The sequence below is a fragment of the Microbacterium aurum genome (assembly GCF_016907815.1).
Lineage (GTDB): Bacteria > Actinomycetota > Actinomycetes > Actinomycetales > Microbacteriaceae > Microbacterium > Microbacterium aurum.
The window spans coordinates 3,159,868-3,390,553 of record NZ_JAFBCQ010000001.1 but is presented as its reverse complement, the minus strand read 5'-3'; the positions used below and the strand labels follow the sequence as shown (position 1 = coordinate 3,390,553).

The following is a 230,686-nucleotide window of genomic DNA, read 5'->3' as shown; positions in this document are numbered from 1 at the left end:
TCGCCGCCGTCGGCGACGACGAGCAGTTCGCCGTCGCCACGGCGCTCATCGCGCGCGAGCTCGGCTTCCCCTCGCGGGTCGTCGTCGGCACGCGGCTCACCTCCGACGATCCGGATGCCGCGGTCTGCGCCGCCGGCGTGTGTCACGCCGGCGACGTGTCGGCGTGGGTCGAGGTGCGCGCGTCCACGGGCGACTGGATCCCCGTCGACGTCACCCCGCAGCACGCCCAGGCGCCCAGCCGCGAGCTCACCGAGCAGCCGGATCCCACGATCGGCACCGCGGTGCGGCCCAACGGCGTCGACGAGGTGCAGCCGCCGCGCCCCGCGCAGGAGGACTCCGCCGCGCCCGTTGAGCGCGACGAGGCCGTGGACCTGGAGTGGGTGTGGGCGACGCTGCGGATCAGCGGGATCGTCCTGGGCGTGGCTATTGTGGTGCTCGGGCCCTTCCTGCTCGTCGTGGGCGCCAAGGCGCTCCGCCGCCGGGGGCGCCGCCGCGCCGCCGCGCCCGCCGCCCGCATCGCCGGCGGGTGGGACGAGTTCCTCGACGCGGCCGCCGATGCCGGGAGGACCCCGCCCGCCGCCGCCACCCGCACCGAGGTCGCCGCGGCGCTGGCCACCCCGTCATCCGGCGCCCTCGCGGTCGCCGCCGACGCCGCCGTCTTCTCGGCGGCGGGAGCCACCGACGACGAGGCAGCCGAGTTCTGGCGGATCGTCGACGCCGAACGCGCCGGTTTCGCGCCGACGGGCTGGCGGCGGCTGCGCGCAGCCGTATCGTTGAGATCGTTCGTCCCGGCGTCGCTGGTGCCGGCGGCTCTGCGCCGCACCCTCCGGCGTCGGCGGTCCACGAGCTCGAGGCTGACCCATACCGAGAGGGGGAGTCGCGCGGCATCCACCTCGCGGCGCACCGCATGAACGCACCGATGGACGAATCCGTTGTCGCGCTGCTGAGCCTGCTTTCGCTCGTGGTCGGCGTGGCGCTGTACGTGTGGACGTCGCTCGCCCTCGGGGCGATGTTCCGCAAGATGGGGGAGGAGGCCTGGAAAGGCTGGGTCCCGTTCCTCAACGTCGCGACCGTGCTGCGCTGGGGCGGGTTCAGCCCGTGGCTGGTGCTCCTCGCCCTCATTCCACCGCTGTCCATCGTCGTGTTCGTGCTCGTCGTGATCTCGGCGCACCGCATCAACTCCGGCTTCGGCTACGGCGCCGGCATGACGGTGCTGGCCGCGCTCGTGTTCGTCGTGTGGGCGAGCATCCTCGGGTTCGGCCCCGCGCGCTGGCTCGGCGCGCGCCCCGCCGGGTGGAAGCCGCCGGAGCCGGCCGCGGAGGAGGAGCCGGCGGCCTCCGCCCCGCGCACCCCCGCGCCCGGGTCGCCGTTCGCGTCGCTGTTCCCGGGGGCGGATGCCGGGGCCGCTGCCGCCGACCCGGCTCCGGCCGGGGGCGCCGGACCTGTGTCTGAGTCTTCCGCGTCTTCGCCGTCTCCCGCGTCCGCTGTGCCTTCGGCGTCCGGCGCGTCGGAGACGCCCGCTGCGCCGCAGGACGTCGACCAGCTGAGCGCGTTCGCACCGCCGCCGGTCACCTCCGCCCCGGCGTGGACGCCTCCGGACACCACGACGACCCCGCCGCGCACCGCTGCCGCACCCGCGGGTGTTCCTCCGACCGCTGCCGCGCCCGCCGGTGTTCCGCCGACCGCTGCCGCCCCCGAGCCCGCCACACCCGTGGCCGCCGTCCCCGAGCCGGTGCCGCCGGTCGCCGCCGCCGACCCCGTGTCCGCGGTTCCGCCGGCCGCGGCCGGTGCGTCGGAGCCGGGTCCCGCCGCTCCTCCCACCGCGGCCGCGCAGGTGCCGATCTCCGCCGTCCCGCCCGCACCCGCCGTCGCGTCCCGGCCGGCGCCCGTGCCGGCCGCCGACGCGGACGGCGATCAGCGCGCCGCGGCATCCGCCGCCATGCCGGGTGCAGCCGAGGGCCTCGCAGACGACGACGCGAAGTGGCCGTCCGAGGTCGACGACGTGTCCGCGATCGCGCCGTCGCACTTCCTGCCGGCGTCGGCCGCCGGTGGTCGCCATGTCGTGCCTCCGGTCACCGCCGACGATGCGCCGATCGATGTCGTCCCCGGCCGGCGTTCGACGGCGGTGCCGCTGCCGGAGAGTGCCACGGTCACGCGCGTGCCGGCGGCGCAGCCGTCCGCACGCGCCGCGCGTGCCGAACGGCCCGCCGATCCGGTCGACGCCGCGGCGGACACCGTCATCGAGCGCCCGGCGCCCGCCGCCTCGGCGCCGCCCGTCACGACCGAGGCGCCCCGCGCCGTCCGCTCCGCGGTGGATCCGGATGCCGAGCCACCCAGCCGCCGGGCGCGGCCGTGGCCGGCGTTCGCCGTGGCGCCGGGCGAACCGGAGGATTTCCCCGAGCTGTCGGGCGAGGTGTCGGCCGTCATCGGCTCGCCCGCCGCCGGCTCGCCCCGCTCGGCGCTGAACGCCGTGTCGGCGCAGCAGCGCCGGCTCGAGCCGTTCGCCGACGACGACGATCTGGACCAGACCGTGATCACGCGGCGCGCGAAGAAGCCGACCTGGCAGCTGGTGCCGGCATCCGGGGCACCCGTGCCGCTCACGAGTGACGTGGTCATCGTGGGGCGCCGACCCGTCGGCGACGCCGCCTTCCCCGGTGCGCAGCTGGTCGCCGTGCCGGGCGATGCCCGGACGGTCTCCAAGACCCACGCGCGGCTGGAGCGGCGGGACGAGGCCTGGGTGGTCACCGACCTCGGTTCGACCAACGGCGTGCTCGTGCGCACGCTCATGGGCGACGAGATCGAGGTGGAGCCCGGGAGCCAGATCGACGCCGGGGAGCGTTTCTTCCTCGGCGACGAGGAGTTCCACCTCGCGCAGATCGAGCGCTGATCCCCGGGGCCACTGCGTTGTCACTCGTGGCTGCATCCTCCTCAGGATTCCGCCACAACTGCCAACCCAACCCACCCAAAGGCACCCCGCACGACGCCCGGGTCCCTTGCCTTGTCACTCGTGGCTGTTTCCTCCCCGGGATCCCGCCACAACTGCCAACCCAACCCAACCCAACCCGTCCGACCCAACCCGCCCCACCCGACGGATGCCGGTGCTCGGCGCCTCCGTCAGCCCGCCCAGCCGCGACGCCGCAGTGCCGCGGACACCTGCGACACGGCCCGCCCGCCGCGGACGCGCCGGCCGGTGACGCGGATCACGTCCCAGCCCTCCGCCGCGAGGGCGGCGTACTTGTCGATATCGCGCTCCCACTGCTGATCGCTCGAGCGGTGGTGTCTGCCCTCGACCTCGACGATCACCCGGTACGCCCGGAACACGAGGTCGACGATCCCGATCAGCCGGCCGTCGGCCGCGCGCATTTCGACGTCCAGCTCGGGTTCCGGCAGCCCTGCCTCCACGGCGTCGACGCGGAAGTCGGTCTCCAGCGGCGACATGCTCCCCACGCGGATCAGCGCGAGCGCGGCGCGGAGCTTGCGACGCTCCTTGCGGCGAGGCGCCTCCGCCGCGGCGCGCAGCTGCGCGATCGTGGCGAGCTGGGCCTGTGGCTGCGGCATCCCGCCCGCGCCCCTCGGGATCCGGACGAGCGCGTCGCCCAGACGCACGAGGTCGCGGACGCTGAGCTCGCCGGCCAACCCCGCCCAGACTGACGCGGGACTGGCCACCGGCAGCGCTCCGATCGCGCCGACCGTCACGAGCCCCGGCGAGGTCTGCGTCGCCCGGATCCCGGCCACGCGGGGTGCGCGTGCCGGTGCGAACACGCCCACCTGCAGGGGCCCCGTGCCGTCATCGTCGTCGAACAGGCGGTCGAAGATCGCGACGGCGGTGCGGCCGGTATAGAACACGTGCGGGCGGCGGATCACCTCGAACGCCTGCACGCGCGCCAGGACGGCCGCGCGCACGCGGCGGTCGCGGGCGAGCGGATCGGTGTCGACGGATGCCGGCGCGGTCGCGTTCCGCACGCGCACGCCCCGGTGCGGACGGGCGAGGTCCTTCGCGCGCAGCCGCGCGCGGGTGGCTCCGGTCGTGCGGGCGTCGGCCACGCCGAACGCAGCGCCGAGCTGCGCGGGAAGCGGTCGAGGTCGTCTGGGCATGGTGCTCAGGATGCCGCGGCCCGCCGCTCTGGTGCCGCTCGCGGCGGGATCTGTGGACAGTCGGGCCGGCCGCGGCGTCTGGGGAGAGAGCGATGGCGGTGTGCGTTTGCCCGGTTCGGTCATACGGCGTAGTATTGAGCGGGTGTGCGCTCTCGCGCGCCGTCTGCCGTGCCCGGCTCTGCAGACACACCGTGAGACGCACGTTCGGGACCGGCCTGCGAACAGGTCACCCCCACGGCATATCCACCACGAAACGCACGGCGCACCGCCGTGCCGGTGGATCTGTGGTGAAACCACCATCGCTGTCACCGTGCAGCACCTGCGCAGGGTTCCGGCCACGCGCAGCACGACAAGGAGAGAACGTGCCAACCATTCAGCAGTTGGTTCGCAAGGGTCGCACGCCCAAGGTCACCAAGACCAAGGCGCCCGCCCTGAAGGCGAACCCGCAGCAGGCGGGTGTCTGCACCCGCGTGTACACCACCACGCCCAAGAAGCCGAACTCGGCGATGCGCAAGGTCGCCCGTGTCAAGCTCCGCAACGGCACCGAGGTCACCGCCTACATCCCCGGCGAGGGCCACAACCTGCAGGAGCACTCGCTCGTGCTCGTCCGTGGAGGCCGTGTGAAGGACCTCCCCGGTGTCCGTTACAAGATCGTTCGCGGCGCCCTGGACACCCAGGCCGTCAAGAACCGCAAGCAGGCCCGTAGCCGCTACGGCGCCAAGAAGGGCTGACGCAGATGCCTCGCAAGGGACCCGCACCCCGCCGCCTCGTCGTCAACGACCCGGTCTACGGTGCTCCGATCGTCACCCAGCTGGTGAACAAGATCCTCGTCGACGGCAAGAAGTCGCTCGCCGAGTCGATCGTCTACGACGCCCTGAAGGGTGTCGAGGCCAAGAACGGCCAGGATGCCGTCGCGACGCTCAAGAAGGCGCTCGACAACGTCCGCCCCACCCTCGAGGTCAAGAGCCGCCGCGTCGGCGGCTCGACCTACCAGGTTCCCGTCGAGGTCAAGCCGCACCGCGCGAACACGCTGGCGCTGCGCTGGCTCGTCTCCTACGCGAAGGGTCGTCGTGAGAAGACGATGACGGAGCGTCTGCAGAACGAGATCCTCGACGCCTCGAACGGCCTCGGTGCCGCGGTCAAGCGCCGTGAGGACACCCACAAGATGGCCGAGTCGAACCGCGCCTTCGCGCACTACCGCTGGTAACCAGCACGTCAACGGATGCGGGGCCGTGATCCGGCCCCGCATCCGCCCCCTGATCTCGATACGCCCGCTGCGCGGGCTACTCGATCACCGAGAGGAAAAACCCCCGTGGCACAAGAAGTGCTCACCGACCTCAACAAGGTCCGCAACATCGGCATCATGGCGCACATCGATGCCGGCAAGACGACGACGACCGAGCGCATCCTGTTCTACACGGGCGTCAACCACAAGCTGGGCGAGACCCACGACGGCGCCTCGACGACCGACTGGATGGAGCAGGAGAAGGAGCGCGGCATCACGATCACGTCTGCCGCCGTGACCTGCTTCTGGAACAAGCACCAGATCAACATCATCGACACGCCCGGACACGTCGACTTCACCGTCGAGGTGGAGCGGTCGCTGCGCGTCCTCGACGGTGCCGTCGCCGTCTTCGACGGCAAGGAGGGCGTCGAGCCCCAGTCCGAGACGGTGTGGCGTCAGGCCGACAAGTACGACGTGCCCCGCATCTGCTTCGTCAACAAGATGGACAAGCTGGGCGCCGACTTCTACTTCACCGTCGACACGATCGTGAACCGCCTCGGCGCGAAGCCTCTGGTGCTGCAGCTGCCGATCGGTGCCGAGAACGACTTCGTGGGCGTCATCGACCTCGTCGAGATGCGCGCGCTGGTGTGGCCGGGCGATGCCAAGGGTGATGTCACCATGGGCGCCAAGTACGAGGTGCAGGAGATCCCCGCCGACCTCGCCGACCGCGCTGCCGAGTACCGCGAGAAGCTGCTCGAGACGGTCGCCGAGTCCGACGAGGCGCTGCTGGAGAAGTACTTCGGCGGCGAGGAGCTCACGCTCGCCGAGATCAAGGGCGCGATCCGCAAGCTCACCGTCTCCGGCGAGCTGTACCCCGTGCTCTGTGGCTCGGCGTTCAAGAACCGCGGCGTGCAGCCCATGCTCGACGCGGTCGTGGACTACCTGCCCTCGCCCCTGGACGTGCCCGCCATCGAGGCGCACGACCCCAAGGACGAAGAGAAGATCATCGAGCGTCACCCCGACGCCAACGACCCGTTCGCGGCCCTCGCGTTCAAGGTCGCGGTGCACCCGTTCTTCGGTCGCCTGACCTACATCCGCGTCTACTCGGGTCACCTCGACTCGGGCGCGCAGGTCATCAACTCGACCAAGGGCAAGAAGGAGCGCATCGGGAAGATCTTCCAGATGCACGCCAACAAGGAGAACCCGGTCGACTCGGTCACCGCGGGCAACATCTACGCCGTGATCGGCCTGAAGGACACCACCACCGGTGACACCCTGGCCGACCCGAACGAGCCTGTCGTCCTCGAGTCGATGACGTTCCCCGAGCCCGTCATCGAGGTCGCGATCGAGCCGAAGACCAAGGCCGACCAGGAGAAGCTGGGTCTGGCGATCCAGAAGCTCGCCGAAGAGGACCCGACCTTCCGCACCGAGCTCAACCCCGAGACCGGTCAGACGGTCATCAAGGGCATGGGCGAGCTGCACCTGGACATCCTCGTCGACCGCATGAAGCGCGAGTTCCGCGTCGAGGCGAACGTCGGAAAGCCCCAGGTGGCCTACCGCGAGACGATCAAGAAGGCCGTCGAGCGTCACGACTACACGCACAAGAAGCAGACCGGTGGTTCGGGTCAGTTCGCGAAGATCCAGTTCGCGATCGAGCCGCTCGAGCTCACGGCCGACAAGCCGTACGAGTTCGAGAACAAGGTCACCGGTGGCCGCATCCCGCGTGAGTACATCGAGCCGACCAACCAGGGCTTCCAGGACGCCATGAACGTCGGCGTGCTCGCCGGCTACCCCATGGTGGGTGTCAAGGCGATCCTCATCGACGGCGCGAGCCACGATGTCGACTCTTCGGAGATGGCGTTCAAGATCGCCGGCTCGATGGGCTTCAAGGAGGCCGTCCGCAAGGCCAACCCCACCATCCTCGAGCCGCTCATGAGCGTCGAGGTGCGTACTCCCGAGGAGTACATGGGCGACGTCATCGGCGACCTGAACTCCCGTCGCGGCCAGATCCAGTCGATGGAGGACGCCGCCGGCGTCAAGGTCGTGCGTGCCCTGGTGCCGCTGTCCGAGATGTTCGGCTACATCGGCGACCTGCGCTCGAAGACCTCGGGCCGGGCCGTGTACTCGATGGAGTTCGACTCGTACGCCGAGGTCCCCAAGGCCGTCGCCGACGAGATCGTCCAGAAGAACAAGGGCGAGTGATTCGGCGGATGCCGGGGCCGCGCTCCCGGCATCCGACACCGGCGCCCCGGTGACACACAACTTCATACGCATAAACTAGAAACATCCCCGTAGAGCACCGGTCGCAATCCAGCGCCCGGAACCTCTACACGAATGTCCTGAGGAGGACCCAGTGGCCAAGGCCAAGTTCGAGCGGACCAAGCCGCACGTCAACATCGGAACGATCGGTCACGTCGACCACGGCAAGACCACGCTCACCGCTGCCATCTCGAAGGTGCTCGCCGACAAGTACCCGTCGGCGACCAACGTGCAGCGTGACTTCGCGTCGATCGACTCGGCTCCCGAAGAGCGTCAGCGTGGTATCACGATCAACATCTCGCACGTCGAGTACGAGACCCCGAAGCGCCACTACGCGCACGTCGACGCGCCCGGTCACGCCGACTACATCAAGAACATGATCACCGGTGCCGCTCAGATGGACGGCGCGATCCTCGTGGTCGCCGCCACCGACGGCCCGATGGCTCAGACCCGTGAGCACGTCCTGCTCGCCAAGCAGGTCGGCGTGCCGTACCTGCTGGTCGCGCTGAACAAGAGCGACATGGTCGACGACGAGGAGATCCTGGAGCTCGTCGAGCTCGAGGTCCGTGAGCTGCTCAGCTCGCAGGACTTCGACGGCGACAACGCGCCGGTCGTCCGCGTCTCGGGCCTGAAGGCGCTCGAGGGCGACGAGAAGTGGGTCGAGTCGATCGTCGAGCTCATGAACGCCGTCGACGAGTCCATCCCGGACCCGGTGCGCGACAAGGACAAGCCGTTCCTCATGCCCATCGAGGACGTCTTCACCATCACCGGCCGTGGCACGGTCGTCACGGGTCGCGCCGAGCGTGGCACGCTGGCCATCAACTCCGAGGTCGAGATCGTCGGCATCCGCCCGACCCAGAAGACGATCGTCACGGGTATCGAGATGTTCCACAAGCAGCTCGACGAGGCCTGGGCCGGCGAGAACTGTGGTCTGCTCCTGCGCGGCACCAAGCGTGACGACGTCGAGCGCGGCCAGGTTGTCGTCAAGCCCGGTTCGGTCACCCCGCACACCAACTTCGAGGGCACGGCGTACATCCTGTCCAAGGAGGAGGGCGGCCGCCACAACCCGTTCTTCACGAACTACCGCCCGCAGTTCTACTTCCGCACCACCGACGTCACCGGCGTCATCACGCTGCCTGAGGGCACCGAGATGGTCATGCCCGGCGACACCACGGAGATGTCGGTCGAGCTCATCCAGCCGATCGCCATGGAAGAGGGCCTCGGCTTCGCGATCCGTGAGGGTGGCCGCACCGTCGGTGCCGGTACCGTCACCAAGATCCTGAAGTAATCCACTTCACCGGGACGCCCCCGTCAGCTTCGGCTGCCGGGGGCGTTCTACGTCTTCGGGCCGTGATCTTTTCGTTATGTGACAGATGTAGCCTGAGCGGGCAGATGTCTTGAGGGGGATGACTGCGCGTTCCCGACGCGCGACACCGCCTCGCCGGGTGATGGGGTGTGGGTCTTGATCGGTTCGTCCAGCGTGCAGGCGAGGTTCCCATCGTGCGCGATCGTCGTGGTGATGGCGCTGTTGCTCTCTCTCGGCATCGGCGCACCCGCCACAGCCGCCGTACCGGTCACCGACACGCCGCTGAGCGGCGTCCAGGTCACCGCGACGGGCGGCGACGTACTCGCGGGTGGGACTCGGACCATCTCCGTCTCCGGGAGCAATCCCGATGGCGTGGACCTGTTCAACGCGCTGGGCGTCGTGCTGCTGCCGGTCGGCGTCACCTACGCCGCGGGAAGCGTGCAGCCGGCAGGGATCGGTGCTCCCGACATTCAGTCATGGGCGCCGGATGCCGCAGACATCGACCCCGGCACGGGTCTGCCCCGCACCGCCCAGGTTCTGGTGTGGTCAAACATCGCCGACCTCCCCGTCGGGTCGGAGGTCTCGGCGTCGTTCGGGGTCACCGCCGACCCTGATCGGTACCCCGCCGGTTCGACGTTCGAGGTCGGTGCGGGCCTGTATGCGAACAGCGACGAACGTGTCGTCCCCGACGTCACCGTGCCGAGTTCGGGCGCGCCCGAGATCACGGGCGCGACCGAGGGCGGTTCGTCCGAGGCGACCGTCACGGTCGTGCCGATCACGATCACCAAGAACGAGACCGCGAATGCCGAGGCCGAGGTCTACCGTGGCCCGGCGAACCCCGCGACGTTCGAGCTGAGGGTGACGGCGGCCCCTGACGGCGCAACGACCGGAGCGGTCGTCGTCGATTACGTGCCGGCGCAGTTCACGGTCACCGAATGCACGGGAGATTTCCCCTGTACGCGCAGGATGGTCGAGGTCGACGGCGAGGTGTTCACCGAGATCACATGGAACCTCGGCACCATCGATGCGAACGAGACGAACGTCCTCCGCTACAGCGCCTACGTCGGCGAGCGCGAGATCACGATGCCGTCGGGCCAGCAGACCGGTGCCGACACCCGCCCGGGCGCAGAAGGGTACGAGGTCGAGAACACCGCGACCCTGACCGGCACCTACACGGGTGACGTCGCCGCCGGGACGGACACGGAGATCTCGGTGTCCGACACGGCGACGGTGCGCGTGATCGACCTCGGCATCGTCAAGTCCACCGACGGGTCGGGCTTCGTCGGCGGCCAGACCAAGCAGTACACCCTCGCGGTCCGCTCGAGCCAGTTCGTCAGTTCGTCAGGCATCACGGTCACTGACACTCTGCCCAACGGCATGTGTCCCGTACTTCCTGCAGGCGTCGCCAAGACGGGGAGCCCTTGGCCGGACGAGTGCGCGGCTGCGGGCGCGGGCAACGGCACCGTGACGGGCGCCACGATGACCTCCGTGGATTTCGACGCCTCGACGGGCGTGTTCACCGTCGTGTTCGCGGTCGACGACCTCGCGGCCGATCAGGACGTGACCATCGGCTACACGGTGTACATGCGCACGAACTACCAGAACGGGACCCCGACGGCTGCCGGCGACGACTTCGCGAACAGTGTCGTGGTCACGGGGACGACGACAGACGGCTCCGGCGCAACCTCCGACGCGTCCAACGGTTCGTCGGCCGATATCGGCACCGGTGCCCCGACGCTGTCGAAGACCATCTGGCCGAACCTGACCCGCACCCCCATCACCGGCGTCACGGGCGTCGGCACGACGTGCCAATCCGGCGACGGCGCGTACGTGTCGCCGACGATCGCTCCACCGGCCTATCAGCTCGGCGACCTCGTGTGCTTCCGGCTCGACATGACCTTTCCACAGGGCGTGTCCACTCGGTCGGTGAACGTCAGCGACTACCTGCCGTCGGGCATGTCGATCGTGGATTGGGCGGCGACGAGCGCGAACTCGACGACGATCACCCCCGTCGGCACCGTCACTGGCGTCGCCAGCGCGCGTTGGGTGCTCGGTGAGCCCGACGCGAGCAACGTGCTGTTCGTCGAGCCCGGCGCGACCGGATCGTTCTACCTGCTTGCACGCGTGAACACCGTGCCGGCGACGGCGCCGCGAGTCGCCGGCAACCTCGCCAAGATGCGCTACACCGGCCCGGATGATCGCGTCATCAACCTGCGCGATCAGGCCGACCTCAAGCTCTCGCCGCCGCCGCCGCTCGGTCTCGACAAGAAGGTCGACGGCGCGGAGTCGCTCAGTCCGGTGCAGGAGGGCCAGCTGCTCACCTTCACGATCGACGTCTCGCACAACGGATCCCTCGCGAACTCCACTGCCGATCCGATCGATGAGATCGAGGTGTGGGATGTCCTGCCCGCCGGTTTCGACTGCGACGACATCGATAGCGCGACTCCCGCGATCAACCCGATCGCGGACTGCTTCCAGCAGGCGAACGGCCAGACGCGGGTGACGTGGATCCTGCGGCCAGCGACGCCGCTCATCGGGGGTCAGACGGCGACGATCACCTACGCGCTCACCGTGCCGAGCCCGCTGTCGATCTCGTCGTCGCACACCAACACCGCCGCCGTCACCCGGTACACGCCGATCACGACCGACGGCATCACCCCGAGCGTCGACCGTCCGACGTTCTATCCGGCCAACCCCGTCGGCGCGTACCCGGACAAGACGAAGAACGCCCCGCAGGCCGCCGACACGGCGACGATCAGCCTCGCCGGTGCGAGTGTCGCCAAGTCGGTGACGTCGACGAGCGTGACCGAGTCGAACAACTCGGCGCTCACCCAGGCGACGATCGGTGAGACCGTCGTGTGGCAGTACACCGCGACGATCCCTGCCCGCACCAGCATCTTCAACGGCATCCTCGCCGACGGGCTGCCCGTCGGCGGGCGGCTGACCGCTGTCGACGGAGCGGTGGTCGCCACCGGCCCCTCCGGTGCCGTCATCGCGGACGGCTGCACGCAGGATCCCACGCAGTTCCGCCTCTGCAACGTCGCCACCGACCCGCAGTTCGGCAGCCTCATCTTCCCGACGACGTGGACGAACAGCACGGAGTCGTCGCAGACCTTCACCGTCGAGATGACGACACGCGTCGCCGATGTGGCGGGGAACACCCATAACTCGACCATCAGCAACACCGCCGCGCTCACGAGCACTCCGACCATCACGAACGCGAACCCCGTGTCCCGCGGCACGGCGGCCGCGCAGGTCACCGTCGTCGTCCCGAATGTGGCGATGACGAAGGGGGCATCCACTACCGCGTCGACCGGGCCGTGGACGACGAGCGACACCCTCACCGCGACCGGCGGTCAGACCGTCTATTACCGCCTGGAGGCCACGAACACCACCGTGAACGGGCTGGCCGTCCCCCCGCTCCATGACACGCTCGTCGTGGACTGCATCGACGCGCGGCTGAGCGACTTCACCAACTTCACCGCGTCCGCCGTGGCGACCGTCAGCGCCCCCGTGGCCGGTGACGGGATCAACGGCTGCGCCATCGGTCGCACGAAGTACGTCTGGACGCTCACCGCCGATCTCGCCACGACGGCGCAGATCGTCTACAGCGCGACGGTGCCCACGCCGATCGCGGCGGGTACGACGTTCCGCAACGACGCGGCGCTCACCGGTTCGACGCTGGCGGGCGCGGTGCCCGGGGAGCGCACGCTCACGGCGACCGCGAACCGCACGGTGACGGCCGCGCCGCCGACGATCGTCAAGCAGCGTCTCCTGCCGACAGGCACGGCAGTACCCGGCGAGAACGTCACCTGGCGTCTGACGCTCACGATCCCTCAGGACGTCACACTCCTCGACGCGCAGATCCGCGACACGCTGCCGGCCGAACTCGGTACGGCCGACGCCGCCAGCTTCGTCCTCAGCTGCGGCACCGGTTGGGATGTGTGTCCGACTGGCACCCGCGTCTCGTCCGGCAAAGCCCAGATCCTTGCGGTCGGCATCGGCGACGTCGCTGCGTCTGCCCAGGTGCGGACCTTGATCCTGGAGGTGACCTCGCCCGTCTCGACATCGATTGCGGCGACCGCAGTAGGGCCATACACGAATTCGGGACAGGCCACGTGGCGCACCGTCGCGGGGGGCACGACCCTCACGTCGAACACGAGCACGGCGACTGTGGGCGTCCGGCATCCGCTCGTTACCACGGCGAAGTCGGTGAGCAACCCGACGGTCGCGAAGAGCCAAGGCGAGATCTTCACCTACACCGTCTCCGCGAGCGCAGTGCAGAACGCCACGCCGAACGGCAAGCCCGCCTTCAACGTGACGGTCGTCGACAGGGTTCCCGTAGGGGTGATTCCCGTCGTCAGTGCGACCGACAGCACAGCCCTCGCGAATGGTGCGACGGTTGCCGGCGGCGGCGTCTGGGACTCGACGGCCCGCACCATCACGTGGATGATCGCGACGCTGACGCCGGGTGACCCGGCCATGAGCTTCAGCTACCCCGCGAAGCTCGACCTCGCGTCGACCCTCTCCGGGGCGGCACTGGTGAACACCGCGACGCCCACCTCCTGGGACTCGCTCGCCGGCGGGGGCAAGAGATACACCTCGACGACGGGCGCCACGGCATCCGTCACGCCCGCCTTCCCGAAGATCGACACCGCCAAGCAACTGCTGTCGACCAACCCCGTGTACATCGGCGACGAGGTGTCGTACTCGTTCACGATGACCAACAGCGGCACCGCGCGCGCGGTCTCGCTGCAGGCGATCGACACGCTGCCCGCGGGCTGGACGTATGTCGCGGGCTCAGCGCAGCTCGGAGGGGTCGCGCTCGCCGACCCGGCCATCTCGGGTCAGCAGCTGACCTGGTCGAACCTCGGCCCGCTCGCGCCGGCTGCGGCGCTCACGATCACCTACCGCGCGATCGCGGGTTCGTCGGTGTCCGTCGGCAGTGGTGTCGCGCACACGAACACCGTCCGGGCCGCGCAGGTCACGGATGCCACGGGCGGCACGTCGTACAACAGCGGCAACGGGTCGTACATCGGGACGAGCGGCACCGCGACCGCGCGCATCGACCAGGCTGACCTGCAGATCACGAAGACCGCCGGCACCTTCACGGCCGGCGGCACGGGCTCGTTCACGATGGTCGTGCGCAACAACGGCGGCGATACCGCGGTCGGCGTGGCGCTGCACGACGTGCTGACGCTGCCGACCGGTGTCACGGTCACGACCGTGAACGCCGGCACCGATGGCACGTGCACCGTGGCCTCCGGGGTGCTCGACTGCACGCGTGCGTCGCTGAACTCGGGCGCGACGTGGACGGTCACTCTCAACCTGGCCATCGCGGCAGACGTCGTCTCGGGCACCGAGGTTCCCAACACCGCGACCGTCTCGGCGCGCACGGCGGATCGCACCCCGGGCAACAACTCGTCGACGGCCACCGGCACGGTGGTCACCTCCGCCGATCTCGAGGTCGTCAAGCGCGTCGTCGCCCCCGCCACCGGGGCCGTCGTCGCCGGCACGCCCATCGAGTGGTCGATCACGCTGACCAACAAGGGGCCGTCGCTCTCACGCGGCAGCGCCAACTCCCCGATCGTCCTGACCGACACGGTCCCCGCTGCGGTATCGGGCCTGTCGTTGACAGGCACAGTACCGCCGGGGTGCACGCTGACCGGTCAGGCGGTCCGCTGCGAGATCACCCACGACATGACGGTCGGCGAGGCGATCACCCTGACCGTCGCCGGCACCGTGAACTCCGATGTCGCCGCGGGGACCGGCGTCATCGTGAACACGGCAAGCGTCACCCCGGTCACGACCGACCCCGTCGCGGGCAACAACTCCTCGACGACCCGCACCGACGTCGCCGTTCAGGAGAGCCTCACGATCGTCAAGACGATCACCGACCCGGCTCCGCCGGCCGAGGTCGTGCCGGGTGAGACTCTGACCTACACGCTGCAGGTCAGCAACGGCGGTCCGTCCGTCGCACGCGGCGTCTACATCGTCGACACGCTGCCGGCCGACATCGACTTCGACGAGCTCGTGAGCGGGACCGGATGGACGGCGACGCCGGGAGCCGGCGGCACGGTCCGCTTCGACTACTCCGGCGTCCTCGCCGCGGGCGCGGATGCTCCGCTGATCACCTACACGGCGACGCTCGACCCCGCCTTCATCGGCCTCGCCGATGACCTGACGAACACGGCATCCGTGTCGTCCGCGTGGAAGGCGGACCAGGACGACAGCGATGCGACGCCGGGCACCCCCAACCCCGAGGCGGACCTCGAACTCACGAAGACCGTGGCTCCCTCGAGCGGCGCGAGCGCGGTCATCGCGGGCGAGACGGCCGTCTACACCTTCACGGTCGCGAACAACGGGCCGTCGGATGCCGGAACCGTCACCGTTCGCGACACGCTGCCCGTCGGTCTGACGGCCTCCGGACCGCTGCCCGACGGCTGCACGATCGACGGGCGTCTGCTCACGTGCGTGCTCGACGCTGGGCTCGATGAGGACGACGCGCCCTGGACGTTCCAGGTCGCCGTGCGGGTAGACGCATCGTTCACCGGCGCCACCCTGACGAACGCGGCCGCGGTCACGTCGGTCACCGACGACATCAACCCCGACAACAACACCGACACCGCGACGCTCAACGTCATCCAGCGCGCGAAGCTTGCCGTCGCGAAGGTGCCTTCGGCCGCGACCGTCACCGCGGGTGAGAACGTCACCTGGACGATCACGGTCGCGAACAGCGGCCCGTCCGACGCGCAGAACGTCACACTGTCCGACGTCGTGCCGGGTGACCTCATCGTCGTCTCGGCGACGTCGGCGGATGCCGGCGTGACCTGCAGCGGCACGGCGACGGTGTCCTGCACGATCGGCACCCTCGCCGCCGGCGCCAGCGTGCAGATCGCACTGGTCACGACGGTGCGTTCCTCCATCGTGAATGGATCGACCACCCCGAACTCGGCGACCGCGAACTCGTCGACGCCCGACGTCGTCACGGGCGAACCCGCCACCGCGACCGGCGGCGGTCAGATCGGCGTCATCGCGAACGCGGCGCTGACGATCGTCAAGGCGACGACGACTCCCGTCGTCTCGGCCGGTGCCACGGCATCGTTCACGGTGCTCGTCGGCAATGACGGCCCCTCCGACGCCGCGGCACCCGTCACGATCACCGACACCCTCCCCGCAGGGCTGACCTACGTGTCGTCGTCGACTGTCGAGGGCCCCGCGGTATGGGCCTGTGACGACTCTGGGCAGGACGTCGTGTGCGTGCTGCAGAACGCGGATGGCGACGCCGTATCCCTCGCGGCCGGCGCGAAGGCGCCGCTCCTGCAGATCGTCGCCGCGATCGACCCGGCTCTCGCCGCTGGAACGGTCACGAACACGGCGACCGTGACGTCGCCCAGCGACTCGACACCCCCGACCGAGACCGCCGACGTCGACGTTCAGACGTTCGCCGACCTCGGCATCCTCAAGCAGAACGTCGGTACGCCGACGGCCGGTGAGGAGTTCTCGTGGACGATCACCGTCACCAACCACGGTCCGAGCGACTCGGTGGCGACGGCGGACGAGCCCATCACCGTCACCGACAAGTTGCCCGCCGGCACGACCTACGTGTCGGCGACGGGAGCAGGCGTCAGCTGCGACGAGGATGCCGGGGTCGTGACGTGCGAGATCACGAGCACGATGAAGCCTGGCGACGCGGTCGCCGTGACGCTCACGGTCGCGGTCGATGAAGCTGTCAGCGGCACGCTCACGAACACCGCATCCGTCGCCCCGGGCGTGACCGATGAGCCCCAAGGCGCGATCTGGCCGAACGAGTTCACTGTCGTGACGCCCACCGTGATCGAGGTGGCCGACCTGGCGATCGAGAAGTCCGTCGTGACCGCCGACGCCGACATCGTCGCGGGTCAGCCGATTTCGTGGGAGCTCACGGTCACGAACCTGGGTTCGTCGAACTCGGATGCCGATGCGGGCACTCCGATCGTCGTCACCGACACGCTGCCTTCGGGGGTGCTCGCGGATGCGGCAACCGGCCCCAGCGACGACTGGAGCTGCACGATCGCCGGCGACCGGAAGACCGTGACGTGCGAGCTCTCGGCCGATCTCGCGACGAACGACCCGCAGACGATCTCGGTCACCGGCACGATCGACCCGAGCGTGCAGGGGAGAGTCGTCAACACCGCAGCGGTGGCGCCTGGGCTCACAGCCCAGCCCGATACCGAGGAGGCCGCTGCCAATGACAGGGCGACGGCGTCGGCGGACGTGACCGAGTCGGCCGATCTGGTGCTGTCCAAGGCGATCTCCGAGACGATCGAGGCGGGCGCGACGGGCGAGTACACCCTGACCGTGACGAACCTCGGTCCGTCGGCGGCGCGCGGCATCACTCTCGTCGACACGCTGCCGACGGGGCTCTCCTTCGACAGCGCGTCGGGAGACGGCTGGGCGTGCGCGCCCGATACCGGCGATCCGGCTCAGGTCGAGTGCGCCTATGCGGGCATCCTGACGCCCGCCCAGACGCTGTCGTTGAGGATCTCCATCGCGGTCGACGAGGCGTTGCAGGGCGAGGTCGTCAACACGGCGACGGTCGCAGCAACGACCCCCGACCCCGACCTCGAGAACAACACCGCTTCGGTGCCCGGCACGGTCGCCGAGATGGTCGACCTGTCGATCGTCAAGACGCCCGTCGGCGACCCCATCGTAGGCGAGACCTTCTCCTATGAGCTGACCGTGGCCAACGCGGGACCGGCGACGGCGCGGGGCCTGCTCGTCGACGACCTGGTGCCCGGCGAACTCGAGATCGTCTCCGTGAGCGCTGAGGGGTGGAGCTGCGCAACGGATGCCGAGACGGGCGCGATCGCGTGCACGCTGGCCGACCTGGCGCAGGGCGCGACCGCTCCGGTCATCACGATCGAGGTGCGGGTGCTGCCCGCCGCCTATCCCGAGGTGTCCAACACCGCGACGGTGTCGTCGACGACGCCCGAAGACGAGTCGACGCTCGGTGACAACACCTCGACGGCGATCGTCCCGGTGCCGCCGCTGAGCACGTTGACGATCACGAAGGAGCTGACCGACGAGCTGGTGACCGGGTCGCAGGCGCACTACTCGATCACGGTGACCAACAGTGGACCTACCGCGGATCCCGGACCGGTATCGGTCACCGACACGATGCCGCAGGGGATCGCCGCGCGCAGCGCGACTCTCAGCGGTGCCGCGGGCTCGTGCGCGATCGCCGCCGCGACCGTCACGTGCACGATCGACGCGCTGGCGGTCGATCAGACCGCGGTGGTGACACTGACCGTAGACGTTGCGGCGAACGCGCGCGGCGAGATCGTCAACACGGCGCGCGCGTCTTCGCCCGCTTCCGGCGCCGCCGTCGAAGACACCGCCGCGGGCATCGTACGTGTTGTCGAACTGCCCAGCACGGGCGGGACGCTCGGTCTGTTCCTGCCCTTCGGCGTCGGCCTTCTGGGCCTCGGTCTGCTCGCCCTGTGGTGGGCGCGCCGTCGGCGCACTGAGGGGACAATCTCCGGCTGAGCACAATAAACCGACGACATCCTCAAGCCGTGATCAGGATTCCCTGAAGTCCCTCGTTTCGCCCAACTCATCATGAGATTCTTCTCATCAACGGGTGATCCTGCGGCCCCCCATGGTCCGTCATGCAGTAGACGCCCATCGATCTCGCGTCACTGCGCCCAACGGCGATGACCGAAAGGGGAATCCACTGTGAACAAGATGACCAAGGGAACCATCGCGGCCGGCGCGGCGCTGATGCTGCTGCTCGGCACGGGCGGAACGCTGGCCTACTGGAACGACAACGCCAGCCTCGCCGGCCAGACCATCACCGCCGGCCAGCTGCGGGTCGTCCAGAACGGCACTGCGACCTGGCAGATCCAGCACCAGTCGGGCACGGTTGAGGCTGTCGCCAACATCGGCAACGCACGGATCGTGCCCGGTGACAAGCTCATCTACACGGGTGCATACAACGTCACCGCTGAGGGCCAGAACCTCGCGTTCAAGGTCGACCTCGCCGCCGGAGCCATCACCGGCTCGACCACTGCGGCCGCCGACGTCGCACTGGCCGGTCGTCTGGCCGCTGCGGCCACCTTCTCGGTCAACGGCGGCGCCGCCACGGCGCCCGGCACCTCGGTGACCGTCCCGAAGACCGGCGGCAACGCCGTCACCACGACACCCGTCACGATTACGGCCACGATCACGTGGCCCTTCGGCGACGCGACGAGCCCCGCCGCGGACAACCTCGCCAAGCAGGGCAAGGTGAACCTCTCGGCCTTCGCGCTGACGGTCACCCAGGTCGCGGGCTGATCCCAGGAACTGCGGGTCTGACCCGAATCCGGGCCCGCAGTTCCTGTGCACGAACCCTTGAGGTTTGCACAGGCTGCCATCGATGTGTCGTCACGGGGGGGAGTGAGAATGCAGAGCGCGCGTCAAGATGACGACTCATCGTCGTCGCGGAGCGTCGTGAAGCGACTTCGCTCGCTGGTCGGCACACTGGCTGCGGCGACCGCAGCTGTGGTCCTCGGGGTATCCGGCGCCGGCGTCACTCACGCCTACCTCAATGCGACCGCTGGACCGGCTGCGTCGACGATCACCGCCGGAACGGCGGCGATCCAGATCAATGGAAGCGCGACCGCGACGTTGTCGCCGACAGCGCTCAGCCCGGCTGCCCCGGCGGTGTGGGCCTTCACCGTGACCAACGCGGGTGATGCCCCGATGAGCCTTGCGGCTGCGATCAGCGCGCCCGGCGGCCCCGCGTACGCCGCCTCCGCCAAGGCACTGCTGACCGCGGTACCGAACGCCGCGGCCTGCACCGCGGCGGTGGCGGGGACGCCGTCCGCCCTCAACGGGTACTCGGCACCGGCGCTCGGCGCGCTGCCGGTGGGCGCCTCGCAGTGGTATTGCCTCGTCGTGAGCCTGCCGAATTCCATGCCGGCCGCGGGCAGCGGTTCTTCGCACTCCTTCACCATGACCGTCAACGCGACCCAGACTCCGAGCTGACATGACCGCCTCCACCGAAACGCGACCGCGGCCCCGCCGTCGATTCGCGCTGATCGCCGGAATCGCCGCGTTCTTGGTCGCTGCCGGATCGACCTCGGCATGGGCGTATTGGACCGCGCAGGCGACGGCATCCGGCACGCTCACCACGAGCGCGGTCAGCGTGTCGCAGGCGAGTTTCAACACGCCCGCATCCACCACCTACCTGCCGAGCAGCCTCACCGCAACGCGAGTCTTCACGATCACCAACGGCAGCACGATCAGCGGAACCGCGACGGCAGCCATCGTGTCGCCTGAGGCCTACGCGAGCAAACTCGGCGTGCAGATCTGGCAGGTCGCGTCGGCGGCCGCGTGCACCGCCGCGACGACCGTGCCGACGTCGGGCGTGACGACCGGCACATGGGCCTCGATCACTCCGACGGTGACACTCGCGGCGAGCGCCACCGGCTATCTCTGTGCACGCACCTCCATCGCCGACTGGAAGACCACCACGGACCCCGCCGGGGGACAGTCGATGAACCCCGTACTCAGCGTCAGCCTGTCCGCACAGGGCTGGACGGCCACCGCGCCCACCGCGACCCACGTGCAGCGCACCGCCGGGATGTACCCTCTCGCGAGCAGCTTCTTCGACCCCTCGCTGTCGTCCACATGGTTCACGATCCGCAACGCCTCGAGCACCGGCTACTGCCTCGACGTGAACGGATCGGGGGGCAGCGGCACGACCGTCCTCACGTGGGGCTGCCATTCCGACGCCAACCAGCGCTGGCAGTTCACCCCGGTCTCCGGCACCGACCAGTCGTTCGTGACGATCCGCCCGCGCCACGCATCCGCGACGCGACTGCAGACCTCTTCGGCCGGAGCCCTCACGATTCAGACCGCCACCGGCGGCGCAGACCAGCAGTGGTACGTCCAGCAGGTGTCGGCGAGCCGGTATCAGCTCGTGTCGGCCCTCAACGGGCTGTGTGTGGCGCTTGGTACGTCGAACAGCGGACAGATCTCGACTGTGACCTGCGACACCGCATCGGCGCAGCTGTCATTCCAGCGTGAGAGCCTGACATTCTCGTCATCGGGCAGCATGGCGACGGTCACGTGGGGCACCGGGGCCGGCGTCGCGATGACCATCGTCCGCCAGTCCGGAGCCCACTGGGTGAGCGTGGATCAGATCGCCGCGGGAGATACTGCGGAGTCGTTCACCGCGACGCCGAACAACGCAACGTCGACGTACCGCATCGTCGTCGGCACGTACACCGTCGGAAGCACGGTGCCGGCCGCGGTCGATGTCGCGTTCGGTCCGTTTGCGATCAAGAACGTCACCACCGGTTTCTTCTTTCCCACGACCACATTGACGGCGGTGTCCGGCTTTGGGTGAGCACACACGGATTAATCGCACCCACCGCGGGCTCGTGCTGAGCGCACTGGCCGCAACTCTCGTGCTCGTCGCGGTGCCGATCCCCGCGGCGGCGGCCGACGACGGTCTGCTGGTATCGCACGACGGCGTCACTTATGTCGCCGACAGCACCCTGCCCATCTATCCCGAAGCGTGGCGCTGGGTCCCGGGCGAGGAGCAGACGTCTGCGGTGTGGGTGCGCAACGCAGGCACCACGCACGGTCTCCTCCGGATCGATCTGATCGCCCCCGATGCGGACGACGTGCGCTTCGCGCAGAGCGTCGCGATCGCCGCCGGGGCACCTGGGGGTGGGGGCGAAGACGTCCTGTTCGCGGATGCCATGGGCAACGGCGACTGCACCGTGCTGAGCACCGGGCTCGTCCTGGCACCCGGCGAGTCGCGCCGCATCGATGTCACGACAGCAGTGTCGTCGGCGCTGTCGGGAGATGAGGCGGCGCAGGCACGGCTGTCGTTCGCGCTGCGGGCGTCGCTCACGGACGCCGCCGCGGGATCCGCCGCCGCCGTCGGAAGCGTCTGCACCGTCATCCCCGACGAGATACCCTCATCGACCGGTTCGCTTCCCCATACCGGCGGCGCCGTACCGTGGACGATCATCGCGCTGGGCGCAGCAGGTGTGACGGTGGGGGGTAGCGTGTTCCTGCTGGGGCGTCGTCGCCGGCAGGAGGAGGAAATGGCGGATGAGCGATGAGGCGCCGACCGCTCCCGACCATCGCGATGATGCTGAGGCTCCGCTAGCGCCCGAGAGCGACACTCGGCCAGTACGCCCGGGGGATCGTCCCCGCCGGGGTGGCGTCCTGAAACTCGTCCTCACCTCGGTCGCGGCGGCGCTTCTCGCCGTGATCGTGGGGATCGGCATCCTCGTGATCGTCGTTCCGGCCGTTACGGGCTCGACCGCTCTCACCGTGCTCACCTCGTCCATGTCGCCTGCACTGCCCGCGGGCACGATGGTCGTCGTCCGCCCGACCGATCCCGCTGATATCGAGCCGGGCATGGTCATGACGTATCAGTTGCACAGCGGGGAGCCGGACCTCGTCACTCACCGTGTCACGCAGCGGCTCACGAGCACCGAGGGCGAGTTCCTCTTCATCACGCAAGGCGACGCGAACGACAACCCCGATCCCGATCCGGTTCGAGAGGTGCAGGTGCGCGGCACGGTATGGTACGCGATCCCCTACCTGGGCTGGGTCGCGACGGCCGTCACGGGCGACCAGAGACAAGTGGCCATCACTGTCGTGGTGATCGTCTTGCTCGGCTACGCGGCGTGGGCCTTCGGCTCCTCGCTCCGTGACCGCGTCCGCAAGCGGCAACGGACCGAGTGATCCCAGGCGTGTCCATCATGAGACTGGACGCGCGCGCCGGGCGCGAGCCATGATGACGGGCAGGACCGCAGCCGCGATCTGTGGACACGAGGAAGGCAGTACGCATGGGGATCGACGACATCGTCAACCAGGGCAAAGAGTTTCTGGAGCAGAACAAGGACAAGATCAGTGAGGCGTTGAGCTCGGACAAGGCGGAAGAGGTCAGCGACGGCGCGCTCGACGCCGCGGCGGACTTCGTCAAGAAGGTCGCGCCCGACTCGGTCGACCAGCACGTCGACGGCGTGCGCGACTCGATCGACAAGTCGATCGGCACCGAGTAGCAGCAGGGTCAAAGACGGACCGGATGCCAGGGCATCCGGTCCGTCGCCATTGTGGTGGACGCAAGATGTGTCAAGGCTTCTTCAAGGTTGGGTCAACCAGCAAAAGACCCCATTCCCCTGGATGAGAATCTCTTCATCTAGGGGGCGCGTCCGCTTGCCCTCCGGAATTCCCGTCGCTGCTCCCCCCGTTACTTTCTTCGTAGCCGTCCGGCGAGCATGCTGGGCGGTGGCAGCCTGCCGGGCTCGGCATGATTGGTCCCCCCTGTCCTCGATGATCCGGGGGGTGTTGTCACCGAGCCTGGTTGGCGGTGGGTGATCGCTGATAGGGGCCAGGCCCGAGCACGCTCGAGGTCGTTCGTAACGTGGATGCCGAGACGCACCGTCGCAGCTGTCGTTCCCAATCGAACGGAGGAGCAGTGGTCACCCAGATCGACAACTACGACCAGGTCGACGTGTTCGTCGGTCTCGACGTCGGGAAGGGCGAGCATCACGCGGTCGCACTCGACCGCACCGGCAAGAAGCTCTACGACCGGGCGCTCCCGAACGACGAGCGCAAACTCCGCGCGGTGCTCACCGACCTGCAGAAGCACGGGATCGTGCTGCTGATCGTGGACCAGCCCGCAACGATCGGCGCGCTGCCAATCGCGGTCGCGCAAGCCGCGGGCGCCTTGGTCGGATATCTACCGGGACTTGCGATGCGACGCATCGCTGATCTGCACCCGGGCGAGGCCAAGACCGACGCGAGGGATGCGGCGATTATTGCGGAGACCGCACGGACGATGCCGCACACGCTTCGCTCGATCCAGGTCACGGATGAGCAGGTGGCCGAGCTCACGATGCTCTGCGGATTTGACGATGACCTGGCCGCCCAGATCACCCAGGTCGGCAACCGAGTCCGAGGACTACTCACCCAGATCCACCCCGCGCTGGAACGCGTGATCGGGCCACGGTTAGATCACCCTGCCATTCTCGATCTCCTGCAACGCTGGCCGTCCCCGGCCGAGTTACGCGCGGCCGGGGAGAAGCGGATCGCGACGCGAATGCTGAAGCTCGCACCCCGCAAGGGCCGAGAATGGGCGCACGAGATTGTCGTTGCGCTCGGCGAGCAGACCGTCGTGGTCACTGGCACGAACGCGGCCGCACTCGTGGTCCCGCGCCTTGCCGCACAGCTCACAACGCTTCGCCGTCAACGTGACGACGTCGCGGCGGAGGTCGAGCGACTGGTCGATGCGCACCCTCTTCAGCCCGTCCTGACGAGCATGCCCGGAGTCGGCGTCAGGACCGCAGCCCGACTCCTCACCGAAGTCGCCGGCAAGCACTTCCCCACCCCGGGACACCTCGCCGCTTACGCGGGCCTCGCCCCCGTCACCCGGAGATCTGGGTCCTCGATCCGCGGCGAGTACTCGTCCCGGCGCGGGAACAAGGTCCTCAAGAACGCGATGTTCCTTTCGGCGTTCGCCGCACTCCGCGATCCCGAGTCCCGTGCCTATTACGACCGCAAGACAGCTCAGGGCAAGCGCCACAACCAGGCGTTACTCGCTCTCGCCCGTCGCAGATCTGACGTCCTCTACGCCATGCTCCGCGACGGCACGCTTTATCAGTCGTCGCCGGACCGAGCAGTGGCATGATGCGCTTGCCAACGACCCTGTCACGGCCCGTCGAACGTCCACAAGACTCTGGGACCACGGCAAGCTCAGCGCCGCGGTCCCAGAGGCCTTACTTGCCGTTCGGTGGAGGCGGAATCGGAACGGGGATGGAGAACGTGGGCGGAAGCCCGATAGCAGCTGGGTCGATTCCCTGCGCTGAGCGGATCATGGGGCGGCGTCCACGATCGTGCTCTCGATGGCGGTCAGCGACACTTCCTGATTGAGCGTCCACCCGAAGATCGTCGCACCTGCCAGAGCGCGCTCTCCGATTACGAGACCCGTGTTCGGGTCGATGATGATCTCCTGCCGCTCACCTGCCCGGAACGGTTCGTTCCGGCCGATCGCGACGCCGGTCACGCCATCGAGGTTTGCGACGTCGTCGGTCGCGGTCACGCCAGGAATGCGCGATAGGGCATCGAGCAGGGCTGCTCGGGGCGCCGCGGGCACGAGGCCGGAGCGAAGGATGTCCGCGATCCGTACGAAGTTGTCTTCGTCGCGCGATGCAGATCCTCCGTTGTATTGGCCGTCGATCCACTCGTAGGCGGCGGCGCCGTCGGTTGGGATATCGGCGTAGTCAACGTTCACCCACGAGTACACCGGATCGTAAAAATGCCCGCCAACCGCCCGTGTTGTCTCGATTGACTCACCCGTCAGCACACCCTGCATATTGCCCCAGTCGCGGTAGAGCACCCACTCGGCCGCAGGGTCAGCAGGCATATATACGTCGAGGATCTGGTCGTTCGGTTCGCACTTGACCTGTTGCGAGCCGTCGCCCACCATCTCGCATGCCTGCCAGCGCGCATGGGTGCGTGCGCGGAGATACTCCCCGGAGCCCGGAACGAGGTCCGCGTACTGGATGGTTTGCGTCGCGGCAGTTCGCAGAACATCACTCGCGTAGGCGCTCGTCGCGTTCAGAGTCACGTTCCCCACAACAAGAGCTCCGGTCAGCACTGCTGCAACTCCTGCCGTTGCCCACGACAGCGCCGGGAGCAACCGTCGCCTCCTCGCGGCGGGGCGCGCCGTAGCGACGTTCCCCGCCTCCTGCGCCACGTGGTTCAGCAGCGCTGCCCGCCCTGCGGCCAGCGCCTCTGGGGTGGGTTCGCGGCTGTCGTCACGAGTGCTGCGGAGCAGTGTCAATTCGTCCATGATCCGTCTCCTGTTCGAGGGTTGTGATGCCCGCGGCGCGGCGTAACTGGCGCCGCGCGCGGTTGAGTCGTGAGCGCACCGTTCCCACCGGAACCTGCATCGCCGCGGCGATCGACGCATAGTCGAGATCGCCCCATGCGTACAGCAGCAGCGTGTCGCGATCCCCGTCTGACAACCGGCGCAACGCCGTGCCTAGGCGCCGACTCAGGCGTTCAGCATCGATGCGGGACCCCGCCTGCTCGATGAAGTCCGGCACGATCTGCGCCGCCATGTCCGCAGACAAGCCCTTCCATGCCACCGCTTCGACTCGAGCGTGCTTGCGCATCAACCGAGTCGCAATACCCAGCAGCCATGGCCGAGCATCACTGACGGAAACGTCGTAGGCCGACCGCCGCTCAAATGCAACCAAGAAGGTTTCCGACATCACGTCATCCGCGACGTGGTCACCCAGCCGCTGCGCTACATACCGGTAAACAGACTTGGCGTGGCGATCGAACAGCATCGCGAACACAGCCGGCTCTCGCGCCGACCTTTCAATCACCTCGTTATCGGGGCTCACATCCGTATTGCTCAATTCCGTCGAATGGGTTCACACCAATCTTGCCCGCGCTCCGAAATCGGTTGACGAAAGACATAGGGGCACCCCCCCGATCTGCAGCGACTCGGAGGGCAGACATGCGGTTCATTCGTGCGCGCCGGAAGGCGACGATCATCGTCGCCACCACGCTCGCCGTGGTCGGCGCTCTGTGCGTGGCTCCTTCTGCGACGGCAGTCGCGGGAGCGGATGCCGCCGCCGCAATCGGCATCGTCCCGATGGCTGCCGGCGTCACGGAGGCGCCCACGCAGGTCTGGGCGGAGACGTTCGAGAATGGCCAGGGAACAGCTCCCACGCGGTTGGGCACCTATCAGTCCGCTGCGGGGACGACCTACACGGGCGCCACCTACTGGTTTGACTATGGAAACTGCAACGGCGTCGTCCTGAGCTATCTCGCAAGCCGATCGGCCAACGGCAACGTCGCCTCGTTCTCCGCGCCGTTCTGCACGGTCGAGGTCGCCGCCGTCGCGCAGATGAACGGGCGGCGCATGGCCGATGTGCTCGGTCAGGTCGCCGCGGGTGTATCCGGCGGGACAGCAGGAGCTCCGGCGAACGGGTCGACGAGTGGCACCCAGAACAACCACGCCGTCGCTGAGTGGACCACTGACGGGGGCACGGGAACGGCGAATCAGATCGTCATGACGAGCTCGGCGATCGGCGTGAGCGCCACAACGAACCGGTACTACACCGCGTCGATCGACGTCGTGGAGGCATCCTGCAGTTACTTGAGTGGGGCGAACAACTCGCGGATCAATCTCTCGCTCGTCGTCTCCGGTACGGAGACGTCTGTCACTCCGACCGCGATTCAGGCCTGCTCGGCCAGCGGCGCCGGCTATTACACCTCACCGACTCCGCAAGGCGCGGGCAGCAATCCCTGGGACAACGGCGGCACGTCGGTGCGCGCGGGGCGCTTCACCGCCGCGGGGTCGCAGCTGCTCACGCCCGCCCGGCTCGCGACGGCTCAGTTGCGCGTGCGCAACCAGACGACTGCGTCCGAGGGCAACGACTTCGGCGTCGACAACCTCCGCCTGATCGACGTCACTCCAAGCCTCGACAAGAGCTTCGCGCCGACGAGCGTCACGGCGGGGGAAGTCTCGACGCTGACGTTCACGATCAACAACACGAGCGAGCTGGCTGCCAAGGCAGATATGTCGTTCTCCGACGCGCTGCCTTCGGGGCTCGTGGTCGCGGCGACACCGACGATCGGGGGAACCTGCACGAGCACGACGGGTTCGGCGCTCGTCCGCACCGCCAACGCAGGATCCTCAGTGGTCACTGTGTCCGGGGTGGATTTCGCAACCGGTGCGACATCGTGCACCGTGACGGTCAACGTCACCTCGAGCACGCCCGGCGTCTACACCAACGGTGCGAGCAATGTCACGACGATCCTCAACTCGCCCGAGACGGCGACGCTCACCGTCAACGCGCCGAGCACCCTCAGCGTCCGCAAGAACATCGTCAGCCGCGCCGCCGCCTCAGATCAGTTCGTGCTGCGTCTGCGCTCGGCCGGGTCGACGTCCGACATCGCGACCGCGACGACGTCGGGCAGCGCGACGGGCGTGCAGACGCAGTCCATCGCCGCGAGGCAGGTGATCTCCGGGCAGTCATACGACTTCAGTGAGGTCATGGCTGCGGGGTCGACATCGGCGCTCACGAACTACACGTCGGCGTGGGAGTGCCGGAACGGAACGAGCGTCTTAGCGAGCGGCACAGGCTCCTCCGGCACGATCGCGATCCCGGCGGCCACCGTCGCAGGAGTCGCCGTCGTCTGCACGATCACGAACTCGCCGCTGCTCGCCACCGTCACGGTCACCAAGCAGGTGCAGGACGTCACGGGCGCCAACCCGCAGCCCGGATCGGGATGGGTCCTGGGCGTCGTGCCGAGCGGAACCGGCGTCACCACGACCCCGGCGGCGACGACGCAGACCACCGCGGCGTCGGGGTCCGCGTCGTGGCAGATATTCTTCGCGACGGCGGCTTCGCGCGCGACGGTCGCGGTGTCGGAGACGCAGAAGACCACGCACACATTCGTCAGCGCACAGTGCCAGGTGACATCTCTCTCCGGAGTGACGCGCACCGTCACGTTCACCGCGGCCACGGGCGGGTCGGTCGCCGACATCGCTCCGGGCGACGCCGTCGCGTGTGGCTTCGTCAATCGGCTCAAGGCGACGACGCTGACCCTGACGGCCTCGGTGGGTTCGGGCTCCGCCCTCCCCACCGCGTGGAACCTCAGCGCAACCGGTCCGTCCGGTTCGGCGGCGGGGCCGACAGGCACCACCGGCTCCACAGGTGCGACGAACAGGACAGTGACCCCGGCCACCGGCTACCAGCTCGCCGCGACGGGCGGTCCAGGAACCTACGTTGCCGGCGCCTGGACATGCGCCGACCAAGACGGCTCCGCGGTGACGGTGACGTCGGGAGGCCTCGTCTCCCTCGTCGCCGGCAGCGCAGTGAACTGCGCGGTAACTCTCCGGACTGCCACGCTGACGCTTCTGAAGAACGTCGTCACGCCTTCGGCCGGCTTCACGGCCTCGACCTGGAACGTCACGGCCACGCCGACGACGCTCTCCGGCGTGTCGATCCCCACGGAGACGCGAGCGGGCGCGGAGTACTCCTCCGCGGGCAATCCGGCGAGCACGTTCGAGGTGCGCCCGGATCACACCTACACCCTCAGCGAAGCGCTCGCGAACCCGTCCAGCACGATCGCATACCGTCAGCTCGCGCTGCAGCGACTGAGCGACGGAGTGTGGGTCGACGTCGAATCGACTGAGATCACGGCGCCGGCAGCTGGCCAGACGGCGGTCTATCGCTTCGTCAACGACAAGATCCCCGCAGTCGTCCTTCCGCTCACGGGCGGAACCAGCACCGACGTGTTCCTCATCTCCGGTGCCCTGTTGCTCGCGCTGATGGCGGGTCTCGCCTTCTGGCAGCGTCGCCGCCGCACGCGCATACAGCACACCTGACCCTTCCCGCCACACCGCTGATACCCCCGAGAAAGCAGAAAGAATGAACACCAGCATCCGTCCGGGCATCGCCCGGCGTTTCGCGGCCGCCGTCGGCGTCGTCGCGATCGCGCTCTTCGGCACGTTGGCAGCCGCCGGTCCGGCCTCGGCCGCGACCGGTGTCGGCAACATCACCGGCACCCAGGGCACGCTGACCATCCACAAGTACGAGCGCTTCGGCGCGAACGGTGTCACGCCCGGCAACGGGCAGGAGCAGACCGTGACCGGCACGCCCCTGAACGGCGTCACGTTCAGCATCCAGCGCGTCGCGAACTACGACCTCAAGACGGCGGCCGGCTGGGCTTCGGTGCAGTCGATCATGGCGCCGGCCAACCCCGTCACCGCGGCGACCGCCGCCGGTCTCGGCGCGGCGGCCTCGGTCACCACGACAGGCTCCGGCACCGCGACGGCGACGCCGCCCTTCGGTCTCTACCTCGTCACCGAGACGGGCACCCCCTCGTCGGTGACCGAGGCCGCGGCGCCGTTCCTCGTGTCGGTCCCGTTCGCGACCGGCCCGACGGCCACGCCGTCGAACACCTGGATCTACGACGTGCACGTGTACCCCAAGAACGCGGTGACCTCGCTCGGGAAGTCCGAGACCACCACGGCGGCGGACATCGCCGCCGGCGCAGACCTGGCGCGCTGGGCGATCACGGCGAAGGTCCCCGTGCTCGCGTCCGGCACGATCTCGAGCTTCGTGCTCACCGACGTCATCGACGCGGCCCAGCTCGCATTCGTGACGGATGCCGCAGCTGTCGCTCTCGGCCTCCCCGCCGGAACCGTCACGGCCGTGAAGGCCGACGGCACGACCGCCGTCGCGATGACCGCCGGCACCGACTACACGATCTCGCCCGCGACCGGGACCACCCGCACCGTGACCTTCACGTCGACGGGTCTGACCAAGCTCAGCACTCAGGCGCCCGGCGGCACGGTCACGTTCGACGTGCTCACGCGCGTCGTGGGTGTGCCTGCGAACGGCGTCATCACCAACAGCGCGACGAGCGACGTCAACGGCAAGTCGGGAAACACCGCCACCGCCACGACGACCTTCGGGCAGCTGCAGGTGTTCACGCACGTCACGGGCACCACGACGCCGCTTGCCGGCGGCGTCTACCGGGTGAAGGACGCAGCGGGCAACACCGTCGTCGTGAACGGTGTGAACTCCTGGACCTCCGACGCGAACGGCCTGCTGACCGTTCCCGAGCTGCGTCCCGGTAACTACACCCTCGTGCTCGTCACGCCCCCGGCGGGCTACCAGCTGCCTGCGAACACCCAGGTCGCTACGACGATCACGGCGGGGACCTCAGACCCGGCGGCGCCGAAGAATTACGTGGATGTGCCGTACGCGCAGGTGCCCGCGTGGGCGCTGCCGCTGACCGGTGGTGACGGCGCACTGTGGTTCGGCGTTGGTGGCGTGGCGCTCGTGGTCATCGCGGCAGGTGCGGCGGTCCTGGTGGCCGCACGTCGCCGTCGCCACGAGGCCGTCCAGGCCTGACCGGCACGAGCATGACTGAACCGATGCCGGGGGATGGGGAGGACTCCGCGCCCCGGCATCGGCGCATGCGTCGGCCGCGGCGGGTATCAGGGCTCAGCGTCGTGATCGCGCTGATCGGCCTCGCCGGTGCCGCGTTGCTGCTCTACCCGAGCGCCGCTGCGTGGTTCACACAGCTTCAGCAGTCCCAGCAGATCGACGAGTACACCGACAGCATCGGTGCGCTGAGCGCCGAGCACCGCGTCGAGGAGATCCAGCGCGCCGAGGAGTACAACCAGGCTCTCATCGGGGGGACATCGATCTTCGCCGCGGGAGAGCGCAAACCCCAGTCCGAGGTGGATGCCGCCGCCCACGCGGACTACGCAGATCTGCTGCATGCGGACGATCTCGGCCTCATGGCGCGCCTCAAGATCCCCGCGATCAATGTCGACCTCCCGATCTACCACGGCACGAGCGACGACGTGCTCGAGCATGGCGTGGGTCATCTCGAAGGGACGGCACTCCCGGTCGGCGGAGAATCCACGCATGCGGTGCTCACCGGCCATCGCGGACTCGCGACCTCGGAGCTGTTCACCCATCTCGATCTGCTCACGATGGGGGACACGTTCACGATCGAGGTCTTCGGCGAGGTCCTCACCTACCGCATCATCGACACCCGCATCGTGGCGCCGGATGACACGGAGACGTTGCGACCGCAGCGCGGCAACGATCTGGTCACCCTCGTGACCTGCACCCCGCTCGGGATCAACAGCCACCGGATCCTCGTGACGGGCGAGCGGATCCTGCCCACTCCCGTCAAGGACGTGAGCGACGCCGGTCGGCATCCGGATGTGCCCGGGTTCCCCTGGTGGGCGGTGACCTTCGGGGGTGTGGTGATCCTCCTCGGGGTGTACGTCACGGTCGCCGGGCGCCGACCCACGGTGCCCGTCGAAGACCGCGACACGCCCGGGTTTGCGACACGCCCGGGCGACACGTAGACTAGTCAGGTTCCACATTCCTGCGTGCGCGAAAGCGCGGCGGGATCACTGCCAGGGCAGTGCATAGACCGGCGAGAGCTCAGAGTCTAGGCCGCGGGCAGCAGAACAGACATCCACCCCCAGTTCAGGTGGATACCGCGCGTCCGCGCGCGGGTTGACATCAGAACAGCGGTGCAGCATCCGGTGCGAGAGCACCACCGTGCGTCCAATGCCCGTGAGGTATGACGCGAGAAGAGAGAGAGCAGACAATGGCGGGACAGAAGATCCGCATTCGCCTGAAGTCGTATGACCACGAGGTCATCGACACGTCGGCGCGCAAGATCGTCGACACGGTCACCCGCGCGGGCGCCACGGTCGTCGGCCCCGTGCCGCTTCCGACCGAGAAGAACGTGGTGTGCGTCATTCGTTCGCCCCACAAGTACAAGGACAGCCGCGAGCACTTCGAGATGCGCACCCACAAGCGCCTGATCGACATCATCGACCCGACGCCCAAGGCCGTCGACTCGCTTATGCGCCTCGACCTCCCGGCCGACGTCAACATCGAGATCAAGCTCTGAGGTCCCGTTCATGGCACACATCAACGAAAAGGTTTCCAAGGGCCTGCTCGGCACGAAGCTGGGCATGACCCAGGTCTGGGACGAGAACGGCAAGCTCGTTCCCGTCACCGTCATCGAGGTGGCCCCCAACGTGGTCACCCAGGTGCGCACGCCCGAGCGCGACGGCTACAACGCCGTCCAGATCGCCTACGGGCAGATCGACCCCCGCAAGGTCAACCAGCCCCTCACGGCCCACTTCGAGGCCGCCGGGGTCACCCCTCGTCGTCACCTCACCGAGGTGCGCACGGCGGATGCCGGTGACTACACGCTGGGCCAGGAGCTCACCGTGGACGCCACCTTCGAGGCCGGCCAGCTGGTCGACGTCGTCGGCACCAGCAAGGGCAAGGGCACCGCGGGTGTCATGAAGCGTCACAACTTCAAGGGTGTCTCCGCCTCGCACGGTGCGCACCGCAACCACCGCAAGCCCGGTTCGATCGGCGCCTCGTCGACCCCGAGCCGTGTCTTCAAGGGCATGCGCATGGCCGGCCGTATGGGTGGCGAGCGCGTGACCGTCCTCAACCTCACGGTGCACGCCGTCGACGCCGAGAAGGGTCTGCTGCTCGTCAAGGGCGCCGTCCCCGGCGCGCGCGGCCGCATCGTCTACGTCCGCAACGCAGTGAAGGGTGCCTGATCATGGCTGACTCGACTCTCGCGCTCGACGTCGTGAAGGCCGACGGCAAGAAGGCCGGCTCCGTGGAGCTGCCCGCCGCCATCTTCGACGTCAAGACGAACATCCCCCTCATCCACCAGGTCGTCGTCGCGCAGCTCGCCGCGGCTCGCCAGGGCACCCACTCGACCAAGCGTCGCGGTGAGGTCTCCGGTGCCGGCCGCAAGCCCTTCAAGCAGAAGGGCACGGGTAACGCCCGCCAGGGCTCGATCCGCGCGCCGCACATGACCGGTGGCGGCATCGTCCACGGCCCGAAGCCGCGCGACTACGGCCAGCGCACCCCCAAGAAGATGATCGCCGCCGCCCTGCTGGGCGCGCTCAGCGATCGTGCTCGCGGCGGCCGTCTGCACATCGTCGACTCCTTCGGCATCGACGGCGCGCCGTCGACGAAGGCCGCGGCATCCGTGCTGTCCGGTCTCGGCGCCGTCAAGAACGTCCTCGTGGTCACCGAGCGTGGCGACGAGCTGACCGTCAAGAGCGTCCGCAACCTCGGGTACGTCCACGTGCTCGACGCCGGCCAGCTCAACGCCTACGACGTGCTCGTCTCGGACGACATCGTCTTCACCAAGGCCGCCTACGACGCGTTTGTCGCGTCCAAGAGCGCCACCACCGAGGAGGTCTCGGCATGAGCACCGCGAACATCGCCGTCAACAAGGACCCGCGCGACGTCATCCTGAAGCCGGTCGTCTCGGAGAAGAGCTACGGGCTCATCGACGAGGGCAAGTACACGTTCCTCGTGGACCCCCGCGCCTCCAAGACCGAGATCAAGCTCGCGATCGAGAAGATCTTCGGCGTCAAGGTCGCCGCGGTGAACACGCTCAACCGCGCGGGCAAGGCCCGTCGCACCCGCTTCGGCACCGGCAAGCGCAAGGACACCAAGCGCGCCATCGTCACGCTGAAGTCGGGCACCATCGACATCTTCACGGCCGTCGGCTGACCGCTGGGATAGAGGACTAGAGAACATGGCTATTCGCAAGTACAAGCCCACGACCCCCGGTCGTCGCGGTTCGTCGGTGGCCGACTTCGCCGAGATCACCCGATCGACGCCCGAGAAGTCGCTGCTGCGCCCGCTGTCGAAGACCGGTGGCCGCAACAACCAGGGCCGCATCACCACCCGTCACATCGGTGGCGGTCACAAGCGTCAGTACCGCGTCATCGACTTCCGTCGCAATGACAAGGACGGCGTGAACGCCAAGGTCGCTCACATCGAGTACGACCCCAACCGCACCGCGCGCATCGCGCTGCTGCACTACGTCGACGGCGAGAAGCGCTACATCCTGGCGCCGAACAAGCTGGCGCAGGGCGACATCGTCGAGTCGGGTGCCTCGGCCGACATCAAGCCGGGCAACAACCTGCCGCTGAAGAACATCCCCACCGGTACCGTCATCCACGCCATCGAGCTCCGCCCCGGCGGCGGCGCGAAGATCGCGCGGTCGGCCGGTGTGTCGGTGCGTCTCGTCGCCAAGGACGGCCCCTACGCGCAGCTGCGTCTGCCCTCGGGCGAGATCCGCAACGTCGACGCGCGCTGCCGCGCCACGATCGGCGAGGTCGGCAACGCCGAGCAGTCGAACATCAACTGGGGCAAGGCCGGCCGCAAGCGCTGGAAGGGCGTGCGCCCGACCGTCCGCGGTGTCGCGATGAACCCCGTCGACCACCCGCACGGTGGTGGCGAGGGCAAGACGTCCGGTGGACGTCACCCCGTCTCTCCTTGGGGCCAGGCTGAGGGTCGTACCCGCCACCCCAACAAGGAAAGCGACAAGTACATCGTCCGCCGTCGCAACGCCGGCAAGAAGCGCAAGTAGGAGTAGAGGAAGATGCCTCGCAGCCTTAAGAAGGGCCCCTTCGTCGACGAGCACCTGCTTCGCAAGGTGGTCGTCCAGAACGAAGCCGGCACCAAGAACGTCATCAAGACCTGGTCGCGCCGTTCGATGATCATCCCGGCCATGCTGGGTCACACGATCGCCGTGCACGACGGACGCAAGCACATCCCCGTGTTCGTGTCCGAGACCATGGTCGGCCACAAGCTGGGCGAGTTCGCGCCCACCCGCACCTTCCGCGGCCACGAGAAGGACGACAAGAAGGGCCGCCGCCGCTGACGCGGTGGTGATCCTGGAGAGGACTAGAGGAGGAGAGACATGGTGGATTCCATCGCACGCGTCAAGCACATTCGCGTGACCCCTCAGAAGGCTCGTCGTGTCGTCGCGCTCATCAAGGGCAAGCAGGCTCAGGAGGCCCTGGCCATCCTGAAGTTCGCGCCCCAGAGTGCCAGCGAGCCGATCTACAAGCTCGTTGCCGCTGCGGTCGCCAACGCCCGCGTGAAGGCGGACAAGGACGGCGAGTTCCTGGACGAGCAGGACCTGTACGTGCGCAACGCGTACGTCGACGAGGGCACGACGCTGAAGCGTTTCCAGCCCCGCGCTCAGGGCCGCGCGTTCCAGATCAAGAAGCGCACGAGCCACATCACCGTCGAGCTCGCGACCCCCGAGGTCGCCGATGCGTCGACGGGCTCAGCAACCGCTGCTAAGAAGAAGGCGAGCAAGTAATGGGACAGAAGGTCAACCCGTACGGCTTCCGCCTCGGCATCACCACGGACCACGTGTCGCGTTGGTTCTCCGACTCCACGAAGCCGGGCCAGCGTTACGCCGACTACGTGGCCGAGGACATCAAGATCCGCAAGCTCCTGCAGACGCAGCTCGACCGCGCCGGCGTGTCCGGCATCGAGATCGAGCGCACCCGTGACCGCGTCCGCGTCGACATCCACACCGCCCGTCCGGGCATCGTGATCGGTCGCCGTGGCGCCGAGGCCGAGCGCATCCGCGCCGACCTCGAGAAGCTCACCGGCAAGCAGATCCAGCTGAACATCCTCGAGGTCAAGAACCCCGAGGCCGACGCCCAGCTCGTCGCACAGGGCATCGCCGAGCAGCTCTCCGCACGTGTGGCGTTCCGCCGCGCGATGCGCAAGGGCCTGCAGGGCGCCCAGCGCGCCGGTGCCAAGGGCATCCGCATCCAGGTCTCCGGCCGTCTCGGCGGCGCCGAGATGAGCCGTTCGGAGTTCTACCGCGAAGGCCGTGTGCCCCTGCACACGCTCCGCGCGAACATCGACTACGGCTTCTACGAGGCCAAGACCACCTTCGGCCGCATCGGCGTGAAGGTCTGGATCTACAAGGGCGACCTGACGGCCAAGGAGCTCGCGCGCGAGCAGGCCAACCAGAAGCCCGCTCGTGACCGGGGCGACCGTCCCCGTCGTGGCCCCCGCAACGAGGCCCCCGTCGCAGAAGGAGCATCGGCATAATGCTTATCCCCCGCAAGGTCAAGTACCGCAAGCAGCACCACCCGGGTCGCTCGGGCCAGGCCACCGGCGGCACGAAGGTCTCCTTCGGCGAGTTCGGCATCCAGGCGCTGACCCCCGCGTACGTGACGAACCGTCAGATCGAGTCCGCTCGTATCGCGATGACGCGTCACATCAAGCGTGGCGGCAAGGTGTGGATCAACATCTACCCCGACCGTCCGCTGACCAAGAAGCCGGCCGAAACCCGCATGGGTTCCGGTAAGGGTTCGCCGGAGTGGTGGGTCGCCAACGTCAAGCCGGGTCGCGTCCTGTTCGAGGTCGCCGGTGTCAACGAGCAGCTCGCTCGTGAGGCGCTGACCCGTGCAATCCACAAGCTGCCGCTGAAGGCACGCATCATCAAGCGCGAGGAGGGCGACGCGTAATGGCTGTCGGAACCAAGACGCTCGCACCCAGCGAGCTGGACACGTTCGAGGACCAGCGCCTCGTCGAAGAGCTGCGCAAGGCCAAGGAAGAGCTGTTCAACCTGCGCTTCCAGTCGGCCACCGGCCAGCTCGAGAGCCACGGCCGCATCCGTGCGGTCAAGCGCGACATCGCGCGGCTGTACACCGTGATCCGTGAGCGCGAGCTCGGCATCCGTGCCACGCCCGCGCCCGTCGAGGTCGCGCCCAAGGCGAAGAAGAAGGCGACGAAGAAGGCGGATGCCGCCGATGACGCTGCCGCGAAGGAAGAGGCCGAGTGATGGCTGAGACCACTGAGAAGAAGGCTCCCGCCAAGAAGGCGCCCGCGAAGAAGGCTGCCGCCGCTGCGGCGGACGCCGTCGTCGAGGCTCCGGTCGAGGCCGGCCACGAGCACGCCGCTCACGACGTCCGCGACGCGGACGCCCGTGGCTACCGCAAGTCGCGCCGCGGCTACGTCGTCAGCGACAAGATGGACAAGACCATCGTCGTCGAAGTCGAGGACCGCGTGAAGCACCCGCTCTACGGCAAGGTCATCCGTCGCACGTCGAAGGTCAAGGCCCACGACGAGCAGAACACCGCCGGCATCGGCGACCTCGTTCTCATCAACGAGACCCGGCCGCTCAGCGCCACCAAGCGGTGGCGCCTGGTCGAGATCCTCGAGAAGGCGAAGTAAGAAATGATCCAGACTGAGTCCCGCCTCAAGGTCGCCGACAACACCGGCGCCAAGGAGCTGCTCACGATCCGCGTGCTCGGTGGTTCCAACCGCCGCTACGCCGGACTGGGCGACATCATCGTGGCGACCGTCAAGGACGCGATCCCCGGCGGCAACGTCAAGAAGGGCGACGTGGTCAAGGCCGTCGTCGTCCGCACCGTCAAGCAGACCCGTCGTGCCGACGGTTCCTACATCAAGTTCGACGAGAACGCCGCCGTCATCCTGAAGAACGACGGGGAGCCCCGCGGCACCCGCATCTTCGGCCCGGTCGGCCGTGAGCTTCGCGACAAGAAGTTCATGAAGATCGTCTCGCTCGCACCGGAGGTGATCTGACCGCATGGCCAAGATCAAGAAGGGTGACCTCGTTCAGGTCATCACTGGCAAGAAGCAGGACAAGGGCGGCGACCGCGGCAAGCAGGGCAAGGTTCTCGACGTTCTCGTCGAGTCGAACCGTGTCATCGTCGAGGGCGTCAACTACGTCACCAAGCACAACCGCGTCGGCCAGTCGCAGCGCGGCACCAAGACGGGCGGCATCGAGACGATGGAAGCCCCGATCCACATCTCCAACGTCGCCCTCGTCGACCCCTCGACCAAGAAGCCGACCCGTGTCGGTCACCGCGTCGAGGAGCAGACGAAGGACGGCGTGAAGCGCAACGTCCGCGTGCGCTACGCGAAGAAGAGCGGTAAGGACCTCTGATGAGCACCACCACTGCCCTCGAGGCTGGCAAAATCCAGCCCCGTCTGAAGGCGAAGTACCAGACCGAGATCAAGAAGGCCCTGCAGGAAGAGTTCGGCTACGCCAACGTCATGCAGATCCCCGGGATCGTCAAGGTCGTCGTGAACACCGGTGTCGGCGAGGCTGCTCGCGACTCCAAGGTGATCGACGGCGCGGTCGACGACCTCACCAAGATCACCGGCCAGAAGCCGGTCGTCACGAAGGCCCGCAAGTCCATCGCGCAGTTCAAGCTGCGCGAGGGCCAGGCCATCGGCGCGCACGTCACCCTCCGCGGCGACCGTGCGTGGGAGTTCCTCGACCGTCTGGTGAACCTCGCCCTGCCCCGCATCCGCGACTTCCGCGGCCTGTCGCCGAAGCAGTTCGACGGCAACGGCAACTACACGTTCGGTCTGCAGGAGCAGTCGGTCTTCCACGAGATCAACCAGGACAAGATCGACCGCGTCCGCGGCTTCGACATCACGGTCGTCACGACCGCGAAGACGGATGCCGAGGGCCGCTCGCTGCTCCGCCAGCTGGGCTTCCCGTTCAAGACGGACGACGCTCAGGCCTGACACACCCCCGGCCATCCGGCCGGACCTCAAGAAGGTCGGCTGTCGTGTAACGGCATCCGAAACCACTGAACAAAGGAAACCAAGAAATGACGATGACAGACCCGGTCGCTGACATGCTGACCCGTCTGCGCAACGCGAACTCGGCGCACCACGACTCCGTGTCGCTGCCGAGCTCCAAGCTCAAGACCCACATCGCCGAGATCCTCCAGCAGGAGGGCTACATCTCGTCGTGGGAGGTCTCCGACGCTCGCGTCGGCCAGACCCTCACGCTGAACCTCAAGTACGGCCCGAACCGCGAGCGGTCGATCGCCGGCATCAAGCGCGTCTCCAAGCCGGGTCTGCGCGTCTACGCGAAGTCCACCGAGCTCCCCACCGTCCTCGGCGGCCTGGGCATCGCGATCCTGTCCACCTCCTCCGGTCTTCTCACCGACCGTCAGGCCGAGCAGAAGGGCGTGGGTGGGGAAGTCCTCGCCTACGTGTGGTGATCTGACATGTCGCGTATCGGACGTCTTCCCATCGACATCCCCGCCGGCGTCACCGTTTCGGTGGACGGCCAGGATGTCGCCGTCAAGGGCCCGAAGGGTGAGCTCGTGCTCACCGTCGCCAAGCCCATCGAGGTCAAGGTCGAGGAGGGCCAGGTTCTGGTCACCCGTCCCGACGACGAGCGCGAGTCGCGCTCGCTGCACGGCCTGACCCGCACGCTCATCAACAACAACATCATCGGCGTGACCCAGGGCTACACCAAGGGCCTCGAGGTCGTCGGCACCGGTTACCGCGTCGCGCAGAAGGGCACGGCGGTCGAGTTCGCACTCGGCTTCTCGCACCCGGTGCTCGTCGAGGCGCCGGCCGGCATCACGCTGACCGTCGAGGGCAACAACAAGCTCACCGTCAGCGGCATCTCCAAGCAGGCCGTCGGTGAGGCCGCCGCGAACATCCGCAAGATCCGCAAGCCCGAGCCGTACAAGGGCAAGGGTGTGCGCTACGCGGGCGAGGTCGTTCGCCGCAAGGCCGGAAAGGCTGGTAAGTAACCATGGCTGTCAAGTCGAAGAGCGACGCACGCACGCGTCGTCACCTCCGCCTTCGCAAGAAGGTCGTGGGCACCGAGGCGCGTCCGCGCCTGGTCGTCACCCGCTCGGCCCGCCACGTCTTCGTCCAGCTGGTCGACGACAGCAAGGGTCACACCGTGGCATCCGCGTCGACCCTCGAGGCCGACCTGCGCACGTTCGACGGTGACAAGACCGCCAAGGCCCGCAAGGTCGGCGAGCTCGTCGCCGAGCGTGCGAAGGCCGCCGGCGTCTCGGACGTCGTGTTCGACCGCGGTGGCAACCGCTACGCGGGCCGTGTCGCAGCGATCGCCGAAGGCGCCCGCGAGGGAGGTCTGAACCTGTGAGCGATGCAACTACTCAGAATGTGGAGAACGAAGTGACCGAACAGGCCACTGAGGGTACGACCGCGCAGACGGCAGCCGCTGAGGCGCCCGTCGAGCGCGAGCGTGAGCCGCGCCGCGGTGGCCGCGAGCGCAGCCAGACCCGCGACCGCGGGTCGCGCGACGCCGAGAAGAGCCAGTTCCTCGAGCGCGTCGTGACGATCAACCGCGTGTCCAAGGTCGTCAAGGGCGGTCGCCGCTTCAGCTTCACGGCGCTTGTCGTCGTGGGTGACGGCAACGGTCTGGTCGGCGTCGGCTACGGCAAGGCGCGTGAGGTCCCGCTCGCCATCTCGAAGGGTGTCGAAGAGGCCAAGCGCAACTTCTTCCGGGTTCCCCGTGCCGGCTCCACCATCCCGCACCCGGTGCAGGGTGAGGCCGCTGCCGGCGTCGTGCTGCTGCGTCCGGCTGCCGCCGGTACCGGTGTCATCGCCGGTGGTCCGGTGCGTGCCGTGCTCGAGTGCGCCGGCATCCACGACGTGCTCTCGAAGTCCCTCGGCTCGTCCAACACGATCAACATCGTGCACGCGACCGTCGAGGCGCTCAAGCAGCTCGAGGAGCCCCGTGCGGTCGCCGCTCGTCGCGGTCTCGACTTCGACCAGGTGGCTCCTGCCCGTCTGATCCGTGCCGAGGCCGACGCCCTGGCCGCTGCAAAGGGAGGTGCCTGATGGCTGCGCGCCTCAAGGTGACCCAGGTCAAGTCCAAGGTGAGCGAGAAGCAGAACCAGCGTGACACGCTGCGTTCGCTGGGTCTCAAGCGGATCGGCGACTCCGTCGTCCGTCCCGACGACGCGCAGACGCGCGGCTACGTCAAGACCGTCGCGCACCTCGTCAAGGTTGAGGAGATCGACTGATGGCCGAGAAGGCTGAGAAGGTGACCGAAGAGGTCGCCGAGAAGAACACCGAGAAGAAGGCCGCCGCCAAGAAGCCGGCCGCTGCCAAGGCTGCCGCCGAGAAGAAGGCGCCCGCCAAGAAGGCTGCTCCCAAGAAGGATGCCGAGGCCTCCCGCCCCGGTGTGCTGAAGGTGCACCACCTGCGTCCGGTTCCCGGATCCAACACCGCGAAGACCCGTGTCGGTCGCGGTGAGGGCTCGAAGGGCAAGACCGCCGGCCGCGGCACCAAGGGCACGAAGGCCCGCTACCAGGTGAAGGTCGGCTTCGAGGGCGGCCAGATGCCGCTGCACATGCGTACGCCGAAGCTGCGCGGGTTCAAGAACCCGTTCCGCGTCGAGTATCAGGTGGTCAACCTCGACAAGCTCGCCGAGCTGTACCCCTCCGGTGGCGACGTCACCGTGAGCGACCTCGTCGCCAAGGGTGCGGTGCGCAAGAACGAGAAGGTCAAGGTGCTCGGCACCGGCGACATCTCGGTCAAGCTCACCGTCGCCGTCGACAAGGTCTCGGGTTCGGCCGAGCAGAAGATCGTCGCCGCGGGCGGTTCGGTCAAGTAATTCCACGGCAGGGGCCGGAGGCGAGCCTCCGGCCCCTGTTGCCGTACTCTGGGAAACGGTGTCCCCCGAGACGCCGGTCACTCTCACTGCAGGAAATCCCCTGGAGGATTCTTTGTTCAGCGCCATCGCGCGGGTCTTCCGTACGCCGGACCTCCGGCGGAAGATCGCCTTCACCCTCGGCGTCATCGCCATCTACCGCTTCGGCGCGCACGTGCCCGCACCGTTCGTGAACTTCCCGAACGTGCAGTCCTGCCTCGACCAGACCGGCTCGGCCAGCGAAGGCCTGCTATCCCTGGTGAACCTGTTCTCCGGTGGCGCGCTGCTGCAGCTGTCGATCTTCGCGCTGGGCGTCATGCCCTACATCACCGCGACGATCATCGTCCAGCTGCTGCGCGTCGTGATCCCGCACTTCGAGGCGCTGTACAAGGAGGGCCAGTCCGGCCAGGCGAAGCTCACGCAGTACACCCGGTACCTGACGATCGCGCTGGCGCTGCTGCAGTCGACGACCCTCGTCACCGTGGCTCGCTCGGGTCAGCTGTTCGGCACCACCGGCATCGCGGAGTGCAACGCCCTGCTGACCAACGACGTGTGGTGGGCGCAGCTGCTGATGATCATCACGCTGACCGCCGGCACCGGCCTCATCATGTGGTTCGCCGAGCTCGTCACCGAGCGCGGCGTCGGCAACGGCATGTCGATCCTCATCTTCACCTCGATCGCCGCGACCTTCCCGGTCGCGATGTGGTCGATCTGGCAGGCCCGCGGCTTCGAGATCTTCCTCATGGTCCTCGCCGTCGGCATCGTCGTCGTCGCCCTGGTCGTGTTCGTGGAGCAGTCGCAGCGGCGCATCCCGGTGCAGTACGCCAAGCGCATGGTGGGCCGTCGCACGCTCGGCGGCACGAACACGTACATCCCGATCAAGGTCAACATGGCCGGCGTCGTGCCCGTCATCTTCGCCTCGTCGCTGCTGTACATCCCGGCGCTCATCGCGCAGTTCAACCAGACTCCGGATGCCGACGGCAATGTCCCCGGCTGGGTGGCGTGGATCCAGGCGTACCTCACCAAGGGCGACCACCCGCTGTACATGCTGCTGTACTTCCTGCTGATCGTCGGCTTCACGTACTTCTACGTCGCTATCACGTTCAACCCGGTCGAGGTCGCCGACAACATGAAGAAGTACGGCGGCTTCATTCCCGGCATCCGTGCCGGTCGTCCCACCGCGGAGTACCTGGACTACGTGCTGACGCGCATCACCCTGCCGGGCTCGATCTATCTCGGTCTCATCGCGCTGCTGCCGCTCATCGCCCTCGCGACGGTCGGCGCCAACCAGAACTTCCCGTTCGGCGGCGCCTCGATCCTCATCATCGTCGGCGTCGGCCTTGAGACGGTGAAGCAGATCGATGCGCAGCTGCAGCAGCGCCACTACGAAGGACTCCTGCGATGACCTTGGGACAGGCTCAGGGCGGCGCCCAGCCGCGGCTGCTGATCATCGGTCCGCAGGGCTCGGGCAAGGGAACCCAGGGCGTGCGCATCGCGCAGGCCTACGGCATTCCTGCGGTATCGACGGGCGACGTGTTCCGCGCCAACGTGAAGGACGGCACCGAGCTGGGCCTGAAGGTCAAGGCGATCATCGACGCGGGCGACCTCGTCCCCGACGCGCTGACCGGCGAGATCGTGCGCGACCGGCTGTCGCAGGACGACGCCGCGCAGGGGTTTCTGCTCGACGGATACCCGCGCAACCTCGGCCAGGTCGGCGACCTGGACGCGTTTCTCGACGAGCGGGGCGAGCCGCTGACCGCGGTCATCGAGCTGTCGGTGCCGCGTGACGAGTCGATCCGCCGCATCGCGCTGCGGGCGACCGAGCAGGGCCGCGCCGACGACAACGAGGAATCGATCGCGAAGCGGCTGTCGATCTACGAGTCCGAGACCGCGCCGATCCTCGACGTCTACCGCGAACGCGGCATCGTCGACGCGGTCGACGGCGTCGGCACGCTCGATGAGGTCTTCGAGCGGATCGTCGCCGCGCTGACCGCGCGCGGCATCACGCCGGCGGCCTGATGGGTCTGCGGCGCTCGCTGTACAAGACCCCCGCGCAGCTGCGCGCGATGGTCGAGCCCGGCCTCATCACGGCCGCGGCCCTCGACGCCGTCCGCGAGCTGATTGCGCCCGGGGTGACGACCGCAGAGCTGGATGCCGCGGCATCCGCCGTCATCACCGCGCGCGGCGCGGAGTCGAACTTCCAGCTGGTGCGCGGATACCGGCATACGACGTGCATCTCGGTCAACGACCAGGTGGTGCACGGCATCCCGGGGGAGCGCGTGCTGGAGCCCGGTGACATCGTCTCGATCGACGCGGGCGCGCAGTTCAAGGCCTGGAACGGCGACTCCGCCATCACGCTCGTCGTGCCCGGCGGCGCTCCGGACGTCGTGGCGCCGCGGCAGCGGCTGTCCGACGTCACCGAGGGGTCGCTGTGGGCCGGCATCGCCGCGCTGGCGTCCGCCGCGCGGGTCGGCGAGGTCGGCGACGCGGTGCAGGGGTCGATCGAGCGGGCGGGTGCGGCGGACGGCGTGAGCTACGGCATCCTGCGCGACTACGTCGGCCACGGGATCGGGCGGCGCATGCACGAGGGTCCCACGGTCTTCAACTACCGCGTGGCCGATCTCGGGCCCGCCGTACGGCCGGGCCTGTGCCTGGCGATCGAGCCGATGGTGACGTCGGGCTCGGACGAGACGTTCGTGGAGGACGACGACTGGACGGTCACGACCGTCGACGGCAGCGACGGCGCGCACTGGGAGCACAGCGTCGCCGTGCACGAGGGGGGCATCTGGGTGCTGACCGCCGCCGACGGGGGCGCCGCCGGCCTCGCCCCCTACGGCGTCACCCCCACTCCGCCTGCCTGACCCCCGCGCGCCGCGGGCGCCCTTTCCGCGAGACGGGGTATCCGTGCCGAGACGGCACGCGACGCATGCCGTCTCGCCACGGATCTGCCGTCTCGCCGGGTCGGCGCGCTACAGCGTGCGCGGGCTGCGGCGCAGCGTGGCGAGCATGGCGGGCTGCTCCGGGTGGCACGGGCGGAGCCCCGTCGCCTGCAGCGCACGCACCAGCGGCGTCACCTTCGTTGCGCCGGCGCCATCCCATCGCCCGAACGGATGACCGTGGCGGCGCAGGCGATCCTCGCGCGTCTTCTCGTTGCGGAGGTGCGCTTCGGCCCGCGCGGGATCATCGAGGTCGTACTTGCCCCATCCGTCGGCTTCGCACAGGGCCCGGTTGGAACGGAACCCGAAGTCCGTGCGGTCGGCGTGGCCTTCGTAGTGGAAGACCGGCTGTTGCACCGGTTCTTCGAATCCGGTCCATTCGATGACAGCGCGGCTGACGACTTCGGCCGGTGACTCCGCGACGCCGTTCACGCGGTCCCACACCCAGCGGAGGCGGGCGCGCCCCCGGGAGTTGATCTGACCGGCGGCGCGGTCGCGGAGCTGCTCCAGGCGGAGAACACCACCCTGCACGGGGGACACCGCGGCATCCGCCACGGTCAGCGCCTGCGCCGGCGGCAGCACGCGCGCCAGGTCGACGACCGTGTCGACCATGCTCGTCACGAGAATGCCCCCGACAGTGACGACGTCGCGGGCATCGGCGCTGGCGTGCACGACGACGTCGCCGAAACGCGTCGACTTCGTCGCGCTGGGATCGTAGACGTGGATGTCGCGAGCCTCACCGAACAGCGGGATGCCGTGGATCACCGCGGCGGACTCGAGGCACAAGATCGCGTCCGGGCAGATGCGCAAGTAAGCGTGCACGCGGGCGGCGTAGCGCTCCCACGGAGCCAGCGACTGCCAGTGCGCGAGCGGGGTCCATACGCCGGCGCGCACCCGATGGTGCGTGCGATGCGTGGGCCGTATGCCCGCAGCCGCGGCATCGCGCGCCGTGAGCAGCGTCGTGGGCGTGATGAGCTGGGCGCGATCGCGGAGCAGAAGGGGCATGCCGCCAGTGTGGATATCCGACGCGCGTCGTGGGGCGGGTCACAGCGCAACCGTGGACAACTTCGCCACCTCGGGCGTTGTGGGGGAGGCGATGCTCCGGCGCGAGACGGCGCATCTGTGGCGAGACGGGGTGTGTCGTATGCCGTCTCGCCACGAATGTGCCGTCTCGCGAGAATCCGTACCGCGCGGGCGGGCGCGGGGGAAGGGCTCACGGGGAATGCATAGGCGCGGATGGGGGAAGATAGAAGACGGCGCGGGCGGATGCCGGGGCCAGAGAGGCGCGGGCAATGGCACAGGCAGCGGCGGGCAAGACGAACTGGTTCGCGATCTGGGTGAGCGTGGCGGTCGTCGTCGTCATCGCCCTCGTGATCGGACTCGTGGTCTGGATGAACAACGCCGCGACCGACCCGGGGACAGCGCCCAGCGGCTCGGGCATCGACCAGGAGACGGGCGCCGTCGTCGTGGGCGCTGGCGAGCAGACGCTCGACACTTACATCGACTTCATGTGCCCCATCTGCAACTCGTTCGAGCAGACGTACGGCGACGAGATCCTCGACCTCGTGGGCGACGGCACCATCACCCTCAACATCCACCCGATCGCGATCCTCGACCGCTACTCGCAGGGCACCGAGTTCTCCACGCGTGCCGCGAACGCGATGTACTGCGTCGCCGAGGCTGACCCGGATGCCGCGGTGCCCTTCATGCAGGCCATGTTCGCGAAGCAGCCCGAAGAGAACTCCACCGGCCTCACCGACGCGGAGATCATCGAGATCGCCGCCAGCGTCGGCGTCACGGGCATCGACTCGTGCGTCACCGATGGCACCTACACGCAGTTCGTCAGCGCGATGACGCAGAAGACGCCCGTGCAGCCGGGGTCCAGCGGCATCGGCACGCCGACCCTCGCCGTCAACGGCGAGGTCATCGCGAACTCGACGATCCCCGCCGAGGGGCAGTTCGCGACACTCTTCCAGTAAGACGGGGCTCTTCCAGTAGGACGGCGCCCGTCCGCACGGGCGGGGCGGATGCCGGCGGTTTGCCGGACGCGCACCTATCACGTACACTGGATCTTTGGTGCCTTGCGCCTTCATTGGCGTGTCGCCGCACCACAACCCATCCACCGCAGACCGACCGGTCTGCCGAGCGTAAGCGAGCGTATGGCGAAGAAAGACGGAGTCATCGAGATCGAGGGCGTGATCTCCGAGGCGCTGCCCAACGCGATGTTCCGCGTTGAGCTGAGCAACGGACACAAGGTCCTCGCGACGATCTCCGGCAAGATGCGGCAGAACTACATCCGCATCATCCCCGAGGACCGTGTCGTCGTGGAGCTCTCGCCCTACGACCTCACCCGGGGTCGCATCGTCTACCGCTACCGCTGAGACCGGTCGAGAAGTAACACCCCAGGCTTCGGCCTGCCCGGTGAAGACAGCGAAAGAACATCATGAAGGTCAACCCCTCCGTCAAGCCCATCTGCGACCACTGCAAGGTCATCCGCCGCCACGGCCGCGTGATGGTCATCTGCAAGTCCAACCCGCGCCACAAGCAGCGCCAGGGTTGACGTGAGTCGGCTCAATGCGACGTAGGAGCGTTGAGCCGCGAACGTCAAGGTTGAGCGAGCGAAGCGAGCCGAAACCTCGCGAGTAAGCCGAAACCTCCGCAAGCCCACAACTCAATACATACAGGCAGGATCAGATCCCACTGCGGTGGGGGACACCCCGGGTGGAGGCCCGGGCACCGATCCTGCTCCACACCTCCACGTACTCCTAGGAGAAACCGCATGGCACGTCTTGCCGGCGTTGACATCCCGCGCGACAAGCGCGTGGTGATCGCCCTCACCTACATCTACGGCATCGGCCGTACCCGTTCGGTCGAGATCCTCAAGGCCACCGAGATCGACGAGTCGATCCGCGTCAAGGACCTCTCGGACGACCAGCTGATCGCGCTGCGCGACTACATCGAAGGCAACTACAAGGTGGAGGGTGACCTGCGCCGCGAGGTCGCCGCCGACATCCGCCGCAAGGTCGAGATCGGCTCGTACGAAGGTCTGCGCCACCGCCGCGGCCTTCCGGTGCGCGGTCAGCGCACGAAGACCAACGCGCGTACCCGCAAGGGCCCCAAGCGCACCGTCGCCGGCAAGAAGAAGGCGCGCTAAGGCGCGGCCCCCGGGTTCACAGGTTTAGGAGAACAGACTCATGGCACAGGCCAAGACCGCCGCGCGCAAGCCGCGCCGCAAGGAGAAGAAGAACATCGCGCTGGGCCAGGCCCATATCAAGTCGACGTTCAACAACACGATCGTCTCGATCACCGACCCGTCGGGCGCCGTCATCAGCTGGGCGTCCTCGGGTGGCGTGGGCTTCAAGGGCTCGCGCAAGTCGACGCCGTACGCCGCCGGCATGGCGGCCGAGTCGGCCGCCCGTCAGGCCGCCGAGCACGGCGTCAAGAAGGTCGACGTCTTCGTGAAGGGCCCGGGCTCGGGCCGCGAGACCGCGATCCGTTCGCTGCAGGCCGCCGGCCTCGAGGTGGGTTCGATCTCGGACGTCACCCCGCAGGCGCACAACGGCTGCCGTCCCCCCAAGCGCCGCCGCGTCTGATCCCGCCGACGGATGCCGCGTGTCGCGGCATCCGTCCGGTTCGTCTTTACACAACTCAAAATCTCTTGCTAATCGCACGTGTCATATAGCGGGCACGTGACGGAAAGGAACACATAGTGCTCATTGCACAGCGTCCCACTCTGACCGAGGAGAAGATCGGCGAATTCCGCAGCCGGTTCATCATCGAGCCGCTGGAGCCCGGCTTCGGCTACACGATCGGCAACGCCCTGCGGCGCAGCCTGCTCTCCTCGATCCCGGGAGCGGCGGTCACCAGCATCCGCATCGACGGCGTGCTGCACGAGTTCAGCACCATCCCGGGCGTGAAGGAGGATGTCACCGAGATCATCCTCAACATCAAGCAGCTCGTGGTCTCGTCCGAGCGCGACGAGCCCATCACGGCGTACCTGCGCAAGACCGGCGCCGGTGAGGTCACCGCCGCCGACATCTCCGCTCCCGCCGGTGTCGAGGTGCACAACCCCGAGCTCGTCATCGCGACGCTCAACGACGCGGCCCGCTTCGAGCTGGAGCTCACGATCGAGCGCGGCCGCGGCTACGTCTCGGCCACGCAGAACCGCAACGAGTACGCCGAGGCCGGTCAGATCCCGGTCGACTCGATCTACTCGCCCGTGCTGAAGGTGTCGTACCGGGTCGACGCGACGCGTGCCGGTGAGCGCACCGACTTCGACAAGCTCGTGCTCGACGTCGAGGCCAAGCCCTCGATCACCCCGCGCGACGCTGTCGCGTCGGCCGGTCGCACGCTGACCGAGCTGTTCGGTCTCGCCCGCGAGCTGAACGTCGAGGCCGAGGGCATCGAGATCGGCCCCGCGCCGGTCGCCGAGGTCGTCTCGGGCGAGCTGTCGATGCCCATCGAGGACCTCGACCTGTCGGTCCGCTCCTACAACTGCCTCAAGCGCGAGGGCATCAACACGGTGTCCGAGCTCGTCGCCCTGAGCGAGACGCAGCTGATGAACATCCGCAACTTCGGTCAGAAGTCGGTCGACGAGGTGCGCGACAAGCTCATCTCGCTGGGCCTGTCGCTGAAGGACTCGGTGCCCGGGTTCGACGGCGCCCACTTCTACGGCGGCTACGACGACGAGACCATCTGATCCGGCTCGCGCCGGTTCTGTGACACTTTCCACCTGGAGTAACTGATATGCCCAAGCCCACCAAGGGTCCCCGCCTCGGAGGCGGTCCCGCCCACGAGCGTCTGCTGCTCGCGAACCTCGCCGCGGCGCTGTTCACGCACCGCTCGATCACGACGACCGAGACCAAGGCCAAGCGCCTGCGTCCGCTCGCCGAGCGCCTCATCACCTTCGCCAAGCGCGGCGACCTGCACGCCCGTCGCCGGGTGCTGTCGGTCATCGGTGACAAGGAAGTCGTGCACGTCCTGTTCGCGGAGATCGCGCCGCTGGTCGCCGAGCGTGAGGGCGGCTACACCCGCATCACGAAGGTCGGCAACCGCAAGGGTGACAACGCGCCCATGGCTGTCATCGAGCTCGTTCTCGAGCCGGTGAACCCGAAGCCCAAGAGTGCGAAGCGCCGTCCTGAGCCTGTCGAAGGGAAGTCGGCTCCGGCCGCCGCGGCGGCTCCCGCCGCGGACGAGGCCGAGGAGAAGGCCACCGAGGCCGTCGCCGAGGCCGACGAGACTCAGGATGCTGCCGACGAGGTCGCCGCTGCGGACTCCGGTGCCGAGGCCGGCGCCGAGTCGCAGGAGGAGGGTGCGGCCGCCGAGGCTGCGGCCGAGGACGCCGTCGAGAAGTAAGGCACCCGCCGAACGCGAGAGGCCCGCACCCACGCTGTCATCGACAGCGGGTGCGGGTCTTTCGCATGCCCGGGCGAGGGTGGGGGCGGGGGCGACCCGGCGCCGGGCGGGCGATCGGGGCGCGGCGACCCGGCTACAGTGGCGAGGTGACTGAGACGAGCCTGATCGAGCGGATCACTGCGGCGCGAGGGGCGGATGCCGCGGGAGCCGCGACCGGAGAACTTCCGCTTCTTCCTCCCACGGGCGACGTGCCGGTGTGGCGGATGGCGACGCCCGACGACGTCGACGCGATCCACGGCGTGCTCGCCGCCGCCGACCGGGTCGACCACCCGACGTGGACAACGCCGCGGGAAGAGGTCGCCGATACGTTCGACCTGCCGCACATCGACCACACCCGCGACACGATCATCGGGTTCGGCGTCGACGGCGAGCCGGTCGCGTTCGGGAGCGCGTTCCTGCATCCGTCCCGCCAGGGCAAACTCACCGTGAACCTCGGCGGCGCGGTCGTACCGGCGTTGCGGCGGCACGGCATCGGCGCGCGGGTCTACGGCTGGCAGCTGTCGCGCGCGCTGCAGCAGCTGGCGGAGGCCGCGAGTGCAGTGGCCGACACGGCCGACACGACGTGGTCGGCCGAGGTGAAGTCGTACGCCGAGGAGACGGACCTCGGCAGCCGGCGCATCGCGGAGGGGCTCGGCTTCCGCGCGGAGCGCTGGTTCTCGTCTATGGTGCGGGACCAGTCCGAGCCGGTCGGTGCCCTGACCCCGCCGGCGGGCATGTGCGTCGTGCCGTACACGCATGATCGTGACGACGACGCCCGGCAGGCGCGCAACGACGCGTTCCGTGACCACTGGGGGAGCCTCGACAGCCAGCCGGAGACCTGGGCGAAGTTCGTCGGCGGCGAGTTCTTCTGCCCCGACCTGTCGCGGCTCGTGGTCGACGCGGACGGGGCGATCGCGGCGTTCTGCCTCGTCTCGGTCAACGAGGACGACTGGGCGACGCTCGGCGCCTCCCACGCGTACATCGATCTCATCGGCGTCGTACGAGAGCACCGCCGGCGAGGGCTCGCTCCGCTCGTGATCTCGGGCGCGCTGCAGGCGATCGCTGACGCCGGGCTGGCGAAGGCCGTGCTCGACGTGGACACCGCGAGCCCCACGGGAGCGAACACGCTCTACGAGCGGCTGGGCTTCGTCGCGACGGAGCGGTCGGTGGCTCTCGTGAAGAAGATCTGACGCGAGCCGGAGGGGTCAGCCGGCAGCGCGCAGCGCCTCGTCGGCCGCCCAGCGGATGAGCTCGACCTGGTATCGGACCTCGGCGCGCTGATTGGCGACGCTGTCGATCGCGGCGGCGACGGTGTCGGCGTAGACGCCACCGCCCTGGGGGCCGGGGTGGATGCGGTCGCCGGCGAGCATGTCGGGGTGCGGGGCGATGGCCTGTGCCCAGTCCGCGACGACGACGCCGGGGTGGGTGGCGGCGAAGGCGGCGAGGTCGCTGTTGACGCCGGGGATCCAGTCGCGCGGCGCTGCGGCGTTCACGAGCACGAGCGTGCGGTCGCGGCCGATCGCGTCGTAGATCTGCTGCAGCGCCTGCGCATCGACGGGGCCGTTCGTCCCGAGGCCCACGACGACGTACTCCCGCAGTGCACCCTGCGCCGCGAGCTGCTGGACGATCGTGTCGCCCGCCCACATCGACCGCGACACCTCGGCATCGATCTGGACGCCGGGCAGGCGGGCGAGGAGCCCGGCGGCGGAGGCGAGCATGACGGAGTCGCCGACCGCCGTGACACGGGTGCCGTCGACGGCAGCGGGTGCGGGGGGACGGGGCCGACCGTCCGCATCGGGGACGCTCAGGCCGTCCGTGGCGGCCGCGTCGGCGCCCCCCACGCCCTCCGGACCGGGAGTGCCCGTGGCGCCCGCTCCGGCCGCTTCCGTGGCGGCGGCATCCGGCGGCGGGGTCGTGCCGGTCGCGCCCTCTCCGGGCGGGGGCGCCGGGGCGACGGATGCCGCGGTCAGCGCCTGACGGCCGGCTTCGACGACGGCCTCGCTCGAAGAGACGGCCGGTGCGGCGGCGACCGCGGCGGTGGTCCCGCCCACGACGAGCAGGCCCGCGGTGAGCGAGGCGATCGCGCCGAAACGGCGCACCGGCGTGGAGCGCAGCCGGGCCATGACCGCGCGCCCGGCGCCGGCGAAGCCGAGCCGGCGGATGGGCTGCTCCAGCATCCGGTAGGACACGGCGGACAGCGCGAGGGTGAGCACGCCCGCGGCGAGGCCCGCGGCCACGGGGATCGCGGTGTCGACGAACGCGCCGGTGGCCGCGAGCGTCACCAGCACGACGAGCGGCCAGTGCCACAGGTAGATGCCGTACGACCGTTCGCCGATCCAGCGCAGCGGCGCGACGTCCAGGGCGCGGCCGAGCCACGCGCCGGGCGCGGTCGCCGCGGCGATGACGACCGCGGTGAGGAGCGACGCCGCCAGCGGGATGGCGGGGTACAGGTCGGCGCCGCCGGGGACCGACGCGACCGCGACGAGGGCGACGAGCGCCAGGGCGCCGGCCACCGGCATCCCGACCCGGGTCCATCCCGTCGCGGGGCGCCGTCCTCCCGCGCCCGTGCCGACGGCGAGGGCCACGCCGATCAGCAGGCCGAAGGCGTGCGTGTCGGTGCCGTAGTACGCCCGCGTCAGCGCGTCGCCCGCGACGGCGAAGCCCCAGAGGGCGGATGCCGCGGCCAGCGCGAGAGCGACCAGGGCGCGCAGCCAGGGCCTCCGCACGAGGAGGAGCACGGGCAGCAGCAGCGGCCAGAGGACGTAGAACTGCTCCTCGACGGCGAGGGACCAGAGGTTGCGCAGCAGCTCGGGCTCGGCGCTGCCGAAGTAGCTGGCGCCTGCGCCGATCGAGGTCCAGTTGTAGGAGAACGTCGCCGCGCCGAGCACCTGTCGGCCGAGGCCCACGAGCACGTCGCCGCCGATCACCCACGCGAGCGTGGCGCTCACCGTCACCACGAAAGCGAGCGCGGGCAGCAGCCGCCGCGCGCGGCGGGTCCAGAACGCGCGCAGCGCGATGCGCCCCGTGGCCGCGCGCTCCCGCAGCAGGAGCGACGTGATGAGGAACCCCGAGATGACGAAGAAGACGTCGACGCCTACGAAGCCGCTGTGCAGGAACCACGCCGGGAACAGGTGGTAGATCACGACCAGCAGCACGGCGACGGCGCGCAGGCCGTCGAGCCCGGCGTAACGGGGCGCGGTGGGTGTCGTCATAAACCAGGAAGGGGAGAAAGCGGCGGGGCTGCGGGAGGGGCATCGCGAGCGGTGCGCGTCGGGATTCCAGTGTACGTATCGCACCTGGGAGTGGACTCCCCGTCGACGTGCGCCAGACTGACCTCATGGACACTGCACTCGTGATCGGTGAGGCCCTGATCGACATCGTCGTCCGTCCCGACGGCGACCAGGAGCTCGTGGGTGGCAGCCCCGCCAACGTCGCCGTCGGGCTCGCCCGTCAGGGGCACGACGTCCGGCTGCTGACACGGTTGGGCCGCGACGCGCGCGGCGAGCGCATCGCGGCGCAGGTGCGGGCGTCGGGCGCCGCGATCGACGAGGCGTCGTGGACCGATGCCGCGACGTCCACCGCCCGCGCACGCCTGCGCGCCGATGGTTCGGCGGAGTACGACTTCGCGATCGACTGGGCGGTGCCCGTGGCCGCGCTCGACGGGGTCGCGGCGGTGCACACCGGTTCGATCGCGCTGTTCCTCGAGCCCGGCGGCACCGCCGTGCGCGACACCCTCCGGGCTGCGTCCGGTCGCGCGCTCGTCACCCTCGACCCGAACATCCGGCCGGCCCTCGTCGGCGAGCGGGAGGGGGCGCGGGACCGGTTCGCGGAGGCCGCGGCATCCGCCGACCTCGTCAAGCTCAGCGACGAGGATGCGGCGTGGCTGTATCCCGGTCTCGGCGCCACCGAGGTGCTCGAGCAGATCGCGGCGTACGGTCCGCGTGTGGTCGTCATGACGCGCGGCGGCGACGGGGCGATCGGGCTCGGCCCCGGCGGCGTCGCCGAGGTCGACGCGCTGGCGGTCTCGGTGGCCGACACGATCGGCGCGGGCGATGCCTATATGGCGAGCCTCATCTCCAGCGCGCTCGACGACGCGGCCGTGTTCGACGATCCCGCGCTGTTCCGGTCGGCGCTGCAGCGGGCCGCCGTCACCGCGGGGATCACGGTGTCGCGCGCCGGCGCGAACCCGCCCACGCGCGCCGAGGTCGACGCGGCGCTGTCGTCCTGACGCCCGGGGCTCGGGAACCCGGACCGGTGGTCAGTCTCGCCTGACGCCCGGCGGGAGAGCGCCCGCTACGCTGGTTGCGTGCGGCTGCGCCTGGATCTCGCCTATGACGGCACCGGTTTCCGCGGGTGGGCGCGTCAGCCGGAGCTCCGGACGGTGCAGGGCACCCTCGAGGCCGCGATCTCCCGCCTCCTGGGCGGTGAGGTGCAACTCGTCGTCGCGGGGCGGACGGATGCCGGGGTGCACGCGTCCGGCCAGGTCGCGCACCTGGATCTCACCGAGGCGCAGCAGCGGCGGCTCGCGGCCAGCCGCGCGGGCACGCCCGAGGCGCTCGCCGCCCGGATCAACGGCGTGCTGGGGCAGTATCCCGACATCGCGGTGCACCGCACCGCCGTCGCCGCGCCCGGGTTCGACGCGCGGTTCTCGGCGGTCTGGCGGCGTTACGAGTACCGCATCGCCGACCGGGTGGCCGGCTACGACCCGCTCGAGCGCCACCGGACGACGACGGTGAGCGCTCGGCTGGACGAGCAGGCGATGGATGCTGCGGCTCGCTCGCTCATCGGCCTCCACGACTTCGCGGCCTACTGCAAGTGGCGCGAGGGGGCCACGACCATCCGCACCCTGCTGGATTTCGGGTGGCGTCGTGATGACCGCGGCATCCTCATCGCCCAGGTGAAGGCCGACGCGTTCTGCCACAGCATGGTGCGGGCACTCGTCGGCGCGTGCGCGGCGGTGGGGGAGGGCAAGCTCGACGTCGAGGACGTTGCCGACATCCGCGACGAGGGCGTGCGCACGCCGGACGTGAAGGTCCTCGCCGCGCGCGGGCTGACCCTGACGGAGGTGGGGTATCCGGCGGACGAGCTCCTGGAGAGCCGCGCCGAGCAGACCCGGGCCGTGCGCCGGCTCGACGAGGATTGAGCGGATGCCGTGCGGCGGCACCCGCCGTGAAGATCGAGCGGATTCAAAGCACCGGAGCCTAGGCTGATCGCACGATGAAGCTGATCTCGTACAACCTCAACAAGCACAAGGCGGCGGGTGAGCTCGAGGACCTCGTGGAGTCCACCGGCGCCGACGTGCTGTGCCTGCAGGAGGCGGTGACCGGCGATCTGCCCGCCGCGATCTCCGGGCTGCAGCTGGCCGAAGCGACGGCCCGCAACCGGCTGGGACTGGCCGTCTACTACCGGCGCAACACGTACGAAGCGCTCGAGGTGCGCTCGCTCGCGCTGAAGAAGTCGCTGCACGACATGGTCCTCAAGCCGGCGGAGGAGCGGATGCTGGCGGTGCGGCTGCGGGACATCGACCGCGGCCGCGAGGTGATCGTGGCGAGCTTCCACGCGGCGCCGCTGACGGCGCTCAACTCTCTGCGGCGCAAGCAGATCGAGGCGGCGCTCGGCGAGCTGTCGACGCTGGGCGACAAGCTGCCGATCCTCATGGTCGGCGACTACAACTATCCGGTGTTCAAGGAGAACCTCGGGCAGAAGGTCCGCGAGGCCGGCTACGAGCTGACGCTCAGCGATGCCCGCACCTACACGCGTTACAAGTTCTTCAAGGGCCACTACGACTTCGCCACGAGCGTCGGCTTCGACATCGACGCCATCACGACGCTGCCGCAGGGGCGCAGCGACCACCTGCCGATCCTCGTGACCGCGGCGCCGCGCGCGGCGGTCTCGGCTTCGGCCTGACCCCGCGCCCCGGCCTGCTCCCCAGCTCGGGCGGAGTTCCCAGCGCGGGCGCGTCTCCAAGCTGGGGCGGGACGATCTGGCCGGCACGTGCCCGGGTGCAGCCACTATGCCGAACCCTCACCCCTGTGCCGAACCCTCACGCCCAAGCGCGTCCAAGGGCGAGGGTTCGGCCCGGGGACGAGGGTTCGGCGGGAGCCGGGAGCCGGGAGCCGGGAGGCGGCTGGCGGGAGCCGGGGACGCAGGAGGCGGGGTATGGCCCGGGGGTCCGGGTACTGTCAGCGCGAGCGACGGCGCGCGGCGATGATCGCCATGGCGCCGCCGGCGAGCAGCAGCACGCCGCCGCCGGCCCACAGGGCGACATTGAGCCCGTCGCCACCGGTGGAGGGCAGCGCGGAGCCGTCGACGGCGCTGACCGTCACGCTGGCGGTGCCGCCGGCGGAGGTCGCCGACACGGCGGCGATGTTGTAGATGCCCGAGGCGTCCGACGGAAGCGTGATGGTCGTGTCGGGCAGCTGCCCCTCCGCGCCGGACGTGGTGTCGTACGCGCCGGTGGTGACGGCGAAACGGACGAAGCCGAACGTCGCGCCGCTGCCGTTCTCGCCGGTGATGGTGATCTTCACCGGCTCGTTCGCGCCGAACGTGTCGGCGGCGCACGAGAAGGCGAACGACGCCCCCGGAGCTGCGGTGCTGGGGCTCACCTGGCACGCGTCGGAGGGCGGGTAGATCGTGCTGGCCTGCGCCGCGGTGGGCGCCGCGAACAGCCCGGCGCCGACGAGTGCGGCGGCCAGGGCGGCGTGGAGGGTGCGGCGGGTCATAGGCCGAAGTCTAGGCGACGGGGCACGTGGCCGCCAAAGCGGTGGGCGCGTCGGGGTCGACGGTCGGCGTGATCCACGCCACCGCGGCGGCCGGTCCGGGGCTCGTCAGCCGCACCGTCAGCGTCGCGGTGGTGGCCTCGCCGGGCGCCAGCAGCGCGCTGAACGACATCACCTGACGGCCGTCATGGAACCCGCCGCCGAACCCGCCGCCGTCCGACATCGACGCGGCGATCAACTCCGCGCCGGCCGGCAGGTACAGGTAGCCGACGGTCTTCGCCAGTCCTGGTGCGACTCCGAAGCCCCCGCCACCGGTGATGTAGTCGGGGAGGGAGGTCGCGGCATCCGCGGGGGCATCATTGCTGATCGTGACCGTGAGAGTGATCTCCCCGGTTGCGGTGCCGTCGGGTGCCGCGGCGCACGAGTCCCACGCGAGGGTGGTGGACTGGCCCGCGTAGAAGTCCATCTTCGAGCCGGTGCCGTCGTTGAGGTACACCCCGAAGCCGCGCTGGGTGTCGTCGTCGAGCGGCAGGGGGCCGACGAGCGTCGTGCCGGCGAGGATGTCCTGATCGGCCGCGATCGCGCTCCACAGCAGCAGTCGGCGCTCATCGCCCGCGCGGCTGAGCGCCGCCACGAGGGCCGTCGGGTCGGCGGCTCCCGAGGACAGCTTCGCGAAGACGGATGCGGCGGCCGCCGCAAAGAAGGCGTCCTGATCGGCCGGCTTCTCGTACCGCATGTACACCTGGTTCAGCAGCAGGTCGATCGCGTTGTCGGCGGTGAGCTGGTCGCCGGTGGGCAGGTCGACGGGGCCGGTGGCGGCGAGCAGGTACGACAGGGCGACCGGGTCGATGGAGATCACGCCGTCGACGGCGGTGCCGGTCTCGCGCAGCCACATTTCGCGGGCGAGCGCTCCGGTGACGGAGAAGTCAGGGACCTGCGTGACGTTCTGGATGAACTTCGCCGGCCGCGCGCCGTAGATGCCGGTGAGATCGGGCCCGAGATCGAGCACGGGCTCGTCGTAGCGGGCGAAGTCGGACGACGACCCCTGCGCCGCCAACTGCAGCGTGCCGTCTTCGGTGTGGATCATCGACATCGCGCCGACGATGCCGCCGAGCGAGCGCCACTCCGCGTTGTTCTGGAACACGACGAGGTAGTTGCGCGGCCCGTCCGCGCCGAGCATCGCCGGCAGCAGCGCGGTGGCGCGCGCGAGGGCATCGGTGGTCTGGGCCGTCGACTCGAGCAGCGTGCCGACCTCGTCGATCCCGTCGCGGACGGGCGCGAGGAGCGGGGAGCGGTCGATGGCGTCGACGGATGCCGCGGCGTGCGCCAGGCCGTCGGCGCCCGTCACCGCGGCATCCTCGATGGAGGTGAACGCCGCGAGGTCGATGCGCCCGTCGACCGGTCGCAATGCGTCGAGGGAGAAGCTCGCGGCAACCTCGCTGAGCGGCGTCAGCGCGTCGGAGGCGACGTCGTCGATCGCGCTCGCGACGGTGGCGACGGCGGCGAGCTGCGGACCGGCCCAGGGGAGGTGCTCTGCGGCACGCCAGACGGGGTCGCTCGTGAGCTCGCGCGCCGCGCGGGTGTCGGCGGACAGGTCCGAGACGACCGCGGCGGCGGCCGTCGGGTCGCTGAGCACGGCGGCGGCGCCGGCGGCGGTGCGCTGCGCGTCACGGAGATGCCCGTAGGCCATCGCGCCGCGGACGCCCACCCACGCGAGGGCGAGGACGGCGAGCACCAGGAGGACCCCGACGACCCAGGCGAAGACGCGGCCCGCGGTGCGGGCGGCCGCGGGGATCGGCGAGGGCGAAGTCACCTCACCACCCTACGGGGAGGGGGCTGTGACCTTGCCGCGTCGGCGCGCACGCGGCGTGCTGCCGGCGGCCTCGTCGGCGGGGGCGGCTTCGCCGGTGCGGTGGGCGGCTGTGGGCGCGGTGGAGTCGTAGTCGCCGCGGTACTGGTAGCCGTAGTAGCCGGCTTCGCCGCCGCGGCGGGGGACCTTGTTCAGGACGACGCCGAGCACGCGGCCGTTGGCGCGAGCGATGTTCTCGAGGGCCTTCTGCAGCATCTCGTAGGTCGTGCGCCCGGCCGAGACGACCAGCAGCACCCCGTGCGCCGCGGTGGAGAGCACTGCGGCATCCGTCACGGGGATCGCGGGAGGCGAGTCGACGATGACCGTCGCGGTGCGGGCGAGACTCGAGAGCAGGTCGCGCATGCGCTGCGAGCCGAGCACCTCACTCGGGTTCGGGGGGATGCGGCCCGCCGTGAGGACGAGGAGATTACCGCTGGCGTCGGCGCGGTGGATGACGTCGTCGAGGGTGGCGCGTGCGGCGAGGACATCGGTCAGCCCTGCGCCTTCGGGAAGACCGAAGATCGAGCCGACGACGGGGCGCCGGAGATCCGCGTCGATGAGCACCGTCTGCTGGCCGGCGGCGGCGAGGCCGAGCGCGAGGTTTGCGGCGGTCGTCGACTTGCCGTCGCCGGGCAGCGGGCTGGAGACGACGATGATCCGCGGCGGGTCGTCGACGTCCATGAACTGAAGGTTGGTGCGCAGCTCGCGCATGGCTTCGGTGATGGCGGTGGAGGTCGACTCGGGGGAGGACCCGTCGAACGCGAACACGCGCCGGGTGCCGGTGAGCTGCTTCTCGAGCGGGATCGTGCCGACGACGGCGGCCCCGGTCTCGCGCTCGATGTCGCGCGGGTGGCGAACGCGACGGTCGAGCACGTGGCGGATGACGGCGTAGCCGATGCCGAGGGCGAGGCCGATGAGGGTGCCGAGCGCGATGTTCAGCCGGACATTCGGTGACGACGGTGCCGACGGGAGCGCCGCCGCCTGACCGGCCACGAGGGTGACGGCGCCGGCGGTGTCGGAGTCTCCCGTTTCGAGGTTGTTGATCTCGGCGACCATACCGTCGATCCACGCCTCGGCGAGGTCGCGGGCGGCCTCGGGCGAGTCCGCGTCGGCGGAGACGTTGATGATGACGGTGTCGAGCGGATTGCTCACACTGACGTGGCTGACGAGGGCCTGCGGTGTCGTGTCGAGGCCCAGCTCGTCGATCGCATGCTCGGCGACCGAGCGCCATCCGCCGATGTCGACGTACGAGGAGACCTTGCTCTGCGCGAGCTGGTTGCCCACGAGCGACGAACCGACGTCGGTGCCACCGCCGGTGGCCTGCACGATGCCGCTCGCCGACGCGGTGTAGACCCGCGGCTGGAGGGCGCTGTACCCGAACGCGACGGCGGCGCCGAGCAGCGTGAGCAGCACGATGCCGAGCCAGTGCGCACGCAGAATGCGCAGGTAGTCCCGGAGTTCCATCGTGTGTGCTGCCCCTCAGTCCATCCGTACACTAGCGCCTGTGGGTGAGAGCATTCTCATCGAGGCGCTGGGTGTTCCTGTCGTGCTCGATACGACCGGCACGACGGATGCCGAGGCATCCGCCGTCCGCGCCGCCTGGCGGGATGCCGTAGTGTCCGACCGGGCACGCTCCGGGTCGTCCGCTGAAGAAGTCGTGATTCTCGTCCGCGAGGCGGGCGACGAGTCCGACCTCCCGCAGCTGCTGGAGCGATTGTCGCAACGGGTGACGCTCGTGGCGATCACGACGCAGCGCGGGCGGCTGTGGATGCTCCATGCCGCGGGACTGGCACTCCCCGATGGGCGGGTGCTCGTGCTGGTGGGCCCGTCGGGGCGCGGCAAGACGACGGCGTCGCGCGTGCTCGGCGCGCAGCTCGGCTACGTCTCGGATGAGACCGTGGCGATTGATCGCGACGGTCGCGTGTACCCGTACCGCAAGCCGCTCTCGATCATCGAGGGCGGTGCGTACCCCAAGGCACAGCGCTCGCCGGCCGAGCTCGGTCTCGCGGGGTTGCCCGACGCTCCGCTGCAGCTCGCCGCGATCGTGCTGTTGGATCGGCGTCCGGATGCCGCCGACGAGCCCGTCATCGAGACGCTCGACCTCGGCGACGCGCTCGAAGAGCTCGTCTCGCAGACGAGCTTCCTGCCCGACCTCGACCGCCCGCTGCAGCAGCTCGCCGCCCATGTCTCCGCCGTCGGCGGCGTGCGCCGCGTGGTCTACAGCGAGGCGACGGCGCTGTCGCGAATCGTCGAGAATCTGGTCGCCTCCGGGGCTGAGATGCCGTGGCATCCCGCCGCAGACGGCATGCTGTCCGTGCCGGTGCCGCGAGCCTCCGCGGGCTACGCGCGGACGCCCATCATCGACGCCGTGGCGCTGACCGATCCCGACCGGATCGCGATCCTGCAGACCGACGCCGAGGGTGAGGGCGAGGGCGCCGTGCAGATGCTGGCGGGAATCGCGCCGGCGCTGTGGCGTGCCGCGTCCGGTGCGCCCTTCGGCGACCTGGTCGACGCCGCCATAGACGCCTATGGTGCGCCGGACGACGGTGCGGCCGGCGCCGCTGTGCGCGGCGCCGTCGACGAGCTGGTGGCCGCGGGACTGGTGCGCGAGACCGTCGAGCAGGCCTGGTGCATCCGCGATGACGTGGCGTGGCTCGACAGCGGCGATCGCATCGCTGTTCTGTCGCTCGCGGCGCCCGACGCGCAGACGCGGATATTGGAGGGATCGGCGGGGCTCATCTGGCGCGCACTCGCCGACGATCCGTCTGACGGGACGGCGGCGGTGATCGTCACGCGGGTCGCCGACGCGGCAGGCATCGACGCGGACGGGATCAGTCGCGACGTCGAGGCGTTCCTCATCGATCTCCGCGACTCTGGTTTCGTTTCCGAGCGGTGACACTCAGGCCAGCCAATCCTCGATCGGACGCGGCTCGCCGGCCTCCAGCCATGTCTCGAGCGCGGCGATGATCGCCGATGCTCGGTCTCCGCGCCCACGCGGGAACCGGCGCGGAGAGACGAGCAGCAGCGCGGCTGCAGGGCCATCCGACGCTTGAGCCTGCATCAGCAACGGTCGAAAGTCCTTGACGTTCTCCGTGACCACGCGGCGGTCGTTCTCGGCTGCCCATCGGTAGACCTCGGCGTCGCTCGCTCCGCGGAGGTCGAGGTCGGCGACGACGGCGATGACGTCGTGACCCCGCTCCAGGAGGGCGTCGGCGATCGACCCTGAATAGTGCTCGTCGAGCAGCAGCCGCTCCGTCACGAGAGAAGCTGCTGCTGAGCGCGCCACGCCCGGAGAGCTTCGTCCGCGGCGATCTCGTTCTCAACGATCTCGGCGTCGATCTCCTCCGCGTGAGCACCGTAGTACGCGACGGCCGTCTGAACGCGCGCGACGCTCAGATCGAGATCACGCGCCGCAGCGACGATCGCGGCATCGCCGCGCTGGTCCGAACCGCGCACCGCGGAGACGACCTCCCAGACATCCGGACCGCCCATCAGCCCCGCTCGCCGCCCGGACGGGCCGTCGCGGAAGACGATGCCCACAAACTCCTGCTGCCGCAACCCTTCATCCACGAGGCGCTGCGCCCAGCCCGAGGCAGTCGCGTCCCGCGCGCTCGCGCGACGACGGAGCCGTTCCAGAACGGCATCGTCGAACCGGATCGACAGTGGCGAACTCCCCATGCACTACATTGTAGCGCGTCCTGCGCGCCGCGGTGCGGGCCCAGGGAGTCGCCGCTCGCCCGACGCGTGACGGATTGCATCCGCGCGGGTGCCGCGAGTGCCGGCTCCTGTACCGTGCCGTCGCCAGAGATCGTCAGCTGATACTCGTCGCTGCGCTAATCGTGTTGGAGTTCGTTGCCCACGCTGACATCGAAATCGAGCCACCAGAAGAGGGGACGCTTGCGAGGGGTACCTGCAAGACGGTACCTCCCGTATTCTGCGAGGGGTTTGCCGTGAGTGAGCCCGAATACGACAACGTGATCACGCGTTTGCCCTTGACGTCGGCACCCACCGATGTGACGCTCCGCGGCCGATCGCCGACTCCACGTTCAACGAACCGGCGTGCTGTTCGATGATCTCACCGACGACGGCCATGCCGATGCCGGCACCGGGGATCCCCGATGCCCGCGCCGCGTCGCTGCGGTACCCGCGCTCGAAGAGCCGGTCGCGGTCGTGCGCATTCATGCCGATTCCGGTGTCCGCCACGACGACGAGCATCTCGGATGCCGCACGCTGATCGTCACGCCCATGAATCCGAGGCAGAGCAGCACGATGACAGCCCGTTGCACGAGCGCCGGCTGCATGTCGCCGACGAAGGCGTCGACCGTGAGGAAGACCCCGATGAGCCCGGGCGCCGCGCCGAGCGCCGGCATCGGGTAGTAGGTAGCGATCCAGGCGATGGGGAAGACCCACAGCAGCGACGCACGGGTCTGTCCGCCGAAGGACGGGACGCCGATCGCGACGATGCCCGCGAGCGGCAGCAGCAGCGCTCCTCCCGGCGGCACCCGTTGCCACGGCACCAGAAGGGTGACCGCGGTGAGCAGGACGACCGCGATGCTCCCGCCGGGGAACGCAGGCTCCGTCAGCCGCGCCGGGTCGAGCACCGCCATCGTGGCTGTCACGCTGACCGTCGCCGCGGCGAGGATCAGCTGCCATCGCCAGATCGAGCGCGTGCGGACGGACGCCGGGCTCATCGCACGGCGGAGCGGTCGGGCACGAGTGCCCGGTAGCCGACGGCGCGCAGGGTCTCGATGAACCGTGGCTCGGCGGCACTGTCGCCGAGCTTGCGGCGCAGATTCGTCATATGAGTCTCGATCGCGCGCTCGTCGGCATCCGTCACACGGATCGAGCCAGCCGGCTCGTCGCGCAGCGCCCCCACGAGGTCGGCCTTGCTGCGGACTTCGGGCGCCGCTTCCAGGAGCGTCGCGAGCAGCTCGAACTCGGTGCGGGTCAGGATGACGGGTTCACCATCGAGGGTGACGGCGTGGGTGCTGCGATGCACTTCCAGCCCGTTGGCTCCCACGAGCACGCCGACCGGCGTTGATGCGGGCGCGGCGACGGATGCCGGGGCGCCCGCGGATCGTGCCGTGCGGCGCTTCTGCGCGGCCAGCACCCGCGCCCGCAGTTCGCGGGCACGGAAGGGCTTGGTGACGACGTCGTCGGCGCCGACGCTGAACCCGAGGATCGCGTCGGCGTCGTCGGTGAGCGCGGTGATCAGCATGATGTAGGTGTCGCTGCGCTCGCGGATGCGCCGGGCGGTCTCGAAGCCGTCGATGCCGGGCATGTTCACGTCGAGCGTCGTGATGTCGGGGTTGTGTGCGAAGACCGCCTCCACCCCGTCGTAGCCGTTCTCGGCGGCGATGACGGAGAAGCCGGCGCTGGAGAGCACCTGGACGAGCAGGTCGCGGACGTCGGGGTCGTCATCGATGACGACGGCGGTCTGCGCCGGCGCGTGATCGCTCATGCCGATCTCCCGCTCATGTGATGGATAGGTCGATTGTGCCAGAACGGTCGGGGTTGCCTATGCCGTAAACTCTGCGCCGGCTCAGCGCTGACTCAATGCTGACTCAAATCCGGCTCCGGCCCCGCCACCGTCACCGTCGCGGTCACGACATAGACTGACCGGCACGGGTCGGGAGGGGCAGAAATGGGCAAGCGGATACCGGTTGCGGCGGCGATCGCGGCGTTGGCGATCGGCCTCACCGGCTGCGGGGCGCCGCCGTGGGCGGACCCGACCGCATCGCCGGATGCCAGCGCGACGGCGACGACCCCGCCGACCCCGGTTCCGAACGACCTGTCGACGGGCTCCACCCAGCGCTCCCTCACGGCCGGGGCGGTCGCCGCGACGGTGGACTACTGGTCGGATCTCACGATGGACAAGTGGACGGCCTCGGCGCTCAAGCCCGTCAAGCTGTCGCTCGTGACCACGGTGACACCCTCGGACGGGCAGAAGGTGTACCTGCAGAAGGCGACGATGGTGGCCGTGCCCGGCAACGCGGCGGGCAGCCTCGACCCGCTCGCCCCGCAGGTCGACCAGGCGACGACCGCTCCGGGTTATCTGGTGCTGAGCCCGTACAGCTACTCTCAGGTGTTCACGGTCGGCGCGGTGCCCGCCGAGGCGACGTTTGTGACGCTCGAGTTCACGTACGACTTCCTCGTGCAGACGACGCCCACCTCGACCGAATACGCGAAGCAGACCGCCACCGACACCCTCACCGTCGCGATCGCGCGCGGCTGATCCGGCGAGGCCGACCGGCGCGACCCCGGGTCGGACGCTCAGTCGGCCGCGGCCCGGCCCACCGCCCGCTCCCACCGGTCGCCGCCGGCCCCGGCCGCGGCGCTCGCCGACGTCCGCGCCGCGGCGAGGAGGTCGTCCAGCGCGTATCCCTGCTCCGCGACCCCGGCCCAGCCGACGGATGCCGACACGCTGACATCCTGCGTCGGTTCGGGCGCGGCGATCGTGCGCAGCAGCGTGCGCACCCGCTCGCGGAGCACCGTCGGCGGCTGCGCGACGAGCACCGCGTACGCGTCGAGGGCGACGCGTCCGATGTCGGCCTCGGTGGGGAACGCCTCGCAGATGTCGTCGTGCACCGCCGCGAGGACGGCCGCGTAGCCGGCGTCACCGCGGACGGCGCGGAGGTCGGCCGCGTCGTCGACGCGCACATACAGCAGCGCCCACGACCGCTCGCCGGCGGCCTGCGCGCGGCGCAGGCGCTCGGCGGCGACCTCGGGGAACACCCCGCGCGACGCGTCCACCGCACCGCCCCGGGCGAGGAAGAGCAGCGTCACGAGCGCGCACGTGATGTACGCGAGCATGCCGAAGCCGTTGACGAGCCGGAGGGACGCGAGGTCGGTCTCGTCGGTCGTGAGCGCGCCGGCGCTCGCCGTCGTGATCCCGACCGCGACGAACAGCAGCGAGAACAGCGACAGCGGGAACGACGTGCCGCCGCCGCGCTCCGGCCGGCGCACGAGCTCGAGCGTGGTCAGAGCGGCGAACACGGCCGAGACCGCGTAGGCGGCGCGCACACCCCACGGGTACGCGGTGTCGCTGAGCGTGGCCAGCGCGATCGCCCCGGCGATTCCCGCGAGGAGGGCGATCCAGCTGTGGGCGCGGGCGCCGCGGTAGGCGCGCAGTCCCGCCCAGATGAGCCCCGGCGCGCACAGCAGCAGCCCGAGGGCGGCGCGGCGCAGCGTGTCGGAGCCGAGGATGGTCGCCACGACGTCGGTGTACGACGTCGCCATGGCGAGGATGAAGGTGAGCGACCACAGCGTCGTCGCGCGCCCCGGGCGGTAGAGGAAGCCGAGGCCGACCATGCAGATGGTCGCGATCGTCGCGATGACGCACTGCGCGATCTGCAGCACCTGCACGTCAGTCATGGTGGTCCTCACCCCGCGGCAGCCGGACGGTGGCCGTCGTGCCGGCGCCGGGTTCGCTGGTGAGCTCCAGGGTGCCGCCGTGCTCCTCGACGATGGCGCGGGAGATCCCCATGCCGAGGCCCGTGCCGGGCAGCCCGGCTTCGCGGGCGGTCTCGGCGCGGAAGTAGTCGCCGAAGATGCGGGGCAGGTCGTCGGCGCCGATGCCGATGCCGGTGTCGGTGATCGTGACCACGGCATCCGTCCCCTCGGTGTTGACGGCGACGTCGACGGTGCCGGCGCGCGGGGTGTATTTCACGGCGTTGCTCACCAGGTTGTCGAACATCTGGCGCAACCGGAAGCCGTCGGCCACGATCGGCGTCGGCGGGGCGGGATGGAGGACCAGGGCGACGTCGCCGGCGGTGGCGGCGGGCGTGAACGACTCGACGGATGCCGCCAGCAGCGCCTGCAGGTCCACGTCGCGCCGCTGGTCGCTGCGCGGCTGGTGCCCACCGGCGCGGAGAACCTCGGCGATGAGCCGCTCCATGCGCGCGGCGGCCGCGTCGATCAGCTCGAGGCGCTCGCGGTCGGTGCCGGTGGTGGCGTCTTCGAGCATCAGGTCGGTGTACCCGATGATCGCGGTGAGCGGGTTGGCGAGCTCGTGAGTGACGGTCGTGGCGAGGCTCCGGCGTGCGTTCTCGGTCTCGACCGCCTCGGTGACGTCGCGGACGACGAGGAGCGTCGTGTCGGGTTCGCCAGGGCCGCTGACCAGCTCGCGGGTGGAAGCCGACAGGATGTGCCAGCGGCCTTCGGCGTCGTAGAGCCACAGCCGCTCGTCGCTGAAGATCTCGCCGCGGGCGGCGCGCGCGGCGAGGCGCTCGTTCTCACGCAGGGCACGCCCGCCTCGGTCGTCGTACTCGACCGAGGTCGCCGGCCGAGAGGTGTCGCGGTGGTCGATGCTGTAGAGGGCGATGTAGGCGTCGTTGACGCCGAGCAGCCGGCCGTCGCGGTCGACGCGGGTGATGGCGGAGTCGAGTCCGTTGAGCACCTGGTTGACGCGACGCTCCTGCGCCCGGACGCGTTCCAGCGTCGCCTCGAGGCGCTCGCTCTGGCGACGCAGCAGCCGGGTGAAGGCGGCGGAGCGGCGGGCGCTGTTGTAGATCGTGATGGAGATGAAGGTCAGCGACAGCAGCACCACGAGGAACCGCAGCGTGCTGAAGGGGCTGGGGCTGTGCGTGAGCGCGTCGAACACGATGATCGCGGCGACGAGGGCGAGCGCGGAGACCATCCACGCCAGGCGGAAGTGGCTGGCGTACCAGGCGAGCGGGAACACCCAGAGGAACCCGAACCGCAGGTCGCCACCGAAGGTGAGCAGGCCGATGGCGAGGATGTCGGCGAGCGGCAGGAGGCCGACGAGGGTCGAGCTCGCCCGGTGCCACGGCACGACCATCGTGATGAGGGTGAGCGCGAGGATCATCGCGACGCCGCCGCCCATCGTGGGCGTCGCCAGTAGCTCGGGCACGAGCACGAGCACGGCGAGGATCAGCACGACCACGACCGCCGACAGCGACAGCTGCCACAGCCAGATCGACCGGGTGCGGCCACTCGGACCGGTCACGGGAGCGCTGAGCGTCATGGTCTCCACCGTGGCCATGGCGCGAGTCTATCCAGCCTCGGGAGCGCTTTCACGTCGGCATCCTGCGGATCTCTTGCGGAAATCTTGCGGATCGCTCGCGCAGGGCCGGGGTGTTCGTTGCGGTCGGGCCGCCACAGTGGAGCCATGACCACCTCGACCGACATCATGCTCGCCGCGGACCACCACTTCCCGGAGGACTTCGAGTCCGTGCTCGACGACAGCTCGACGCACCGCTCGACGATCGGCTGCGTCATCCCCGCCTACAACGAGGAGGAGTCGATCGCGGCCGTCATCGAGGGCCTGCTCGCCCAGACCCGGGTGCCTGACGTCATCCACGTCGTGGTGAACAACACGACGGATGCCACGGTCAAGATCGCCTCGCAGTACGCCGGCCCGCACGAGCTGTACACCGAACTCGGCCCGCAGTTCACCGAGGTGTTCGTGCACGACATCGGCAAGAACCCCGACAAGAAGGTCGGGGCGCTGAACTACGGCTACGCGCTGGTCGAGGGCTACGAGTACCTGCTGGGCGTGGACGGCGACACGGTCGCCGATCCGCGTGCGGTGGAGTTCCTGGAGTCCGAGGCGGTCTCGGACACCCGCATTGGCGGGATCTCGGCGGTGTACACAATCGACGACAAGCCGATCAAGGGTCTCATCGGCAAGTTCCTCATCGCCGGGCAGCGCTCGCAGTTCGCGGCGTTCAACATGCAGAACCTGCTGCGCGGCCGCAACATGGCGGTGCTCGGCGGGCAGCTGTCGATCTTCTCGACGAAGGCGCTGCGCGACGTGATGCGCGAGAACCACCAGTCCTCGCCGTGGGTGAAGGACAGCGAGGTGGAGGACTCGCTCCTGTCGCTGCAGATCAAGAGCGCCGGCTACCTCACCAAGATCAATCCGCTCTCCCGCGCCCACGTGGGCGGGATGACGACGCTTCGCAGCCTCGACGCGCAGCAGGTCAAGTGGACCTACGGCGCGATCGAACTGATGTGGCCCGGTCAGCGCGGCGACACGAAGGGGCAGCCGTTCCACCCGAACCTGCGGCTGCGGTGGCTGGAGAACTTCTCCATGCTGACCAACTTCTTCGTCCGTGTGGCGTTCCTGACGCTGCTGGCCGGGTCGCTGTCCATCCACGCGTTCGTGTTCTCGCCGTGGTGGCTGCTGCCGCCGGTGGTCGCGGTGCTGCTGAACCTGCGCATCGCGATGACGATGAAGGAGCGGGATGCCCGTGACGTGCTGTTCGCGGTGCTGATGTTCCCCGCGGAGCTCTACATGTGGGTGCGCATCAGCCACTTCCTGCGGTCGTGGACGCGGTTCCTGTCGCGCAAGAAGGTCGACAACTGGGCGCTGCAGGCCAAGGCCGAGCGCGGCGGCGGCAACGGGTACTGGGCGCCGTTCGTCATCGTCATCGCCGTCGCGATCGCCATCGCGGTGACCTGGACGATGCTGCCCGTCATGGTGCAGTCGACCATCCTGTGGGTGGGGTGGCCGATCGTCGGGATCATCACGGTGATGCAGACGCTGTCGATGTTTCTCAAGCTCGTGCGTCGCCAGCACGGCTACAAGGTCTGACCGGGCTCGCCACTCGGTCAACAGACGCCCCTGGGGAGCGGCGTCGAAGCGGAAGCCCCGGTCGCCACGCGCGCCGGGGCTTCCGTGCGTCCCGGGGTCCGTGCGCCCGCGGGCGCTTTTCGCCGAACCCTCATCCCTGGGCCGAACCCTCACGGCCAGACGCGCCCAGCGGTGAGGTTTCGGTGGGGGAGTAAGGGTTCGCCGCCTCGATCGACCGAAACCACCCGCCCGGTCCGGCCGCCCGACGGCGGAGCCGGAGCCCGCCCGACGGCGGAGCGGGGGCCAGCCCGACGGCGGAGCCGAGGTCAGCGCGTCGGCGGGAAGACGCCGAAGGCGGCGAGCCGGCGTCGGAGGGTTTCCGCGCTGGCGATGTGCGCCCACTCCCACCGCACCATTCGCATGCCGGTGACGCCGCGAATCCAGTCCTCGCGGGCCTTTTCGCGGCGGACGACGTCTTCCGCGGTTTCGCCGAAGCGGCGCAGTGCGGCGTCGGTGTATTTACCGGCGCCATCGAACTCGCCCCACGCCCCGGCGTCGTCGAGACCGAAATCGACGTGGTAGTCGTGGCCCTTCGGGCCCGGGACGGCGACCTGGAGTCGCAGCCGCAGGAATCCCAACTCGATCAGATAGAGCCGACTGATGCTCTCGCCCGGGCCGTCCGCTCGGCCGTCGGCGATGGCCAGAAGTCGTCGAGCCTGCACGACTCCGCGGGAGCCGGAACGCAGGTGGCGAGCGACCTCGTCGCGGAACTGCTCGGCGGCCTCTTCGTCGTAGGTGCGGGTCTCGGCATCCCACGCTCGCTGGCGCATGGCGGCGTCGATGGCGCTGATCCCGGTCTCCGCAGGCGTTGTGCGGAGCAGGTCGGCGACGGTGCGCGCGAGATTGGTGCACGGGATGCCGTCGACCTCGACGACGTCTTCGGGTGCGATCGTGACCGCGTGCCTGGCCACGAAGGGCGCTGAGGCCTCGACCTGGCCGTTGGCCCGGGGCGCGGCGACATGCGTCCGTTTCAGAAACAGTCGCGGCAGCGGCAGCTGCTGAACCGCGCCTGCGGACGTGGCCACGAAGACGGCGCTCCCGCCACGCATGCGGCCGTGCGCGGCGACCGTCCGGATCAGCTCCTGCCCCTCGGGCTTCGCGGCCTGCCACGCAGCACCGTCGACGTACAGGCCACGCGACAGCTTGTGCAGGCGGTTCGCTTTCACGTCCGCGACGATGCCCCGGTTCGTCTTGCCGGCGGCGCGCAACTGGACATGGGTGCGCACGTGTGCGCGGGCTTCGGACACGTTCATGCGTACGACTGTGGGCCCGTTGACTCCCGTGCGGATGCCGCCACCCCCCGATCGGTGGACAACTCGTACGACCGGCCGATTGGGGAGAGGGCGATGCCGCGCGCCGCTCCTCTTGCCGAACCCTGATCCCTGGGCGGAACCCTTACCCCCGGACGCGCGCAGAGATGAGGTTTCGGCGGGTGGGTGAGGGTTCGGCATCGGACAGACCGCGGACCGGGCGGATGCCGGACAGACCCCGGACGGACCGCGGACCGGACGTACCCCGGGCGGATGCCGCGGTCAGTGGTCGGAGGTGAGGCGGTAGCCGACGCCGCGGACCGTTTCGATGTAGCGCGGGTTGGTGGGTTCGTCGCCGAGCTTGCGCCGCAGGTTCGTCATGTGAGCCTCGATCGCGCGCTTGTCGGCATCCCCCACGTAATAGGTGGTGACGTACGACTCGCCCCGCAGCACGAGCGCGAGGTCGGCCTTGCTGCGCACCCGGCGCTTGGACTCCAGCAGCGCGGCGAGCAGGTCGAACTCGGTGCGGGTGAGCTCGAGTTCGCGGTCGCCGATCCGGGCGATGCGGGTCTCAGGGTCGAGCTGCAGGTCGCGGTGGGTCAGCCACGACTCCGGGTCGGGGTTCCCCTGCAGGGGAGCGCTGAGCACGAGGAGCTCCTCGCCGGCGGGGCCGCCCGAGAGCGCATCGGCCGCCGCGGCGGCGATCGCGTTGATGGATGCCGTCTCCGGCGAGACGGTGCGGGTGGGGAACGAGGGGCCCACCCGGTCCTGCACCGGCAGCGGGCGTTCGCCCGGCCGCCCGGCACCCGGCACGCCCGGCGCGGTGCCGCCGGCGCCGCCGGTCGCCCCGCCGCCCGCTGCGCCCGGGAATCCGCTGCGCGGGCGCCGCAGCATCGCTTCGATCCGCGCCCGCAGCTCGCGCGGGCGGAACGGCTTCGTGACGAAGTCGTCGGCGCCGGCGGCGAGGCCGAGCACCGCGTCGGCCTCCTCGCCCTGGCCGGTGAGCATGATGATGTAGGTGTCGCTGCGCTGGCGGATCCGCCGCGCCGCCTCGAAGCCGTCGATGCCCGGCAGGTTCACGTCGAGCGTCGTGATGAGTGGCTGATAGGTCTCCACGGCGCGCACGCCGTCGAGGCCGTTGCCGACCGAGATGGTGGAGAACCCCGCCGCTTCGAGCACGTCGGCGAGCATGTGACGCACGTCGGGATCGTCCTCGATCACCACGGCGGTCTTCGACTCCCCCGCGTCGTCACTCATCGCATCTCCATCCGTCGTCACGCCATGCTATCCGCGCGCATCGCGTGTGAGCTCGATCGCGGCGGCGGGCCACCACTGTCCGGCCGCGGGGCCGCCGTTGCACGGCCCGTCGCTTTCGCCGGGGACCTTGATCCAGAGGTTGGTGTCGACCACGTCGTCGCCGATGGTGCCGGATGCCGCGCCCACCCGCCGCCCGGGCGGATTGCACCACTGCCCGTCCGACCCGGCGCCGTTGCGCGAGGTGTCGATGAGGGCGTGCGTGTCGCCGGCGCCGAGATCGCGCAGCGCGGCGGCGACCGCGTGTGCGTACGAGACCTCGGCGTCGGTGTCGTTGAAGTTCGAGACGTTGGTGGCGAATCCGCGGACGCCGTCCGTGCCGACGGCCTGCAGCAGCTGCGCGGTCTGCGCCGCCGGATGCCAGTTCGAGTGCCCGCCGTCGAGGTAGATCCAGGTGCCGGGGCGCTGCAGCGCGCTGATCGCGGCACGTAGTTGCGGCACCCGCGCGTCGAGGTTTCCGCACTCCGGCGCGAGGGCGAGGCTGTCGGGCTCGAGGACGATGACCGCGGGCACGTCGGATGCCGCCGCGAGCGCCGCGGCGATCTCGCCGATCCAGGTCGGGTAGTCCGCGGCATCCAGCCCGCCTGCGGAATGGTTGCCGCAGTCGCGCTCGGGGAGCCCGTAGATCACGAGCGCGAGGGTGGCCTGTTGGGCGCGGGCCTCGGCGGCGAGTCCGGCGACGCGGCCCTGCACGGTGCCGATCGGATCACGCTCCGGGGTGAGCCAGTAGGCCGTCGGCTGGGCGGCGAGGTAGTCGGCCGCGGCGCGCTCCGCGCCGGTGGCGGTGACGGATGCCGTGGCCGCCGCCGACTCGGCGAGCACCGCGAACCGGGTGCCGGGGCCGGGCGGCTGCGCCTCGCCGCGGAAGAGCCCCGTCGCCGTCCCGACGATCGCCGCGATCGCAGCCGCGGCGACGGCGATGGCCGCCGCGACGACGACCAGCCGCGCGCGGCGGCGGGTGCGGGGGGTCACCCGACCGACTTTACGCGGGCCGGGCCCTGTGCGCGGTGGGTCGCGCCGAACCCTCGCTCCCGGTACGAACCCTCACGCTCAAGCGCGCTTGGGGATGAGGGTTCGGTCCAGGGGTAAGGGTTCGGCATGGCGGGACGGGCGCTCGGGCAGGCACGGCGCGGGCAGGCGGAGGCGGGCGCGCGCGGGCAGTCGAGCGGGGCGGGCGGGCCTGTGTCCGCGGTGGGTCGCGCCGAACCCTCGCTCCCGGTGCGAACCCTCACGCTCAAGCGTGCCTGGGGACGAGGGTTCGGTCCAGGGGTAAGGGTTCGGCATGGCGGGATGGGCGGGTGCGCGCGGGCGCTGCGGGCACCGCGCCCGCCCGCGCCCGACCGCATCCCCCCGGGTTTGACACGGCCCGTGCGCTCGCCGCGCGCGGGCGGCTCGCGTAGTGTGGGAGGACAGGAACTCCCGACGAAGGGATGGGACTCATGAACAGCACGATCATCGTCGGCGTGACCGGTAAGCCGGTGGCGACACGGGCCGTGGACTGGGCGATCGACCGGGCCGCGGCGACCGGGCAGCGGCTCGAGCTATGGGCCGTGGTGGGCGGCGCGATCGGCATGGTGGGGGAGCACGCCGTCGTCGAGGAGGCGCGCGCGGCAGCGCAGCAGCTGCTCGACGGGCACGCCGACCGGGCGCGGCAGCGCGGCATCGACGTGTCGACGCGGGTGGATGTCGGCAACCCCGTCGCCCGGCTGATCGACGCCTCCGAGCAGGCGGCGCTGCTGGTGATCGGCAGCGACTACCGGGGTCCGGGGGACGGCCCCGCGCGGGGCGCCCACGGCATCCGTCTGGCGGCCGGCGCGAAGTGCCCCGTCGTGGTCGTCCCCGATTTCGAGACCGCCGGCCGGTCGGGGGTCGTCGTCGGGGTCGACGGCTCGCCCGTGTCGGAGCACGCGCTGCGGTTCGCCGCAGCCGAGGCCCATCGCGTGGGAGAGAAGCTCATCGCCGTCAGCGTGTGGACGCCGGTGGAGGCGCCGCGCAACGCCCTGGTGGTGTACCCGGAGCTGTACCTCAGCAACATGCAAGCCGCGACCGAGGAGATGCTGGCGCTCGCCGTGGCGGGTCTCGCGTCGGACTATCCCGACCTCGAGGTGGAGCAGATCGTGGAGCGCGGGTATCCGTCGCACGTGATCAACGCGCGGGCGCAGGGGGCCCGGCTCGCCGTCGTCGGCACGCACGGGCGCGGGGCGCTGGCGCGGTTCCTGCTCGGCTCGGTCAGCCAGGAGGTGCTGGCGCGGCTCGCGACGGTCACCGCTGTCGTGCGCTGAGCGGCGCCGTCACCGCAGCGAGGGGTTGGCGAGGTCCCACTTCTCGATGCCCTGCACGATCCAGAAAGCGCTGAACAGCACGAGCGCGGCGGCCTCGGCGACGAGCACGAGGGGGATGCCGAGGGTGTCGGCCTGCGGCAGGAACGCGATGTACGCGGCGAGCACGGCGACGAGCAGCACCGCGATGACGATGTAGAGCGCGCGGAACACGCGGGCGGGCGGGTCGCTGCGGCGCGGGAACGCGGCGAGCACGGCGACGAGGGCGAACAGTGCGAAGAACGCGATGGTCGCGACGAAGTGGCCCTGCGCGAGCACCCAGTCGCGGGCGAACGCCCAGGAAAGTCCGACGGCGGCGAGCACGCCGATGGCGACCCCGCCGCTGACGGCGAAGGAGCCGACCGGCACCTGGCGCAGCATCACGAGCAGTGCGGCGACGATGACGACGACCGTGCCGGCGATGAGGTAGGTGGCGATGCCGTTCGCGGCATCCGCTTCGAACGCCGGCGGGAAGCACCGGAACCGGCACGGCGCCTCGACGCCCGCGACGGTTCCGGGTGCGAGGGTCGTGGGGATGAGGGCGATCAGGGGCGCGAACAGCGCCGCCGCGTCGAGCAGCCCGCGCTCGAGGCCGCGGCCCGAGAGGGCGAGCAGGGCGAAGCCGACGGCGATGAGCGCGCCGACGAAGGGCGTGCGCGCCGACGTGTAGTAGTAGTCGCTGAGCGAGGTGAGCCAGCCAACGGATGCCGCCGCCACCCCGATCGACGCGAAGATGACGACGACCATGCCCGCGACGCCGATGCGCAGGTACCGGTAGGTGCGCTGCAGCGAGGTCGAGGGGTCGAGCGAGGACATGCCTTCACGGTAGCCGCCGTCTCCGACGGGCACCCCGTCATCTCGCTGCGGGCTGCTGCTCGAGGAGGGCTCGCTCAGCGCGCGGGGACGATGCGGCGCTCCGGTCCCTCGATGCGCGCCAGTCCGATCTTCACCTCGACCACTTCCCGTTGGAGTTGATCGATGCGCTCGCCGACCCGGTCGAATTGCTCGCTGACGCGGTCGAATCGTTGGTCGATGCGATGGAACCGTTCGTCGACACGGTCGAATCGGGCGTCCATGCGGTGGATCAGCCATCCGAACGCGCCGAAGAAGCCGAGCAGCAGCGACGCGGCGCTGACGATCACGGCGATCGTCTCGGTTGACGTGAACACGCTCCTATTCTCCGCCAGGCTTGCGATGTTGTCATCCCACCGTAGGTCTGGAGGGGCGGAGGGATGCCGGATCGACGTCGATCGGTGGACAGGTGTGGCAGATCGCTGGTTATGGAGAGGGCGTGGCGCCGCGGATGTCACCCGTCGCGGTCGGCGTCGCTGCGGTCGGCGTCCAGCGCCGCGATCAGGGCGACCGCGCGCGGCCAGTACGGGGCGTAGTGGTCGCGGTCGCGGTTGATCTGCGTGCGATGGGCGACCTCGGTGGGTTCGAGGCTGTCACGGTCGGGCACCCGCGCGACCATCGCACGGTAGAAGAGGACGGCCGCGGTGTACGGGTCGAGGCGCTCGTCGCGGGTGCCCCAGCCGTCCTGCTGCTGGAAGAGGCCGATCGAGGTGGTGCGCGAGCCGTCGGGGTTGGTGACGCCGCTCGTCTCCCAGTCGCCGTAGTCGAGGTTGCGCAGCGACGACTCGCCCATGGCGGTCATGACGGCGATGGTCTGGTCGCGCTCGGAGAGGCCGAGATCCCGGCCGGCGCTCACGATGATGGCGGCGTTGTCGCGCTGCTCCTGGGTGTACTCGGCGGATGCCGGGGCGTCGCCCTCCGGCGACCACGGGCCGCCCGGGACGAACCCGGCGAAGATCGCGATCACCCCGGCGATGACCAGCGCGAGTGCGATCGTCGGCAGCGCGATGATCGCCGTGCGACGCCACGCTCTGCGCCGTGCCCGCGCGCGCCGGGCGGCCGCCGCACGTCGAGCGGATGCCGTGCGTCGCGCCTCCGCGCTGCCGCGCGTCCGAGCCGGCGGGCGCCGTGAGCGTGCGGGTGCCGATCGCGCCATGCCGGGCATTGTGTCACCCCCGTCTGGGTGGCGCCTGCCCGCGCCCGCGCCTCGTCGCCCCGCCCATCGCCCGCACCTCAGCATCCACGCCCCAGCATCCACGCGCCCGCGCACACCCCGGCATCCGCCCCCGCCCTCGCGATCAGGCGGCGATGCTGCAGCGTTGGCGTGCGCCGGGACGTGGCGTGCGATCCCGGTCTATCCAGGGTGGCGGGATGAACCAGACGCGGGCGTCGATCCCGACTCCGTCGACCTCGATCTCCCAGCCGTCGTCGTGCAGGCGATGGTGACACGCGACGCACAGGAGCACTCCGTTGGAAAGGTCGGTTCGGCCTCCGTGTCGTTTCCACCAGCGGATGTGGTGCACTTCGGTCCACGACGGGGGTGCCCCGCAGCAGGCGCAGCCCTGGTCGCGCAGGGCGATGGCGAGTTTCTGCGCCCGGGTGAATCCCCGCTTGTCACGCCCCCAGTCGAGCACCGCGCTCTCGCTGCCGAGCACCGCCGGGATCACCTGCAGATCGCACGCGAGCCGCCGCACCGCACCGGCCGGAATCGGCTGGTCGATGCCGTCGATCGTGACCGCCCCGATCTCGGTGCGCAGCTGGTCGAGCGTCATCTGCACGATGACGGTCGTCGTCGGCCCGGTGGGCAGCTCTTCGCACCCGATCGCGTGCCGGCAGATCGCCACGAGCGCGTCGGCCCGCATCTGCTTGATCGAGCGCTGGTCGCGCGTCGCATCGTCGGCGTCGTGGTTGCGCCGGAGCGTCTGGCTCACGATCCCCTCGATCGCCGCCTTGATCGGAGCACCCGATTCCACGTCGACCTCGCCCGAGAACCGCAGGCGGCCGTCGCGCTCGATGATGTCGAGATGGCGCTCGGCGCGCGCCTCCTCGTGCCGCGGCTCGACGCCGTCGGGATCGAGGAACGCTTCGGTGCGCGCGATCAGCCGCGCCAGCTCATCGGCACGCAGTCCGGGCGCGAGGGCGACGAGCTTGCGCTCGGCCTCGTCGCGGTCGGCGAGTGCGGTGCGCGGCGCGACCCGGTCGAGGAGCGACACGATGGCGGATGCCGCGGTCACCCCCAGCCCGCCCGAGGTCACACCGTCGGCGACGTGCGGATGCTTCGCCGGCAGGCTCTCGCCGGTCAGCGACATCCGCGGCGCCGTGGCCTCGCCGACCTGGACGAGCTTCATCGCCTCGCCGACCGTCGACCCGGTCGTCGCCTGGATGAGGGCGACCGGCGAGCGGAAGCCCTGCTTCTTCGCGAGCGAGTCCTTGCCGAGTTCGACACGGGACTGCCGCGCGATCTCGGCGGCCACGGGCGTGAAGGCGGCGTCGACCTGCCGTTTGAGCGCTCCGAACGCGTTGTTCACGGCGACGAGCTCGGCGGGCGTCAGCACCTCAGGAGAGCGCCCACCACCGGCGGCAGCCAGCGCGTCGAGCGCCGCCGCGATGCCGTCGAGCCGGGTGTTGTCCATACCTTCGACTGTAGAACAGAGCTCCGACACTCGTGGAAGTTATCCACAGGTGAAGAAGGGACCTTCAGTCAGTGCGCCGAAGTGACTTTCATCAAGTGTGCCGACAACTCATCGGCATCCTGAACGCTGGTGGGGACCGTCGCCACGTAGAGGAGTCCATCGGATCCGAGTGGGGTGTACGACGGAAACTGCTCCGCAATGGTCCCGGATGCAGGGGTGGTTCTTCGGGTGCGTTGCTTGCGACGAGCCTGAGACGGAGTAGTCACTGGGGCAACCCTTCCTTGATGGTCCTAGCGTAACGCAGTCCTCTGCCTGCGAACAGTAGGGCACTCGCGCACAGGTGCGTCAGGGTGAGGAACAGCAGTATCGCCCATTCCGGATGCTGCAGCACCACGATCCCGTCGATCAGTGTCCAAGGCGCCAACGCGGCGCCGCTGAGCGTGAGGGCGCTGATCGTGACCACGGCGGCGACGTCGATCGACAGCCATACGATGAGCGCGAACGCGGATGCCGACATGAAGCGCATGGCCTCGGCGTTGAGGCGTGACAGGAGCCAGCCGGTGAGAAGCGCCGGAGCGGCGAGGACGAGCGCGGTCCAGGCCGACTGTGCACCCGAGACGGCCGGGAAGAGGACGGGATGGAAGTAGGCGATCGTCCAGGTGAGGAGAAAAATCCAGAGTGACAGGGCGAACGTCGCTCCGATGAGCCCGGGGGGACGCTCCCGCATGCGGATGTTCAGTTTCGGCGTCTCCGCGACCGAGGCGCCTCCGTCGTGTCGGCGGACCCAGTCGCCGAAAGAGCGGATGTGGACGTGGGCGTGCGCATCTCCCCGCAACGGCGCGACGTGGACGAGTTCGGTGTCGCTCGGGGTGTCGCCTTCGTCGCCGGCGAAGACGACCGCTGCTTCTTCGAAGTAGGTAGACGATTCGGTGCGGATGTCGAGGTGGTAGGTGTCGGCTTCGGCGGCGCGGCGCAGGTCGACGCTGAAGTCCGATCGCCCGATACCCACGAAGCGGCGAGCCCACGAGATGGCCTTTCCGTATGGTTCGTCGTAGGCCACCGAGATCTTGTGCGTTGCGGCGCATCCATCCTCGACGACCGCGATCACCACGTCAGCGGCCATCGCGATGTCGATGAGTGAGCGAATCCACGTGAGAAGGGTTCGATGCCGAGGAAGGGATCGACGCGTCCGGGGATGTCGCGTCGCCGCCTTCAGCGCGCTGAGTACCGCCATCCGCTCGGCCTCGACGGAGGGCAGGTCGGCGACGATCAGCGGTGCTGCTGCCCTCACGCATTCGTCCATGTCGCTTCGCGAGGCGAGGCCGTCGGCAACAGCGGCGTCGGCGAGGTAGTCCAGGGCGCGGAGGACGACACCCCGTCCGATGTTCATCGGCAGCGTGCGGCCGGGCTTGTCGTCGATCGTGACGGTCATCGAGCCGACGAGACTGCCCTTGGGTACGTGCAGCACGGGGACGAGCACCAGATCCTTCATGGGCTCCGTCCCGTCGACCGTGCGCGTCAGCGTCACCGCGGCATGCTCGTCTTGGAGGCTTCGCCGTTCGCTCACCCGGGTGAACACGGATGCCGGGGCGACGACGGCGCGCGCCAGAAGCATGATGGCGCCCTGCGCGGCGGGGTCGTGGTCACTGGCGGATCGGAGGCCGTGCCAGAGTCGGGAGGCCTTGGATGCCGAGGGGTCGCGCGTGCTGATGATCTGGGCCACGCGTTCGGTGGCGGCGCTCGTCGCGACGCCCACACGGCGCTGCAGCAGCGCGTGCAGCTCGGCGTCCTTGCGGCGCTGCGCGTCGGGGTCGGAGAGTTGCGCGAGCTCGTTCTTGAGCGCAGACTCCCGGTCTCGGCGCTCGGTCACGACCGACACGTCGCCCGCGCCGAGCCTCTTGTCGGTGATTGCGACGCGGCCGATCGCGGCGATGAGGATGATCACGGCCAGTACGACGATCCAACTCGATGGCGCGTCCACCTCGATGACGGAGTGCACAGTCGCCGTGGCGGATGGCAGCGGTGTCGCGACTGCGACGCCGGGCGCTAACCGCGGAGGGTTGTCCGCGGCGACCCGTGCCGCGAACCCGATGGCGAGGAGTGTAAGAGGAATGACCGCAGCGGTGGTGCAGAAGACGCGCGCCCCTTTGCGGTGGATGCGCAGCCACCTGCGTATGCGTCCCATTGCGTCGCCTCCCCTCGGACGGCATCGTCTGGGTGAAGCATATTGGCGTCGCCGGACACGCTCCGGGCCGGATCGGGCGTCAACTCGTGCCGCTGAGGCACACCACCCGCTACGGCCGCCCCATCCCCAGATAGGTCCACCCCTCGGCGCGCCAGGCGGCGGGGTCGAGGCCGTTGCGGCCGTCGACGATCACACGGCCGGCGGTGAGCGTGGACGCGTGGGAGGGTGCGAGTTCGCGGCGGTATTCGTCCCACTCGGTGACGAGTACGAGCGCGTCGGCGTCGCGGATCGCTTCGTCGCGATCGGCGACGTAGGTCAGTTGCGGGTGCGCGCGGCGGGCGTTGTCGATGGCTTCGGGGTCGGTGACGGTGACCTGCGCGCCGAGCCCGTACAGACGGACGGCGACGTCGAGCGCGGGGGAGTCGCGGATGTCGTCGGAGTAGGGCTTGAACGCGGCGCCGAGCACAGTGACCTTCTTCTGGAACACCTGTCCGCCGAGGGCATCGACGACGAGCTGCACGGCTCGATCGCGACGGCGCAGGTTGATCTCGTCGACTTCGCGCAGGAACGCGACCGATTCGCCGCGACCGAGTTCCTCGGCACGGGCGCTGAAGGCGCGGATGTCTTTGGGCAGGCATCCGCCGCCGAACCCGATGCCCGCACCCAGGAATCGCCGCCCGATCCGCACGTCGTGCCCGATCGCGTCGGCGAGCTGGGTGACGTCGGCGCCGGTGACCTCGGCGATCTCGGCCATCGCATTGATGAAGCTGATCTTGGTCGCGAGAAACGCGTTGGCCGCGACCTTCACGAGCTCCGCCGTCGCGAGGTCGGTGACGATGAACGGCGTGCCCTTCGCGACGGCCGGTGCGTACACCTCACGAAGAACGGATGCCGCGTCCACCTCCCCGGTCGTTGAGCGAGCGAGGGACGAGCGAGACGAAACGCCCCCACCGCCCGCGTCCCCCTCTCCGGTCGTTGAGCGAGCGAAGCGAGACGAAACGCCCACACCCCCCGCGACCCCGACCACCAGCCGGTCCGGGTCGATGGTGTCCTGCACCGCAAACCCCTCGCGCAGGAACTCCGGGTTCCACACGAGCGTCGCCCCTGCCGCCTCGATCCGCGGCGCGAGCTCGGCGGCGGTGCCGACCGGCACAGTCGACTTGCCGGCGACGATGTCGCCCGGCGACAGGTAGGGCAGGAGAGCGTCGACCGCAGCGTTCACGTAGGTGAGGTCGGCGGCGTAGCCGTCCTTCTGCTGCGGGGTGCCGACGCCGATGAAGTGCACCTTGGCTCCGGATGCCGCGGACATGTCGGTCGTGAAGGTCAGCCGCCCCGACGCGATGCCCTCGGCGAGGATCTCAGGCAGCCCCGGCTCGAAGAACGGTGCCTCCCCCTTGGAGAGGGCCTCGATCTTCCGCGCGTCGACGTCGATGCCGACGACCTCGTGTCCGATGGACGCCATAGCCGCCGCGTGGACAGCCCCCAGATACCCGCAGCCGATGACAGACAGACGCATACGGCCGAGCCTACCGGCGCCCCACCGCGCCCCCGCCCCGCCCCAACCCCACCCGCGACACCGAACGGCCGCGGCATCCGTCGTCGAGACAGGATGCCGGGGCCGCGGCTCGCGCGAAGCTCAGCCGAGCGCGGGGTACAGCGTCGGTGTGGTGCGGTAGTGCGTCGCCTGCTCGAAGTCGTACGCGAGCCCGAGGAGCACGCCCTCCGAGAAGTCACGGCCGAGCCATTCGAGGTTCACCCCGACCGCCGCACCGCCCTGACCCGCGCCCGTCGTACCCATCGGCAGGGTGACGGCCGGCATCCCCGAGTTGGGGCTCAGACGCATATTGGTGCCGATCGTCCCGTACGCGTTCGTCGAGGGGTAGATGATCGCGTCGAGGTCGTTGTCGTCCATCAGCTGCGTGACGAGCGTCTTGCCGGCGGCCAGCTGCAGCGTGTGCGACCCGGTCGGGCCCGCCCACGCCTGGTACGTGGCATCCGTCACGGCGTTGCGCTGCTGGTACACCGACCGGCGCGACGTGACGTAGTTGCCGCTGTCCATGATCTGCTGCAGCGTCCGCTGCGCGACGTCGGGCGATAGGTGGTTCTCGACGTAGATGTTGAGGTCATGCAGGAACTCGTTCGTCGATCCGGACCCCTCGTTCAGCACGGCGCTGAAGCCGGTCGGCGCGGTCAGCTCCACGACCGTGGCGCCCTGCGCCTCGAGCGTCGCGCGTGCCTGGGTGAACAGTCCCGCGGTGGCGGAGTTGCTCCCGACCATCGACGGGAGGTATCCGATGCGCGCGCCCTGCAGGGCCGTGTCCGACAGCTCCGACGTGTACGAGTCGGGCACCAGTCCGGCCTGACGTGCGGTAACGGCGTCGGCCGGATCCACGCCCACGACGGCGTCGAGCGCGACGGCCGCGTCGACGACGGAGCGGGCGATGGGGCCGCCGGTGTCTTGCGAGAGCGCGAGCGGGATGATCCCGTCGCGGCTCGCGAGCCCGACAGTCGGGCGGATGCCGACGAGCTGGTTGTACGCCGACGGCACGCGGATGGAGCCACCGGTGTCCGTCCCGAAGCCGATGCCGGCGAGGTTCGCGGCGATCGCCGCGCCCGTGCCGCCCGACGAGCCACCGGCCGTCTTCGACGTGTCATACGGCGAGGCGACGAGCAGGGTCGACCCAGGCTGCTGGAACGACGAGAACTCCGACACGAAGCCGTAGGCGAACTCATCGAGCGACGCCTTTGCGAGGATGACGGCCCCCGCGTCGCGCAGCCCCTTCACCATGAACGCGTCGGTGGACGTCTGGTTGTCGTTCCAGCATCCGCACCCGCCCGTGGTGACCATGTCGGCGGTGTCGTAGTTGTCCTTCAGCGCGATCGGCACGCCCAGCAGCAGGCTGGTCATGCCGTGCTCGGCGCGTTCGGCGTCGGCGGCGGCCGCCGCGGTGAGGGCGACGTCGCTGACGGTGATGATCGAGTTCAGCGGACGGGTGCCGCCCGGCGCGACCGTGCGGTCGTAGGCGGCGATGCGGTCGATGTAGGCCTGTGTGATCTTCACCGACGTGGTGACGCCGGCGTTCATCGCGGCCTGCATGTCGAGGGTGGGGGCCTCGACGAGATCGAAGGGGCCGTCGTCGTAGATCATGCGGTGGGAGAGGCCCGCGAGGTCGGCGACGGTGATGGCGCCGTCGTCGTCGAGGTCGATCGCCGTCGTGCTCTTCGCTCCGATCGTCGAGGAGCTGTTCTTCCGCGGCGCCGTGCAGCGCGCCCTCCAGGCGCTGCTCACGCGCCCCGCGCGGCCGCTGCTGCCGAGCCGCGCCGCGGCCGCGGTCGCGATCGGCGTCACGACGATCGCATTCGTCGGGCTTCACGCCGTTCCCTACGGGGGAGCTGTTCCGCTCGGCGCCGTGCTCGCCCCGCTCCTGGTCGGTGTCGGCGCGGGTGTGCTCACCGCGGCCACCGGTCGCATCGCGGCAGGCGTCGTCGCACACGTCCTCTTCAACGCGGCGGGCATCGCACTTCTGCTGGTGTGAGGGCGCGGGATGCCGGTGGGCGGAAGCGGGTCGGGAAACGCCCGGGAAAAGGTGGTCGGAATCGCCCCCACGAACCGGTAGCATTCCTTCAGGCCGCGGTTCAACCGCGACATGCTGCACCGGAGCCCGAACTCCGACGCGCAGCACCACGACCCCCGGATGTGTCCCCCGCACAACCGGCTCGGTGTTCGCCGTCCCCCCGCGTGCGAACACCTCCGGGGGGCTGAAGCACGCTTTCTGCCGGCTTCGGCCCTCCGGCTTTCCCCCGGCGCCCGGTGAGGCGCGGGGCGGGCGTCGGTCGGTGAGTTTGGCCGCGGCATCCGGATGACGTAGACTATCCCTTTGGTGCGTCCGCTCCCCGATTCGCTCGGGCCGGACGTGCCGACACCGAACGTGAGCCCTCCACTGGCGTGTTCCGCAGGAACCACCCCGGAGTGGGATTCACGAACCTCTCCGTTCGATCAGAAAGCAGCACTACTGTGACGCGCACCTACACCCCCAAGGCCGGTGAAGTGACCCGTGAGTGGGTCGTCATCGACGCGACCGACGTCGTCCTCGGACGCCTCGCCTCGCACGCCGCCGCGATCCTCCGCGGCAAGCACAAGCCCACCTTCGCGAACCACATCGACACCGGCGACTTCGTCGTCATCGTCAACGCCGAGAAGGTGGCCCTGACCGGTCAGAAGCTCCAGAAGAAGATGGCCTACCGCCACTCCGGCTACCCGGGCGGCCTCACGGCCACCAGCTACGCCGAGCTTCTCGAGAAGAACCCGGTCCGCGCCGTGGAGAAGGCCGTCCGCGGCATGCTCCCCAAGAACAGCCTGGGTCGCCAGCAGCTGTCGAAGCTGAAGGTCTACGCCGGTGCCGAGCACCCGCACGCGGCCCAGCAGCCCACCCCGTACACCTTCGGCCAGGTCGCCCAGTAAGCGCGCCGAGAGATATAAGGACAACTCATGGCTCAGATCGCTGACTCCATCGACCAGACCCCCGAGAGCTACACCACCGAGAGCGCTGCCGCCCCCGCCGCGGCCGCGCCCCGCCCGGTGCTGTCGGTTCCCGGTGCCGCCGTGGGCCGCCGCAAGCAGGCCATCGCCCGCGTGCGCCTGGTCCCCGGCTCCGGCACCATCACGGTGAACGGCCGCACGCTCGAGGACTACTTCCCGAACAAGCTGCACCAGCAGCTGATCAACGACCCGTTCACGGTGCTCGACCTCGCCGGCGCGTACGACGTCATCGCCCGCATCTCCGGCGGCGGCCCCTCGGGCCAGGCCGGTGCCCTGCGCCTGGGCATCGCGCGTGCGCTGAACGAGATCGACGCCGAGAACAACCGCCCGACCCTGAAGAAGGCCGGCTTCCTCTCGCGTGACGCGCGCGTCAAGGAGCGCAAGAAGGCCGGTCTCAAGAAGGCCCGCAAGGCTCCGCAGTATTCGAAGCGCTAAAGCTTCATGGCGCTGTTCGGAACGGACGGTGTGCGGGGTCTCGCGAACGGCCCCCTCACCGCTGATCTGGCGCTCACCCTGGCCCAGGCGACTGCTGTCGTCCTGGGCCAGGGGCGTATCGCCGAGGCGCGCAAGGCCGCCGGCAAGCGGCTCACCGCCGTCGTCGCGCGCGACCCCCGCATCTCGGGGCAGTTCCTCTCCGCCGCGGTCGAGGCCGGCCTCGCCTCCTCCGGCGTCGACGTGCTCGACGCCGGCACTCTCCCGACGCCGGCGGCGGCGTTCCTGATCGGCGACATCGACGCCGACTTCGGGGTCATGATCTCGGCATCCCACAATCCCGCTCCCGACAACGGGATCAAGATCTTCGCGCGCGGCGGCGTCAAACTGCCCGACCTCGTCGAACAGCGCATCGAAGAGGCGATGACCGGTGAGAAGCTGCGCCCGACCGGCGGCGACGTCGGCCGCGTGGTGCGCTTCGCCGACGCGGAGGACCGCTACGCGATCCACCTGCTCGCCTCACTCCCGCATCGCCTCGACGGCCTGCACGTCGTGCTCGACTGCGCGCACGGTGCGGCATCGGGCGTCTCGCCCGAGACGTTCCGCAACGCCGGCGCGAAGGTCACCGTCATCGGGGCCGACCCGGACGGCATCAACATCAACGACGGCGTCGGCTCGACGCACCTCGACAAGCTCGCGGCGGAGGTCGTGCGCGTCGGCGCCGACGTCGGCATCGCGCACGACGGCGACGCCGACCGGTGCCTCGCGGTCGACGCGAACGGCACCGTGGTCGACGGAGACCAGATCATGGCGATCCTCGCGGTCGCCATGAAGGCGCGCGGCCAGCTCGCCTCGAACACGCTCGTCGCCACCGTCATGAGCAACCTCGGGCTGCACCGCGCGATGGCCGAACACGGCATCCACGTCGAGACGACAGGGGTCGGCGACCGTTACGTGCTGGAGCGCATGAACGAGGGCGGGTTCTCCCTCGGCGGCGAGCAGAGCGGCCACGTCATCATGAGCCGCTACGCCACCACCGGCGACGGGGTGCTCACCGGGCTGCACCTGTGCGCCGAGATGGCGCGGACGGGGCGCTCGCTGGCAGAGCTCGCATCGGTCATGACGGTGTTTCCGCAGGTGCTCGTGAACGTGCGGGGCGTCGAGCGGACGCGCGCGACCGACCCGGATGTGGCGTCTGCCGTCGCGGCGGCGTCGGCGGAGCTCGGCGACTCGGGCCGCGTGCTGCTGCGTCCGTCGGGCACCGAGCCGATGGTCCGCGTCATGGTCGAAGCGGCGTCGCACGACGACGCCCAGCGCATCGCCGACCAGCTCGCCGCGGTCGTCCGCGGCTGACGCGCGCGGGTGCGCGGGTGCGCGGGTGCGCGGGGTCGCTGGGCCGCGGGCGTCTGTCGCGAGGTCGCCGGTTCGTGCGCGAGGTTGCCGGGTTGTGCGCGAGGTCGCCGACGACCTGGGCGAAGAAGTGGCGACCTCGGCGCGGAAGTGACGACTTCGGCGACCGGGTGGCGCGGTCGGTCGCGAACACGCGGGGCTCACCAGCGTGAGCGCCGCCGCAACCTCAGGATGACGGCGACGAGCAGGCACGCGACGAGCGTCGTGGCCAGGGCGACGCCCCCGCTGGCGGCATCGCTGCGCCCCATCCACGCGACCACGTCGCTCCACACATCGGCCGACGGCGGCGCGCCATCCGCGCCCGTCCCCGCGACCACTGCCCAGACAGACGACAATCCCCCATGCATGGCTCCCCCAGAGGCTCGCACGCTTCCGCTCACACGCGGGGGACTCCCAGGCGGCTCCCACAGCCGCATCCCCCGTGTGCCGACGCTAGCGCATATCGAAGCCTGAGCGCCAGCGCGGACCGCGCGTGGTCAGGCGGGCTCGCTCCAGCTCAGTGACTCGATGTAGCGCAGCAGCACACCCTCGCGCAGCGCCCACGGTGAGACCTCGAGCTCATCGACGTCGAGCACCGTCATCGCCGTTTGCAGCACGACGGCGGCCGCGACGATCTGGAACGTCCGGTCGGGCGTGATCCCCGGCAACTCCTGCCGGGCGGATGCCGGGATGCGGGCGAGCCGCGGAATCCACGAGCCGAGCGCGCCGCGCGGAAGCAGCATCCGCTCGCTCCCGCTCCACCCCGGCACCGGATACCCGGCGAGCTTCGCGAGCGACCGGATCGCCTTCGACGAGCCGACGACGTGGCTCGGGCGCGGCTGATCGGCCATCATCTCCGCCACCGGAGCGAGCGTCGCGCGGGCGTGCGCGCGCAGGACCTCGACGGCGTCCTCGCCGGGCGGGTCGAGCGGCAGGAACTCCACCGTCGTGCGGCCGGCGCCCAGGGGGACGGATGCCGCGACGTCCGGCAGCTCGTCGGCTCCCGCGGCGAGCTCCAGCGAACCGCCGCCGATGTCGAACAGCAGGATCTGCCCCGCCGACCACCCGAACCAGCGGCGCACCGCGAGGAACGTGAACCGCGCCTCGCTCTCGCCGCCGAGCACCTGCAGGTCCTGACCGAGCGCGGCCTCGATGCGGGCGATGACGTCGGCGCCGTTCGTCGCCTCGCGGACGGCGCTCGTCGCGGTGGCGAGGAGTTCCGCGACGTTCTCGGCCTGTGCGGTCTCGCGGGCCTGCGTCACGGCATCCACCAGCGCCTGCACGCCGGTCTCACTGATCGAGCCGTCGGGCTCGAGGTAGCGCATGAGCCGCAACACGGTGCGCTGACTCGTGGTCGCGAGCGGCCGGCCGCCCGGGTGGACGTCGGCGACGAGCAGGTGGACCGTGTTCGAGCCGATGTCGAGGACTCCCAGACGCATGCGTTCAGCGTACTGGCGCGCCGCGCGCCCGCAGATCGCGCGCCGGTAGAGTGGGCGCGATGTCCACCGACGACGCCGACACTGTGACCCCGGTCGATTCGCTGTACCGCGAGGTCGGCCGTTCGGAATGGGCGCGGCTGGCCCCCGGCATCCCGAACCCGCTCACCGAGACCGAGGTCGTGCAGTTGCGGGGCATCGGCGATCGGCTCGATCTCACCGAAGTGCGCGAGGTCTATCTGCCGCTCAGCCGGCTGCTGTCGACGTATGCCGAGAACACCAAGCGGCTCGGCGCCGAGACGGCGGCGTTCCTCGGGGAGGCCGACTCCACCACGCCGTTCGTCGTCGGGGTCGCCGGTTCGGTCGCGGTCGGCAAGTCGACCATCGCGCGCCTGCTGCGCGAACTCATGAGCCGGTGGCCGGGGACGCCGCGGGTCGAGCTCGTCACCACCGACGGGTTCCTGTACACCAATGCCGAGCTCGAGCGCCGCGGGATCATGCACCGCAAGGGCTTTCCGGAGTCGTACGACCGCCGCGCGCTCGTGAGCTTCCTCACCGAGGTCAAATCGGGTGCCGCTGAGGCCCGGGCGCCGTTCTACTCGCACGTCCGGTACGACATCATGCCCGACGCGCACGTGACCGTCCGTCGGCCCGACGTCGTCATCGTCGAGGGCCTGAACGTGCTGTCGCCGCCGCCCACGCCCAACGACGTCGCCGTCAGCGACCTGTTCGACTTCTCGATCTATGTGGATGCCGACGAGGACGACATCGCGCAGTGGTACGTCAACCGGTTCCTCGCGCTGCGGCAGGGTGCTTTCAGCAACCCGAACTCGTTCTTCAAGGTCTTCGCCGAGCTGTCGGATGCCGAGGCCGTCGAGACCGCGATGGGCTACTGGAACGACATCAACCTGCCGAACCTGCGCGAGAACGTCGAGCCGACCAAGCATCGCGCCACCCTCGTGCTGCGCAAGGCCGCCGACCATGCCGTCGAGACGGTGCGGTTGCGGAAGCTCTGAGCAGGTTTCGCGGAGATGCGCTGGCCCGCGCGCCCGACGTCGAATCACCCCTCTCGCGCGGATCACCACATGCCACACGCGTCTGCGCGAGGATAGCGGCGCTCGGCGACGACATATCGGCAGTTGCCTGGACGATGGGGGCGACGGTCAAGGGTTCCGCTCCCCGAGACGGCGTGCACGGCATCCGTCGAGATTGAGTGTGGCGCGACGACCTTCGGTGAGCCTATAGTTGCGCTGGGGACATCGATCGGTATCCGCGTCTTTGGGGGAGGCGGATCGGCTTCGGCCAAGCGATCGATACAAAACGCTCGTCGCGCTTTACTCACGCGGCGGGTATATGGGGGAACGAGTATGGGGAACCGACACAATCTCGTCGTTGCGGCGGCGTCTTTGAGGCGTGTGCGCGGGGGCGCGCGCACCTCGGTCGTCGACGCATTTCCGACGGACGGTACCACCATCGATCGCCCCGCCTCGCGCGTCCGCAGCGAAGCGCTGCGTCTTGACGCGCGGGGTGGGGTGGCCATCCCCGCCCACCTGGCGGGGAGGCGTCGAGTCCAACGAGGATGTTGACGACGGATACCGCACGGCGGGACTGAACCGACCTTCGACGAGGGTGGGGTCGACGCCCGATCGCCTCTCCGACGGCGGCGATGCCGTGGTGGCTGGGTACGACGACGCACCAGCTCACCACATACAGCGCGCCGAGAGGCGCGCTCGTCGTCTTCGCGGGGAGCGTGCCGACGCGTTCGGCTCCTTGCCGACGTGGCCATAACCATAACCGTCGAGTCATTGCTGCGGCGCAAGCTCTGAGAAATCGGATCAGTTCTTGTCGGGACCCGGCGGAGTCCCTGATTGAGCGATTGTCAGCGACCGACCCGAGAGCGAAATGATTCGGAAAACCGCGGCATCGAGAGGCGTGGCAGGCTCGAGCGGTTCGACGGACACATCGATCTCATGATGCCCCAGCGAGAGGATCCCGCGGTATGCGGCGTATGTAAGGAGCGAAAAGCTCTGGCGTCGAGCTGTGGAGTCCCAGAAGTAGTCGCGTGAATGTTGTCGCGACCCGCCAGTACCGCACTCACGAGTGAATCCTCCGCTTGCTCTGCAGCGAGAGCGCTAAGAGGTCGCACCGCGACAATCTGACCCACGAACAGGTCAGGAGCAGGCAAGTCCCCGATGTTCTGCGAACGGACATTCATGCGTCCCCCAGAGTAGCCTTGTGGCGATCCCCAACCGCCGTCCCCGTGTCCGTCAGCTTTAGCGGACAAGGTCAGCATAGGCGTAAGAGCGAAACTTCTCTCTGCTCACAGAATTCACTCCACGGATGTCAATGATGACTGTTGCTCACGAAGCTTCGACGGTATATGTTCAGCAGAACGGTTCGTGTGGGAACGAACCGTTACTGGGGAAGTTTAAATCGCGCGGATGACGCGCGTTTGGGGATTTGACTGCGCGCGCGCCGCGCATCGGGGAAACGAACGCGCCACTCCGCGCCCGGGGGGACAGGCGGTTGCTCCGCGGGTGGAAACACTCGCGCGGCAACCCCTATCTGGGGAACGCGGTGCGTCTCGGCGCACCCGCAGCCTTGGGGGGCTGAAGCATGCGGGGGAACTCTCTGTCGGTGTCGCGCACGACACCACACACTGAATCGGCGTCGACCGACTCGGTATTTCGTCGGCGTGGGTCGAGTCGGTCGCAGGTGCGTCACCGACTCGAACGCACCGACGCGCCGGCTGTCTGCCGATCTCTGCACGGCTGAGGCGCCTCATGGCTTCCGCCAGCATGCACACCCGACTCCGCCGCGTCTGGGTGACCACGGGGGTGCTTGCGCTGCTGCTTGCCACCGGCGTGGCCGCATGGGTCGGGGTTCGCGCCGTCATGGTGATGACCGAGCTCAAAGCGGCGTCCGCGCTCACCTCCGACGTGCGTGCCGCGCTCGAAGGTCGTGATGCCGCAGCGATGCGTGACGCCATGGACGCGGTTGAGGTCCACGCCGCCGCGGCGGCGCGGGCAAGCAGCGATCCGGTCTGGCGAGGCGTGGAATTTCTGCCCTACCTCGGCCCCAATCTGGCGGGCGCCCGCGTGGCATCTGTTCAACTCGACGCCGCGCTGCGCGATGTCGCCGGTGCGCTGCTTGATCTTTCAGAGCAGTTCTCAGCATCAGACGAGGATCACCGTGTGGTTGATGTCGCGATGCTGCGCACCGCGGCCGAGCCTCTGCGTACCGCAGCGGAAACCCTCCACAACGCATCGTCCGAGTTCGCCCGCCTGGATCGCACTGATCTGATTCCCCCCTTGGCATCGGGCATCGACCAGCTCGACGAGATGGTGCGCAGTCTCGCTCCTACCGTGCAAGCGCTGGCGGATACCAGCGCGATTGGGCCGGCCCTGCTCGGAGCAGACGGGGAGCGGCGGATTTTGCTCATGGTGCAGAACCCCACCGAGCTGCGGTCCGCAGGCGGGATCGTCAGCGCTTTTGCGGAGGTGCGCGCGGTTGATGGTCATCTCACTCTTTCGACGCAACGTAGTTCAGCCGACTTCGACAACGGCCGCGCGGTTGACATCGCGATTCCCACTGAGCTGACCAAGATGTTCGGCGGCGAGATCGGGCACTTCGTGATGAATACCACGATGACCGATGACTTCGACCTCACCGCTCGTCTCTCATCAGCATGGTGGGCTCGGGCGGAGGGAGCGGTTCCAGATGCGGTGGTGTCGGTAGACCCGCTCGTGCTCGCCGCCCTGCTCGAGGTCACGGGACCCCTGGAAGTCGACGGCCAGGAGCTCTCTTCGGCGAATGTCATAACGCGCTTGCTTGTGGACCCGTACATCGAGCTATCCGCCGATCAGCAAGATGATCTGTTCCAGCGCGCGCTGGCAGTCGTGTTCGAGGCGCTGACGACGTCCGACATCGATCCACTTCATCTGCTTGACGCTTTGGCGCAGCCCGCGGCGGACGGTCGCATCTCATTGTGGAGCGCCCACGCCGCGGAGCAGGACCTCATCGTCACGACACCCTTAGGCGGGCTCGCCGTCCGCCAGCAGAGCGCCCCGGACATCTTCAGCATCGCTTTCAACGATATGACCGGCGCGAAGATGGGGACTTTCCTCGATGTGGCGGTCTCGGTTGGATCGTCGGTGTGTCGTCCGGATGGCTTTGCCGACGTCGTCGTGGGGGTCACGTTGACCAGCACAGCGCCGGCCGATTCCGCCGAGACCCTTCCCGGTCGGATGACGGGGGAGGGGCTCGCGGGCATCGCCCCGGGCGACATCGGGACTCTCGTCACCGTGACGGGGCCACGGGGTGCATTCGTCGGAGCTGTACGCGTCGACGGCGCACCCGGGTCGCCGGTCGATACAACGCTTGCCGGCGCCGTACAGCTGACAGAGGGGGTTGTCCTCGGACCAGGGCAGGCGACCGTCATCGAGTTCCATTTCACCGTGCCATCGGAACTCGCGGCCTCGCCCCGAATCGTCCATACTCCACTGCTCATCGAGCCAGAGATCACTGAACGGAAGGTGGTCTGCCCATGACCGTCGAACTCATCCGCGAGACGGAAGGTCGCGTGCGGCCCCGTCGGAACATGAGCGCGACAAGCCGTGATGTTCGGCAGACGCCCTCGATCGCTCTGGCCCACGACTACATCACCCAGCGCGGGGGCGCCGAGCGAGTCGTTCTCAGCATCGAGCGGGCATTCCGCGGCGCGCCCGTGCACACGAGCCTCTATGAGCCCCGGACGACGTTCCCTGACTTCGCCGCGCTCGATATTCAGCCGATGCGACTCAATAGGTTCACGGTGCTGCGGCACAACCACCGTCTTGCTCTGCCCTTCCTCGCACGCGAGGTCACCCGTCACCGCGTCGACGCAGAGGTGCTCCTGGCCAGCTCCAGCGGTTGGGCCCACGGCATCCCGACTACGGGGCGCAAAATCGTCTACTGCCACGCTCCCGCACGGTGGCTATATCAGACTGACCGGTACGCGGGGGTCCCCGGCGAGAATGGCTCGCGGGGTCTTCGCCGCCGCCTCGTGACGTTGGCCGACGTCGCGCTGGGGCGTCACCTGCGTGAGTGGGATCACGCAGCAGCACTCACCGCCGACCGGTATCTCGTGAACTCGACCGTCATCCAGCACGCCGTGCGCGAAGTGTACGACATCGAGGCCGAGGTGGTCGCGCCGCCGCCGGCGACGTTCACACGGTCGGGTCCCGCCCGTCCGATGCGCGCGGTGGAGGGCAAGCGATTTGTTCTGTGCGTCGCGCGGCTGCTGCCCTATAAGAATGTGCACCACGTGATTGAGGCGGTGTCAGGTCTCGACGACGTCGAACTGGTCATCGTCGGAGACGGTCCCGAGCGCGCGCGCCTGGAGACGCTCGCCGCACGTGTGGGCGGCACGCATCTGTCCGGACGGGTGGAGGATGCCGAGCTGCGCTGGCTGTACGAGAACTGTGCGGGCTTGGTCGCGGCGTCATATGAGGACTTCGGGCTGTCACCGGTCGAAGCGGCCGCCTTCGGCAAACCGACCGCGGCGCTTCACGCCGGGGGCTATCTCGATACCGTCGTGGGTGGACAGACGGGGATCTTCTTCGAGGAGCCGACCCGAGAGAGCATCGGCGAGGCCGTCGCGATAATGCTGGACACGCGGTGGAGCGAGCAGGCCATTCTCGCCCAGGCTGAGAAGTTCTGCGAGAGCCGCTTCATCGCCCGCCTGCAAACCATCGTTGAAGAGGAGCGCGCGCGGGCATGACCTGGCGCGGGAGCGTCGCGCGCAGTGCGGTGTTCCTGACCGCGCTCGCCGCACTGTGCGCGTTCGCGGTACTCACCCCGATCGGTCAGCGGTGGGATGCCGCATCGCTGGGCTGGTTCGGCGAGTGGCCCATCTGGGTAGTCGCGCCGCTCGCGTGGGCGAGGGACGTTGCACCGGTGATGCTGCTGGCCGGGATGCTGGTGTGCATGGTGATCGCCGTCGTGCGCGGCCGCTTCGTCGGGCCGATCGTCGCGCTGGCTGGAGTCCTGATGGCGGCTTTGTGGAATCTTCTGCTCCGCGACGTACTGCTCGTGCGCCCCGATTACGGCACGCACGCCTACGACTTCAATACCTTCCCGAGCGGTCACGCCGCCGTGGCCGTCATGGCTGTGGTCGGGATTTCGATCCTGCTGCCCGCCTCGGCGCCGCGGCGGGCGATCACCGCGGCCGCCGGCACGCTGGCTGCGCTCGCTGCGATCGGGTCGCTCGCCGCGTTCGCCCACCGCGCGAGTGACGTCGTGGGTGGAGTGCTGCTGGCCGGGGCGCTCGCGGCCTGGGCGGCGCTCGCCGCCACGCGCACCGCCGGATCGATGCGATGCGCGGCGCGGGCCACCCCCGCGGTCACAGCGCTCGCGGTCGCTGCGCTTGCGCTTCTCGCCGTGGGAGTGCGCATCGCGGACGGACCGCGCTTGCTTGACGCGTTGGTTTTCAGCGCCGTCGTTGCGGCGCTCATCGCCGTTGCGATCGAGCCGGGCGTGCGTCCCGAGCCCACGCCTGTCGCCGCATGAATCGAGCGGACTCCGATGCCCACACGGCGTGCGGCGATAGGTCGTCTATTGTGGAGCCTGAACCGGGGGGTGGGCGGCGATGACGTTGCGACAAATTCTGAACGTGCTGTGGAAGCGTGCATGGATGGTGGCGCTCGTCGCGGCCGTGGCCGCCGCCGCGGCGGCGGGCTACCTCGCTATCCGCGACGTGACGTACACCTCCGAGGGATCGCTGCGGCTGAACACCCTCGTCACCGACGCCACGAGCACGGGCGAGATCGGTGGCGTCGTGGTCGACCTCGAGGTCGAGACGGTCACGTCGCCCGATGTCCTCGATGCCGCCGCGAGCGCGCTGGGTGAGCCGTCGGGAGAGGTGCTGACCAGCGCGGTCAGCGCGAGCCTCGACGACACCGCAAGCACCGGCAGGCTCTACATCACCGCGCAGGGGATGTCGCCCGAAGTCTCGCAGGAGCGCGCCGCAGCGGTCATGTCCGCCTACAGCGCGTACGTGGTCACCCAGGTCGACACCGCATTGTCGACCCTGACCCAACGGCATCAGGCGGCGATCGAACAGGCGCAGGAGCTGCAGCGGCAACTCACGGCGAACCCCGAGAACGTCATCGCCTCGACGAATCTGACTCTCGCGCTCTCGCGTATGAGCATGACGCAATCGGCGATCGACGAGCTGACCGCCGCCGCCGACCCGACGTCGGTCGTGCGGGAGCCGACCCCCGGGGTGACGGCCGATCCCAGCGTGCTGACGACGCTGCTGCTGGCGATCGTCACCGGGCTCGTGCTCGGCATGGGCGTCGTGCTCATCCGCGACCAGTTCGACAACCGCCTGCGCAGCATCGACGAGATCAAACGGCTGACGCGGGTTCCCGGTCTCGGTGAGCTCGGCTGGGATCGGTCGGTGCGCCGGCTCGACCCACCGTTGCCCGTGGCCGGACGCCAGCGCACCGATCTGAGCGAGGGACTGCGGTCGCTGCGGGCGAGCATCCAAGTGCTGGTCCCGCGCCAGCAGTCCGTCGTCGTCATCACCAGCGTCGAGCCGGGCGACGGCAAGTCGTTCGTCTCTGCGAACCTCGCTCTGGCGTGGGCGCGCGCCGGCAAGAAGGTCATCGTCGTCGGTGGAGACCTGCGTCGCCCCGACCTGAGCCGCTACTTCGGCGATGCCGCCGACGGCGAGGGATTGGCCGAACTGCTCGACAAGCAGGGGGTGGAAGGAGATCCGACTATCGACGACGTTGCCAGTCGGCTCAACGCGACGGACTACCCGGGGCTCCAGGTGCTGCCCTCGGGCGCGGAACCGATCGACCCCGCCGACCTGCTCGCGGGTCCCCGCCTCGCCCGGGTGTTCGGACATCTGCGGGACCTCGCCGACGTGGTCGTGATCGATTCGCCGCCCGCGATGGGGCTCGCCGATGCAGCGCTGCTCACGGCGCACAGCGACGGTGCGGTCGTGATCGCCTCGGTGCGCCGCACCGATCGGACGCTGCTGACCGAGGCCGTCGGCGGGCTGGAGGCCACCGGCGGCGTGGTGTTGGGTGTGGTGGTCAACCGCGGCACGCGCAAACTGCCCAAGACGTACGCCGTCTACTATCTGCAGCGCGGCGCCTCCCGCGGGCGCGACGACTCCGACGAGACCGAGCACGATCCCGACTCCGATGGTGAGGTGTTAATCCCCGAGCGCGACCGCATCCGTGAGGTCACGGTCCCTGAAGTGTCCGGGCGTCGAGCTCTCGGCGTCAGGCCGCAGGAGACGGCGTGACCACCACCACCACGCCCCGTGCGGAGGTGCTGCTGGTGTGCCGTGCCAATCAGTGCCGGTCCCCGTTCGCGCAGGCCATCGCCACACGATTGGGAGCCGCGCGCGGCATCCACTTCTCCTCCGCGGGGCTGCTGCCCGGCGGGAACTCCACGCCCGCCACCGGTCGCGCGGTCGCCCACAAGCTGGGCTTCGATCTCGAGCATCACCGCAGCAGACAGGTGGATGCCGCGCAGCTTGACCGCTACGACCTGATCCTCACGATGGGGCGCGACCAGGCCCGCGATCTGCTCATCGAGCGCGACGACATCTGGCCGCGCCTGTTCACATTGAAGCAGTTCACCCGCTGGGCTCCCGCTCATCCTCGTCCGCCCCGCACGACCGTTGGTGGGTGGCTCGACGCGGGACTGGACCGGCCGCGGCACACTGTCATCGGTGCTGACCCCGCCGACGACGTCGCCGACCCGATGGGATCACCGGCGCGTGCGTGGCGACGGATGGCGACCGAGCTCGACACCCACCTGCGCATCGTCGTCGATGCGCTCGCAACACCGACCCCGAGCAGTGCGCTGCCCCGAGATCAGAGCACGTCGAGCACGGCGCGCAGCTGACCCCACGAGTGCGACCAGTCGCGGGCTTCGGCGCGTGCGCGTGCCGCCCGCGCGAGACGGGCGCGGGCGGCGTGGTCGTCGGCGAGGTGGGCGATCGCCTCGGCAAGTGCTGCCGGATTGTCTGGCGGCACGAGGATGCCGGTATCGCCGAGCACCTCTGGAATGCCTCCGACACGACTGGCAATCACCGGCAGCCCGGTGGCCAGCGCCTCGCCGATGGTCAGACCGCTCGGCTCCCGCCATCGCGACGGTGCCACGAACACGTCCGCCGTTCGCAGCAGGTCGGGCAGCAGCGCCCGGTCGACGAACGGTTCGAAGACGACCGGCACCCGCAGATCGGCCGCCTGGCGGCGCAGGCCCTCTTCATAGCGGGAGAGCGCTGCGTCGCGGGCGAAGCCGTAGCTGCCGACGATGTGCACCTCGAGGTCGTCCCGATCCAGAAGGAGGGCGGCCTGCAGGAGCACGTCCGGACCCTTGTCGGCGATCGTACGTCCCACGAACAGCACCCGCAGGCGGTCACCGGGTGACGCGACGACCGGCGGGGTGAACTGCCGCGTATCGACCCCGTTATCGACGACCCGCACCCGCCCCGCGAGCATCGGCGGCAGACGGTCGGCTGTGACGTCGGCCAGGTCGGCGCTGACGCACACGATGGCCGCCGCCCCATCCAGAGAGCGGCGCGCCTCGGCCCGCGTGACCGTCCGCAGGATGTCATTGTGCGCATACAGCACCGTGCGGTGGGCGGTGCGCTCGAGCAGCCGCGGCAGGACGGGGGCGTTGTGAGCGATCACGACGGACGGGGGTACCGGTTCGAGCGCCGCCACCAGCGGCGCATACACGCGTGCGGCGTCCATGCGCGGCAGCCCGAGCCGCCCGGCGAGCACGTCGCGGGCGCGGGCGGCGCGCGACGGCGGCGCGGCGGCCAGGTATTCGATCGCGGATGCCGTCGAGTACCGCGGGCGGTAGGTGTCGGCATCCACGAGCACCTGGTGCGTGTAGCGCGGCGTCCGCTCATCGGCCGCGGCGCCCGCCAGCCCGTGCACGACGGTCGGGATCGCCGACCCGGTGCGGGGCGAGAAGTGGTCGCCCGGGGTGAGAGCGTGGGCGATCCGATCGGTCACGTCCGCACCCGGTCGGTGCGGCGGAACAGGGTCTGCACTGGGTGCGGTCTCCACGTCACACCGGTGGCGGCATCGCGCGCCTGCACGCCATAGCAGATGCCGGCGACGATCCACAGGATAGAGGACTGCCCGGCAACCCAGTACAGGTCGAACTGTGTCTGGGCGAGCCGGGCCACCACGATCGCCAGCCCGATGGTGCCATACACGGGGTTCATGCGCGCGAGCATCCAGATCGCGCCCCCGAACATCGCGAAGAACCCGATCAATCCGATGATGCCGACCGTCGTGAGGACCTCGAGCTCGGCGTTGGGTGGTTGGAAGCCGGAGTACCCGGTGTGCCCGGTGACCCACCACCGGTGGCCGACGCCGAACAGTGGAGACATCAGCCACACCTTGATCGAGTCCTCATACCAGGTGAGTCGTTGGGCGGACGAGTTGAACTGGTCGTCGGCGGCGAGTTGATCCCGCACTTCGGTGATGACGAACACTGCCACCGGGATGAGCATGAACCAGATGAGACGAGACCGCTTGCCGTTGTGGAACCGGGGCCGCAGCCCGATGATCAGCACCCCGATCCCGGTGCCGATCAGCGCCTGCCGGGACTGCGCTGCGAGCATGCCGACGCCGCAGAGGAGGAAGGCCGCGTACGCCCAATGCTGCTTCCACCCCAGCCACGGCGGGTTGGCGAAGACGATCAGCGCGGCGACGAGCAGGATGCCGCCGATCGAGTTCTTGTGCAGCATTCCGAGGTACACCGGACCGAAACCATTGGCGACGGCGCTCACCATCGTCGCCACCGCGATACCGACCCCGATCAGCGCATACGCGGACAGTGCGAGCCGCGCGCGGCCTTCGCGCCCGACGACGAAGCCGACCACCATGCTGCCGAGCACGAGAACGATCTCGTGCACCCACTCGATCACGTTGGCCGCGTAGGAGTTGAGGATCAGCTGCGGGGCGGTGAGGACGATGTAGGCGGCCCCGCACCACAGCAGGGGCTGCAACGTGACGGCCCCTTTGCCGCGGATCATGAGTAGAGCGACCAGTGTCGCTCCGCCGAGCACGAAGTCCGAAACGCTCATCGGACCGACTCGGTTCATGATCATCGTGGCCGGCACCGCCAGCACCGGCACGAGGCCCAGGTCGATGAACGCGACCGCGACGAGCAGAGCCACCAGCGCGACTGGCAGTGCGAAGTCGGGGGCCGCGACGGCGAGGGCACCGGAAACGGCTCCGAGCACGCAGAGAACGGCGATGCCGGCGACCAACCGTGCGGTCGTCGCGGGTCGCTGCGTCGTCAGATGTCCCCCCACAAGATCACATGGTAAGCCGTGCGCCGCGGTTGCCGGAGGGGTCGGCGGATTCCGCACAGCTATAGTTCGTGGAATGTCGGATGATTGCGCCGTGCGAATACTGCTGGTCACACATACCGCAGAGATCGGTGGGGCCGAGGCGGCGATGCTACGACTGCTGGATGCCGTGGACCGGGACCGGTTCGCGCTGTCGGTCGTCACCTTCGCCGAGGGCGCGCTCGTCGACGCGCTGCGCGTGCGCGGCGTCGAGGTGGAGGTGCTCGCCGCCGGCGCTGTCACGCGGGTCACGCGCGACGAAGCGGGTTCGGCAGCGAGCGTCGCGCGTCACGGCGTCGCGACGCTGCGGCTCGCGGGAGCCCTCCGCCGGCACGTCGTCGGCGTTCAGGCCGACCTCGTGGTCGCGAACTCGCTCAAGGCGGCCGTTGTCGTGTCGGTGGCGGCGTTCCTCTCCCGTCGCTCGTGGGTGTGGCACCTGCACGATCGTCTCGCGTCGGACTACTTGCCGGCTCCGGTCGTCGTTGTACTGCGCATGGTGGCGGTGGTCGGACCACGGGCAATCGTCGCGAACTCGCGCGCCACCGCCGCCACCGCAGGGCGCGGCGCGCGCCGCCGGGTGCGCGTGGCCTACCCCGGGTTGCCCGCCGCGGCGTTCCGAGGGGCGCTCGGGCGCCGCCGCGGCGCCGTCGGAATCGTGGGGCGCATCAGCGCGACCAAGGGGCAGCGCGAATTCCTCGAAGCCGCTGAGGCTGTGGCGCTGCGGCACCCGCGTATCCCCTTCCGCATCGTTGGCGCGGCGCTGTTCGAAGACGCCGCGGTCGAACAGGCGCTGCGGTCGGAGCTGGCCGCGTCGCCCATCGGAGACCGCGTCGAATTCACCGGCTGGGTCGACGACGTGCCGCGGCAGCTACGGCGCCTGCGTGTGCTCGTACACGCCTCGCCGGTGCCCGAGCCCTTCGGGCAGGTTGTGGTCGAGGCGATGGCGGCGGGGGTTCCGGTGATCGCGACGGACGCAGGCGGCGTGCCCGAGATCCTGGCGCCGAATGCCGCGAGCGACCCCATCGCCGACGGCGTGCGGCGCACCCATACCGGCATCCTCGTGCCACCCGGCGACCCGGGGGCCCTGGCGCGTGCGATCGAGTGGGTGCTGACCCATCCGCGTGAGGTGTCATACATGGTGGCGCGGGCGCGACAGGACGCGCAGTATCGCTTCACGATCGCGCAGACCGCGGTGGCGGTGCAGGAGGCATGGACGAATGCGGTGCGCGGCCGCGGCGCCCGGCGACCGTGTGAAATCCGATCACACGGCGGGACGACCGCACGGTAGTATCCAACACACGGCGTCTCGTGGGGAAGCGTCGTTGGGGAACGTCTGGGGGGACGATTCGTGACTCGTTCGCGTATGACCGGGGAATCTGGACCGGTATCCGGGGGAGAACGTAGGCACACAGCCGCGTGGTGGACGCTCGGGCCGATTGTGGCCGTCATCGCGGTGGTGGCGGTCGTGGGGTCGTCTATGTTCGCACCGCCGCCAGACGCCGAGTCCGCGGCACGTGCAGTGGACGTCGAGGAGATCGCCGATCCCGACGTGATTATCGCCGCCGATCCAGCCGGAGCGCGCAGCATCGGTGGCGAAACCGGCCAGGATATCGGAGCGACGTTCCCCGAATCTCAAAGCGGCCCCGGCGAGAAGGCCGAGGTCGCGCGGACCTTGTGGTGGACGTGGATCGCCCCGCGCACCGGGCCGATGCGCTTCTCAACCGTCGGAAGCGAGATCGATACGGCGATCACCGTGCACGCGCAGGCACCTTCGGGTCCCGTCGTCGCGGCGGGTACCGACGCCGGCGACCTCGACACGGCCGAGGCCGTCGCCGATGTCGACGAGGGCGAGACATATTACGTCGAGGTGACGTCCGAAGAGCCTGAGCCCGAGGCGGGTCTCGTCGTGCTGTCGTGGCAGCCGGTGGCCGCCGCGGTCGATCCCGGCGCAGAAGCTCCGGCGCCGCTGACCGCGTCGGAGATCCCCCTCGTGGGAACCACCGGCGAGAAGCCGCAATCCAAGGTCTGGTCGGCGGGTGGCTCGTGGTGGGCTGTGGTCGCTTCGACCGCGACCACGCCGGTCGGCACGTGGGTGTGGCGCTACGACGGCAGCCGCTGGGCCGCCGTGCATCAGGTGTCGGAGCGCACCGACGTGCGAGCCGATGTGCTGCCGGTCGGCGACGTCGTGCATATCGCACTGCACGGGCCGGTGACGACCCTCGTCTCGCTGCAGTACGACGCGGGGGCGGCATCATACCTGCCGTGGAGCGCACGGACGGCGGCGACGACCATCAGCCTGCCGGGCAGCGAGACGGCGACGATCGATATCGACAGCACGCAGCGCATGTGGCTCGCGACCGAGACGTCCTCGCAGATCCAGATGCGCTGGTCGGACGCCCCCTACACGACCTTTTCGGCGCCGATCAACGTCGCCAGCGGCATCACCGACGACGACATCGCCGTCGTCACCGCCCTTTCCGGGCGCATCGGAGTGATGTGGTCGAATCAGTCGACCCGCACGTTCGGCTTCCGCACGCACGTCGACGGTGCGAGCCCGGCGACGTGGACCGCCGACGAGCAGCCCGCCGCGGCATCCGGACTCTCGGTCGGCGGCGGAATGGCCGATGACCACGTCAACGTAGCGCTCGGCGCGGACGGCACGCTGTACGCCGCGGTGAAGACCTCGTACGACAGCTCCAGCCGCCCCGTCATCGCGTTGCTCGTGCGTCGCCCCGGGGGCACCTGGGATCCGCTGCGAGAGGTCGATCGGCAGGGAACACGTCCGATCGTGCTCGTCGACGACGCCACGCAGACGCTGCGCGTTCTCTACACCGCCAGTGAACTGCTCGACGACATCCTCGAGAAGACGACGACACTCGGCGCGCTGGATTTCACCGGGTCCGCAGATGTGGTCACGTCTCGCTCGACCAATAACATCACCGGCGCCAAGCGGAACGTCGCCGGTCAGACCCTCGTGCTCTCCAGCGGCACGTCGTCGACGGCGACGAAAGTGCTGGACTGGGTGCACCCCGGGGCGCCACGCGCGGACGACTCGACCGTCTCGACGACAGCAGGTCAAGCCGTCTCGGGGGCGCTCGATGTCGAGGGCACCATCGACGCGGTCGAGATCCTCACGCAGCCTGCATCGGGAGGCCTCGATGTCGACGGAACGAACTTCGCCTACCGCCCCGCGGACGGATTCGTGGGGGTGGATTCCTTCACCTTCCGGGTGCGAAGCGGCGACCTGTGGTCGCCGGCGGCCACCGTCTCCATCGTCGTCTCGGACGCCGAGGGGCTGCGCGGGGCCTGGAACTTCGACGAGGGCGTGGGCGCCATCATCAGTGACGCGTCGCTGTGGGGCAACGATGGCGCAGTGCAGGGAGGCGCGACCTGGATCGCGGGGACGGATGCCGGCGGCGCGCTGCGCCTGGACGGGCACTCCGGTCGCGTAGTCATCGCGCACAGCCCCGCGTTCGAGGCGCTCGACCAGCTGACCGTGTCGGCGTGGGTGAAGCCCGAGAAGGTGGGCACCCAATACGTCGTGAAGAAGGCCGACGGCGACGTCGTCGACGGGTTCGAGCTGAGCTTCGCCTCGACCGGGCGCGCCTACTTCCGACTGGATCACGCCACGTCGGGGAACGACTTCCGGTTGCAATCGCCGACGGCGCTGGCCGCCGACGGGCAGACGTGGTTCCACCTCGTGGGGACGTTCGACGGATCGGCCATGAAGCTCTACATCGACGGGGTGGAGGTCGCGTCGAAGGCGGGTCCGGACGATGTGTCCACGAACTCCCTGCCGCTGATGTTCGGCGCGCAGGAGAACCTCGACAATCCGCTGCAGGGCGCAATCGACGCCGTCCGCGTGTACGACCGGGCGCTGACCGCCGCTGACGTGGAGATCCTGCACGACGGGCAGGATCCCGGACCCGGGCCGGAGCCCGAGCCGGCACCCGAGCCCGCTCCCGAGCCGGGGGCTGTCGGACTCTGGCGGTTCGACGAGACATCCGGTGCCACCGCGTACGACTACTCCGGGCTGGGAAACGATGGCGTGACTTCCGGCGGCGTGCAACGCGTCGAGGGTGTGCGCGGTGACGCGCTTGACTTCGACGGTGTGACGGGACGCGTGACGGTAGCCGACGACGCGAGCCTGGACGTCTCGGGTGCGCTGACGGTTGCAGCGTGGGTGAGTGCCGAACGCGCCGGCACCCAGGGCATCGTGAAGAAATCCACGAACGGCGGCGTGGACGGGTTTGAGGTGTCGATCGCCACCAACGGGCGTCCGTTCTTCCGGGTCAACCAGGCCACGTCCGCAGACGCCTACCGCGTGAACGCACCGACCGCGCTGCCTACAGACGGCACCTGGGTACACCTCGTGGGCACCTATGACGGCGCCCAGTTGCGCTTCTATGTCGACGGCATGCTGATCGGCAGCACCACCGGGCCGGTCTCCATCGCCGCCAACAGCCTGCCGCTCATCATCGGCGACCAGCCCGGAGGTGGGTTCCCGTTCGCCGGCGGCCTCGACGACGCGCGCGTCTACGATCGCGCGCTGTCCGCCGCTGAGGTGACGTCGCTGTTCATCGGGGAGGTCGCCGCGCCGGACCCGGAGCCCACGCCCGAACCGACGCCTGAGCCGACACCGACGCCGAAGCCGACGCCTGAGCCGACACCCGACCCGGCTCCGACCCCGACTCCCAAGCCGGGCTCGGTGGGAGCATGGCGTTTCGATGAAGCGTCCGGTGCGACCGCGTTCGATGTGTCGGGGGAGGGCAATCACGGCCTCATTGCGGGATCCGTCGAGCGTGTATCTGATGGGGTCTCCGGCAGTGCGCTGGACTTCAGCGGCGGCAGCGTCGCGGTCGCCGACGATGCGACTCTCGACGTAGCGAACGCCTTGACGGTCTCGGCGTGGGTGCGGCCCGACCAGGTCGTCACCCAGAATGTCGTGAAGAAGTCCACCAACCACGGAATCGACGGGTTCGAGCTGTCGCTGGCGACGACGGGAAGGCCATTCTTTCGCGTGAATCAGGCGACCTCGGCCGACGCATATCGTGTGTCGGCGCCCGCCGCCACCGCCGCGGACGGCGCGACGTGGACGCACCTGGTCGGTACTTACGACGGCGCCGAGCTTCGGCTGTACGTTGACGGAGTGCTCGTCGCGACAGCGGCGGGGCCGGCGGTCATCGCGCAGAACGACCTCGCGCTGACAATCGGAGACCAGCCGGGTGGCGGCTTCGCGTTCGCGGGGACGATCGACGACGTGCGCGTGCTCGATCGTGCGCTCGCGGCGGGTGAGGTTGCCGCGCTCTTCGCCGGTGAGTCGACTCCGCCGGAGCCTGAGCCGGCTCCCACGCCCGCGCCGGCTCCCACGCCCGCGCCGGAGTTCACGCCCGCGCCGGAGCTCACGCCCGCGCCGGAGCCGACGCCCGAACCCGAACCCGAACCGGAACCGGAACCGGAACCGGCTCAGCTGGTACCGGCCGGGTCCAGCGGTCGCTGGTGGTTCGATGCAGTGAGCGGAACGACCGTCGCCGACGACTCCGGCAACGGCAACGTCGGCACGCTCATCGGAGGAGCGACGACGACGGCGGGGGTGCGCGGGAATGCGTTGCGGCTGGATGGGGTCGACGATCGCGTGAGCGTCGCCGACAGCGCCGCACTAGACCTGGCCGGGCCGTTCAGCCTCTCCGTGTGGGTGCGTCCCGATCGCGTGGCAACGCAGTCGCTCATGAAGAAGGCGACCAACGGTGGTGCCGGGGGGTACGAGATCTCCCTCGCCGCGAGCGGTAAAGCATTCCTCAGGGTGAACCAGGCGACCTCCGGTGACCAGTACCGGGTCAACAGCACAACGTCGTATCCGGCGGATGGTTCTACCTGGGTACACCTGGTCGGCACGTTCGACGGGCAGACCCTTCGTCTTTACGTTAACGGCTCGCTCGAGGCCGAGAAGGCCGCTGCAGTGACTGTCGCAGTCAACGACCTGTCGCTGGCGATCGGAGCGCAACCTGATGGCGTGCATCCGCTGCGGGGTGCGATCGACGAAGCGAGTGTCTACCCGAGGGTGCTCACCTCGGTCGAGGTGGCGGCGTTGGCTGCGAGCGTCGGATGACGGCCCTGACCGATCGTCCCGCGATGAACGCTCCGGGCGCCCTGACGCTCCCTCTCGCGACGCGGATCCTCGACGTGGGCGTCGTCGACGGAGACACGGCACGACGGCTCGCAGATGGGGGGTGGTGCCGCTACATCGGCCTCGTCCCGGCGCACGCTCTGCACACCGTACGCACGGTTGCCGGCGAGACCGCGTCGAAGTTCCACCCGATCAGCGACGACCTCGACCTCGCCGCGGCCTCCGCTGATCTGCTCATCCTCCGGGGGTCGATCGTGCGGGTGCTGTGGTCTCTGCAGCACCTTGCGGCCTTTCGCTGGGTGGCCGTGGACGCGAACATGACCGAGGGGCGCGCGGCGGCCGAGATCGCGCGCCGACGGGGGAGGTTGCGCCGGATCGGCGCGACATCGCAGTGGGGCGGCTCGTTCGTGCTGTACGAACTCACGAACTCGGCGCCGCGTCGCACACGCATCCATTTCTCACCGGAGTGGGGTGTCGAGGGGCTGGCCGCCCGATTGCGGGATGCCGGCATCGAGTACGCCGTGTTGCGCTGGTTCGAAGAGCTCCCGCATATCGCGCCAGGGGAGGACCTCGACATTCTGGTGCGTGACGCCGACGTGGAGGCGTTCCGCACGCTCGTCGAGACCGAGCCGGGGACGATCCCGATCGATCTCTACAGCGAGAGCGGGCTGGACGGGTCCGACTTCCGTGGCGCCGCCTACTACGTGCCGTCGCTGGCCCGTCAGATCCTCGGCCGTGCGGTCGTGCACCGTAGCGGTATGCGCGTGCCCGCGCCCGACGATCACCTGCACTCGTTGGCCTACCACGCGCTGTTCCACAAGGGCGCCGAGTCCGGGTTGCCCACCGCGATGCAGGTGCCGGTGGCAGGGCCGGCGGAGCACGACTACCCCGACGCCATAGCTGAGGCCGCCCGCGTGGCAGGGCGGGCGGTGCCCTCCGATATGGAGGGACTCGACGATTACCTCGCTGCTCAGGGGTGGCGCCCTCCGCTGGATGCGATGCGCCGCCTGGCTGGCGATAACCCCTGGCTGCGCGCACGCATCGGCGCGAACCGGGGCGCGGACTCGGCACCTGAGGCCGCCGTCTTCCTCGTGCGCGAACGCACCCTCGAAGACATCGACCCGGAGGAGATCAACGCCCAACTCGAGGCGCTCGGCTTCGACATCGTCGCCACCGAGGTCTTGAACACCTCCGCCCGCGAACGCGCCGTGTGCGGCATCCGCGGAGGAAACTGGTCTGCCGGGCCGTACCCGGTCAGCGGCGGCGACCCGGCCCTCGTGATCGTCGCCGTGCACTACAGCCCCGAACCCGTCGAGCCCGCCTGGCGGGACCGCTACGCGCACCTCACCAACGCCGACACGCTGGCGGCGAAGCTGGCCGTGCGCGCGCTGGTAGAACGGCGCGTCTCTCCATCCGAGGCCTACAACCCGATGCACTCGGCCGATGATCCCCACGAGGCGTGGGAGTATCTCGAGGCCATCGACGAGCACCTCGCTCTGCGCATGCGTGACGCGGTCGCCGCGCGACTGGCGCGTCAGCAGGCTCCGCGTGACACGGTCCGCACACTCAGTCGCGGCCGACGCGCGCGGGTGGACGTCGTCCGCACTGATCGTGGGTTTGCGGTGCGCAAGACGTTCACCGATGCGGGGCGGCGGCATCTGGCCCGCGAGCTCGCGGCACTGTCTGCCCTTGCACCGCTGGCCACGATCCCCCCGCTGCTCGCTCGAGGACGCGACTGGTTCGAGATTCCGTACTACGACGACGCGCTGGCCACCCGCCGCGCGACGCTGCTGCCGCTGCGGGTCGTGCGACAGATGGTCGCCGCTCTCGCCGACGTGCACGATCGTGGATTCGATCTGGTGGATGCAAAGCCGGACAACTTCGTGTGGGACAGCACGGGGGGCCTGCGGCTGGTGGATCTCGAGTTCGCTTACGACGGCGACGCGTCGCCTGGCGGGTTCGCCGGTGGTCCGGTATTTCACGCGCCCGACCCGAACCGCTATCCCGACCTGCCGGTGGGTGACTCGTCCTACGCGGTGCGGTGGCTCCCGCACACCGGCATGCCCGCCGGTGTGCTGCTGCACGGGTCACTGGTGGTGCAGCACGCACGACGCGTCGCCTTTCGTCTCACCCGCGCTGTCGTGGCTCCCGATGCGGTGCCGCGTGCCGCGGTGCGTCGCCTGCGGGGAGTCGCGCGCTCGGCTCGGGCGACCGTGCGCGATGCGCTGCTCGCCGCCGCCGCCGCGCGCGCGGCCACCGCATCACAGGCTGCACGCGCCTTCGCGGCGTCCGATGAGAGGGCGAGCGCATGACCGAGCGGGTGCCGACGGTGACAGTGATCGTGCCGGTCTTCAACGATGTCGACCGGCTGCGCACGTGTTTGGCGCGCATCGCCGCGCAGGACTATGCGGGACTCACGACGGTCATCGTCGTCGACAACAGGTCGTCGATCGACCTGAGACCCGCACTGCCCGCGGGCGATGACCGGTTTCGGCTCATTCGGGAGGAGCAGCGGGGGTCGTACGCCGCGCGCAACGCGGCGCTGCCCCTCGTCGACACCGACTACATCGCCTTCACCGACGCGGACTGCCGGCCGCAACCCGCGTGGTTGAGCGCCGCGATCGGTCGGCTGCGTGCCGTCGACCTGCCCGACGCGGTCGGCGGCGACATCCACCTCGTGTTCGAGCGCAGCGACGACCCGACCACGGGTCCGGAACTGTACGAATCGGCGCACGAGTTCGATCAGCGGCAATTCGTGGAGTCGCTCGGATTTGCGGCGACGGCGAACCTCGTCGTTACCCGCGACATCCTCGACCGTGTCGGGCCCTTCAACGCCGACCTGCAGTCCGGGGGCGACGACGACTGGGGCCACCGACTGCACGCCGCCGGCGGGCGCATGGTCTATTGTGCCGACGCCGTCGTCGACCATCCCGCGCGCTCGACCTGGCCCGAGTTGACCAAGAAGGCCGTGCGCGTGGCCGAAGGTATGGCCGGTCTGACGCAGGGCCAAGCGCCGGCAGAGGACCTGCGGTATCTCTACCGGGAGGCGCGGCTAGGTGCGGCGACCTGGATCTCGATCTGGCGGCGGGAGCGGCCCGACTCCGCGGGTGCGAAGGTGCGCTACGCGGCCGCGCTGTCGTGGGTCTCGCTGCTGCGGTGCACGGTGCGCGTACGTCAGCGGTGGATGCCGCGCAAGGCGATCTGATCCACATCGTCCAGGTGTGCGCGCCGCCACCCCCATGACCAGCCGACCCGCCACACCGCGTTCGCGATGCGTGAGGGGACGGTGGTGCGCGGCGGAGAGGCCTCGACGATGGCGGCCTCGGGAGCCGGAGGCCGGCCCGGCGGCGGAGCGAGCGCGATGCCGGATTGTGCGGCCTCGGCGATGACGCCTGCGTAGCGGTGGCGCAGTCGACGCGCGCCCACGCCGTATGCCCGCGCCTGCCGCACGACCGCCCGCAGTCCCGTGCGCTGACGCACGTGCAGGAGCATGCAGGGCTCGTACGTGAGGGCGAAGCCGGCCAGCTGTGCGCGTAGGCAGAAGTCGTCGTCTTCTGCGGCCAGCGCCGATTCATCGAACCCGTCGATGGCGGTGAACACCGTCCGGTGCATCGCCATGTTCCCGGCTCCGGCGGTGAGGAAACCCGGCAGGAACCCGACGGCGCTCAGCGAGTCCAACTGCGGCGACCACGAGACGGTGAAAGCGCCGGTGCGCAAACGGTCACGCGCGAATCGTCCGGCGACGAAGCGGCTTTTCGACAGCGCGTCAGCGACCGCGGCCACCCAGCCGTCGCCCACGATGTCGTCGGCATCGCAGAAAGCGATCCACTCTCCCCGCGCGGCGGCGACCCCGATGTTGCGGGCCGCCGCCGGTCCGCGCCGGCGTGATGCGTCGACGAGTCGAATGTCGTGGTGCTCTCTGGCCCATTCCGCGACGAGTTCGCGTGTGCCGTCGGTGGATCCGTTATCGGCGACGATGATCTCCCACCCGAACGTCGGTCGCTGCGCGATGAGCGCCGACAGTTGCTCGGGGAGTGTCTCGGCGGCGGCGTACGCTGCGATGACGACGCTGAGTCTCAAGGGCGGGGGCGTGGTCATCGCCGCAGGCGCTCCCACGCGATCGATCGGATTCTCTGCCCCCGCTGCAACAGATCGCTCATGGTGACCGCGGTGAGTCCCGAGCTGCTCAACCGGGTCAGCAGGTGGTCGAGCACGCCGGCACGGTCGAAGCGCGGCGGCGCTTCGCCCGGCGCGAGCCGGTCTGCCCGATCATCGTGCAGCAGCAGCACGCCACCTGGATGCACGCCGTGCCACGCACGCGCCGCGATGCGCTCTTCCGGGTCGTCGACCCAGTCCATCGCGTCCGCCGACCAGACGGCGACTTCCAACCCCAGTCGGTCGATGGCTCGCGCCTGGGCGAACGTATGTTGGCCGTACGGCGGTCGGTAGAGCGCAAGCGGTGTGCCGCCGAGGGGCTCGATGTCGTCGCGCGCCCGCGCGACCCGGGCGCGCGCTTCGCTCGTCGACATCGTGAGCAGTGACGTGTGGTCGGCACCGTGCAAGCCGAGTTCGTGCCCATCGGCCACGATGCGCCGGATGATGTCCGGGTTCGCACGCGCCGGCTCGGCCAGGACGAAGAACGTCGCGGTAGCGTGATGCGCGGCGAGCACATCGAGGATTCGCGGGGTATGCAACGGATGCGGTCCGTCGTCGTAGGTGAGCGCGAACTGCGTCGACGACGTGTCGACGCAGAACGTTCCCAGCGATCGCCAGGCCGCGGCCGGCACCACGTTCCGGAGTACGCCGCCGTACCGTCGCGGCGTCAACGGGTCGCCGTCGATCTGCCGGCGCCGCACTATCCGACCGGGCCGGGCCTTCACCGCGCCCCCCGCCGGATGCCCGCAAACCGTGCGCGCATGCGCTGCGCCCAGGGCCGGGCACGCAACAGCACGCGGGACGCACCGTGCGCGGCCAACAGCACGCTCACCATCTCGCGACGGTCCGGGTACAGCGCGGTCGCATCGACATACCGAGGGTGCATACACGGGTCAAACGTCGTGATTGTGGCATCCGCCATCAGACGCTGCTGTTCGAGAACCCGGCCGAGCACACCGGGACTGAACGCGGCGAAGCGCTCGTCGTAGGCGTCCATCGTCCCGAACGCGTGACCGTCGATAACGAGAACGAGTGACGTAAAGATGACGTACTCGGCGGAGCGCAGCGTCAAGACTCTGAAATCTCCGGACGCCCCGAACTGCGCAATGAAGTCCAAAAACCACGCGAGTTCGGCCGGCTTCTTGCGCTGGGCCGTTCTACGCTCGCCTTTCCATCCCGCTGCTTCGAGATCGAGGAGTGTCTCGAGCGCGGCCATATCGCTGCCGTGGTCGGTGAACTCCAGCGGCCCGACCTCGCGCTCCAGTCCGCTTCTCAGGCGACGCAGACGCTTGCGACGTGCGCTGCTGAGATGCTCGGGTGCGTGCACGGGTGATGTGGCGTCGGCGAACGCGCGGGCGAACCGTGACCGTTCCTGCACCGGGACGCCGACGCGCGCGCACTCGCTCCGCAGCGTCGCTGACACGGGGCCGTCCGCCGGTAGCAGAGTGAGTTCGACGAGACCGGGCAGGCGCGACGCACGCGACGACAAATGGGCGAGCGTCGCGGCGATGGCGCGCTGCGGCGAGGCGGCGTCGATCAGCGGCACGCACAGTGACGCGCGGCGACCGAGGTACGCACCGGCGGTGCTCGCATAGCGCAGGGGTGTCTTCGCGAATCGCCCCAGCGCCGACAGCGGTGTGACCGCGATCCACTCATCGCCGTCCTCAACGATGACGAGCCTGATGTCGTCGAGTCCGTCCAGCATCCGATGCGCTGTCAGCAGGTAGCGCGGGTCAAGAAACGGGTTCGGTTCGAGCGCGCGCCGGCTCAGGTTCTGCCAGCGTTCCCTGTCGACCTCGGTGACGTCGCGCAGCGCGAGAGTGCGCGCACGCGTGGCGCCGGCCTCATCGGGCGACATGGACGTCGCGTTCGTCGCGTCGGCGGGCCACGAACGCCGCCGGGAATCCGGCGACGAGACCTCCCAGCTCGGCCACCGCGCGGGTCAGCGTCAACGCCGACCGTGCTCGCTGTCGCACTGTGCGGGGTTCGCCGTCCAGTTTGCGGGCGCGCATGTGGCTGGCAGCGAGCCACAGGTACTGCCGCTGCTCGTGCACCGTCGCTCGGGCGTAGTAACGCACGATCGGGTCACGCCAGCCGAACACCCGAACGAGCATCACGACATGGTTGCGGCGCAGATAATAGAGGTAGCGGCGATCGAACCTCTTGCCGCCGATGCCGTAGGGCGCGGCGACGTGGTGCACAAGCGCGTCGGGCTGGTACACAAGACGGCCGCCGGCGTTCTTCAGTCGCAGCGAGATATCGGACTCCTCGCACAAGCACGTGCCCGGATAGTTACCGTGGATGCCTCCGATCGCATCGAGCGCGGAGCGCCGGAACGACATGTTCGCCCCCAGCAGGTGATCGACCTCGATCACCCGCCCGGTGTGCGCGGCGAAGTTTCCGGTCAACCGGCCATCGGCTAGCAGGCGACCCACATCGCCGAGGCCACGCGTTTCCTCACCCTCGATGTCGTTGAGGGCGCGGCCGCCCACCCCGACGACCGAGGGGTCGTCGTAGGGCACGACGAGATGATCGAGCCAGTCCGGTTCGGCGAAGGCGTCATCATCGACGAATGCGATGATGTCGCCGCTCGTCGCAGTGAAGCCGATCTGTCGTGACTCCGCCGTCGTTCCCCGACCCAGTTCGTTGCGCAGCAGGCACACCTGCGGGAACTCCTCGCGCACGAGACGGACGGTGAGGTCGTTCGGTGAAGCGTCGACCACGAGGATCTCGTCGGCAGGACGGTGCAGCTCGTGCAACCGCGTCAGACACGTGCGCACGTGGTCCGGACGGTTGTAGGTGACGACGACGACGCTGACGGTGACCATCAGAACCCTCCGGCGGTGTCGGGCACCGACGACAGGCGGTACCAGTCGCGACGACGCAGGGGCGAAGTCAGCACGGTGCGCCACGGGCGGCTCTGCCGGCGCGCCCACTGCTCGTACACGCGGGGCTTCGAATAGTCCGACGCGTGCCCCGACCAGCCGAACTTGCGGCGGATGGTGTCGTGGTCGCGCACCCACGAATAGTGCAGCACTGCAGACTCCTGCCGGACGACCTCGTGCACGAGCGTCTCGTGGTGGTGGGCCGGGTCGGTGTTCCACGGGCGCAGATCGACCCGATAGAGAGGTGCGTCCGCCTGCCGGGACTGCACAAGGCGCGACCCGGCGCGCACCGCGAGCGGTCCAGGGTACGACGCGACGGGACGCCAATAGCGGCTGCTCGCCTCGAGAAAGCGCCCCGGCGCGACACGGGAGTACAGCCAGCGCGACGGGTAGTGCAGCGCTGATGCCCCGGTGGCTTCGGCGCGACCGAGCGAGCGGAAGAACTGCGCGGCATCGAGCATCACTTCGTCGGTGTCGAGCTGGAGCACCCAGTCGGCCCCCTCGGATGCCGCTTGCAGCGCCTGCTGACGCTGATGAGTGTCGTTGTCGAGCGGATCATGCTCCAGGCGGGAGTATCGTCCCGGCATCTGCACGCACTTGCCGTCGGTGTCGAGGGCCTCGACGATCGCGAGGCACTCCTCCACCGGCAGCGGCGTACCCGTCCACGATGTGGCGGTCTCGTCGTAGGACAGCACGATCCGGTCGACCCGGTCGTAGTAGGCGCCGACGCTCTCGGCAAGGAACGCGGGATCCGCGAGCAAGACGTAGGCCGAGGTGCGCATCAGATGTAGTCCGCGAACTCGCGCTCGTTCTTCTGGAACACCAGTGTCCCGAGGAGCAGCACCAACGGCGCCGACACACACAGCGCCACGATCTGCCAAGTGGCGGGAGCTGGAGTCTCCAGCACCGACCAGCGGAACACCTCCAGGAACCAGGTGACGGGGTTTGCCTCGAACAGCCAGCGCAGGTTGTCCGGAACCGCCGCCAGTGAGTAGGCCAGAGGGCTGGCGTACATGACGATCTGCATGAACCAGGGCAGCACGTAGCCGACGTCGCGGTACTTGACCATATACGCCGCCGCGGCCAGGCCGATGCCCAGGCCCAACATGAGGATCAGCAGGATCCACACCGGCAGCAGCAGAACCTCCCAGCCGGGGGAGATGCCGAAGACGAACAGCAACACCACGAGAAGGCTGAAGGCGACGACGAAGTCGACCACGATCGACGCCAGGCTCGAGATCGGCACGAGCATGCGGGGAAAGAACACTTTCTGTACGAGCGCCTGATTGCCGACCATTGACGACGCCGCCCTGCCGAGCGCGCCGTTGAAGAGGTTCCAAGCGAGGGTTCCGGCCAAGGCGAAGACGAACGTGGGCGTACCGTCGGTGGGTAGACCAGCGATGACGCCGAACACGATCGTGAAGATGCCCGCCGTGACCAGCGGCTGCAGGATCACCCAGGTGATGCCGAAGACGGTCTGCCGGTAACGAACGATGATGTCGCGCTGTGCCAGGCGCACGGCGACCTCGCGCGCATTCCAGATCTCGCGCCACGGTGGCAGGTTCAGCCGGCCGGGAGGAGTGATGACGGTCCGCTCGACGGAGTGCGACATGTCAGCTCCTTCCTTCATATGCGAAGTCCGCGAAGACGAGGCCCTTCTCGGTGCCCGACGACTCGGTGAACTCGGGGTAGGGCAGGTCGGGCAGTACTTCGAACCGCCATGCCCCCTCCCACGCATCCAGGACACCGGCTTGGCAGACGTACACGTCGACGGTGTACTGACCGGGTTTGAGCCACAAGTTGCGGATCACGAGGCGGCCAGTCTGTGCCTCCTCGGGATCGAACCAGGTGCCCACCAGGCGCGAATCGCATTGGGAGATGACCGATCCCTGGTCGTTGTTAATGTGCATCGACACGAAGTAGGCACCGATCAGGTTCTTTCCGCGAGGGGCGGTGAAGTCCACCACGACGTCCTCTCCGGACTTCACGAACTCGTCTTCCATCCACACGCGGTCTAGCCGCACCCGTCCGTTACCCGGCCGCTTCGTGGCGTCGCTCTGCGCCGCCGCGAAGCTCTCGAAGCTGTCCCGGTAGGCCTCGAGCGTACCGTCGACGGTCCCCGAGTACACGAGCTTGCCCCGATCCAGGAGCATCGCCGACGAGCACAGGGCCTGCACCGTCTGCAACTGATGGCTGACGTACAGCACGGTGCGGCCGCCGGACGCCGCTTCGCGCATCTTCGCGATCGAACGGCGCTGGAACTCGGCGTCGCCGACGGCGAGCACCTCGTCGATCGCGAGGATTTCGGTGTCCAGGTGCGCGGCAACCGAAAACGCCAGCCGCACGTACATGCCGGACGAGTACCGCTTCACCGGCGTGGCCAGGAACTTCTCAATGCCCGAGAAGTCGACGATCTCGTCGTAGCGCTTGAGGATCTCCTTGCGTGTCATGCCGAGGATCGCGCCGTTGAGAAAGATATTCTCCTTGCCGGTGAGCTCGGGGTGAAACCCGGTGCCCACTTCCAGCAGTGAGCCAATGCGCCCGTTCATCTCGATCCGGCCACGCGAAGGCGATGTCACCCGAGTGAGCAGCTTCAGCAACGTGGATTTGCCGGCGCCGTTGCGGCCGACAATCCCCACCGCTTGCCCACGCGGAATCTCGAAGCTTACGGCGTCGAGCGCGTCGAACAGCGTGTACTTCATCCGCCCGGTCGACCGCAACCATTGGAAGGCCGCTTGCGCGGCCGTCGACGGTCGTTCGCCCGTCGCACCGAGCCGGTACGTCTTCCCCAAATCGGCAACACGAATCGCCGAATCATCCCCAGAAATCACAGTGGTTCCTCCCCCAAAGCCCACAGGATGGTCCAAACATACAGGTTTCGGTGGTTTTGCGGGGAACTATCCAATCTCAGCGGCCCACGGCGACCCGGTTCCACACGTCGGCGTGCGCTCGCGCACTGCGCTCCCAGGTGAATTCGCGCGCTCTTTCGCGGCCGCGCGCGGCCATCGCCGCCACGGCAGGTTCCCCGGACGTCGCGAACACGATCCCTTCCGCGATCGCCGAGGGCACAGGATCGACCAGTACCCCACCCTCACCGACGACCTCGACCAGCGAGCTCGTCCGCGCGGCGACGACCGGCACCCCCACCGCCATACCCTCCAGAGCGGGGAGCCCGAACCCTTCGTACAGCGAGGGCACCGTGACGGTGGCAGCTCCCGCGAGCAGACCTGTGAGAACTTCGTCATCGAGACGGCCGACCAGACGGGTGCGCGGCAGCGCGCGGAACAGGTCGGTGCGCCGCGGATGGGGTGGGCCCGCGAGGACGAGCGTCAGGTCGGGACGCGCCGAGGCGACCCGCTCCCACGCCGCGGCTAGCGCCGCGAGGTTCTTGCGCTGCGACGCGCCACCGGCGTGGACGACGTACGGATCCTCGATCCCCACAGCAGCGAGCCGCTGCGGGGAGAGGGCGGTGGCTGTGAAGAATCGCGCGTCGACGCCGTTGTGTATCGCGTGCACGTTGTCGATGCCCAGGAACTCCGACACGTCGTCGGCGGAGAACTGCGACGGCGCGATGACGGCCGCCGCTGCGCGCAGTTCGCGGGCGGCGAACGGCTCGGGTGACGACTCGTCGTCGAAGCGCCACGCGACGGTGTCGTGGATGGTGATGACCTCGGGGACCCTCGCCGGCGGCATGCCCAACCCCATCCGGTGAACGACGTCGGCGCCGCGGTACAACGCGGCGCCGGCGAGCGCGCGGGGGACGTGCGGTGCTCGGGTCAGTACCCAAGCTGGCAGGCGGGTGGTACCGGCCAGGTCGGAGCGCAGCGACCGGGCGATCTCGCGCGAGACGGTGTCGGCGGCCGACAGCACGCCGGGTGCACGGCGAACGATCTCCTCTTCGTAGACCTGCTGACCCATCGGCGCGCTGGTGGCTATGGTGGCGAATGTGATGTGAATGGTCTCGTCCTCCGAACCCGAGGTGGGCGTGTCGATGCGAGCGTAGCGAGAGAAGGTCGTGTGGCCCAGGTCGCCCTGATTGCGAGTTCATTCCATCCGCGTGTCGGAGGGGTCGAAGAACACGTCCGACACACCGCTCGCGCCCTTCGCGCGCGCGGCATCAGCGTCGTCATCTGGACGGTCGATCGGGGCGACCCCGTGCCGGCGGTTGTCGACGGCGTGCCGGTGCGAGTGCTGCCCTGCCCGCTGCCGGCTCGCAATGCGCGTTCGCTGGCCTCGTTCGCGCGGCGGGCGCCGGCGGCGTTTACGCGATGGTTGCGCGCGGCGCGGGCGGACCGTCCTGGCATCCTGCACGTGCACTGCTTCGGACCCAACGGTGTGTGGGCGCTGGCGTTGGCGCGCGTACTGCGTCTTCCCCTGGTCGTCACCGCCCATGGAGAGACGTTCGGTGACGCCGACGGCGTCTTCGCCACTTCGGCGCTGCTGCGACGCAGTCTGCGGGCCGCGCTGCAACGCGCCGACGCAGTGACAGCGTGCTCCCGTTTCACTGCGCGTGACCTCGAGGAGCGTTTCGAGCTCGCGCCGGATCGCGCCGAGGTGATCATGAACGGCGTGGACCTCGACGAGCCGGCGGGAACGGCGCCCTCGCTGCCCGGGCGCTACGTGCTCGCCCTCGGGCGGGTCGTGCACACCAAGGGGTTCGACCTGCTGCTGCGCGCGTTCGCGCAGGCACGGCTGCCCGACGACGTCTCGGTTGTCATCGGCGGGGACGGACCGGAGCGCCCCGCGCTGGAAGCGCTGGCGGACGAGCAGGGTCTGGTCGGCCGCGTCCTGTTCACCGGAAGGCTCGATCGAGGAGCTGTCGTGCGCGCGGCGGCCGCGTCTGCGGCGCTGGCCGTGCCCAGTCGCGTCGAGCCGTTCGGCATCGTTCTGCTCGAAGGATGGCGGGCCGGTGTGCCCGTGATCGCGACCTCGCATGGCGGGCCTCCGGAGCTCATCAACGACGGCACCGACGGGTGGCTCGTCGATCCCGGTGACACGGTCGCGTTCGCCGCGGCGCTCGAGCGGATCTTCGACGTGCCCGAGGTCTCGGCCCGCATCGCTGCAGCGGGGCGGGATCGCGTCACTGCGTTCACGTGGGACCGCATCGCCGCCGAGTATGCCACGGTCTACGAGCGGGCGCGGGTCAGGCGGGCGCGGGGATGACGGCGCCGGAGAGCGTGCTGGTGAGCGTCATCGTCGCGACCAATCGCGCTGGAGAGTTTCTCGACGAGGCGATCGGCTCGCTCGCCGCGCAGAGCGAGACCCGCTACGAGCTGATCGTCGTCGACGATGGTTCTCCCGATCCCACTGCTGTGCGCCAAGCGGCGGCCGCAGTCGGTGGCGCGGTCGTGCTACGTCAGGCACCCGGGGGGCCGGCCGCCGCGCGAAACGCCGGTGTCCGCCGCGCCCGAGGACGGTGGCTCGCGTTCCTTGACGACGACGACCGGTGGCACCCCGACCGCCTCGCCGCGCAGCTGGCGCGGTTCGATGCGGACGCGGCCGCCGTCGCCGGATACTGCGGCATGCGGACCATCGACGCTCGAGGCGAGGTGCTCATCGACGCCGACCAGGTCGCCGTCGACGACGAGGCGGACATCGCCCGTCGACGCACGGGCATCATTTTGCCGAACCTCATGGTGCGCACCGACGTGTTCACGGAAGTCGGAGGGTTTGATCCCGCGCTACGGCTGGCCGAAGACCTCGATTTGCTACTGCGCGTCGCGCAGCGCGGGCCGGTCGTATTCGAGCCGCGTCCCCTCGTGGACTACCGCACCCACGGCGACAACGTCACGCGGCGCTTCCGTTCGCTCGTCGACGCGATCGGCGGCGTCTTGCGACGTCATCGCGCTGCGGCCGAGACTCGCGGCGAAACCGCGCTCGTGGCGGCGTTCGACGAGAGCCTGCGCAAGAACGACCGCTACGCGTGGTGGGCAGCGGGTCGTGCCGCCCGCGCCTCGTGGGCCGAGCGCCATCCCGCCACGGCCGTGGGCCACTTGTGCTGGGCGCTGCGTACCGCGCCGGCCGGGCTGCTGGACGGGCTGCGTCGCCGGGTGCGTGCACAGACCCCTACTATGGGCGCTGAGCGGGGGCTCATAGACGGGGGACTCTCATGAGAGTGTTGCGAATCGCGCACCACGGTGTCGTATCGGCGTGGCGCGAACGGGAACGGGCGCTTCGGGCGCGCGGACTGGACGTGCGGCTACTTTCGGCGCAGCGCTGGAACGAGGGTGGGCGCGCCCTGGCGCTGCGATCCGACGGCGACACTTTCGTCACGGGTGCCGGCACGCTCGGATCCCACCCGAATGCGTTTGTGTATTCCCCGCGGCGCATATGGCGGGCGCTCGGATCGTGCCCCGACATCGTCGACTTGCATGAGGAGCCATTCGCGCTCGCCACGGCCGAGATTCTTCTGATGCGGTTGCTGCGTCGGCGACGGGCGCCTTACGTGGTGTACTCGGCGCAAAATATCGACAAGCGCTACCCCATCCCGTTCCGCTGGTTCGAGCGCTGGGCGCTGCGCGGGGCGGCCGCCGCCTACGTCTGCAACCGGGAGGCGGGCGAGATACTCATGCGCAAAGGGCTTTCCGGCCCCGTGCGGCTGATCCCGCTGGGGGTGGACACGGGGGTCTTCGCGCCCGCCGACCGCCCGCCGCCCGCCGCCGCGCTCACCGTCGGCTACGTAGGCCGCCTCGACGCCCACAAGGGCGTTGACGTGCTGCTGCACGCGGCGGCGTTGCGGACCACGTGGCAGGTGGAGATCACCGGTGACGGGCCGCGACGCACCGAACTGGTCGCCCTCGCCGCCGCGCTCGGGATCAGCGACCGGGTGCGTTTTCTCGGCTTCGCGGCGGGCGACGCCCTCGCCGGGCACTATCGCCGCCTCGACGTGCTGGCGGTTCCGTCCCTTCCACGCCCAGGATGGCTAGAGCAATTCTGCCGCGTCGCGGTCGAGGCGATGGCCTCCGGCGTACCGGTGGTGGGCAGTCGCTCGGGCGCGATCCCCGACGTCGTTGCCGACGCCGGCATCCTGGTGGCCCCGGGCGACGCGACCGCGTTGGCGGTCGCGGTCGACGAAGCCGGCGCCCCCGAGCGCTGGGCGCAGCTGCGCGCCCGCGGGCTGACACGTGCAGAGCGGTACACCTGGCAAAGCGTCGCCGAGATGCAGCACGCGCTCTACGACGAGATCCTGCCGGCGCGCAGCGCCGGAGCGCGACAGCGCCCACAGGTCGTCGCCGTCGCGTACGGCGACCCCGCCCTGCTGGAGGGCGCGCTGGAGGCGCTCGGCGAAGGGTTCGAGACGACGATCGTCGACAACTCCTCGTCGATGACGACCTCCCAGATGGCCGAGCGCCACGGCATCCATTACATCGACCCCGGCGCAAATCTCGGATTCGGCGCCGGGGTCAACGTCGCGCTGCGCTCACTGCGGGAACGGGGGCGCGAGGCCGACGATGTCCTGCTGCTGAACCCCGATGCCCGCATAGCGGGCATCGAGGTCGACCGCATGCACGAGAAGCTACACTCACGCCGCGACCTCGCCGCGGTGGGGGCGACCCAGATCGAGCCGGCCACCGGCGACCCTGTGCGCGTGTGGTGGCCGTTTCCTGGTCCTGGGCGCGCATGGCTCGAAGCGGTCGGCGCCGGCTTCCTCAATCGCACGCAGGGGTTCGTGATCGGGTCGGTGCTGCTGCTGCGCGCGGAGGCGCTGGCAGCAGTCGGCGAATTCGACGAACGGTTCTTTCTCTACGCCGAGGAGGTCGACTGGCAGAAGCGGGCGACGGATGCCGGCTGGCGGATCGGTCTCGCCGAGGTCGCCGCGACACACATCGGTGCCGCAACCAGCGGCGATTCCGACCGTCGCGACGCCCTGTTCTTCGCCAGCAACGAGATCTACCAGCGCAAGCACTTCGGTGCGCCCGGATGGCAGGCGTTTCGAGCGGCCATGGTGTTCGGGGCGGTCGTGCGCACCGTCGCGCTATGCGGAGAGCGCCGCGCCCAGGCGCGACGGCGCCTGGCGATATTCGTGCGTGGACCGGTGGCCCACGCGCGTCGCGTCACCTGACGGCATGCTTGTCTTCCCAGACCTCGCGGTAGACGTCGAGCGTGCGGTCGGCGACGCTGTCCCATGTGTACGCCGCGGCGTCCGCCCGTGCCTGCGCACCCATGCGCCGGCGCAACGCTCGGTCGGTGACCAGTGGGGCAAGCGATCGGGCGAGGGCGCGGCCGTCCCGATCGATGAACACGCCATTGGCGCCGTCGATCACGAAGTCTTCTGTGCCGTTCACCCGGTTGGTCGCCAACGGCAAGCCGGCGGACGCAGCCTCCAGGGTCACGAGGGCGAATGCCTCGTACAGCGTGGGGAAGACGAACACGTCCCCGGCTTGGAAGTAGTCCTCGACCCGGGGGGAGTGCCCCGCGAACACCAGTCGGTCACCGACGCCGCGCGCGGCGGCCTGCGCCCGAAACGGCGTCTGGTCGTCGCCGCCCACGACGAGCGCCTTCGCATGCGCCGGGAGGTGCGCGAGGGCGTCGACGAGAGGAGCGAGGCCCTTGCGGCGGAACTCCTTGCCGACGAACAGCAGCACGACGTCGTCGTCGGTGAACCCGTGCCGCGTGCGGATGTCGCGACGACGCTCGTCGGCATCGGAAGGCTGAAACCGGGCGGCGTCGACGCCGTTGGGGATGACGCTGATGAGCTCGGGTGGCACACCGTAGTGCTCGCTGACTTCGCGGCCGACTCCGTGCGAAACGGCGATGACTCGACGGAACGCGCCTGGCCGATAATTGCGCTTCTCGACTTGCAGGATCGCGTGGTGGTGCGGGTTGAGCAGGGCCCGGGCGCCCTCACCGTTGCGGAACTTCATCTCCCACCACGCGCGGTGGCAACTGTGCGCGGTGATGATGTCCTGGAAGCGCAGGGCGCACCCACCCTGGTTATGCAGGATGTCGAACCCGTGCGGAGCGGCCGCGCGGGTGGCCGCTGCCGAGTAGGTGGCCGGCGTCATGAACCCGGGGAGCGACGAGCGGGGTACTTGTTGCCAGGTCAGCGGGGGAGAGGGCGCCGGTTCGACAGCGGTGGACAGGAGTGTGAGGTCGATGCGACCAGCGAGACGGGCGGCCACCTCATAGGAGGCTCGTTCAATGCCGCCTTCGCGATTGAAGCGGAACGACGACATACCCACGCGCACGTCGCTATGTTATGGCACGCTCGTTCCCAGGGGAGACGCGCGGACGCTTACACGCGATCAGGGAGAGTTGTGAAGTGAGGGTCATCCATCTGGTGTGCTCGGACGGTTTCGGGGGCGTCGAGCGGTACATCGCCAACCTCGCCGTCTCGCTACGCGGACACGGCGACGAAGTGGACGTGGTCGGGGGTGACCCCGCGCTCATGCGCGCCGCCGTCGGCGATGCTGGCGTGGGCTGGCACCCCGGCAGCAGCATGCGCGCGGCCCGGCGCTCGCTGGACGACCTGGGCGCTGCGGACATCCTCAATACCCACATGTCGCAAGCGGACCTCCTCGGCGTCGGATACGGTCTCACGCCGGTCGGCCGCCGCGCCGCGCATGTCAGCACCCGCCACTTCGCCGCGCCCCGCGGCGGGAGCCCGCTGACTCGGGCGGTCTTCTCGCTCGCGCGGCGTCGGATCTCGGCCGAGCTCGCGATCTCGAACTTCGTGGCCGCGAGTATCCGCTCGCCGAGCACCGTCGTCCACTCCGGCGTCGCCTCGCGGCCTCTGTCGACCGAACGCGAGCGGATCGTGCTGGTTGCGCAGCGGCTGGAGGCCGAGAAGGACACCGCAACGGCACTGAGAGCTTGGGCCCTCAGTGCCGTTGCGGGCAAGGGATGGCGGATGCAGATCGCCGGGGAGGGAGCCCAGCTTCCGGAGCTCATGGCGCTCGCGGATAAGCTCGGCATCTCGGACACCGTCGACTTCCTTGGGTTCCGCTCCGATATCGACGTGCTGCTACGCCGGGCCGGATGCGTTCTCGCCCCCACGCCGCGCGAGGGGTTGGGCATACTTGTGCTCGAAGCGATGTCACACGGAGCGCCCGTGATCGCCTCAGCTGCTGGCGGTCACTTGGAGACCGTCGGTGCGGTGGAGCCGTCGCTCGTATTCGCGGTCGGAGACGCTGCGGCCGCAGGAGAGCTGATTGACGCTCTCGTCGATGACGAACAGCGCCGTCGCGACGTGGGAGCGGCGGCGTGGGCGTGGCAGCGCGCACACTTCTCGCTCGACGCGCAGACCGCGGGGACGCGAGCGCTCTATCGAGAGGTGCGCGCGCGTTGACCGCACATGGAGTCGTTGTGTTCTCCCTCGAGCCCTGGGACGACATCTGGCGGCGCAATCAGTACCTCATCGACGGGATGCTGATGGCTGACCCCGCCCTGCGGGTGTTGTTCGTCGAACCGGCGCGCGACGTCGTCCACGGTGCGCTGCAGCGGCGAGAGATGCGCCGCGGCGGAGGGCTGCGGACCGCGGACGGGTATGCAGGCCGACTCGCCCTGCTCGAGCCGACGAAGTGGCTGCCGCGACTGGCGGGACCTGTGGCGGATGCGATGCTGCGGCGTGAGGTGGACGCCGCCCGCGTCGCACACGGCCTCGGCAGAGCACCGGTTTGGGTCAACGACCCCGGATGGGCTCATTACGTGCGCCGGCGGCGCCCCCGCGCCCTGTACGACGTCACCGACAACTGGACTGCCGCCCATCGCACGCCTCGCCAGCACCGGATGGTGGTCGACAACGAGAGAATCCTCCTGGACCTGTGTGACGAGGTGGTGGTGTGCTCGGTGGGACTCCAATCCACGCTCGGCACGCGCCGCGAGGTCCGCCTCCTCACAAACGCCGTCGATGTGTCGCGCTACCGGCAGACATACGGCCGGCCGGCCGATCTGCCCATCGCCGGCACCGCGCTCTATGTCGGAACACTGCACGAAGATCGCCTCGACGTGGCGCTGACGGCTCGCACGGCCGCGCGCTTGCGCGATCAGGGCGACGCCCTCGTCCTCGTCGGACCTAACGCGCTCGGCGGCGCGCAGTCAGCACAGCTGCAGTCAGCTGGTGCGGTGCTGCTCGGTCCTCGCCCCTTCGGATCCGTGCCGGCGTATCTGCAGCACGCCAGCGTCCTGATCGTGCCGCACGTCGTCGATGACTTCACCGACAGCCTGGATCCGATCAAACTCTACGAGTATCGCGCGGTCGGGCGCCCCGTCGTTACGACGCCGGTCGCCGGTTTCCGCGCCCTCGATGAGCAGGGTGTGTCGATCGTCGACGGCGCAGGTTTCCCCGACGCCGTCGCCGCGCTCGCCGCCGAGTCGATACCCACGGTCCTTCGCGCGGGGGTTCCTGATTGGTCGGATCGCGCAGCCGAGATGGGCGAGATCGTGCGCCGCGTCGGCTCAATCCGTCGCTGAGAGGTGGTGTGTCCGCTCGGACCCTGGGCAACCGAGCGGGACACACCATGGAGTGACGGCTCATGCTCTCGGGGGAGGCATACGACCGCGATGACGCACCGGAAGCCGAGGGCTCCCGGGTCTTTCCCGATCGTATTGACTCGAGCATGAGCCGTCACATCTTTGGGCGTCGCGGCGCTGCTGCCGCGACGCGGGAGCACGTGTGTCACGCGCTCCCGGGTCAGCAATCGTGCGTTCAGGCATCCTCAGTAGGCGCCTCGCGGGCGCACCAGCACTGCAGCCGTCTGCGCCATGATCTTCAGGTCGGCGGCCACCGACCAGTTCTCCACGTAGTGCAGGTCCAGACGGACGCTCTGCTCCCAGGTCAGGTCGCTCCGGCCGCTGATCTGCCACAACCCGGTGATTCCGGGCTGGACGTACAGGCGACGCAGCACGTCGCGGTCGTAGTCGCGGACCTCGTCGGGCAGCGGTGGTCGGGGCCCGACGACGCTCATCTCGCCCATCAGCACGTTCCAGAACTGCGGCATCTCGTCGAGAGAGAACCGGCGCAGCACCGCACCCACGCGCGTCACGCGCGGGTCGTTCTTCAGCTTGAACAGCGGGCCCGCGCCCTCGTTCGCGGCCTCGAACTCGATGCGGCGGGCCTCGGCATCCGTCGTCATCGTGCGGAACTTGAGAATGTCGAACTCGCGCCCGTCTCGTCCGATGCGGCGCTGGCGGAAGAACGTGCCCCCGGGGCCGTCGAGGCGGATCGCCAGTGCGATGACGGGTGTGATCAGCGCGACAGGCAGGAGGGCGACCAGGGCGACGAGGACGTCGAGCGCGCGCTTGGCTTGCAGCGTCGTCCGGTCGAACTTCGGCAGGCTCACGTGGGTGAGCGCCAGACCGTGCGTCCGCTCGAAGGCGATGCGCGAGCGATCGACGTCGGCGAGCCGCGTCGCCAGGATGAGGTCGGTCGCCGCGCCTTCCAGGCTCCAGCTCAGTCGGCGCAGGTAGTCGGGGTCGTCGATGCCGTCCGCGACGATCACCGTCTCCACGCATTCGGAGCGGGCGAGGTGTGCGACGTGCTGCGGTGTGCCGAGCGTGCGGTAGCCACGGCCGTCGACCGTCACGCTCGTCGCGCCGCTGCCCGGCACGGCTACGCCGACGATGTGGTGCGCGAACCGCGGATCGGACATGAGCGAGCGGATCGTGTGCTCCACGCTCGACGCCGATCCGACGATGAGCGTCCGGGGCGCGAGAGAGTGCTCCACGGGATGCCGCGACACCCACGTCCGCCGTACGAGCCGCGCGGCCACCAGCGCCACGATCCCGAGCGGAACCGTCATGGCGATGTGCGGCCGCAACGAGATCCAACCGAAGGCACCCGCCGCCACCGCGAGCGCGGCGACCCCGATGGCGGCGGAGTGCACGATCGGCACCAGCTCCAGACGCTCGCCGGCCCCCCGCCGGCGCGCGCGGTCGCTGAGTGCCATGAGGGCGATCGACCAGCTGGCGACCAGAATGGCCGCTGCCGGCCATGCCGCCGGATCGCCCGGAGGCGTCGGCAGTGTCGCCAGCTGGATCGAGGCCGTCGCCCCCGCCGCGAGGGCGATCAACACAGTGTCGATCGCCCACCCCGCGACGCGGTGCCGACGCACCTGAGTCAGCCGCTTCTCCAGAACCGGCATGACTCGAGGTGCTCCGACGACGCTCATCCCGTTACCGAGACCCAGCGTCGCCGAGCTCATCGCTCAGCCCTGCGATCACCTATCTGATCGTGCTGAACGGCGTGCTGCGCGCCCCCGCGCGCACGCACCGAGATGCGTCCCCCCATGGTGTTTCCCCAATTTCCCCAAGTGACAGGCAGAGCCTGCGATTCCCCAAATACGCGAATCCCCGGACTCGCGTTTTCCCCCAACGGGTGTCATGGGTCCCGGGATCGATTCCCACATCGATCCGGATCATTCCCCCCGAACGCCGACCCCTCGGCATCCGGTCCGCCTCGCGACGGCTGACGTTGCCGAGTATGGCACAGGGTCGCCGCGGGGGGAAGCCTTGATCATCCTCGATCATCGGTGGGTGCGTCTTCCGATGCCCAGCGCACCCGCGCGAGTACGCTGGGGATGTCCGCGCGATTCCTCAGCTGCTCCCCAAGTGGCGTTCGGACAGGGGCCACCCCCCAATCGGCCCCACCGAGAGTGCGTGGGCAGGGGTCCTCCGAGTCCGCCGTCCCCAACGGCCCACGTCGTGAGGGCCCCACCTTTGTCTCCAGGGCGGGCCGGGGCGCCGGCCGGGCGCGCCGGTGCCTGGGCGCCGGGCCGCACGCGCGCGTGACCGATTTGTCAGGACGCCGCGCAAACCCCGCCGCCTACCATGGACCCCATGTGTGGAATCGTCGGATACGTGGGCCCGCGTGACAGCCAGGCCATCCTCCTGTCGGGCCTCGCGCGGCTCGAATACCGCGGGTACGACTCCGCCGGCATCGCCGTCATCGACGCCGATGGCGGCCTTGACATGCGCAAGCGCGCCGGCAAGCTGCAGGTCCTCCGCGACGACCTCGCCGCCCACCCCATGCCCGACGGCACGACCGGCATCGGCCACACCCGCTGGGCCACGCACGGCGGACCCACCGACGCGAACGCGCACCCGCACCTCGCGGATGACGACAAGCTCGCGGTCATCCACAACGGCATCATCGAGAACTTCGCCGAGCTGAAGGCCGAACTCGTGAGCGAGGGCTTCACCTTCCGCTCCGAGACCGACACCGAGGTCGCCGCCGTGCTCCTCGGCCGCGAGTACCAGGCATCCGGCGATCTCGTGGCCGCCTTCCGCACCGTCGTCTCGCGCCTCGAGGGCGCGTTCACGCTGCTCGCGATGCACCGCGACCAGCCGGGCCTCGTGGTCGGCGCCCGCCGCAACTCGCCGCTCGTGATCGGCCTCGGCGACGGCGAGAACTTCCTCGGCTCCGACGTCGCCGCCTTCGTCGAGCACACCCGCAACGCCCTCGCGATCGGTCAGGACGAGATCGTCGCGATCACGCCCGCCGGCGTCGAGATCACCGATTTCGCCGGGAACCCCGTCGAGGCATCCCCGTTCGAGGTCGTGTGGGACGCCGCCGCCGCGGAGAAGGGCGGATGGCCGTCGTTCATGGCGAAGGAAGTGTCCGAAGAGCCGGATGCCGTGGCCAACACCGTCCGCGGACGCGTGCGCGACGGCGCCGTGGCCATCCCGGAGCTGGACGGCCTGGACGAGCTGTTCACCGGCATCCGTCGCATCGTCATCATCGCCTGCGGAACCGCCGCCTACGCCGGGCAGACGGGCAAGTACGCCCTCGAGCAGTGGACGCGCATCCCCGTCGACGTGGAGCTCGCGCACGAGTTCCGCTACCGCGACCCGGTGATCGGGGAGGACACGCTCGTCGTCTCGATCAGCCAGTCCGGCGAGACGATGGACACCCTCATGGCGGTCAAGTACGCGCGCGAGCGCGGCGCGAAGACCCTGTCGATCTGCAACACGCAGGGCGCGACGATCCCACGCGAGTCGGATGCCGTGATCTACACCCACGCCGGCCCCGAGGTCGCCGTCGCGTCGACCAAGGCGTTCGTCGCGCAGATCACCGCGCTGTACCTCCTGGCCCTGCACGTCGCCCGCGTGCGCGGCTCGCTGTCGGCATCCGAGCAGGCGCAGTACGTGCGCGAGCTCGAGGCGATCCCGGCGAAGATCGCGCGGGTGCTCGACGAGGAGCAGACCCACGTCGAGCAGTTCTCGCGCTGGATGGCCGACACCCAGTCGGTGCTCTTCCTCGGCCGCCACGTCGGCTATCCGATCGCCCTCGAGGGTGCGCTCAAGCTCAAGGAGATCAGCTACATTCACGCCGAGGGCTTCGCCGCCGGCGAGCTCAAGCACGGCCCGATCGCCCTCATCGAGCCCGGCCAGCCGGTGTTCGTCATCGTGCCGTCGCCGCGCGAGTCGGCGGAGCTGCACAAGAAGGTCGTCTCGAACATCCAGGAGATCCGCGCCCGCGGCGCCCGCGTTATCGCCGTCGCCGAGGAAGGGGATGCCGCCGTGCTGCCCTTCGCCGACGAGGTGCTGCGCATCCCGCTCGCCGGGCCCCTCTTCGAGCCGCTGCTGGCCGTGGTTCCGCTGCACATCTTCGCGATGGGCCTCGCGACCGCCAAGGGCCTCGACGTCGACCAGCCGCGCAACCTCGCCAAGTCCGTCACCGTGGAATAGCGCGGCGCACGTCGCGCGCGCTGTTTTTGTGTCGCGAGGTCGCCTTTTGCGCCGCGAGGTCGCCTGTTGTGTCGTGAGGTCGCCGGTTGCGCCGCGAGGTCGCCTGTTGTGTCGCGAGGTCGCCGGTTGCGCCGCGAGGTCGCCGGTTGCGCCGCGAGGTCGCCCGGGCGACCTCGCGGGCGAAGTGGCGACCTCGCGGGCGAAGTGGCGACCTCGTGGGCGAAGGCGCGACCTCGGGGATGAGGGGGCGACCTCGGGGGTGAGGGGGATGCCGTGGGCGGCGATAGGCTGACGGGATGATCGTCGGAATCGGGGTCGACCTCGTCGACATCCCGCGGTTCGAGCGGTCGCTCGCCCGCACGCCGCGCCTGCGCGAGCGCCTCTTCGCCCCGGCGGAGCGCGCACTGAAGCCGCATTCCCTCGCCGCGCGCTACGCCGCGAAGGAGGCGCTCATCAAGGCGCTCGGCGGCTCCGACGGGGTCCACTGGACCGACATCGAGGTGGCGTCTGAGCCGAGCGGCAAGCCCGTCTTCGCGCTCAGCGGCGAGACCGCCGCGACGGTCGCGGCCCGCGGCATCGCCGCCGTGCACCTCTCGCTCTCGCACGACGCGGGGCTCGCGACCGCTTACGTCGTCGCCGAGACGGCGGATGCCGGGACCGCAGGCACCGGCACGGGCGCGGACAGCCGCGCTGGCACCGGCACGGGCAGCGACGCCGGCACCGCCCGCGGCGGCGACTCGGGCAGCGGCGTCGCATCGGAGGAACAGGCATGAGCCGCATCCCACCCGGCATCCTGCGCGAAGCCGTCATCGACACCGCGGCGATCACCGCGAACGTGCGTCAGCTGCGGCGCCTCACCGCGTCGGAGATCATCGCCGTCGTCAAGGCCGACGGCTACGGGCACGGCGCCGTCCGGTCGGCGCGCGCGGCCCTCGAGGGCGGGGCGACGCGGCTCGGCGTCTCCGACATCGACGAGGCGCTCGCGCTGCGGCGCGCGGGCATCGACGCGCCGATTCTCGCGTGGCTGCACGCTCCCGGCGCCGACTTCGCGGCCGCCGCGGCTCGCGGCATCGAGCTCGGGATCTCGAGCGTCGATCAGCTGCAGGCGGCGTCGGCGGCGGCATCCGCCGACCGGCCGGTCAGCGTCCACCTCAAGGTCGAGACCGGCCTCGGGCGCAACGGGCTCGCGCCCGCCGACTACGCCGTCGCGTTCGCCGAGGCGGCGCGGCTCGAGCGTATCGGCCGGCTGCGGGTGGTCGGCATCTTCAGCCACCTCTCCAACACCAGCGCGGCCGACGACCTCGCCGCGGTTGCGCGGTTCCGCGATGCGCTCGGACTCGCGGCATCCCACGGACTCGCGCCGCACCTGCGCCACATCGCCGCCTCCCACGCGGCGATCGCACTGCCGGAGGCGAGGTTCGGATGCGTGCGGCTGGGCCTCTCGATCTACGGGCTGTCTCCGCTGGCCGATCGCACCTCCGCCGACCTCGGCCTGCGGCCGGCGATGACGCTGCGCGGCGCGGTCGCGGCGGTCCGGCGGGTGCCCGCCGGACAGGGTGTCTCGTACGGATACCAGCACCGCACCGCCGCCGAGACCACCCTCGCGCTCGTACCCCTCGGCTACGCCGACGGCGTGCCGCGCGCGGCGTCGAGCGGCGCGGCGGTGTGCATCCGCGACGGCGTGTTCCCGATCGCCGGCCGCGTGGCCATGGACCAGTTCGTCGTCGACGTGGGCGATGCCCCCGTCGCGGTCGGCGACGAGGCCGTGCTCTTCGGCGATCCGACGCTCGGCGTGCCGGCCGTGGAGGAGTGGGCGGATGCCGCGGGCACCATCAACTACGAAATCGTCACCCGGATCGGGCCGCGCGTGCCCCGCCGGGAGGTCTCGCCGTGACGGGCCTCGACGCATTCGTCGGCGAGCGGGAGATCGCCTCGCCGGCCGAGATGGAAGCGCTCGGCCGCGCGCTCGGCGACGCGCTGCGGGCGGGTGACCTCGTCGTCCTGACCGGACCGCTCGGCGCGGGGAAGACGACCCTGACGCGCGGCATCGCCGCGGGCCTCGGGGTGCGGGGGCGCGTGCAGAGCCCCACGTTCGTCATCGCCCGCACGCACCCCTCGCTCGGCGATGGCCCGCCGCTCGTGCACGTCGACGCGTACCGGCTCGGCACCGACGGCGAGCTCGACGACCTCGACATCGACTTCGCCGGCTCGGTCGTCATCGCGGAGTGGGCCGCGCCGTTCGCCGCCGCCGTCGCCGATCGGTGGTGGGAGATCGAGATCGACCGCGGATGGGCGGGTACGGGCGTCGACACTGCGTGCGGCACGGCCGGCCCCCACGTCGCCGATATGGAAGACGCCGCCCCGCGCCGCGTCCGCATCACGCGCCACGGCTGACCCCCCGCCGCGCCGACTACCCTGGAAGACGTGATCCTCGGCATCGACACCTCCCTCGGCACAGCCGTCGGAGTCGTCGACGACGACGGGGTCGTGTTCGCCGAGCACTCCCGCGCCAACCCGCTCGGCCACGCCGAGGCCATCGGTGACCTCCTGCGCGAGGCGCTCGCCGGCGCCGCGCTCGGTCCCGTCGGCACGACCGCCGCGCCGCAGGCGGTCGCGGTGACGCATGTCGCTGCGGGCATGGGTCCCGGCCCGTTCACCGGCCTGCGCGTCGGCATCGCCGCGGCGCGGGCGTTCGCGCTCGGGCGCGCGCTGCCGGTCGTCGCGGTGCCGAGCCACGACGCGGCCGCCCTGCAGATCCTGCTGGCCGCGGCGCTCACCGACCCGTTCGCCGAGCCCGCGCGCTTCGCCGTCGTGACCGACGCCCGGCGCCGCGAGGTCGCCTACTCGGTCTACGAAGGCACGGATGCCGACGGGATCCCCATCCGCACCGCAGGACCGGCCCTCGCGCCCCGCGTCGAGATCGACGCCGTGCTCGGGGAACTACGGGCCGAACGCCGCGACGTGACCGAGATCAGCGCCGCCATGGTCGCGGTCGTCGCGGCGCGGGCGATCGCCGCGGGCCGCGAGCTCACCGGCCCCGAACCGCTCTACCTGCGCGCGCCCGACGTGACGCTCCCGGCGCCCCGCAAGCGGGTGGGGTCATGACGCTGCGCACCGCCACCGCCGACGACCTCGCCGCCATCATGGACCTCGAGCGCACGTCGTTCCCCACCGACGCCTGGAGCGAGGCGATGATGCGCGAGGAGCTCGTCTCGCCGCACGGCCGCTACCTCGTCGACGTCGAGGCCGGCCGGCTGCTCGGCTACGGCGGCGTGCGGGCGGTGGCCGGGGCGGCGGATGCCGACATCCAGACGATCGCGATCGCCGAGGCCGCACGGGGCCGGGGCCGCGGCCGCGCGCTGCTGCGAGCCCTGTTGCAGACGGCCCGAGAGTGCGGTGCCCGCGAGGTCTTCCTCGAGGTACGGGCGGACAACCCCGCCGCATCCGCCCTCTACGTCTCGGAGGGTTTCGCCGAGATCGCCCGACGACCGCGCTACTACCAGCCCGACGACGTCGACGCCATCGTCATGAGGCTCGACCTCGTGGCGTGGACGGCCGCGCGGGCCGACGGCGCCGCGCCGGCATCCGGGCCGGGGATGTGCGCATGACCGCATCGCGGACGGGCTTGGAAGTCGGGGGTGTGCACATGACCGTGTCGCAAAAGCAGGCTGGACCGCACCCCGACCGCTGCCGGGGGCCGCAGGGTGCCGTTTCAGCCTGCTTTTCGCACGCCGGTGGTCTGAGCCGCCGTGCCCGAGCCGCGGGAGGCGCCGCATGAACCGCGATGAGCCCCTGGTGCTCGGCATCGAGACGAGCTGCGACGAGACCGGCATCGGCATCGTGCGAGGCCGCACCCTGCTCTCCAACACGATCGCGAGCTCGATGGACGAGCACGCCCGCTATGGCGGCGTCGTCCCCGAGGTCGCGGCGCGCGCCCACCTCGAGGCGCTACAGCCAGCCATCACCGCCGCCGTCGCCGACGCCGGCATTGCCCTCGAAGACCTCGACGCGGTCGCCGTCACGAGCGGTCCCGGCCTCGCCGGCGCGCTCATGGTCGGGATCGGCGCGGCGAAGGCGCTCGCCGTCAGCCTCGACACCCCGCTGTACGCGGTCAACCACCTCGTCGGTCACATCGCCGCCGACATCCTGACCGGCGACGAGGTCGAGTACCCCACCGTCGCGCTCCTCGTGAGCGGGGGCCACACGTCACTGCTCCTCGTGCGCGACCTCGTCTCCGACGTGGAGCTGCTGGGCGAGACGATGGACGACGCCGCGGGCGAGGCCTTCGACAAGATCGCCCGCATCCTCGGTCTGCCCTACCCCGGCGGTCCCGAGATCGACCGCGCCGCCGCGACCGGCGACCCGCACGCGATCCGCTTTCCGCGCGGTCTGTCCCGCGCCTCCGACATGGCCGAGCACCGGTACGACTTCTCGTTCTCGGGGCTCAAGACCGCCGTCGCCCGCTGGGTCGAGCAGGCCGAGGCTGCGGGGGAGCCGGTCCCGGTCGCCGACGTGGCGGCGTCGTTCCGCGAAGCGGTCGTCGACGTCCTCGTCACCAAGGCCCTCGACGCCTGCGCGCGGTACGGCGTGCCCCGCCTGCTGCTCGGCGGCGGCGTTATCGCCAACCGGCGCCTGCGGGAGGTCGCCCTCGAGCGCGCCACCGCGGCCGGCGTCGCGGTGCGGATTCCGCCACTCAGCCTCTGCACCGACAATGGAGCCATGATCGCCGCCCTCGCCGCCGAACTCATCATGAGCGGCCGCACCCCGTCGACCCTGGCCTTCGGCGCCGATTCGACGCTGCCGGTGACCGAGATCCAGGTGGCGGTGGCCGAATGACCGACGATCGGATGCCGGGGGCCGAGCCCCCGCACACGCGCGCCGCCGCGGCCACCGAAACCGCGAACACATCCGCCGCCGTGCCCGCGCCCGCCGCCGTGCCCGCGCCCGCCGCCGCGCCTGCGCCCGCCGCCACGCCCGCCCCCGGCGACCCCGCGCCGCCCGCCACACCCCTCACCCCCGCCGCCCGGGTCGAGCCGCCGTCCGAGGACGTGGCGCTCGCGGGCACCGCGACCCTCCCCGGCGAGCACCGGGGCGGGTTCCAGCGTCAGTTCACCGAGCCGGTCCCGGTGACGGCGTCGGTGCACACCGATCCCGACTCCGCCGACGTGCAGTGGGCTCCCGCGCCGCCGGCGCCGCTCCCGCACAGCGCGGGCTGGGCGCTGACCTTCGCCGTGCTGGGGCTCATCGTGTCGTTCCTCGTCGGGTGGGGGTTCCTCATCGGCCTCGTCGGGATGGGACTTGCGATCGCGGCCCTGCGGCGCCCGTGGGAGAGCCGGGCCATCGCGGCGTGGGCGCTGTGCCTCAGCATCCTGTCGCTCGTCTACAGCGGCGGATGGCTGTGGTGGGCCTCGACGCAGGGGCCGCTGTTCGGCTGACGCCCGCTCAGACGCGATCGGCGAGCAGAGCGAGGCGCGTGCCGCCGACCCGCGTCAGGATCAGCGTCGCCGCCTCGCTGCCGCGGAGCTTCAGCTTGGTCCGCAGCGTCGCGGGGTCGACGTCGACCCCGCGCTTCTTGATCTCGAGCGTCCCGATCCCGCGCTCGCGCAGCGCGCGCGACAGCGCCTTGACGTCGGTCGGCAGCTGCTCACGCACCCGGAAGGTCTGCACGAAGGGGCTCGTGACCGCGGCATCCGACGTCAGGTACGCGATGCCCGGCGCGAGCATGCCGGCGTCCAGGTCGCGTGCGACCTCGCCGATGAGCCGCGCGCGGATGACGGCACCCTCGGGCTCGTGCACGAACGCGCCCAAGGGGCGTACGGCGACATCCTCGGCGTCGGCGGATGCCGTGAGTTCGGCCGCTCCGCCGCCGCGCACCACGAGCGCGGCGCGCCGGACGCCGGGGCGGGCCAGCGCTCCCGTCCAGACGACGAGCTCGATCGTCGAGCCGTCCACGCTGATCCACTGCGCCTCCGCGCCGTCCGGGATCCGGGTGCGGTCGAACGCGGGTCCGAGCTTGATGCCCGCCGGCAGCCGCCCGGCGAGATCGAACACCCAGTCCAGCGGCGGCGACCAGTCCGCGGCACCCACGCGGGCGGTGGCGCCGTGCCCCGCCTCGCGGCGCGCCGGGTCGAGCCAGACGGCGTCCACGCCGTCGACGGAGACCTCTTCCGCGCGCGCGTGCCGCACGACGGCGGCGTCGCCGAAGGGGGCCAGGTTGTAGGCCGCGAGGGCCGCGGTCACCTCGTCGGCGTCGACGGCGAGCACCTGCAGGCCGATTCCCGCGAAGGCCAGGGCGTCGCCGCCGATCCCGCACCCGAGGTCGGCGACCCGCGCGAACCCGGCGTCACGGAACCGCCCGGCGTGGCGCGCGCCGATCGCCAGACGGGTCGCCTGCTCCAGGCCCGCGCGCGTGAACAGCATCCGCTCGGCGAATTCGCCGAACTTCTGACGCGCCCGCGTGCGTAGCCGCGCCTGCCCGACGGCGGCGGAGACGAGCTCGGGGGAGAGCCCCGCGGCGCGCAGCCGCGACACCGTGGCCGCCACATCGGCGGGCGTGTCGATCGCGCCGATCTCGTCCACGAGCCGCAGCCCCTCGGGGGTGAGCAGGGCGGTCAGTTCGGCCAGTTCCACCCGCCCAGCCTAGGTGTGCGAGTCCCCCAGCCCCCACGCGGCCCCCATAGGGCTGTGACGGGAAGTTGGCACTCGCGTTGCACGAGTGCCAACCGCGCCCTAGACTTGCGTTAGCACTCCACCCTCGTGGGTGCTAACGAGTCTTTCAGTGACAAACGGCAGTACGCCCCGCAAGAAAGAGGTAGACCGTGTCGGTTTCCATCAAGCCGCTCGAGGACCGCATCGTCATCAAGCAGGTCGAGGCTGAGCAGGTCACGTCCAGTGGCCTCGTCATCCCCGACACCGCCAAGGAGAAGCCCCAGGAGGGCGAGGTCGTGGCGGTCGGCCCCGGCCGCATCGACGACAACGGCAACCGCGTGCCGCTCGACGTCGCCGTCGGCGACCGTGTGCTCTACAGCAAGTACGGCGGTACCGAGGTGAAGCTCGGCAGCGACGAGTACCTCGTCCTGTCGGCGCGCGACGTCCTGGCGGTCGTCGTCCGCTGAGCGAACGTCTCGCGAAGGCCCCTGGGTTCTCCCAGGGGCCTTCGTCGTGCTGGCAGAAGATGAGCGAGGAACGGCAGGATGCCGCGGCCGTCGCGGCCCGCGACGAGTCATGACCGTTCTAGGCTTTGTCTCATGACACCCGACGAGACCGCCCGCGAGGAACGACTCGGCGGGGTCTACGCCTTCGCCGCCTACTTCCTCTGGGGCTTCATGCCCCTCTACTTCCTGCTGCTCGCGCCGATCGGGCCCTGGGAGATCGTCGTCTGGCGGATCCTGTTCTCGCTGCTGTTCTGCGCCATCCTGCTGACCGTCACCCGCACCTGGGGCAAGCTCCTCGCGATCCTCCGGGACAGGCGGCTGGTGTTCTGGACGATCATCGCGGGCCTGCTGATCTACGTGAACTGGCAGGTCTTCCTCATCGGCATCCTCACCGGTCACGTCATCGAGGGCAGCCTCGGGTACTTCATCAACCCCATCGTCACGGTGCTGCTGGGTGTCCTCGTGCTCGGCGAGAAGCTGCGCACCGCCCAGTGGGTCGCGATCGGATTCGCGGCGCTCGCCGTCATCGTGATCATCGTCGCCTACGGCTCGTTCCCGTGGATCGCCCTGACCCTCGCGGCGAGCTTCGGCACCTACGGGCTGGTGAAGAAGCAGATCGGCCCCCGCGTCGACGCGATCAGCGGGCTGACGCTGGAGTCGCTGTGGCTCACCCCGATCGCGATCATCCAGCTCGTCATCGTCGGCGCGACGACCGGCCTCGTCTGGGGCACGCAGGGCGCGTGGCATACCGCCCTCGTCCCGCTCGCGGGGGTCATCACCGCCGTGCCGCTGCTGCTGTTCGCGGCCGGCGCGCGGCGCGCGCCCCTCACCGTCATCGGCCTGCTGCAGTTCGTCGCCCCGATCCTGCAGTTCATCACCGGCGCGTGGATCATGCAGGAGCCCATGCCGCTGGAGCGCTGGATCGGGTTCGGCCTCGTCTGGCTCGCCCTCATCGTGCTGAGCGCCGACTCGCTGATCTCGGCGCGGCGCACGCGCGCGGCATCCGACGTCGCCGACCTCGTCTGACGCGGCCGGGCGGCCCGAAGCGCCGTTATCGCACCGTGACCGTTTGGTTTCACACCGTTAACGGAACGCAACAATCCGGACGCGCTTCCGCGCATAGGTTTGACCCACTGGGGAGGCGTCCCGATGCCGCCCCGTGTTTCATACAGATCAAGGAGCAACATGAGCGTCTTCACACGTTCTCGTGCTGGCAAGGCACTCGGCGGTATCGCCGTCGCCGCTGTCAGCGCAGTCCTGCTGGCCGGCTGCGCCGGCGGCGGAGGTTCCACCGAGCCCAGCGAGAGCGCGGCCCCGGCGGAGGATCTCACCCTCAAGATCGGCAGCGTGCTGCCCCAGACCGGCAGCCTCGCCTTCCTCGGCCCGCCCGAGGAGGCCGGTGTCCAGCTCGCCGTGAACGAGGTCAACGAAGCCGCCAAGGGCCTCACGATCGACTTCACCCCGGGCGACTCGGGCGACGCCGACAACAAGGCGTTCGAGACCACGGTGCCCAAGCTCCAGAACGCGGGCGTCTCGGCCATGGTCGGCGCGGCGGCCTCGGGTGTGACGAAGCTGTTCCTCGACTCCAACGTCGCAGCCGGCATCATCACCTTCTCGCCCGCCAACACCTCGCCCGACTTCACCGATTGGGACGACGACAACCTCTACTGGCGCACCGCTCCGAGCGACCTGCTCCAGGGCGAGGTGCTCGGCAACCTCGTCGCGGAGGACGGCCACAAGAACATCGGCATCATCTACCAGAACGACGCCTACGGCACCGGTCTGCACGATGTCGTCAAGGAGGTCTTCGAGTCCACCGGCGGCAGCGTCGTGGCCGAGGCGTCCTACAACGACGGTGACAGCTCCTTCGACGCGCAGGTCGCGACGATCGCCGCGGCGCAGCCCGACGCGGTCGTGCTCATCACCTTCGACCAGTTCGCGACGATCGCGCCGCTGCTGGTGAACGCGGGTGTCGAGGCGAAGAACTTCTACCTCGTCGACGGCAACCTCAAGCAGTGGGGCACCGACGTGTCGGTCTCGCTCGAGGGCGCCAAGGGCACGACGCCCGGCCCGGTGCTGGAGGACGACTTCAAGGAGCGTCTGAACGCCGCCTGGACCGCCGCCGGCAACACCGAGCTCGACGACTACTCCTACGCCGCGGAGTCCTACGACGCCGTCGTGCTGCTGGCGCTGGCCTCGCTCGCGTCGAAGTCGACGACGGGCGCGGACATCGCCACCAAGCTGCAGGAAGTGTCCGGCGGCTCGGGTGACGGCACGAAGTGCACCTCGTTCGCGGAGTGCGCCGACATCATCCTCGAAGGTGGCGTCGCGGACTACGACGGCTACTCGGGCCCGGTCACGTTCGACGAGAACGGCGACCCGACGCAGGCGTCCATCGGCATCTTCCAGTACGGTGCCGACAACACGCACACGCGCATCGAGACCCGCTGATCCCAGCGGCATGCGAAAGGGCCCCGGAGTGATCCGGGGCCCTTTCCCGTGGGATGCCGGGACGCGGGGTCAGTGGCCCTCGTCGGCGCCCAGCGTGCCGAGGTACAGACCGATCACCTGCGGGTCGTTCAGCAGGTCCCGACCGGTGCCCTGGTGCGCGTCGCGGCCCTGGTCGAGGACGTAGCCGCGGTCGCAGATCTGCAGGCAGCGGCGCGCGTTCTGCTCGACCATGATGGTCGTGACGCCGGCCTTGTTGATGTCGGAGACGCGGATGAAGGCGTCGTCCTGACGGACGGGGGACAGGCCCGCGCTCGGCTCGTCCAGCAGCAGCACCGACGGATCCATCATGAGCGCACGGCTCATCGCGACCATCTGGCGCTCGCCGCCGGAGAGCGACCCGGCGCGCTGCTTGAGGCGCTTGCCGAGCTCGGCGAAGATGCCCGTCACGAACTCGAGGCGCTCCGCGTAGATCTTGGGGTTCTGGTAGAGCCCCATCTGCAGGTTCTCCTCGATCGACAGCGACGGGAAGACGTTGTTCGTCTGCGGGACGAAGGCGACGCCGCGCTGCACGAGCTTGTCGGCCTTGAGGCCCACGATCGACTCGCCATTGACGGTGATGTCGCCCTCGCGCACCTTCACCAGGCCGAAGATCGCCTTCAGCAGCGTCGACTTGCCGGCGCCGTTGGGGCCGATGATGCCGATGAGCTCGCCCTTGCGGGCGACGAGGTTCGCGCCGTTGATGATGTTGATGCCGGGGAGGTAGCCGGCGAACAGGTCCTTCACGTCGACGACGACATCACCGGATGCCGGGGTCGGCGCCGCGGCGGTCTCCGAGCTCACCGCGCCGGTCCCTGAGCTTGTCGAAGGGGTCACTTGTTCTCCTCCTCGGCCTCGGCGATCGCCGACGCCTCCTCGTCCTGGATCTCCTCCAGCAGCTCCTGCGCGGAAGCGTCGAGCTCGCCCTCGATGCGGCCGGTCACGACGCCCAGGTCGACGTCCTGGTGGCTGCCGAGGTACGCGTCGATCACGGCCTGATCCTGCATGACCGTGTCGGGCGGTCCCTCGGCGACGACCCGGCCCTCGGCCATGACCACGACCCAGTCGGCGATGTGGCGCACCATGTGCATGTCGTGCTCGACGAACAGCACCGTCACGCCCAGGTCCTTGAGATCGAGGATGTGATCGAGCAGCGACTGGGTGAGGGCCGGGTTGACGCCGGCCATGGGCTCGTCGAGCATGACCAGGTTCGGGTCGCTCATGAGGGCGCGGGCCATCTCGAGGAGCTTGCGCTGGCCGCCCGAGAGCGACGCGGCGAAGTCCTTCTCCTTGGCATCCAGCTTGAATCGCCGGAGCAGGCCGCGGGCCTTCTCCTCGTTCGCGTCCTCCTGCCCGCGCCAGACGGCCGGGATGAACGACGTCCAGAACCGCTCGCCCTTCTGGCCGGGAGCGCCGAGCTTCATGTTCTCCAGCACCGTCAGCAGTGACAGCGCCTTCGTGAGCTGGAAGGTGCGGACCTGACCCATGCGCGCGACCTTGAAGGCGGGGATGCCGGCCAGGCTCTTGCCGTCGTAGGACCACGATCCGGAGTTCGGCCTGTCGAACCCGCACAGCAGGTTGAACAGCGTCGTCTTTCCGGCGCCGTTCGGCCCGATGAGCGCCGTGATGGCGTTGCGGGGGATCTCGAGGTGCTCCACGTCGACGGCGGTGAGCCCGCCGAAGCGACGGGTGACGCCGTCGATCACCATGATCGGGTCGACCTTGGCCACGCCCGGGACGGCGGGACCTGTCGCCAGGCCCGTCTTCTTGGGGCGGGGGATGCTGCCGGTGGCCGCAGCGGGCTCCGCCACGGCATCCGCCGCGACGGGGTCGGGCCCGGCGTTCGATGCATTACTTGACAAAGGTCATCTCCCTCTTGTCGCCGAGGATGCCCTGCGGCCTGAAGATCACGAGCAGCATGAGCGAGACGCCCACCAGGATGTAGCGGAGGGTTCCGGCCTGGATGTCGCTCATCGGCAACCAGCCGGCCTTCGCCATCTCGGGCAGCAGGTTGCCGAGCAGGGCCATCACCATCCAGAAGATGACCGCGCCGAGGCTCGGTCCGAAGATGGTCGACGCGCCGCCGAGCAGCAGGATCGTCCACAGGAAGAACGTCAGCGCCGTCGTGTAGCTGGACGGGATGACCGCCGAAGGCAGCACGTAGACGATGCCGCCGAGCGCGCCGATCACACCACCGACGACGAGCGCCTGCATCTTGTAGGCGAAGACGTTCTTGCCGAGCGAGCGCACGGCATCCTCGTCTTCACGGATGCCCTTGAGCACCCGGCCCCAGGGGCTGCGCATGAGCGCCCAGACGACGAACAGCGACACCGCGAGGACGGCGAGTCCGAAGACCACCACCCACAGCTGCTGCGCCGTGAACTGCCAGGGCCCCCAGCCGTAGCGCTCGCCGCGGGGGAGCATGGGGAACGGGTTGGCGGACTGGAAGCTGCCGTTGTAGTTGCCGAGACCGTCGGCGGAGTTCGTCCACTCGTCGAACACCTGCGTCGTGAACAGCAGCCGCACGATCTCCGCCGCCGCGATCGTCACGATGGCGAGGTAGTCGGCCCGCAGCCGCAGGGTCGGCACGCCGAGGATCACCGCGAACAGAGCCGCCAGCAGCAGTCCGACGAGCATCGCGAGATACCAGGGCAACCCGAAGGTGAGGATCGAGATGGCGTACCCGTAGGCACCGAGGGCCATGAAGCCCGCCATGCCGAAGTTGAGCAGGCCCGCGTAGCCGAAGTGCACGGCGAGGCCCGTGGCCGCGAGCGCATAGGCGATCGTGACCGGGCTCAGCAGGTAGCTGAGCGTGTTGCTGAGGATGGCGCCCCATTCCATGGCGGTCACCCGAGCCTTTCTTTGCGACCCAGCAGACCCTGGGGTCTGACCAGCAGGATGATGATCAGCACGACGAGGGCTCCCGCGTACTTGAGGTCGGACGGGATCCACAGCGTCGAGACCTCGACGACGATGCCGACGATCAGCGAGCCGAGGAGGGCGCCGAACGCGGTGCCGAGCCCGCCCAGGGTGATCGCGGCGAAGATGAGCAGCAGCATCTGCGTGCCCATGTTCCACTGCACGCCGGGGCGGAAGTACGCCCACAGCACGCCGGAGATCGCCGCGAGCGCTCCGGCGAGCACCCACACGATCCGGATGACCCGGTCGACGTTGATCCCGGATGCCGCGGCCAGCTGCGGGTTGTCCGAGATCGCGCGCGTCGCCTTGCCGATGCGGGTGCGCAGCAGGAAGAACGCCACCGCGACAATGACCACGATGCTCACGCCCATGCTGACCAGGTCGATGTACGACAGCGAGATCGGGCCGAACTGGATCGGCGTCGGGCTCGCCCCGGGCAGCTGATAGGTCTTGCCGCCGACGAAGAACTGGTAGACGTACCGCAGCGCCAGCGACAGGCCGATGCTCACGATCATGAGCTGGACGATCCCGAGGCCCCGACGGCGCAGCGGCCGCCACAACCCGGCATCCATCGCCAGTCCCAGCCCCGCCCCGGCCAGCACCGCCGCCAGCACGCCGAGCCAGATCGGCAGCTGCCACGTCGTGCTGAACAGCAGTGCGACGAGTGCCCCCCACGTCACCATCTCGCCGTGGGCGAAGTTCGACAGGCCCGTCGTGCCGTAGATGAGCGCCGCGCCCATCGCGGCCAGCGCCAGCAGCAGGCCGAAGTTCAGGCCGTTGACGAGCCGGATGGCGAGCTGGTCGGCGAAGGAGGTCGTCTGCCGCTGCCCTTCGCCGAGGAAGAGGTTCACGATCTTCGTCTTCGTCAGGCCGAACTCGACCTCGAACGATCCCGTCGTGCCCTGCACCGGCTGTAGGCCCTCGGGCAGCAGCGACGGATCGACGATCACGCCGTCGGGGAGGGTCGACTCGTCGACGACGAGCGTGTACTTCTCCTTCTCCGGGACGTACAGGCGCCACTTGCCCTCGGCATCCGTCACGGTCTCAGCCTCGAACCCGTTGCCGTTCACCGACACCGTCACGTCGGGGACGGGTTCGTCCTCGAAGGTGATGACCCCGCCGAAGTAATAGTCGGTCTGCTCCTGATCACCCCCCGGAGTGTCCGGTGCGGCGGCGTGTGCCGCCGTCGCGGGGCTGCTGAGGACGAACAGGCTCGCAGCCAGCAGCGCCCCCAGGAAGAGCACGATCCACCTCAGTGGAGTTCGCGCGGTGACGGTCGTGGGACTCAAAGGTTCCTCCAGTCCGGCGCACCATTTCGGGTGATGCGGTCGCATCGACGTTGATCAACGACGGTACGAGCGTAATGTGTCGGGATTGTTTCACCTACAGACCTTGTTCGGTGCGGCGTGGCGTGGCATAGGCGCTCACCGCGGGGGAATGCCGCGCCGTGCGCGCGACTTACAATCGATACACGCGCGCGCGAGGCATCGGAGGACCTGTGGAGCACAACGACCCGTTCGGATTCGTCGGACTGACCTATGACGACGTGCTGCTCCTGCCGGGGCACACCGACGTCATCCCCTCCGAAGCCGATACGAGTTCGCGTGTCACGCGCCGCATCACGGTGGCGACGCCCCTGCTCTCCGCCGCGATGGACACCGTCAGCGAGGCCCGCATGGCGATCGCCATGGCCCGGGAGGGCGGTCTCGGCATCCTGCATCGCAACCTCGCCATCGCCGAGCAGGCCGCCATGGTCGACCAGGTCAAGCGCAGCGAGTCGGGCATGATCACCGACCCCATCACCACCACCCCCGACGCCACCATCGACGAGGTCGACGCCCTGTGCGGGCAGTACCGCATCTCTGGGCTCCCGGTCGTCGACGAGGACGGGCGCCTGGTCGGCATCATCACCAACCGCGACATGCGGTTCGTCTCGGGCTTCGAGCGCCAGACGACGAAGGTCCGCGACGTCATGACGAGCGAGGGCCTCGTCACCGGGCGCGTCGGCATCGGGGCGAACGAGGTCATCGCGCTGTTCGCGCAGCACCGCGTCGAGAAGCTGCCCCTCATCGACGACGACGGCAAGCTCGCCGGGCTCATCACGATCAAGGACTTCGACAAGAGCGAGAAGTACCCACTCGCCACGAAGGACGACCAGGGGCGCCTGCGCGTGGGCGCGGCGATCGGCTTCTTCGGCGATGCGTGGGAGCGCGCCGAGGCCCTCCGCGACGCCGGTGTCGACGTCATCGTCGTCGACACCGCGAACGGCCAGTCGCAGGGCGTCATCGACATGGTGCGCCGCCTCAAGGGCGACGCGTCGTTCGCGCACATCGACGTCATCGGCGGCAACGTCGCGACCCGGGAAGGCGCGCAGGCGCTCATCGAGGCTGGAGTGGATGCCGTCAAGGTCGGCGTCGGACCGGGCTCGATCTGCACGACGCGCATCGTCGCGGGCGTCGGCGTGCCGCAGGTGACCGCGATCTGGGAGGCCTACCAGGCGGCCCGCGAGGCCGGCATCCCGGTCATCGCCGACGGCGGCCTGCAGTACTCCGGCGACATCGCGAAGGCCCTCGTCGCGGGCGCCGACACCGTCATGCTCGGGTCGCTCCTCGCCGGCACCGACGAGTCGCCGGGCGAGATCGTCTTCCAGGGCGGCAAGCAGTTCAAGCTCTACCGCGGCATGGGCTCGCTCGGCGCGATGCAGACCCGCGGCAAGAAGACGTCGTACTCGAAGGACCGCTACTTCCAGGCCGACATCCCCTCGGACGACAAGCTCATCCCCGAGGGCATCGAGGGCCAGGTCGCCTACCGCGGCCCGGTCTCGGCCGTCGCCTACCAGCTCGTCGGAGGGCTCCGGCAGTCGATGTTCTACGTCGGCGCCCGCACGATCGAGGAGCTGAAGGCCCGCGGCAAGTTCGTGCGGATCACCGCGGCCGGCCTCAAGGAGAGCCACCCGCACGACGTGCAGATCGTCGTCGAGGCCCCCAACTACAAGCACTGAGTCCGGGAGCGTCCGAGCGCTCCTCTTCCCCTCGCGAACCCCACGGCGGCGCCGCGGCTAGCGGGCCAGTCCGTGCACGGCGCGCGTCATCAGCGGTCGGATGTCCAGGGCCTGGTCGACTGTCAGCCGGTGCAGGAGGAGCCCCTCGGCCAGCGCCATGAGTGCGCGCGTGGCGGGCGCGGGGTCGGGGATGCCGGCATCCGTCACGATCCGCTCGGTCCAGCGCTCGAACTCCTGCCGCTGTCGGCGGAGGGGACCCAGGAGCTCGGCGTCCCCCGCGAGCTCGAGGAACAGCGCATATCGGGCGCGGGTGCGCGACGCGAACGGGCCGCTCTCGGTCTCGATCATCCGGATCAGTCCCTCGGCGAGGTCGTCCGGGCCGGTGACGGCGGGGACGGATGCCGCGGCGAAGTCGGCCCGTTCACGTTCCGCGATCCAGTCCACGACACCCGCCAGGAGTGCGCGTCGGGTGCGGAACCAGTTCGACGTGGATCCCGCCGGCAGTCCGGCCCGGTCGTCGACGCGCGCGTGGCTCAGCGCGCGGACGCCCTGCGTGCCGAGGAGGTCGACGGATGCCTCGAGCGCGCGCTCCCGCGTGGCAGCGGCCATGGACACCCCGTTCCGATCGGTCTACTATGAAAATAGTAGATCCCGCGAGCGAAGAAGGTCGCCATGGACACGCCTCAGCACGACACGCTTTTTCCGGCCGAATGGCCCGCGCTGCCGGATGCCCCCGGCTTCACGCATTCGATCGTCGAGACCCCGGGGCTGCGGACGCACCTGGCCGAGATCGGCGAGGGCGACCCTGTCCTCCTACTGCACGGGTGCCCGGAGCACTGGTGGCAGTGGGAGACCGTCGCCCCGCTCGTCGCCGCCCGCGGCTACCGGGTGCTGTGCCCGGATCTGCGGGGAGCGGGGTGGACCGCCGCCGCCGACGAGCACATGGACAGGGAGACGCGCCTGCAGGACATCCTCGCGATCCTGGATGAGCTCGGCATCGCCCGCGCCCACCTGTTGTCGCACGACCTGGGCGCGCTGACCGCGATGCAGCTCTCCTACGAGCACCCCGAGCGCGTCCGCAGGGCCGTGCAGCTGTCCGTCCCGCCCGCCTTCATGGCGTTCAGCCTGCGCACACTGCCGGGCTTCAAGCACCTTCCGGCGTTCCTCTTCCATCGACCGGGCGCCTCGCTGCGCGGCACCTTCTCGTCCGAGTACGCGGCGCGGCCGCTTCCGGATGCCGTCATCGACGCCCACCTCGCGCCGCTGCGTCGCCCCGAGATCGACCGCGCGATCCGGTCGGCGAGCCGGCGGCTCATCGTGCCCGAGGGGCTGCGGATGACCGCCGGTGTCTACCGCCGCCGCCGTCTCACTGTGCCGACCCGGTTCGTCTACGGCCGTGAGGATCGGTTCTGGAATGAGGCGATCATGCGGCGCATCTGCCGCCACCCCGAGCGCTACGCCGACCGGGTCGACTTCGCCTATGTCGACGGCGCGTCTCACTTCATGACCGATGATGCCCCCGGCGCCGTGGCCGACGTGGCCCTCGAGTGGATCGAGCAGGATGCCGGGGCCCCCACCGGAGGGCCGGAGGCGATCCGGTGGGGATGAGGCGAGGCATCCACCGGCGACTCCGGAGGGGTTCGGCTGGACCGGTCGTCCCGACGCCGGGAACCCGCGCGCTCACAGCCCCTCCCGGTAGGCTGGCAGGGTGAGCATGGAGATCGAGCTCGGCCGCGCCAAGCGCGCCCGCCGCGCGTATGCGTTCGACGACATCGCGGTTGTGCCCTCGCGGCGCACCCGCAACCCCGAGGACGTCTCCACGGCCTGGTCGATCGACGCCTTCGGGTTCGAGATCCCCGTGCTCGGCGCTCCCATGGATTCGGTCATGAGCCCGACGACGGCCATCATGCTCGGTCAGCTCGGCGGCCTCGGCGTGCTCGACCTCGAGGGCGTGTGGACGCGTTACGACGACCCCGAGCCGCTCCTCGCCGAGATCGCCGGTCTCGCGCCGCACGAGGCGACCCGCCGCATGCAGGAGCTCTACGCCGAGCCGATCAAGCCCGAGCTCGTGCGCGACCGCCTCGCCGAGATCCGCGACGCCGGCGTCACCGTCGCGGGGTCTCTCACCCCGCAGCGCACGCAGGAGCTGTACGAGACCGTTGTCGCCGCCGGCGTCGACCTGTTCGTCATCCGCGGCACCACCGTCTCGGCCGAGCACGTCTCGAGCGACGCGGCACCGCTGAACCTCAAGAAGTTCATCTACGACCTCGACGTCCCCGTCATCGTCGGCGGCGCCTCGACCTACACCGCGGCCCTGCATCTCATGCGCACCGGCGCGGCGGGCGTGCTCGTCGGCTTCGGCGGGGGAGCGGCGTCGACGACCCGCGCGACCCTCGGCATCCATGCCCCCATGGCGACGGCGGTCGCCGACGTGGCCGGCGCGCGCCGCGACTACCTGGACGAGTCCGGCGGCCGCTACGTGCACGTCATCGCCGACGGCGGCGTCGGCACGTCCGGCGACATCGTGAAGGCCCTCGCGATGGGCGCGGATGCCGTCATGCTCGGCGTCGCGCTCGCGCGCGCAACCGATGCGCCCGGCCGCGGATTCCACTGGGGGCCCGAGGCGCACCACCCCACGCTGCCGCGCGGCCGCCGCGTCGAGGTCGGCCAGGTCGCCCCCCTCGAGGAGATCCTGTACGGCCCGGCGCCCGTCGCCGACGGCACCGCCAACCTCATCGGCGCGCTCCGCAAGTCGATGGCCACGACCGGATATTCCGACCTCAAGGAGTTCCAGCGCGTCGAGGTCGTCGTCGCGCCGTACTCCGCGAACTGATGTGGATGCCCGGTCGTTGAGCGAGAAGCCGGTCGCGGCGCGCCCGCCCGAGCGCGCCGAGGTGTTCCCGCCCACGCTGCGCGAGGTCATGCTGCGGCCGTGGTGGCTCGGGATGCTGGCGTTCGCCCTGCTGGTCGCGGCGGTGTTCGCGTGGCTCGGGCAGTGGCAGCTGGGGCGCGCGATCGACACGAATCCCCCGCCTCCCGGGGCAACCGAGCAGGTGCGACCCCTCGCCGACGTCGTGGCGCCCGGTGCCTACCTGCCGGAGCCGCTCGTGGGGCAGCGGGTCGAGGTGACCGGCACTTTTGTGCCGGGGGACTTCCTCGTCGTCTCGTCGCGCTACAACGACGGCGTCGCCGGGTACTGGGTGACCGGTCAGCTGCGGCTGGACGCGACCGCGCCCACCTCGCTCGCGGTGGCGCTCGGCTGGGCCGCTGATCGCGAGAGCGCGGATGCCGCGGCATCCGCTCTCAACGACGCCCCCGCCGACACGGTGACGCTCGTCGGCCGGCTCATCGCCGACGAGGGACCGGCGGCCCCGCCGCGCGAGGGCCCCGCGACCGAGATGACGCGGATGTCGCCGGCGGCCCTCCTCGGCTGGTGGCACGACGTCGACGATCTGAACGTGTACCGGCCCTACCTCGTCGCCGACGCGGGGGAGACCCTGCCCGACGGGCTCGTCGCGATCGATTCGCCCGCGCCCGAGGAGGGCTCCGGCGTCAACTGGCTGAACGTGTTCTACGCGGCGGAGTGGGCGATCTTCGCGGGCTTCGCGTTCTACATGTGGTACCGCCTCGCCCGCGACGCGTGGGAGAAGGAGGTCGAGGCGCTCGAGGAGGCCGCGGCCGGAGCGGGGCCCCCCGGCGACTAGACTGGAGGGCATGCCTCAGCCCAAACTCGCCACGTTTCCGGCGATCCGAGGGGCGCTGAAGTTCTACCAGATCGCGTCGGTGATCACCGGTGTCATGCTGCTGTCGCTGTGCGCCGAGATGATCATCAAGTACGGCTTCCACTACGAGTTGTTCCTCGGCGGATCCGGCGGCTTCCTCTGGTTCGCGCCGGTCGACGCCTTCGGCGAGTCCACGGGCGACGGGGTGAACCTGTCGCTCGGCATCCTCATCGCGCACGGCTGGTTCTACGTCGTGTACCTCTTCGCGTGCTTCCGCGTGTGGAGCCTCATGCGCTGGGGCTTCGTCCGGTTCGTGACGCTCGCGCTCGGCGGCATCGTGCCGCTGCTGTCGTTCTTCATGGAGGCGCGCGTGGGCCGCGAGGTGAAGGCGTACCTCGCCGAGCGCGAGGCCTCCGAGGCGGCTGCGGCCGCGCTCGCACATCCGGTTCCCGAGTCTGTCGACGGAGCCGCCCCGGCATCCACCACGGAAGGCACCCGGTGACCACTCAGACCGAGACCGCCCAGCGTCCCGTCCTCGTCGTCGATTTCGGCGCGCAGTACGCGCAGCTCATCGCGCGGCGCGTCCGTGAGGCGGGTGTGTACAGCGAGCTCGTCCCGCACACCGTGACGGCCGCCGAGGTCGAGGCCCGCAATCCGGTCGCGCTCATCCTCTCCGGCGGGCCGTCGTCGGTGTACGAGCCCGGTGCGCCCGCACTCGACCCCGGTGTGCTGCAGCTCGGCATCCCCACGCTCGGCATCTGCTACGGCTTCCAGGTGATGGCCCAGCAGCTCGGCGGCGAGGTCGCGAACACGGGCCTGCGCGAGTACGGCGCGACGGATGCCGTGATCGCGAACGACGGCGGCGTCCTTCTCGGCGGCCAGCCCTCCCAGCAGAACGTCTGGATGAGCCACGGCGACCAGGTCGCCCGCGCCCCCGAGGGCTTCGAGGTGCTCGCCTCCACGGCCGCCACCCCCGTCGCCGCCTTCGGCAACGCGGAGAAGTGCTTCTACGGCGTGCAGTGGCACCCCGAGGTCAAGCACTCCGACCACGGCCAGGAGGTGCTGCAGAACTTCCTGCACAAGGCCGCGGGGCTCGCCTCGGACTGGAACAGCGGCAACGTCATCGCCGAACAGGTCGCGCGCATCCGCGAGCAGATCGGCACGGGCCGCGTGCTCTCGGCACTGTCGGGCGGCGTCGACTCCGCCGTCTCGACCGCACTCGTGCACGAGGCGGTCGGCGACCAGCTCGTCGCCGTGTTCATCGACCACGGGCTCCTGCGCAAGGGCGAGCGCGAGCAGGTGGAGAACGACTACGTCGCCTCCACGGGCGTGCGCCTCATCACCGTCGACGCGCGCGAGACGTTCCTGACCGCGCTCGCCGGTGTCAGCGACCCGGAGCAGAAGCGCAAGATCATCGGGCGCGAGTTCATCCGCGCATTCGAGAAGGTGCAGCAGGAGCTCCTGGCGGAGGCGGAAGCCGAGGGCGACCCGATCCGGTTCCTCGTGCAGGGGACGCTGTACCCCGACGTCGTCGAATCCGGCGGCGGTGCGGGCACCGCGAACATCAAGAGCCACCACAACGTGGGCGGCCTGCCGGAGGACCTGCAGTTCGAGCTCGTCGAGCCGCTGCGGACGCTGTTCAAGGACGAGGTCCGCGCGATCGGACGCGAGCTGGGACTGCCCGCCGAGATCGTCGGCCGCCAGCCGTTTCCGGGCCCCGGCCTCGGCATCCGGATCGTGGGTGAGGTCACCGCTGACCGCCTTGAGATCCTGCGTGACGCCGACGCCATCGCCCGCGAGGAGCTGACGCGCGCGGGGCTGGACGGCGAGATCTGGCAGTGCCCCGTCGTGCTGCTCGCCGATGTCCGCTCGGTCGGCGTCCAGGGCGACGGCCGCACGTATGGGCATCCGATCGTGCTGCGTCCGGTGTCATCGGAGGACGCGATGACCGCCGACTGGACGCGCCTGCCCTACGACGTGCTGTCGAAGATCTCGAACCGCATCACGAACGAGGTGCGCGAGGTCAACCGGGTCGTGCTTGACGTCACGTCCAAGCCCCCGGGAACCATCGAGTGGGAGTGATCTGACCGGATGCCGGGGCGCGCGCCCCGGCATCCGTCGTCTCACCCGGCATCCGCCCGCGCCGAGACACGCTTCCTGCACCGAGACACGGGTGCACAGCGCGTGTCTCGGTGCGCACACCGCGTCTCGCGGGCGCGGGGTGGGCCGGCGGGCGCGCGTGGCGGGGGATGCGAAAGGCCCGCCCGGCGGAGCCGGACGGGCCTGTCAGCGAGAGCCGCGGGTCAGTTGTTGCCGCGGAGGATCGCGATGAGGCGCAGGATCTCGATGTAGAGCCAGACGACCGTGACCATGATGCCGAAGGCGCCGAGCCAGCCGTACTCGCGGGGAGCGCCGTTGCGCACGCCCTGCTGCACCGAGTCGAAGTCGAGCACGAGCGAGTACGCCGCCATGATCACGACGAGGACGCCGATGATGACACCCAGCGGGATGCCCGCGATGCTGTAGTTCGACAGCATGCCGAAGGGGCCGCCGCTGCCGGCGGGGAACGCGCCGAACATCATCATGACGACGTTGATGAGCGAGAACACCAGGTAGCCGACCATCGCGATCATGAAGATCTTCGTGGCCTTGGCCGAGGCGCGGACCTTGCCGCTGGCGAAGAGGGCGAGGGTCACGCCGACGACCGACAGCGTCGCGAGGGTGGCCTGCATGACGATGCCGGGCCAGATGAACTCGAAGAACGCCGAGATGCCGCCGATGAACAGGCCCTCGAAGGCGGCGTACCCGAAGATGAGGCCCGGGCGGACCTTCTTGCGCGAGGTGAACGTCACGACCATCGCGAGGACGAAGCCGCCCATCGCGCCGATGATCCACGGCATCATCGTCGGCACGGGGTTCGCGGCGGTGACCGGCGACATGGTCCAGATCCAGCCGACAACGGCCGTCACGAGAAGGATGCCGAAGAGCGCGAGCGTCTTGACGACGGTGTCCTCGACGGTCATGCGACCGGTCTGGACCGCACCGGCGGCGGGGGCGGCGAACGCGCCCTCGAGCTGCGCTTGTGCGGCGACGTCGACGGACTGCGCGGTGGTCGCGGCGAACTGGGTCTGGGCAGCCGGCGGGGTCAGCCCGGGCCGCTGTTCCTGGAACGCGGGGTGGCGGAATGCGGGGTTGCTGCTCGAGGCCATTGTGGTCTCACTCCAATACGAGGATGGCCGCAGCGGGTACTGCGGGATTCCAGCGTATCCGACGGCGGTTCTCGGTGGCAGGTGCGGCCCTGTGAGCACCCTTTGAACCCGGCATCCGCGCCGGGTGGGCCGGCCCGCGTCGATAGCCTGGACGCATGCCTCGACGCCGGCCGCTGGTCATCGGACACCGCGGTGCGCCCGGGTACCGCCCGGAGCACACGCGCTCGTCGTACGACCTTGCGCTCGCCCTCGGCGTCGACGCCGTCGAGCCGGACGTCGTCTTCACCGCCGACGGCGTGCTCGTCGTGCGGCACGAGAACGAGATCGGCGCGACCACCGACGTCGCCGACCACCCGGAGTTCGCGCGGCGTCGCACGACCAAGACGATCGACGGCGCCGAGCACACCGGGTGGTTCACCGAGGACTTCACCTGGGACGAGCTGGCGACGCTGCGCTGCCGCGAGCGCCTGCCGCAGCTGCGTGCCGCCAGCGCGTCGTTCGACGGCGAGCAGCCGCCGCTGCGGCTGCGCGACGTGCTCGACCTCGTCCGTCAGGCCTCGCTCGACCAGGGGCGCGAGATCGGCGTCGTGCTGGAGATCAAGCACGCGACGTACTTCTCCGGGCTGGGCTACGACGTCGCGGGCGCCATCGCGGCAGAGCTGCGCGACGCCGGCTGGGCGACGGGTCGACTGCCCCTCTACCTGGAATCGTTCGAGCAGACGGTGCTCGAGGCCGTCCGCGCCGAGGGGGTCCGCGGCACCTACATCTACCTGCTCGAGGCCGCGGGAAGCCCGTACGACCTCGTCGCGCGTCAGGGGCGCGCCGCGCCGACCTACCGCGAACAGGCGACGCCTGCGGGGCTTGACCGCCTCGTCGGCCGGGTGGACGGCATCAGCGTCGACAAGCGTATGATCCTCGCTCCCGACAAGCTCGGCCGGGCGACCGGCCCGGCATCCGTCGTCGCCGACGCGCACGCCCGCGGCTTGCGCGTCTTCACGTGGACCTGTCGCCCGGAGAACGCGTTTCTCGTCGGGCAGTTCCGGCGAGGGCGGGCGAAGGCCGAGTTCGGCGACTATGCCGCGGAGTGGCGCATGATCGCGGATGCCGGGGTCGACGGCGTCTTCGTCGACCATCCCGATCTCGGGGTCGCCTTCTTCCGAGGATGACGGGCGCAGCCGCGGCGACCCCCTAGGGTGAGGTCATGACCGACCTCGGGATCGTCGCGTCCGGTGTACGTCGCTCCTTCGGGGCCGTCCAGGCTGTCCGCGAGGTGAACCTCGAGGCGCGCGCCGGAGCCGTCACGGGCCTCGTCGGGCCCAACGGCTCGGGCAAGACGACCCTGCTGCTCATGCTCGCCTCACTGCTCGCGCCCGACGCCGGGACGATCCGCATCGGCGGCATCGACCCTGTCGCCCAGCCCGATGCGGCGCGCGCGATCCTCGGCTGGATGCCCGACGCGCTCGGCGCGTGGCCGTCGCTGACGGCACGCGAGACGCTCGTGATGACGTCGCGACTGTACGGGCTCGATGCCGCGGCGGCCGCGGGCGGCGCGGCGCGACTGCTCGCCGAGGTGGGGCTCACGCACCTGGCCGATGCGCCGGCCCGCGTGCTGTCGCGCGGGCAGAAGCAGCGGCTGGGTCTCGCCCGCGCCCTCGTCCACGACCCGCGAGTGCTGCTGCTGGACGAGCCCGCGTCGGGCCTCGATCCGCAGGCGCGCATCGACCTGCGCGTGCTGCTGCGGCGCCTCGCCGCCGAGGGTCGCACCATCCTCATCTCGAGCCACATCCTGTCCGAACTCGAGGAGGTCGTCGACGACGCCGTGTTCCTCGTGGAAGGCGCGACCGTCAGCAGCGACCGCGTCGCCGCCGCCGCGACGCGGCGACGCACGTGGCGCATCCGCCTGGCCGACCGCGAGCCCGTCGCGGCCGTCCTCCCGGTGGCGCAGGCGCTCGGGCTTGACGCCGCCCTCATCCCCATCGACCGGCGCGACCTGCTCGTCGGCTTCGCGGGCGATGTCGAGGCGGCGTCGGCGCTGGCTGCGCTCGTGGCCGCGGGACTCCCGGTCGCCGAGTTCGCCGCCGCCACGGGCCTGCTCGAACACACCTTCCTCGACCTCGAAGGGGGCCGCGCGTGAACCTGTCGCGTCTGTGGACGATCGCGCGCCTCGAGCTGCTCCAGCGCGTGCGGACGGTGTCGTGGTACGTGCTGCTCGGCGTGTTCGCACTGCTGCTCGTGGGTGTGACCGCACTGTCGTTCCTCGGCTACGGCGGCTGGGGCATGGCCGGCCCGGGCGTGTACTCGATCGTCGTGTACGTCACCCTGCTCCTGGTGCTCCTCGTCTCCCCGACCCTCAGCGGCAACAGCATCAACGGCGACCGGGATGCCGCGACCCTCGCGCCCGTGCAGGTGACGCTCGTCACCACCGGCGAGATCCTCCTCGGCAAGTTCCTCGCGGCGTGGATCACCGGTCTCGCCTTCGCCGGCGTCGCCGCGCCGTTCCTCGTGATCGCAACGCTCGCGGGCGGGGTCAACCCCTGGACCGTCCTGATCTCGCTCGCCGTCCTCGTCGTCGAAACCGGCGTCATCGCCGCGATCGGGGTGGCGCTGTCCGGCATCCTCGCCCGTCCCCTCTTCTCCGTCGCCGTCACCTATCTGGTCGTCGCCGCCCTCGCCGTCGGCACCGTGATCGGCTTCGGGCTCATCGGCACCGCCACCGCCAGCGAGGGCGTCTCCCTGTCGCGGTCGGCCGAGTACGGCGACAACGGCCCGCTGTGCAAGGACGGATCGGACGATTGCTGGGACGACCCCGAGCAGATGGTGTGCGGCGAGTGGACCCGCACGACCTACCCCGTCCCTCGCTTCGACCGGGTGTGGTGGTTGCTGTCGGCGAATCCGTTCGTCATCCTCGCCGACGCCGTGCCGACGAGCTTCGACCGGTACGGCAACCCGGACGATCTGTTCGGGTCGCTGAAGTACACCGTGCGCAGCGCGCAGCGCACGCCCGATCTCGAGACGCGCTGGGACGAGTGCGATCCGACGTACTCCTTCGGCGAGAGCGACTACCCGACACCCGAGGAGATCATCGACCAGACCGTGCCGGGATGGTTCGTCGGGCTCGGAGTGCAGCTGGCCCTGGCCGTCCTGCTGCTGTGGTGGGCGTGGGCGCGCACCCGGACGCCCGCTCGCCAGCTGCCGCCCGGTACCCGCATCGCGTAGTCGACGACACCCGGCGATCGCGCTGCGCCTGCCCTCCAGCGCCGCACTCGCGGCCAGTCCGGACGGCGACCCGGCATCCCGATTCGCGGCGGCCGCCTCGCACGGCACCGTGGACTCCTCGTTCCGCTCCGCGGCGATCGGCGCGGACGGACGCGTGACGGTCGTGATCGAGATGACCGGCGACCCCGTCGCCGTCGTCCAGGCAGAGAAGGGCCGCGAGCTCACCCCGGGTGAGCGCGGCGACGTCAAGGGCAAGCTCAAGAAGGCGCAGGACTCCATCCGGGGGACGATCACCAGCAAGGGCGGCGAGATCCAGGCCCAGACGCAGTCGGCCTACAACGGCTTCCAGGCCTCGGTGCCCGTCGACCAGGTCGACGCCGTCGCGTCGCTGCCCGGCGTCGTGGCGGTGCACCCCGTGCGCACCTACGCCGTCGACAACGCCGTCTCGGTGCCGTTCCTGGGGTTGCCGCAGGTGTGCCAGAACACCGGCTACACCGGCCAGAACGTCAAGGTCGCGATCATCGACACGGGCATCGACTACACGCACGCCACCTTCGGCGGCCCCGGCGCGACCGAGGCCTACGAGGCGGCGCACGCGGCGGAGGCCCAGCCCGCCGACCCGGCATGGTTTGGCCCGGATGCGCCGCGCGTCAAGGGCGGCATCGACCTCGTCGGCGACGACTACAACGCCGATTCCTCCAGCGACGCCTACCAGCCCGTCCCGCACCCCGACGACAACCCGCTGGACTGCAACGGCCACGGCTCCCACGTCGCCGGCACGACCGGCGGCTCCGGCGTCCTCGCCGACGGGACGACCTACCCGGGTCCGTACGACGAGTCCACGCCGTCGAACACGTTCCGCGTCGGTCCGGGCGTCGCGCCCCAGGTCGACCTGTACGCCGTGCGCGTGTTCGGCTGCGAGGGGTCGACGGATGTCGTCGTGCCCGCCCTGGACTGGGCGGTCGAGCACGGCATGGATGTCGTGAACCTGTCGCTCGGATCCTCCTTCGGGCGTGGAGATGACCCGGATGCCGTGGCGGCCGCCAACGCGGTCGGCGCGGGCGTCGTGGTGGTCGCCTCGGCCGGCAACGCGGGACACAACCCGTATCTCACCAGCTCGCCGGGCACCGGCGACGGTGTCATCGCGGTCTCGGCGGTCGACAGCGCCGAGAGCTTCCCGGGCGCCACGGTCACCGTGGGGGGGCGCGACGGTGGAAGCCATCAACGCCAACGGCGCGGACCTCCACGGTCTCGGCGAGCTCGAGGTGGTGCGCCTGACGTGCGAGAACGCCCTCGGGTGCTCGCCGGAGGCGTTCACCGCCGCCGGTGTCGTCGAGGGGGGCAACCAGCTCGCGGTCGTCGACCGCGGCGACTGCGCCCGCGTCGCGAAGAAGATCCACGGCCAGCAGGCCGGGGCCGCCGCGGTGCTCATGGTGAACAACACCGACGATCTGCCGCCGTACGAGGGCGTGATCACCTCGAACGCCGACACCGGCGAGCCGTACCTGGTGACGATCCCGTTCCTCGGCGTGCGGCAGTCCGACGGGGTCGCCTTCGAGGCCCCAGAAGCCGGGCCACCCCTCGCCCGCCCCGTAGCCGTCGAGCGAGATGATGTAGTCCACCATCAGAGTCGTCGCCATCGTCGTCTCCCTCTGGGCGCGGTGCGCCCATCACTCCATCGTGGAACGGGGCGGAGACGGAGGCAAGGGGATGCCGCGACGCGGCCGTCGGAGTCGCCGCACCCACGCGCGGTACGCGAGCGTCACGACGCCGAGGAGCACCAGCCACACCAGCAGGATGCCGGCAGGGATGATCGAGGCGAACGGCATTGCCGCCAGCGGGGTGACGCCGGCGATGCCGAGACGGATGAACTCGGCGACCACCGACGCCGCATAGACGACGCTCGAGGCGATCAGCCGACGCGCGGCCGCCCGCCGGTCGGGCAGGGCGCGTCGCGCCGCGATGCCGCACGCGAGGGAGCCGAATGCGGCGACGAGCACGCTGAGCCACACGACGACCCCGCCGACCGAGATGATGCTCTCGCCCAGCGCTCCGGCGCACAGGTTGGTCCGGTTGGCGCCCCAGCCCGAGGTCACGTTGTGGCACAGGATGCGGTAACCCACGATGTGGGCGGTGTCGAGGGCGGGGGCGAGGAGCGCCCCCGCGCACAGCGCGATCCACCCCACGGCGAGCAACCGGTCGCGGTCGAGCGTCATCCCGTCAGTCTCCTGACGAGCTGTCGGGCCGCGGGGGCGACACGCGGCATCCGACCGTCGCGCGCGCATGTTGCCGAGGAGAGTGCAGGATTCCGAGGAGCGGATGCCGCGGGCATCTCCTCGGAATCCGCCATCTCCTCGGAATCCGCCATCTCCTCGGAGTCCGGCGTGGGGCGGGGCGGACGTAGACGCGACGGCGGGAGTCGAAACTGCGCTTGCGCAGATTTCGTGGCTGCTCGAGAAGCGCGCAATCACGCGGGTCGTGCCGTCTCTCCGGGTCTGATTCCCCGACCAAATACGACTACGACGTCGCAATTCCTGAGGGCGCCGAGCTTCGAGAAACGGGCGGCGGGACGCTCGCCATCCTCGACCAAGAGGGCAATCCTGTCGCAATGCTCCTTCCGGCCTGGGCACGCGACGCGAATGGCGTAGCGGTGTCGACGCATTTCGCGCTCAAGGGCAACAAACTGGTGCAGTACGTTGATCACCGTCAGCCAGGCGTTGCCTATCCGGTCGTCGCGGACCCGAAGTTTGCATGGATGGGTGTTCTGCCCACCGTCAAGCTGAATCGTGGCGAGACCTACAACATGCGCTACTCGGCCATGCCCGGCAAGCTCGCACTCTGCGTGTCGCTCGGTGGCGTCGCCGGTGTCGCGCTCGCGATCCCCTGTGCTGCCAGCCTCGCGGTACTCAGCGCGAAAGCAGGTACGATCTACGCCAGCGGCAAGTGCATGCAGGTTCTCATCGGGCCCGGCATCCTTGGCGGCGTTGAGTACAAAGACAGCTACTGCAAGTAAGGACAGATGCGACGACTGTTTAGCTTCCAAGCCGGACGAGCACTGTTCGGATCGGTTCCTCGGGTGCTGATCGTGTTCGGGTCTCTCCTGGCCTACTACTTGCTTGCGATGTGGGTCGAGCCGTATGTTCCGTGGTGGCTCACAACCGTCGTGGGATTCGTGCTCCTCTTCGGATTGCTCTACCTCGGATCTGTTTGGCTGGACCACGACATCATGCGGGCAGCGGAGCAAGAGTCCTCCGACGGGGATCGAAGCTAGACCAATAGTGACCCCATTCGGCGAAGATGGGGTTCACCACGGGCGGCATCCGGCGTGTCTGACATACTCCAGATACGCCGGATGCCTTCTTTCATGCTGAGTCCCTGGTCGGTGACGTCCCGCTGGTTGGTGGAGTTTCTCGACACCGTGCGGGTCAGCTTCTGTGATTATGCCGCAGCGAGTTCGGGGATCGCGACCTCCTCTGCTTCGACTTGCAGGAGCTTCATGGAGTGTTCGCTGAAGTAGCGGCGGTCGGCGCCGTCCCATTCGTCGTGTTGCTCGATGAGGACGTGCCCGGCCAGGCGCAGTAGCGCGGCGGGGTTGGGGAAGGTTCCGACGACGTCGGTGCGGCGTTTGATCTCCTTGTTGACGCGTTCGAGCGGGTTCGTGGACCAGATCTGCCGCCAGTGCTGCTGCGGGAATCCGCAGAACGCGAGGATGTCGTTCTTGGCGTCCTCGAGCATGTCCGCGACCTTCGGATGCGACCTGGCGAGCATGCGGACGACCTCGTGGAACTGCGCGAACACGTGCTCCGTGTCCGGCTGCGCGAAGATCGTGCGGATGATCGACGCGACCATCGGGCCAGCCGTCTTCGGGACGTTGGCGAGCACGTTCCGCATGAAATGCACTCGGCAGCGTTGCCAGGCGGAGCCGACGAACACGGTCTCGATCGCTGCGATCAGCCCGGTGTGCGCGTCGCTGATCACGAGCTTCACCCCGTCCAGCCCACGCGCCTTCAACGAGCGCAGGAACGTGGTCCAGAACGGCTGCGACTCGGTGTCTCCGACCTCGAAGCCGAGCACCTCCCGCCGCCCGTCGGCCGCGACTCCCACGGCAACGACGACCGCCTGCGAGACCACCCGCCGGCCGACCCGGGCCTTGCAATAGGTCGCGTCGAGGAACACGTACGGGTAGGCGCTGTCGGCGAGGGGCCGGTCCCGGAACGCCGCGACGTCCTCGTCGAGGTTGCCGCAGATCCGCGACACCTCCGACTTGGAGATGCCGGTGTCCGCGCCCAGCGCCTTGACGAGGTCGTCGACCTTGCGGGTCGAGACGCCGTGGACGTAGGCCTCCATCACGACCGCGAACAACGCCTGATCGACCCTCCGGCGGCGTTCCAGCAGCGACGGGAAGAAGGACCCGGCCCGCAGCTTCGGGATCCGCAGCTCCAGATCCCCGGCTGTCGTCGACAGGGTGCGGGGCCTGGAGCCGTTGCGGACCGCGACGCGGCCCTCGGTGCGCTCATACGGGGCGGCGCCGATGAACGCCGCCGCTTCCGCGTCGATCAGCTCCTGATAGAGCGTCTCGGTCGCGACTCGGATCCGGTCGGTGACATCGGTGAGTTTCAGTTCCCCGAGGAGCTCGAGGAGGGCAGACTGGTTAAGAGCCATCGTGCGTTTGTGTCTTCCTGTGAGTGACTTTGATCGGTACTCACTGACCATCGCACGATGGCTCACCAACGTCTACGACGCCGACGACCCTGCCGGAAAACCCACCACCCCAGGGGACGTCACCCCCTGGTCGCTTCAAGGCGTGTCCAACCCGTTCATCGCCGACGAGGGGCAAATCGGCCCCGATCCCCTGGAAACACTGGGATCGCAGCCGTTCGCGCATCGACACGGCGGCGGGAGTCGAACCCGCAACGCAACCGGGTATGAGTCGGTGCCCGGGACCGCCCGGATCGCCGCGATGTCCTCCGACCATAAGCCGAAACGGGCCGGCGTCTGCAGAGCGGATGACGATTCCTTGCGGTGTATGTCGCAGGGTGACATCGTGCGGGGTCAGCCGAACTGCTGCGTCCAGTACGTGCCCACCTGACAGGCGCCCATTCGGGTGAAACCGGTGCCGAGGATGTTGGCGCGGTGACCGCTGGAATTCATCCACGCGGTGAAGACGGCCTGCGACGACGCGGACCCGTACGCGATGTTCTCGCCCGACCAGCCGCTGGTGGCGCCGTGCGCGAAGGTGCCGGTGTCGTTCATCCACTGCGACTGGGCGCAGCTCGTGCCGGTGAGCGATGAGCTGGAGCTGAGCGCACCCAGCCCCGCTTCGGCGCGCGCCTGATTCACGAGCGAGAGCAGCTCGCTCCTGCGGTCGGTACCCGATACGGCGCCGCCGCCGTCCCCGCCGCCCGACCCGCCTCCGCCGCCGGATTGCCGGGCCGGTGCGCGGCTTGCCTCCGCGGCGAGCCGCGCCGCCTCGGCCGTCTGCCACGCGGCCTCCTCGGCCTGCGCCACCGCGACGGCGTCGCGCAGTGCGGTGACCGCCTGCTGCGAATCCGCGCCGAAGGCATCCGTGACGGCGGTGACTCCGTCCCGGGCCGCTGTGACGGCCGGCAGGGCGGTCGCGGGATGAGGATTCGCGGCGGCCGCCGCATCGGCCGTAGCGGCGGCCCACGCGGCGAGCCGGTCGCGCCAGGTGGAGCCGAGGGTGCTCATCGCCGCGGTCAGGTCGTCGGCCTCGCCGGTGCGCTGCGCGAGTTCGGCTTCCAGATCGCTCAGCCGCGCGCGCAGTTCCACGAGGACGGGCGCCTCGGATGCCGGGGGCCGCTCATTCGGATCGGCCACCGCGATCGTGCGGCTCAGCGCGACCTGGACGATCGTGCCCTGCGACGCGCCGCGGATCGGCCCGCCGCACCATACGTCGCGCGTATGAAGGCGCGAGGTGGATTCAGCCGCGGCGGGCGGCGACGGCGCGCTGCGCGCGGCGGAGCAGCCCCACCACGCCGGTGATCAGCAGCAGGGCACCGACCGCGAGCACGCCGTAGCCGACGGCGGTTGTCGCGGAGAGCGTCCGGACCCATGACACGAGGTCGTCCACGCGGCCCTCGCCGGACGCGAGCCAGATCCCGCAGGCCGCGAGCACCGCGAAGGCGAGCCCCCAGACGATCCCGGCCCAGCGGGTGCGGGGGCGGAGAGTCGGCGCCGACGGCTCCGCCGTCGCGAGCGCGGGCTCCGCGGCGAGGGTGGGCTCCGCGTCGCCGAGATCGTTGAGGTCGCTGAGGTCGCCCAGGGGCTGGGTCTGGTCGTTGTCGGTCACTGTGCGTCCTCCGATTGCCACTGCAGGATCTCGATCCATCCCGATCGCTGATCGATCACGAGGGTCTGGTCGGTGATGTCTTCGCTCTCGTCGACGGATGCCGGGATCGTCGCGACGACGCGGGGGGCGCCGTTGGGCATGCTACTGCTCACGGCCCCGGGAACCTCGCTCACGTCGATCGACTCCCCGGCGCTCGCGTTCGTGTAAACGGTCCCTGCCCCGCCACGGATGTCCAGGTGCACGGTCACGTCCGCATCCACCCAGACGGTCGTTCCTCCTGAGCCCTTCTCGACATGAATCGGCTCGGTGGGGGAGTCGGTTCCGCTGAGCGAGATGGACAGGTCCCCCCAGGGCTGAACAAAGGGTGCCGCGGCGGGCCAGCGCTCGGGTCCGACGTTCGAGATCCCGTAGCCCCCGAGGTGCAGGGCGGCGACCGCCGGCGCCGCCGTCGCGGCCAAGCCCCCGGCTGAAAGGGCGATGGTCACGAACGCGAGGAATCCGCTGCGGCGCCGCACGATGCCGGCGGTGACCATTCCGAGCGCCACGACGAGCGCCCCGACGAACAGGCCGAGCGCCCCGGCGAGCTCCGCGTCGCTGGTCACGGCGACCAGGGCACCCGCGACGACCGCGATGCCGAGCACCGTTGCGACGTAGGCGAACGGCGTGCGCGGCGCGGTCAGGCGGCGGATGCGGCGGCGCTCGGCGGCCTCCGCTGTGAAAGCCGCGGCGTGCGCATGCCGCTCGCGGCGCGCCTGGTCGCGGGCGGCACGCGCGGCATCCTGCTGCTGCCGCCGCCAGGCGTCGTCCTGCACCTTCCATGCGGCGTGCTGCTCGCGCCAGGCGGCGTAGGCGTCGGTGTCGGGGTCGGGGCGTTTCGTCTCGCTCGTTCCTCGCTCGCTCAACGACCGGGTGCGATCCGAGTCGTCGCTCAACGACTGGGTGGGCTCGGCCAACGACCCCGGGGAGGGGGAGGGGGCGGATGCGGCGAAGCCGGCGGCATCCGCCCCCTCGTCGTCCGCGGGCGCGGCGTCCGGACCCGAACCGGGCGCGGCGGCGGACGAGTCCGGGGTCACGGGAGCAGCGGAAGCCGTTCGCTGCTCCGACGCGACGGCCGGGTCGGTGGCGTGCGACGCGGAGCGGGCCGCGCGCACGATGAGGAAGACCAGCGCGCCGACGATGGCGACGCCGACGACGAACGCGAGCGCCATCACGGCTGCAAGACCGCCGCTGGAGCCGGCGACGCTCCAGATCGTCGGCAGCCCCACGAAGAGCGGCACCGGCGCCGGCACCAGGCCGAGGACGGCGAACGCCAGAATCCCGAGGTGCGCCGGCACGAACATGCCGCGCAGCGCATACTGCAGCGGGATGTCGCCGTCGAGGTTCGGCAGGAGCGCCCACGCGACCGCGTAGAGGAACAGCACCGGAAAGCCGAAGAGCCCGATCACGACCAGGATGCCGCGGACGATCAGCGGGTCGACACGCAGTCGCGCGGCGATGCCCGCCGCGACCCCGCCGATCCAGCCGTCGCCGCGGACGATCCCGAGCCCCGCCGTCCACGCGAAGAAGCGGTCGCCGAACGGCGCGCGGGCGGCCGTCGCCGCGGTCGGCGGCACGGGAGGAGGACCGGGATCGGAGAGGGGGGTGGTCATGCCTCGATCCTCGCCCGGGCCGCCCGGCGCCCGCCATCCGGTGAACCCCTGAGCGGACCCTGATTCCGATCGCTCGGCATAGGGGTCCGCGCTCCCGGTGTGATGTGATGGGCGGCATGTCCACCTCCGCGTCGCCGGCCCCGCGCCCCGTGCCGCCGGCGCGCCCGGCGCGGCCCGTCAAGCCGCCGCGCCCGCCCCGCGCCGCGCCGGCCGCGCGGCTGCCGCTCCAGCGCGCTCGCGAATGCGCCGTTTCGGGGGTCTCGGCGGGACTGGCGCGGCACCTCGGTGCGCCTGTGTGGGCGGTGCGCGCCCTGTTCGTCGTGCTCTCGCTGTTCGCGGGGGCCGGCATCCTGCTCTATCTGTGGTGCTGGGCGTTCATGCCGTGGGAGCCGGGCGAGAGCGCGCCGACCCGGTCGTGGCCGGTCGCGTGGATCCTCCTCGCCCTCGCCGGAGCCGCCTTCATCGTCGCGCTCCAGGCGCTCGGCGAACTGGCCGCCTGGGGCTGGGGGCCGTCCATCCGGCCGCGGGCGCTCGCGGCCGTCGTCGTCACCGTCGCCTCCGCGACCGCGGCCGGGCTGTGGGCGGGGTTCGTCGATCGCGCCGACACGGCACGCGGACCGCGTCATGCGATGTGGACGCGTGCCGGCGCGATCGTGCTCCTGACCGGATGCCTCGTCGCCGGTGTCTGGGTGGGCGGCCCGCCGCTGCAGACGCTGGTCGGCACACTTGTCCCGACCGTCGGCATCCTGCTCGTCCTCTCGTCGACGCTCGTGGAGCGCTTCCGGGAGCTGTCCGGCGAACGCGTCAAGCGCATCCGGGAGGAGCAGCGCGCCGAGATGGCCGCTCACCTGCATGACTCCGTGCTGCAGACCCTGGCCCTCATCCAGAACCGGGCGGGCGTCTCGAGCGAGGCGGCGCGCCTCGCCCGGGCGCAGGAGCGGGAGCTGCGCGCGTGGCTCTACGACGGCGACCAGCCCGCCGACAGCGACCTCGCGACCGACCTCCGCGATTACGCCGGCGCGCTCGAACTCGACTATCCCGTGCGCATCGACGTCGTAGCCGCCGGCGCATCGACCGAGCGCGCGAGCGGCGAGGTCGCCGCGGCGGCCCGCGAGGCGATGCTCAACGCCGCGCGTCACGCCGGCGGGGAGGTGTCGGTGTACATCGAGGGCGGCCAGCACGGCGTCGACGTCTATATCCGCGACCGCGGCGCGGGGTTCGATGTCGGTGCCGTGCCGGATGACCGCCTCGGCATCCGCCAGTCCGTCATCGGGCGGATGCGTCGCGCCGGCGGCATCGCGAACCTCCGCTCCGGTCCCGGCGGCACCGAGGTGCACCTGCAGTACCCGGCCCCCACCCAGAGCTTCGGGGACGGCCGTGGCTGAGTCCATCCGGGTCGTGATCGTCGACGACCACTCGATCTTCCGTTCGGGGCTGCGCAGCGACCTCGATGAGTCCGTCGCCGTCGTCGGCGAGGCCGCCGACGTGCCCGCCGCGATCGCGGTCATCGCCGAGACCCGTCCCGACGTCGTGCTGCTCGACGTGCACCTGCCGGGCGGCTCGGGGCTCGACGCGACGGGCGGCGAGGAGGTCATCCGGGCGTCGGCGGGCGTCGCCACGCGGTTCCTGGCGTTGAGCGTGTCGGATGCCGCGGAGGACGTCGTCCGCGTCATCCGCGCGGGCGCCCGCGGTTACATCACGAAGGGATCGTCCGGCGTCGAGGTGAGCCGCGCCGTGCGCGCCGTCGCCGGCGGCGACGCGGTGTTCTCGCCCCGCCTCGCGGGGTTCGTGCTGGACGCGTTCGGCGCCGTCGCGGGGGAGACGGCGGCCGCCGGCGATGAGCTCGACCGCCTGTCCGCCCGCGAGCAGGAGGTCATGCGCCTCATCGCGCGCGGCTACGCCTATAAAGAGGTGGCCGCCGCGCTGTTCATCTCGATCAAGACCGTCGAGACGCACGTCTCGGCCGTGCTGCGCAAGCTCCAGCTGTCGTCGCGGCACGAGCTGACGGCCTGGGCGAGCGAGCGCCGGCTGCTCTGAGCACATCGGCGCGCGCGGGGGCAGTGAGCCCCGGTCGTCCACGCGGAGCACGCCCGCGAGTGTCGGTGCGCGAGCCTAGACTTGACGGGCCATGCCAGACCCCATCAAGCCCGTCATCGTCGGCATCCCGAACCCGGACGCCGCCCGCCCCGACGAGGACCTGCTCGCGGGTCTGAATCCGCAGCAGCGCGAGGCCGTCACCTACCGCGGCCCGGCGCTCCTCATCGTCGCGGGGGCCGGCTCGGGCAAGACGAGCGTCCTCACGCGCCGCATCGCGTCGCTGCTGCGCTCGCGCGAGGCGTGGCCGAGCCAGATCCTCGCGATCACCTTCACCAACAAGGCGGCTGGCGAGATGCGCGAGCGCGTGCAGCAGCTCATCGGCGACACGGCGCAGGGCATGTGGATCTCGACCTTCCACTCCGCGTGCGTGCGGATCCTCCGCCGCGAGGCCGAGCAGTTCGGCTTCACGAAGAGCTTCACGATCTACGACTCCGGCGACTCGCGGGCGCTCATCAAGCGACTCGTCAAGCAGTACGAGGCCGACGCGTTCGGGCTGACCCCGGCATCCGTCCAGGGACGCATCTCGAAGCTCAAGAACGAGCTGGCGGATGCCGAGTCGTTCGCCCGAACGGCGAACCTCAGCGACCCGGCCGAGCGCCTGTTCGCCGAGATCTTCGCGGACTACCAGCGTTCACTGCAGCGCGCGAACGCGTTCGACTTCGACGACCTCATCGCCCAGACGGTGTACCTGTTCCGCGCCTTCCCGCACGTCGCCGACGTCTACCGCAAGCGGTTCCGCCACATCCTCGTCGACGAGTACCAGGACACCAACCACGCCCAGTACGCGCTCATCCACGAGCTCACCCGGCCCATCGAGGACGTGGGCGCGCTCCTGGATGAAACGGAGGGGGCATCGCTCACGGTCGTCGGCGACTCCGACCAGTCGATCTATGCGTTCCGCGGGGCGGACATCCGCAACATCACCGAGTTCGAGCGCGACTATCCGGGCGCCAAGGTCGTGCTGCTCGAGCAGAACTACCGCTCGACGCAGAACATCCTCAGCGCCGCGAACGCCGTCATCAGCAACAACTACGACCGCAAGGACAAGAAGCTGTGGACCGATGTCGGCGCCGGCGAGAAGATCGTCGGCTTCACCGGCTACTCGCAGCACGACGAGGCGCAGTTCGTCGCCGACGAGGTCGAGGCGCTGCACCGTGCCGGGCTCGCCTATGGCGACATGGCGGTCTTCTACCGGACCAATTCGCAGTCGCGCGCGCTGGAGGAGATCCTCATCCGCTCCGCCGTGCCGTACAAGATCATGGGCGGCACGAAGTTCTACGAGCGTGCGGAGATCAAGGACGCCCTGGCGTACCTGATCGCTGTCGCGAACCCCGCCGACGAGCTGAGCGTCCGCCGCATCCTGAACAAGCCGCGTCGCGGGATCGGCGACGTCACCGAGACCTCGATCGCGCGGTACGCCGCGGAGGAGGGCATCACGTTCCGCGAAGCGCTCGCCAACGCGTCGGCGCTCGGCGTCGGCCCGAAGATCCAGGCCGCGATCGCGCAGCTCGACGCGGTGCTGGCCGAGGCGACGGCCCTCATGCTGCCGAGCTCCGGCGAAGTCGCCCCGCCGACGGCGGTGACCGAGGGCCTCAGCCTGCTGCTGAACAAGTCGGGCTACTACGACGCCCTGCGGATGTCGAAGGACCCGCAGGACGAGGCACGCGTCGAGAACCTCGACGAGCTCCTCGCCGTCACGCGCGAGTTCGCCCGCAACAACCCTGAGGGCACCATCCTCGACTTCCTGACCGAGGTCGCCCTGGTGTCGGATGCCGACGATCTCGCCGACGCGTCCGGCTCGGTGTCGCTGATGACGATGCACACGGCGAAGGGCCTGGAGTACGACGCCGTGTTCGTGACGGGCGTCGAAGAAGACCTGATCCCGCATCGGATCTCCGCGGGGGAGCCGGGCGGCCCGCAGGAGGAGCGGCGGCTGTTCTACGTCGCGCTGACGCGTGCGCGCAAGCGCCTGCACCTGTCGCTCGCGATGACCCGCGCGCAGTTCGGCGAGGTCTCGGTGGCCATGCCGAGCCGGTTCCTGCAGGAGATCCCCCACGACCTCATCGACTGGCGGCAGTCGCCGGGCGACGTCAACTCCCGCGGGGGGTCACAGTCCCGCGCGCTCAACGCGCGGCGCCCGGGCGGCTTCGGCGGCGCTGGTCACGGCGGCGGCTCGCGGTACGGCGACGACCTGGTGCCGCTGCCGCGGCGGGAGCGGCCCGCGGGCGACCTCACGAAGTTCGCCAACCGCATCCCCGCGAAGGTGCGCGACAACGGCGACCTCGAACTCGTCCCCGGTGACCGCATCCGCCACGACGACTTCGGCGAGGGCCGCGTCGACCAGATCACCGGCGAAGGCCCGAAGCGCGTCGCGCACGTGCGGTTCGACCGCGCCGGACAGAAGAAGCTCCTCATCAAGATCGCGCCGATCGAGAAGCTCTGACCGACGCCGTCCCGGATGCCGCGGTTAGGCTGACAGGCATGGCCTTCTTCTCGCGCGGCAAGCGCACGCCCGCCGACGGTGTCTCTCCCGAGGCGGTGCCGGAGGCGGCATCCGACGCCGTCGAGGAGACCGTCGACGCGCACGCCGGCGAGGAGCACGTGCCCCACGTCGGCATCTCGGTCTCCACGTTCGGGGCCCCGCCGGCCGCGGCGGCTCCGGCAGCGCCTGGCGCGCCTGGCGCGCTTGCGGATTCGGCGGCGCCGGCCGCGGCGGCTCCGGCAGCGCCTGGCGCGCTTGCGGATTCGGCGGCGCCTGCGGCCCCGGTGCGCCGGCCGCCGGCGACCGCGCCGGCACCGCAGCCGACGGTGCCCGGGCTCGTCGACAACACCCTCGTGCAGGCCGCGCTGGCGGCTCTCCCGGAGAAGCCGCAGAACACCGACATCATGAACGTCATGCGGCAGGCGCTGCAGGGACAGCTGTTCGTGCGTGCGCAGGGTGATGCGCAGGCGCTGCTGGCGGCGGGACAGCCGTTGAACCTCGCGATCACGACGTTCCAGGACAAGCGGTTCCTGCTCGCGTTCAGTGGCGGCGCGGCCCTGCAGGCGAGCGCGCAGGCCGAGGGGGCCGCCGCGGCATCCGTCATCGGTCAGCCGGCGATCGCGGTGCTGCGCGGCGCCGTCACCGGCGGATACGACGGCATCTATCTCGACCACGCCACGCCGGGCGCACGGCTCGTGCTGCCGAAGCCGCTCATCGAGAAGGCGCTCGACGAGGGCGAGCCCGGGTTCGAGCTGAAGGCTCTGCTCGCCGGCGCCCGCGGCGACGCGACGGCGCTGCAGGTGGCCGAGGCGCTCACCCGCGTGAAGGTATGGGTCGCCGGCGGGACCGACGACCAGGGGCGCATGGGATTGGCCGAGGCGCGCGCCTCCGACGGCCAGCGGCGCCTTGAGGTGTTCTCGCACCCGCTCGAGGTGATCGTGCTGGGCCGCGGCGACCGGCCGCTGCCGCTGCTTCCCGAGCAGCTCGCCAAGGCGCTCGCCTCCGAGCCGGACCTGACCGGCGTCGTCGTCGACCCGGGCGGCCCGTGGATCGAGCTCGACCGCAACGTCCTCGCCCGGTGCTCGCGCTCGCCGGCTGACGGGGTCGCGCCGGTGCTGGCGCTTGTCGGCCGACGGCGTCGCGAAAGCAGGCTGAAACGGCGATCCGGGGCCGCGGGCGGGTCGTCGAGGTCGATCTGGCCTGCTTTCGCGACGGCAGGCGCCCGCGACGCGCGCCCGCGGGCCCCGATGCGCGACGGTCCCCGCCCGCCGCGCGCCGCGGGCGGGGTGTTGCGCGTGCCGCGGCCGCCCTAGGGTCGAGCCATGGCCTCCGAGCGCATCACCCTCACGATCCCCGGCCCCGACGGCGAGCGCGAGGTGTCGCTGTCGAGCCCGAACCGGGTCATCTGGCCGGAGGTCGGGATCACCAAGCGCGAGCTCGCCGAGTACGCCATCGCCGTCGCGGAGCCGTTCCTGCGCGCCAACGGCCACCGGCCCGTGTCGCTCGAGCGGTTCCCCGACTCGGTCGACGGGGAGAGCTTCTTCTCCAAGAACCCGCCGAAGGGCGCGCCCGACTATGTGCACGAGGTGATGTGCACGTACAACAGCGGGCGGCGGCATCCGCAGGTCGTCCTCGACGAGGCGGCCGCGATCGTCTGGGCGATCCAGATGAACACCGTCGTCTTCCACCCGTGGGCCTCGCTCGCGCGTGACACCGACAATCCCGTCGAACTGCGGATCGATCTCGATCCGCAGCCCGGAACGGATTTCGCGGATGCCGCGGCCGTCGCCCCGGCCCTGCGTGACGTGCTGCGCGAAGCGGGATTGGAGCCGTGGCTGAAGACGAGCGGAAACCGCGGCATCCACGTCTTCTGCCCGATCGAACCCACCCACGAGTTCCTCGACGTGCGGCACGCGGTGATCGCGGCGGGGCGCGAACTCGAGCGCCGGATGCCCGACCATGTCACGACGAACTGGTGGAAGGAGGAGCGCGGCGAGCGCATCTTCGTCGACTTCAACCAGGCCAACCGCGACCGCACGATGGCGGGTGCGTACAGTCCGCGGGCCCTCCCCGGCGCGACCGTCGCGACCCCGATCACGTGGGACGAGTTGGCCGACGGTGTGGACCCGGCATCCTTCACCGTGCGGACGGTGCCCGAGCGGCTCGCCGACATCGGTGACCCGTGGGCTGACCTGCATGCCGCCCCCGGCCGCATCGACACGCTGCTGGAGTGGTGGCAGCGCGACCTCGACGACGGGCTCGGCGAGCTGCCGTTCCCGCCCGAGTTTCCCAAGATGCCCGGCGAGCCGCCGCGCGTGCAGCCCAGCCGCGCGCGCAAGCCCGACTGACGCTACGCGACGGGCGCGTCGGCGATGCGGGCGCGGGTGGCCGCGGCGTCCTCGCGATGCTTCGGGCGCGCCCAGCGCGCGGGCGTGTGAGGCCCGTCCCACACCTGCACGATGCCCCACGCGACGGCGGTGATCGGCACCGCGAGCACGGCGCCGGCGATGCCCGACAGCACCGTCCCGATCGTCAGGGCGACGAGCACGACGAACGGGTGCAGCTTCATCGACCGGCCCATGAGGACCGGCTGCAGGAGGTTCCCCTCGAGCTGGTTGACGAGCACGACGACGCCCACCACGAGGAGCGCGATCACCCAGCCGTTGGCGACGAGCGCGACGAGGGCCGCGAGGATGCCGGCGAGGGTCGCACCCACGATGGGGATGAACGCCAGCAGGAACACCAGCACCGCGAGCGGGATCGCGAGCGGCACCTGCAGGATGAGCAGTCCGATGAGGATGCCGACGGCATCGACCGCGGCGACCGTCGCCGTCCCGCGGACGTAGGAGCCGAGGGTCTGCACCGTCTTGTCGCCGATGCGCACCGCGCGCTCGTAGTTATCACCGCGGAAGGGGCGCAGGAGGAACGCCCACATCTGCGGGCCGTCCTTCAGGAAGAAGAAGAGCATGACGACCATGAGCACGAGCCCCGTGACGAAGTTCGCGACCGCGCTCACCCCGGCGATCGCGCGGGAGCCGAACTGGGGGCTAGTCACGAAGCTCTGCAGCTGCGCGATCCACTCGTCGATCTGGTCGTGGTCGATGTCGAACGGCAGCGTCCGGCCCCACGCGAGAAGGTCCTGCAAGCCCGCCTCGGCCTGCGCGGAGAGCGTGTCCCACTGGTCGCGGACCGCCCAGACGATCAGCCACGACACCGCGCCGAGGATCACGAGGATCGCCAGGAGCGCCATCAGCGTGGCCACGAGCGAGGGCACGCCGTGCCGGCGCAGCCACGTCATGACGGGAGCGAACGCCGAGGCGAAGATGAGGGCGAGCACGAGCGGGATCGTCACAACGGTGACCTGCTGGATGCCGACGATGATCGCCGCCGCGATCGCCACGACGATCATGATCTGCAACGCGCGGATCGCGAGCACGCCGAGCCCGTCGGACCACAGACTCCACGGCTTGCCGCCGCCGGCGGCGACCCGCAGGGCCGTGGCGGAGGTGTCGACGCGGACGGTCTTCGGCGCTGAGCTGAACAGTCCCATGCTCCGACGCTAACCGATGCCGCGTGCCCGCCGGCGTGGGTTGACAACCTGCGCGGCGGCCGGGACCTGCGTCGGCATCCGTTCACCGGCGGTTCCCTCCGATGTCTCCGAGAGGCCACCGGGCGCTCGGGACGGTGGAGGTGCGGCCCGGGCCATCCGGGACCGCGTCACGTCACGTACGCACACACGGAACGAGGAAACAAGTCTACGAGCACGTTCGGGCCCGCACGGCGCCTGACCGTCCTGGGAACCGTCGCAGGTCTCGCCTGCGGTGTCATCCCCGCGGTGGGAGCGACCGCCGCAGCGCCGACCACACCGAAGAACATCATCGTGATGATCTCCGACGGGGCCGGTTACAACCAGTTCGACGCCGCCACCCGCGGCTGGCCGTCGCCGAGCCGCGGGCGACGTTCACGCCGTCGTGGATTCCGTTCGCCCCCGGCATCCTCTCGGTCACCTACACCGTCGAGAACCCCGGCAACGTGCGCCTCGGCGCGCGCGGCGAGGTGTCGACTCCCGGCGTGGTCACGGCGTCGGCGGTGACCGACGAGGTGCTGCCCGCGGGAGAGGCCACCGTCACCGTCGAGACCGAGGCGTGGCCGGTGGTCCTGCTGTCGGGTCGGGTGCACGTCACCGGGTTCGCGGCGGGTCAGGATGCCGTCGACGCACCCGGGCCGGTCTCGTCGGGCTTCCAGGTGCTCGCGGTGTCGTGGACGGGCATCGTGCTGCTGGCGGTCGTGGCCGGCGTCGTCGTCTGGCTCGTGATCCGGCGCCGCCGTGCGCGGGGCTCCCGGCCGCAGGTCGTCAGCGCGAACCCCACTCCCGCTCCGTGAAGACCCGCGCCACGGTGAGGCCGATGGCGAGCGCGACGACGACGAACAGCGCCGTCATCGCGTTCTGGATCGCTGCGAGCGTGTCACCGCCGATGACGCCGGCTATCGATCGGTAGGCGGCGGCGCCGGGCACCATGATGAGGACCGCGGGCACGGTCAGCGTCACGCGCGCCGCGCGCAGCCGGTCGCCGAACAGGTACGCGCCGAGGCCGACCGCCAGCGCCGCCGCTGCGGCGGCGACGGCCGGGTTCACCTGCGCGTCGACGAGGGCGAGGCGGCCGACGTTGGCGACCGCGCCGAGGGCGGCGGCCGTCACGGCGATCGCCCACGGGGTCGAGAAGAGTGCCGCGAACCCCAGCACGCCGACGAACCCGGCGATCAGCCGCATGAGGGAGAGGAGCGGTTCGCCGAGCTCGGGCGCGGCGGTCTGGGTGACCGTGGCGTGGAAGATCGTCGCGACCGCCCACACCGCAGTCCCGGTCGCGAGCAGGATGAGCGCCGCGTAGGTGACGCGCGCGATGCCGGCGTTCAGGTCGAGCCGCGCGAGGTCGAGGGCGCCGGTGACCAGCGGGAAGCCGGGCACCAGGTACAGCACCGCGCTCGTCAGCGCCGCGTCGTGCTGAGCGCCGGGAAGGCCGACGAGCACGAACACCGCGGCGACGGCGAGATACACCAGCAGCGCCGTGACGGCCGAGGCGAACACGGTCAGGAACTCGTTGGTGCGGAGGCGATGGATGGCCATGCGCACGGCCTGACCGGCCCCGGCGGCGATGCCGACCGCGACGAACTCCTGCCACCCGCCGTTGTTCAGCAGCGCGAACGCGGCGCACGCGAGCGCCGCCGCCACGACGCGCAGCGCCGGGGAGGAGCGCCGCGGCATCCGCTCGATCTCGGTCAGTCGCGCCTGCAGCTGGGCCGGGGTCGTGCCGTCGACGAGCTCGTTCGTCAGTCGCTTCAGCGCCGTCAGCCGATCGGCGTCGACGGCGGGCTGGCGGATTTCCGCCACGCGGGTGCGGAACATCTGCCCGCGCCCGGCGGTCGCGACGATGTCGGTCATGCCCACACGGCAGTGCAGCTGCTCGATGCCGAGCGCGCCGGCGGCGCGTTCCATGCTGTCGCGCACGCGCGCAGACGACGCGCCGGCACCCAGCATGAGGGCGCCCAGCCGGGTGACGGCGTCGGTCCGCGCGATGAACTGCACAGGCTCCAGCCGCAGCTCCTGCGTGTGGGTGGGCACCGGATCGTCGTCGCGGTCCGGCCCGTCAGGGGCGTCGGGGGCGTCGGCCATGCTCCGATCCTCGCACCGCGACGCCCCCGGGCGCACCCGCCGCGGCAGGGAAAACAGTGGGGTGACGGCGGCGGAATATTCACGGTCGCCGGCCCATCGGGCCTCCGGCGGCGCCCGCTATCGTCGTGGTCAAGGAAGGCGGGTTACCGCCACCTCCGCAGAATCGGGCCCGCGCGGCAGGCCGCCGGACTCCGGCGCCGGTGCGGGCCCGCCTGCGGGAGACCGGCTTCGGCCCGCGCGGTGCTGCGCGGGCCGAAGCTGCGTCCGGGGCCGACGGCGTCAGGTCAGCACGTCGGCGAGGTCGTACGCGGCGACCTGCTCGAGCTGGTCGTACGTGCACGAGCGGGGATCGCGGTCGGGGCGCCAGCGGTCGAACTGGACGGTGTGGCGGAAACGGCGGCCCTCGATCTGGTCGTAGCGCACCTCCAGCACGCGCTCCGGACGCAGGCGCACGAACGAAGTGTCCTTCGACGCCGTGAACCGCGACCGGTCGGTCTGTCCGGTGACGGCGTGACCCGCGGCATCCGTCTCGACGAGCGGTGCCAGCTCGTCAACGAGCTCGAGGCGCCGGGCGTCGCTGAAGGCCGACGCGCCGCCGACACTCTGCAGCTCGCCGGTCTCGTCGTACAGGCCCAGCAGCAGCGAGCCGACGCCGCTGCCGCTCTTGTGCACCCGGTAGCCGAGCAGCACGACGTCGGCGGTGCGGGCGTGCTTGATCTTGAACATCGTCCGCTTGCCCGGCGCATACGGGGCATCGAGCGGCTTGGCGACGACGCCGTCGAGACCCGCTCCCTCGAACAGCGCGAGCCAGCGCTCGGCGAGCGCGCGCTCGCCGGTCGTCCGGGTGATGTGGATCGGGGCGGGGACGCCGTCGAGCAGGTCCTCGAGCTGCGCTCGCCGCAGCCGGAACGGCTCGGGCTGCAGGTCGCGCTCGCCGCGGGCGAGCAGGTCGAAGGCGATGAACATCGCCGGTGTCGTCTCGCTCAGCATCCGCACCCGCGAAGCGGCCGGGTGGATCCGCTGCGAGAGCAGCTCCCACTGCAGCCGAGCCGGGTCGCCGGCCGCCACGACGATCTCGCCGTCGATCAGGCAGGGCTCTGGCAGCAGCGCGCGGCACGCGGCGACGAGTTCGGGAAAGTAGCGCGTCAGCGGCTTCGCGCCGCGCGAGCCGATCTCGACATCGGTGCCGTCCCAGGCGATGAGGGCGCGGAACCCGTCCCACTTCGGCTCGAACGACAGGCCGCCGGGCGTCTTCGCCGGGTCGGGGATGGCAGGGACGGACTTCGCGAGCATCGGCGCCGGAATCTCGTACATGGGGCCAGTCTGGCGTTCGACGAGCGCAAATGGTCCTCGGATGCCAGATTCCCGAGCCGCCTGCGCGTCCCGAAGCCGCACGCCGTGGGACTGAGTCTCAGGTAGAATGGGCCGGAGTCTCACCGAGGAGGACCCATGGCCACCGAGTACCAGCCCCCCGTCGCCGACTACGCCTTCCTGTACGGTGAGGCGTTCGGCCTCGACGTCGTCGCCCGCGCGACCGGCGGCGAGCTCACCGCCGAGGACGCGACCGACATCATCGCCGGGGCCGGCGAGTTCGCGGCCTCCGTCCTCGCACCGCTGCAGGAAGCGGGCGACCGCGAAGGTGCGCGGCTGGTCGACGGCGACGTGCGCCTGCCCGCAGGCTTCGCCGAGGCGTATCGTGCGTTCGTCGAGGCGGGCTGGGTCACCGCCGAGGCTCCCGTCTCCGCGGGAGGCGACGGCCTGCCCGGCTCGGTGCGCGCAGGCCTCGGGGAGATCTGGAACGCGTCCAACGCGGCGTTCGCGCTGTGCTGGCTGCTGACGGCCGGGCAGATCCACGCGCTGGATGCCGCGGCATCCGACGCCCTGCGCGAGACCTACCTGTCGAAGCTCGTCAGCGGCGAGTGGACCGGCACGATGAACCTCACCGAGCCCGATGCGGGGACGGACCTCGGGGCGATCCGCACGATGGCGACGCCGCGGGAGGACGGTTCGTACGCGATCCGCGGTCAGAAGATCTTCATCACGTGGGGCGACCACGACGTCGCCGAGAACATCGTGCACCTCGTTCTCGCGCGCACCCCCGGCGCGCCGGACGGGGCGAAGGGGCTCTCGCTGTTCGTCGCGCCCCGTGTGCTCGTCAATCCTGACGGCACGCTCGGCGCGCGCAACGCCGTGACGACGGTCGCGCTCGAGCACAAGCTCGGCATCCACGGCTCGCCCACCTGCGTGCTGTCGTACGAGGACGCGACCGGCTACCTCGTCGGCGAGCTCGGCGGGGGACTGGCGGGCATGTTCGTCATGATGAACTCCGCGCGTATCGGCATGGGCTTCCAGGCGACGGGCATCGCCGACCGTGCGCTGCAGCAGGCGCAGGCATATGCCGCCGATCGCATACAGGGTCGGGTGCTGGGACGCGACGGCGTCGCCCCCATCGCCGAGCACCCCGACGTCCGGCGTCTGCTGCTGTCGATGCGCAGCGACGTCTTCGCGATGCGCGCGCTCGGCGTGTACGTCGCCGACCTGTTCGACCGCGCCGAGTCCGACCCCGCGCTGCTGCCGCTGGCGGAGTTCTTCGTCCCGATCCTCAAGGGCTGGGCGACCGAGAATGCCGTGGCACTCACGAGCGACGCCATCCAGGTGCACGGCGGCATGGGGTTCATCGAGGAGACGGGCGTCGCGCAGCACTACCGCGACGCGCGCATCATGCCGATCTACGAGGGCACAACGGCGATCCAGTCCAACGACCTCATCGGGCGGAAGGTGATCCGCAACCAGGGCGCCACCGCGGCGGAGTTGTTCGCGCAGGTGGAGCAGACGGTGGCGGATCTGCGGGCCGTCGCCGGCGCGGCGGACGCGGGGGCGGCTGCCGGGGACGAGGGGGCGACCGCCGGGGCGACGGGCGCGGTCGCCGGGCGTGCCGCGGACCGGCTCGAGCGCGCCGCGGCATCCGCCCGCCGTGCCACCGCCGACCTCATCGGCTTCGCCGAGTCGCCCCGCGACGCGCACGCTGTGAGCGTGCCGTACCTCATGTTGCTCGGCGTGCTCGCCGGCGGGTGGATGCACGGGCTGGCCGTCGTCGCTGTCGCCGCGCACGACGACGCCGCGGCGGAGGATGCCGGCCGGCTCACCCTCGCGGACTTCTACGGCGCCCACCACCTGCCGCGGGTGCACGCGCTTGCCGAGACGGTCGCCTCGGGCGAGACGGCCTGACCGGCGGCCACGGGGCCCGGGCACCTGAGCGCCGGGCGGCGCGCATTCGTCGAACCCTTACCTCCCCGCCGAACCCTCATCCCCGGGCGCGCTCGGGGGTGAGGGTTCGTCCCAGGGGTAAGGGTTCGGGCTACGGCGCCGCGCGGGCACCACCAGGGCGCGGGCTATAGGGACTCGCGCAGCCGGCGGGCGACCTCGGCGCCGGGCATGCGCCGCGGGAAGACCGCGACGATCAGATCGTCCTCCTGGGCCTCGTCCCCGCCGGGGTGCACACCGAAGCGGTGCATCAGCCGGTCGTAGGCGTCGGTGAGCACCGACTCGGGGATGTCCTCGGTGCCGCGCAGCAGCCGCCGCAGCACATGGTTGTGCACCGCGGTGACCGCCGCCGAGAACGCGACCGCGTCCACGGGGTCGAGGCCCGGCAGCGCGGAGCGCAGGTACTCGTCGAACAGGCGCTCGTACTGGAACACCGTCACGATCTCGCGCTCGCGCAGCGCCGGCACCTGCCGCACGACCGCATAACGACGGCGGGCGAGCTCGGGCTCGGCCGCGAAGTGACGGAACACCTCGACGGATGCCGCGCACGCCGCCGCCCACGGGTTCTCGTGCGGTTCCCGCCCCGCCACCGCGAGGAACTCGCGCAGCTGGGCGAGCAGCACGTCGTGGTCGCTGAAGACGACGTCGTCCTTGCCGCCGAACTGCCGGAAGAACGTCGAGCGCGACACCCCGGCGGCCTGTGCGATCTGCTCGACCGACGTCGCTTCGAACCCGTGCGTCGCGAACAGGTCGAGCGCGGCGGCCACGACGGCGTCGCGGGCGGAGGTGGGCGCGGGGTCACTCATGACGGTGAGCCTAACGCGCGGCCTGTCAAGGCGGTTGCCGCCGGGCCGTCGTGCCGGTTGCGTGGAGGGCATGGAATCGGAGCCGACCTCGCTGTGGCGCCGCGGCGCGCACCCCCTCCCCACCACCCCCGGCCGCCCGCGAGACGCCGATGTGCTGGTGGTCGGCGCGGGCCTCACGGGGCTCGTGACGGCACTGCTGCTGCGCCGCGCCGGTCGCGACGTCACGGTGGTGGATGCCGGGACCCCCGGTTCTCTCACGAGCGGCGCCAACACGGGCAAGGTGTCGCTGCTGCAGGGGACGGTGATGTCCACGCTGCGCGCGCACCACCCGGCATCCCTCGTCCGGGCCTACGTCGAGGCGAACAGCGAGGGGGCCGCGTGGCTGACGGCGTTCGCGGATGCCGAGGGCGTCCCGTTCTCGCGACGCACCGCGTACTCGTACGCGCAGACCGCGGCCGGCGCCGCCGACGTCGCGGCGGAGGCCGCCGCGGCCGCCGAGGCCGGGCTCCCGGTGCACCGTGTCATGCCGGAGCGCGACCTCCCGTTCCCGGTCGCCGACGCCGTGGCGCTCGACGATCAGGTCGCCATCGGGGCGGCAGGGCTCCGAACGGGCCGCGGTCGACGACCTCGTCGCCTGGACGCGCGCGCACTTCGCCGGCGCCGAGCCGGTCACCTGGTGGTCGGCGCAGGACTACCAGTCGCACGACCTCATCCCGTTCATCGGTGTCATGCCCCGCACCCGCGGCCGGGTGTGGTTCGCCACCGGCTACGGCAAGTGGGGCCTCGCGCTCGCCCCCGCCGCCGCACTGCGGATCGCCGCGGAGATCACCGGCGTGCCGTGGCGGGAGCGGTCGGCGTGGATGCGCGCTTTCGGCACCCGCCTGACAGTGCCGGCGGACCTCGCGCGCGGCGGCGCGGAGAACGTCGCGGTGGCGCGGGTCGCGGCATCCGGCTGGATCGGCGCCGCGCGTCGCCCGGTTCCCGTGCCGCGGCCGACCGAGGGCGAGGGCGTCATCGCCCACCGCGGCGTCGTCCCGGTGGGGGTCTCGACCGTCGGCGGACGCACGCGCGCCGTGCGGGCGGTGTGCACGCACCTGGGCGGCGTGCTGGAGTGGAACGACGCCGAGTGCACGTGGGACTGTCCCCTGCACGCGTCGCGATTCGCGCCCGACGGCCGGCGCATCGAGGGGCCGGCCCTCACCGACCTCGCGCGCCTGCCGCGGACCGCGGGAGAACCCGTGTCGCGCGACGCGGAAGCGCCCCTGCAGACGGAGTGAGCCCGGTCGAGTCACCCAGGTGCACGTATTAGGCTGGGGGATCGGTCGATCTCTCGACATCGAGATTTCTTCGGCAGCGGGACACCCCGAAAACCCACAGACGCCCAGCGGAGGATTGCGCGTGGATCTTTACGAGTACCAGGCACGTGACCTGTTCGAAAAGTACGAGGTGCCGGTGCTCGCCGGCATCATCGCCGACACTCCTGAGGAGGCGAAGGCGGCCGCGGAGAAGCTCGGCGGTGTCGTCGTCGTCAAGGCTCAGGTCAAGACCGGCGGTCGCGGCAAGGCCGGCGGCGTCAAGGTCGCGAAGACCCCGGAGGACGCCTACGAGGCCGCGAAGGCCATCCTGGGCCTGGACATCAAGGGCCACATCGTCAAGCGCGTCATGGTCGCGGCGGGCGCGCAGATCGAGAAGGAGTTCTACTTCTCGGTCCTGCTGGACCGCTCCAACCGCTCCTACCTGTCGCTCGCGAGCGTCGAGGGCGGCATGGAGATCGAGGAGCTCGCGGTGGAGCGCCCCGACGCGCTCGCCAAGGTCGAGGTCGACCCGCTGACCGGCATCGACGCCGCGAAGGCGCTCGAGATCGCCAAGGCCGGCGGCTTCGACGACGAGCTGGCCCCCAAGGTCGCCGACGTCTTCGTCAAGCTCTACAACGTCTACACCGGCGAGGACGCGACCCTCGTCGAGGTCAACCCGCTGATCCTCGACGCCTCCGGCAACATCATCGCCCTGGACGGCAAGGTGTCGCTGGATGACAACGCGTCCGAGGTGCGTCACCCCGAGCACGAAGAGCTCGAGGACAAGGATGCCGCTGACCCGCTCGAGGCGAAGGCGAAGGCATCCGGCCTCAACTATGTCAAGCTCGACGGCCAGGTGGGCATCATCGGCAACGGCGCGGGCCTGGTCATGTCGACCCTCGACGTCGTCGCGTACGCCGGTGAGAACCACGGCGGCGTGAAGCCCGCCAACTTCCTCGACATCGGCGGCGGCGCCTCGGCGACGGTCATGGCTGCGGGTCTGGATGTCATCCTCGGCGACGAGCAGGTCAAGAGCGTCTTCGTCAACGTGTTCGGCGGCATCACGTCGTGCGTCGCGGTCGCGGAGGGCATCGTCAAGGCGCTCGAGATCCTCGGCGACACGGCGACGAAGCCCCTCGTCGTCCGCCTCGACGGCAACCAGGTCGAAGAGGGCCGCGCGATCCTCGCCGCCGCGAACAACCCGCTCGTGACCCTCGCCGCCGGCATGGACGAGGGCGCCGACAAGGCCGCCGAGCTGGCGAACGCCTGAACCGCGCTGAGACAGCTGAGACACAAGGACTGAGAACAGAAATGTCGATCTACCTCAACAAGGACTCCAAGGTCATCGTCCAGGGCATCACCGGCGGCGAGGGCACCAAGCACACCGCGCTCATGCTGAAGGCGGGCACCAACGTCGTCGGCGGCGTCAACGCGCGCAAGGCCGGCACGACGGTCTCACACACGGATGCCGCGGGCAACGCGGTCGAGCTCCCGGTCTTCGGCTCCGTCGCCGAGGCCATCGAGGCGACCGGCGCCGACGTGTCGATCGCGTTCGTGCCGCCGGCGTTCACGAAGGACGCGATGGTCGAGGCCATCGACACCGAGATCCCCCTCCTCGTCGTCATCACCGAGGGCGTGCCCGTCGGCGACACCGCCGAGGCGTGGGCGTACGCGAAGAGCAAGGGCAACAAGACCCGCATCATCGGACCGAACTGCCCCGGCATCATCACCCCCGGTGAGGCGCTCGTCGGCATCACGCCCGCGAACATCACGGGCAAGGGGCCGATCGGCCTCGTCTCGAAGTCGGGCACGCTGACCTACCAGATGATGTTCGAGCTGCGCGACCTGGGCTTCTCGACCGCGATCGGCATCGGCGGCGACCCGATCATCGGCACGACGCACATCGACGCCCTCGAGGCGTTCGAGGCCGACCCCGAGACGAAGGCGATCGTCATGATCGGCGAGATCGGCGGCGACGCCGAGGAGCGCGCGGCCGAGTACATCAAGGCGCACGTGACCAAGCCGGTCGTCGGCTACGTCGCCGGGTTCACCGCTCCCGAAGGCAAGACGATGGGCCACGCCGGCGCGATCGTCTCGGGCTCGGCGGGCACCGCGCAGGCGAAGAAGGAGGCCCTCGAGGCCGCTGGCGTCAAGGTCGGGAAGACCCCGTCCGAGACCGCCGCCCTGATGCGCGAGATCATCGAGACGCTGTAACCCGCTACGAAGAAGGGGTCCGGATGCCGCGGCATCCGGACCCCTTCTTCGTGCCCCGCCCCCTTACGTCGCCGAGCGGGCCCGTTCGCGCCGAGCGGGCCGGTTGCAACAGGCGCGCAACGGGCGCGCTCGGCGCGAACCAGCGCACTCGGCGATGGATGCCGGGGGCTGCGGCGAGGTCAGGCGACCCCGAAGAGCGCCTCGATGGGGCCGCGCGCGAAGAACAGGACGAACCCGACGCCGACCACCCACAGCAGCGGATGGATCGTCTTGGCCTTGCCCGAGAACGCGTGCAGCACGATCCAGCTGACGAAGCCCGCGCCGATGCCGTTGGCGATCGAGTACGTCATCGGCATGACCGTCGCCGTGAGGAATACCGGCAGCAGAACCCGGAAGTCGCTGAAGTCGATGTTCTTGATCTGCGCCAGCATCATCGCGCCGACGAGCACGAGGGCCGCCGCGGCGACCTGGGCGGGAACGAGCGACGTCAGCGGCGTGAAGAACATCGCGAGCAGGAACAGCCCGCCCGTGACGACCGAGGCGAGACCCGTGCGGGCGCCTTCAGCGATGCCAGCGCCCGACTCGACGAAGACCGTGGCCGACGACGACGAGGTGCCGCCACCGACGATCGCGCCGACGCCCTCGACCACCAGCGCCGACTTGATGCGCGGGAAGTCGCCCTTCTCGTCGGCGAGACCGGCTTCCTTCGCGAGGCCCGTCATCGTGCCCATCGCGTCGAAGAAGTTCGAGAACAGCAGTGTGAACACGAACATGATGAGCGCCACGACGCTCACGCGCTCGAGGTCAAAGGCGAAGTCGACCTTGCCGACGAGGCTGAGGTCGGGCAGGGAGACGATCCCGCCCGAGAAGCCGAAGTCGAGTCCGAACGGCCAGATCGCGTTCACGATCGCCGCGAGCACGGTGCCGGCGACGAGGGCGATCAGGATCGCGCCGCGCACGCGCAGTGCGATGAGCACGCCGCCCAGCAGCAGGGTGATGACGAACAGGAGCGTCGGCACGGTCGCGACCGATCCGCCGATGCCGAGGCCGACGGGCGGGGATCCGCCTTCGGTCGCCGTGACGAAGCCCGAGTCGACGAAGCCGATGAACGCGATGAACAGGCCGATGCCGACGGTGATCGCGAGCTTCAGCTGAACCGGCACGGCGTCGAAGATCATCTTGCGCAGTCCCGTCGCGGCGAGGATCACGATGATGACACCGTTGATCACGACGAGCGCCATCGCCTCGGGCCACGAGACGGAGCCGACGACCGAGAACGCCAGGAACGCGTTGATGCCGAGGCCGGCGGCGAACGCGAACGGCAGGCGGGTGATGAGGCCGAACAGCACCGTCATGACACCCGCCGTGAGGGCGGTGGCGGCGGCGACCGCGCTGCCGGCGAGGACCGTCCCCTCCACATCGGGGGTCGAGAGGATCAACGGATTCAGGATCACGATGTAGGCCATCGTGATGAACGTCACGACGCCCCCGCGCACCTCCGCTCCGACGGTGGAGCCGCGGCGGGTGATCTCGAAGAAGCGGTCGAGGGCGCCGGTGGGCTCCTGCTCGGCGGGACGGCGGGTGGCCGCGGATGTGGTTGACATTGATCCTCCTGCGAAAAACGTACTGGGTCGGCGGGGCCACCGACGACCGGCACCGACGGAGGTTAGGGTCGAAGCCGCATGAACCGCCTTCTCGTCGCCGTCCTGGCCGCCATCGACGCTGTGATCGCGGCGGCCGTCGGCGTCGCCGCGGCGCTCGCACCGCTGACCCTCTTCTGGGTGCTCGGCCTCGGCGGCACCGCCGACTGGGGTGCGCTGTGGCCGGCCGCGGTGCGTGTGTGGCAGCTCGGGCACCTCGTCCCGCTGCACATCACCCTCGGGGACGACTACCTGATCGCCACCGGCATCCCGGTGGACGGCGCCCGGTTCGTCGTGTCGCTGGCGCCCCTCGCCTTCGCCGTGTTCACCGCCGTCTTCGCGGCACGGTCGGGCGCGCGCGCGGCCCGGGCCGGCGCGTGGCTGGTCGGCGTGGGCGCGGGGACGGTGACCTTCGCGGCGCTCGCCGCCGGCATGTGGGCGACGGCGGGCAACCCCGTCGCCGCCGTCTACGGCTGGCAGTCGCTGCTGCTGCCGACGCTCGTGTTCGCCCTGCCGGCGCTGAGCGGTGCGCTCGTCGGCGCGTGGCGCCACGGCGACGACGGCCTCATCGACGATCTGCGCGACCGGCTGGACGCGCACCCGCGGTGGACGGCGGTGCCCGCGGCATCCGCCCGCGCGCTCGGCATCGCCGTAGCCGGGCTCGTCGGCGTGGGCGCGCTCCTGGTCGCCGTCGCGACGATCACCCGCGGGGGCGAGGTGGTGGCCCTCTTCGAAGCCGCGCACGTCGACGCGACCGGCGCCACGATCATCGCGCTCGGACAGCTCGCCTACCTGCCGACGCTCGTCGTGTGGGGAGCGGCGTTCGCCGCAGGGCCGGGCTTCGCGGTCGGCACCGGCACGACGGTGGCGCCGGCGGGAACGAGCCTCGGCCTCGTCCCCGGCGTTCCCGCGCTGGGCCTCATCCCGGAATCGCCCTCGTCCTGGCTGCTGCTGCTCGCGCTGGCGATCGTCGCGGTCGGGTTCGTCGCGGGCGCGGTCGCGCGAGCGCGCCTGGCCCCCGAGCAGGGGGAGGGTGCCGCCCCACGGCTGACCGTGCTTGCGGCGCTGGCGGTGCTGGGCGGCGTGGCCGCGGCGCTGCTCGCGGCGTGCGCGTCGGGTTCGATCGGGCCCGGCCGGCTCACCGAGACGGGCCCGGATGCCGGCCCGTTCGCCTTCGCCGTCGCCCTCGAGCTGGCGGTCGGTGCCGCGATCGCGCTGTTCGGCCCCGCCCGCACCGATGCCTCCGCGGGTGTCCGCGCGCAGACCCGGTCCGCCGAGGACGACGAGGCCGTGACGGATGCCGCGGCATTCGCCGACGCGCTGTTCGTCACCGCGGTTGTCACGGCCACAGCCGGTGCGACGGCGCGAGCGGATGCCACGGTCGCGCCGGCAGCGGCAGCGGCAGCGGCAGCGGCAGCGGCGCAGACGTCGGCGCCGATGTCGACAACGTCGGCATCGGATGAGGAGACCGAGCCCTTCGCCCTCCTGGATCCCGCTTTTCTCGACGACGCGCGTCCGGACGACGCGCGTCCGGACGGCGCGCGTCCGGACGCCGGAGACCCGGACACCGCCGACCCGGGCGACGACGGCGGGCCGCAGCGCGGTCCGCGCCCGCCGGTAGACTGACCGGGTGCTGAGGGTCGCCGTTCTCATCTCGGGCACCGGCTCCAATCTCCGGGCCCTTCTCGAGGCGGCCGCCGACCCCGGATTCCCCGCACGGGTCGTCGTCGTCGGCGCCGACCGGCAGGCCGACGGCTTCGCCCACGCGGAGGCCTTCGGCATCCCCACCTTCCTCGTTCCGTTCCGCGAGTTCGAGACCCGCGAGGAGTGGGGCCGCGAACTGCAGGCCCAGCTCGAGGTGTGGAGTCCGGACCTGGTCGTGCTGAGCGGCCTGATGCGGCTGCTGCCGGCATCCGTCGTCGACGCCTGGGCGCCCCACCTGATCAACACCCATCCCGCGTACCTGCCGGAATTCCCCGGAGCGCACGGCGTCCGCGACGCGCTGGCCGCCGGCGTCGCCGAGACCGGCGCGAGCGTCATCGTGGTGGACAACGGTGTGGACTCCGGCCCGATCCTGGCGCAGCAGCGCGTGCCGGTGCTGCCCGGCGACACCGAGCACACCCTGCACGAGCGCATCAAGCCCGTCGAGCGGCGCCTGCTCATCGAGGTGGTCCGCGCCATTGCGGCGGGCGACCTCGCGCTACCCGCTCCCGAACCTCACTGAACCCCAACCCGAACCTGGAGTCCCGCATGGCCGGTCCCGCCGTCGATCCCGCCCTCTACCGTCCCCGCGACGTCGTGCCCGTCCGCCGCGCACTCGTCTCGGTCAGCGACAAGACCGACCTGCTGCCCCTGGCGCAGGCGCTGCAGGCCGCGGATGTGGAGATCGTCTCGACGGGCGGCTCCGCGGCGCTGCTGCGCGAGGCCGGCATCGCCGTCTCGGACGTCTCCGAGATCACCGGCTTCCCCGAATCGCTCGGCGGCCGCGTGAAGACGCTGCACCCGAGCGTGCACGCGGGGCTGCTCGCGGACCTCCGACTGGAGGACCACGAGACCCAGCTGGCCGACCTCGGCATCGAGCCGTTCCAGCTCGTCGTGGTGAACCTGTACCCGTTCGTGGAGACCGTCGCCTCGGGCGCGACCGGCGACGCCGTCGTCGAGCAGATCGACATCGGCGGTCCCGCGATGGTTCGGGCATCGGCGAAGAACTTCGCCAACGTCGCCATCGTGGTCTCGCCCTCGTCGTACCCCGCGATCATCGAGGCCGTGGGCCAGGGCGGCACGTCGCTCGCGCAGCGCCGCGACCTCGCCGCGCGCGCCTTCGCGCACACCGCCGAATACGACCGCGCCGTGGCCACGTGGTTCGCCGAGCAGACGCTCGCGGGCGAGGATCTGCCGCAGCACCTGACGATCCGCGCCGAACGCCTCTCGACGCTGCGCTACGGCGAGAACTCGCACCAGCGCGCCGCCATCTACACCCGCGTCGGCGGTCACGGCATCGCGCAGGCCGAGCAGCTGCAGGGCAAGGAGATGTCGTACAACAACTACGTCGACGCCGATGCCGCGCTGCGGGCGGCTTTCGACATGGTCAAGCCGGCCGTCGCGATCATCAAGCACGCGAACCCGTGCGGCATCGCGATCGCCGCTCCGAACGCGCTCGACCCGATCGCCTCGGCCCACCTGCGTGCGCACGAGTGCGACCCGGTGTCGGCGTTCGGTGGCGTCATCGCCGCCAACCGCACCGTCACGCTGAAGATGGCCGAGAATCTCCGCGACATCTTCACCGAGGTCATCGTCGCCCCCGACTTCGAGCCCGAGGCGCTGGAGGTCTTCAAGCTCAAGAAGAATCTGCGCGTGCTGCGCCTGCCCGCCGACTGGCGCCAGGAGCCCATGGATGTGCGGCTGCTGTCGGGCGGGCTGCTGCTGCAGGATGCCGATCGTTTCCCGGCTGAGATCGTGTCGCTCGTCGACGGGTGGGAGCTCGTCACCGGTGAGATGCCCGCCGACGACGCGAAGTCGAACCTCGCGTTCGCGTGGAAGGCCTGCCGTGCCGTCAAGAGCAACGCGATCGTCCTCGCGCAGGGGTCGGCGACCGTCGGCATCGGCATGGGCCAGGTCAACCGCGTCGACTCGTGCCGTCTGGCCGTCGAGCGTGCGGGGGACCGTGCCGCCGGGTCCGTCGCAGCATCCGACGCGTTCTTTCCGTTCGCGGACGGCCCGCAGGTGCTCATCGACGCCGGCATCCGCACCATCGTGCAGCCCGGTGGATCGGTGCGCGACCAGGAGGTCATCGACGCCGCGCGCGCGGCGGGCGTCACGATGTTCTTCACCGGCGAGCGTCACTTCTTCCACTGACGCGGCGCTTCTCGGACGCGTCACCGTCGTGTCCGAAAACCGCGAGCGCCAGGTCGCGGCGGGTGGCAGGCTGGAGGCATGTCCACCGCCGCGATGACCTTCGACGAGCGCTACCGCGCGATCGACGCGCGCGACGCGCGGTTCGACGGCCAGTTCGTCACGGCGGTGCGCTCGACCGGCATCTACTGCCGGCCGAGCTGCCCCGCGCGCACCCCGAAACCCGCGAACGTCACGTTCTACCCGACCTCGGCGGCTGCGCATGAGGCGGGTTACCGCGCGTGCAAGCGGTGCCTGCCCGAGGCGGCGCCGGGGTCACCGGAGTGGAACCTCCGCGGTGACGTCGCCGGCCGGGCGATGCGGCTCATCGCCGACGGGGTGGTCGAACGCGAGGGCGTGCCCGGCCTTGCCACCCGGCTCGGCTACTCGTCGCGCCACCTCACCCGGCTGCTGACGGCCGAGCTCGGTGCGGGTCCCCTCGCCCTCGCCCGTGCCCAGCGCGCTCACACCGCGCGGATGCTGCTCGTGGCGACGGATCTGCCAGCCGCCGACGTCGCCTTCTCGGCGGGATTCGCGAGCGTCCGCCAGTTCAACGACACCATCCGCGAGGTGTTCGGCATGACCCCGCTCGCGCTGCGCGCGCGACGCCCCTCGGCGGCGAGCGCCGGGGCCGGTGCGGCCGCGCTCGGCGCGATCGATCTGGTGCTGCCGCACCGCGGTCCCCTCGACGCCCGGGGGCTCTTCGCCTGGATGGCGGCCCGCACCGTCGCGGGCGCGGAGAAGACCACGGCCGACGGCTTCGCCCGCACCCTGCGCCTGCCCGGTGGGCCGGCGTGGTTCGAACTGCGCGTCGACGCAGCCGGGCGCGTCCGGCTGCGCGCCCGCCTGGCGCACCTCCGCGACCTGCCGGTGCTCGTCGCCCGCGCCCGCCGCCTGTTCGATCTCGACGCCGACCCGATCGCGGTGGATGCCGCGCTGTCGACCCACGCCGAGATCGCGCCGCTCGTGGCGCGCGTACCCGGCATCCGCGTGCCCGGCGCCGCCGACCCGCACGAGATGCTCATCCGCGCGATGATCGGCCAGCAGATCACCGTCGCGGCCGCGACGACGGCGCTGACGGCGCTGACCGACGCGCTGGGGGAGCGGATCGAGGGCCACGACGGGCTCGACCGGCTGTTCCCCACGATGGCGGCGATCGCGGAGCGCGGTGCCGAGGTGCTGCGCGGGCCTGCCGCCCGCATCCGCGCCGTCACCGGCGCCGCTGCGGCGCTCGCCGACGGGACGCTGACGCTCACGAGCGGGGACGACGGCCCGTCCCAGCGGGCGGCGCTGCTGGCGATGCCCGGCATCGGGCCGTGGACGGCGGATTACGTGCGGATGCGGGTGCTCGGCGACCCCGACACCACCCTGCCCGGCGATGTCGCCGTCCGCGCCGGTGCCGCAGCGGCGGGCATCCCCGCCGACCCGCGCGGCTTCGCGGAGTGGGCCGCACGCACCGCGCCGTGGCGCAGCTACCTGACCGCGCACCTCTGGCGCGCGAGCACACCCACCCTGAAACCGCAACGCCGGGAGACGACATGACCGCCACGATCCAGACCATCGACACGCCCGACGGCGCCTTCACGATCCTCGCCGATGACCGGCAGCGCGTGCTGGCGAGCGGGTGGACCGCCGACCCCGCCGCGATCCTCGCCCGGCTCGCGTCACCGCCCGCCGAGGCGCGCGAGGGCCAGGCGGATGCCGCGGCCGCCGCGCGGGCGTACTACGACGGCGATCTGGCGGCCATCGACGATGTCGAGGTGGTGCAGACCGGCACGGCGCTGCAGCGCGCCGGGTGGGCGGCGCTGCGCACAATCGCGCCGGGCGCACCGCTCACCTATGCGGAGTTCGCCGCCGCCCTGGGAAGCCCCGCCGCCGTGCGGGCCGCCGCATCCATCTGCGCCCGCAACGCCCCCGCCCTGTTCGTGCCGTGCCACCGGGTGCTGCGCACCGGTGGGTCGCTGGGTGGGTTCGCGTGGGGGCTCGAGGTCAAGCGCGCGCTCCTGACCCGCGAGGCGGCAGCCGGCTGACGCCGGGACCGCGCGATGGGGAGTTCTCCCCATCGAGGGCCTCCGCCGCGGTCGAGTAGGGTCTTCGCAGGGAGGTGGCACCGTGGGAATGATGCTGCCGAATGAACTCATCTGGGTGATGGAGAAACTCGGATTCGAGTGGCCCGACATCGACGAGGACGAGCTGCGCCGCGGCGGGCACATGGTCGGAACGTTCCGCGACGACCTCGAGGGCAAGCTGCAGGCCATGGATCGCAAGGTCAACGGCGACCTCGCGGCGGCGCTGCAGGGGCAGGCCGGGGCCCGCGTATGTGAGCGCCTGGAACACGAACCGCTCGCAGAACCTGCAGAAGCTGCTCGACCTGCTCGGCCCGGTGCCGGCGGGGATCGAGGTCGCCGCCGGCCCGGTGCTCGCGCTGAAGATCAAGGTCATCGTCGATGTGACGACCACCATGATCGCGCTCGTCGCGATGCTCACCAATCGATTCGCGTGGGATCGAGATGCCGGAGTGGGATGCCGACAACCCGGCTGTCGTCGACACCTGGACCCGTGCGTCGGAGGCCTACGCGGCTGGCGCTTCGGGCGAGGTGCGCGCAGTATTGGGCGACAATCTGCGACCGGATGCCGTCTGGTGGAGGGAGCTGGACAGGCTGAAGGCGAACGACGACGTCACCCGGGTGATCCGGGTGGATCCGGACACTCTGGCTGAGTCTGTGATCTGGCCGGAATGAGCGAGGGAGACGCTGTGGTGGATGAAGGACTGAGCGAGGCGGTCATCGCCTATCTGGGCAAGGGCAGGTCCTCCTTCCCGCGCACCGATGAGGATGCCGTCGCGACGCTGGCGGGCGCCGTGGGCCGTCCTGACCTGTTGGCGACGGTGAAGGCGCTCGTTGCTGAGTGCCTCGCCGTGCCCGTGGACTGGACGACGCGGTCGCTCTCGGAGGGCGGGCGCGAGGCGCAGGCCGTCATGGCAGAGCGTCATCCGGAGCTATCGGCGGCAGCGCTCGAAGCCCTCTACTGGACGTTCACCTACAACTGGCGATGAGAAAGCGACGCGAGGCTCGGCCAAGCTGATGAATCATCACGCCGGGGCACGTCGTTACTCAGCCCTCACCCCGGATGCGGTGCTCGAGGGAGCCGTCGTGTCGTTCAGCGGGGACACCTTGGTCGCATCCGGCGGGAGGATCATCGAAGAGGCTGATCTGCAGCTGGTCGATCCGGACGTGCAGGCAGACCCGTCGAGGAGCCGGCTGCTCGACGGCGTGCCGTTACTGGCGCGCGGTGATGCGTGGATCATCCCGCTGATGTGGAATCCGCTCACCGAAGGCCAGCCCGTCGACGGCGAACTGTCGCGACGGGGCAGCGAACTCTGGTCGAGCATTCGAGCGTGGGCGGAGTACGCGCACGGCGTTCCGATCATTCCTGACCTCGAGGACCCGGATCTGTGGAGCGCGTATCTGCGGGAACTGGTGAGCACGGGAGCGCGCCGCGCGGACTGGTGGGGATCGAAGGACGCGGCGCTGGTGCTGGTCGTCTATGGTGACCCGATCCCGGCGCCGGTGCGCGCGATGGCTCTGCACGTCGTGCCGATCGGCTGGGTATCGGAGCGTCGGGCGCCGAAGCGGTTCCCCCCGATGGACCTCGCCTGGTCGTGGGCGGACGCCGTCGAGGTCGCCGGGGGCGGTGCGGCGGGACCGGATAATCTGAAGCGAACGCAAGACGAGGGGCGGGACGGATGACCGACACGATCGGTGGCATCGGGGTGGCGCTGGTGCCGCACATCTACGGCGCGAGCCAGCTGGGTGTGCTGTCGGTGACGGCGCCGGGACCGGCGCACCCGCGTGTCGAGTACGTCGGCGGGGATCTGTTCGTCGGTCTCGACGAACGCCGAGACGGCGCAGCCACGGCTGTGACCGAGGGCCAGGCCGACGCGTGGCCGCAGCCGTTCCGCGAGGCGCTGCTCGCCGCGCTGGGAGCCGCCACGGCGCTTCCCGACGCCGTCGAAGGCGCGACCGTCATCACCGACGAAGCGGATGCCGCGGCGATCCTCCTGGAGCCCGCCCGGCTGGCGGGCCGTCAGCTGTCCGGTGCGCCCGTGGTCCTCGCCCTCGCGCGGGATCGTGTCGTCCTCGTCGGCGCCGACGACGAGGCCGCGCTCACCCGCGCGCTGGACCTCGCCGAAGAGCTCTACGACGCCGGCGGCCCGCTGGTCAGCGCCCACCCGATCGTCCTGCAGGACGATGCCTGGGCGCCCTTCGACTGGCGCGAGCGCGTCCCGTCGCTCCGCCCGCGGTTCGAGCGCGTGCTGCGCCTGTTCAGCGTTCGCGCGTATGAAGCGCAGACGGTCGCGCTGCAGCGCCCCGACGTGCATATCGCCGACCCGAAGATCCGCGTGCTCGACGACGGCGTCACCGTCACCTTCGCCACCTGGCCGAAGGGCACCGCGACGCTGCTCCCCGTCGTGGACAACGTCATCATCGCCGACCCGTCCGGCCAGCTCAGCGTCGCGACGATGGCCGAGTTCCTGGATGCCGCGGGGGATGCGGTCGTGCGCACCGGCCTGTCGCCGGCCCGCTACTTCGTGCCCGGCGAGCGACCGCGAGACACCGGGGCATGATCTGGGAGATCGAGCATGAGACGCGGGTCGTCGACGGTCTGGACGCGCAGGGCCGGCCCGACCCCGCGTACGCCGCCGCCCTCGGCCTCGTACCGGCGCCGTTCGGCAGGCGCGCGCTCGCCTTCGCGATCGACATCGCGATCTGGCTGATCCTGCAGCTGCCGCTGTGGCTCGGGGCGATCCCCCTGCTGCTCAAGCTCGCGACAGGAGCCATCTCGCCCTACGGGTTCGTCAACCATCCCGATTTCGTGCTGGCCGTCATCATGGCCACCGTCTCCGTTGCGCTGTCCCTCGTCTACGTCGTCGTGCAGTGGATGCTGCACGGGCTCAAGGGGATCACCATCGGCAAGGCGGTCTCCGGCGTCCGCAGCGTCAACGTGATGACCCTGGAGCGCCCGGGCGTCTGGGCGGTGCTCCTGCGGTACGTCATCGTGGCGGCATCCGGGATCCTTCCAGCAGTCGGCCCCGCGCTCGTGCTGCTGTCGCCCACGTTCGACCTCGAGCGGCGTGGCCGTGGCTGGCACGACCGTATCGGCAAGGTCTGGCTCGTCGACGTGCGCCACGGCCTGAACCCGTATGACGAGAAGCGCATGCGCGTCGCACGCAAGACGGTCAAGGCGGAGCCGGCCCCCGAGCGCGTCGAACTGCCGTCCCTCGCGACGCCGCGCGACCCCGTTGCGCAGCCGGAATACCGCCCCGGCAGCCGCATCAGCGCGGGCGTCGTCGGAGTGCCGCGCTCTCCCGAAGCCCCGGCGATGCCGGCGCCCGCGGCGGCCGCGGCACCGGCATCCGCTCCGGTGAACCCGACGACCCCGTCGCCCGCGGCGACGCCCGCCGCTCCGGCCGTGGCGACGCCGGCCCCGGCGGTGGCAACGGCGGCCCCGGCGGTGGCCGTCGCCGATGCCCCCGGTCCCCGACGCCGCGGCCGGATGGTCGGGCTTGCACTCAGGCTCGATACCGGGGAGACGATCCCCGTGACGGCGCCGATCCTGCTCGGCCGCGATCCCGACGTCGCGGCGCACCCGGGCGCGCAGGCCGTTCCCCTCGCCGACACCACTCGCACGCTGTCGAAGACGCACGCGCTCATCCAGCCTGTCGCGGGGGGTCTGGAGATCATCGATCGCCGCTCCACCAACGGCTGCGGGGTGATCCGCGGCGGCATCGAGACCGAGCTCGCTTCCGGCGGATCGGCGACGGTCGCCGAGGGCGACGCGATCCGTCTCGGAGACCGCACCGCCGACGTGGTGCAGATCGCGCCGCTGCAGACATGAGCGACGCAGACATGAGCGACGCCGACATGACCGACGCCGACATGACCGACGAGTGCATCGGAGGAGTCTCGTGAGACTGAAGCTGACCCTGCATCGCGGTGAGGGCGATCCGGTCGACATCGTCGTCACGACCGACTCCACCGCGACGGCCGGAGACGTGGCGCGCCACATCGCCGAGTCCGACCCGACGCGCACCCTCGCCTTCGCGGAGGGCAGCGCGCTGACTCTCGCGGTCGCGCCGCCGACCGACGCGCGCATGGTGCCGTTGCACCCTGACGTCGCGATCGGCGAGGCGCCCATCGGCTCGGGGTTCGCGGCATCCATCGTCGAAGTGGGCGCCGGGTACGTCGCCGCCGACCGACGCGAGGTCGTCGGCGTGTTGCGCGCGACGGCGGGGCCGCTCGCCGGGCAGGAGTTCCCGCTGTCGGCGGGCCCCGTCTCGCTCGGGCGCGACGAGGGTAACGACATCGTGCTGGCCGACCCGATGGTCTCCAAGCGCCACGCCCGGCTCGAGGTCGGCGCGTACGTCGAGGTCGTCGACCTCAACTCCGCCAACGGCGTGCTCGTGGACGGCGTGCAGATGCAGCGCGTGCGCATCGAGGACGGCACGCCGTTCGTGATCGGCGGAACCACGCTCGCCCTCTACCTGACCCGGGCATGGGACGGCTCGGGCGAGGGGGACCCGATCATCGAGCGCGGTGGCGGACTGCTGTTCAACCGCAGCCCCCGTGTCGAGGTGCGCTATCCCGGCACGAAGTTCAAGCCGCCGCGACTGCCCACCGAGAAGATCGGCAAGGTCTTCCCCTGGCCGATCCTCATCGCCCCGATCCTCATGGGAGCGGCGCTGTTCGCGCTCAACGGCAATCCTCGGTCGCTGCTGCTCATCGTGATGACACCGATGATGGCGCTGTTCAACCTCGTCAACCAGTCGGTCCAGAGCAAGAAGAGCCAGAATCACGAGTTCCTGCTGTTCGAGCGGCAGTTTGAACAGCTCGAGGAGGACTTCTTCCACGGCAAGCCCGAGGAAGAGCGGGCACGAAACGCCGAGGCGCCACCCGTGGCCGAGGTCTTCGACCAGGCCATGCGCCTCGGCCCGATGCTGTGGACCCGGCGCCCCGAGCACTGGAACTTCCTCGGTCTGCGATTGGGAACCTGCCGCCTGCCGGCGCGCAACGCGATCGACGACGCCGAGGCCCCGGACGGGCTGCCGGAGTTCATCGACCGCGTCGATCGACTCCGCGAGCGGTATGCGTTCGTCGACGACGTGCCGGTGTTCGAGACGCTGCCGGCCGCCGGTTCGATCGGCATCGCCGGGCCGCGCGCCCTCGTGGCCGACGCCATGCGCGGCGTTGCCGTGCAGCTGTTCGGGCTGCACGCCCCCAACGACGTCGTCGCCGTCGCGTTCGCCGATTCCACGTGGACCAGCGAACTGGACTGGCTCAAGTGGCTGCCGCACACCACCAGTGAGCGCAGCCCCTTCCAGACCATGCCGCTGGCCGACTCGGCTCCCACCGGCGCCGCGCTGCTGAACTCCCTCGAGGACTACGTGCAGCGCGCCGCGGCCGGTGGCAGCGGCGAGCCGCGTGGCCCGTTCAAGGACGAGTGGAACCCGCTGCAGTACGGCACCGACGTCGCCCGCGCAGCGGAGGACCGCGGCCGCACGCCCCCCGTCTCGGTCATCGTGTTCATCACGGGCGACGCCCCGGTCGACCGCGGGCGCCTCACCGATGTGCTCGAGCGCGGGGCCGACCACGGCGTGCACGCGGTCTTCGTCTCCCACGCCGTGGAGTCCCTCCCCGCGGTGTGCCGCAGCTACATCGAGCTCACCACCGACCTCGACGATGCACGCGTCGGCCTCGTCCGCAGCGGCGCCGCCTACGATCATGTGAAGGTCGAGGGTGTCTCCCACGCGTACATGCAGATGTTCGCCCGGCGCCTGGCGCCGGTCGTGGACGCGAGCACCGTCGTCCACGACGCGTCCGACATCCCGGGCTCGGTGAACCTGCTGCAGCTGATCGACCCGGCGATCGCGGAGGACCCCGCCGTCGTGATCGAACGGTGGCGCCAGAACAACACGATCGTCGACCGCTCCACGGCACCGCGCCCGCGTCTGAAGAAGGCGGGCGGGCTGCGCGCCATCACCGGTCAGGGCGTGAGCGACGCCATGGTGCTCGACCTGCGCGCGCAGGGGCCCCACGCGCTCGTCGGCGGCACCACCGGCTCGGGCAAGAGCGAGTTCCTGCAGGCGTGGGTGCTGGGCATGGCCGCCGCGCACAGCCCCGACCGGGTCACCTTCCTGTTCGTCGACTACAAGGGCGGTTCCGCGTTCGCGGACTGCGTCGACCTGCCGCACACGGTGGGCCTCGTCACCGACCTCAACCCGCACCTCGTGCGCCGAGCCCTGACGAGTCTCCGAGCCGAACTGCAGCACCGCGAGCATCTGCTCAACCGCAAGAAGGCCAAGGACCTGCTGGAGCTGGAGAAGCGCCAGGACCCGGAGTGCCCGCCCTCGCTCGTGCTCGTGATCGACGAGTTCGCCGCCCTCGCGTCGGAGATGCCGGAATTCGTCGACGGTGTCGTCGACATCGCGCAGCGCGGCCGCTCCCTCGGCATCCACCTCATCATGGCGACGCAGCGTCCCGCCGGCGTCATCAAGGACAACCTGCGCGCCAACACCAATCTGCGCATCGCGCTGCGCATGGCCGATGAGGCCGACTCCCGCGACGTCGTCGACGACCCGATCGCGGCGACCTTCCCCGCGAGCGTCCCCGGGCGTGCGATCGCCAAGACGGGTCCGGGGCGCCTCGTGCCCTTCCAGTCGGCCTACACCGGCGGCTGGACGACGAGCGAGGACACGGCCGTCGCGGAGGTGCGCGTCGCCGAGCTGCGTTTCGGTGCCGCCCCCGAGTGGGAGCCGGACCGGCCCGCCGAGTCGGACGCGCACGCCGAAGACCTCGGTCCCACCGATCAGAAGCGCATCGTGTCGACGCTCGTGCGCGCGAGCGAGGTCGCAGGCCTCCCGCGCCCGCGACGCCCCTGGCTCGATGACCTGTCGCCCCTCGTGGACGTGCAGGATCTGCCGAACGAGGGCGACACCCGCATCCCGATCGCGCTCATGGACGTGCCGGAGAAGCAGCAGCAGGAGGCGGCGGTGTTCGTCCCCGACCGGGACGGCTCGCTCGTCATCTACGGGACGAGCGGTTCGGGCAAGTCCACGCTCCTGAAGACGATCGGCGCCGCCGCAGGTCTGCGCCCCGAGCGCGGCCGCGTCAACGTGTACTGCCTCGACTTCGCCACCGGCGCGCTCGGCGCGCTCGCCGCACTACCCCACGTCGGCTCAGTCGTCGACGGTGGCGATGTGGAGCGCATCCAGCGCCTGCTGCGCACGCTCGACGGTGAGATGGACCGTCGGGCGGCGGCGTTCGCCGCGGTCAGCGCCGCCTCGATCCAGGAGTACCGTGAGCTCGCCGATGCCGCGCTGCCCCGCATCCTGCTGCTGATCGACAACTACCCCGACTTCAAGAAGGACTGGGAGGTCGCGCCCGGTCGCGGTCCCTCGTATCGCACCTTCATGCGCATCCTCGGGGAGGGGCGCACGCTCGGCGTGCACACCGTCATCACGGCCGACCGCGGAAACGCGGTGCCGAGCGCCGTCGCGGCCAACGTCTCGCGCAAGGTGGTGCTGCGCATGGGCGACCCTTCGCAGTACATGCTGCTGGGCGTGCCGCGCGACGTGCTCGACGAGCAGTCCGTGCCCGGCCGGGCGGTCATCGACGGTCACGAGGCGCAGATCGCGGTCCTCGGCGGGACCTCCAACGCCGTCGAGCAGACGAAGGTGCTCGGCGCTCTCGGTGCCCGGCTGCGCGAGCAGGGGGTGCGCGACCTGCCCGAGATCGGCGCGCTGCCGACGCTGGTCCCGGCGAACGAGATGCCGGCGAGCGTGGAGGGGATGCCGGTGTTCGGCGTCGCCGACGACACCCTCGCGGCCCGCGGCTTCGAGCCGATCGGCTCGTTCGTCGTGTCGGGTCCGCCGGCGTCGGGACGCACGAACGCGCTGAAGGCGCTCGTCGTCGCGATGGAGCGGTTCGATCCGGGCGTGCGCCTGTACCACTTCGGCAGCCGTCGGTCGGAGCTCAAGGACTTCCGGCCGTGGGTGCGCAGCGCGACCCGGCCCGAGGATGAGCGGGACCTCGCGACGGAGCTTGCCGAACTCGTGGTCAGCGAGTCTCCGGGCGGACGCATCATGATCGTCATCGAGGACATGCCGCACCTGGCCGACGGCGTCGCCGACCGCCCGATGCGCGCGCTGCTGCAGGCGATGAACGACAGCGAGCATCTGCTCGTCGGCGAGGCGGAGATCACGCGCGCCAGCGGCAGCATCGGCGTGCTCGGTGAATGGAAGTCGGCCCGTCAGGGCATCGTGCTCAAGCCCGACACGTACGACGGCGAGGCGATCTTCAAGACGCCGTTCGGACGGGTCAAGCGGAGCGACTTCCCGGTCGGGCGCGGGATCTTCGTGCAGGCCGGCAAGGCCGTCACGATGCAGATGCCGTTCGTTGCCGACGTGCAGGACGTGCAGGCCGAGGCGCCGTCGACGCGCGCGGCGGCGCGCGCCACGGCGCCGGCCGGCACCCCCGCGACGCATGGGTAGTTCTCCCCATGGGTGGCGCGGGACCGGTTCGCTAGCATCGATCGCGCGGGGTCGTTCGGACTCCGGACGACGTAGGGCGACACGCTGGGAGGCGGGTTCATGGCCGGATGGCGGACCGCATCCGTGACACGGACGCGGAGCTCGCCGGCGGCTGAGCCGCACCGCATGAGTGGGAGCGGCGCCCGACATGAGCGAGTGAGAACGTATGGCGGTAGCGGCGATGCCGCTGCATAGGCGGTCGTGGGTGATGGTGAAGCGTGTTCCCGTGGCGGATGTTGACGAGGGCGGGGTTCGAAAGGATGCTGATCTCGTGACCCTCGACGTCGGCGGCCACGGATGAGCAGCATCAAACCCGTCATCCGTGAGCTACGCCAGGCCGTGCTCGACGGCATGGCGCACGCGAAGGACAAGCTGCACCAGGTCGCAGACCATCTCGACGACCATCTCGACACCGTCATTCGGCGCGTCAGGGATCAGGATCACTTCGACGCCCCCGACGCGACGAAGAACGCGCCGGCACTACCCGACGCGACCCTCGTTCCGCGGCCCGAGACGCTCACCCCGGATGGGCGCATCGATTGGTCTCGTGCGCCGGGGGACGGTTTCGTGCTCGACGCAGACGGCAAGCCGATCTTCTCCGAACATGTCCCGCAGGCGGGCGACAGGTTCGACCGCTACGGAGAGCCGAGCGGACGATTCGTCTCGCCGCTCTCGGCCGATGGCCCCTTCTCCTACGACAGTCGATCGCTGCCCTACGTCGAGAACCCGAACGCGTATCACGCCTACGAATGGCTGCACTCGCCCGCTGACGTGCGCAGTGTCTACGATTCGCTCGATGACGCGACACGAGGCGATGTCGATCTGGTCCTCGAGCAGTACAGCCTCGACGTCTCCGATTTGACGACGGTCCTCCGAGGCGAAGCGGCCGCGATCCTGGAGTGGGGGACGTCGGGTGGGGCGACGCAGGATCTGCTCCCCACGAGTGTCGAGCTGCTGGACGTGATGGGTATGATCCGGGAGGTCTTTTGATGGATGCCGACGCGTTGATGACGATCGTGCGCGAGGAGGGCCTTGACCAGCCGGTGCTGGAAGGGCACGGCGTCCTGCGCAATGAGGCCGTCGTGCTGCAGCGCGAGGGAAGCGGGTGGACCGTCTTCCTCGCCAACGAGCGGGGAGGTCGCATCTCTTCGACGGTTCGTGAGTTCGAGAATCGCTCGGACGCGCTCGAGCACGTACTCGAGAAGCTGCGGCAGACGGCGCGGGCACGTGAGGCGATGGCGCGACTTCGCGCCCGCCGCGCGGCAGCGGATGGGTAGTTCTGCCCATGGGATTTCGCGAGGTCGTTGGTTAGCCTCGGGATGGCGGGGTCGTTCGGACTCCGGACGACGTAGGACGACACGCTGGGAGGCGGGTTCATGGCACACGATTTCGGTGCAACGTACAGCGAGATGGAGAGCGCGGCGCAGCGTCTGCGCGACGGTCGCCAGACTGTGACCGACACGCTGAAGGAGCTGCAGGGCATCATCGATGACCTGGTGCAGGACGGTTTCAAGACGGAGAACGCGTCGGAGGCGTTCTCGACCGCGTACTCGGAGCTGACGACGTCGCTCGATGACGCCGCGGAGGCTGTCAACGACATGGCGCAGGCTCTGGACCGGATGGCGGACCGCATCCGTGACACGGACGCGGAGCTCGCCGGCGGCTGAGCCGCACCAACGACGCAGGGTCGTGGGGGGATCGCAGGATCGCCCCACGACCCTTCGTCGTCACCGGTGACGATTAGGATCATTCCGACGGACGGAGCGCGCAGCCGATGACCCCCTCGCAGAGCTACTGGTACAACCTCAGCACCCAATCGGTGGTGCGTGACGACGTGCGCCCCTCCGAGGACTGCCTCGGCCCGTTCGGCAGCGCGCAGGAAGCCGAGGAGTCGCCCGCGGTCCTCGTCGAGTACGCCCGCGCCTGGCTCGAGAGCGAGGAGAGCGAGCCGTACCGGCAGATGGCCGCTGAACTCGACGACGACACCGACCTCCGCTGACCGGCACGATGGGGCTCCGTCGCCGCGTCGCGGCCACCGCGGTCGCGCTGGTCGCCGTGACGCTCGCCGCGTGCGCTCCGGCGCTGCCGGAGTCGGTGGTGCCCGGGACGCACGCCGTCGTGGGTGTCACGGGCGAGGTCACCTCCAGCAACCCGCTCGCCTCGCCGACACCGGCGAATCTCGAGCTCGCCGCGGCGACGCGTGCCGGCTTCGGCGCGATGGTCGACGGCGAGTTCGTCCCCGACCCGAGCTTCGGTGCAGTGACGATCAGCGGCGACGATCCGTTCACCGTCCGATACGACCTCGCCGAGCCGTCCTGGTCGGATGGCACCCCGGTGGACGCCGCCGATCTCCTCCTCGGCTGGGCCTGGGCGGCCGGCATCCTGCCCGCCGATGACGCGGATGCCGGTGCGGAGGCCGAAGCGACGGATGCCGGTGCGCAGGCGAGCCTCGAGCCGGAGATGGCCGGCGTGCCGGAACTCGACGAGTTCGGCCGCGCGATCGTGGTGCGCTTCGCCGCGCCGACGATGCTGTGGCAGACCGCCGTGACGGCGCAGGTTCCGGCGCACATCGTCGGGCGCCTCGCGTTCGGACTCGACGACGCGATGGAGGCCAAGCAGGCGGTGGTCCGGGCGATCGAGGACGACGACGCCGCCGCCCTCGCGAAGATCGGCGAGGCGTGGGATGAGGGCTTCGCGTGGGGCGAGGACGACGATCCCTCCGCCGACCTGCTGCTCTCCAGCGGCCCGTACCGGGTGGACGACGTGACCCGGGATGCGACCGGGCAGAGCGTGACGCTCGTGCCCAACGCCGCCTATCGCGGCGGTGCGGCGGCGCAGGTCGCCCGCGTCGATCTGGTGCCGGCCGGTGCCGACGCGGTGGCCGAGGTGGGCGCTCGTCTCGACGTCGTGCAGGTGGCGCCCACGGCCGCCAACGACGCACCGATCCGCCAGCTGGAGCGCCGCGATGCGACGGTGGCGACGACGCACGACGGCACGGTGTGGAGCCTGCTGTTGCGCCCCGCGGGCGTGCTGACCGATGCGGCGGCGCGCGCGGCGTTCCTCCGCCTCGCGCCGGTGGGTGACATGGTTGACCGTGGCGCGGGACCGTGGGCGGCGGCATACGCCAAGACGACCTCGATGCTGGCGATGCCGGGCTCCCGCGCGTTCGACGTCGTCGCGGAAGACTCCGGGTTCGCCGCCGCGATCGGCACCCCGGCAGACGACGCCGCGCTGGACCGTGAGGCCGCCGGTGTGCCGGCGGGCGCGACGGTGTGCGTGCTCTACGACCGGGCAAGCCCGTTCGCCGCCGGGGCGTTCGCCGCGCTGCGCGACGCCGCGGCCGAGGGAGGATGGACGGTGACCGACTGCGGCGCCGACGACATCGACGCCGCCCTCGCACAGGGAGGCTGGGTCGCCGCCCTCGCCCGTGTTCCGATCCCGCGGAGCCCGGCGCAGATCGCCGAGCAGTGGGGGAGCGCGAGCACCACGGCGCTCACATTGCAGGCGGATGCCGAGCGCGACACCCTCATCGCGCAGTACGCCCACACGGTGGACGTGTACGACTCCCGCGACCTGCTCGCCCAGATCGAAGCCACGATCGTCCGCGCCGCCGTCGCACGGCCGCTCGCGATGAACCCGGTGGTGACGCTCGCCGACCGCGACGTGACCGGCGTGGCTGCGCGCAACGGACCGGGGCCGATGCTCCTGCCCGGCATCGCGCAGTGGAGTGCCGCCGTCGATCCGACGGAGGTGACGGCGCCGTGATCGCGAGTCCGCAGGCGATTCGCATCGACCGTGGCGGCATAGCCGCCGAGGCCGTGATCTCCTGGCGGTACGAACGCGACGGGTGGACGGTCGAGCTCGCCTCAGCCGCGACCGGTGCGGTGGCCGCGCACGCCGCCGATGCCTTCGAAGCCCTGTGCCGCGTGAGGGAAGGACTGGAGCCGGAAGGGTGGCGCGTCGGCGTGGCAGGTGCACAAGCCGATGTGTGGCCGAGCGGCATGGCGCGCGACCAGGGTGGAGGCCTGGCCGCCTACCGCCTCGGAGCCGAGGCGGACGCCGTCGTCGACACCTTTGCGCCGGTCGATCCGACCACCACATCGACGGTCGCGGCCCAGCAGGCCGTCGCCGAGCGTGCGGGCCTGGGGCGTCCGTCGGCGTGAATCCGCGCTCGTCCGTCTTGCGTCCAGCGATCTCCCAGGTCTAGGCTGAAGGGCTGTCGTGTCGTCACCGGCGCGGCGGTCCCCGCTCATCGACTCCTGGAGGAAGCCATGTCCACGGCCATCGTCATCGCGAAGCCCGCTTCCTTCCGTGCCCCGGCCGTCGCCGGCGCCACCGGGAGCCGGCGGGGATAACACGCGCTCGCGTCCTCCTTCGGCGGAATCGTCCCGCCGCTCGTCGCGTTCTCCCCGCCAGGGCCAGCTTCGTCCTGCGGCGCCTCCGCGCGCCTTCTGTCACCTCCGCCGGCTCTGTGACCCCGGCATCCGCACCACCCCTTCGCAAGGATCATGACCTCTTCCACCGAGAGACTCTCCACCCCCCGGGCGCTGGCCCGGCTCTACCCGTTCGCCAAACCGGTGCTGCCACGTCTCGTCATGGGCGCCGCGAGCGCGCTCGTCGCGAGCCTGCTCGCGCTGTCCATCCCCCTCGTGCTCGAGGTGCTCGTCGAGGGACCGATCGCCTCCGGCGACCAGATCCAGCTCGTCTGGGGCGCCGTCGCCATTCTCGTGCTGGGCCTGCTCGAGGCGGCGATGGTGTGGCTGCGCCGCTGGTTCGTGCTGGCGCCGTCCACCGCCGTGGAATACGACCTGCGCACCGGCTTCTACAAGATGCTGCAGCGTCTGCCGGTCGCCTTCCACGACCGCTGGCAGTCCGGGCAGCTCCTCAGCCGCATGATGCAGGACATCAGCATGCTGCGGCGGTGGATGGCCTTCGGCATCGTGCTGCTGGTGGTGAACATGCTGACGATCCTCGTCGGCATGGCACTGCTGTTCCGCTGGCACTGGGCCCTCGGGGTGACGTTCCTCATCGTCTGCGCGCCGCTGTGGTACGCCGGCTACCGGTTCGAGAAGACGTACGGCACGCTTGCGCGGCAGAGCCAGGACCAGGCCGGCGACCTCGCCACCAGCGTGGAGGAGTCGGTCCACGGCATCCGCGTGCTCAAGGCCTTCGGTCGCGGCTCGCACGCCCTGCACAAGTTCACCCGGCAGGCCGAGACGCTGCGCGAGACCGAGCTGAACAAGGCGCGCGTGGTCGGCTGGATCTGGTTCTGGCTCGTGCTGCTCCCCGACATGGCCTTCGCGCTGTGCTTGGGCGTCGGCATCGTGCTGCAGCAGCTGGGGCAGCTGCAGCTGGCCGAGCTCGTCGCGTTCTTCGCGATGGCGACGGTGCTGCGCTGGCCGATGGAATCGATCGGCTTCCTGTTCTCATTCCTCCTCGACGCGCGGACGGCCACCGACCGCATCTTCGAGGTGTTCGACGAGCAGAACACCATCACCGACCCCGCGGAGCCCGCCACGATCACCGCGCCCCGCGGTGCGCTGCGTTTCGAAAACGTCCACTTCCGTTACCAGGATGCCGCGGACAGCGAGCGCGACCTGCTGGACGGCATCGACCTCGACCTCATCCCCGGCGAGACGATGGCCCTGGTGGGACTCACCGGATCGGGCAAGACCACGCTGACGACGCTGCCGGGGCGGCTGTACGACGTCACCGGCGGGCGGGTCACGATCGACGGCGTCGACGTGCGCGATCTGACGCTCCGGGAGCTGCGCACGCACGTCGGCATGGCCTTCGAGGACTCGACGCTGTTCTCGCAGTCCGTCCGCGAGAACGTGCTGCTCGGCCGGGAGGACCTCGTGCTCGGCAGCCCCGAGGCCGAGGCGGTGCTGCGCGAGGCGCTCGCCGTGGCACAGGCCGGGTTCGTCGACGACCTGCCCGACGGGGTCGACACGATCATCGGTGAAGAGGGACTCTCGCTCTCCGGCGGGCAGCGCCAGCGTCTCGCGCTGGCGCGCGCCGTCGCGGCTCGGCCCGCCGTGCTCGTGCTCGACGACCCGCTGTCGGCGCTCGACGTCGACACCGAGGCGCTCGTCGAGGACGCGCTGCGGGAGGTCATGGCCGACACGACCACGCTCGTGATCGCGCACCGCCCCTCGACCGTCATGCTCGCCGACCGCGTCGCGCTGCTTGAGGCCGGCCGCGTGACCGCCGTGGGCACCCACGCCGAGCTGCTGCGCACCAGCGAGCACTACCGCTACGTCATCTCCAGCCTCGAGTTCGAACAGGCCCGCCAGCAGGCCACGGAGGTCAATCGATGAGCACCGCAACGGTCGCCGGGACCACCGGCGAAGACCGCTCGGACTACACCCGCGAGGAGTCGCGGTCGATCCGGCGCCGTTCGCTGCGCCTGCTCGGCTCGCTCGTCGCGCCGCTGCGCTGGCAGCTCGCGCTCGCCGCGCTCGTGCTGGTGATCTCGACGGCGCTGCGCGTGGCTGGGCCGGCGCTGATCGCGTACGGAATCAACACGGCGCTGCCGCAGGTGGTCAGCGACGCGAACTGGATGCCGACGATCATGATCGTCGCGGTCTACCTCGTCGCCGGCATCGGCGGCGCCGCGCTCATCGGCTGGTACGCCGTCGTCGCGGCGCGCCTCACGCAGGCGGTCATGCTCGACCTCCGCAAGCGCATCTTCCTGCACACGCAGCGGCTCAGCCTCGAGTTCCACGAGTCGTACACGTCGGGTCGCATCATCTCGCGGCAGACGAGCGATCTGGATTCCATCCGGGAGCTCCTCGACGGCGGCCTGAACGAGCTGGTCTCCGGCATCCTGTACGGCGCCTTCACCCTCGTCGCACTGCTGCTGATCGACTGGCGCTCCGGCCTCGTGCTGGCCGTTGCGGGCGTGCCGCTGTACTTCCTGATGCGGTGGTTCTACCGCAACTCGCAGCGCGCGTACCGGGAGTCGCGGGTGGTCTCGGCGAAGGTCATAGTGAAGTTCGTCGAGACGATGACCGGCATCCGTGCCGTCAAGGCGTTCCGCAAGGAGCCGCGCAACGACGAGGAGTTCGGCGATCTGTCGGGGCAGTACCGCGATGTGAACATGCGCTCGCTGCGTCTGTTCGGCACGTTCGAGCCCGGCATGATGGCCGTCTCGGCGTTCGCCGTGGCGGCGGTGCTGCTGTGGGGCGGCATCCGGGTCGCCGACGGGTCGCTGCTGGTCGGAACGCTGCTGGCGGCGGTGCTGTACGTGCGGAACTTCTTCTCGCCGCTGCAGGAGATCGCGATGTTCCTCAACTCGTACCAGTCAGCCGCGGCAGCGCTCGAGAAGGTGTCGGGAGTGCTGGACGAAGAGCCCACCGTGCCCGACCCCGCGAAGCCGGTGGACCTGTGGGAGGCGCGGGGGCACGTCGAGTTCCGCGACGTCGTGTTCGGGTACTCCGACGACCGCACGATTCTGCCGCACTTCTCGCTCGACATCCCCGCGGGGCAGACGATCGCGCTCGTCGGCACGACGGGAGCCGGAAAGTCGACGCTCGCCAAGCTCGTGTCGCGGTTCTACGACCCGACGCGCGGACAGGTGACGCTCGACGGCGTCGACCTGCGGGCGCTGCACCCGAAGGATCTTCGCCGCGCGATCGTCATGGTCACGCAGGAGGCCTACTTGTTCAGCGGCACGGTCGCCGACAACATCGCGCTCGGCAAGCCCGACGCGACGCTCGAGGAGATCAAGGCGGCCGCGCGCGCGGTCGGTGCCGACGGGTTCATCGAGCGCCTGCCCGACGGGTACGCCACCGACGTCAACAAGCGCGGCGGCCGCGTGTCGGCGGGACAGCGCCAGCTGATCTCCTTCGCGCGCGCCTTCCTCGCCGACCCGGCCGTGCTGATCCTCGACGAGGCGACCGCGTCGCTCGACATCCCCAGCGAGCGGCAGATCCAGAACGCGCTGCAGACCCTGCTCGCCGACCGGACCGCGATCATCATCGCGCACCGCCTGTCGACGGTCGCGATCGCCGATCGCGTGCTCGTCATGGAGCACGGTGAGATCATCGAGGACGACGCGCCCGATGTCCTGATCGCCGGCACCGGCAAGTTCGCCAAGCTCCACGCCGCTTGGCGGGAGTCGCTGGTGTGATGACGGATGCCGGGGCGCGCGCCCCGGCATCCGCTCACCACATCGCTACAGGCGGATCTCGGCGACGACCTCGCCGTACTCGGTCTCGTCGACCGGCTCGAAGCCCACGCGGGAGAAGAACGCCTCGGGGCCGCCCTCGCCTGCTTCGTAGATCACGTTGACCCGGTCCATGCCGCGGGCGCGAGCCTCTTCGATCAGCTTCTCCACGGCGAAGCGGCCGACGCCGCGACCCTGGTCGTCGGCGTCGACGTTGATCCGCCACAGCACCGAGTGGAACCGTTCCTGCTCCGCCTCGGGATCGAAGTTCGCGCTGACGAATCCGACGACCTCGTCGCCGTCGAGTACGACCCGCTGCCAGGCGGTCGCGGGATTGATGACGGCCCCGGCGACGGCGTAGCTGGTCGGGGCGATGAACTGCTCCTGCCCTGGTTTCAGCGACAGCGCGTTGACGGCGACGATGGTCGCGGCAGACAGTTCCACCAGGCGCAGTTCGGTCATGACGACAGGGTATCGGTAGCCGTCGCACCCCGGCATCCGACTTTCGTCAGGAATATTCGCCTCGGTGCGCGCGGTGGGGTGCGGGCGGTAGCGGGTGCGGGGCGGCGTCCGGGGTTCATCCGTCGCAAGTGGTGCTGTCGCGGGGGTTTCGCCGCAGTTTGCGCCGGTTGAGTGGGCGCCAGGCACCAGGCGCACCGCGGCGCACGCCCGTTGTCGAGCGCGTCGGGCACCCCCGCGGTCAGGCTGAGCCTGCGCGCTGCACCACCGCCGTCAGGGGGTGGGCCGGCGAAAGATCGGCCAGCGCCACAGCGCCGTCGATCCCCAAGCCGCGTGCGGGGACGATCTCGACGTCGTCGCCGGTCGATCCACCGGTGAGGGCGTCCTCGAACGCCGTCTGCAGGGACCGCGAACGAAACACGCCGCCCAGCGCGCAGACGGCGAACCGCTCGTCGTCGTCGCGTACTCGGGCGATCGCCGCCCGCACACTCCTCGCGAGCTCGGTCGCCGCGGCCTGCGTGATGCGCAGGGCGCCCGCGTCGCCGTCGTCGGCGGCGCGGGCGACGGGCGTGGCGAACGAGGCGACGATGCGTACGCGTTCCTCCTCCGCCTGGAGTGCCATGTACGCCTGGGACAGGTCGGGCCAGCGCTCGCGCACGGCGTCGGTGAGCACCGTCGCCGGACCGCGGCCGTCGTACGCGCGCATCACCGCGTCCAGCGCCTCCCGGCCGATCCAGTACCCGCTACCCGCATCGCCCATGATGTAGCCCCAGCCGTCGACGCGCGCGGTCGCCCGGGGGCCGACCGCGAGAGTGACGACGCCGGTGCCGGCGGCCACGACCGCCCCGTGCCGGTCACCGAGCGCACCGAGGAACGAGGTCGTGGAGTCGTGAGCGAGGATCGCGCCGCGGATGCCGGTGTCCGCGACGAGTGCCAGCAGCGCGTCGGCGTCGGCGTCACGCGCGGTGAGCCCCGAGACGCCCGCCGTGACCAGCGCGGGCGTGGCCCGGGTCTGGGTGAGCGAGGCGCGGGCGACGTCCGCGAGCTGGGGGAGCAGCGGCCGGTGTGTCTCGATGCCGGGGAAGACGAGCTCGTCCTGGACACTCGGGGTCTCCAGACGCACCTTGATGCCGGTCTGGCCGGCGTCGATGGCGAGCACGCTCCTGGTGGTCATGACGGTTCCTTCCTGCTCAGCGCAGTATAGGTCGTGCGCAGTGGGCGGCCCGGGTGCTGCGCGAGACGGCACGTCGATGACGAGACGGCGTGCGCCACGTCCCGTCTCGGCACGAATGTTCCGTCTCGCGGATGCCGGGGCGTGCGGGCGCGAAGATATCTTGACGTCGAGATACTTTCGCGTGGTGCGGTAGGCTGAATCCGACCCCGCGACGCTCGAAAAGAGAGATCATCCGTGCCTGAGTCCACCATCATCTACACCCACACCGACGAGGCTCCCGCGCTGGCGACGGCGTCGTTCCTGCCGATCGTGAAGGCCTTCGCCGGGCAGGCCGGCGTCGAGATCGACACCCGCGACATCTCCCTCGCCGGCCGCATCCTCGCGGCGTTCCCGCAGCGCCTCACCCCCGAGCAGCAGGTCGGCGACGCCCTCGCCGAGCTCGGCGGGCTCGCGACGCTCCCCGAGGCGAACATCATCAAGCTGCCGAACATCTCGGCATCGATCCCCCAGCTGAAGGCCGCGATCGCGGAACTCCAGTCGCAGGGCTACGACATCCCCGACTACCCCGACGACGCGTCGACGGTCGAGGAGAAGGACATCCGCGCCCGCTACGACCGCATCAAGGGGTCGGCGGTGAACCCGGTGCTGCGCGAGGGCAACAGCGACCGCCGCGCGCCGCTCGCGGTGAAGAACTACGCCAAGAAGCACCCGCACCGCAACAAGGCGTTCGCGGCCGGCTCGAAGACGCGCGTCGCGACGATGGGTCATGACGACTTCAAGAGCAACGAGAAGAGCTGGATCGCCGCGCACGACGACGTCCTCACGATCCGTCACACCGCGACCGACGGCACCGTCACGGTGCTCAAGGAGGGCCTCAAGGTCCTGCCGCGCGAGGTCATCGACGCGACGTTCCTCTCCGCGAAGGCGCTCGACGCGTTCCTGGCCGACACGATCGCCCAGGCCAAGGCCGAGAACGTCCTGTACTCGGTGCATCTGAAGGCCACCATGATGAAGGTGTCCGACCCGATCATCTTCGGTCACGTCGTGCGCGCGTTCTTCGCCGACGTCTTCGACACCTACGGCGCGCAGCTGACCGAGGCGGGACTGAACGGCAACAACGGCCTCGGCGCGATCCTCGCCGGTCTCGGCGAGATCGAGGGCGGCGACGCCATCTCGGCGAAGATCGCCCAGGACCTCGAGAACGGTCCCCGCCTCAGTTACGTCAACAGTGACAAGGGCATCACGAACCTGCACGTGCCCTCCGACGTCATCGTCGACGCCTCGATGCCCGCGCTCATCCGCAACGGCGGCAAGCTGTGGGGCAAGGACGGCGGCGAGGACGACACGATCGCCGTCATCCCCGACTCGTCGTACGCCGGGGTCTACCAGGCCGTGATCGACGACGTCATCGCCAACGGCCCGCTCGACCCCGCGACGATCGGCACCGTCCCGAACGTCGGCCTCATGGCGCAAGCCGCCGAGGAGTACGGCAGCCACGACAAGACGTTCGAGATCCCCGCCGACGGCGTCGTCGAGGTGCTCGACTCCGACGGCACCGTGCTCATCGAGCACCGCGTCGAGCAGGGCGACATCTGGCGCGCGACCCAGACCAAGCACATCGCGATCATGGACTGGGTGCGCCTCGCGGTCACCCGCGCGCGGGCGACCGGCGTCCCCGCCGTCTTCTGGCTCGACGTCAACCGTGCCCACGACGCGCAGCTCATCGGCAAGGTGCACCAGGCTCTCGCGACGCTCGACACCCACGACATCACGATCGTGATCCTCCCGCCGGCCGAAGCGACGACGTACACGCTCGCGCGTCTGCGCCGCGGCGAAGACACCATCTCGGTCACCGGGAACGTGCTGCGCGACTACCTCACCGACCTGTTCCCGATCCTCGAGGTCGGCACGTCGGCGAAGATGCTCTCGATCGTGCCGCTCCTCGCCGGCGGCGGCCTGTTCGAGACCGGTGCGGGCGGGTCCGCCCCGAAGCACGTGCAGCAGCTGCTCGAGGAGGACTACCTCCGCTGGGATTCCCTGGGCGAGTTCTTCGCGCTGGCGGCATCCTTCGAGCACCTCGCGGAGTTCACCGGCAACGCGAAGGCGAAGATCCTCGCCGACACGTTGGATGCCGCGACCGGCACGTTCCTCGAAGAGGACCGCTCGCCGGGCCGCGCGCTCGGCACGATCGACAACCGGGGCAGCCACTTCTACCTCGGTCTGTACTGGGCGCAGGAGCTCGCGCGCCAGACGGCGGACGCCGAGCTGGCCGCGGCCTTCGCGCCGATCGCGCAGCAGCTGGCGGATGCCGAGGCCACCATCGTCGCGGAGCTCAACGGCGTGCAGGGCCACCCCGTCGACATCGGCGGGTACTACCACCCCGACGAGGCGAAGGTCGCTCAGGTCATGCGCCCGTCGCAGACCCTGAACGCGGTGATCGACGCACTCTGACGAGCGCACGACACGAGGGCGGATGCTGCGGCATCCGCCCTCTTCGGTCGTGCACGCGATGCGGAGCGGTTTCGGCTCGTCGCTGGCGCTCCCGACTCAGGCGTGGATCCAGACGTCGACGCCGTTGGGCGACCAGTCGTAGATCTGCTTCGCGCGGGAGTTGGGCATGCCGACGCAGCCGTGGCTCATGGGCGTGCCGAAGTTGTTGTGCCAGTACACGCCGTGGAAGGCCTGGCTGCCGTTGAAGTACATGATCCACTCGATGTTGGGGACCTCGTAGTTCCAGTACGGATCGGTCGCCGACGTCGAGCTCATCGTCTGCACGCGGTAGTGGCTGTTGACGCGGTAGTGCCCGGTGATGGTGGGGGAGCGGGACTCGCCGCTGGAGATCGCCCACGAGTCGACGACGTTGCCGTTCTCCTTCAGGTACAGCCGCTGCTCGCTGAGGTCGACCTCCAGCAGCCGCTGCAGCGTCGTGGTGACCGCCGGGGTGACCTCGACCGGCAGCGCGTACGCGCCGTTGCCCGAAGCCAGCTGGTTCGCGAAGTCGTTCGCCACGCCGCTCGTGTCGCCGAGGACGCGCCCGTCGGCGCCGGCAACGGTGGTCTCCAGCACGGTGCCGTCGGAGTTCGTGATGACCGTGCCGTTGACGGGATCGCGGTTCACGAGGGAGGCCAGCGTGTCGACGACGGGCTGGATCTTCGCGGCATCCGCGGCGATCGTGAAGTCGCCGTCGGCGGCCGGGGTGATCGTCAGCCAGCTCGCGGCGGTCGCGGCATCCACCGGCACCGTCCGCTCGTCGCCGACGTAGAAGCCGATGTTCGCGAGCATCGCGTTCGCCTGGTCGGCGGCGGCTTGCGCCTTCTCGGTCGTCGCCGGGGAGGCGACCGGGCTCGAGGTGAGGTCGATCGTGGCCGAGGTCTTGCCCGCGACGAAGGCGTCGTGGAGGGCGGCGGTGACGGCGTCGACATCGATGCCCGTGCCGTCGACGGCGGGGGTCACGACGAACGCGGTGCCGTCGAACGAGACGGCGGCCGGCGTCGGATCGGTGAAGGCGGCGGGCACGGCGGCGCGCAGCGCGGCCGTGGCGGCGTCGGCGTCGAGGGTGATCGGCGCGTCGACAGCGTCGCCGAACCACTGCGTGACGTTCCACATCGGCCGCTCGTCGAATGCGGCCGATGCCAGCGCGGCCGCGTCGACCGTGGCGCCGAGGTCGGCGCCGGTGACCGTCGGGCCCCCGTCGCCGAGGACGAGGGATGTGGATGCCAGGCGCTGATCGATCGCGTCGGTCGCCGCCCCCGGAGTCATGAAGCCCACAGGCACGCCGGCGACGGCCGTCCCGGGCGCGATCAGCACGAGCGAAGCCGCGACGGCGCCGGCGGCCACGAGCGCGACCGGTGCGCCGATCCACAGCCAGAGCCGCTTCTTCTTGGGCGCGGGCTCGGCCGGAGCCCACTGCACGGGCGCGGCGCCGTCGCCGGAACTTCCCGGCGTCAGCGCGCCGGGCGCGGCGGGTGCGTCCGGGTGATCGAGCACGGCCGTTGCGGCCGTCGTTGCGGTGGTGTCGGCGAACGCCGAGGGCTCCGCCCCACCGTCGGCTTCGTTCTTCGTGGCGAGATCGGTCACCGCGACACCCCCGTGTTCTGCGCTCCCGCGCCCCTCAATGGTACGGGATCGGCGCCGATCGTCGTCACGGTGTGGTACAGAGCTCGGCGAAGCGGGTGAAGCCGTCCTGGATGTCGGTGGTGATCTGCTGCAGTTTCGGCAGCTGTGAGAGGTCGCCGCCGGCGATGGCGGTGAGGGTCTCGGATGCCGCGGCGAACCCCTGCTGCAGCTCGGGGAGGAGCGCGGCGACATCCGCGTTGCCGACCGCTCCCGCGGCGGCGCCGAGTCGGTCGGCGACGCCCGACAGCGCCGTCACCGCCGCCTGGGGATCGCCGGGGTCGATGGCCCGCAGCTGGGTGACGGCGTCATCCACGCCGGCGCGGACGGTGTCGCATGCCTCGGCGACGGTCTGCGTGTCCGAAGAGGTGGGGGAGGGCGACGGCTCCGGCGTCGATCCCGCGCACGCCCCGAGGGCAAGGGTGGCGGCGAACAGGGCCGCGACGGCCGGCATCCGGACGGATTTCTCGAATGTAACGATTTTGTAGACGCTCCTGCCAAGTACGCTGCACGGCTTGCAGTCCGTTTGTTCGTAAGGTGTACTAACAATCATGTCGAGATCGGATCTGCAGCGCAGCGGACGCGGGATGCGCCACGCCGCCAAGGTGCTGCCCGAGTACGCGCGGGCGCACAACCGATCGCTCGTGCTGCGGACCCTCTTCCACCAGGGTGCCATGTCGCGCGCGGACCTGTCGCGCGAGACCGGCCTGACGCGCGTGACCATCTCCGACCTCGTCGCAGAGCTCATCGACGACGGCTACGTCGCCGAGCGCGGCCTGCGCGAGGTGACCGGACCCGGCAAGCCCGCCATCCTCGTCGATCTCGACCGGGAAGGCCACCGCATCGTCGGGCTCGACCTCTCGGGCACCGACCGCTTCCTCGGCGCCGTGCTCACCCTCGACGGCGAGATCGTCGCCCGCCACGACGCGCCGGTGCCCGCCGACACCGCCGACGTCGTCGAAGCGGTCGTGGAACTGGCATCCCGCCTGGTCGCCGACGCCCACGCGCCGGTCCTCGGCATCGGCGTCGGAACGCCGGGTGTCGTCGACGATCACGGCGTCGTGCTCACGGCGCCGAACTTCGGTTGGACCGATGTCGACGTCGAGGGGGCGCTGCGCGCCCGGCTGGATCTGCCGGTCCTCGTCGCCAACGACGCCAATGCGGCGGTGCTGGCCGAGTACACCTTCGGCGGCGCCGCCGACGACGTCCTCGTGGTGCGCGTCGGCCGCCGCGTCGGCTCGGGCCTGCTCGCGGGCGGTCAGCCCCTGCGCGGCAGCCGCTTCGCGGCCGGGGAGATCGGCCACGTCACCGTCGGCACCGACGGGGGACCGGTCTGCGTCTGCGGCAAGATCGGCTGCCTGGAGGCGTGGCTGTCCGTGCCCGCCCTCGAGGCGCGCCTGGCCGAGTCCGGCGCCGACCGCGACGCCATCCTCCGCGACGCCGGCGATCGCCTCGGCATCGCCCTCGCGCCGGTCGTCGGCGCCCTCGACCTGTCGGAGATCGTGCTCTCCGGCATCCCTGATCTTCTCGACGGGACCCTCGCGCAGGCGACCGTCGAGACGCTGCGTGCCCGCACGCTCGCCCAGTTCCATGACGGCGTGCAGGTGCGAATGACGACGCAAGGCGAGGACATCGTCCTCCGCGGCGCGGCCGTCATGGTCCTGTCAGGACAGCTCGGGGTGTCCTGACACCCCTCATCCCCCGGATGGGTCACCCGGCCCCGGGAACCACCAAGAGAGACAAAGGAAGACACCATGAACAAGAAGCTCGGAGCCCTCGCGCTCCTCGGCGCTTCGGCTGTCGTTCTCGCCGGATGTGCCGGAGGCACCGGCGGCGAGTCCAGCGGCACCCCCGCAGCAGCGGAGCTGCGGGTCTGGCTCGTCGGCTCCGACACGAACGAGCAGGAGGCTGTCGTCCATGGCTGAGATCGTGATCGTCCCGTCCGCTGCGGCGGCGGGGGAGCTCGTCGCCGAAGAGATCGTGAAGCTCATCACCGCACGCCCCGATGCCGTGCTGGGGCTGGCGACCGGGTCGACGCCGCTGCCGGTGTACGAGGCGCTGCGCCCCCGCCTGGCCGGGGTCGACGTGTCGCGGGTGCGCGGGTTCGCACTCGACGAGTACGTCGGCATCGACCCGCACCACCCGGAGAGCTACCGGTCGGTCATCACGAAGGAGGTCGTGGAACCGCTGGGGCTCGACCCCGAACGCATCCACACCCCCAACGGCGCGCTCGAGACGATCTCGCACGCCGGCGAGGACTACGAACGGGCGATCGCGGATGCCGGGGGCATCGACCTGCAGATCCTCGGGATCGGCACCTCCGGCCACATCGGCTTCAACGAGCCGGGATCGTCGTTCGCCTCGCGCACCCGCGTGAAGACGCTCATCGAGCAGACCCGGCAGGACAACGCGCGCTTCTTCGACTCCGTCGACGAGGTGCCGATGCACTGCATCACGCAGGGCCTCGGCACGATCCTCGAGGCGAGGCACCTGTTCCTGCTGGCGTTCGGCGAGGGCAAAGCCGCCGCCGTCGCGGGTGCCGTCGAGGGTCCCGTGACGTCTTCGCTGCCGGGATCGGCGATCCAGCTGCATCCGCACACCACCGTCGTCGTCGACGAGGCCGCCGCCTCGCAGCTGGCCCACGCCGACTACTACCGCTACGCGTTCGCGAACAAGCCCGCCTGGCAGGGCCTGTAAGCGCGACGCCCGGACGCGGTGTCGGTGCCGCCCGTCTCGGGTGCCGCCGGTGGCGGCGCGGCCGGTGGCGGTGCCGCCGGTCTCGAAAGCAGGCTGGATCGACACGGACGGCCGTGTTCGGGGCCGCTGGGGCCGGTTCAGCCTGCTTTCGGCACGCCGGGACGTCCTGCCCGGGTCGCGCCGGGACGTTCTGCCCGGGTCGCGTCTGGGCCAGTGGCGGCGCCGCCGGTGGCGGCGCGGCCGGTGGCGGTGCCGCCGGTCTCGAAAGCAGGCTGGATCGACGCGGGCGGCCGTGTTCGGGGCCGCTGGGGCCGGTTCAGCCTGCTTTCGGCGCGCCGGGACGTTCTGCCCGGGTCGCGTCTGGGCCGTTCTGCCCGGGTCGCGTCTGGGGCCGTGCTGCCCGGGTCGCGTCGGGGCCGTTTAGCGGTCGAAGACCTTGCCCGGGTTCAGGATGCCGGCGGGGTCGAACACGCGCGTGATCTGACGCTGCAGCTCCCACTGATCGTCGCCGAGCTCGTCGCGCAGCCAGCGGCGCTTGAGCACGCCGACGCCGTGCTCGCCGGTGAGGGTGCCGCCGAGCCGCAGCGCGGCGCGGAAGAGGTCGTCGGCCGCGGCCCAGATCTCCGGCGGCACCTCGGTGCCGGAGAACACGAAGTTCGGATGCAGATTGCCGTCGCCGGCGTGACACACGGTGGGGATGCGCACGCCGTGCTCGCGCTCGACGCGGGCGATCTCGTCGAACATCGCGGGCAGGGCGCTGCGCGGCACCGAGACGTCCTCGATGAGCGTCGTCCCGAGGGTCTCCATCGCGGGGTGCATCGACCGGCGGATGCGCCACAGCAGTTCCGCCTCCGCGTCGTCGGCGGCCAGGCGCACGGTTCCGCCGGCGGCGGCGAGCGTCGCCGCGATCGCCTCCGCCTCGGCATCCGCCGCGGCGCCGTCGGTCTGCACGGTCAGCTGCGCGCGCCCCGGTGTCACCTGTTCCAGACCCAGCAGCGCGTGGACAGCCGCGAGCGACGCGGCATCCATCAGCTCCATGATCGCCGGCTGGACGCCCGACGCCGTGACGGCGGCGGCGCCCGCGGCGGCCGCCCGCGCGTCGGGGAAGGTCGCGGTCAGCGTGCGCGCGTGGCCGGGGACGAGGCGACGCAGCTTGAGTGTGGCCGCGACGACGACGCCGAGCGTCCCCTCCGAGCCGATGACGAGCGACGTGAGGTCGAGGCCGGTGACGCCCTTGACACTGCGGTGCCCGAGGCGCAGCAGCCGCCCGTCGGCGAGCACGAGGTCGACGCCGAGCACCGCGTCGCGGACGACGCCGTACTTCGCGCACAGCAGCCCGCCGGCGCCGGTGGCGATGTTGCCGCCGACGGTGGAGATGTCACGGCTGGCCGGGTCGGGCGCCCACCACAGGCCCTGCGCGGCGAGGGCGGCATTGAGGTCCGCGTTGAGGATGCCCGGCTCGACGACGGCGAGCAGGTCGTCGGGGCGGACCTCCAGGATGCGGGTCATTGCGCGCACCGACAGGACGATCTCGCCCGCGCCGGCGTTGGCTGCCCCCGCGAGGCCCGTGCCGGCGCCCCGCACCACGACGGGCGTCGCGGTCGCGGTGGCGATGCGCATCGTGGCCTGCACGTCGTCGACGGATGCCGCGTGCACGACGGCCAGCGGGGTTCCGGCGGCGGCGTGCCCGGACTTGTCGGCGCGCGCCCGCTCCAGCAGGTCGGGATCGGTGTCGACGCGATCTCCGAGCTGAGCGCGGAGCGCGGCGACGACGTCGGTCATGCCAGGCGTCGGCGGCCGGCGACGAGGCCCACGGTGACGGCGACGACGGCGTAGGCCAGGCCGATCCACGCGTTGCCGCTCGTCCACCAGACGATCGTCGCGGCGGCGTAGACGAGCAGTTCGACGAGCGCCCGCACGAACGGGTGCACCGGAATGACCGCGCGTGGCGACACGAACAGCGCCCAGAGGAGGATCGCGATCACCGGGGCGCCGATGCCGACCGCGATGTTCCACGGGAACGGCCACGCCGTGAACCCCCACACTGCGAGCGTGCCGAACGCGAACAGCTCGCACAGGAACGCCAGCACGTCGACAGCGTCGAGCGCGGGACGCGTGCCGGCGGGGAGTCCCGGGGACGCGTCAGCGGCACGGGGCGCCTCGGGCGCGCTCGGTCGGACGTGCGGCAGTTCGGACATGAGCCCAGTTTACGCGGCGCCGTTCGGTGCCGACGGGGCGAGAGCGGCGGACTGCGGGGGAGAAGTCAGGCGCGACGGCGGCGACGCGACGGCTTCTCCGTCTCGGCGGGGGCGATCGCCGACGCGGAGGGGGCGTCGGCTCCGACACCGGTTCGGCCCGACCGCCACGCGGCGGCCGCGCACCTCGGGGGAGGCGTCGCGGCGCCGGAGGGGGCAGGCAGGGCGGCAGCGCGGGGGCGCTGCCGCCCTCCGTTCACCTCGCGAGAGTCCTCGCGGTGGTCGGTGGTGCGCGGGTGACGCGATCGCCCCTCAGATGCGGATGCCGTCGACCCAGACCCCCGCGACAGTCAGCGCGTCATCCAGCAGCACGGCGTCGGCGGCGGCGCCCGGGCGGAGTGAGCCGTACCGCCCCTCGACGCCGATCGCGCGCGCCGGCACGGTCGTGAGCGCCGCGACGGCGGCGGGCAGCGGCAGGCCGCCCGCCACGACGAGCCGGAGCGCGGCATCCTGCGTGAGGGTCGAGCCGGCGATCGCGCCACCGACGTCGAGGCGCGCGGCACCGTCGATCACGGTCACGGCCAGGCCGCCGAGCTCGTAGTGGCCGTCGGCGGCACCGGCGGCGGCCATCGCGTCGGTGATCAGCGCGATGCGGCCCGGCGCCTGCGCGAACGCCAACGCGATCACATGCGGATGCACGTGGAACCCGTCGGCGATCACTTCGAGCGTGACCCGCTCGTCGCGCATCGCCGCGACGATCGGCCCCGGCGCGCGGTGGTGGATGCCGGGCATCGCGTTGAACGCGTGGGTGAGCAGCGTCGCGCCCGCATCGAAGGCGGCCGCGGCTTCGTCCTCGGTCGCGGCGGTGTGGCCGACCGCGACGGCGACCCCGGCGGCGACGAACTGCGCCGTGGCCGCAAGGCCGCCCGGAAGCTCCGGGGCGAGGGTCACCTGGCGCACCGTGCCGCGGCCCGCGTCGACCAGGCGTGCGATGCTCTCGGCATCCGGCGCCCGCAGCAGACCCTCGGTGTGCGCGCCCTTGTGACCGACGTCGAGGAACGGCCCCTCCAGGTGCGAGCCGAGGATCGTCGCGTCGCGCTCGGCGAGGTCGGCGATCACGCCCACCCGCGCGGCGAGATCGTCGATCGACGCCGTCACCAGCGACAGCACGGCGCGGGTCGTGCCGTGCGCCCGGTGGACGGCACGGGCGGTCGCGATCGCCTCGGCGCCGTCGTCGAACGCGGCGCCGCCGCCGCCGTGACCGTGGATGTCGACGAACCCTGGGGTCAGGTACGCACCGCCGCCGTCGACGGTCTCGGCCACCGGCATCTCGCGCCACGACGCACCGGTCCCGCGGGCGAGCACGACGCCGTCGGCGAACGCGACCCAGGCGTCGTCGGTGATGAAGCCGTCATCGACGAGACGCAGCGAATGCAGGACGGTGGTCATGCACGGATCCTGTCAGTCTTCGCGGGCCCAGTCGATCCCCGGCAGGGCGGTGAATCGGATGCCGGAACGCGCCCAGAGCGGAGCGAGGGCGCCCACGCGGGTGCGGAACGATTCCCACGTGCGCTCGCCGTCGGGGCCGGCGGCCGGCGACCAGGCGGCCTCCGCCGCAGCACCGATCCGCGGGAAGGCGAGCGCGTCGATGTCGTCCAGGGTGCGCACCGTCTCGGTCCACATCGGCGCCTCGACGCCGAGGATGTCGGCATCCGTCACGCCCTCGATCACCGCCGCAGGGTCCCACGCGTACGCGCGCTCGGCGCTCGTGACGCCGCGCGCCCACGTGAGCCCCAGCGGGGAGCTGGCGTCGAACTTCATGTCGAGGTAGATCGCGTCGGCGGGCGACATGATCAGCCGGCCGCCGCCGCGGACGAAGCCGCGTGCCTTCTCGTCCATGCCGTCGGTGGGGGCGACGTAGCCCCAGTACTGGCCGATCGTGCCGGGCGCGACCGCAGCTGCAGCCGCCACCCCTGGTCGTCGGTGAGATGCAGGTGCAGATGGTTGAACTTCAGGCTCGACGCACGGTCGATGTAGGCGGTGACGGTGGCGACCGGGTGGAAGTGGCGGGCGACGTCCAGCATCACGCCGCGGTAGGCGAAGCGAGGGACGTCGTCGATGACGACGGCGGGGATCTCCCAGCCGTCGCCGGCTGGCCGGATCAGCTGCACGAGGGTGTGGATGCCGTAGAACAGCCCCGCGGGGTCGGCACCGGTGACGGCGGCCGATGTGCCGTCGACCGCGATGCGGTACGACTCCGGCGCGCCACCGGGGGCGACAGTAAGGGTGATGGCGGGGGTGCTGTGGCTAACTCCTTCGATCCGAGCACGGGAAGTGATTTCTGAGCCGTTTTCGCCAGCTTTCGCGTCAGATCCGTGGAGTTCGATACCGGTCCGCGTGGCGACCAGGGCTCGAAGCAGGTCGGCGTCGGGGCCGGAGACCGTGGTGGCGGGCGTCAGGGGGAGTCCGGGAGCATCGGCGACCACGACAGAAGCGGGCAGCGGGACGAGGGCGGGGACGCTCAAGTTAGGACTCCTAACAAACCGGGTGCGGCCAGCCTATCAGCGCCCGATCCGCTATGCTCGCAGGGTCGCGACTGGCGTTGAGGTGGGTCACCACCGGGGAGCGACCACATGGCAATCGACCGTTCGCCTGGGTCGGCCGTGGTTTCACCGCCGCGCGCGGGAACCCGTAACCACTGCACCAGCCGGAGGAGCCGCCATGACCGACCCGTACTTCAACGCCCCGCTCGGCGAGGTCGACCCCGAGATCGCCCAGGTGCTCGAGCGTGAGCTCGAGCGGCAGCGCGGCTACCTCGAGATGATCGCCTCGGAGAACTTCGTGCCTGTCTCGGTGCTGCAGTCGCAGGGCTCGGTGCTGACGAACAAGTACGCCGAGGGCTACCCGGGTCGCCGCTACTACGGCGGCTGCGAAGAGGTCGACGTCGCCGAGGAGCTGGCGATCGAGCGGGCGAAGGCGCTGTTCGGGGCGGAGTTCGCGAACGTGCAGCCGCACTCCGGGGCATCCGCCAACGCCGCCGTCCTGCACGCGATCGCGCGCCCCGGCGATACGCTCCTCGGCCTGTCGCTCGACCACGGCGGGCACCTCACGCACGGCATGAAGATCAACTTCTCCGGCCGGCTGTACAACATCGTCGCGTACGGCGTCGACCCCGAGACGAGCGTCATCGACATGGACGAGGTCGAGCGCCTCGCCGTCGAGCACAGCCCCAAGGTCATCATCGCGGGCTGGTCGGCGTACCCGCGTCAGCTCGACTTCGCGCGCTTCCGTGAGATCGCCGACAAGGTCGGCGCGCTCCTGTGGGTCGACATGGCGCACTTCGCGGGTCTCGTCGCGGCGGGCCTGCACCCGAGCCCCGTGCCGCACGCGCACGTCGTGTCGTCGACCGTGCACAAGACGATCGGCGGTCCGCGTTCGGGCTTCATCCTCACGAACGACGCCGACATCGCGAAGAAGATCAACTCCGCCGTCTTCCCCGGTCAGCAGGGCGGCCCGCTCATGCATGTCATCGCCGCGAAGGCGACGGCGTTCAAGCTCGCCGCGACGCCGGAGTTCCGCGAGCGCCAGGAGCGCGTCGTGCGCGGCGCCGCGATCCTCGCGGAGCGCCTCTCGCAGCAGGACGTGAAGGATGCCGGGATCTCCGTGCGCTCCGGCGGCACCGACGTGCACCTCGTGCTCGTCGACCTGCGCGACGCCGAGATCGACGGCAAGCAGGCCGAAGACCTGCTGCACGAGATCCACATCACGGTGAACCGCAACGCCGTCCCGAATGACCCGCGCCCGCCGATGGTGACGTCGGGCCTGCGCATCGGCACGCCGGCGCTCGCGACCCGCGGGTTCGGCGACGCCGAATTCACCGAGGTCGCCGACGTCATCGCACTCGCGCTGCAGCCCGGCGCGGACCTCGAGGCGCTGCGCGCCCGCGTCGCCGCGCTGACCGCCGCTTTCCCGCTGTACCCCGGCCTGCAGCAGTAGCGCCCGCCCGGCAGCATCCGCTGCCCTCTCCTCGACCGCGAGAGAACAACGGCGCGCCGAGAGTACGGGTAACACCCGTCCTCTGGGCGCCGAGTTGTTCTCTCGCGGATCCGGCGGGGCGATCCGACGACAATCCATTCCGGGAGGAACCATGACGGCACAGAGGCTCGACGGCAGGGCCGCCGCGGCGGAGATCAAGAACGAGCTGCGCGAGCGCGTCGCGGCGCTGCGAGCGCGGGGCATCACCCCCGGGATCGCAACCGTGCTGGTGGGCGCCGACCCGGCATCCCAGTTGTACGTCGGCATGAAGCACCGCGAGTCCGAGGCCATCGGGATGAACTCGATCCAGCGGGAGCTGCCGGCCGATGCCACGCAGGCGCAGGTCGAGGCGCTGATCGACGAGCTCAACGCCGACCCGGCCTGCCACGGCTACATCGTGCAGCTGCCGCTGCCGCGCCACCTGGACACCGATGCGATCCTCGAGCGGATCGACCCGGCGAAGGATGCCGACGGCCTGCACCCGACGAACCTCGGGCGCCTCGTGCTGAACGTGAACGGTCCGATCACGACGCCGCTGCCGTGCACGCCGCGGGGTGTCATCGAGCTGCTGCTCCGCAACGACTACGACCTGAAGGGCAAGGATGTCGTCGTCGTCGGCCGCGGCGTCACGATCGGCCGTTCGATCGGGCTACTGCTCACGCGCCGGGAGATCAACGCGACCGTGACCCTCACCCACACCGGGACGACCGACCTGGCGCACCACCTGCGGCAGGCCGACGTGATCGTCGCCGCGGCGGGCGTCAAGCACATCGTGCAGGCGGCGGACGTGAAGCCCGGCGCTGCCGTGCTCGACGTCGGCGTGACTCGCGAGACCGACCCCGAGACCGGCAAGAGCAAGGTCTACGGCGACGTCGCGCCGGATGTCGCGGAGGTCGCCGGCTTCGTGTCCCCGAACCCCGGCGGTGTCGGCCCGATGACGGTCGCCCTGCTGATGACCAACGTCGTCGAGGCCGCCGAGCGCTCCCTGTCCTGACGGCGTCGTTTCGTCTCGCTTCGCTCGCTCAACGACCGGTCGGCGGGCGCGCCGCCGGTCGTTGAGCGAGGAGCGCAGCGACGAGACGAAACGTCGCAACCGACCGCGCTCAGGCGGTGACGCGGGCGAGGAACTCGCGCGTGCGGGGATGCTGCGGGGCGCCGAAGACGGATGCCGGGGCGCCCTCCTCCACGATCGTCCCGGCATCGAGGAACACGACACGGTCGGCGACGTCGCGGGCGAACGCCATCTCGTGCGTGGCCATGAGGATCGTCGCGCCGTCGGCGGCGAGCTGTCGCACGAGCTCCAGCACCTCGCCGACGAGCTCCGGGTCGAGCGCCGAGGTGATCTCGTCGAGCAGCAGCACCTCCGGGTCGGTCGCGATCGCGCGGACGATCGCCGCGCGCTGCTGCTGGCCGCCGGACAGCCGATCGGGATGCGCGCGCGCGTAGTCGCCGAGCCCGATGCGCGCGAGCAGGTCTAGCGCGCGGGCCTCGGCATCCTTCCGCGGCATGCGGTGCACGACGCGCGACGCGAGCGTCACGTTGTCGAGGACCGACAGATGCGGGAAGAGGTTGTAGCTCTGGAACACCGCACCCAGCCGGGCGCGCACACGGTTGCCGTCCACACGCGGGTCGGAGATGTCCTCGTCGCCGAGGAAGATCTGCCCGTCGTCGATCGGCTCGAGCAGGCCGAGGCAGCGCAGCAGAGTCGACTTTCCCGAGCCGGATGCTCCGATCAGCGCCACGACTTGATGCCGCTCGAGCGACACCGACACGCCGCGCAGCACCTCGCGGTCACCGAAGGCCTTCCAGACGCCGTCGGCCCGGAGCACCGGCGCGGGCAGCACCGCCGCCTCCGGGTCGACGGCGCTCACAGGATCGCCCCCGACTGTTCGCGCTCGCGCAGCCCGGCGGTGTACCAGTCGGCCAGCCGGATCGTCGGGATCGCGAGGAGGACGAACAGGATGCCGGCGACGACATACGGCGTGAAGTTGTAGCTCAGGGCGGTCGCCGAGCGGGCGGCCGCGAGCGCGTCGAACACTCCGAGGATCGAGATGAGCCCCACATCCTTCTGCATCGAGATGAAGTCGTTCATGAGCGGCGGCGTCATCTTGCGGAGGGCCTGCGGCAGCACGACGCGCCGGAGCGTCTGCGCGTAGCCGAGTCCCAGCGCGCGGGCGGCAAGGCGTTGGGAGGGGTGCACGGCCTCGATCCCGGCGCGGATGACCTCCGCGACATACGACGAGTAGGTGAGCGTCACCGCGATGACCCCGAGCAGCACGACATCGACGCGCTGGTTCAGGATGGTGGGCACGCCGTAGCCGATGAGGTACAGGACGATGATGAACGGGAATCCGCGGAACAGGTCGGTGTAGGCGGCGGCGAGCACCCGCACGGGGAAGAAGACCGGGCCGCGCAGCGTCCGCAGCACCGCGACGAGCAGGGCGACGATCGCCACCGTGAACACCGAGATCCCGAGCACCGTCAGGTTGAGCAGGAACCCGTCCCACACCTTCGGCAGCGCCTCCCACGCCGTCGCCGGGTCGAAGAACGTCTCCTGCACCTTCGTCCAGCCGGGCGTGTTGATGACGGTGACCCACACGATCGCGGCGAACACGAGCGTCGAGGCGACCGCCATCAGCACCGAGCGGCGCTCTCGGCCGCGCCGGAACGCGCGGCGATCGAGCTCGAGCGCGCTGGGCGTGTGGCCGGTCACGCCGACGACGCTACCCGAGTCGGTCACTGCAGCTGCGGGATGCCGTCCGTGAAGACGCCGAGCCACTCGGACTGGAGCTTCTCGAGGGTGCCGTTCTCGCGGAGCGTGTCGACGGCGGCGGTCACCTTGGCCGTCAGCGGCGAGTCCTTCGCGAGCAGCAGGCCCCACTGGTCGGGCACGCCCGCGGCGGGGAGCTGCCCGACCACCAGCGAGTTCTCGATGTAGAAGTTCGCGGCCACGTAGGCGGTGGGCGTGTCGAGCACCATGGCGTCGATCTGGCCGGCCTCCAGCGCCGCGCGCGCGTCCTCGTTCGAGGCGTACAGCCGCGGTGCGGTCGTCGGCGCGATGGCCTTCTCGAGCGTCGTCGCGCTCGTCGACCCGGTCATGGCGCCCAGCAGCAGGGGCTTCAGGCCCGCGATGTCGGTGACGCCGTCGGCCTTGCTGCCCTTGAGGGCGACGACGGCCTGGCTCGCCTCGTAGTAGGGCGAGGAGAAGTCGACGGCCTGCTTGCGGTCGTCGGTGATCGTGTACTGCTGGATGTTGAAATCGAAGTTCTTCGGCCCCGGAGCGATCGCCGACTCGAACGAGGTGCGCACCCACACGACATCCGCCTTGTCGAAGCCGAGCTCGGCGGCCACGGCATAGGCGACGGCCGCCTCGAACCCCTTGCCGGAGGCGGGGTCGTCGTCGATGACATACGGCTCGTAGGCCGTCTCACCGGTCGCGATCGTGAGCTTGCCGGGGGTGACGTAGCCGGCGTCGGAGACCGCGGGGGCATCGCTGCCGGATGCCGCGGGTGCCGCACCGCCGGAGGCGCAGCCGGTCACGAGCAGGGCGAGGGCGGCCGCGGTGGCGGCGAGGGCGGTGCGCAGGGCAGGACGCGTCATGGAAGGACCTCCGGGTGTGGGTGCACGCGGCGCGTCGGATGCTGTGGACGAGCCGGCTTTCCCATCCTCGCGCGAACGCGTGGTGGCGAGGGCCTCGGGCGTCGCTTTGTTACGAGGTCTTCATCCCAGCGGGTATGGAACCCGGGCACCCCGCGGCGGACACCGCACGCGGGTGCACCCCGGCGCGATCGCGCCCGCTCAGCTCTTGCCGAGGTCGTCGAGCATCTTGCGCTGCTCCGGCGTCAGGCCGTCGTTCAGCTCCTGACGGCCGGCGGCGGCAGCGGGGGTCGTGGCCGCGGCATCCGCGCCGGATCTCGCGCTCAGGCTGGCGTCGGCCCGGTCGTAGAGGTCGCCCGCGGTCTTCTCCAGGCGCCCCGAGACGCGTGCGTAGACGAACCAGCCGATCGTGATGATCACGGGCGGCAGCACGAACGCCCAGAACCAGCTGCCCCCGAGGTCGACGCCCGACAGGAGCACCGTGATCAGCCAGACGATCGCCGCGACGAGGAGGACGATCACCGCCTGCACCGGCCACTCGCCGGTCTTCGTGCGCTCGCCGGCCGATCTCGCCGCTGCGGACTGGAACGCCTTCGTGACGAGCGGTCGCACCACGAGCTCCGCCAGCGCCATGACGAGCGCCGCCCAGATGACGGCCCAGCCGACGTGCGCGGGCGTGAGCAGCCCGATCACGAGCAGCACGACGACGTTGAACACGTACAGCGACGCAAAGCGCACGATCCAGCTCTTCATGAGTTCAGGATGGCACGGCCGTCCCCTGACGTCACCCGATCGAGACGAGGTTGCGGACGTCGTCGGCCGGGAGCGCGTCGACGGTCGCCGTGACGGTCAGCTCGGCGAGGTCGGCGCGGCCGCTCATGACGCTGAGGAACGCGGTGTCCGCGGCATCCCGCCCCGTCGCGATGCGGACGAGACTCTGCCTCGGCGCGAGCGTCGTGGCGTCGACGACGCGCCAGGCTCCGTCGACCCACGCCTCGGCGACCGCGTGGAAGTCCATCGGGTCAAGGCCCGGTGCATAGACGGCGACGAGGCGCGCCGGGATGCCGCGGGCGCGCAGCAGCGCGACGCACAGGTGGCTGTAGTCGCGGCAGACGCCGCGGCGGTTCAGGAGCGTCCGGGTCGCGCCGTCGGTGGGAAGGCTCGATCCGCTGACGTAGGCCAGGCGCGTGCCCACCCAGGACGAGACGGCGGCCAGCAGCGCGACGGGGTCGTCGATGCCGGCGAACTCGGCCGCGGCCGTCGGGGCGAGCGCGTCGGACTCGGCGTAGCGGCTGGGACGGCCGTAGACGAGCAATTCCGTCTCGTCGGTCTCGAGCGCTGCGGCGGGTCCGTCGAGGGTCGCGGCGTAGTCGACCGTGAGCCGGCCGGGTTGCGCGTCGAGACGGTGCAGGCGCGTGCCGTGCGCGTCGGCGAGCTCGCGGATCGGGACCGGCTCGCCGTCGAGGCGGGCGGTGAGGGTCTCGGATGCCGGGGCGTACGCCGACGAGACCGCGATGGCGAAGACGAGGTCGGCCCGCGCCGAGACGTCGAGGACGATGCGACTGCTGACGGTGCGCTGCATGGACTCAGGGTCGCACGCCGACGGCCGTTTCGGGGAGCGCAAATGGCTCCCGAACCTGCGATCTCGGAGCCATTTGCGCTCCTCGAACGAGGTCAGCGCGCGAGCGCGGCGGCGACGCGCGCGACGAGGCGGCGAGGGTCCTTCAGTAAGGGATAGGTGACCTCGATGACGACCCACCCGGCGGACCGCAGCGCGGCGGCCCGCTCGACGTCGTGGGCCCACTGAGCGCTGTGCTGCACGCCGTGATATTCCACCGCGACGCGCTGGTCGCGGTACGCGAGATCCACGCACGCGAGGAAGCGCCCGCTCTTATCGAAGACGTCGATGTTGAGCTCGGGCTCGGGAAGCCCTGCATCGATCAGCAGACAGCGCAACTCCGACTCCCGCGGCGACCAGGAGTCCTCGCGGATGAGCTCGATGGCCGTGCGCAAGCGGTGCGCGCCACGTCGGCGTCCGGTGTCCAGTGCCTCGCGCAGTTCGTCCAGCGTCGCCAGCGGCGGACGCCCGGCATGGCGCCGACCGACGCCCGCACGCCATCGACGGCAGAAGAAGTCGCCGAGCGCGACGAGCTGGTGGACCGACAGCTCCCCGAGGGATACCCAAGTGGCGGCTCCCGTGGAGACGCGCAGCCCGTCGTGGTCGCAGATCGAGGTGAAAGAGTCCCGCGTGCGATGGCGGGTGACCCCCGCTGCGCGGGGGAGCGGCGTGTCCCCGCGTGCGCATACGTGCAGCCTCAGCGCCGTACCGACGGCTGGCTCGCCGTGGTCGTCGAGCTCGAGGGGCAACGGCGCCCCCCAGATCGAAGCCGCCGTGTGATGGCTGAAGAAGTGTCCGGTGTGCAGCCGTGGGGCGTAGTCGCGCGCTCGCGCGACGCGGTCGCGGCGCTGCAGCTGAAAGGGATCGAGATCCGTACTGTCGTCCACGGGCGCATCGGCCTCCGTTCGGATGCGCACTCCGTGGAAGGGCGTCCGCAGATCGGCGCTGCGAAGGCGCCCGCGCCCGACCCCGTACATCTTCGCCGTGTGCACGGAGAAACCGTCACCCAGCTGGTCCGGGAGCTGTTCACCATCCATGAGTCGACTCTGCACCCATCGGTGAGAGCGGCGTCGAGGTTGTGCACAGGCGTTTCGAGGAGCGCAAATGGCTGCCGGGGCGGCGCGTCGAGAGCCATTTGCGCTCCTCGAACCCGGTCAGTAGCCGGCGCGGAGGGTGTCGTCGGCGGTGGGGATCCACCGGGCGGCGAGGGCCTCCGAGCCGCGGGCGAGCAGGGCCACGTCGGCGCCGACGAGGACGAACGCGGCGCCGGCATCGAGGTAGGACTGCGCGACGGCGGGGTCGAAGGCGTTCACCCCGACCGGCTTGCCCGCGGCGATGACAGCCGCGAAGGCGCGGGCCACGGCATCCGTCACCTCGGGGTGCGTCTGCTGACCGAGCAGTCCCAGGGATGCCGCGAGGTCGCTCGGTCCGACGAAGACGCCGTCGATGCCGTCGACGGCGGCGATCTCGGCGGCCGCGTCGACGGCCTCGATCGTCTCCACCTGCACGAACACCGACACGTAGGCATCCGCGTTCTGCAGGTAATCGTCGACGCGGTTCCAGCGGGCGGAGCGCGCCAGCGCCGACCCCACCCCGCGCCGCCCGCGCGGCGGGTAGCGCACCGCCTCGACGACGGCCCGCGCCTCGGCGGCGGAGCCGACCATCGGCACGAGGATGTTCTGCGCCCCGAGGTCGAGCACCTGCTTGATCGTCACGACGTCGCCGATCGGCACCCGGACGACGGGCGTCGCGGTCGTGCCGGCGACGGCCTGCAGCTGCGACACCACCGTGTCGAGCGTGTTGGGGCCGTGCTCCATGTCGATCAGCACCCAGTCGAGCCCCGACCCGGCCATGATCTCCGCGACGAGGGGCGACCCCGAGCACACCCAGCCGCCGGCGAGGGGCCGGGATGCCGCGGCCAACCGGTCGCGGAAGGTCGGGCTCAGACGAAACGGCATGTGATGACTCCCATCGGGCCGAAGTCGGCGTGCACCTCGTCGCCCGCCGAGACCCACATCGGCCGCGTGAACGACCCCGCGAGGATGATCTCGCCCGCCTCGAGTCTGGCACCGTGCTGCGCGAATTTGTTCGCGAGCCACGCGACACCGGTGGCGGGATGCCCGAGCACGCCCATGGCGACCCCGGTCTCCTCGATCTCGCCGTTGCGCCTGAGGACGCCCGGCACCCACCGCAGGTCGATCTCGTCGGGCCGGCGGTGGACGTCGCCCAGGACCATCCCGCCGTACGCGGCGTTGTCGCTGATCGTGTCGACGATCGTGCGGCCCTCCAGCTCGATGTGCGAGTTGAGGATCTCGAGCGCCGGCACGGCGTAATCGACGGCGGCGAGGGCGTCCTCGAGCGTGCAGTCCGGGCCCGCGAGCGGGGTCTTCAGGACGAAGGCGAGCTCGACCTCGATGCGCACGTTCGAGAACCGCGCCGCCTCGATCTCCGACCCCGACGGGTACACGGTGTCGTCGAACATGACCCCGTAGTCGGGCTCGGTGATGCCCGTCGCCTGCTGCATCGCCTTGGAGGTGAGCCCGATCTTGCGCCCGACGAGACGCCGGCCCGACGCGACCATGCGGTCGCGCCAGATCGCCTGGATCGCGTACGCGTCCTCCACGGTCGCCTCCGGGTAGCGGGCCGTGATCCGCGGCATCACGCCGTGCGTGCGGTCGGCTTCGGCGAGCTCGTCGGCGATCTGCGCGATCTGGTCGGGGGTCAGCATCAGAGCTGGTGCCCCAGCTTGTACTCGCCCTTCTTGTAGTCGGGCATCGAGTCCTCACCGGGGCGGGTGTAGCTGAAGCCGTCCGCGCCGATCGTGACCGCCATCTCGGAGTCGTCGGTGCGGGCGACGACCGGCTGGGGGTTGCCGTCGAGGTCGAGCACGAGGGAGGCCTCGGTGTACCACGACGGGACCACGGGGTTTCCCCACCAGTCGCGGCGCTGGTTGTCGTGCACGTCCCACGTGACGACCGGGTTGTCGGGGTCGCCGGTGTAGTAGTCCTGCGTGTAGATCTCGACGCGGTGCCCGTCGGGGTCGCGCAGGTACAGGTAGAACGCGTTGCTGACACCGTGGCGGCCGGGGCCGCGCTCGATCGCGTCCGAGCGGCGGAGAGCCCCGAGCTTGTCGCAGATCGCGAGGATGTTGTGCTTCTCGTGCGTCGCGAAGGCGACGTGGTGCATGCGCGGGCCGTCGCCGCCGGTCGCGGCGGTGTCGTGCACGGTGGGCTTGCGGCGCATCCACGCGGCGTAGACGGTGCCGGCCTCGTCCTGGATGTCCTCCGTCACGCGGAAGCCGAGGTCCTGGTAGTGGCGCACGGCGCGCGGCACGTCGGGGGTGACCTGGTTGAAGTGGTCGAGGCGCACGAGCTCGCCGGGCGTGTGCAGGTCGTAGCGCCAGCTCAGCCGCTCGACGTGCGTCGTCTCGTAGAAGAACTCGTACGGGAAGCCGAGCGGGTCCTCGACGCGGACCGAGTCGCCGATGCCCTTCACGAATCCCTCCGGGCGGCGCTCGACGCGGCATCCGAGTTCGGTGTAGAACGCGACCGCGCGGTCGAGGTCCTCCGCCGACCGCACGCGGTAGCTGAACGCCGCGACGGCCGCGATCGGTCCCTTGCGCAGCACGAGGTTGTGGTGGATGAACTCCTCCGTCGAGCGCAGGTAGATCGCCTCGTCGTCCTCTTCGGTGACGTACAGGCCGAGCACGTCGACGTAGAACCAGCGGGATGCCGTGAGGTCGGTCACCACGAGCTCCATGTACGCGCAGCGCAGGATGTCGGGCGGGGATGCCGCGGGTGTCGCGACCGGGTTGTCGGAGTGGATCGGCGCCTCGGCGCTCACGTAGTAGCCCGACGAGGTCAGGGTCATGTCATGGCGGTTGGTCATGTCAGCGTCCTTGCTTTCGTGTACCACCGGTCGCTGGGGCGAGGAGCGCTGCGACCGTCATGGGGTGGGGTCAGTTCTTGCCGAAGGTGGGGTTGTGGACCTTGCCGAGCGTGATGTGCACGGCCTGCTGGTCGGTGTAGAAGTCGATCGAGCGGTAGCCGCCCTCGTGTCCGAGTCCGGAGGCCTTGACGCCGCCGAACGGGGTGCGGAGGTCGCGCACGTTGTTGGAGTTCAGCCACACCATGCCGGCCTCGACGGCCTGCGCGAAGTTGTGCGCGCGCTTGAGGTCGTTGGTCCAGACGTACGCGGCGAGGCCGTACTTCGTGTTGTTCGCCAGCGCGAGGGCCTCCTCGTCCGTGTCGAATGGCGTGATCGCCACGACCGGCCCGAAGATCTCCTCCTGGAAGATGCGGGCGTCGGGGGAGACGTCGGCGAAGACCGTCGGGGCGACGAAGTTGCCGAACGCGAAGCCCTCCGGCTGGCCGCCACCGGCGACGAGCCGGCCCTCGCCCTTGCCGATCTCGACGTAGCTCATGACCTTCTCGAAGTGCTCGGGGTGCACCAGCGCGCCGACCTCGGTCGCGGGGTCGTGCGGGTAGCCGACCTTCACACGCTGCGCCTGTGCGGCGTAGCGCTCGACGAACTCGTCGTAGACCTCGCGCTGCACGAGGATGCGGCTGCCCGCCGTGCAGCGCTCGCCGTTGAGGGAGAACACCCCGAAGATCGTCGCGTCGATCGCCTCGCCGAGGTCGGCATCGGCGAAGACGACGGCGGGGCTCTTGCCGCCGAGCTCCATCGACAGGCCCTTGAGGTAGGGGGCTGCGTTGCCGAAGATCAACTGGCCCGTGCTCGACTCGCCCGTGAACGAGATGAGCGGGACGTCCGGATGCTTGACGAGTGCGTCACCGGCATCCTCACCCAGTCCGTTGACGAGGTTGAAGACGCCGGCAGGAAGACCTGCCTCCTCGAAGATCCCGGCCCACAGTGACGCCGACAGGGGCGTGAACTCGGCGGGCTTGAGGACGACGGTGTTGCCGGTGGCGAGGGCCGGGCCGAGCTTCCACGACTCGAGCATGAACGGCGTGTTCCAGGGCGTGATGAGGCCCGCGACACCGATCGGCTTGCGGTTGACGTAGTTGATCTGCCGGCCCGGCACCTTGAAGGCGTCGTCGGCCTGAGCGACGATCAGGTCGGCGAAGAAGCGGAAGTTCTCGGCGGCGCGGCGGGCCTGCCCGAGCGCCTGCGTGATCGGCAGCCCCGAGTCGAACGACTCGAGCTCTGCCAGGCGCGCGTCGCGCGACTCGACAATGTCGGCGATGCGGTGCAGCACCCGCGAGCGCTCGCGGGGCAGCATCCGCGGCCACGGGCCCTCGTCGAACGCGCGCTTCGCGGCGGCGACGGCGAGGTCGATGTCGGCCTTCTTGCCGGCGGATGCCTGGACGTACACCTCGTTCGACACCGGCTCGAGCACGTCGAACGTGTCGCCGTCCTGCGAATCGACGAACTGCCCGTCGATGTAGTGGCGGATGCGATCGGGCAGGTCCGCGGGGACGTGGCGCCGGTCGAGGGCGGGGGCGTCGGTCATGGTGTCTCCTTCGACAGGGTCAGTGCGTGTGGCGCGCCTGCAGGAACGCGTCGAGCGTGCGCAGGCGGTGGTTGCGGGTGAACAGCTCGAGCTCGTCGGGGTCGGCGCCGGTGCGGATGAGCTCGACGATGCGGTCGTGCTCCTCGACGGAGTGCCGGGGCCGCGACGGGATCAGCGCGAACGACGTGTCGCGCAGCCCCGCCAGTCGTGACCAGCCGCGGTCGACGAGATCGAGGACGTGCGGGTTCGGGCAGGCGGCGAACAGCACGGCGTGGAACTGCTGGTTCAGCTGCGTGTAGACGTGCGCGTCGAAGTGATCGAGCAGGCGGTGCATGCGCTCGTTGATCTCGGATGCCGCGGCCAGGTCCTCGTCGGTGAGATGCGGCGCGGCCAGGCGCGTCGCGTAGCCCTCGACGAGGCTGAGGGTCTGCATCGTGTAGACGTACTGGTCTTCGTCGACGACCGAGACGCGCGCGCCGACGTTCTTCTCGAAGGTGACCAGGTGCTCGGCCTCGAGCCGGCGGATGGCCTCGCGCACCGGCACGACGCTCATGTCGAGCTCGGCGGCGATGCTCGCCAGCACGAGGCGGTAGCCGGGCCCGTACTCGTGGCGGGTGATCCGCTCGCGGATCCAGTCGTAGGCGTCTTGCGACTTGCTGCCGGTCTCGACGGTGCTCATGATGTCGGTCCCTGTGGTTCGACAGGCTCACCAACCGGGGTGTGGTCGGCCTCATAGCGCGCACGCCAGGCGGCGTTCATCGGGAAGAGGCCGTCGACGGGGTGACCCTCGGCGACACGGGCGGCGATCCAGGCATCCTCGTCCTCCTGCGCGAGCGCCGCGTCGGCGACCTCTCCGGCGAGGGCCGGCGGGATGACGATGACCCCGTCGGCGTCGCCGACGATGACGTCCCCCGGCTGCACCGTGGTGCCGCCGCAGGCGATCGTGATGTCGTGATCCCACGGGACGTGCTTGCGGCCGAGCACCGCGGGGTGCGCGCCGACGGTGTACACCGGGATGCCGACGGCGCTGACCGCGTCGAGATCGCGGACCCCGCCGTCGGTGACGACGCCCGCGGCGCCCCGCGCGTGCGCGCGGATCGCGAGGATGTCGCCGAGCGTGCCGGAGCCGGCTTCGCCGCGGGCCTCGATGACGATGACCTCGCCGTCGCCGACGGCGTCGAACGCGCGCTTCTGCGCGTTGTAGCCGCCGCCGTGGCTGGCGAACAGGTCTTCGCGGCCCGGCACGAAGCGCAGGGTCTTCGCGGTGCCGACGAGCTTCTGCTCCGGGTGCAGCGGGCGCACGCCGTCGATCGTGACGTTGTTGAGGCCGCGCTTGCGCAGCTGCTGCGACAGCCCCGCGACGGGGACGCGCGTGAGCTTCTCGCGGAGTTCGGGAGAGAGGCTCGGCGCTTCGACAGGCTCAGCGACCATGGCCGGCAGTCCCGCCGCATCGCGGGAGCCCCAGGCCTCTTCGCGCTGCGTGTCGTCGACGGCGGGGAGCGAGCCGACCGTGGCGTCGTACGCGACGTCCGGGCCGTCGACGACGGTCGTGACGAGTCGGCCCGAGGTGGCCCCCGTCGCCGGGGCGTCGACCTCGACCTCGACGACATCGCCGGGGACGATCACCGACGAGCCGGCCGGGGTGCCGGTGAGGATCACGTCACCGGTTTCGAGAGTGAGGTGCTGCGACAGGTCGGCGATGAACTGGGCGAGGGGGAAGATGAGGCCGGCCGTGGTGTCGTCCTGGCGCAGGTCGCCGTTCACCCACGTGCGCACGCGCAGGCCGGCCGGGTCGACAGCCCGCGCGTCGATGAGCT

208 protein-coding genes, 1 tRNA gene, 5 pseudogenes and 1 riboswitch (2 of these 215 running past the window's edge) are annotated in these 230,686 nt (G+C 70.4%); of the genes and pseudogenes, 134 read left to right on the top strand and 80 right to left on the bottom strand.

The annotated features are described in order from the left end of the window. Positions 1–911: the end of a transglutaminase domain-containing protein gene (locus tag JOD60_RS17070; RefSeq protein WP_076691668.1), read on the top strand. Its footprint begins 1,594 nt before the window's first position; 911 of the gene's 2,505 nt are visible here — the last part of the coding sequence; the start codon falls outside the window, past its left edge; it ends in the stop codon at positions 909–911. A gap of 8 nt (positions 912–919) precedes the next feature. Continuing rightward, positions 920–2,887 carry a DUF5684 domain-containing protein gene (locus tag JOD60_RS16490; protein WP_232321792.1) on the top strand — a complete coding sequence of 656 codons (1,968 nt, stop codon included), beginning with the start codon at positions 920–922 and terminating at the stop codon, positions 2,885–2,887. 227 nt (positions 2,888–3,114) lie between these two features. Here JOD60_RS16490 and JOD60_RS16485 read toward each other — a convergent pair whose 3' ends face one another. After that, complete coding sequence (locus JOD60_RS16485) at positions 3,115–4,095, bottom strand: endonuclease domain-containing protein (RefSeq protein WP_198159074.1); 981 nt, start codon at positions 4,093–4,095, stop codon at positions 3,115–3,117. A gap of 362 nt (positions 4,096–4,457) precedes the next feature. Here JOD60_RS16485 and rpsL point away from each other — a divergent pair, with 362 nt between their 5' ends. The 12 genes from rpsL (at position 4,458) to JOD60_RS16425 (ending at position 24,564) form a co-directional block, all read left to right on the top strand. Further along, a complete protein-coding gene (gene rpsL, locus JOD60_RS16480; protein WP_005050525.1) occupies positions 4,458–4,826 on the top strand; it encodes a 30S ribosomal protein S12 in 369 nt (122 codons plus the stop codon). Positions 4,827–4,831: 5 nt separating this feature from the next. Further along, positions 4,832–5,302 (top strand): 30S ribosomal protein S7, encoded by a 471-nt coding sequence (gene rpsG / locus JOD60_RS16475; RefSeq protein ID WP_076691665.1) that lies wholly within the window; start codon positions 4,832–4,834, stop codon positions 5,300–5,302. Between the two features lie 105 nt (positions 5,303–5,407). Continuing rightward, positions 5,408–7,522, top strand: coding sequence for an elongation factor G (fusA, locus tag JOD60_RS16470; RefSeq protein ID WP_076691664.1), 2,115 nt, complete (start codon positions 5,408–5,410; stop codon positions 7,520–7,522). 151 nt (positions 7,523–7,673) lie between these two features. Next, positions 7,674–8,867: an elongation factor Tu gene (gene tuf, locus JOD60_RS16465; RefSeq protein WP_076691663.1), complete on the top strand. Its 1,194-nt coding sequence runs from the start codon at positions 7,674–7,676 to the stop codon at positions 8,865–8,867. A 231-nt stretch (positions 8,868–9,098) separates the two neighbouring features. Next, positions 9,099–18,413 carry a DUF11 domain-containing protein gene (locus JOD60_RS16460; protein WP_157127983.1) on the top strand — a complete coding sequence of 3,105 codons (9,315 nt, stop codon included), beginning with the start codon at positions 9,099–9,101 and terminating at the stop codon, positions 18,411–18,413. Positions 18,414–18,611: 198 nt separating this feature from the next. Beyond that, a complete protein-coding gene (locus JOD60_RS16455) occupies positions 18,612–19,199 on the top strand; it encodes an alternate-type signal peptide domain-containing protein (protein ID WP_157127982.1) in 588 nt (195 codons plus the stop codon). A 156-nt stretch (positions 19,200–19,355) separates the two neighbouring features. Continuing rightward, positions 19,356–19,892: a hypothetical protein gene (locus JOD60_RS16450; protein WP_157127981.1), complete on the top strand. Its 537-nt coding sequence runs from the start codon at positions 19,356–19,358 to the stop codon at positions 19,890–19,892. Between the two features lies 1 nt (position 19,893). Further along, entirely contained in the window at positions 19,894–21,258 is a 1,365-nt protein-coding gene (locus JOD60_RS16445; protein ID WP_076691659.1) for an RICIN domain-containing protein, read from the top strand. Positions 21,259–21,292: 34 nt separating this feature from the next. Further along, positions 21,293–21,985 (top strand): LPXTG cell wall anchor domain-containing protein, encoded by a 693-nt coding sequence (locus JOD60_RS16440; protein ID WP_076691658.1) that lies wholly within the window; start codon positions 21,293–21,295, stop codon positions 21,983–21,985. After that, a complete protein-coding gene (locus tag JOD60_RS16435; RefSeq protein WP_084202056.1) occupies positions 21,975–22,616 on the top strand; it encodes a signal peptidase I in 642 nt (213 codons plus the stop codon). The genes JOD60_RS16440 and JOD60_RS16435 overlap by 11 nt, the downstream gene beginning before the upstream one ends. A 104-nt stretch (positions 22,617–22,720) precedes the next feature. Next, positions 22,721–22,936 carry an Rv0909 family putative TA system antitoxin gene (locus JOD60_RS16430; RefSeq protein WP_076691657.1) on the top strand — a complete coding sequence of 72 codons (216 nt, stop codon included), beginning with the start codon at positions 22,721–22,723 and terminating at the stop codon, positions 22,934–22,936. A gap of 428 nt (positions 22,937–23,364) precedes the next feature. Beyond that, entirely contained in the window at positions 23,365–24,564 is a 1,200-nt protein-coding gene (locus JOD60_RS16425; protein ID WP_157128050.1) for an IS110 family RNA-guided transposase, read from the top strand. Between the two features lie 183 nt (positions 24,565–24,747). Here the strand turns inward: JOD60_RS16425 and JOD60_RS16420 are convergent, their stop codons facing one another. Beyond that, positions 24,748–25,728 carry a CU044_5270 family protein gene (locus JOD60_RS16420; protein ID WP_157127980.1) on the bottom strand — a complete coding sequence of 327 codons (981 nt, stop codon included), beginning with the start codon at positions 25,726–25,728 and terminating at the stop codon, positions 24,748–24,750. Beyond that, entirely contained in the window at positions 25,694–26,287 is a 594-nt protein-coding gene (locus tag JOD60_RS16415) for an RNA polymerase sigma factor (RefSeq protein ID WP_232321647.1), read from the bottom strand. The genes JOD60_RS16420 and JOD60_RS16415 overlap by 35 nt, the downstream gene beginning before the upstream one ends. Before the next feature lie 116 nt (positions 26,288–26,403). Here JOD60_RS16415 and JOD60_RS16410 point away from each other — a divergent pair, with 116 nt between their 5' ends. The 26 genes from JOD60_RS16410 to map all read left to right on the top strand — a co-directional run bounded on the left by JOD60_RS16410 (position 26,404) and on the right by map (position 44,569). Further along, entirely contained in the window at positions 26,404–29,286 is a 2,883-nt protein-coding gene (locus tag JOD60_RS16410) for a beta strand repeat-containing protein (protein ID WP_076691653.1), read from the top strand. 43 nt (positions 29,287–29,329) lie between these two features. After that, positions 29,330–30,820, top strand: coding sequence for a SpaH/EbpB family LPXTG-anchored major pilin (locus JOD60_RS16405; protein ID WP_076691652.1), 1,491 nt, complete (start codon positions 29,330–29,332; stop codon positions 30,818–30,820). 101 nt (positions 30,821–30,921) lie between these two features. Next, the gene (locus JOD60_RS16400; RefSeq protein WP_232321646.1) at positions 30,922–31,794 is read left to right on the top strand and encodes a class C sortase; all 873 of its coding nucleotides are present in this window, start codon (positions 30,922–30,924) and stop codon (positions 31,792–31,794) included. A gap of 248 nt (positions 31,795–32,042) precedes the next feature. Continuing rightward, a complete protein-coding gene (gene rpsJ, locus JOD60_RS16395; RefSeq protein ID WP_005050520.1) occupies positions 32,043–32,351 on the top strand; it encodes a 30S ribosomal protein S10 in 309 nt (102 codons plus the stop codon). Positions 32,352–32,361: 10 nt separating this feature from the next. Continuing rightward, positions 32,362–33,021 (top strand): 50S ribosomal protein L3, encoded by a 660-nt coding sequence (gene rplC, locus JOD60_RS16390; RefSeq protein ID WP_076691650.1) that lies wholly within the window; start codon positions 32,362–32,364, stop codon positions 33,019–33,021. A 2-nt stretch (positions 33,022–33,023) separates the two neighbouring features. Then, positions 33,024–33,686: a 50S ribosomal protein L4 gene (rplD, locus tag JOD60_RS16385; protein WP_076691649.1), complete on the top strand. Its 663-nt coding sequence runs from the start codon at positions 33,024–33,026 to the stop codon at positions 33,684–33,686. Further along, a complete protein-coding gene (gene rplW, locus JOD60_RS16380; protein ID WP_076691648.1) occupies positions 33,683–33,994 on the top strand; it encodes a 50S ribosomal protein L23 in 312 nt (103 codons plus the stop codon). The genes rplD and rplW overlap by 4 nt, the downstream gene beginning before the upstream one ends. 25 nt (positions 33,995–34,019) lie before the next feature. Continuing rightward, positions 34,020–34,859, top strand: coding sequence for a 50S ribosomal protein L2 (rplB, locus tag JOD60_RS16375; protein ID WP_076691647.1), 840 nt, complete (start codon positions 34,020–34,022; stop codon positions 34,857–34,859). A gap of 12 nt (positions 34,860–34,871) precedes the next feature. Further along, the gene (rpsS, locus tag JOD60_RS16370) at positions 34,872–35,153 is read left to right on the top strand and encodes a 30S ribosomal protein S19 (protein ID WP_017201589.1); all 282 of its coding nucleotides are present in this window, start codon (positions 34,872–34,874) and stop codon (positions 35,151–35,153) included. Positions 35,154–35,192: 39 nt separating this feature from the next. Then, positions 35,193–35,600 carry a 50S ribosomal protein L22 gene (gene rplV / locus JOD60_RS16365; protein ID WP_076691646.1) on the top strand — a complete coding sequence of 136 codons (408 nt, stop codon included), beginning with the start codon at positions 35,193–35,195 and terminating at the stop codon, positions 35,598–35,600. After that, on the top strand, positions 35,600–36,349 hold the full coding sequence (gene rpsC / locus JOD60_RS16360; RefSeq protein ID WP_076691645.1) for a 30S ribosomal protein S3: 750 nt from the start codon (positions 35,600–35,602) through the stop codon (positions 36,347–36,349). Before rplV ends, rpsC begins: the two co-directional genes overlap by 1 nt. Further along, entirely contained in the window at positions 36,349–36,768 is a 420-nt protein-coding gene (rplP, locus tag JOD60_RS16355) for a 50S ribosomal protein L16 (protein ID WP_029145865.1), read from the top strand. The genes rpsC and rplP overlap by 1 nt, the downstream gene beginning before the upstream one ends. Then, on the top strand, positions 36,768–37,085 hold the full coding sequence (rpmC, locus tag JOD60_RS16350; RefSeq protein ID WP_076691644.1) for a 50S ribosomal protein L29: 318 nt from the start codon (positions 36,768–36,770) through the stop codon (positions 37,083–37,085). The genes rplP and rpmC overlap by 1 nt, the downstream gene beginning before the upstream one ends. Then, positions 37,085–37,477 (top strand): 30S ribosomal protein S17, encoded by a 393-nt coding sequence (gene rpsQ / locus JOD60_RS16345; RefSeq protein WP_076691643.1) that lies wholly within the window; start codon positions 37,085–37,087, stop codon positions 37,475–37,477. Before rpmC ends, rpsQ begins: the two co-directional genes overlap by 1 nt. A 3-nt stretch (positions 37,478–37,480) precedes the next feature. Then, positions 37,481–37,849 carry a 50S ribosomal protein L14 gene (gene rplN / locus JOD60_RS16340; protein ID WP_018171454.1) on the top strand — a complete coding sequence of 123 codons (369 nt, stop codon included), beginning with the start codon at positions 37,481–37,483 and terminating at the stop codon, positions 37,847–37,849. Positions 37,850–37,853: 4 nt separating this feature from the next. Next, positions 37,854–38,213 carry a 50S ribosomal protein L24 gene (gene rplX, locus JOD60_RS16335; protein WP_076691642.1) on the top strand — a complete coding sequence of 120 codons (360 nt, stop codon included), beginning with the start codon at positions 37,854–37,856 and terminating at the stop codon, positions 38,211–38,213. Further along, the gene (gene rplE, locus JOD60_RS16330; RefSeq protein WP_076691641.1) at positions 38,213–38,803 is read left to right on the top strand and encodes a 50S ribosomal protein L5; all 591 of its coding nucleotides are present in this window, start codon (positions 38,213–38,215) and stop codon (positions 38,801–38,803) included. Before rplX ends, rplE begins: the two co-directional genes overlap by 1 nt. Before the next feature lie 86 nt (positions 38,804–38,889). Then, positions 38,890–39,288 (top strand): 30S ribosomal protein S8, encoded by a 399-nt coding sequence (rpsH, locus tag JOD60_RS16325; protein WP_076691640.1) that lies wholly within the window; start codon positions 38,890–38,892, stop codon positions 39,286–39,288. Between the two features lie 6 nt (positions 39,289–39,294). Further along, on the top strand, positions 39,295–39,831 hold the full coding sequence (gene rplF / locus JOD60_RS16320) for a 50S ribosomal protein L6 (RefSeq protein ID WP_076691639.1): 537 nt from the start codon (positions 39,295–39,297) through the stop codon (positions 39,829–39,831). Between the two features lie 2 nt (positions 39,832–39,833). Continuing rightward, positions 39,834–40,193 (top strand): 50S ribosomal protein L18, encoded by a 360-nt coding sequence (gene rplR, locus JOD60_RS16315; protein ID WP_076691638.1) that lies wholly within the window; start codon positions 39,834–39,836, stop codon positions 40,191–40,193. Next, positions 40,190–40,894 carry a 30S ribosomal protein S5 gene (gene rpsE, locus JOD60_RS16310; protein WP_076691637.1) on the top strand — a complete coding sequence of 235 codons (705 nt, stop codon included), beginning with the start codon at positions 40,190–40,192 and terminating at the stop codon, positions 40,892–40,894. The genes rplR and rpsE overlap by 4 nt, the downstream gene beginning before the upstream one ends. Then, the gene (gene rpmD, locus JOD60_RS16305) at positions 40,894–41,079 is read left to right on the top strand and encodes a 50S ribosomal protein L30 (protein ID WP_023954062.1); all 186 of its coding nucleotides are present in this window, start codon (positions 40,894–40,896) and stop codon (positions 41,077–41,079) included. The genes rpsE and rpmD overlap by 1 nt, the downstream gene beginning before the upstream one ends. Beyond that, on the top strand, positions 41,079–41,672 hold the full coding sequence (gene rplO / locus JOD60_RS16300; protein ID WP_076691636.1) for a 50S ribosomal protein L15: 594 nt from the start codon (positions 41,079–41,081) through the stop codon (positions 41,670–41,672). Before rpmD ends, rplO begins: the two co-directional genes overlap by 1 nt. Positions 41,673–41,784: 112 nt before the next feature. Continuing rightward, positions 41,785–43,113 carry a preprotein translocase subunit SecY gene (gene secY / locus JOD60_RS16295; protein WP_076691635.1) on the top strand — a complete coding sequence of 443 codons (1,329 nt, stop codon included), beginning with the start codon at positions 41,785–41,787 and terminating at the stop codon, positions 43,111–43,113. Further along, positions 43,110–43,727 (top strand): adenylate kinase, encoded by a 618-nt coding sequence (locus tag JOD60_RS16290; RefSeq protein ID WP_076691634.1) that lies wholly within the window; start codon positions 43,110–43,112, stop codon positions 43,725–43,727. Before secY ends, JOD60_RS16290 begins: the two co-directional genes overlap by 4 nt. Then, positions 43,727–44,569 carry a type I methionyl aminopeptidase gene (map, locus tag JOD60_RS16285; protein WP_076691633.1) on the top strand — a complete coding sequence of 281 codons (843 nt, stop codon included), beginning with the start codon at positions 43,727–43,729 and terminating at the stop codon, positions 44,567–44,569. The genes JOD60_RS16290 and map overlap by 1 nt, the downstream gene beginning before the upstream one ends. 108 nt (positions 44,570–44,677) lie before the next feature. On the opposite strand, the gene JOD60_RS16280 is transcribed toward map, so the two are convergent. Continuing rightward, entirely contained in the window at positions 44,678–45,649 is a 972-nt protein-coding gene (locus tag JOD60_RS16280; protein WP_076691632.1) for a hypothetical protein, read from the bottom strand. A 287-nt stretch (positions 45,650–45,936) separates the two neighbouring features. Here JOD60_RS16280 and JOD60_RS16275 point away from each other — a divergent pair, with 287 nt between their 5' ends. From JOD60_RS16275 to JOD60_RS16240, 8 genes are all read left to right on the top strand, one after another. Then, positions 45,937–46,623, top strand: coding sequence for a DsbA family protein (locus JOD60_RS16275; RefSeq protein WP_076691631.1), 687 nt, complete (start codon positions 45,937–45,939; stop codon positions 46,621–46,623). Between the two features lie 180 nt (positions 46,624–46,803). After that, positions 46,804–47,025: a translation initiation factor IF-1 gene (gene infA / locus JOD60_RS16270; RefSeq protein ID WP_017201569.1), complete on the top strand. Its 222-nt coding sequence runs from the start codon at positions 46,804–46,806 to the stop codon at positions 47,023–47,025. Positions 47,026–47,087: 62 nt separating this feature from the next. Then, positions 47,088–47,204 (top strand): 50S ribosomal protein L36, encoded by a 117-nt coding sequence (rpmJ, locus tag JOD60_RS16265; RefSeq protein ID WP_005050492.1) that lies wholly within the window; start codon positions 47,088–47,090, stop codon positions 47,202–47,204. A gap of 219 nt (positions 47,205–47,423) precedes the next feature. Further along, complete coding sequence (gene rpsM / locus JOD60_RS16260; RefSeq protein ID WP_076691630.1) at positions 47,424–47,798, top strand: 30S ribosomal protein S13; 375 nt, start codon at positions 47,424–47,426, stop codon at positions 47,796–47,798. A 40-nt stretch (positions 47,799–47,838) separates the two neighbouring features. Beyond that, positions 47,839–48,237, top strand: coding sequence for a 30S ribosomal protein S11 (gene rpsK / locus JOD60_RS16255; RefSeq protein WP_005050490.1), 399 nt, complete (start codon positions 47,839–47,841; stop codon positions 48,235–48,237). Positions 48,238–48,353: 116 nt separating this feature from the next. Continuing rightward, positions 48,354–49,343, top strand: a complete 990-nt coding sequence (locus tag JOD60_RS16250) for a DNA-directed RNA polymerase subunit alpha (protein WP_076691629.1) — start codon at positions 48,354–48,356, stop codon at positions 49,341–49,343. 47 nt (positions 49,344–49,390) lie between these two features. Next, entirely contained in the window at positions 49,391–49,999 is a 609-nt protein-coding gene (gene rplQ, locus JOD60_RS16245) for a 50S ribosomal protein L17 (RefSeq protein ID WP_076691628.1), read from the top strand. A gap of 146 nt (positions 50,000–50,145) precedes the next feature. Beyond that, positions 50,146–51,228 carry a GNAT family N-acetyltransferase gene (locus tag JOD60_RS16240; protein WP_076691627.1) on the top strand — a complete coding sequence of 361 codons (1,083 nt, stop codon included), beginning with the start codon at positions 50,146–50,148 and terminating at the stop codon, positions 51,226–51,228. Between the two features lie 15 nt (positions 51,229–51,243). On the opposite strand, the gene JOD60_RS16235 is transcribed toward JOD60_RS16240, so the two are convergent. Then, positions 51,244–53,250: an acyltransferase family protein gene (locus JOD60_RS16235; RefSeq protein ID WP_076691626.1), complete on the bottom strand. Its 2,007-nt coding sequence runs from the start codon at positions 53,248–53,250 to the stop codon at positions 51,244–51,246. 125 nt (positions 53,251–53,375) lie between these two features. Between JOD60_RS16235 and JOD60_RS16230 the strand changes: the two genes are divergently transcribed. The 3 genes from JOD60_RS16230 to JOD60_RS16220 all read left to right on the top strand — a co-directional run bounded on the left by JOD60_RS16230 (position 53,376) and on the right by JOD60_RS16220 (position 55,945). Beyond that, a complete protein-coding gene (locus JOD60_RS16230) occupies positions 53,376–54,266 on the top strand; it encodes a carbohydrate kinase family protein (protein ID WP_076691625.1) in 891 nt (296 codons plus the stop codon). Between the two features lie 78 nt (positions 54,267–54,344). Continuing rightward, positions 54,345–55,181 carry a tRNA pseudouridine(38-40) synthase TruA gene (gene truA / locus JOD60_RS16225; RefSeq protein WP_076691624.1) on the top strand — a complete coding sequence of 279 codons (837 nt, stop codon included), beginning with the start codon at positions 54,345–54,347 and terminating at the stop codon, positions 55,179–55,181. A 74-nt stretch (positions 55,182–55,255) separates the two neighbouring features. After that, entirely contained in the window at positions 55,256–55,945 is a 690-nt protein-coding gene (locus JOD60_RS16220; RefSeq protein WP_076691623.1) for an endonuclease/exonuclease/phosphatase family protein, read from the top strand. A 275-nt stretch (positions 55,946–56,220) separates the two neighbouring features. On the opposite strand, the gene JOD60_RS16215 is transcribed toward JOD60_RS16220, so the two are convergent. From JOD60_RS16215 to JOD60_RS16205, 3 genes are read right to left on the bottom strand one after another with little or no spacing between them, the layout of a single operon-like run. Then, a complete protein-coding gene (locus tag JOD60_RS16215) occupies positions 56,221–56,760 on the bottom strand; it encodes an LPXTG cell wall anchor domain-containing protein (RefSeq protein ID WP_076691622.1) in 540 nt (179 codons plus the stop codon). 10 nt (positions 56,761–56,770) lie between these two features. Then, complete coding sequence (locus JOD60_RS16210; RefSeq protein ID WP_076691621.1) at positions 56,771–58,570, bottom strand: DUF4012 domain-containing protein; 1,800 nt, start codon at positions 58,568–58,570, stop codon at positions 56,771–56,773. A gap of 9 nt (positions 58,571–58,579) precedes the next feature. Then, positions 58,580–60,070 (bottom strand): tyrosine-protein kinase domain-containing protein, encoded by a 1,491-nt coding sequence (locus tag JOD60_RS16205; protein WP_076691620.1) that lies wholly within the window; start codon positions 60,068–60,070, stop codon positions 58,580–58,582. A gap of 40 nt (positions 60,071–60,110) precedes the next feature. On the opposite strand from JOD60_RS16205, the gene JOD60_RS17255 reads away from it, so the two are divergent. Then, positions 60,111–61,502 carry a PqqD family peptide modification chaperone gene (locus JOD60_RS17255; RefSeq protein ID WP_076691619.1) on the top strand — a complete coding sequence of 464 codons (1,392 nt, stop codon included), beginning with the start codon at positions 60,111–60,113 and terminating at the stop codon, positions 61,500–61,502. Positions 61,503–61,505: 3 nt separating this feature from the next. On the opposite strand, the gene JOD60_RS16195 is transcribed toward JOD60_RS17255, so the two are convergent. The 5 genes from JOD60_RS16195 to JOD60_RS16175 form a co-directional block, all read right to left on the bottom strand. After that, entirely contained in the window at positions 61,506–61,865 is a 360-nt protein-coding gene (locus tag JOD60_RS16195) for a DUF5615 family PIN-like protein (RefSeq protein WP_076691618.1), read from the bottom strand. Then, on the bottom strand, positions 61,862–62,284 hold the full coding sequence (locus JOD60_RS16190; protein ID WP_076691617.1) for a hypothetical protein: 423 nt from the start codon (positions 62,282–62,284) through the stop codon (positions 61,862–61,864). Before JOD60_RS16190 ends, JOD60_RS16195 begins: the two co-directional genes overlap by 4 nt. 300 nt (positions 62,285–62,584) lie before the next feature. Beyond that, entirely contained in the window at positions 62,585–62,809 is a 225-nt protein-coding gene (locus tag JOD60_RS16185; protein ID WP_198159073.1) for an ATP-binding protein, read from the bottom strand. After that, positions 62,785–63,297, bottom strand: coding sequence for a hypothetical protein (locus JOD60_RS16180; protein ID WP_076691615.1), 513 nt, complete (start codon positions 63,295–63,297; stop codon positions 62,785–62,787). Before JOD60_RS16180 ends, JOD60_RS16185 begins: the two co-directional genes overlap by 25 nt. Then, positions 63,294–64,067 (bottom strand): response regulator transcription factor, encoded by a 774-nt coding sequence (locus JOD60_RS16175; RefSeq protein WP_076691614.1) that lies wholly within the window; start codon positions 64,065–64,067, stop codon positions 63,294–63,296. Before JOD60_RS16175 ends, JOD60_RS16180 begins: the two co-directional genes overlap by 4 nt. 183 nt (positions 64,068–64,250) lie before the next feature. Between JOD60_RS16175 and JOD60_RS16170 the strand changes: the two genes are divergently transcribed. Beyond that, a complete protein-coding gene (locus JOD60_RS16170) occupies positions 64,251–64,841 on the top strand; it encodes a hypothetical protein (protein WP_076691613.1) in 591 nt (196 codons plus the stop codon). 38 nt (positions 64,842–64,879) lie between these two features. Here the strand turns inward: JOD60_RS16170 and JOD60_RS16165 are convergent, their stop codons facing one another. Both JOD60_RS16165 and JOD60_RS16160 read right to left on the bottom strand, forming a co-directional pair. Beyond that, positions 64,880–65,980, bottom strand: a complete 1,101-nt coding sequence (locus tag JOD60_RS16165) for a hypothetical protein (RefSeq protein WP_157127979.1) — start codon at positions 65,978–65,980, stop codon at positions 64,880–64,882. Continuing rightward, positions 65,973–67,610, bottom strand: coding sequence for a sensor histidine kinase (locus JOD60_RS16160; protein WP_076691611.1), 1,638 nt, complete (start codon positions 67,608–67,610; stop codon positions 65,973–65,975). The genes JOD60_RS16165 and JOD60_RS16160 overlap by 8 nt, the downstream gene beginning before the upstream one ends. A gap of 126 nt (positions 67,611–67,736) precedes the next feature. On the opposite strand from JOD60_RS16160, the gene JOD60_RS16155 reads away from it, so the two are divergent. Next, positions 67,737–69,164: a glycosyltransferase family 2 protein gene (locus JOD60_RS16155; RefSeq protein WP_076691610.1), complete on the top strand. Its 1,428-nt coding sequence runs from the start codon at positions 67,737–67,739 to the stop codon at positions 69,162–69,164. A gap of 305 nt (positions 69,165–69,469) precedes the next feature. Here the strand turns inward: JOD60_RS16155 and JOD60_RS16150 are convergent, their stop codons facing one another. From JOD60_RS16150 to JOD60_RS16140, 3 genes are all read right to left on the bottom strand, one after another. Further along, on the bottom strand, positions 69,470–70,456 hold the full coding sequence (locus JOD60_RS16150; RefSeq protein ID WP_076691609.1) for a hypothetical protein: 987 nt from the start codon (positions 70,454–70,456) through the stop codon (positions 69,470–69,472). Between the two features lie 279 nt (positions 70,457–70,735). Next, positions 70,736–71,710: a response regulator transcription factor gene (locus JOD60_RS16145; protein WP_076692265.1), complete on the bottom strand. Its 975-nt coding sequence runs from the start codon at positions 71,708–71,710 to the stop codon at positions 70,736–70,738. Positions 71,711–71,737: 27 nt separating this feature from the next. Then, a complete protein-coding gene (locus JOD60_RS16140) occupies positions 71,738–72,739 on the bottom strand; it encodes a glycoside hydrolase family 6 protein (protein WP_076691608.1) in 1,002 nt (333 codons plus the stop codon). A gap of 467 nt (positions 72,740–73,206) precedes the next feature. On the opposite strand from JOD60_RS16140, the gene JOD60_RS16135 reads away from it, so the two are divergent. After that, on the top strand, positions 73,207–74,049 hold the full coding sequence (locus JOD60_RS16135; protein WP_076692264.1) for a universal stress protein: 843 nt from the start codon (positions 73,207–73,209) through the stop codon (positions 74,047–74,049). A gap of 9 nt (positions 74,050–74,058) precedes the next feature. Here JOD60_RS16135 and JOD60_RS16130 read toward each other — a convergent pair whose 3' ends face one another. The 7 genes from JOD60_RS16130 to JOD60_RS16100 all read right to left on the bottom strand — a co-directional run bounded on the left by JOD60_RS16130 (position 74,059) and on the right by JOD60_RS16100 (position 82,903). Further along, positions 74,059–74,901 (bottom strand): hypothetical protein, encoded by an 843-nt coding sequence (locus tag JOD60_RS16130; protein ID WP_076691607.1) that lies wholly within the window; start codon positions 74,899–74,901, stop codon positions 74,059–74,061. Positions 74,902–74,975: 74 nt separating this feature from the next. Further along, positions 74,976–75,254: a hypothetical protein gene (locus tag JOD60_RS16125; RefSeq protein ID WP_076691606.1), complete on the bottom strand. Its 279-nt coding sequence runs from the start codon at positions 75,252–75,254 to the stop codon at positions 74,976–74,978. Positions 75,255–75,391: 137 nt separating this feature from the next. After that, entirely contained in the window at positions 75,392–76,093 is a 702-nt protein-coding gene (locus JOD60_RS16920) for a peptidase M23 (RefSeq protein ID WP_232321645.1), read from the bottom strand. Between the two features lie 142 nt (positions 76,094–76,235). Further along, positions 76,236–77,570, bottom strand: a complete 1,335-nt coding sequence (locus JOD60_RS16115) for an HNH endonuclease (RefSeq protein WP_076691605.1) — start codon at positions 77,568–77,570, stop codon at positions 76,236–76,238. 262 nt (positions 77,571–77,832) lie between these two features. Continuing rightward, on the bottom strand, positions 77,833–79,755 hold the full coding sequence (locus tag JOD60_RS16110) for a hypothetical protein (RefSeq protein ID WP_076691604.1): 1,923 nt from the start codon (positions 79,753–79,755) through the stop codon (positions 77,833–77,835). Positions 79,756–79,864: 109 nt separating this feature from the next. After that, positions 79,865–81,271, bottom strand: a complete 1,407-nt coding sequence (locus JOD60_RS16105) for a UDP-glucose dehydrogenase family protein (protein ID WP_076691603.1) — start codon at positions 81,269–81,271, stop codon at positions 79,865–79,867. A 120-nt stretch (positions 81,272–81,391) separates the two neighbouring features. After that, positions 81,392–82,903 carry an amidase family protein gene (locus tag JOD60_RS16100; RefSeq protein WP_157127978.1) on the bottom strand — a complete coding sequence of 504 codons (1,512 nt, stop codon included), beginning with the start codon at positions 82,901–82,903 and terminating at the stop codon, positions 81,392–81,394. Positions 82,904–82,937: 34 nt separating this feature from the next. On the opposite strand from JOD60_RS16100, the gene JOD60_RS16095 reads away from it, so the two are divergent. From JOD60_RS16095 to glmM, 4 genes are all read left to right on the top strand, one after another. After that, entirely contained in the window at positions 82,938–83,291 is a 354-nt protein-coding gene (locus JOD60_RS16095; RefSeq protein WP_076691602.1) for a CPBP family intramembrane glutamic endopeptidase, read from the top strand. A 479-nt stretch (positions 83,292–83,770) separates the two neighbouring features. After that, positions 83,771–84,217 carry a 50S ribosomal protein L13 gene (rplM, locus tag JOD60_RS16090; protein WP_076691601.1) on the top strand — a complete coding sequence of 149 codons (447 nt, stop codon included), beginning with the start codon at positions 83,771–83,773 and terminating at the stop codon, positions 84,215–84,217. Between the two features lie 27 nt (positions 84,218–84,244). Next, on the top strand, positions 84,245–84,730 hold the full coding sequence (rpsI, locus tag JOD60_RS16085) for a 30S ribosomal protein S9 (RefSeq protein ID WP_076691600.1): 486 nt from the start codon (positions 84,245–84,247) through the stop codon (positions 84,728–84,730). 6 nt (positions 84,731–84,736) lie between these two features. Continuing rightward, the gene (gene glmM / locus JOD60_RS16080; protein WP_076691599.1) at positions 84,737–86,080 is read left to right on the top strand and encodes a phosphoglucosamine mutase; all 1,344 of its coding nucleotides are present in this window, start codon (positions 84,737–84,739) and stop codon (positions 86,078–86,080) included. A 197-nt stretch (positions 86,081–86,277) separates the two neighbouring features. Here glmM and JOD60_RS16075 read toward each other — a convergent pair whose 3' ends face one another. Then, positions 86,278–86,472 carry a hypothetical protein gene (locus tag JOD60_RS16075; protein ID WP_157127976.1) on the bottom strand — a complete coding sequence of 65 codons (195 nt, stop codon included), beginning with the start codon at positions 86,470–86,472 and terminating at the stop codon, positions 86,278–86,280. 141 nt (positions 86,473–86,613) lie between these two features. Then, the gene (locus JOD60_RS16070; protein WP_076691598.1) at positions 86,614–87,555 is read right to left on the bottom strand and encodes a Ppx/GppA phosphatase family protein; all 942 of its coding nucleotides are present in this window, start codon (positions 87,553–87,555) and stop codon (positions 86,614–86,616) included. Positions 87,556–87,614: 59 nt separating this feature from the next. On the opposite strand from JOD60_RS16070, the gene coaA reads away from it, so the two are divergent. The 6 genes from coaA to JOD60_RS16040 all read left to right on the top strand — a co-directional run bounded on the left by coaA (position 87,615) and on the right by JOD60_RS16040 (position 96,459). After that, on the top strand, positions 87,615–88,568 hold the full coding sequence (gene coaA / locus JOD60_RS16065; protein ID WP_076691597.1) for a type I pantothenate kinase: 954 nt from the start codon (positions 87,615–87,617) through the stop codon (positions 88,566–88,568). A gap of 1,767 nt (positions 88,569–90,335) precedes the next feature. Then, positions 90,336–92,102 carry a DUF4012 domain-containing protein gene (locus JOD60_RS16060; protein ID WP_076691596.1) on the top strand — a complete coding sequence of 589 codons (1,767 nt, stop codon included), beginning with the start codon at positions 90,336–90,338 and terminating at the stop codon, positions 92,100–92,102. Then, the gene (locus JOD60_RS16055) at positions 92,099–93,313 is read left to right on the top strand and encodes a glycosyltransferase (protein ID WP_232321644.1); all 1,215 of its coding nucleotides are present in this window, start codon (positions 92,099–92,101) and stop codon (positions 93,311–93,313) included. Before JOD60_RS16060 ends, JOD60_RS16055 begins: the two co-directional genes overlap by 4 nt. Continuing rightward, a complete protein-coding gene (locus tag JOD60_RS16050) occupies positions 93,310–94,101 on the top strand; it encodes a phosphatase PAP2 family protein (RefSeq protein WP_076691595.1) in 792 nt (263 codons plus the stop codon). Before JOD60_RS16055 ends, JOD60_RS16050 begins: the two co-directional genes overlap by 4 nt. Positions 94,102–94,180: 79 nt before the next feature. After that, positions 94,181–95,851, top strand: coding sequence for a polysaccharide biosynthesis tyrosine autokinase (locus JOD60_RS16045; protein WP_076691594.1), 1,671 nt, complete (start codon positions 94,181–94,183; stop codon positions 95,849–95,851). Further along, positions 95,848–96,459 (top strand): arsenate-mycothiol transferase ArsC, encoded by a 612-nt coding sequence (locus tag JOD60_RS16040; RefSeq protein WP_076691593.1) that lies wholly within the window; start codon positions 95,848–95,850, stop codon positions 96,457–96,459. The genes JOD60_RS16045 and JOD60_RS16040 overlap by 4 nt, the downstream gene beginning before the upstream one ends. Here the strand turns inward: JOD60_RS16040 and JOD60_RS16035 are convergent. Both JOD60_RS16035 and JOD60_RS17250 read right to left on the bottom strand, forming a co-directional pair. After that, positions 96,429–97,580, bottom strand: coding sequence for a glycosyltransferase family 4 protein (locus JOD60_RS16035; RefSeq protein ID WP_076691592.1), 1,152 nt, complete (start codon positions 97,578–97,580; stop codon positions 96,429–96,431). The genes JOD60_RS16040 and JOD60_RS16035 overlap by 31 nt on opposite strands. Next, positions 97,577–98,893, bottom strand: a complete 1,317-nt coding sequence (locus JOD60_RS17250) for an O-antigen ligase family protein (RefSeq protein ID WP_076691591.1) — start codon at positions 98,891–98,893, stop codon at positions 97,577–97,579. The genes JOD60_RS16035 and JOD60_RS17250 overlap by 4 nt, the downstream gene beginning before the upstream one ends. A 73-nt stretch (positions 98,894–98,966) precedes the next feature. On the opposite strand from JOD60_RS17250, the gene JOD60_RS16025 reads away from it, so the two are divergent. The 4 genes from JOD60_RS16025 (at position 98,967) to JOD60_RS16010 (ending at position 108,261) form a co-directional block, all read left to right on the top strand. Then, positions 98,967–100,217, top strand: a complete 1,251-nt coding sequence (locus tag JOD60_RS16025; RefSeq protein WP_198159071.1) for a glycosyltransferase family 4 protein — start codon at positions 98,967–98,969, stop codon at positions 100,215–100,217. 150 nt (positions 100,218–100,367) lie between these two features. Then, complete coding sequence (locus JOD60_RS16020) at positions 100,368–105,038, top strand: LamG-like jellyroll fold domain-containing protein (RefSeq protein WP_076691589.1); 4,671 nt, start codon at positions 100,368–100,370, stop codon at positions 105,036–105,038. Further along, the gene (locus JOD60_RS16015) at positions 105,035–107,368 is read left to right on the top strand and encodes a protein kinase family protein (RefSeq protein ID WP_076691588.1); all 2,334 of its coding nucleotides are present in this window, start codon (positions 105,035–105,037) and stop codon (positions 107,366–107,368) included. Before JOD60_RS16020 ends, JOD60_RS16015 begins: the two co-directional genes overlap by 4 nt. Beyond that, positions 107,365–108,261 carry a glycosyltransferase family 2 protein gene (locus tag JOD60_RS16010; RefSeq protein WP_076691587.1) on the top strand — a complete coding sequence of 299 codons (897 nt, stop codon included), beginning with the start codon at positions 107,365–107,367 and terminating at the stop codon, positions 108,259–108,261. Before JOD60_RS16015 ends, JOD60_RS16010 begins: the two co-directional genes overlap by 4 nt. Here the strand turns inward: JOD60_RS16010 and JOD60_RS16005 are convergent. The 8 genes from JOD60_RS16005 to JOD60_RS15970 all read right to left on the bottom strand — a co-directional run bounded on the left by JOD60_RS16005 (position 108,231) and on the right by JOD60_RS15970 (position 116,014). After that, on the bottom strand, positions 108,231–109,154 hold the full coding sequence (locus tag JOD60_RS16005; protein WP_076691586.1) for a glycosyltransferase family 2 protein: 924 nt from the start codon (positions 109,152–109,154) through the stop codon (positions 108,231–108,233). The two genes, JOD60_RS16010 and JOD60_RS16005, sit on opposite strands and share 31 nt — an antisense overlap. Next, positions 109,151–109,936: a polysaccharide deacetylase family protein gene (locus tag JOD60_RS16000; RefSeq protein WP_307823879.1), complete on the bottom strand. Its 786-nt coding sequence runs from the start codon at positions 109,934–109,936 to the stop codon at positions 109,151–109,153. Before JOD60_RS16000 ends, JOD60_RS16005 begins: the two co-directional genes overlap by 4 nt. Beyond that, positions 109,933–111,069, bottom strand: coding sequence for a GNAT family N-acetyltransferase (locus JOD60_RS15995; protein WP_076691584.1), 1,137 nt, complete (start codon positions 111,067–111,069; stop codon positions 109,933–109,935). The genes JOD60_RS16000 and JOD60_RS15995 overlap by 4 nt, the downstream gene beginning before the upstream one ends. Continuing rightward, positions 111,056–112,039 (bottom strand): glycosyltransferase family 2 protein, encoded by a 984-nt coding sequence (locus JOD60_RS15990; protein ID WP_076691583.1) that lies wholly within the window; start codon positions 112,037–112,039, stop codon positions 111,056–111,058. The genes JOD60_RS15995 and JOD60_RS15990 overlap by 14 nt, the downstream gene beginning before the upstream one ends. Next, positions 112,039–112,878, bottom strand: coding sequence for a hypothetical protein (locus JOD60_RS15985; protein WP_076691582.1), 840 nt, complete (start codon positions 112,876–112,878; stop codon positions 112,039–112,041). Before JOD60_RS15985 ends, JOD60_RS15990 begins: the two co-directional genes overlap by 1 nt. Next, positions 112,878–113,708 carry an ABC transporter permease gene (locus tag JOD60_RS15980; protein ID WP_198159070.1) on the bottom strand — a complete coding sequence of 277 codons (831 nt, stop codon included), beginning with the start codon at positions 113,706–113,708 and terminating at the stop codon, positions 112,878–112,880. The genes JOD60_RS15985 and JOD60_RS15980 overlap by 1 nt, the downstream gene beginning before the upstream one ends. A 1-nt stretch (position 113,709) precedes the next feature. Next, positions 113,710–114,927 carry an ABC transporter ATP-binding protein gene (locus JOD60_RS15975; RefSeq protein ID WP_157127974.1) on the bottom strand — a complete coding sequence of 406 codons (1,218 nt, stop codon included), beginning with the start codon at positions 114,925–114,927 and terminating at the stop codon, positions 113,710–113,712. 76 nt (positions 114,928–115,003) lie between these two features. After that, entirely contained in the window at positions 115,004–116,014 is a 1,011-nt protein-coding gene (locus tag JOD60_RS15970) for a glycosyltransferase family 4 protein (RefSeq protein WP_076691580.1), read from the bottom strand. 33 nt (positions 116,015–116,047) lie between these two features. Here JOD60_RS15970 and JOD60_RS15965 point away from each other — a divergent pair, with 33 nt between their 5' ends. From JOD60_RS15965 to JOD60_RS15955, 3 genes are read left to right on the top strand one after another with little or no spacing between them, the layout of a single operon-like run. After that, entirely contained in the window at positions 116,048–117,259 is a 1,212-nt protein-coding gene (locus JOD60_RS15965) for a glycosyltransferase family 4 protein (RefSeq protein ID WP_307823878.1), read from the top strand. Next, positions 117,256–118,209, top strand: a complete 954-nt coding sequence (locus JOD60_RS15960; protein ID WP_076691578.1) for a glycosyltransferase family 2 protein — start codon at positions 117,256–117,258, stop codon at positions 118,207–118,209. The genes JOD60_RS15965 and JOD60_RS15960 overlap by 4 nt, the downstream gene beginning before the upstream one ends. Continuing rightward, positions 118,206–120,158 carry a glycosyltransferase gene (locus JOD60_RS15955; protein WP_076691577.1) on the top strand — a complete coding sequence of 651 codons (1,953 nt, stop codon included), beginning with the start codon at positions 118,206–118,208 and terminating at the stop codon, positions 120,156–120,158. Before JOD60_RS15960 ends, JOD60_RS15955 begins: the two co-directional genes overlap by 4 nt. Here the strand turns inward: JOD60_RS15955 and JOD60_RS15950 are convergent. Next, a complete protein-coding gene (locus JOD60_RS15950; RefSeq protein WP_076691576.1) occupies positions 120,151–121,272 on the bottom strand; it encodes a glycosyltransferase family 4 protein in 1,122 nt (373 codons plus the stop codon). The two genes, JOD60_RS15955 and JOD60_RS15950, sit on opposite strands and share 8 nt — an antisense overlap. A gap of 86 nt (positions 121,273–121,358) precedes the next feature. Here JOD60_RS15950 and JOD60_RS15945 point away from each other — a divergent pair, with 86 nt between their 5' ends. After that, positions 121,359–122,384: a glycosyltransferase family 4 protein gene (locus JOD60_RS15945; protein WP_076691575.1), complete on the top strand. Its 1,026-nt coding sequence runs from the start codon at positions 121,359–121,361 to the stop codon at positions 122,382–122,384. After that, on the top strand, positions 122,381–123,508 hold the full coding sequence (locus JOD60_RS15940; protein WP_076691574.1) for a glycosyltransferase: 1,128 nt from the start codon (positions 122,381–122,383) through the stop codon (positions 123,506–123,508). Before JOD60_RS15945 ends, JOD60_RS15940 begins: the two co-directional genes overlap by 4 nt. Before the next feature lie 245 nt (positions 123,509–123,753). Here JOD60_RS15940 and JOD60_RS15935 read toward each other — a convergent pair whose 3' ends face one another. Further along, the gene (locus tag JOD60_RS15935) at positions 123,754–125,178 is read right to left on the bottom strand and encodes a sugar transferase (protein ID WP_198159069.1); all 1,425 of its coding nucleotides are present in this window, start codon (positions 125,176–125,178) and stop codon (positions 123,754–123,756) included. Positions 125,179–125,872: 694 nt separating this feature from the next. Between JOD60_RS15935 and glmS the strand changes: the two genes are divergently transcribed. The 8 genes and pseudogenes from glmS (at position 125,873) to JOD60_RS15895 (ending at position 133,158) form a co-directional block, all read left to right on the top strand. Next, entirely contained in the window at positions 125,873–127,723 is a 1,851-nt protein-coding gene (glmS, locus tag JOD60_RS15930; protein ID WP_076691572.1) for a glutamine--fructose-6-phosphate transaminase (isomerizing), read from the top strand. Positions 127,724–128,019: 296 nt separating this feature from the next. Then, positions 128,020–128,367 (top strand): annotated as a pseudogene (locus tag JOD60_RS15925) (holo-ACP synthase); the annotation flags it as partial. A 125-nt stretch (positions 128,368–128,492) separates the two neighbouring features. Continuing rightward, the gene (gene alr / locus JOD60_RS15920) at positions 128,493–129,617 is read left to right on the top strand and encodes an alanine racemase (RefSeq protein WP_198159068.1); all 1,125 of its coding nucleotides are present in this window, start codon (positions 128,493–128,495) and stop codon (positions 129,615–129,617) included. After that, a complete protein-coding gene (gene tsaE, locus JOD60_RS15915; RefSeq protein ID WP_076691571.1) occupies positions 129,614–130,117 on the top strand; it encodes a tRNA (adenosine(37)-N6)-threonylcarbamoyltransferase complex ATPase subunit type 1 TsaE in 504 nt (167 codons plus the stop codon). Before alr ends, tsaE begins: the two co-directional genes overlap by 4 nt. 30 nt (positions 130,118–130,147) lie before the next feature. Further along, entirely contained in the window at positions 130,148–130,828 is a 681-nt protein-coding gene (gene tsaB / locus JOD60_RS15910; RefSeq protein ID WP_076691570.1) for a tRNA (adenosine(37)-N6)-threonylcarbamoyltransferase complex dimerization subunit type 1 TsaB, read from the top strand. After that, on the top strand, positions 130,825–131,331 hold the full coding sequence (gene rimI, locus JOD60_RS15905) for a ribosomal protein S18-alanine N-acetyltransferase (RefSeq protein WP_076691569.1): 507 nt from the start codon (positions 130,825–130,827) through the stop codon (positions 131,329–131,331). The genes tsaB and rimI overlap by 4 nt, the downstream gene beginning before the upstream one ends. Positions 131,332–131,497: 166 nt before the next feature. Then, complete coding sequence (gene tsaD, locus JOD60_RS15900; protein ID WP_076691568.1) at positions 131,498–132,559, top strand: tRNA (adenosine(37)-N6)-threonylcarbamoyltransferase complex transferase subunit TsaD; 1,062 nt, start codon at positions 131,498–131,500, stop codon at positions 132,557–132,559. Beyond that, positions 132,556–133,158 carry a hypothetical protein gene (locus JOD60_RS15895; RefSeq protein WP_084202043.1) on the top strand — a complete coding sequence of 201 codons (603 nt, stop codon included), beginning with the start codon at positions 132,556–132,558 and terminating at the stop codon, positions 133,156–133,158. The genes tsaD and JOD60_RS15895 overlap by 4 nt, the downstream gene beginning before the upstream one ends. Before the next feature lie 7 nt (positions 133,159–133,165). On the opposite strand, the gene JOD60_RS15890 is transcribed toward JOD60_RS15895, so the two are convergent. Further along, positions 133,166–134,353, bottom strand: coding sequence for a class I SAM-dependent methyltransferase (locus tag JOD60_RS15890; RefSeq protein WP_076691567.1), 1,188 nt, complete (start codon positions 134,351–134,353; stop codon positions 133,166–133,168). Between the two features lie 188 nt (positions 134,354–134,541). Here JOD60_RS15890 and groES point away from each other — a divergent pair, with 188 nt between their 5' ends. From groES to JOD60_RS15875, 3 genes are all read left to right on the top strand, one after another. Further along, the gene (gene groES, locus JOD60_RS15885; RefSeq protein WP_076691566.1) at positions 134,542–134,838 is read left to right on the top strand and encodes a co-chaperone GroES; all 297 of its coding nucleotides are present in this window, start codon (positions 134,542–134,544) and stop codon (positions 134,836–134,838) included. Between the two features lie 132 nt (positions 134,839–134,970). Continuing rightward, on the top strand, positions 134,971–135,903 hold the full coding sequence (rarD, locus tag JOD60_RS15880; protein ID WP_076691565.1) for an EamA family transporter RarD: 933 nt from the start codon (positions 134,971–134,973) through the stop codon (positions 135,901–135,903). A 159-nt stretch (positions 135,904–136,062) separates the two neighbouring features. After that, positions 136,063–137,328: an ABC transporter substrate-binding protein gene (locus JOD60_RS15875; RefSeq protein WP_076691564.1), complete on the top strand. Its 1,266-nt coding sequence runs from the start codon at positions 136,063–136,065 to the stop codon at positions 137,326–137,328. Between the two features lie 69 nt (positions 137,329–137,397). Here JOD60_RS15875 and JOD60_RS15870 read toward each other — a convergent pair whose 3' ends face one another. From JOD60_RS15870 to JOD60_RS15855, 4 genes are read right to left on the bottom strand one after another with little or no spacing between them, the layout of a single operon-like run. Next, positions 137,398–138,168, bottom strand: a complete 771-nt coding sequence (locus JOD60_RS15870) for an ABC transporter ATP-binding protein (RefSeq protein WP_076691563.1) — start codon at positions 138,166–138,168, stop codon at positions 137,398–137,400. A 29-nt stretch (positions 138,169–138,197) separates the two neighbouring features. After that, on the bottom strand, positions 138,198–139,226 hold the full coding sequence (locus JOD60_RS15865) for an ABC transporter ATP-binding protein (protein ID WP_084202042.1): 1,029 nt from the start codon (positions 139,224–139,226) through the stop codon (positions 138,198–138,200). Then, positions 139,216–140,205 (bottom strand): branched-chain amino acid ABC transporter permease, encoded by a 990-nt coding sequence (locus tag JOD60_RS15860; protein ID WP_076692257.1) that lies wholly within the window; start codon positions 140,203–140,205, stop codon positions 139,216–139,218. The genes JOD60_RS15865 and JOD60_RS15860 overlap by 11 nt, the downstream gene beginning before the upstream one ends. A 5-nt stretch (positions 140,206–140,210) precedes the next feature. Then, the gene (locus tag JOD60_RS15855) at positions 140,211–141,572 is read right to left on the bottom strand and encodes a branched-chain amino acid ABC transporter permease (RefSeq protein WP_232321642.1); all 1,362 of its coding nucleotides are present in this window, start codon (positions 141,570–141,572) and stop codon (positions 140,211–140,213) included. Positions 141,573–141,781: 209 nt separating this feature from the next. Between JOD60_RS15855 and guaB the strand changes: the two genes are divergently transcribed. Continuing rightward, positions 141,782–143,284, top strand: a complete 1,503-nt coding sequence (guaB, locus tag JOD60_RS15850; RefSeq protein ID WP_076691562.1) for an IMP dehydrogenase — start codon at positions 141,782–141,784, stop codon at positions 143,282–143,284. A 57-nt stretch (positions 143,285–143,341) separates the two neighbouring features. On the opposite strand, the gene JOD60_RS15845 is transcribed toward guaB, so the two are convergent. Further along, the gene (locus tag JOD60_RS15845; protein WP_076691561.1) at positions 143,342–143,893 is read right to left on the bottom strand and encodes a TetR/AcrR family transcriptional regulator; all 552 of its coding nucleotides are present in this window, start codon (positions 143,891–143,893) and stop codon (positions 143,342–143,344) included. Positions 143,894–143,956: 63 nt separating this feature from the next. Here JOD60_RS15845 and JOD60_RS15840 point away from each other — a divergent pair, with 63 nt between their 5' ends. The 5 genes from JOD60_RS15840 to guaA all read left to right on the top strand — a co-directional run bounded on the left by JOD60_RS15840 (position 143,957) and on the right by guaA (position 149,088). Further along, entirely contained in the window at positions 143,957–144,892 is a 936-nt protein-coding gene (locus JOD60_RS15840) for an alpha/beta fold hydrolase (protein WP_076691560.1), read from the top strand. 106 nt (positions 144,893–144,998) lie between these two features. Then, complete coding sequence (locus JOD60_RS15835) at positions 144,999–146,117, top strand: GuaB3 family IMP dehydrogenase-related protein (RefSeq protein ID WP_076692255.1); 1,119 nt, start codon at positions 144,999–145,001, stop codon at positions 146,115–146,117. An 88-nt stretch (positions 146,118–146,205) separates the two neighbouring features. Next, positions 146,206–146,988 carry an SURF1 family protein gene (locus tag JOD60_RS15830; RefSeq protein WP_084202184.1) on the top strand — a complete coding sequence of 261 codons (783 nt, stop codon included), beginning with the start codon at positions 146,206–146,208 and terminating at the stop codon, positions 146,986–146,988. Between the two features lie 10 nt (positions 146,989–146,998). Next, entirely contained in the window at positions 146,999–147,508 is a 510-nt protein-coding gene (locus JOD60_RS15825; RefSeq protein ID WP_076691559.1) for a DUF3817 domain-containing protein, read from the top strand. Further along, a complete protein-coding gene (gene guaA, locus JOD60_RS15820; protein ID WP_076691558.1) occupies positions 147,505–149,088 on the top strand; it encodes a glutamine-hydrolyzing GMP synthase in 1,584 nt (527 codons plus the stop codon). The genes JOD60_RS15825 and guaA overlap by 4 nt, the downstream gene beginning before the upstream one ends. A 221-nt stretch (positions 149,089–149,309) precedes the next feature. Here the strand turns inward: guaA and JOD60_RS15815 are convergent, their stop codons facing one another. Next, a complete protein-coding gene (locus tag JOD60_RS15815; RefSeq protein ID WP_076691557.1) occupies positions 149,310–150,215 on the bottom strand; it encodes a Bax inhibitor-1/YccA family protein in 906 nt (301 codons plus the stop codon). A gap of 155 nt (positions 150,216–150,370) precedes the next feature. On the opposite strand from JOD60_RS15815, the gene JOD60_RS15810 reads away from it, so the two are divergent. The 5 genes and pseudogenes from JOD60_RS15810 to JOD60_RS16905 all read left to right on the top strand — a co-directional run. Next, complete coding sequence (locus JOD60_RS15810) at positions 150,371–151,381, top strand: glycerophosphodiester phosphodiesterase family protein (RefSeq protein ID WP_076691556.1); 1,011 nt, start codon at positions 150,371–150,373, stop codon at positions 151,379–151,381. Between the two features lie 35 nt (positions 151,382–151,416). Beyond that, positions 151,417–152,349: an ABC transporter ATP-binding protein gene (locus JOD60_RS15805; protein ID WP_076691555.1), complete on the top strand. Its 933-nt coding sequence runs from the start codon at positions 151,417–151,419 to the stop codon at positions 152,347–152,349. Further along, entirely contained in the window at positions 152,346–153,431 is a 1,086-nt protein-coding gene (locus JOD60_RS15800; protein ID WP_076691554.1) for an ABC transporter permease, read from the top strand. The genes JOD60_RS15805 and JOD60_RS15800 overlap by 4 nt, the downstream gene beginning before the upstream one ends. 172 nt (positions 153,432–153,603) lie before the next feature. After that, positions 153,604–154,563 (top strand): annotated as a pseudogene (locus JOD60_RS16910) (S8 family serine peptidase); the annotation flags it as partial. Next, positions 154,451–154,924: pseudogene (locus JOD60_RS16905) on the top strand (PA domain-containing protein); the annotation flags it as partial. The pseudogenes JOD60_RS16910 and JOD60_RS16905, both read left to right, overlap by 113 nt. A 57-nt stretch (positions 154,925–154,981) precedes the next feature. Here JOD60_RS16905 and JOD60_RS16900 read toward each other — a convergent pair. Beyond that, positions 154,982–155,071, bottom strand: a pseudogene (locus JOD60_RS16900) (dihydrofolate reductase family protein); the annotation flags it as partial. 30 nt (positions 155,072–155,101) lie between these two features. Further along, on the bottom strand, positions 155,102–155,647 hold the full coding sequence (locus JOD60_RS16895) for a hypothetical protein (protein WP_232321641.1): 546 nt from the start codon (positions 155,645–155,647) through the stop codon (positions 155,102–155,104). A gap of 392 nt (positions 155,648–156,039) precedes the next feature. Between JOD60_RS16895 and JOD60_RS15790 the strand changes: the two genes are divergently transcribed. Continuing rightward, complete coding sequence (locus JOD60_RS15790; protein ID WP_157127971.1) at positions 156,040–156,444, top strand: hypothetical protein; 405 nt, start codon at positions 156,040–156,042, stop codon at positions 156,442–156,444. 6 nt (positions 156,445–156,450) lie between these two features. Continuing rightward, a complete protein-coding gene (locus tag JOD60_RS15785; protein ID WP_157127970.1) occupies positions 156,451–156,702 on the top strand; it encodes a hypothetical protein in 252 nt (83 codons plus the stop codon). Between the two features lie 167 nt (positions 156,703–156,869). Here the strand turns inward: JOD60_RS15785 and JOD60_RS15780 are convergent, their stop codons facing one another. From JOD60_RS15780 to JOD60_RS15760, 5 genes are all read right to left on the bottom strand, one after another. Next, on the bottom strand, positions 156,870–158,093 hold the full coding sequence (locus JOD60_RS15780; RefSeq protein ID WP_076688550.1) for an IS256 family transposase: 1,224 nt from the start codon (positions 158,091–158,093) through the stop codon (positions 156,870–156,872). Positions 158,094–158,318: 225 nt separating this feature from the next. After that, positions 158,319–158,391: transfer RNA gene (locus tag JOD60_RS15775), tRNA-Met, on the bottom strand. A gap of 92 nt (positions 158,392–158,483) precedes the next feature. Then, the gene (locus JOD60_RS15770) at positions 158,484–159,269 is read right to left on the bottom strand and encodes a CAP domain-containing protein (protein WP_076691551.1); all 786 of its coding nucleotides are present in this window, start codon (positions 159,267–159,269) and stop codon (positions 158,484–158,486) included. Positions 159,270–159,372: 103 nt separating this feature from the next. Further along, positions 159,373–159,741 (bottom strand): hypothetical protein, encoded by a 369-nt coding sequence (locus JOD60_RS16890; protein WP_232321640.1) that lies wholly within the window; start codon positions 159,739–159,741, stop codon positions 159,373–159,375. Then, positions 159,738–161,390 carry a PspC domain-containing protein gene (locus JOD60_RS15760; RefSeq protein WP_076691550.1) on the bottom strand — a complete coding sequence of 551 codons (1,653 nt, stop codon included), beginning with the start codon at positions 161,388–161,390 and terminating at the stop codon, positions 159,738–159,740. The genes JOD60_RS16890 and JOD60_RS15760 overlap by 4 nt, the downstream gene beginning before the upstream one ends. 116 nt (positions 161,391–161,506) lie before the next feature. Here JOD60_RS15760 and JOD60_RS15755 point away from each other — a divergent pair, with 116 nt between their 5' ends. The 5 genes from JOD60_RS15755 to ligD all read left to right on the top strand — a co-directional run bounded on the left by JOD60_RS15755 (position 161,507) and on the right by ligD (position 168,317). Continuing rightward, a complete protein-coding gene (locus JOD60_RS15755; protein ID WP_157127969.1) occupies positions 161,507–162,775 on the top strand; it encodes an ATP-binding protein in 1,269 nt (422 codons plus the stop codon). Beyond that, positions 162,768–163,427, top strand: coding sequence for a response regulator (locus JOD60_RS15750; RefSeq protein ID WP_076691549.1), 660 nt, complete (start codon positions 162,768–162,770; stop codon positions 163,425–163,427). The genes JOD60_RS15755 and JOD60_RS15750 overlap by 8 nt, the downstream gene beginning before the upstream one ends. A 91-nt stretch (positions 163,428–163,518) precedes the next feature. Next, positions 163,519–165,930 (top strand): ATP-dependent helicase, encoded by a 2,412-nt coding sequence (locus JOD60_RS15745; RefSeq protein ID WP_076691548.1) that lies wholly within the window; start codon positions 163,519–163,521, stop codon positions 165,928–165,930. Between the two features lie 38 nt (positions 165,931–165,968). Beyond that, positions 165,969–167,282, top strand: a complete 1,314-nt coding sequence (locus tag JOD60_RS15740) for an SseB family protein (RefSeq protein ID WP_076691547.1) — start codon at positions 165,969–165,971, stop codon at positions 167,280–167,282. A 9-nt stretch (positions 167,283–167,291) separates the two neighbouring features. Then, positions 167,292–168,317 carry a non-homologous end-joining DNA ligase gene (gene ligD / locus JOD60_RS15735; RefSeq protein ID WP_076691546.1) on the top strand — a complete coding sequence of 342 codons (1,026 nt, stop codon included), beginning with the start codon at positions 167,292–167,294 and terminating at the stop codon, positions 168,315–168,317. Between the two features lie 2 nt (positions 168,318–168,319). Here ligD and JOD60_RS15730 read toward each other — a convergent pair whose 3' ends face one another. Continuing rightward, on the bottom strand, positions 168,320–169,519 hold the full coding sequence (locus tag JOD60_RS15730) for an AI-2E family transporter (RefSeq protein ID WP_076691545.1): 1,200 nt from the start codon (positions 169,517–169,519) through the stop codon (positions 168,320–168,322). A gap of 521 nt (positions 169,520–170,040) precedes the next feature. On the opposite strand from JOD60_RS15730, the gene JOD60_RS15725 reads away from it, so the two are divergent. Then, positions 170,041–170,352, top strand: a complete 312-nt coding sequence (locus JOD60_RS15725; RefSeq protein ID WP_157127968.1) for a hypothetical protein — start codon at positions 170,041–170,043, stop codon at positions 170,350–170,352. Here JOD60_RS15725 and JOD60_RS15720 read toward each other — a convergent pair. Further along, positions 170,324–171,640, bottom strand: a complete 1,317-nt coding sequence (locus JOD60_RS15720) for a threonine/serine exporter family protein (protein WP_076691543.1) — start codon at positions 171,638–171,640, stop codon at positions 170,324–170,326. The genes JOD60_RS15725 and JOD60_RS15720 overlap by 29 nt on opposite strands. A 279-nt stretch (positions 171,641–171,919) precedes the next feature. Beyond that, the gene (locus JOD60_RS15715) at positions 171,920–172,954 is read right to left on the bottom strand and encodes an ATP-dependent DNA ligase (RefSeq protein ID WP_076691542.1); all 1,035 of its coding nucleotides are present in this window, start codon (positions 172,952–172,954) and stop codon (positions 171,920–171,922) included. Positions 172,955–173,089: 135 nt separating this feature from the next. Here JOD60_RS15715 and JOD60_RS15710 point away from each other — a divergent pair, with 135 nt between their 5' ends. Further along, positions 173,090–174,868: an acyl-CoA dehydrogenase family protein gene (locus JOD60_RS15710; protein ID WP_076691541.1), complete on the top strand. Its 1,779-nt coding sequence runs from the start codon at positions 173,090–173,092 to the stop codon at positions 174,866–174,868. A gap of 164 nt (positions 174,869–175,032) precedes the next feature. Here the strand turns inward: JOD60_RS15710 and JOD60_RS15705 are convergent, their stop codons facing one another. Further along, complete coding sequence (locus JOD60_RS15705) at positions 175,033–175,710, bottom strand: TetR/AcrR family transcriptional regulator (RefSeq protein WP_076691540.1); 678 nt, start codon at positions 175,708–175,710, stop codon at positions 175,033–175,035. On the opposite strand from JOD60_RS15705, the pseudogene JOD60_RS16885 reads away from it, so the two are divergent. The 4 genes and pseudogenes from JOD60_RS16885 to sucD form a co-directional block, all read left to right on the top strand. Beyond that, a pseudogene (locus JOD60_RS16885) lies at positions 175,709–176,182 on the top strand (FAD-dependent oxidoreductase); the annotation flags it as partial. The gene JOD60_RS15705 and the pseudogene JOD60_RS16885 overlap by 2 nt on opposite strands. A gap of 46 nt (positions 176,183–176,228) precedes the next feature. Continuing rightward, positions 176,229–176,987 carry a Rieske 2Fe-2S domain-containing protein gene (locus JOD60_RS17245; RefSeq protein WP_232321639.1) on the top strand — a complete coding sequence of 253 codons (759 nt, stop codon included), beginning with the start codon at positions 176,229–176,231 and terminating at the stop codon, positions 176,985–176,987. A 121-nt stretch (positions 176,988–177,108) separates the two neighbouring features. Next, the gene (gene sucC / locus JOD60_RS15695; RefSeq protein WP_076691539.1) at positions 177,109–178,275 is read left to right on the top strand and encodes an ADP-forming succinate--CoA ligase subunit beta; all 1,167 of its coding nucleotides are present in this window, start codon (positions 177,109–177,111) and stop codon (positions 178,273–178,275) included. A 41-nt stretch (positions 178,276–178,316) separates the two neighbouring features. Continuing rightward, entirely contained in the window at positions 178,317–179,219 is a 903-nt protein-coding gene (gene sucD, locus JOD60_RS15690) for a succinate--CoA ligase subunit alpha (RefSeq protein WP_076691538.1), read from the top strand. Positions 179,220–179,398: 179 nt separating this feature from the next. Here the strand turns inward: sucD and JOD60_RS15685 are convergent, their stop codons facing one another. Continuing rightward, positions 179,399–180,823 carry an NCS2 family permease gene (locus JOD60_RS15685; RefSeq protein ID WP_076691537.1) on the bottom strand — a complete coding sequence of 475 codons (1,425 nt, stop codon included), beginning with the start codon at positions 180,821–180,823 and terminating at the stop codon, positions 179,399–179,401. Positions 180,824–180,901: 78 nt separating this feature from the next. Here JOD60_RS15685 and JOD60_RS15680 point away from each other — a divergent pair, with 78 nt between their 5' ends. From JOD60_RS15680 to JOD60_RS15660, 5 genes are all read left to right on the top strand, one after another. Beyond that, on the top strand, positions 180,902–182,485 hold the full coding sequence (locus JOD60_RS15680; RefSeq protein ID WP_239541918.1) for a cell division protein PerM: 1,584 nt from the start codon (positions 180,902–180,904) through the stop codon (positions 182,483–182,485). A 4-nt stretch (positions 182,486–182,489) separates the two neighbouring features. After that, on the top strand, positions 182,490–183,083 hold the full coding sequence (gene purN, locus JOD60_RS15675; RefSeq protein ID WP_076691534.1) for a phosphoribosylglycinamide formyltransferase: 594 nt from the start codon (positions 182,490–182,492) through the stop codon (positions 183,081–183,083). 26 nt (positions 183,084–183,109) lie between these two features. Beyond that, on the top strand, positions 183,110–184,714 hold the full coding sequence (purH, locus tag JOD60_RS15670) for a bifunctional phosphoribosylaminoimidazolecarboxamide formyltransferase/IMP cyclohydrolase (protein WP_076691533.1): 1,605 nt from the start codon (positions 183,110–183,112) through the stop codon (positions 184,712–184,714). A gap of 78 nt (positions 184,715–184,792) precedes the next feature. Then, positions 184,793–186,292: a DNA-3-methyladenine glycosylase 2 family protein gene (locus JOD60_RS15665; protein ID WP_076691532.1), complete on the top strand. Its 1,500-nt coding sequence runs from the start codon at positions 184,793–184,795 to the stop codon at positions 186,290–186,292. Further along, positions 186,289–186,780: a methylated-DNA--[protein]-cysteine S-methyltransferase gene (locus JOD60_RS15660; protein ID WP_076691531.1), complete on the top strand. Its 492-nt coding sequence runs from the start codon at positions 186,289–186,291 to the stop codon at positions 186,778–186,780. The genes JOD60_RS15665 and JOD60_RS15660 overlap by 4 nt, the downstream gene beginning before the upstream one ends. On the opposite strand, the gene JOD60_RS15655 is transcribed toward JOD60_RS15660, so the two are convergent. Further along, positions 186,740–187,237, bottom strand: coding sequence for a hypothetical protein (locus JOD60_RS15655; RefSeq protein WP_198159067.1), 498 nt, complete (start codon positions 187,235–187,237; stop codon positions 186,740–186,742). The genes JOD60_RS15660 and JOD60_RS15655 overlap by 41 nt on opposite strands. A gap of 23 nt (positions 187,238–187,260) precedes the next feature. Between JOD60_RS15655 and JOD60_RS15650 the strand changes: the two genes are divergently transcribed. From JOD60_RS15650 to JOD60_RS15585, 14 genes are all read left to right on the top strand, one after another. Next, positions 187,261–187,491: a hypothetical protein gene (locus JOD60_RS15650; RefSeq protein WP_198159066.1), complete on the top strand. Its 231-nt coding sequence runs from the start codon at positions 187,261–187,263 to the stop codon at positions 187,489–187,491. Further along, positions 187,488–187,805, top strand: a complete 318-nt coding sequence (locus JOD60_RS15645) for a hypothetical protein (RefSeq protein ID WP_157127967.1) — start codon at positions 187,488–187,490, stop codon at positions 187,803–187,805. The genes JOD60_RS15650 and JOD60_RS15645 overlap by 4 nt, the downstream gene beginning before the upstream one ends. A gap of 28 nt (positions 187,806–187,833) precedes the next feature. Continuing rightward, on the top strand, positions 187,834–188,499 hold the full coding sequence (locus JOD60_RS15640) for a hypothetical protein (RefSeq protein ID WP_157127966.1): 666 nt from the start codon (positions 187,834–187,836) through the stop codon (positions 188,497–188,499). Beyond that, entirely contained in the window at positions 188,496–189,377 is an 882-nt protein-coding gene (locus tag JOD60_RS15635) for a hypothetical protein (protein WP_076691528.1), read from the top strand. Before JOD60_RS15640 ends, JOD60_RS15635 begins: the two co-directional genes overlap by 4 nt. After that, positions 189,374–190,648, top strand: coding sequence for an RDD family protein (locus tag JOD60_RS15630; RefSeq protein WP_076691527.1), 1,275 nt, complete (start codon positions 189,374–189,376; stop codon positions 190,646–190,648). Before JOD60_RS15635 ends, JOD60_RS15630 begins: the two co-directional genes overlap by 4 nt. A 70-nt stretch (positions 190,649–190,718) precedes the next feature. Then, entirely contained in the window at positions 190,719–195,299 is a 4,581-nt protein-coding gene (locus JOD60_RS15625) for a type VII secretion EssC family protein (protein ID WP_076691526.1), read from the top strand. A gap of 336 nt (positions 195,300–195,635) precedes the next feature. Then, complete coding sequence (locus tag JOD60_RS15620) at positions 195,636–196,328, top strand: glycohydrolase toxin TNT-related protein (protein WP_076691525.1); 693 nt, start codon at positions 195,636–195,638, stop codon at positions 196,326–196,328. After that, complete coding sequence (locus JOD60_RS15615) at positions 196,328–196,615, top strand: hypothetical protein (protein ID WP_076691524.1); 288 nt, start codon at positions 196,328–196,330, stop codon at positions 196,613–196,615. The genes JOD60_RS15620 and JOD60_RS15615 overlap by 1 nt, the downstream gene beginning before the upstream one ends. 99 nt (positions 196,616–196,714) lie before the next feature. Beyond that, a complete protein-coding gene (locus JOD60_RS15610; RefSeq protein WP_232321638.1) occupies positions 196,715–197,005 on the top strand; it encodes a WXG100 family type VII secretion target in 291 nt (96 codons plus the stop codon). A gap of 107 nt (positions 197,006–197,112) precedes the next feature. After that, positions 197,113–197,337, top strand: coding sequence for a hypothetical protein (locus tag JOD60_RS15605; protein ID WP_076691523.1), 225 nt, complete (start codon positions 197,113–197,115; stop codon positions 197,335–197,337). Between the two features lie 8 nt (positions 197,338–197,345). Next, positions 197,346–199,103: an ABC transporter substrate-binding protein gene (locus JOD60_RS15600; protein ID WP_076691522.1), complete on the top strand. Its 1,758-nt coding sequence runs from the start codon at positions 197,346–197,348 to the stop codon at positions 199,101–199,103. Next, positions 199,100–199,501 carry a hypothetical protein gene (locus JOD60_RS15595; RefSeq protein WP_076691521.1) on the top strand — a complete coding sequence of 134 codons (402 nt, stop codon included), beginning with the start codon at positions 199,100–199,102 and terminating at the stop codon, positions 199,499–199,501. The genes JOD60_RS15600 and JOD60_RS15595 overlap by 4 nt, the downstream gene beginning before the upstream one ends. Positions 199,502–199,846: 345 nt before the next feature. Continuing rightward, positions 199,847–201,658 carry an ABC transporter ATP-binding protein gene (locus JOD60_RS15590; protein ID WP_076691520.1) on the top strand — a complete coding sequence of 604 codons (1,812 nt, stop codon included), beginning with the start codon at positions 199,847–199,849 and terminating at the stop codon, positions 201,656–201,658. Continuing rightward, entirely contained in the window at positions 201,655–203,472 is a 1,818-nt protein-coding gene (locus tag JOD60_RS15585) for an ABC transporter ATP-binding protein (RefSeq protein WP_076691519.1), read from the top strand. The genes JOD60_RS15590 and JOD60_RS15585 overlap by 4 nt, the downstream gene beginning before the upstream one ends. Positions 203,473–203,517: 45 nt before the next feature. Here the strand turns inward: JOD60_RS15585 and JOD60_RS15580 are convergent, their stop codons facing one another. Together JOD60_RS15580 and JOD60_RS15575 are read right to left on the bottom strand one after the other, a co-directional pair. After that, entirely contained in the window at positions 203,518–203,970 is a 453-nt protein-coding gene (locus tag JOD60_RS15580; protein ID WP_076691518.1) for a GNAT family N-acetyltransferase, read from the bottom strand. 238 nt (positions 203,971–204,208) lie between these two features. Continuing rightward, entirely contained in the window at positions 204,209–205,141 is a 933-nt protein-coding gene (locus tag JOD60_RS15575; RefSeq protein WP_076691517.1) for an N-acetylglucosamine kinase, read from the bottom strand. 234 nt (positions 205,142–205,375) lie between these two features. On the opposite strand from JOD60_RS15575, the gene JOD60_RS15570 reads away from it, so the two are divergent. Then, on the top strand, positions 205,376–207,592 hold the full coding sequence (locus tag JOD60_RS15570) for an NADP-dependent isocitrate dehydrogenase (RefSeq protein WP_076691516.1): 2,217 nt from the start codon (positions 205,376–205,378) through the stop codon (positions 207,590–207,592). A 96-nt stretch (positions 207,593–207,688) separates the two neighbouring features. Here JOD60_RS15570 and JOD60_RS15565 read toward each other — a convergent pair whose 3' ends face one another. Both JOD60_RS15565 and JOD60_RS15560 read right to left on the bottom strand, forming a co-directional pair. Then, a complete protein-coding gene (locus JOD60_RS15565; protein WP_076691515.1) occupies positions 207,689–209,218 on the bottom strand; it encodes a L,D-transpeptidase in 1,530 nt (509 codons plus the stop codon). A gap of 64 nt (positions 209,219–209,282) precedes the next feature. Further along, positions 209,283–209,708 carry a hypothetical protein gene (locus JOD60_RS15560; RefSeq protein ID WP_076691514.1) on the bottom strand — a complete coding sequence of 142 codons (426 nt, stop codon included), beginning with the start codon at positions 209,706–209,708 and terminating at the stop codon, positions 209,283–209,285. A 97-nt stretch (positions 209,709–209,805) separates the two neighbouring features. On the opposite strand from JOD60_RS15560, the gene JOD60_RS15555 reads away from it, so the two are divergent. From JOD60_RS15555 to JOD60_RS15545, 3 genes are all read left to right on the top strand, one after another. Further along, positions 209,806–210,942 carry an ROK family transcriptional regulator gene (locus tag JOD60_RS15555; RefSeq protein WP_076691513.1) on the top strand — a complete coding sequence of 379 codons (1,137 nt, stop codon included), beginning with the start codon at positions 209,806–209,808 and terminating at the stop codon, positions 210,940–210,942. Positions 210,943–211,008: 66 nt separating this feature from the next. Next, entirely contained in the window at positions 211,009–211,179 is a 171-nt protein-coding gene (locus tag JOD60_RS15550) for a hypothetical protein (RefSeq protein WP_232321637.1), read from the top strand. Further along, positions 211,172–211,951 (top strand): glucosamine-6-phosphate deaminase, encoded by a 780-nt coding sequence (locus JOD60_RS15545; RefSeq protein WP_076691512.1) that lies wholly within the window; start codon positions 211,172–211,174, stop codon positions 211,949–211,951. Before JOD60_RS15550 ends, JOD60_RS15545 begins: the two co-directional genes overlap by 8 nt. Before the next feature lie 420 nt (positions 211,952–212,371). On the opposite strand, the gene JOD60_RS15540 is transcribed toward JOD60_RS15545, so the two are convergent. The 5 genes from JOD60_RS15540 to JOD60_RS16870 form a co-directional block, all read right to left on the bottom strand. Continuing rightward, on the bottom strand, positions 212,372–213,733 hold the full coding sequence (locus JOD60_RS15540; protein ID WP_076691511.1) for an FAD-binding oxidoreductase: 1,362 nt from the start codon (positions 213,731–213,733) through the stop codon (positions 212,372–212,374). Beyond that, a complete protein-coding gene (locus tag JOD60_RS15535; RefSeq protein WP_076691510.1) occupies positions 213,730–214,149 on the bottom strand; it encodes a YrdB family protein in 420 nt (139 codons plus the stop codon). Before JOD60_RS15535 ends, JOD60_RS15540 begins: the two co-directional genes overlap by 4 nt. A 309-nt stretch (positions 214,150–214,458) precedes the next feature. Then, positions 214,459–215,595: an N-acetylglucosamine-6-phosphate deacetylase gene (nagA, locus tag JOD60_RS15530; protein ID WP_076691509.1), complete on the bottom strand. Its 1,137-nt coding sequence runs from the start codon at positions 215,593–215,595 to the stop codon at positions 214,459–214,461. Positions 215,596–215,607: 12 nt separating this feature from the next. Further along, positions 215,608–216,045, bottom strand: coding sequence for a family 20 glycosylhydrolase (locus JOD60_RS16875; RefSeq protein ID WP_232321636.1), 438 nt, complete (start codon positions 216,043–216,045; stop codon positions 215,608–215,610). Then, positions 216,000–216,671 carry a family 20 glycosylhydrolase gene (locus JOD60_RS16870; RefSeq protein ID WP_232321635.1) on the bottom strand — a complete coding sequence of 224 codons (672 nt, stop codon included), beginning with the start codon at positions 216,669–216,671 and terminating at the stop codon, positions 216,000–216,002. Before JOD60_RS16870 ends, JOD60_RS16875 begins: the two co-directional genes overlap by 46 nt. 57 nt (positions 216,672–216,728) lie before the next feature. Next, positions 216,729–216,811, top strand: a riboswitch (ZMP/ZTP riboswitch). A 56-nt stretch (positions 216,812–216,867) separates the two neighbouring features. Here JOD60_RS16870 and glyA point away from each other — a divergent pair. Both glyA and JOD60_RS15515 read left to right on the top strand, forming a co-directional pair. Further along, on the top strand, positions 216,868–218,142 hold the full coding sequence (glyA, locus tag JOD60_RS15520; RefSeq protein WP_076691508.1) for a serine hydroxymethyltransferase: 1,275 nt from the start codon (positions 216,868–216,870) through the stop codon (positions 218,140–218,142). Between the two features lie 151 nt (positions 218,143–218,293). Continuing rightward, positions 218,294–219,175 carry a bifunctional methylenetetrahydrofolate dehydrogenase/methenyltetrahydrofolate cyclohydrolase gene (locus JOD60_RS15515; RefSeq protein WP_076691507.1) on the top strand — a complete coding sequence of 294 codons (882 nt, stop codon included), beginning with the start codon at positions 218,294–218,296 and terminating at the stop codon, positions 219,173–219,175. A 109-nt stretch (positions 219,176–219,284) separates the two neighbouring features. Here JOD60_RS15515 and JOD60_RS15510 read toward each other — a convergent pair whose 3' ends face one another. The 12 genes from JOD60_RS15510 to JOD60_RS15455 form a co-directional block, all read right to left on the bottom strand. Then, positions 219,285–220,052, bottom strand: a complete 768-nt coding sequence (locus JOD60_RS15510; RefSeq protein WP_076691506.1) for an amino acid ABC transporter ATP-binding protein — start codon at positions 220,050–220,052, stop codon at positions 219,285–219,287. Next, positions 220,049–220,894 carry an amino acid ABC transporter permease gene (locus JOD60_RS15505; protein WP_076692250.1) on the bottom strand — a complete coding sequence of 282 codons (846 nt, stop codon included), beginning with the start codon at positions 220,892–220,894 and terminating at the stop codon, positions 220,049–220,051. Before JOD60_RS15505 ends, JOD60_RS15510 begins: the two co-directional genes overlap by 4 nt. A 23-nt stretch (positions 220,895–220,917) precedes the next feature. Then, positions 220,918–221,781, bottom strand: a complete 864-nt coding sequence (locus JOD60_RS15500; RefSeq protein ID WP_076691505.1) for an ABC transporter substrate-binding protein — start codon at positions 221,779–221,781, stop codon at positions 220,918–220,920. A gap of 198 nt (positions 221,782–221,979) precedes the next feature. Continuing rightward, complete coding sequence (locus JOD60_RS15495; RefSeq protein WP_076691504.1) at positions 221,980–222,531, bottom strand: hypothetical protein; 552 nt, start codon at positions 222,529–222,531, stop codon at positions 221,980–221,982. A gap of 31 nt (positions 222,532–222,562) precedes the next feature. Next, positions 222,563–223,360, bottom strand: coding sequence for a transglutaminase-like domain-containing protein (locus JOD60_RS15490; protein WP_076691503.1), 798 nt, complete (start codon positions 223,358–223,360; stop codon positions 222,563–222,565). A gap of 92 nt (positions 223,361–223,452) precedes the next feature. After that, on the bottom strand, positions 223,453–224,433 hold the full coding sequence (locus JOD60_RS15485; protein WP_076691502.1) for a DUF559 domain-containing protein: 981 nt from the start codon (positions 224,431–224,433) through the stop codon (positions 223,453–223,455). 117 nt (positions 224,434–224,550) lie between these two features. Then, positions 224,551–225,354, bottom strand: coding sequence for an aldolase/citrate lyase family protein (locus tag JOD60_RS15480; protein ID WP_076691501.1), 804 nt, complete (start codon positions 225,352–225,354; stop codon positions 224,551–224,553). Next, a complete protein-coding gene (locus JOD60_RS15475; RefSeq protein ID WP_076691500.1) occupies positions 225,339–226,124 on the bottom strand; it encodes a 2-keto-4-pentenoate hydratase in 786 nt (261 codons plus the stop codon). The genes JOD60_RS15480 and JOD60_RS15475 overlap by 16 nt, the downstream gene beginning before the upstream one ends. After that, the gene (gene hpaD / locus JOD60_RS15470; protein ID WP_076691499.1) at positions 226,124–227,284 is read right to left on the bottom strand and encodes a 3,4-dihydroxyphenylacetate 2,3-dioxygenase; all 1,161 of its coding nucleotides are present in this window, start codon (positions 227,282–227,284) and stop codon (positions 226,124–226,126) included. The genes JOD60_RS15475 and hpaD overlap by 1 nt, the downstream gene beginning before the upstream one ends. A 70-nt stretch (positions 227,285–227,354) precedes the next feature. Further along, positions 227,355–228,869, bottom strand: a complete 1,515-nt coding sequence (hpaE, locus tag JOD60_RS15465; protein WP_076691498.1) for a 5-carboxymethyl-2-hydroxymuconate semialdehyde dehydrogenase — start codon at positions 228,867–228,869, stop codon at positions 227,355–227,357. A 19-nt stretch (positions 228,870–228,888) separates the two neighbouring features. Further along, complete coding sequence (locus tag JOD60_RS15460; RefSeq protein ID WP_076691497.1) at positions 228,889–229,548, bottom strand: GntR family transcriptional regulator; 660 nt, start codon at positions 229,546–229,548, stop codon at positions 228,889–228,891. After that, positions 229,545–230,686: the 3' portion of a fumarylacetoacetate hydrolase family protein gene (locus JOD60_RS15455; protein WP_076691496.1), read on the bottom strand. The gene runs 403 nt beyond the window's last position; 1,142 of the gene's 1,545 nt are visible here — the last part of the coding sequence; its start codon lies off the right edge, out of view; its stop codon occupies positions 229,545–229,547. Before JOD60_RS15455 ends, JOD60_RS15460 begins: the two co-directional genes overlap by 4 nt.

Bases quoted from the DNA above. Each gene is read 5' to 3' on its own strand.
- JOD60_RS15830 (WP_084202184.1), top strand. From the start codon at position 146,206: ATGCTGCGGCCGTGGTGGCTCGGGATGCTGGCGTTCGCCCTGCTGGTC.
- JOD60_RS15840 (WP_076691560.1), top strand. From the start codon at position 143,957: ATGGACACGCCTCAGCACGACACGCTTTTTCCGGCCGAATGGCCCGCG.
- rpsH (WP_076691640.1), top strand. From the start codon at position 38,890: ATGACGATGACAGACCCGGTCGCTGACATGCTGACCCGTCTGCGCAAC.
- glmM (WP_076691599.1), top strand. From the start codon at position 84,737: ATGGCGCTGTTCGGAACGGACGGTGTGCGGGGTCTCGCGAACGGCCCC.
- JOD60_RS15760 (WP_076691550.1), bottom strand. From the start codon at position 161,390: ATGACCACCCCCCTCTCCGATCCCGGTCCTCCTCCCGTGCCGCCGACC.
- JOD60_RS15475 (WP_076691500.1), bottom strand. From the start codon at position 226,124: ATGCTGACCCCCGACCAGATCGCGCAGATCGCCGACGAGCTCGCCGAA.
- JOD60_RS15995 (WP_076691584.1), bottom strand. From the start codon at position 111,069: ATGTCGCCCGATGAGGCCGGCGCCACGCGTGCGCGCACTCTCGCGCTG.
- rplR (WP_076691638.1), top strand. From the start codon at position 39,834: ATGGCTGTCAAGTCGAAGAGCGACGCACGCACGCGTCGTCACCTCCGC.
- JOD60_RS15550 (WP_232321637.1), top strand. From the start codon at position 211,009: ATGAACAAGAAGCTCGGAGCCCTCGCGCTCCTCGGCGCTTCGGCTGTC.
- JOD60_RS16160 (WP_076691611.1), bottom strand. From the start codon at position 67,610: ATGGCCACGGTGGAGACCATGACGCTCAGCGCTCCCGTGACCGGTCCG.
- JOD60_RS16070 (WP_076691598.1), bottom strand. From the start codon at position 87,555: ATGCGTCTGGGAGTCCTCGACATCGGCTCGAACACGGTCCACCTGCTC.
- JOD60_RS16115 (WP_076691605.1), bottom strand. From the start codon at position 77,570: ATGGACAACACCCGGCTCGACGGCATCGCGGCGGCGCTCGACGCGCTG.
- JOD60_RS15825 (WP_076691559.1), top strand. From the start codon at position 146,999: ATGCCTCAGCCCAAACTCGCCACGTTTCCGGCGATCCGAGGGGCGCTG.
- rpmC (WP_076691644.1), top strand. From the start codon at position 36,768: ATGGCTGTCGGAACCAAGACGCTCGCACCCAGCGAGCTGGACACGTTC.
- JOD60_RS15980 (WP_198159070.1), bottom strand. From the start codon at position 113,708: ATGTCGCACTCCGTCGAGCGGACCGTCATCACTCCTCCCGGCCGGCTG.
- JOD60_RS15860 (WP_076692257.1), bottom strand. From the start codon at position 140,205: ATGGAATGGGGCGCCATCCTCAGCAACACGCTCAGCTACCTGCTGAGC.
- JOD60_RS16045 (WP_076691594.1), top strand. From the start codon at position 94,181: ATGACGTTGCGACAAATTCTGAACGTGCTGTGGAAGCGTGCATGGATG.
- JOD60_RS15950 (WP_076691576.1), bottom strand. From the start codon at position 121,272: ATGTCGTCGTTCCGCTTCAATCGCGAAGGCGGCATTGAACGAGCCTCC.
- JOD60_RS16015 (WP_076691588.1), top strand. From the start codon at position 105,035: ATGACGGCCCTGACCGATCGTCCCGCGATGAACGCTCCGGGCGCCCTG.
- JOD60_RS16060 (WP_076691596.1), top strand. From the start codon at position 90,336: ATGGCTTCCGCCAGCATGCACACCCGACTCCGCCGCGTCTGGGTGACC.
- JOD60_RS16180 (WP_076691615.1), bottom strand. From the start codon at position 63,297: ATGAGCCCGGCGTCCGTCCGCACGCGCTCGATCTGGCGATGGCAGCTG.
- rpsM (WP_076691630.1), top strand. From the start codon at position 47,424: ATGGCACGTCTTGCCGGCGTTGACATCCCGCGCGACAAGCGCGTGGTG.
- JOD60_RS15555 (WP_076691513.1), top strand. From the start codon at position 209,806: ATGTCGAGATCGGATCTGCAGCGCAGCGGACGCGGGATGCGCCACGCC.
- JOD60_RS16205 (WP_076691620.1), bottom strand. From the start codon at position 60,070: ATGGAACTCCGGGACTACCTGCGCATTCTGCGTGCGCACTGGCTCGGC.
- JOD60_RS16275 (WP_076691631.1), top strand. From the start codon at position 45,937: ATGGCACAGGCAGCGGCGGGCAAGACGAACTGGTTCGCGATCTGGGTG.
- JOD60_RS15485 (WP_076691502.1), bottom strand. From the start codon at position 224,433: ATGGATGGTGAACAGCTCCCGGACCAGCTGGGTGACGGTTTCTCCGTG.
- JOD60_RS16895 (WP_232321641.1), bottom strand. From the start codon at position 155,647: ATGACGCTCGACCGCGACCGGTTGCTCGCCGTGGGGTGGATCGCGCTG.
- rplW (WP_076691648.1), top strand. From the start codon at position 33,683: ATGAGCACCGCGAACATCGCCGTCAACAAGGACCCGCGCGACGTCATC.
- JOD60_RS16105 (WP_076691603.1), bottom strand. From the start codon at position 81,271: ATGCGTCTGTCTGTCATCGGCTGCGGGTATCTGGGGGCTGTCCACGCG.
- JOD60_RS15500 (WP_076691505.1), bottom strand. From the start codon at position 221,781: ATGACGCGTCCTGCCCTGCGCACCGCCCTCGCCGCCACCGCGGCCGCC.
- JOD60_RS16410 (WP_076691653.1), top strand. From the start codon at position 26,404: ATGCGGTTCATTCGTGCGCGCCGGAAGGCGACGATCATCGTCGCCACC.
- rplQ (WP_076691628.1), top strand. From the start codon at position 49,391: ATGCCCAAGCCCACCAAGGGTCCCCGCCTCGGAGGCGGTCCCGCCCAC.
- JOD60_RS15635 (WP_076691528.1), top strand. From the start codon at position 188,496: ATGACCGACACGATCGGTGGCATCGGGGTGGCGCTGGTGCCGCACATC.
- JOD60_RS15585 (WP_076691519.1), top strand. From the start codon at position 201,655: ATGAGCACCGCAACGGTCGCCGGGACCACCGGCGAAGACCGCTCGGAC.
- rplC (WP_076691650.1), top strand. From the start codon at position 32,362: ATGGCACACATCAACGAAAAGGTTTCCAAGGGCCTGCTCGGCACGAAG.
- JOD60_RS15620 (WP_076691525.1), top strand. From the start codon at position 195,636: ATGAGCAGCATCAAACCCGTCATCCGTGAGCTACGCCAGGCCGTGCTC.
- glmS (WP_076691572.1), top strand. From the start codon at position 125,873: ATGTGTGGAATCGTCGGATACGTGGGCCCGCGTGACAGCCAGGCCATC.
- JOD60_RS15560 (WP_076691514.1), bottom strand. From the start codon at position 209,708: ATGCCGGCCGTCGCGGCCCTGTTCGCCGCCACCCTTGCCCTCGGGGCG.
- rpsS (WP_017201589.1), top strand. From the start codon at position 34,872: ATGCCTCGCAGCCTTAAGAAGGGCCCCTTCGTCGACGAGCACCTGCTT.
- rarD (WP_076691565.1), top strand. From the start codon at position 134,971: ATGACACCCGACGAGACCGCCCGCGAGGAACGACTCGGCGGGGTCTAC.
- JOD60_RS16005 (WP_076691586.1), bottom strand. From the start codon at position 109,154: ATGACCACGCCCCCGCCCTTGAGACTCAGCGTCGTCATCGCAGCGTAC.
- JOD60_RS15970 (WP_076691580.1), bottom strand. From the start codon at position 116,014: ATGGGTCAGCAGGTCTACGAAGAGGAGATCGTTCGCCGTGCACCCGGC.
- alr (WP_198159068.1), top strand. From the start codon at position 128,493: ATGAGCCGCATCCCACCCGGCATCCTGCGCGAAGCCGTCATCGACACC.
- JOD60_RS16175 (WP_076691614.1), bottom strand. From the start codon at position 64,067: ATGAGCGATCACGCGCCGGCGCAGACCGCCGTCGTCATCGATGACGAC.
- JOD60_RS16055 (WP_232321644.1), top strand. From the start codon at position 92,099: ATGACCGTCGAACTCATCCGCGAGACGGAAGGTCGCGTGCGGCCCCGT.
- JOD60_RS15720 (WP_076691543.1), bottom strand. From the start codon at position 171,640: ATGGCCGACGCCCCCGACGCCCCTGACGGGCCGGACCGCGACGACGAT.
- JOD60_RS16215 (WP_076691622.1), bottom strand. From the start codon at position 56,760: ATGACCCGCCGCACCCTCCACGCCGCCCTGGCCGCCGCACTCGTCGGC.
- JOD60_RS15730 (WP_076691545.1), bottom strand. From the start codon at position 169,519: ATGGGACTGTTCAGCTCAGCGCCGAAGACCGTCCGCGTCGACACCTCC.
- JOD60_RS15790 (WP_157127971.1), top strand. From the start codon at position 156,040: ATGCTCCTTCCGGCCTGGGCACGCGACGCGAATGGCGTAGCGGTGTCG.
- map (WP_076691633.1), top strand. From the start codon at position 43,727: ATGGGTCTGCGGCGCTCGCTGTACAAGACCCCCGCGCAGCTGCGCGCG.
- JOD60_RS15630 (WP_076691527.1), top strand. From the start codon at position 189,374: ATGATCTGGGAGATCGAGCATGAGACGCGGGTCGTCGACGGTCTGGAC.
- JOD60_RS15845 (WP_076691561.1), bottom strand. From the start codon at position 143,893: ATGGCCGCTGCCACGCGGGAGCGCGCGCTCGAGGCATCCGTCGACCTC.
- tsaD (WP_076691568.1), top strand. From the start codon at position 131,498: ATGAACCGCGATGAGCCCCTGGTGCTCGGCATCGAGACGAGCTGCGAC.
- rplX (WP_076691642.1), top strand. From the start codon at position 37,854: ATGGCCAAGATCAAGAAGGGTGACCTCGTTCAGGTCATCACTGGCAAG.
- JOD60_RS15835 (WP_076692255.1), top strand. From the start codon at position 144,999: ATGGAGATCGAGCTCGGCCGCGCCAAGCGCGCCCGCCGCGCGTATGCG.
- JOD60_RS16490 (WP_232321792.1), top strand. From the start codon at position 920: ATGGACGAATCCGTTGTCGCGCTGCTGAGCCTGCTTTCGCTCGTGGTC.
- rpmJ (WP_005050492.1), top strand. From the start codon at position 47,088: ATGAAGGTCAACCCCTCCGTCAAGCCCATCTGCGACCACTGCAAGGTC.
- JOD60_RS15580 (WP_076691518.1), bottom strand. From the start codon at position 203,970: ATGACCGAACTGCGCCTGGTGGAACTGTCTGCCGCGACCATCGTCGCC.
- JOD60_RS15685 (WP_076691537.1), bottom strand. From the start codon at position 180,823: ATGTCAACCACATCCGCGGCCACCCGCCGTCCCGCCGAGCAGGAGCCC.
- JOD60_RS15680 (WP_239541918.1), top strand. From the start codon at position 180,902: ATGAACCGCCTTCTCGTCGCCGTCCTGGCCGCCATCGACGCTGTGATC.
- JOD60_RS15610 (WP_232321638.1), top strand. From the start codon at position 196,715: ATGGCACACGATTTCGGTGCAACGTACAGCGAGATGGAGAGCGCGGCG.
- JOD60_RS16230 (WP_076691625.1), top strand. From the start codon at position 53,376: ATGGACACTGCACTCGTGATCGGTGAGGCCCTGATCGACATCGTCGTC.
- JOD60_RS15705 (WP_076691540.1), bottom strand. From the start codon at position 175,710: ATGAGTGACCCCGCGCCCACCTCCGCCCGCGACGCCGTCGTGGCCGCC.
- rplV (WP_076691646.1), top strand. From the start codon at position 35,193: ATGGTGGATTCCATCGCACGCGTCAAGCACATTCGCGTGACCCCTCAG.
- rpsI (WP_076691600.1), top strand. From the start codon at position 84,245: ATGGCTCAGATCGCTGACTCCATCGACCAGACCCCCGAGAGCTACACC.
- JOD60_RS15545 (WP_076691512.1), top strand. From the start codon at position 211,172: ATGGCTGAGATCGTGATCGTCCCGTCCGCTGCGGCGGCGGGGGAGCTC.
- JOD60_RS15650 (WP_198159066.1), top strand. From the start codon at position 187,261: ATGCCGGAGTGGGATGCCGACAACCCGGCTGTCGTCGACACCTGGACC.
- rplO (WP_076691636.1), top strand. From the start codon at position 41,079: ATGGCCGAGAAGGCTGAGAAGGTGACCGAAGAGGTCGCCGAGAAGAAC.
- JOD60_RS16920 (WP_232321645.1), bottom strand. From the start codon at position 76,093: ATGGCGCGATCGGCACCCGCACGCTCACGGCGCCCGCCGGCTCGGACG.
- JOD60_RS16190 (WP_076691617.1), bottom strand. From the start codon at position 62,284: ATGGGGAGTTCGCCACTGTCGATCCGGTTCGACGATGCCGTTCTGGAA.
- JOD60_RS16485 (WP_198159074.1), bottom strand. From the start codon at position 4,095: ATGCCCAGACGACCTCGACCGCTTCCCGCGCAGCTCGGCGCTGCGTTC.
- rplB (WP_076691647.1), top strand. From the start codon at position 34,020: ATGGCTATTCGCAAGTACAAGCCCACGACCCCCGGTCGTCGCGGTTCG.
- JOD60_RS15815 (WP_076691557.1), bottom strand. From the start codon at position 150,215: ATGGCCTCGAGCAGCAACCCCGCATTCCGCCACCCCGCGTTCCAGGAA.
- JOD60_RS15710 (WP_076691541.1), top strand. From the start codon at position 173,090: ATGGCCACCGAGTACCAGCCCCCCGTCGCCGACTACGCCTTCCTGTAC.
- nagA (WP_076691509.1), bottom strand. From the start codon at position 215,595: ATGACCACCGTCCTGCATTCGCTGCGTCTCGTCGATGACGGCTTCATC.
- JOD60_RS16430 (WP_076691657.1), top strand. From the start codon at position 22,721: ATGGGGATCGACGACATCGTCAACCAGGGCAAAGAGTTTCTGGAGCAG.
- JOD60_RS16235 (WP_076691626.1), bottom strand. From the start codon at position 53,250: ATGACGACACCCACCGCGCCCCGTTACGCCGGGCTCGACGGCCTGCGC.
- JOD60_RS16280 (WP_076691632.1), bottom strand. From the start codon at position 45,649: ATGCCCCTTCTGCTCCGCGATCGCGCCCAGCTCATCACGCCCACGACG.
- JOD60_RS16145 (WP_076692265.1), bottom strand. From the start codon at position 71,710: ATGAGTGACGACGCGGGGGAGTCGAAGACCGCCGTGGTGATCGAGGAC.
- purH (WP_076691533.1), top strand. From the start codon at position 183,110: ATGGCCGGTCCCGCCGTCGATCCCGCCCTCTACCGTCCCCGCGACGTC.
- JOD60_RS16455 (WP_157127982.1), top strand. From the start codon at position 18,612: ATGACCAAGGGAACCATCGCGGCCGGCGCGGCGCTGATGCTGCTGCTC.
- JOD60_RS15535 (WP_076691510.1), bottom strand. From the start codon at position 214,149: ATGTCCGAACTGCCGCACGTCCGACCGAGCGCGCCCGAGGCGCCCCGT.
- rpsJ (WP_005050520.1), top strand. From the start codon at position 32,043: ATGGCGGGACAGAAGATCCGCATTCGCCTGAAGTCGTATGACCACGAG.
- coaA (WP_076691597.1), top strand. From the start codon at position 87,615: ATGTCCACCGACGACGCCGACACTGTGACCCCGGTCGATTCGCTGTAC.
- rpsC (WP_076691645.1), top strand. From the start codon at position 35,600: ATGGGACAGAAGGTCAACCCGTACGGCTTCCGCCTCGGCATCACCACG.
- JOD60_RS15490 (WP_076691503.1), bottom strand. From the start codon at position 223,360: ATGCAGCGCACCGTCAGCAGTCGCATCGTCCTCGACGTCTCGGCGCGG.
- JOD60_RS16165 (WP_157127979.1), bottom strand. From the start codon at position 65,980: ATGACTGACGTGCAGGTGCTGCAGATCGCGCAGTGCGTCATCGCGACG.
- JOD60_RS15785 (WP_157127970.1), top strand. From the start codon at position 156,451: ATGCGACGACTGTTTAGCTTCCAAGCCGGACGAGCACTGTTCGGATCG.
- JOD60_RS16025 (WP_198159071.1), top strand. From the start codon at position 98,967: ATGTCGGATGATTGCGCCGTGCGAATACTGCTGGTCACACATACCGCA.
- rpmD (WP_023954062.1), top strand. From the start codon at position 40,894: ATGGCTGCGCGCCTCAAGGTGACCCAGGTCAAGTCCAAGGTGAGCGAG.
- JOD60_RS16445 (WP_076691659.1), top strand. From the start codon at position 19,894: ATGACCGCCTCCACCGAAACGCGACCGCGGCCCCGCCGTCGATTCGCG.
- JOD60_RS15615 (WP_076691524.1), top strand. From the start codon at position 196,328: ATGGATGCCGACGCGTTGATGACGATCGTGCGCGAGGAGGGCCTTGAC.
- JOD60_RS15875 (WP_076691564.1), top strand. From the start codon at position 136,063: ATGAGCGTCTTCACACGTTCTCGTGCTGGCAAGGCACTCGGCGGTATC.
- JOD60_RS15515 (WP_076691507.1), top strand. From the start codon at position 218,294: ATGACGGCACAGAGGCTCGACGGCAGGGCCGCCGCGGCGGAGATCAAG.
- JOD60_RS16875 (WP_232321636.1), bottom strand. From the start codon at position 216,045: ATGGACGAGAAGGCACGCGGCTTCGTCCGCGGCGGCGGCCGGCTGATC.
- JOD60_RS16010 (WP_076691587.1), top strand. From the start codon at position 107,365: ATGACCGAGCGGGTGCCGACGGTGACAGTGATCGTGCCGGTCTTCAAC.
- infA (WP_017201569.1), top strand. From the start codon at position 46,804: ATGGCGAAGAAAGACGGAGTCATCGAGATCGAGGGCGTGATCTCCGAG.
- rplD (WP_076691649.1), top strand. From the start codon at position 33,024: ATGGCTGACTCGACTCTCGCGCTCGACGTCGTGAAGGCCGACGGCAAG.
- JOD60_RS16435 (WP_084202056.1), top strand. From the start codon at position 21,975: ATGAGCGATGAGGCGCCGACCGCTCCCGACCATCGCGATGATGCTGAG.
- JOD60_RS15495 (WP_076691504.1), bottom strand. From the start codon at position 222,531: ATGAAGAGCTGGATCGTGCGCTTTGCGTCGCTGTACGTGTTCAACGTC.
- JOD60_RS15960 (WP_076691578.1), top strand. From the start codon at position 117,256: ATGACGGCGCCGGAGAGCGTGCTGGTGAGCGTCATCGTCGCGACCAAT.
- JOD60_RS15660 (WP_076691531.1), top strand. From the start codon at position 186,289: ATGACCGCCACGATCCAGACCATCGACACGCCCGACGGCGCCTTCACG.
- ligD (WP_076691546.1), top strand. From the start codon at position 167,292: ATGGCCTCCGAGCGCATCACCCTCACGATCCCCGGCCCCGACGGCGAG.
- JOD60_RS16150 (WP_076691609.1), bottom strand. From the start codon at position 70,456: ATGAACGTGTCCGAAGCCCGCGCACACGTGCGCACCCATGTCCAGTTG.
- JOD60_RS16050 (WP_076691595.1), top strand. From the start codon at position 93,310: ATGACCTGGCGCGGGAGCGTCGCGCGCAGTGCGGTGTTCCTGACCGCG.
- glyA (WP_076691508.1), top strand. From the start codon at position 216,868: ATGACCGACCCGTACTTCAACGCCCCGCTCGGCGAGGTCGACCCCGAG.
- JOD60_RS15575 (WP_076691517.1), bottom strand. From the start codon at position 205,141: ATGACCACCAGGAGCGTGCTCGCCATCGACGCCGGCCAGACCGGCATC.
- rplN (WP_018171454.1), top strand. From the start codon at position 37,481: ATGATCCAGACTGAGTCCCGCCTCAAGGTCGCCGACAACACCGGCGCC.
- JOD60_RS16170 (WP_076691613.1), top strand. From the start codon at position 64,251: ATGGGCAAGCGGATACCGGTTGCGGCGGCGATCGCGGCGTTGGCGATC.
- rplF (WP_076691639.1), top strand. From the start codon at position 39,295: ATGTCGCGTATCGGACGTCTTCCCATCGACATCCCCGCCGGCGTCACC.
- JOD60_RS16100 (WP_157127978.1), bottom strand. From the start codon at position 82,903: ATGATCTACGACGACGGCCCCTTCGATCTCGTCGAGGCCCCCACCCTC.
- JOD60_RS16290 (WP_076691634.1), top strand. From the start codon at position 43,110: ATGACCTTGGGACAGGCTCAGGGCGGCGCCCAGCCGCGGCTGCTGATC.
- JOD60_RS15480 (WP_076691501.1), bottom strand. From the start codon at position 225,354: ATGCCGTTTCGTCTGAGCCCGACCTTCCGCGACCGGTTGGCCGCGGCA.
- JOD60_RS15590 (WP_076691520.1), top strand. From the start codon at position 199,847: ATGACCTCTTCCACCGAGAGACTCTCCACCCCCCGGGCGCTGGCCCGG.
- JOD60_RS15605 (WP_076691523.1), top strand. From the start codon at position 197,113: ATGACCCCCTCGCAGAGCTACTGGTACAACCTCAGCACCCAATCGGTG.
- rplE (WP_076691641.1), top strand. From the start codon at position 38,213: ATGAGCACCACCACTGCCCTCGAGGCTGGCAAAATCCAGCCCCGTCTG.
- JOD60_RS16220 (WP_076691623.1), top strand. From the start codon at position 55,256: ATGAAGCTGATCTCGTACAACCTCAACAAGCACAAGGCGGCGGGTGAG.
- JOD60_RS16095 (WP_076691602.1), top strand. From the start codon at position 82,938: ATGGCGCCGTCGTCGTCGAGGTCGATCGCCGTCGTGCTCTTCGCTCCG.
- hpaD (WP_076691499.1), bottom strand. From the start codon at position 227,284: ATGACCAACCGCCATGACATGACCCTGACCTCGTCGGGCTACTACGTG.
- JOD60_RS15745 (WP_076691548.1), top strand. From the start codon at position 163,519: ATGCCAGACCCCATCAAGCCCGTCATCGTCGGCATCCCGAACCCGGAC.
- rplP (WP_029145865.1), top strand. From the start codon at position 36,349: ATGCTTATCCCCCGCAAGGTCAAGTACCGCAAGCAGCACCACCCGGGT.
- JOD60_RS15955 (WP_076691577.1), top strand. From the start codon at position 118,206: ATGAGAGTGTTGCGAATCGCGCACCACGGTGTCGTATCGGCGTGGCGC.
- JOD60_RS16405 (WP_076691652.1), top strand. From the start codon at position 29,330: ATGAACACCAGCATCCGTCCGGGCATCGCCCGGCGTTTCGCGGCCGCC.
- JOD60_RS16420 (WP_157127980.1), bottom strand. From the start codon at position 25,728: ATGGACGAATTGACACTGCTCCGCAGCACTCGTGACGACAGCCGCGAA.
- rpsK (WP_005050490.1), top strand. From the start codon at position 47,839: ATGGCACAGGCCAAGACCGCCGCGCGCAAGCCGCGCCGCAAGGAGAAG.
- JOD60_RS15985 (WP_076691582.1), bottom strand. From the start codon at position 112,878: ATGCGCACCTCGGCCTACGTCTTGCTCGCGGATCCCGCGTTCCTTGCC.
- JOD60_RS15740 (WP_076691547.1), top strand. From the start codon at position 165,969: ATGGCCTTCTTCTCGCGCGGCAAGCGCACGCCCGCCGACGGTGTCTCT.
- rimI (WP_076691569.1), top strand. From the start codon at position 130,825: ATGACGCTGCGCACCGCCACCGCCGACGACCTCGCCGCCATCATGGAC.
- rpsQ (WP_076691643.1), top strand. From the start codon at position 37,085: ATGGCTGAGACCACTGAGAAGAAGGCTCCCGCCAAGAAGGCGCCCGCG.
- JOD60_RS16130 (WP_076691607.1), bottom strand. From the start codon at position 74,901: ATGTCCTCGCTCGACCCCTCGACCTCGCTGCAGCGCACCTACCGGTAC.
- JOD60_RS15935 (WP_198159069.1), bottom strand. From the start codon at position 125,178: ATGCCGGTTCTGGAGAAGCGGCTGACTCAGGTGCGTCGGCACCGCGTC.
- JOD60_RS15665 (WP_076691532.1), top strand. From the start codon at position 184,793: ATGTCCACCGCCGCGATGACCTTCGACGAGCGCTACCGCGCGATCGAC.
- JOD60_RS15460 (WP_076691497.1), bottom strand. From the start codon at position 229,548: ATGAGCACCGTCGAGACCGGCAGCAAGTCGCAAGACGCCTACGACTGG.
- JOD60_RS16155 (WP_076691610.1), top strand. From the start codon at position 67,737: ATGACCACCTCGACCGACATCATGCTCGCCGCGGACCACCACTTCCCG.
- JOD60_RS16110 (WP_076691604.1), bottom strand. From the start codon at position 79,755: ATGGGACGCATACGCAGGTGGCTGCGCATCCACCGCAAAGGGGCGCGC.
- JOD60_RS16135 (WP_076692264.1), top strand. From the start codon at position 73,207: ATGAACAGCACGATCATCGTCGGCGTGACCGGTAAGCCGGTGGCGACA.
- JOD60_RS15640 (WP_157127966.1), top strand. From the start codon at position 187,834: ATGAATCATCACGCCGGGGCACGTCGTTACTCAGCCCTCACCCCGGAT.
- JOD60_RS15600 (WP_076691522.1), top strand. From the start codon at position 197,346: ATGGGGCTCCGTCGCCGCGTCGCGGCCACCGCGGTCGCGCTGGTCGCC.
- JOD60_RS15990 (WP_076691583.1), bottom strand. From the start codon at position 112,039: ATGGTCACCGTCAGCGTCGTCGTCGTCACCTACAACCGTCCGGACCAC.
- JOD60_RS15540 (WP_076691511.1), bottom strand. From the start codon at position 213,733: ATGACCGACGTCGTCGCCGCGCTCCGCGCTCAGCTCGGAGATCGCGTC.
- JOD60_RS15715 (WP_076691542.1), bottom strand. From the start codon at position 172,954: ATGTACGAGATTCCGGCGCCGATGCTCGCGAAGTCCGTCCCTGCCATC.
- JOD60_RS15810 (WP_076691556.1), top strand. From the start codon at position 150,371: ATGCCTCGACGCCGGCCGCTGGTCATCGGACACCGCGGTGCGCCCGGG.
- sucD (WP_076691538.1), top strand. From the start codon at position 178,317: ATGTCGATCTACCTCAACAAGGACTCCAAGGTCATCGTCCAGGGCATC.
- JOD60_RS15780 (WP_076688550.1), bottom strand. From the start codon at position 158,093: ATGGCTCTTAACCAGTCTGCCCTCCTCGAGCTCCTCGGGGAACTGAAA.
- JOD60_RS15895 (WP_084202043.1), top strand. From the start codon at position 132,556: ATGACCGACGATCGGATGCCGGGGGCCGAGCCCCCGCACACGCGCGCC.
- hpaE (WP_076691498.1), bottom strand. From the start codon at position 228,869: ATGACCGACGCCCCCGCCCTCGACCGGCGCCACGTCCCCGCGGACCTG.
- JOD60_RS15645 (WP_157127967.1), top strand. From the start codon at position 187,488: ATGAGCGAGGGAGACGCTGTGGTGGATGAAGGACTGAGCGAGGCGGTC.
- JOD60_RS15805 (WP_076691555.1), top strand. From the start codon at position 151,417: ATGACCGACCTCGGGATCGTCGCGTCCGGTGTACGTCGCTCCTTCGGG.
- JOD60_RS15755 (WP_157127969.1), top strand. From the start codon at position 161,507: ATGTCCACCTCCGCGTCGCCGGCCCCGCGCCCCGTGCCGCCGGCGCGC.
- JOD60_RS16460 (WP_157127983.1), top strand. From the start codon at position 9,099: ATGGCGCTGTTGCTCTCTCTCGGCATCGGCGCACCCGCCACAGCCGCC.
- rpsG (WP_076691665.1), top strand. From the start codon at position 4,832: ATGCCTCGCAAGGGACCCGCACCCCGCCGCCTCGTCGTCAACGACCCG.